Source organism: Ollibium composti (genome assembly GCF_004801285.1).
Lineage (GTDB): Bacteria > Pseudomonadota > Alphaproteobacteria > Rhizobiales > Rhizobiaceae > Mesorhizobium > Mesorhizobium composti.
The window spans coordinates 1-220,008 of sequence record NZ_SSNY01000005.1 but is presented as its reverse complement, the minus strand read 5'-3'; the positions used below and the strand labels follow the sequence as shown (position 1 = coordinate 220,008).

The window sequence follows — 220,008 nt, the reverse complement described above, 5'->3', positions numbered from 1 at the left end:
TCGCTCACGCTGTCGGGCGGTTGACGCTCGGCTAGAGCAATTGCAGCCGGACGGACCGTCCGGCGTCGCACAAATGCGCTAAAACAAAGAGATAGATCGTTACGCCGTTTCCATGAAACGGTGAACCGATCTAGCTGGCCACCGCCTTCGGCGATAGACTGGACGCGTCCGAAACGGAGACATTCCATGCGCGCCCTTCTCGCCGTCGCTGCCGTTGTCGCCTGCGCCGCCGTCCGTCCCGCCTTCGCCGGCGAGATTTCCAGCGCCTACACCGATCTCGACTGGAAGGCCGATTGCGTCACGTATGGACAGGCTGCGGAGGGCGAAGGCGACTGGGCCGATCTCGCCTGCTCCGGCTACCGTGGCTATCCGGTGCTGATCGCCTATGACGATGCGCGCGAGTCGATCTATTACGGCTTTCCCGCCGCCGACATGACCGGCGTCTGGGAGAGCTTCGTCGCTTTCAACGAATCGGCCGGCAAGGTGGAATGGCGCCTTGAGACGGAAGGGGACGTCGCTGTTCCCTTTGCCGCCATCCATCGCCGCTCGGTCACAAGCAGCGACGACGGAACGACGAAGACGGATGTGCTCGTCGTCTCCAGGGTCGGTCAGCCGGGCGGCGGGCCCGGCTGCACGGTCGGCCTCGTCGCCGTGGAAGGCAATCCGAAAGCCAACGAGGAAGCCCGCAAGATCGCCGACGAGAAAGCGAAGGCTTTTCAGTGCGGCAACGACCAGCGCGTGACCAGCGGCGCCGTGCCCGCCTTCGGCCGCGTCGACAACTGACGGTGACGCGGCTGGGCCAGAGGACGGTCTGGGCCTATTTGCCCTTGGCGCGCTCGATCGCCTCGACGATCATCTTCCTGGCATGGGCGGCGTCGTGCCAGCCGCCGATCTTGACCCATTTGCCGGGCTCCAGATCCTTGTAGTGCTCGAAGAAATGCGCCACCTGGTCGAGCGTGATCTGCGGCAGGTCGGTGTAGTCGAGCACGCCTTCGTAGCGCTTGGTGATGTGCGGCGAGGGCACGGCGATCACCTTCTCGTCCTGGCCGGCATTGTCTTCCATGATCAGCACACCGATCGGCCGCACGTTGATGACGCAACCGGGCACCAGTTCGCGCGTGTTGCACACCAGCACGTCGATCGGATCGCCGTCGCCCGACAGCGTGTGCGGCACGAAACCGTAATTGCCGGGATAGCGCATCGAAGTATGCAGGAAGCGGTCGACGAACAGCGCGCCGGCCTGCTTGTCCATCTCGTACTTGATCGGCTGGCCGCCGATCGGCACCTCGATGATGACGTTGACATCCTCGGGCGGGTTGTTGCCGGTGGCTATGGCGTCGATGCGCATGGCTGTCTCCTTTTGTCGGCCTCACCGATAGAGGCACGCGCGAAGCTGTGCAATGCGACGAATCGGGTAGAAACGGGCAATTTCCGGAGCAGGACCCAAACTCTCGTCCGAAATCGCGGGAAACGAGGAACCGGGCGTCTACGCTCGGCAAGCGGCAAGGCTTCCGGCCGCGCCGTCTATTCCCAGACGAAGGCGACCTTCTTCAACGCCTTGTGCTCGAACACCTCGACGCCTTCGGCGACATCGCGGCCGCCGGCACCGGCGTAGAAGGAAAGGGCGTTGTTGTTCTCCTCCAGCGCCCACACCACCATGCCTTTCAGGCCATGATCGGCGAGCGTGCGGCGCGCCGCCGAAAACAGCCGGCTGCCGAGCCCAATGCCCTGGTATTCGGGCAGCATGTAGAGTTCGTAGATTTCGCCTTCCTGGCTGAGTTCGCGGGCGCGGTTCTTGCCGATCGTTGCGTAGCCGGCGATGGCGCCGCCGATCTCCACCACCAGCACCGTCGCGGCGCGCCGGATGGCGTTCGCCCACCAGTCGGCGCCACGGCGGTTGATCATCGCCGTCAGCGCGCGATGCGGGATGATGCCCGCATAGGCGTTGCGCCAGGCTTCGAGATGCACTTCGGCGATCTCGGCCGCGTCACGCGGTTCTGCCTTGCGGATGTCGATGGTCAGCGTATTCATGATTTGTTAACCATAAACACGGCTGTCGCGATTGCAAGAACCGAAGCAGGCGCCGCGAGCGCCGTTCATCAATCGTGAAGACGGGCGGATCGGTAGCCTTCCGAAGCGGGGCGCTCAGATTTCGACCAGATGGTCGTCCAGTTCGTTGACGTCGCCCGGCGTCACAGGAAAATGCTCGGCCAGCACCGTTCCGACCACCTCGACCGCCTGCACGAAACCGTCCGCCAGCCGGTCGCGGGCGGCATGCCCGGTCAGGTCGCGCACCACGCCGTCCCACACATGCTGGCCGACGCGCGCATCGATGCCGGAATCGGCTAGCACGACGGCATAGCGCTCGGCCAGCGAGACGAAGATCAGCACGCCGGTCCGCGCCGCCGTGACATGCACGTTGCGGGCGAGGAACTGCCTGAGCGCATTGGCGTGCGCCGCCTTGTAGCGCAGCCGGCGCGGCACCAGATGGATGCGCAAGGCCGGCACGAGCCACAGCAGCGCCAGCATGGAGGCGCCGGCCAGCATCTGGGCAAGCACGAAATGCGGCAGGCGGATGCTGATCCACCAGTGCTCCAGCCCCCAGGCCACCGCCAGGCTGGCGATCAGCATGGCGATCAGGGCGGTGAATGCCGCCGGGAAGAAATAGCCGTCGCTGGCGCGCGCCACCACGCAATAGATCTCGCCGTCCGTCTTCGCCTCTGCGGCGCGGATGGCGGCGGTGACGCGGGCGTGTTCTTCTGCCGTGATCGGACGGGTCGCCATGTCTCACCAGCCTCCCGAAGCGCCGCCGCCGCCGGAGGAGCCTCCGCCGCCGGAAAACCCACCGCCGCCGGACGACCAGCCACCGCCGCCACCTGAAGACCATCCGCCGCCGCCCGAGGTCCACGAACCGCCGGAGGAGGACGAGCGCCGCCGCTGGTCGAAAGTCATGCCCAGCCAGCGATAGCGGCCGGGGCCGATCTTGGTGCCGAAGATCGGCGGCAGGATCGCCATCGCCATGCCGCCGAAGAAGATGGTCGCCCAGATGGCGAGGAAGATGAAGAAGATCACCGTATCGGGATCGATCGGGCTTTCCTGTTGGTTGCGTTTGCCGCGCGCCTCCAGTTCCTCGGGGTTGCCCTCCAGAACCATGACGAGGTCGTCGACAGCCTTGGAGATGCCGCCGGAATAATCGCCGGCGCGAAAGGCCGGCACGAGGTCATTCTCGATGATGAGCTTGGAATGCAGGTCGGTCAGCGTGCCTTCCAGCCCATAGCCGACCTCGATGCGCATCTTGCGGTCGTCGCGCGAGATCAGCAGGAGCACGCCGTTGTTCTCGCCCGCCTGGCCGAGCCCCCAAGCACGGAACAGTTTGTTGGCGTAGGATTCGATGTCATCGCCGCCAAGGCTCGGCACGGTGGCGACGACGATCTGGTCCGATCCCTTCTTCTCGAAGTCGGCGAGCTTCTCAGTCAGCGAGGCTTCCGTCGCCGCGTCGATCATGCCGGCATCGTCGACCACCCGGCCGGTGAGCTTCGGCAGTTCGGCGGCGAAGGCCGGAAAAATCAGGAAGAGGGCAAGCAGAAGCGCAAGAACCCCTCCCTCTCGAGGAGAGGGTGGCCGCGTAGCGGACGGGAGGGGTCGCCTCCACCACGCCAGCACAAAGAAGAACCTCCGGCACTGCCGAGGTGACCCCTCCCGCCTCGCTTCGCTCGGCACCCTCCCCTCAAGGGGGAGGGATCGCGACGCGCCGATCCTTGCGAACATCACGAACAGTCTTCAGCCGCCCTGCCCGCTGCCGCCGGTCGTCGTCCCGCCGCTGGTATTGCCGCCGCCGAAGTCCACCTTCGGCGGCTCCATCTTGTCCTCGGCCACGGTGAAGTTCTGGAACGGCTGGTTGGAGCGGAACCACAGGGTCGCCCACAGGACGGACGGGAACGTACGCAGCGTCAGATTGTAGTCCTTGACCGCCTGGATGTAGTCGCGGCGCGCCACCGCGATGCGGTTCTCGGTGCCTTCGAGCTGCGCCTGCAGGGCCAGGAAGTTCTGGTTGGCCTTGAGATCGGGATAGTTCTCGGTGATCGCCAGGAGCCGCGATAGCGCGCCGGTTAGCCCGGACTGGGCGTCCTGGAATTTCTTGAAGGCCTCCGGATCGGACAGCGTTTCCGGGCTCACCGTCACCTGCGTCGCCTTCGAGCGCGCCTCGACGACAGCCTCCAGCGTGCCCTTTTCGTGCGCGGCATAGCCCTTCACGGTTTCCACCAGGTTGGGGATCAGGTCGGCGCGGCGCTGGTACTGGTTCAACACTTCGCTCCAAGCCGCCTTGGCGTTCTCCTCGGCCGTGGGGATAGTGTTGTAGCCGCAGCCGGCGAGCAGCGGCAGCAGCGCCGCCATCACCAGGAAGGTGAGCAGGTTGCGCAGGGAAGGAAGCGGTGCAAGACGGTCTGCGTGCATCGAAAGGCCCTCATGGGATCGGATGCCGAAGCAATAGCACAAACCGCGGCCAAGGAAACGGCAGGTCGCGCGTGGCATGGCCGCAGCGCTTCGGCAGGCCCTGTGCAGGCTTGCCGCGACCGGCTAAGCTGGCCGCGAAAACGGGATCGACCATGGCTGGCAAGCAGAACGGCGACGGCGAGGCCGAATCGCAGCGCATATTGCGGCGTCTGGCCGCGGAGAGCGAGCCGGGCGGTACGTTCGTCGCCCGCATGACCGGCCGCGCCCGCGATCATCTGTCGGCGGCCGACGTCGATTCGTCCGACCGCATTGAGCAGATCGGCACCCGCATCGGCCGCTGGCTGGCCGCCGCCATCACCGTCGCCGTGCTGGTCGGCTTCGTCCTGTTCCTCATGCAGCGCGGTTAGACATCCATGGACGAGAGCATTCCAGGCGGCGGCGCACGCGCGGTCATCGTCGTTTCCAGCCATGTCGCCCGCGGCTCGGTGGGCAACCGCGCCGCCGTCTTCGCGCTGGAGACGCTCGGCTTCCCGGTCTGGGCGGTGCCCACCGTCATATTGCCCTGGCATCCCGGCCACGGCCGCGCCACAAGGATCGTTCCGCCGACGGAACAGTTTTCGGCGCTGTTGGCCGACCTGGCCCGCGCGCCCTGGCTGGGCGAGGTTGGCGCCGTTCTGTCGGGCTACCTCGGCGAAGCGGGACAGGCCGAGGCCATCGCCGATCTCGTCAAGGCCGTGAAGGCGAAGAACCCCGCCGCACTCTATGTCTGCGACCCGGTGATGGGCGATTCGGGCGGTCTCTACGTGCCTGAGGCGACGGCGGTGGCGCTGCGCGACCGGCTGATGCCGCTGGCCGACATCGCCACGCCGAACCGCTACGAACTGCAATGGATGGCAGCGGTTGCCCTCCCCGACATCCGCTCCACGATCGCCGCCGCGCTCGACGCCGGTCCGGCCACCATGCTGGTGACCTCGGCGCCGGCCATGATGGCGGGCGGTACCGGCAACATCCTGCTCGACGGCAACCAGGCGCTGATGGCCGAGCATCGCCTGATCGAGCGGCCACCTAATGGGCTGGGCGACCTGACCGCCGCCGTCTACCTGGCGCGCATCCTGTCCGGCCAGTTGCCGGCCAAGGCGCTGCAGACGACCACGGCCGCCGTCTACGAGATCCTCGCCCGCACCGCCAAGCGCGGCGGCGACGAGCTGCAGCTCGAAACGGATGCGCAGAGCCTGTCGCATCCCATGGCCATGGTGCAGCTGCGCCACCTGCTGCATCCGGGGCGGGACCGCCGCGCGTGAGCGCGGCCCGCGCCGCGACGCTTGCCGGCGTCGACGGCTGCAAGGCTGGCTGGATCGCCGTTTGCGCACTACCGGGCCAGACGCCGTCCGTTTGCGTCATGCCGAGCTTCGCGGCTCTTCTGCAATCGCTGCCCGAGGATGCCACCGTCGCCGTCGATATGCCGATCGGCCTGCCGGATTTCACGGCCAAAGGCGGGCGCGGACCGGAGGCTCTGGTGCGGCCGCTTCTGGGCGAACGTCAGTCCAGCGTCTTTTCCATCCCCTCGCGTGCCGCCGTCTACGCCGAGCCGGGGCCGTTCGCCGATGTCGAGGCCTGGTATGCGGCCCACCGGCGCGCCAGCGCGGTGGCGATGGCCACCTCCGATCCGCCACGCGGCGTTTCGATCCAGGCTTTCGGCATCTTCGCCAGGATTCGTGAGATCGACGCACTGCTGGTGGCGCAGTCGCGGTTGCGCGAACGTGTCTTCGAGAGTCACCCGGAAGTCGCCTTCTGGCGGCTGAACGGCGGACAGGCCATGCGCCTGCCCAAGAAGGTCAGGGGTGCGGTGAACCCCGCCGGCATGGAGGAGCGCAAAACGCTGCTTGCCCGCCATGGCTACGACCGCGCCTTTCTCGACCGGGCGCCGCCGCGCGGCGCGGCCGCCGACGACTTCCTCGACGCGGCGGCCATGCTCGTCATCGCAGGCCGGATCGCGCGCGGCGAGGCCCGTCCCTTCCCGGAGCCTCCCGGAACCGACCGCTTCGGCATTCCCGTGGCGATCTGGACCTGAAGCGCTGGCGATCGCCTGTAATTCGTCGTTGATCCGGGGCGTCGTTTCCCGCTACAGCCTTTGGCGACAGGATCATGATCCCTGCCAGAAAGGTTTCATATCTCCGATGCCCCTGCTTCCCGATCACCTCATCGCCGGCTACCGCAACTTCATCACCGGCCGCTATGTCAGCGAAAGCGATCACTACCGTTCGCTGGCGCGAGAAGGGCAGGCCCCGGAGACGATGATCATCGCCTGCTGCGATTCGCGCACCGCGCCGGAAACCGTGTTCGATGCCGGGCCGGGTGAACTGTTCGTGCTGCGCAACGTCGCCAACCTCATTCCGCCCTATGAGCCGGACGGCGAATACCACTCCACCTCGGCGGCGCTGGAATTCGCCGTGCAGAGCCTGAAGGTGAAGAACATCGTCGTCATGGGCCATGGCCGCTGCGGCGGCATCAAGGCGGCGCTGAGCCACAACAGCGCGGTGCCGCTGTCGCCCGGCGATTTCATCGGCAAGTGGATGAGCCTGATCTCGCCGGCCGCCGATACGGTCGCCGCCTCGACCATGATGACCACGGGAGAGCGGGCGACGGCGCTGGAACGCATCTCGATCCGCTATTCGATCGCCAACCTGCGCACCTTCCCCTGCATCAAGATCCTCGAGGACAAAGGCAAGCTCGCCTTGCACGGCGCCTGGTTCGACGTTTCGACCGGCGAACTGTGGGCGATGAACAAGGCGACCGGCGACTTCGAAAGGCCGGAGATCGGCTGAGGCGGGCGCACGGTTGCGCCGCCTGCCCCATCATCCTACATCGGCCATGGTCCCCCTTCTCCGCAACCATCCCGGAAAGTCCCCGCCATGTCCGACAAGCTCGACCTCGCCGCCCATCCGCTGACGCACTGGACGGGGCCGCTCGGCCTGCCTGACTTCACCCGTACCGGCGACGGCGATTTCGCCCTCGTCTTCGATGCGGCGCTCAAGGCGCACGAGGCCGAGATCGCGGCGATCGCCGACAATTCCGAGGCGCCGACCGTCGCCAACACGCTGGCCGCGCTGGAACTGTCGGGCCAGGCGCTCGACCGCGTGTCCTCGATCTTCTGGTGCAAGGCCGGCGCCAACACCAACGACACCCTCCAGGCGCTGGAGCGCGAGGTGTCGCCGAAGATGGCGCGGCATTTCTCCGCCATCTCGATGAACGAAAAACTGTTTGCCCGCATCGACGATCTTTACCAGCGCCGCGAAAAACTCGGCCTCGATGCCGAGACGCTGCGCGTGCTGGAAAAGACCTGGAAAGGGTTCGTCCGTTCCGGTGCGAAACTCGACGCCGCCGGCAAGAAGCGGCTCGCTTCGATCAACGAGGAACTCTCGTCGCTGGGCACGAAATTCGGCCAGAACGTACTGGCCGACGAGCGCGACTGGGCGCTGTTCCTCGACGCCCCTGACCTTGCCGGCCTGCCGGATTTCCTCAAGAGCGCCATGGCAGAGGCCGCCGAAATGCGCGGCCAGAAGGGCCGCTACGCCGTCACCCTGTCGCGCTCGATCTACGAGCCCTTCACCACCTTCTCCGAGCGGCGCGACCTGCGCGAAACCGCCTGGCGTGCCTTCACCATGCGCGGCCAGAACGGCGGCGCCTCCGACAACACGGCGGTGGTGCGGGATATGCTGGCATTGCGGTCCGAGAAGGCAAAACTGCTCGGCTATGACAGTTTCGCGGCGCTGAAGCTCGACGACACCATGGCCAAGACGCCGAAGGCCGTGCACGGCCTGCTTGATCCGGTGTGGCACAAGGCGCTGGAAAAGGCGGCAGCCGACCAGACCGAAATGGAGCGGCTGGCCATCGCGGCCGGCAGCAACGAGAAATTCGCCGCCTGGGACTGGCGCTTCTGGCAGGAGAAACTGCGCGCCGAAAAATTCGCCTTCGACGAGGCGGAACTGAAACCCTACCTGCAACTCGACAACGTCATTGCCGCCTGCTTCGATGTGGCGACGCGGCTGTTCGGCATCACCTTCGAGGAAAAGAAGGGGATCGCCGCCTGGCATGACGACGTGCGCACCTTCGTGGTGAAGAATGCGGACGGTTCCGAGCGCGGCCTGTTCCTTGCCGACCATTTCGCCCGGCCGTCGAAGCGCTCGGGCGCCTGGATGAGCAGCCTGCAATCCGGCTACCGGCTGGGCGATGGCGCCGCGCCCGTCATCTACAACATCATGAACTTCGCCAAGCCGCCGGCCGGCGAGGCCGCCCTGCTTTCGGTGGACGAGGCGAAGACCCTGTTCCACGAATTCGGCCATGCGCTGCACGGCCTGCTCACCGATGTGACATGGCCCTCGGTTTCCGGCACCTCCGTCAGCCGCGATTTCGTCGAGCTGCCCTCGCAGCTCTACGAGCATTGGCTGACGGTGCCTGAGGTTCTGGAAAAGCACGCGCTGCATGTGGCGACCGGCAAGCCGATGCCGAAGGCGCTGCTCGACAAGATGCTGGCCGCCCGCACCTTCGGCGCCGGCTTCGCCACCGTCGAATTCACCGCGTCGGCACTGGTCGACATGGCCTATCACGCACGCGCGGAAGCGCCGGTCGAGCCGCTTCGTTTCGAAGCCGAAACGCTGGCGAAGCTGGAAATGCCCGACACCATCGCCATGCGCCACCGCACCCCGCATTTCGGCCACGTCTTTTCCGGCGACGGCTATTCGGCCGGCTACTATTCCTACATGTGGTCCGAGGTGCTCGACGCCGACGCCTTCTCCGCCTTCGAGGAAACGGGCGATGCCTTCAATCCCGCACTGGCGAAGAAGCTGAAGGACAACATCTACGCCGCCGGTGGCTCGAAGGACCCCGAAGAGCTTTACAAGGCATTTCGCGGCAAGATGCCGACGGCCGACGCGATGATGGAGAAGCGGGGGCTGGTGTAGGTTTGTTTGGTGCGTCCTTCGAGGCTCGCTCCGCTCGCACCTCAGGATGAGGAGCGTGTGGTGTTAGTCCCTCCGAAATAGCGTGACGTCTTGCCCTGCTGATTGCGCGATGTCAGCGCGGGCCTCCCTCATCCTGAGGTGCGAGCGGAGCGAGCCTCGAAGGACGCACCTTCAGTTCTTCACACTCGCCCCGATCAGCAAATCCGCATTCCGCGCGACCACCTTCGACGGCCCGCCGGGACCGAAGAGTTGCGCGGAAATGTAGGCGCCCTCGATCAGGAGCAGCAGTCCGTCGCCCAGCACGTCGGGATCGCGCGCGCCCATCTCGGCTGCCATGGCGCGCAGGCGCCGGCGCAGTTCCTTCTTGTTGTCCTCGCTGACGGTGCGGGCGGGATGGCCTTCTTCCGGGTATTCGACCGCCGCGTTGGTCATGCCGCAGCCGCGATAGCCCTTCTTCTGCGAGCGTTGCCCGACGCCCTCGAGGAAATCGACGATCTGGCGGCGCGCATCGCCGGGATGCCGTTTCACGGATTCGTCGAAACGGGCCCAGAAATCACGGTCGTATTGCCTGAGATAGGAGGCCGCCAACTCGTCCTTGGAGGGAAAGGACCGGTAGAGGCTGGGTTTCGTCACGCCGGCCTTGCGGACGATCTCGTCGACGCCGATGGCGCGGATGCCTTCGCGGTAGAACAGCTCGCGCGCCACGCCGAGGATCTTTTCAGCCGCCTTGGGGGCCGCCGCATGCGAATCGCTGATGTTCGCATCAATATTTTTGTCAGCAGACATTTCACCGCTCGCTTGACAATGTTACTGACCGGTACGTATGTCATGCGGTCAAAGATTGCAACGTACCGGTCAGTAACATGAACAGTGCCATCGCTCAATCCCGTCCCTTCGGCCAGCGCTACGCCTTCGTCGTCGTCGGCGTCATTTTCGTCAGCCTTTTGATCGCGGCGGGCCTGCGTTCGGCGCCGGCCGTCATGATGGTGCCGCTGGAGGAAAGCCTCGGCTGGCGCCGCGACGTCATCTCCTTCGGCGCCGCCACCGGCATCTTCCTCTACGGCCTCGCCGGCCCCTTCGCCGCCGCGCTGATGGAGCGCATCGGCCTGCGCCGCACGCTCGTCGGCGCCTTCGTGCTGATGTCGGGCTCGACCGCGCTGTCGCTGTTCATGACAGAGGCCTGGCAGTTCGTCGTCACCTGGGGCGTCTTTTCCGGCATCGGCTCGGGCGCGGTGGCGACCGTTCTAGGCGCCACCGTCGTCAACCGCTGGTTCAAAACCAATCGCGGCCTCATCATGGGCCTGATGTCGGCCTCCAGCGCCACCGGCCTGCTGGTCTTCCTGCCGCTGCTCGCCTCGCTGGCTCAGTCCGGCGGCTGGCGTCCGGTAGCGCTCGCCGTCTCCATCGCCACAGCTTGCCTGATCCCGCTGGTTTTCCTGCTGGTGCCGGAGCGGCCCTCTTCGATCGGCACGGTGCGCTTCGGCGCCGAGGCCGACGACGTGCCGCCGGTGTCGCCGGCATCGCAGGGCAATTTCATCGCCCACACGCTGGGCACCTTGAAGCGGGCGGCGACCACGCGGGTGTTCTGGTATCTGTTCGCCACCTTCTTCATCTGCGGCTTCACCACCAACGGGCTGGTCGGCACGCATCTGATCGCTTTCTGCAGCGACCAGGGCATCGGCGAGATCCAGGCTGCCGGCCTGTTGTCGCTGATGGGCATCTTCGACCTGATCGGCACCACCTTTTCCGGCTGGCTGACCGACCGCTTCGACCCCCGCAAGCTGCTCGGCGTCTATTATTCGATCCGTGGCCTTGCGCTGATCTACCTGCCGTTTTCCGGCTTCTCGGGCACGGCGCTGATCGTCTTCGCCGTCTTCTACGGGCTGGACTGGATCGCCACCGTGCCGCCGACGCTGCGGCTCACCAACGAAGCCTTCGGCGACCGCAGCGGCCCGATCGTCTTCGGCTGGATCGTCGCCGGTCACCAGGTGGGTGCGGCCGCAGCCGCCTATTTCGGCGGCGTCATGCGCGAGATGCAGGGCGACTACCAGCTCGCCTTCGTCATTGCCGGCATGACCGGCGTCATCGCCGCCTGCCTGGCGCTGCTCATCAACACCGACCGGCCGAGCTTCGATCCCGAACCGCAGACCGCGTAACGAGTCGGCATATCAGGCGTAGCGGCGGGCGAAGGCGACGCACACGACCACCACGGCGGTCGCCGCGATCATCGTCCAGGCGATCGGCTCGTGCAGCAAAAGGCCGGCCAGCAGAAGCCCGAAGAAGGGCTGCAATAGCTGCAGCTGGCCGACGCCGGCGATGCCGCCCAGCGCCAGGCCGCGATACCAGAAGACGAAGCCGATCAGCATCGAGAACACCGAGACATAGGCGAGGCCGAGCCAGGCCGGCACGCTTATCGCCTCCCATGTAGCCGGCAAGGTGGCGAGCATGATCGCCAGCATCACCGGCAGCGACAAGGCCAGCGCCCAGGAGATGACCTGCCAGCCGCCGAGACGCCGTGACAGTGTGGCCCCTTCGGCATAGCCGAGCCCGCACAGGAGGATCGCCGCCACCATCAGGAGATCACCTTCCAGCGAGCCGGAGCCACCACCTGACAGGGCGAAGCCGACGACGGTGGCGCTGCCGATGCCTGAAAACAGCCAGAAGGCCGGCTTCGGCCGCTCGCCGCCGCGCAGCACGCCGAAGATGGCTGTGGCGAGCGGCAGCAGGCCGACGAAGACGATGGAATGCGCCGCCGTGATGTGCTGGAGCGCCAGTGCCGTCAGCAACGGGAAGCCGACCACGACGCCGAGTGCCACCACGGCGAGCGGCACGATGTCCTGCCGCCGAGGCCATGTCTGGCGCAGCAGCAGAAGCAACAGCGCGCCGAGCGCCGTGGCGATCACCGCCCGCGCCGAAGTCAGGAACAGCGGCGAAAAGCCCTCCACCGCGACCCGTGTCGCCGGCAGCGAGCCGCTGAAGATCACCACGCCCAGCATGCCGCTGCCCCAACCGTCCGCCGTTCTCATCGTACCTCCCGCTCTGTCGGATTTCGCCTTAGAGCTAGCCGAGGGCCGCTGGCACGAACAGGGACGATGCGATACAATTCCGAAGAACTGTATTGGTTCGATCACCTGTACGGATTGAAACATGAACGACCAGACAGCGACACGCACCGGCGCGGTGATGGCGGCGATCCGCGCCCGGATCGCCGGCCGCGCGCTCGGTGCCGGCGACCGGCTGCCCTCGATTCGCCGTTTCGCCGCCACCATGGGCGTCTCGCCGGCGACGGTGGTCGAAGCCTACGACCGGCTCGCCGCCGAGGGGCTGATCCGCGCCCGGCGCGGTTCCGGCTTCTACGTCGCGGCAACCGCGCAGGTGCCGCTGGCGTTGGCGCAGACCGGCCCGTTGCTCGAGCGCGCCGTTGATCCGTTCTGGGTGTCGCGCCAGTCGCTCGATGCCGATCCCTCGATGCTGATGCCGGGTTGCGGCTGGCTGCCGGCCGACTGGATGCCGCATGAGGCGCTGCGCCGCGCCATGCGGACGCTGGCGCGCGCCGACGACCATATCCTCTCCGATTACGGCGCCACGCGCGGCTCGCCGGCATTGCGCCGGCTCCTGCTGTGGCGTCTTGCCGAGGACGGCATCGAAGCGTCTCCCGAGCAGATCATGCTGACGGCCTCCGGCACGCAGGCGGTCGACCTGATCTGCCGCTTCCTGCTTTCGCCGGGCGACACCGTGCTGGTGGACGACCCCTGCTACTTCAATTTCCGCGCCCTGCTGCGCGCGCATCAGGTCGAGCTTGCGAGCGTGCCCTATACGCCTTCCGGCCCGGATGTCGCCGCTTTCGAGGCGACCGTCGCCGAGCGGCGGCCGCGCCTCTACATCACCAATTGCGCCCTGCACAATCCGACGGGCGCAACGCTCTCGCCGCAGACCGCGCACCGCCTGCTCAACATCGCCGCCGCGAATAAGCTGACCATCGTCGAGGACGACATCTTCGCAGATTTCGAGCCCGAGCCCTCGCCGCGCCTGTCGGCGCTCGACGGGCTGGAGCGCGTTATCCGCATCGGTTCCTTTTCCAAGACGCTGTCTGCCTCGGTGCGCTGCGGCTACATCGCGGCACGGCGCGACTGGATCGACGGCCTGATCGACCTGCAGGTCGCCACCGCCTTCGGCGGTCCGAGCCCGGTCGCCGCCGAAATGATCGCCGGCATGCTGGCCGGCGGCTTCTATCGCAAGCATATGGAGGAGCTGCGCCGGCGGCTGGCGCGGGCACGGCGCGACGTCGCCGGGCGATTGCAAACTCTCGGCATCGAACCGTGGCTGATGCCGCGCGGCGGCTTCTACCTGTGGTGCCGCCTGCCGGGCGGGTTCGATGCCGCCGACCTTGCGCGCGCCGTTCTCGCCGACAAGGTCGTGCTGGCGCCGGGCAACGTCTTCAGCGTCTCGCAATCGGCGCCGGATTTCCTGCGCTTCAACGTCGCGCAGTCGGGCGATCCGCACATCATGGCCGCGCTCGCACGGGCGATGAAGCGGTAGACGCCAGCGCTGCCTTTCCAGTGCTTCGCCTGCCCGCGTGCCGTTCCGGCGCTTCGAACATCAACGTGCCGTTCCGGCACAGGGCGCGCTGTATCGCTTCAAGACGCTGACGGCCCGCTACCCACTCACACGTTCCATCGTGGCGAGGTTTTCGTAAAACGCGGATGCCGGCTGGCTGGCCGCTTACCGATCGTTCACCATATTGCGCAGCATGGTTCAATGAAACCAATAGGTTAACGACAGGTCCAGCTTCCGGCATCGTGTTTGGGCCGATACGGCCGGATTCCTGCATCGGGCCTTTCGAAAGGAACCTCATACCCACGCCGCGCCAACCCGGCGGCGTGTCCATTTCTACCAGGCAGCTTGCGGCACCGAACCGGATGCCGCTTTCCAGGCGATCGCCCGCATCATCAAGCGGCTGGCGCAGGCTTGGTAGAGCCCTCGTCCTCGGCGCCGGTTCGCCGGGATCTTGCGGTCCGTCCCGCGGCGATCGATCCGCGATCGCCGGCCGGCGCCCGAGGCGAGGGTAGAGAGGCGGGGGAGACAACGAAAAGGCCGCCGCTTCTTGCGAAGCCGGCGGCCTTCCCGTGTCTTTCGTCCAGTGCGCGGCCCGTGGCACGATCCCGATTGCCTGAGGCTTGGGATCAAGCGCCGCGCGTCACGCGCTTCAGCGGAGAGACTGCTCCCCGTGAAGGCGATCCGCCGGGACCACGCTCTGGAAAACGAAATCACTCGACATCGGATCACCTCCTTTCGATTGGTTGAACACACCCCTATGATGGGGTGCCAGAGCGTGATTTGCAAGGAGGGGCACCGCGCATGAAGCCGCCGCTGTCAGCGCGCCGGATCGCACTGGCGCTTTTGGTCATCGCCGTCGGTGCCGCGCAGCCGTCTGACGCCTTCGCCGCGAGCTGCAAGCAGGCCAGCACCTGCGAAGAGGCTGTTGTCATGTGGTGCGGCGGCTACAGCCGCGCCGACGGCGATGGTGACGGCATTCCTTGCGAAAACGTCTGCCATTCGCTGGAGCAGGTTCAGAAGATCAAGAAAGAGATCGGCTGCTGACTGGCGGTGGGGGGCCTCAGAGGAAGCGCAGCGTGTCGCCCTCGCGGATGCGTCCCGGCCGGTCGACGGTGCAATAGACGCCGATGTTGTGCCCGTTGTGGCGCACCAGCGTGCGCAGGATGCCCGGATCGTTGTCGAACCCGTCCTGGGCGATGACGGTGAAGCCGCAGCGCCGGCACGGTTCCGAAACGGTCAGTTCCAGATCGCCGATGGCGAGCCGGCGGCCGAGCCAGGCCGACTCGGGAAATTCGCCTTCCACCTCTGGCATGGCGACGAGGATGCTCGGGCGAAAGCGCCGCGGGTCCGGGTCGCCATCGGGATGCAATGCCTTGAGGCGAGCAAGAGACGCGGTCGTCAACAGATGCACGGGCGCCTTGCGGTAGCGTGGCGCGACGGTGGAGCCGTCGGCAAGCTGCGGCGCGGCGTCGGTGTAAGGCCGCACGGCGACCTCGAAGCCGAGGTAGTCGCCGATCTCCGCATCGCTCGCCGCGTCGGGTGCGGTCAGCCATTCGCCGTCGGGCGTCCTCACTTCCAGCCCGCCGCCCTCCGACAGCCGCGTACGGACGCGGGGAGCCCGGTCCCATTTCGCAGGATTCCGGTCGGGAGCGGCGACGATGCCGCTCGCGACGTCGAATAGCCCGTAGCCGCGGTCGCCTTCGGCCCCGTCGGGACCGAAGGAAAGAGCCTGCATCGGCTGTCCGGCGAGCGAACTCACCGGATAGCGCCACAGGCCGGCCACCTGTCCAAGATCGGTCATCGCAGCCAGCCGAATCGCCTCACGCCCGCTTGTTCTGCCGGTTGGCGATCAGGTCGTCGACGACGCTCGGATCGGCCAGCGTCGAGGTATCGCCCAGCGCGCCGAATTCGTCCTCGGCGATCTTGCGCAGGATGCGGCGCATGATCTTGGCCGAGCGCGTCTTCGGCAGGGCCGGCGCGAACTGGATCTTGTCGGGCGTGGCGATGGCGCCGATCTCCTTGCGCACATGGGCGATCAGGTCCTTGCGCAAGGCCTCGCTGCCCGTCTCGCCCTCGTTAAGCGTGACGTAGCAGTAGATGCCCTGCCCCTTGATGTCGTGCGGGTAGCCGACCACGGCAGCCTCAGACACCTTGTCGTGCGAGACCAGCGCCGATTCCACCTCGGCCGTGCCCATGCGATGGCCGGAGACGTTGATGACGTCGTCGACGCGGCCGGTGATCCAGTAGTAGCCGTCCTCGTCGCGGCGGCAGCCGTCGCCGGTGAAATACTTGCCCTTGTAGGTGGAGAAGTAGGTCTGGACGAAACGGTCATGATCGCCAAAGACCGTGCGCATCATGCCCGGCCACGGTTCCTTGATGCACAGGTTGCCGCTGCCCTCGCCCTCGATGGTCTTGCCGTCGCCGTCGACGATCTCCGGCACCACGCCGAAGAACGGCCTGGTCGCCGAGCCGGCCTTGAGGTCGGTCGCACCCGGCAGCGGCGTGATCAGGATGCCGCCGTTCTCGGTCTGCCACCAGGTATCGACGATCGGGCATTTCTTCTCGCCGACGACGTTGAAATACCACTCCCAGGCTTCCGGGTTGATCGGCTCGCCGACGGAGCCCAGCACGCGCAGGCTCTTGCGCGACGACTTCTTCACCCATTCCTCGCCGGCGCCCATCAGCGCGCGGATAGCGGTGGGCGCGGTGTAGAAGATGTTGACCTTGTGCTTGTCGACCACCTCCCAGAAGCGCGACGGCGTCGGATAGTTCGGCACGCCCTCGAACATCAGCGTCGTGGCGCCGTTGGCGAGCGGGCCGTAGAGGATATAGGAGTGGCCGGTCACCCAGCCGACATCGGCCGTGCACCAGTAGATGTCGCCGTCATGGTAGTCGAAGACATACTGGTGCGTCATCGACACATAGACGAGATAGCCGCCGGTGGTGTGCAGCACGCCCTTCGGCTTGCCGGTCGAACCGGAGGTGTAGAGGATGAACAGCGGGTCCTCCGCCTTCATCTTCTCGGGAGGGCAGGCGGGCTTCACCGAGGCCGCTTCCTCGTGCAGCCATACGTCGCGCCCTTGCACCCAGTTGATCTTGCCGCCGGTACGGCGCACCACGACGACCTTGTCGACCTTGACGCCGGCCTTGCCCGCGATCTCGATCGCCTTGTCGGTGTTGTCCTTCAGCGGGATGTGCTTGCCGGCACGCAGGCCCTCGTCGGCGGTGATGACGAAATTCGACTGGCAGCCTTCGATGCGGCCGGCCAGCGCATCCGGCGAGAAGCCGCCGAACACCACCGAATGGATGGCGCCGATGCGCGTGCAGGCGAACATCGCATAGGCCGCCTCCAGGATCATCGGCAGGTAGATGGTGACGCGGTCGCCCTTCTTGACGCCGTGCTTCTTCAGCACGTTGGCGAAGCGGCAGACCTGCTCGTGCAATTCGTTGTAGGTAACCTTCTTCTCGTCATAGGGGTTGTCGCCTTCCCAGATGATGGCGACCTGATTGCCGCGCTTCTTGAGATGCCGGTCGATGCAGTTGTAGGAGACGTTGGTCAGTCCGTCCTCGAACCACTTGATCGACACTTTGCCGGTGAAGGAGGCGTTCTTGACCTTGGTATAGGGCTTGAACCAGTCGATGCGCTTGCCGTGCTTGCCCCAGAACTTGTCCGGATTCTTTACGCTATCTGCGTACCACTTCAGATAGGTCTCATTGTCGATCAGCGCGTTCTTCTTCCACGCCGCCTGGACCTTGTGAACGTGAACCTCGGACATTTCCAGTATTCCTCCTCAATCAGCCGACCGCATGAGGCGGCCGCCGCAGCGGCGGGACCGCTGCGTTCGGTGGCATTATTAACAGTTCCGCCCCGAGGGCAATATTAGACGTTCGGTTTGCATGAGGCGTTGCGGCGCCCGACCGGCGATCCCATCTTGTTAGCCGACGATTAACCATCCCGGCGCACAGTTTTGACCGGGAGGAACGGCTCGAAGCTGACGAGGCAGCCATGCACGAGCATTCCGAGATGGACCTTTTGCTGAAAGGCTACGGCCTGACGACAGCGAAGATCCTCTATCACTATCCGGACCACCCCCACCTGCTGCAGACCTATGTCTGGCAGGACTACGACCTGGCGCCGAAATTCCCGGCGCTGTTCGCCTTCATCGATTTCTGGAAAACGAAGCTCGACGGTCCGCTGCATTCGGTCGTCTATTCGCACCAGCGGCTGATTTCGCCGAGCGAATGGCGCAAGATCGACGGCGAGTTCGTGCTGCACTGAACGGAGCTAGGTAACCAGAACCGGGGTGCTGTGAACGCGCCGCGCCTTCGGCTATGATGCTGCGAGCGACTGCGGGTGGAGCGGCGAGGCGGCGATGCCCGATAACTGGTGCCTGATCTTTTCCGACGGTACGGGCCAGCGCGGCGTGCGCAACGATGCCGGCGTACGCAACACCAACGTCTTCCAGATGTTCGCCGCGGCGGAAGGCAAGATCTATCTCGACGCCTTCTACGATCCCGGCCTCGGCGCGCCGGAGGAAGGGGAGAACGACTGGGGCCGCACCTTGCGCAACCTGTGGTCCAAGGCCACCGGCTGGGGCATCAGCGCTAACATCGCCGACTGCTACGAGGCGTTGATGCTGCGCTGGAGGCCGGGTGTGAAGATCGGCCTGTTCGGTTTCAGCCGCGGCGCCTATACGGTGCGCTGCCTGGGCGGCGTGCTGGCGACCTGCGGCATCGCCATGACGGATGGTGGCGCGCCGATCCCGGCCGACAAGGAGGGCGAAGGCGCCAAAAGGCGGCGCGCCATCGCCGAAGCCGCGGTGAGCGCCTACAAGATCCGCAACGAAAGCGAACGCAAGGCGGCGGGCAAGGCCTTCGCACGCAAATACGGCGCGGCGCCGGTGATGCCCGACGTGATCGGCGTCTTCGATACCGTCAAGGCGCTCGGCCTGCCCGGCGTCATGGACCTGGTCAACCCCTGGCGGCACCAGTTCCACGACAACGAACTGTCGGTGCGCGTTCCGGTCGGCCTGCAGGCGCTGTCGATCGACGAGGACCGCAAGGCTTTCCTGCCGGTGCCATGGGCCGATGTCGATGCGGAGGGCCGGGCCGCCGGGCAGGTCATCGAGCAGGTCTGGTTTCCCGGCGTCCATTCCGATGTCGGCGGCGGCTATCAGGACGACTGGCTGCTGGCCGACCTCGCGCTCGACTGGATGCTGTCGCGGCTGCGCGACGTGGCGCGCCTGCACATTCCGCTGACCGTCACCATGCGCGACAACCTGCTCGGCCGCCAGCACGACGAACGCACCGGCCTCGGCATCTTCTGGCTGCCGGTCGAGCGCAGCGTCCGCGGCGAGAGCGTCGATATCGATCCGCTCTGCCGCAAGATCGAGGACCGCTTCGAGCACTACGCGCCGCCCTACCGGCCGGTGCCGCTCAGGCGCCATCCGCGTGTAAAGCGCTTCTATCGCTCTTAAGACGCTATCTGTGACCGAAGATGGCCGAACCGACGCGCACCGACGTGGCGCCGAAGGCCACCGCCGTCTCGTAGTCGCCCGACATGCCCATCGACAGCTTTTCCACGCCCGCCTGCCCAGCCAGCTTTTCCAGCAGGGCGAAATGCGGTCCGGGATTCTCGTCGGCCGGCGGGATGCACATCAGCCCCTCGACGGCGAGGCCGTGGATTTCGCGGCAGCGGGCGACGAAGGCGACCGCCTCCGCAGGCTCGATGCCGGCCTTCTGTGGCTCGGAGCCGATGTTCACCTGAACGTAGAGCCGCAGCACCTTGCCCTGCTTCTTCATCTCCTTGGCAAGCTCGGCGGCGATCTTGTCGCGGTCGACCGTCTCGATGACGTCGAACAGCGCCACCGCTTCCTTCGCCTTGTTGGATTGCAACGGGCCGATGAGGTGCAGTTCAATGCCAGGAAACTCGTCCCTTAGCACCGGCCATTTGCCTTGCGCTTCCTGTACGCGGTTCTCGCCGAAGACGCGCTGGCCGGCAGTGAGGACGGGGCGGACGGCATCGGCATCGAAGGTCTTCGACACGGCGACCAGCGTGACGGCGCCGGCCGGTCGCCTGGCCTCGCTCTCGGCGGCGGCGATCCTGGCCTTGACTTCGGCAAGGCGTGAGGGCGCATCGTTCATGTCCGGCTCCAGCGTGTTTTTGTCCGGCGGCGCGGGGCCTTGCGGTTGACGGGTCTGTCAAACCATGGTGAAGACCGCAGCGGTCGTCCTCCCCGTGCTTTTAAGTGAAATTCGTCCCATGGCAACCGAACGATACAATCCGCGCGCATCCGAGCCGAAGTGGCAGAAGACCTGGGACGCCGAAAAGCTCTTCGAAACGAAGAACGACGACCCGCGGCCCAAATACTACGTGCTGGAGATGTTCCCCTACCCCTCCGGGCGCATTCACATGGGCCACGTGCGCAACTACACGATGGGCGACGTGGTGGCGCGCTGGCGCCGGGCTTGTGGCTATAACGTGCTGCATCCGATGGGCTGGGACGCCTTCGGCCTGCCGGCGGAGAACGCGGCGCGGGACAACAAGGTGAACCCGCGCGACTGGACCTACAAGAACATCGCCACGATGAAGGGCCAGCTGAAGACGATGGGCCTGTCGCTCGACTGGTCGCGCGAGATCGCCACCTGCAACGCCTCCTATTATCGGCACCAGCAGAAAATGTTCCTGGACTTCTGGAAGGGCGGGCTGGTCGAGCGCAGGGCGGCCAAGGTCAACTGGGACCCGGTCGACATGACCGTGCTCGCCAACGAGCAGGTCATCGACGGCAAGGGCTGGCGCTCCGGCGCGCCGGTCGAGCAGCGCGACCTGACGCAATGGTTCTTCAAGATCACCTCGGCCAGCCAGGACCTGCTGGACAGCCTCGACACGCTGGAGCGCTGGCCCGACAAGGTCAAGCTGATGCAGGCCAACTGGATCGGCCGTTCCGAGGGCCTGCTGATCCGCTGGAAGCTGGACGCCGCCACCGCGCCGGCCGGTGAGAGCGAGCTGGAAGTCTACACCACCCGGCCCGACACCATTTTCGGCGCGTCCTTCATGGCGATCGCCGCCGACCATCCGCTGGCGAAGAAGGCGGCCGAGAGCAAGCCGGAACTCGCCGCCTTCATCGAGGACATCCGCCATCGCGGCACCTCGGCGGCCGAACTGGAAACGGCCGAGAAGCGCGGCTTCGACACCGGCATCCGCGTCGTCCATCCCTTCGATCCGGACTGGACGCTGCCGGTCTACGTCGCCAATTTCGTCCTGATGGACTACGGCACTGGCGCCATCTTCGGCTGCCCCGGCCACGACCAGCGCGACCTGGACTTCGCCAATAAATACGGCCTGCCCGTCATCCCGGTCGTGCTGCCCGACGGCGCCGCCGCCGACGGATTCCAGATCACCGAAGAAGCCGTCGTCGACGAGGGCGCGATGATCAATTCGCGCTTCCTCGACGGCATGCGTTTCCGCGAGGCCTTCGATCAGGTCGCCGATCGCCTCGAGGCGATCACCGCCGGCAATCGCCCGCAAGCCGAGCGCAAGGTGCAGTTCCGCCTGCGCGACTGGCTCATCTCGCGCCAGCGCTACTGGGGCTGTCCGATCCCGGTCATCCACTGCGAAGCCTGCGGCGCCGTGCCGGTGCCGGATTCGGCGCTGCCGGTGGAACTGCCGACCGACGTCTCCTTCGAAAAGCCGGGCAATCCGCTCGACCATCACCCCACCTGGAAGCACGTCGCCTGCCCGCAATGCGGCAAGCAGGCCACGCGCGACACCGACACGATGGACACCTTCGTCGACTCGTCCTGGTATTTCGCCCGCTTCACCGACCCGTGGAACGAGAAGGCGCCGACGACGCTCGCCTATGTCGACGGGCCGAACGGCTGGCTGCCGGTCAACCAGTATATCGGCGGCATCGAGCATGCCATCCTGCACCTGCTCTATTCGCGCTTCTTCGCCCGCGCCATGAAGGCGACCGGCCACCTGAACGAGGTGAAAGAGCCGTTCGAGGGCCTGTTCACGCAAGGCATGGTCGTGCACGAGACCTATCGCAACCGGAACGGCTGGGTGACGCCGGCCGAAGTCAAGGTCGAGGACTTCGACGGCACGCGCAAGGCCTTCATGCTTTCGGACGGCACGCCGGTCGAGATCGGTTCGATCGAGAAGATGTCGAAGTCGAAGAAGAACGTCGTCGACCCCGACGACATCATCGGCAGCTACGGCGCCGACACGGCGCGCTGGTTCATGCTGTCGGACTCGCCGCCCGAGCGCGACGTGATCTGGACGGAGGCCGGCGTCGAAGGCGCGCACCGCTTCGTTCAGCGCGTCTGGCGGCTGGTATCGGAAGCCGCGCCGGCCGTCGCCGGTGTCGCGGGCGCGGCTGCGTCCGGCGGCGAGGCCGCGGCGCTGTCGAAGGGCGCGCACAAGATCCTGAAGGCCGTCGGCGAGGATATCGGCCGGCTGCATTTCAACCGGGCGGTGGCGCGCGTCTATGAACTGACCAACCTTCTGTCGCCGCAGGTGGCCGAGGTCGCCGCCGGCAAGGCGGTCGACCTGCCGGCGGTGCGGCAGGGGCTGGATTTCCTCGTCGCTATGATCGCGCCGATGATGCCGCACCTGGCCGAGGAATGCTGGGCGGCGCTGGGCGGCGAAGGGCTGGTGGCCGAACGGCCGTGGCCGGCCTTCGATCCGGTACTGGTGGTCGACAACGACGTCACCTATCCGGTGCAGATCAACGGCAAGAAGCGCGGCGATTTGACAATCTCGCGCGACGCAGACCAAGCTGCCGTCGAAAAAGCAGTGCTGGCGCTCGATTTCATGATAAAGGCGCTGGACGGCAAGCCGCCGCGCAAGGTGATCGTCGTGCCGCAGAGGATCGTCAATGTCGTTGCCTGACGCCGAACCATCGCACCGCGCCGGCAGCGCATTCCTGCGCCGGCTCGCCATTGCCGGCGCCGCCGCTTCGGCGTTGCTTGCCGCCGGCTGCACGGTGCGGCCGCTCTATTCCGACGCGCCGCTCGGCAATTCGACCGTCAGCGCCAGGGCGGAGCTGGCCTCGATCGCGGTCAAGCCGGTGAGTTCGCGCTATGCCCAGCAGGTCCGCAACAACCTGATCTTCGGCCTTTACGGCGGGGCGCAGGCACCGGCCGCGCCAACCTATTCGCTGGCGCTCAACGTCTCCGAACTGGTCCAGTCCGCGGCGACCATCCAGGTTACCACCGATGTCGACCAGCCGACCGCCGGTACGGTGACGCTCACGGCGGCCTATACGCTGACCGACGCCCAGACGGGCAAGACGGTTGCCGCCGGCACGCGCTCGATCTCGTCTTCCTACGACAAGCCGTCGCAGGAATTCGCCAACTACCGGGCGCAGATCGACGCCGAGAACCGTGCAGCGCGCGAACTCGGCGAAGTATTGCGTCTGGCGCTGGCGCAGGACCTGGCGAAGAAGGCCCGCTGACGGCCATCGCAGATCACTGCCCGAATCCCCAGAAAGGAGCGACCGCGCCCAAAAGCCGGTCGCCTCGATGATCAGCCGATGGTCTGGCCGGTCTTGGCCCAGTCGGCCAGGAACTGCTCCAGGCCCTTGTCGGTCAGCGGATGCTTGACCAGCGCCTTCAGCGTCGCCGGCGGTACGGTCGCCACGTCGGCGCCGATCATCGCCACTTCCTTGACGTGATTCACGGTGCGGATCGAAGCGGCCAGGATCTCGGTCTTGAAATCGTAGTTGTCGTAGATGGTGCGGATTTCCGAGATCAGTTCGACGCCGTCGATGCCCATGTCGTCGATACGGCCGATGAAGGGCGAAATGAAGGTGGCGCCGGCCTTGGCGGCGAGCAGCGCCTGGTTGGCCGAGAAGCACAGCGTCACGTTGACCATGCGGTCCATGTCGTTGCGGATGGAGCGGCAGGCCTTGAGACCATCCCAGGTCAGCGGCACCTTGATGGCGATGTTGTCGGCGATCTTCGACAGCACCTTGGCCTGCTGCATCATGCCGTCGTAGTCGGTGGCGGTCACTTCCGCCGAGACGGGACCTTCGACGATGTCGCAGATCTGCTTGGTCACCTCGGTGATCTTGCCGCCGGATTTCATGATCAGCGACGGATTGGTGGTGACGCCGTCGAGCAGGCCGAGATCGTTCAGTTCCTTGATCTCCTTGATGTCGGCGGTATCGACGAAAAACTTCATGACGATCTCCTTCGAATTGTCCGGGTGTCGGGAGGGCACGCTCGGCGTTGGGCTTTGCTCTAGACCAAAGTCGGGGCAAGGTCACGCGCGATGAGCAAAGATTCGCCTTTTGACGCGGCCGCCCCCGTGCTGGTTCCCATGCCTGCGGAACGCCCCTACACCTATGCGGTTCCTTCAGGAATGCGTGTAGTGCCGGGCTCGATCGTGCGCGTGCCGCTGGGGCCGCGGCAGGTGGCCGGGATCGTCTGGGACGGCGGCGCCGATGCGGTCGATGCCCGCAAGCTCAGGCCCATCGAAGAGGTGTTCGACTGCCCGCCGATCGCCGGGCCGATGCGCCGTTTCGTCGACTGGGTGGCGCATTACACGCTGTCGGCTCCCGGCATGGTGGCGCGCATGCTGTTGCGCGCGCCGGAAGCCTTCGATCCCGAGCCGTGGACGGAAGGCATCGTGCGCACCGACGCCCTGCCGGACCGCATGACGGCCGCCCGCGCGCGGGTGCTCGAAGCCGCGGACGGCGGCTTGGCCTGGACCCGCACCGGCCTCGCGCATGCAGCCGGCGTGTCCTCGACCGTCATCGACGGATTGAAGGCGCAAGGCGTGTTCGAAACGGTGATGATCCCGCCGCGCCCTGTCGTGGCCGCGCCCGACCCCGCCTATGCGCAGCCGCAACTGGCGCCCGACCAGCAGGTGGCGGCCGACATGCTGCGCGCCGGCGTCGCGGCGGACGGCTTCGGCGTCACGCTGCTCGACGGCGTCACCGGCTCCGGCAAGACGGAAGTCTATTTCGAGGCGGTCGCGGAAGCGCTGGAGAAGGGCAGGCAGGTGCTGATCCTGCTGCCGGAAATCGCGCTCACCCATGCTTTCCTCGAACGCTTCCAGGATCGCTTCGGCGCCAAGCCCGGCGAGTGGCATTCCGACCTTGCGCCCCGCATGCGCGAAAAGGTCTGGCGGCAGGTGGCCGAGGGCACGGTGCGGGTGGTGGCCGGCGCGCGCTCGGCGCTGTTCCTGCCGTTCAGGGAACTCGGCCTGATCGTCGTCGACGAGGAACACGACCCCGCCTACAAGCAGGAGGACCGCGTCTTCTACAACGCCCGCGATATGGCCGTCGTGCGCGGCCATCTCGGCGGCTTCCCGGTGGTGCTGTCCTCGGCCACGCCATCGGTGGAAAGCCGCGTCAACGCCACGCGGGGGCGCTACCGCCATGCGGTGCTGTCCGGCCGCTTCGCCGAGGCGGCACTGCCCGACCTCAAGGCGGTGGACATGCGCCGCGCCCCGCCGGCGAAGGGCAGCTTCCTGTCGCCGCTGCTCACCGAGCAGATCGGCGCGACGCTGGAAAAGGGCGAGCAATCGCTGCTTTTCCTCAACCGGCGTGGCTATGCGCCGCTGACGCTGTGCCGGGTTTGCGGCCACCGCTTCGGCTGCCCGGTGTGCTCGGCCTGGCTGGTCGAGCACCGCTTTCGCGGCCAGCTCGTCTGCCATCATTGCGGCCATGCGGAAAAACGCCCGGAAGCCTGCCCCGAATGCGGCACCTTCGACCACCTCGCCGCTTGCGGGCCGGGGGTGGAACGCATCGCCGAGGAAGTGGTGGCGACCTTCCCCGAGGCGCGTACCATCGTTCTGTCTTCCGACATCGTCGGCGGCGTACGGCGGCTCAGGCTCGAACTGGAGGCCATCGCCAAGGGCGACGCCGATATCGTCATCGGCACGCAGCTCGTCGCCAAGGGCCATAACTTCCCCAATATGACGCTGGTCGGCGTGGTCGACGCCGACCTCGGCCTCGCCAACGGCGATCCGCGCGCCGCCGAGCGCACTTTTCAGCTGCTCAGCCAGGTCACCGGCCGCGCCGGCCGCACCGGCAAAAAGAGCCACGGCCTGTTGCAGACCTACCAGCCCGACCATCCGGTCATGCAGGCGATCGTTTCCGGCAATGCGGAGAGCTTTTATGCGCGCGAGATCGCCGAGCGCGAGCGCGCCGGCCTGCCGCCTTTCGGCCGGCTCGCCGGCGTCATCGTCTCGGCCGCCACCCGCGCCGAGGCGGAAGGCCATGCACGCGCCCTGCGCCGCGCGGCACCGGAGGCCGCCGACATCTTCGTCCTCGGCCCGGCCGAAGCGCCGCTGGCGCTTGTTGCCGGCCGCCACCGGTTCCGCCTGCTGGTGCAGGGCGAGCGGCGCTCCGACATGCAGGCCTTTGTGCGAGCCATGCTGGCGAACGGGCCGAAACAGCGCGGCTCGGTGCGCGTGCAGGTCGACATCGATCCGCAGAGCTTTTTGTGACGGTATGCCGCGATCCAGAAAGTTTCCTTCTACGGAAACTTTCTCTTGCCTCTCCGGTACCGCCGGGATAGTTTCCTTGCAGAGAAACTATTTCGAGACCAACATGGCCCTGACGCTCTACATCCATCCGCTCGCCTCGTTCTGCCACAAGGTGCTGATCGCCTTCTACGAGAACGAGGTGCCGTTCACGGCCGAGACGGTCGATCTCATGGACCCCGGCGAAGCGGCGGACCACCTCGCCCGCTGGCCGGTCGGCAAGATTCCGGTTCTCTATGACAGCGACCGTGATCGCATCGTGGCGGAAACCACCGTCATCATCGAATATGTCGGCGAGCGCTACCCCGGCCCGGTGCCGCTGTTGCCGGACGATCCCGAGGCGCGGCTGGAGGCGCGGCTGTGGGACCGTTTCTTCGACCTCTATGTCAGCCAGCCGGTGCAGAAGATCGTCACCGACCGCATCCGGCCGGAAGGCAGGAACGATCCCCATGGCGTCGCTGATGCGCGCCGGACGCTGGATACCGCCTACGCGATGATCGAGGCGCGCATGGCGGAGCGGACATGGGCTTGCGGCGAGGCCTTCACCCTCGCCGACTGCGCCGCGCTGCCCGGCCTGTTCTTTGCCGGCATCGTGCAGCCGTTCCCGGCGGATGCCGCCAACCTATCGGCCTATTTCGAGCGGCTGCTGGCGCGGCCCTCGGTCAGGCGCACGCTGACCGAGGCGCGGCCGTTCTTCTCGATGTTTCCCTATCGGGATGCTATGCCGGAACGGTTTCTTCGCGACTGAGGATGGAGGACCGATGCAGGAAGCCCAGCCGCTCGACCGTCTTTTCTTGGCACTGGCCGATCCCGGCCGGCGCGGCATGGTCGAGCAATTGAGCCGCGGTCCCGCAACGGTCAAGGAACTGGCCGGGCCGGCGAACATGCGCCTGCCATCGGCGCTCAAGCACCTCAAGGTACTGGAGGACGGCGGCATGGTTGTCTCCCGCAAGGTCGGCCGCACCCGCACCTACGCCATGCGGCCGCAAGCGCTGGCGCCGATGCGCGCCTGGATGCGCGAGCGGGAGGCGGCGCTGAATGCGGCATTCGACCGGCTGGCGCAGGCGATGGCCGCCATGCCCGAGGAGGATGAGCGATGAGTACGGTCGAGCACACAACCTTCACCATAGAGCGCGAGCTGCCGGGCAGCCCGCGCCATGCCTTCCGCTTCTGGTCGGAAAAGGCGCTGAAGCGGCGCTGGACCGATTGCCATCCCGACTGGACGGTGCTGGACGACCGCTTCGATTTCACGGCCGGAGGCGAGGAGGCGGTGCGCTGGCGCACCGCCGAGGGCATCGAACAGACCTTCACCGCCTGCTACCTCGATATCGTTTCCGGGCACCGCATCATCTACGCCTTCGAGATGAGTTCGGCCGGCGCGCGCGTCTCGGCCTCGCTGGCGACCGTCGAATTCCGTCCCGGCGGCAGCGGCACGCGCATGCTCTACACCGAGCAGATGGCCTTCCTCGCTGGCGCCGAGGCGATGCAAATGCGCATCGCCGGCACCGGGACGGGCTTCGACCGGCTGATCGACGCCATCGCGATGGACATCTCCGGCGTGCATTGAACGGGCGGCACTTCCCCCTCGCCGCTTGACTTCACCGCCCCGCCGCCTTCAATGCGCAAACCGCAGAAGACGCAGATCGCAGAGGGGACTGGCGATGGAGTTTTCCTTTCCCTGGCCGATGAGCCAGGGCGAATGGCTGGCGTGGTCGAGCGCCGTCGTCACCGTGCTGCTCGGCCTGTTCTTCTTCCTCGCGCCCGGCCTCGCTTTCCGGGCGGTGCGGTTGCAGGCCAAGGCCGAGAAACCGGAGGCGGTGGCCGAGGGGCGCTCGCGCGTCGCCGGCTTCTATCTTGGCGTCGGCCTGTGCTGTCTGCTGCTCGCACAGCCGCTGCTCTACATGGCGCTCGGCTTCTCCTGGGCGTTCAGCGCCTTCGGCCGGCTGCTCGGCATGATGTCGGACGGCGCCAACACGCCTTACAACTGGGGCGCCATCGTCGTCGACCTCGTCCTGGCCGCCCTGCCGCTCGCCTTCGCCCTCGGTTTCGTGCCCTGAGCGGCCCGCCTTCCGCAAGGGCATCGGCATGCATGCGACAATAGTGCAAAAAACCATGCCAGCAGACGCATTGCGGTCGGCAAAGCCGTGTGCTAGACGGCAGGCGACTTTCGGCCGGGGGATGCGGAAGCCGCTCCCTTGTGCTTGAAATAAATTTAGCAAGGTCAAAGATTTAGCCAGAGTTTTTACTCGCGCCAACAATCTGCGGCCTGTCAGTTGAGAGAAAAGACGGACCGTGGCCCAGTCCTCCTCGCCAGTTTCCGGTGTCGCAGAGCGCTACGCAGGCTCTCTGTTCGACCTCGCGCTCGACGCCAATTCGGTTTCCAAGGTCGAGGCCGACCTCGCCAGCTTCGAGCGGATGTTCGAAGCGAGCGACGACCTCAGGCGCCTCATCAACAGCCCCGTCTTCACCGCCGACGGCCAGGAAAAGGCGATCGGCACCATCGCCGACCGCGCCAAGATCACCGGCCTCGTCGGCAACTTCCTGCGCGTCGCCGCCCGCAATCGGCGCCTGTTCGCCGTGCCGGGCATGATCAAGGCCTTCCGCCGCATCGCCGCCGAACATCGCGGCGAGGCTTCCGCGGAAGTCACGTCGGCCCATGCGCTCACGCCCGCGCAGCAGACGGAACTCAAGGCCACGCTCAAGAGCGTCGCCGGCAAGGACGTTTCGATCGCTGTCACCGTCGATCCCTCGCTGCTCGGCGGCATGGTCGTCAAGATGGGCTCGCGCCAGATCGACACGTCGCTCAAGACTAAACTCAATTCGCTCAAGCTTGCACTGAAAGAGGTCGGCTGATGGACATTCGCGCCGCTGAAATCTCCGCGATCCTGAAGGATCAGATCAAGAACTTCGGCAAGGAGGCCGAGGTCTCCGAAGTCGGCCAGGTGCTGTCGGTCGGCGACGGCATCGCTCGTGTCTACGGCCTCGACAACGTCCAGGCCGGCGAGATGGTCGAGTTCCCCGGCGGCATCCGCGGCATGGCGCAGAACCTCGAAGCCGACAACGTCGGCGTCGTCATCTTCGGTAACGACCGCGACATCAAGGAAGGCGACACCGTCAAGCGCACCGGCGCCATCGTCGAAGTGCCGGTCGGCCCCGCCCTGCTCGGCCGCGTCGTCGACGCGCTCGGCAACCCGATCGACGGCAAGGGCCCGATCAAGGCGACCGAGCGCCGCCGCGTCGACGTCAAGGCGCCCGGCATCATTCCGCGCAAGTCGGTGCACGAGCCGATGTCGACGGGCCTCAAGGCCATCGACGCGCTGATCCCGGTCGGCCGCGGCCAGCGCGAGCTGGTCATCGGCGACCGCCAGACCGGCAAGACCGCCATCATCCTCGACACCATCCTGAACCAGAAGTCGGTGCACGAGACCGGCCCGGACAAGGAAAAGCTCTACTGCGTCTATGTCGCCGTCGGCCAGAAGCGCTCGACCGTCGCGCAGTTCGTCAAGGTGCTGGAGGAGCGCGGCGCGCTCGAATACTCCATCGTCGTGGCGGCCACCGCGTCCGACCCGGCGCCGATGCAGTTCCTGGCGCCGTTCGCCGGCTGCACCATGGGCGAATATTTCCGCGACAACGGCATGCATGCCCTCATCGGCTATGACGACCTGTCCAAGCAGGCCGTCGCCTACCGCCAGATGTCGCTCTTGCTGCGCCGCCCGCCGGGCCGCGAAGCCTATCCGGGCGACGTCTTCTACCTGCATTCGCGCCTGCTGGAGCGCGCCGCCAAGCTCAACGACGACAACGGCGCCGGTTCGCTGACCGCGCTGCCCGTCATCGAGACGCAGGCCAACGACGTGTCGGCCTACATCCCGACCAACGTGATCTCGATCACCGACGGCCAGATCTTCCTCGAGACGAACCTGTTCTTCCAGGGCATCCGCCCGGCCGTGAACGTCGGCCTGTCGGTGTCGCGCGTCGGCTCCGCCGCACAGATCAAGGCGATGAAACAGGTCGCCGGCTCGATCAAGGGCGAGCTCGCGCAGTACCGCGAAATGGCGGCCTTCGCGCAGTTCGGTTCCGACCTCGACGCCTCGACGCAGCGCCTCCTGAACCGCGGTGCGCGCCTGACCGAGTTGCTGAAGCAGCCGCAGTTCTCGCCGCTCAAGACGGAAGAGCAGGTCGCGGTGATCTTCGCCGGCGTCAACGGCTACCTCGACAAGCTGACGCTGCCGCAGGTCGGTAAGTTCGAGCAGGGCCTGCTGACCCACATGCGCACCACCGGTAAGGCCGTGCTCGACGCCATCCGCGCCGAGAAGGCGCTGTCCGACGACCTGCGCGGCAAGCTGAAGGCCGAGATCGACGCTTTCGCCAAGACCTTCGCCTGATTGGCGAAGGACAGGGATCGGAAGCGGAAACAGAGTTTGAAGCATGGCGTCACTGAAAGACCTTCGTAACCGCATCGCCTCGGTCAAGGCGACGCAGAAGATCACCAAGGCGATGCAGATGGTCGCCGCGGCGAAGCTGCGCCGTGCCCAGGAAGCGGCCGAGGCTGCGCGTCCCTATTCCGAGCGCATGGGGGCGGTTCTCGCCAACATCACCCAGGCGGTCGGCGGCGGTGGCGATGCGCCTGCGCTGATGACCGGCACCGGCAACGACGACGTGCATCTGCTCGTCGTCTGCACGGCCGAGCGCGGCCTGTGCGGCGGCTTCAATTCGCAGATCGCGCGTCTGGCCCGCGACCATGCCCGCAAGCTTCTGGCCGAAGGCAAGACGGTCAAGATCATCTGCGTCGGCAAGAAGGGCTTCGATATCCTGCGCCGTGACTTCGCTTCGCAGATCATCGACCGCGTCGACCTGCGCGAAGTGCGCCAGCTCGCCTTCACCCATGCCGACGGCATCGCCCGCAAGGTGATTTCCCTGTTCAACGAGGGTGGCTTCGACGTCTGCACGCTGTTCTATTCGCAGTTCAAGTCGGTGATCTCGCAGATCCCGACGGCGCAGCAGATCATCCCGGCAGCGGCACAGGCCGATACGGCCGATGCCGGAACCGGCGGCGCCGTCTACGAATACGAGCCGGAGCCGGGCGAGATCCTCTCCGACCTCATCCCGCGCAACATCTCGGTGCAGATTTTCCGCGCCCTGCTGGAGAATGCGGCCGGCGAGATGGGCGCCAAGATGAGCGCCATGGACAACGCCACGCGCAATGCCGGCGACATGATCAACCGCCTGACGATCACCTACAACCGTCAGCGCCAGGCGCAGATCACCAAGGAACTGATCGAAATCATTTCGGGCGCCGAGGCGCTCTAACGCGGACGGCGGGCCGGCGGCCCGCGCGTCTTGCGCAAAACGAAGGACGAAAAGGGTAGAGACGATGGCGAAAGCAGCGACTCCTAAGACGGCGGCCGCGAAGACGGCTCCCAAGGCCGCGGCAAAGACGGCTTCGGCTGCGAAGGCGGCTCCGGCGAAGAAGGCAGCGGCTCCTGCCAAGGCGACCGCGGCCAAGCCGGCGGCGAAGGTGCAGACCACGGCCAACAAGCCGGCGATGCGCGCCACCGGCCCGAAGGGCAAGGTGCGCCAGGTCATCGGCGCCGTCGTCGACGTGCAGTTCGAGGATCATCTGCCGGCCATTCTGAACGCACTGGAGACCGACAACCAGGGTCATCGCCTCGTCCTCGAGGTTGCCCAGCATCTCGGCGAGAACACCGTGCGCTGCATCGCCATGGACTCCACCGAGGGTCTGGTGCGCGGCCAGGACGTCACCGACACCGGCGCGCCGATCTCGGTGCCGGTCGGCCCGGGCATGCTCGGCCGCATCATCAACGTCATCGGCGAGCCGGTCGATGAGGCAGGCCCGGTCGACGGCGTCGAGCTTCGCGCCATTCACCAGCCGGCCCCGGCCTATGTCGACCAGTCGACGGAAGCGGCCATCCTGGTCACCGGCATCAAGGTCATCGACCTGCTCGCCCCCTACGCCAAGGGCGGCAAGATCGGCCTGTTCGGCGGCGCCGGCGTCGGCAAGACCGTGCTGATCCAGGAGCTGATCAACAACATCGCCAAGGCCCACGGCGGCTATTCGGTGTTCGCCGGCGTCGGCGAGCGTACCCGCGAGGGCAACGACCTCTATCACGAGTTCATCGAATCGGGCGTCAACAAGAAGGGCGGCGGCCAGGGTTCCAAGGCCGCCCTCGTCTACGGCCAGATGAACGAGCCGCCGGGCGCCCGCGCCCGCGTCGGCCTCACCGGCCTGACGGTTGCCGAATACTTCCGCGACCAGGGCCAGGACGTGCTGTTCTTCGTCGACAACATCTTCCGCTTCACCCAAGCGGGTTCGGAAGTGTCGGCGCTGCTCGGCCGCATTCCCTCGGCGGTGGGCTACCAGCCGACGCTCGCCACCGACATGGGTGCGCTGCAGGAACGCATCACCACCACCACCAAGGGCTCGATCACCTCGGTGCAGGCCATCTACGTGCCCGCCGACGACCTGACCGACCCGGCGCCGGCGACCTCCTTCGCCCACTTGGACGCGACGACGACGCTGAACCGCGCCATCGCCGAGAAGGGCATCTACCCGGCCGTCGATCCGCTCGACTCGACCTCGCGCATGCTCGACCCGATGGTCGTCGGCGAGGAGCACTACGCCGTCGCCCGCCAGGTGCAGCAGACCTTGCAGCGCTACAAGTCGCTGCAGGACATCATCGCCATCCTGGGCATGGACGAGCTTTCCGAAGAGGACAAGCAGACGGTGGCCCGCGCCCGCAAGATCGAGCGCTTCCTGTCGCAGCCCTTCTTCGTCGCCGAAGTCTTCACCGGCTCGCCGGGCAAGCTGGTCGACCTCGCCGACACCATCAAGGGCTTCAAGGGCCTGGTGAACGGCGACTACGACCACCTGCCGGAAGCCGCCTTCTACATGGTCGGCTCCATCGAGGAAGCCGTCGAGAAGGCGCAGAAGCTGGCAGCGGAAGCAGCCTGATCAGGGCCGTAAGGCAATAGGACAGTAAGGCAATAGGGAGAGTGGACGAGGGAAGACGGCGGCTGAGCATAGGGATTCCTCCCCTACTGCCCTACTGCCCTACTGCCCTACTCCCATGAAACCATGGCTCAATCCTTCCAGTTCGAACTCGTCTCCCCCGAGCGCCTGCTTGTCTCGGACCAGGTCGAGTCCGTCATCATTCCCGGCGCCGAGGGCGAAATGACCGTCATGGCCAGCCACGCGCCGGTGATGACCACCATCAAGCCGGGCGTCGTCACGGTGAAGTCGGCCTCCGGCACGGAGGAACGCTACGTGGTGTTCGGCGGCTTCGCCGACGTCCTGCCGTCCGGCTGCACGCTGCTCGCCGAATCGGCGGTGGCGGTGAAGGACATCGACCGCGCCGACATCGCCCGCCGCATCCAGGAGGCGAAGGAAGACGTCGCCGACGCCAAGACCGACGAGCACCGCACCAAGGCCGAGGCGTTCCTGCACCAGCTCACCACGCTGGAAGGCGCCCTCCTGCCGGCCTAACGGCACACGGAACCCGTTCCATCGAAAAGGCCGGCAATGCCGGCCTTTTTCTTTGTGCGTTCCATGTTGGCAAGACCGCTTCCGTACAGCCGAACAAGCCATGGCGATGGTCGGCCCCCACCTGCCTCATACCTGACCTCGTCGACGCAGCGACTCGTTGAATTGTCGTCTGGCGCCAGCCGGAAACCGGCAATCGAGAGCTGTCGTGCGGCCTCTTGGCGCCAGGTGCACGAAGACAAACCGGAAGCCGAAAAATATTGGGAATCAGTCCGTTATCGAATATGAATGGCGGAGAAGGAGGGATTTGAACCCCCGATGCCCTTGCAGGCATGCCGCATTTCGAGTGCGGTGCATTCAACCACTCTGCCACTTCTCCGCATATGGTTGGGCCGTTGCCGACGCGGCGACTAGATAACGGTTGGCGTCGCCGGATACAAGGCCCAAAATAGGTTCCGATCCGGTCGCGATCCCAGTGCTGTTCCAGCGTGGTCATGGACCTCCTCGCCTTGACTCTGCCTGCCCCTTCGGCTAGGGAGGCCGCGCAATCGGCGTGGGAGCTTTCCGCGCCGCTTGTTTTTTGAACCCGCAGACTGACAAAAAGACGGCCCTGCCGCCCCGTTCTCCCGAACGCCAGGTGGCTCCACGAGGCCGACCGAACAGCGAAAGGCAAAAAATGTTCGCAGTCATCAAAACGGGCGGCAAGCAGTATCGCGTTGCCGCCAACGACGTCCTGAAGATCGAGAAGCTCGAGGCTGAGGTCGGCGAGATCGTGCAGATCGGCGCCGTGCTGGCCTATGGCGAAGGTGACAAGGTCACCTTCGGCGCCCCCTTCGTCGATGGCGCTTCCGTCGCCGCCGAGGTTGTGGAACAGGGCAAGTCGCGCACCGTCATCGCTTTCAAGAAGCGCCGCCGGCAGAATTCGCGCCGCAAGATCGGCCATCGCCAGTTGCTGACCACCGTGCGCATTTCCGAGATCCTGACCGACGGCGCCAAGCCCTCGAAGAAGGCGGCCGCCAAGGCCGAGACGAAGACCGAAGCCAAGGCTGACGCCGCACCGAAGGCTGCCAAGGAAGAGGCTGCTCCGGCTGCCGCAGCGCCGCTGTTCAAGGCGCCGAAGGGCAAGGCCGACGACCTCACCGTCATCAAGGGCATCGGCCCCGTGGCGGCCAAGGACCTCAACGAGCAGGGCATCACCACCTTCGCCCAGCTCGCCGCCCTGACCGATGCCGACGCCGACAAGATTGACGCGGCGATGCCCTTCAGCGCCGACCAGATCAAGGACTGGCGCGAGCAGGCGAAGGAATTGGCCCAGTAATTGGAACAAGCCAAGTAATTCGCCCGGACCTTACCGGACAGGCTTGAAACGGAACGCGAACGCGTTCATAGAGATCGCAGGCGCCGAACGGCGCAAAGGAGTACTACCATGGCACACAAGAAAGCTGGCGGTTCGTCGCGCAACGGTCGCGATTCCGAATCCAAGCGCCTTGGCGTGAAGAAATTCGGCGGCGAAGCCGTGCTCGCCGGCAACATCCTCATTCGTCAACGCGGCACCAAGTGGCATGCCGGCACCAATGTCGGCATGGGCAAGGACCATACGCTTTTTGCCCTCGAAGCCGGTGCCGTTTCGTTTGCCAAGAAAGCCAACGGCCGAACCTACGTGTCGGTAAACCCGATGACCAAAGCCGCGGAGTAGCCGGTTCCGCACTAGAACACCGGCGCCCATCTCGGGAACCGGTGTCTGGCCAGGCCAGGAAAAGGATCAGGGGAGATGGGTGACCGTCTCCCCTTTTACTTTGCCTGGAGGACTGACCATGGTTGCCGAAGAAGCCTTCCTTGAAGAAAGTTCTTTCATTGACTGCCCGACGCTGACCACCGAACGTCTGGTGATGCGCCCACCGCACGAGGTCGACATCGCGCAACTCATCGCGCTCGCCGACAACCGTCACGTTGCCGAGATGCTGGCGCGCATGCCGCATCCCTATGGCGAGGCCGAGGCGCGCGCCTTTCTCGCCATGGCAGCCGCACCCCGCTCCGGCGTCGTCTATGCGCTGACATTGAAGGAGAACGGTGCCTTCGTCGGCTCCGCCGGCCTCAATGCCACGGATCGCGGGCTGGAACTGGGCTACTGGATCGGCGAACCTTACTGGCGGCAGGGTTATGCGACCGAGGCCGCGCACGCGCTGGTCGATCTTGCCTTCGCCCGCACGTCGGTCCAGGTGCTCCACGCCTCGTGCCGGGTCATCAACCCGTCCTCGCGGCGTGTCATCCACAAGTGCGGCTTCCAGTATGCCGGCCAGGGCATGCTGAACTCCATCGTCGCCGGCCAGGTGCCGGTCGAGCGCTACCGGCTCGACCGGCGGACCTGGGCGAGCCTGAGGAACTGGCCGCGGTTTTGAGGGGCGGGGTGCGTCCTTCGAGGCTCGCCCTGCCATGTCTGCGCTTGCTCGCAACCGATGAAGCGGGCTCGCACCTCAGGATGAGGATCGTTGTCGCCGGTCATTGGCCTACGCCTGTGCATGTCAGGATGCGCGCATCAGCGGCCCTCATCCTGAGGTGCGAGCCCGCACAAGGTCGAAATGCGCGCTTCGATCGCGGCGGGCGAGCCTGGAAGGACGCACCCGAGACCTACCCCAGTTCCAGCCACACCGGTAGATGGTCGGAACCGACTGCCTGCCGGTCGACCCAAAGCCGCTTCAGGCTGGCGGCCAGCGACGCGCTGGTGAAGGCATAGTCGATACGCTTGTGCCGGCTGGCGTCCTGCGGCCGCTTCGGATCGACCCAGGTGACGAGGTCGTCGCCGGAGACCGCCAAACGCGCTGCGACGTCGACGGCGAGGTCGACGGACAGCGGCATGTCGAACTCGTGGTCGGGCAGGCCGGCCAGTTCGACATATTCGGGCGAGCCGGCCAGCATGTTGAAGTCGCCCATCAGCACGAAGGCCTCCGGCGCCGGCGGTTCCGGTAGGCCGACTTCCGACAGGCCGGTCAGGCCGCCGCCTTCGAGCGCATGATTGAACAGGCGCTCACGCAGGAAACGGATCTGCCGGGCGCGCTCCACGGGATTGCGGTGATCGAGATGGGTGGAATAGAAGCGGATGAAACCCAGCGGCGTCTCGATCAGCGCTTCCAGCGCGCCGCGCTGGAAGTTGAGCGCGCCGATCGAACGGCTGCGCGGCAGGAGAAGATTGCGCGAAAGCTGGATCGGCATTTTCGACAGGATCATGTTGCCGAGCTGGAACATGGTCGTGACGGCGCGGCCGTCCTTGACGTACGAGCCGACATTGGCCTCGAAATTCGAGCCGTAGACCACAAAATAGTCCGGCAGCAGGGCTGTCAGCTCCGCCACCATGTCGCGCCCGCCGTTCTGCGGGTTGTTGCGCGAGACTTCCTGCAGGGTGATGACGTTGGCGCCGCGCACGGCGTCCGCGATGCGCTCGGCGTCGTAGCGGCCGTCGAGGCCGACGCCGTACTGGATGTTGTAGCTCACCACCTTCATTGCGGCATCCCTTCGGCAATCCGCCCGATTCGACCGTGACGGCCTCGCGCTTACGCGCATCTTGCTCTAAGACCGCTCGATCCGTTCCATAACAGCACGACAAGCCACACGCATGAAATTCCTCGATCAGGCCAAGGTCTATATCCGCTCCGGTGATGGCGGCGCGGGTTCCGTGTCGTTCCGGCGCGAGAAGTTCATCGAGTTCGGCGGGCCGGACGGCGGCGACGGCGGCCGCGGCGGCGATGTCTGGGTGGAGGCCGTCGACGGCCTGAACACGCTGATCGACTACCGCTACCAGCAGCATTTCAAGGCCAAGACCGGCGTCCACGGCATGGGCCGCAACCGCGCCGGCGCCAAGGGCGCGGACGTGACGCTGAAAGTGCCGGCCGGCACCCAGATCTATGCGGAGGACAACGAAACGCTGATCTGCGACCTGACCGTGGTCGGCCAGCGCTTCCTGCTCGCCAAGGGGGGCAATGGCGGCTTCGGCAACCAGCATTTCAAGAGCTCGACCAACCAGGCGCCGAGCCGCGCCAACCCCGGCCTGCCGGGCGTGGAAATGACCATCTGGCTCAGGCTGAAGCTGATCGCCGACGCCGGGCTGGTCGGCCTGCCCAACGCCGGCAAGTCCACCTTTCTGGCAGCGGTCACTGCGGCCAAGCCGAAGATTGCAGACTATCCTTTCACTACACTGCATCCGGGCCTCGGCGTCGCCCGCATCGACGCGCGCGAATTCGTCATCGCCGACATTCCGGGCCTGATCGAGGGCGCGCACGAAGGCGTCGGCATCGGCGACCGCTTCCTTGGCCATGTCGAGCGCACGCGGGTTCTCCTGCATCTCGTCTCGGCGCAGGAGGAGAACCCCGGCAAGGCCTACAAGACCGTGCGCGGGGAACTCGAAGCCTATGCGCATGGACTGGCGGAAAAGCCGGAGATCGTCGCGTTGAGCCAGGTCGATACGCTCGATGCCGACGCCCGCAAGAAAAAGCTCGCGGCGCTGAAGCGCGCCTGCGGTTCTACGCCGCTGGCGCTCTCGGCCGTCACCCGCGAAGGCGTCGAGGCGGTGCTGCGCGCGCTGATTTCGGTTGTCGAGGAAGCGCGAACCGGCGAAACGCCGGTGCAGGACGACCGGTGGGTGCAGTAGCCATGCACGCGCCGTCTGCTTCCCTCCTCTCTCTAAAATCCTACCGCCGCATCACCGTGAAGATCGGTTCGGCACTGCTGGTCGACCGCGCGGCCGGCCTCAAGCGCGATTGGCTGGAGGCACTCGCAGCCGACATCGGCAGGCTGGCTCAAGGCGGCGCCGAGGTGCTTGTCGTCTCGTCCGGGGCCATTGCGCTCGGCCGCACCATCCTCGGCCTCAGCCGCAAGGCGCTGAAGCTGGAGGAAAGCCAGGCCGCCGCCGCCGTCGGCCAGATCGCACTGGCCGGCGCGTGGTCGGATGCGCTCGGCCGCAACGGGCTCAAATCCGGGCAGATCCTGCTGACACTGGGCGACACCGAGGAGCGCCGCCGCTATCTCAACGCCCGCGCCACCATCTCGACGCTGGCCAAGATGAAGGCCGTTCCGGTCATCAATGAGAATGACACGGTGGCGACGTCTGAAATCCGCTACGGCGACAACGACCGGCTGGCCGCTCGCGTGGCCACCATGATGGGCGCCGACCTGCTCGTCCTGCTCTCCGACATCGACGGGCTCTACACCGCGCCGCCCGCGCGGGACCCTGATGCCGAATTCCTGCCGCTGGTCGAGCGGATCACGCCGGAGATCGAAGCGATGGCAGGCGGCGCAGCTTCGGAACTGTCGCGCGGCGGCATGCGCACCAAGATCGACGCCGGCAAGATCGCCACGGCGGCGGGCACAGCCATGATCATCACTGCTGGCCAGCGCATGAACCCGCTGTCGGCCATCGAGCGCGGCGAGCGCTTCACCCTGTTCAAGCCGAGCAGCCATCCGGTGAAGGGCTACAAGACCTGGATCGCCGGCCAGCTGGAGCCGGCAGGCCGGCTGACCGTCGACGACGGCGCGGTCAAGGCGCTGATGTCGGGCAAGTCGCTGTTGCCGGCCGGCGTGAAGCTGGTCAGCGGTAACTTTTCGCGCGGCGATACGGTGGCGATCCTGTCGCCGGACGGCCGCGAGGTCGCGCGCGGGCTGGTTGCCTACGATGCCGTCGACGCGTTAAGGATCGCCGGATTGAAATCGGCCGAGATCGACAGCGTTCTCGGCTACCACGGACGCTCGGCGATGATCCACCGCGACGACCTGGTGGTGGGCGACGCTGACCAGGCCAACGGAGGGTGAGCCGTGCTGAAATCGCATGAATCCGCCGACGACACCGTCTCGTTGATGGCCGCTCTCGGCCGCCGGGCGCATGTGGCGGCACGGCCGCTGGCCGTCGCCTCGACCGAGGCGAAGAACGCAGCACTTACCGCCATGGCCGATGCCATTCGGCGCAATGACGCGCAAATCCTCGAAGCCAATGCCATAGACCTGAAGAACGGTGAGGAAGCCGGCCTTTCCGCCTCCTTCATGGACCGGCTGAAGCTGACGCCGGAGCGTATCGCGGCGATCGCGCAGGGAATCCGTGAGATCGCCGCCCTTGCCGATCCGGTGGGCACCGTCATCGCCGCATGGGACCGCCCCAATGGCCTCCATATCGAGCGCGTGCGCACGCCGCTCGGCGTCGTCGGCGTCATCTACGAAAGCCGGCCGAACGTCACCGCCGACGCCGGCGCGCTGTGTCTGAAAGCCGGCAATGCCGTGATCCTGCGCGGCGGTTCGGATTCCATCAACTCGTCGTCCGCCATCCACGCCTGCCTGGTCGAAGGCCTGAAGGCGGCCGGATTGCCTGAGGACGCCATCCAGCTCGTGCCCACCACCGACCGCGCCGCCGTCGGTGAGATGCTGAAAGGGCTTTCCGGGAATCTCGACGTCATCATTCCGCGCGGCGGCAAGAGCCTGGTCGCGCGCGTGCAGGCGGAAGCGCGCGTGCCGGTCTTCGCGCATCTGGAAGGCATCGTGCATCTCTACATCGACCGCACCGCCGATCTTGAGATGGCGAAAAAGATCGCGGTCAATGCCAAGATGCGGCGCACCGGCATCTGCGGCGCCGCTGAGACGCTGCTGGTGGATCGCGCCGTGACCGGCACGCATCTCGTGCCCATCCTCGCGGCATTGAAGGACGCCGGCTGCGCCATTCGCGCCGATGCCGAGGTGCTGAAGGCATTCCCCGATGCCGAGCCGGCGACCGACGCCGACTGGACGAGCGAATATCTCGACGCCGTCATTTCGGTGAAGCTGGTTGACGGCGTGGGCAAGGCCATCGACCACATCGAGACATTTTCCTCCCACCACACCGAGGCGATCGTCGCCGAGGATGCGGCGGCGGTGGAGCGCTTCTTCAACGAGATCGATTCCGCCATCCTGCTCCACAACGCCTCGACCCAGTTCGCCGATGGCGGCGAGTTCGGCATGGGCGCCGAGATCGGCATCGCCACGGGCAAGATGCACGCGCGCGGCCCGGTCGGCGTCGAGCAACTCACTTCCTTCAAGTACCGCGTGCGTGGCGCTGGCCAGGTTAGAAGCTGATCGGCGCGGCTGACTTGCCGTGACACGCGATTGTGCTAAATTGTGCACATGAGCACACAATCCGAAACCGTCACCGTTCGCCTGAGCCCCGAGACCAAATCGCGGCTTGAAACGCTGGCTGAGCACACGCGACGGACGAAGTCCTTCCTCGCCGGCGAGGCCATCGCCGACTATGTCGAGCGCGAGCTGGCGATCGTCGAAGGCATAAAGCGCGGGCTTGCTGACATCGAGGCAGGACGGGTGACGCCGCACAAGGAAGCAATGCGGCGGATCAGGGCAACAATCGACCGTGCTCAGAAATCGTAATGCGAGACGTCGTCTGGTCCGACGAAGCATTGGACGACTTCGATTCGGCGATTTATTTCGTTGCTAAAGACAGCAAGAGATCAGCTGATCTAATCGCCGACCGCATCGAGCGAGCCGTCGACTTTCTCGCGGATATGCCGACCGGGCGGCTGGGCAGGGTCCATGGGACTTACGAGCGGGTGGTTCAGAAGACACCCTATATCATTGCCTATACTTTGTCGGATGCGGCGGTCAGGATCGTGCGCATCATCCACGGCGCGCGCGACTGGCCGGAAGGCGAGTGGCCGGCCGAATGATCGCCCCCGACGTCCATTCCCGCTATCTCCACATGCCCTATGTCGAGAAGGGCATGCAGGTCGGCCTGTTCGGCGGCTCTTTCAACCCGCCGCATGCCGGCCACCGGCTGGTGGCCGAGATCGCGCTGATGCGATTGCGGCTCGACCAGCTCTGGTGGATGGTGACGCCCGGCAATCCGCTGAAATCGACGCGCGAACTGGCGCCGCTGGCCGAGCGCATCCGGCTTTCCGAGACAGTCGCCGAAGATCCTCGCATCAAGGTTACCGCCTTCGAGGCGGCGCACCGTATCCGCTACACCGCCGACACGCTGGCACTGGTGCGCGCGAAAAATCCCGGCGTAGAATTCGTCTGGATCATGGGGGCGGATTCGCTGCGCGATTTCCATCGCTGGCAGCGCTGGCGCGAGATCATGATGACCTTCCCGATCGCCGTCATCGACAGGCCGGGCTCGACGTTGTCCTTCCTGTCTTCGCGGGCGGCCAAGACCTTCGACTACGCCCGCGTCGACGAACGCGATGCGCCGCTGCTGGCGCACATGCGGGCGCCCGCGTGGACTTTCATCCACGGTCCGCGCTCTTCCCTCTCTTCAACGGCACTGCGGCTGGCCGAGAAGCGCTAGCCTCTTGCCGGTCCTATCTCGGCACCCGCCGTCGGCGTGTTCATCGCCCGCGCATAGCTTGTCGGCGAGACCCGCCAGTAAAGCACCGCGACAACGATGGCCGAGGCCAGGTGCAGCAGCCAGCCGGCGACGAAACTCCCGGTCGCCTCGTGCAGGGCCGCGACGATCCAGGGTGGCAACGCGGTGATCAGGAAACCGCCGCCCTGCATCAGCGCCGACAGCGCGCCTGCCTCGGCCGGGTCCGGCAGATGGTCGAGCGCGACGATCATCGACAGCGCGAAACAGCCGCCCAGCCCCGCGCCGAGCATCATCGCCGAGGCGAGCGGCGCGGCTTCCGGCCGGAACGCCAGCGCGGCGAAGCCGGCCGCCTGCATGACGAGCGTCAGCCACAGCCATGGCCTCAGATCGTCCTTGCCTTTGGCCAGAACAGGCAGCACCAGTGCCGCCAGCGCCTGGCACACCGCCAGGATCGCCAAGAGGCTGCCGCTGGCCGCCGCACTCCAGCCGTGCTCACGGTAGAAAGGAGCGAGCCACGCCACGACGGTCGAGTAGCCGCCGTTGACGAGGCCGAAGCAGACCATCAGCAGCCAAACCCGCGGGCGCTTCAGAAAGGCGATCGCGCTGGTGCGCTTCTGCACCGACACGCCGTCGCGCGGGAGATAGAGTGCGGCCAACGCCAGCGCCAGCACCGCCGGAACCGCCATCCAGGCAAGGCCGACGTGCCAGTTCCCGGTCGCTGCGGCGACCAGCGGCGCAGCCTGCGCGCCCAGCGCGCCACCACCCATCAGGGTCGCCGAATAGAGCCCCATGACGACGCCGACATGGCGCGGGAACTGCTTCTTGACGATGCCGGGGAACACCGCCTGGATAACGGCGACCCCGAGCCCGAGCAGGGCCGCCGTTCCCACCATCTGCCAGCCTTTCGCCGCGAACAGCCTGAGGGCGGAACCGAGGACGAGCACGGCGAGAGACGCAAGCGTCGAGCGTCGCGCACCGACACGCGATTGCAGGAAGGGACCGGCAAAGGCGAACAGGCCCATCAGCGCCATCGGCACCAGCGTCAGCAGCGAAATGCCCTTGAGGTCGAGGCCCGTCTCGGCGCCGATGTCGGTCGCCAGCGGCCCGATGCCGGTGATAAACGGCCTAAGGTTCAGGCCGACCAGGGCGACGGCTGCAAGCAGCAGCACATTTGCTGCGCGCGAGGGCGCTTCCGACTCCATATTTCTTGCCTATGCCCGCCCGCCCGGGGCCCGCTTGCTCCCGGTCCATTCGGCATAGAGGTCCGCCTTGCCTTCCGGCCGCACCGGCACATAGCGGATCGCCATGGACTGCTCGGCGAAAGGCTTGGCCAAGTCCTCGTAGATCGTCGCGGTGGAGAGCCCGAACGGCGCGCCGTCGTCGTTGGAATAGGCGTAGAAGACCTTTTCAACGCCGGCCAGCCGCATCGCGGCCATGCACATGGGGCAGGGATGGCCGCTGGCATAGACGGCGCTGCCCTTGAGGTCCGGCGATCCGAGCTTGTGGCTGGCGGCACGGATGGCGTTCATTTCCGCATGGGAGGTCGGATCGTTGGTGACGTGGATCTCGTTCACCGCCGTGGCGACGACCGCGCCATCGCGCACCAGCACGGCGCCGAAGGGACGGCCGCCCTTCCCGATATTGGCGCGGGCGAGTTCGATCGCCTCGCCGAGGAAACGGTTTTCATCGGTCATGGCCGGATTCCTTTCTTCAACGCATCCGTCCTTCAGCGTGCGCCGGCTGCCGCCAGCGCCGCCTCGATTTCCTTGTAGCCGCCGGCACGCGCATGCTGGAGCGGCGTCACGCCCTTGCCGTCGGCCAGGTTGACGTCGGCGCCGGCCTTGACCAGCAATTCGACGATCTTCTGGTGGCGTTCGCCGCCGTCGCCGAGGATGATTGCCTCCAGCAGCGCGGTCCAGTGCAATTTGTTGACGTGATTGACATCGACGCCGGCATCGATCAGCGTGCGCACCGTCTCGACATGGCCGCGCTCCGAGGCCGGGATCAGGGCGGTGCCGCCATAGCGGTTGACGCTTTTCAGGTCGGCGCCGTGCGCGAGCGTCATTTTCAGGATTTCGAGGTGTCCGCGCGCGCCGGCGTAGAGATAGGGACTGTCCTCGATATCGTCCTTGGCGTTGACGTCGGCGCCGGCATCGATCAGCGCTCTGGCGGCCTCGACCTGGTTGGCGTGAGTGGCGGCCAGCAGGGCGGTAGCGCCCGAATCGTCGCGCGCGTCGATGGCAGTGCCCGCCGACAGAAGTTTCTCGATGGCGGCGACGTCGCCGCTGGTCGCAGCGGCATGCAGGGAGGTTTCGCTCATGGTTTCTCCTGACGCGGTAAAGGGAACGGATGCCGAAAGCAGGGCAACGAAGGCCAATACGGCCGAAAAGTATCGCATATTTCGCTCCTGTCGCTGAATGGCGACCTGCCCTTCCACGCAGGCGCGAGGGCACAGGCTCCAGATAGGATTACAGCCTTCCATTTGGAAATTAAATATTATAATGAATACCATTCTATTCTTTAATGATAATACGAGCCGGCCACGCCGTCGTCCTCAGGGAAAAGATGTACGATCCGCGTCTCCTGCGCTCATTCGTCACGATTGCCGATAGCGGCAGCTTCACACGCGCGGCGGAAAACCTGCATATGACCCAGTCGACGATCAGCCAGCAGCTCGCGCGGCTGGAAGAAGCCGTCGGCCACACGCTGGTCGAGCGCGCCGCCCGGCCAATCCGGACCACGGCGGCTGGCGAACGCCTGCTCGGCTATGCGCGCCGCATCCTCGATCTTCAGCAGGAGGCCCAAGCGGCGCTGGCCGACCCCGCCGGCACGGCGTCCCTGCGCATCGGCGTCGCGGAAGACATCGCCGGCAAGGCGATGGCGAAAGTGTTCGGCACATTTTCCAGGCATCGGCGCGAAGCGCAGCTCGACGTCACCGCAGGGCTGAGCCGCGACCTGATGCGGCGCTACCGCGACGGCGAGTTCGATATCGTGGTCGCCAAGGAGACCGTTCCGGCACCCGACTGCCGGGCGAGCTTCCCTGAACCGATTGCGTGGTTCGAGGCTGCCGACGCCTCCGGCGACTGGACCGATCCCTTGCCGCTGGTCGCCTTCCCGCCCGGCGGGCTCTACCGCGACACCATGCTCGAACGCATCGAGCGGGAACATCGCCGCTGGTACATCGCCCTGTCGGGCAGCAGCCTGCACAATGTCCTGGTCGGCGTGGAAGCCGGCATCGGCCTCTCGCTTCTGCCGGTCGCGGCGGCAGCCGGATACCAGGTGCGCCGCTATGCGCCCTTCGGCTCGGAGCCGGCGATTACCGTCTCCCTCTATGCCCGGGAACAGACAGGCCCCGTCGCGGAACTGGTCCGGCAGATGAGCGCCGTGCTCGCCGCAAGGGCCGGCATGGCCAGTAGGGACCTGTGACGCCGCCGGCCGCCTCCTTTCGCTGGACAGCCTTCGCGAGGACAGCGAGGATCAACCCATGACGCGCGCCGACCATAGCTTTCTCGCAAGCCCGCCGAGGCTGCTCGCGGTCTGGTGCCTCCTCCTGCTCGTCGCCTGCGCAGCGCTGGCGGCCTTCCAGCACCGGGCGCTGGTCGCCGAGCTTGAGCGCGAAAGCGCGGCCTTGCACGCGCTGGCCTCGCAGCGGGCCGACCAGCACGACGCGCATATGACCGCCCTGTCGGCGGTCGCCGTGGCAGCCGGTGGAGAGCGGCAGGATCTGTTCCTCGACGTCGCCGCGACGATCACGCGCTTTTATCCACGCATCGACGAAGTGCAGCTCGTCCCGCTTGATCCCGCCGGGCCTGTGATCGGCACCGGACCGCTCGCCCCGCAAACGGCCGAGACCGTGCGTGCGGCCGCCAAGGCCTCCGACGGCCGCATCGTGCTTTTGCCGCATCCTGAGCGGCCGGACCATTACATCATGGTCAAGCGCAGCCCCAACAACGATGCGGCCATCTATGGGCTGATGCTGGGCATCGATGCGCAGAAGCTGCTCGGCGAAGCCGGGCCGTTCTGGTCGCGGCCCGGTGTGGCGCTTCGCCTCTCGCTGCCGGATGGCCAACCCCTCGTCGGCCATTCCGCTTCCGGCGAGACGGTCCGCTTTTCCAGCCCCCTCGGCAGTGCGTCCCAGCCGCTCGTTCTCGAAACCGGGATACGGATCGGCCTGCCCGACCTGCTCCCCGTCCTGCCGACGGCCCTGACGCTGATCGGTGTCAGCCTCGCCTACCTCGTCGCCCTGACGGCGCTGCGCCAGCGGGCGCGCACGCGCGCCGCGGTCGAGCAGGCGCGGCTCAGCGCGCTGGAGACGCGGCTTGCCCACGCCTCGCGCGTCAACGCGCTGGGCGAGATGGCGAGCGGTCTCGCGCATGAGCTGACGCAGCCGCTCACCGCCATCCTGGCGCAGGCGCAGGCCAGCCGCCGTATTCTCGAACGCGGCGACGCGGCCGCCCTCGCCCCGGTGCTGGACGACACCGTTGCGCAGGCGCGCCGCGCCTCGGCGATCCTGGAACGCTTCCGCAACTGGTCGCGTCCGCAGCGTGCGCCGGCAGCGGCCGTCGATCTGCGCGAAGCGTTGGCGAACGTGCAGGCGCTTCTGACGCCACAGGCGACAACGCACGGGACACGACTGGCTTTCGACATCCCGCAATCTCCGGTTCCCGTCATGGCCGATCCCGTCGAGATGGAACAGATCGTCTTCAATCTCGTGCGCAACGCCATCGAAGCGACCGACGGCGCCGCCGGCATGGCACAGGTGCGCGTCACGCTGAGGCAGGACGCCGACCAGACCGTGCTGGAGGTCGCCGACAACGGCCCCGGCGTGCCGGCGGACCTGCGTGCGCGCCTGTTCACGCCCTTCACGACGACACGGGCCAACGGTACCGGCCTCGGCCTGGCGCTGAGCCAACGTCTGGCGGAAAGGGCGGGCGGCGAGATCGTGCTGGTCGGCGACGGCCCGGGCGCCACTTTCCGGGTCATGCTACCGCGCAGGAAAGAACTGGAGGAAGCGCCGCGATGAACCGTCCCGTCTATCTTGTCGACGACGACGAGGCGGTGCGCCGCGCGCTCGGCCTGCTTTTGTCTACCGTCGGCATCGAGGCCACCGGCTTCGGCGACCCGCAGGCGTTTCTCGCCCAGGTCCCCAAGCTCGCGCCCGGCTGCCTCATCGTCGATATCCGCATGCCGGTTCTTTCCGGCCTGAAGTTGCAGGAGAGGCTCAACGAGCAAGGCATCGACTGGCCGACCATCGTCATTTCCGGCCATGGCGACATCGAGGCCTGCCGGCGCGCCTTCCGCAACGGCGCCGTCGATTTCCTCTCCAAGCCGGTCGACGAGCAGGACCTCATCGACGCCATCCAGAAAGGGCAGGACGCGCTGGAGCGCATGCTCGGCCGTCGCGCCGAGAAGGCGGAGACGCTGGCGCTGCTGGCCGCGCTGACGCCGCGCGAGCGGGAAGTGCTGGACCGCATCGCCGCAGGCTTCACCACCCGCCAGATCGCCGAGGGGCTGGGTCTGTCGCCGCGCACCGTGGAAAGCCACCGCGCCGCCATCGGCGCCAAGCTCGGCACCACCTCGCAGGCCGAGATGACGCGTCTGTGGCTCGAGGGACGCGCATCTCCGTAGAACTACGGAGGCGGCCGCAAGGCCTACGAATACCGAGCGGGCGGCAGACGGCCTAATTCCCTTCCATCAAACTTGGAAAGGAAGACACCATGATCCGCAACCTCGTTCTCGCCGCCACGCTACTGGCTCCGCTCGCCGCCACCGCGCAGGAGCTGCCGACCGCTCCCTACCTGCCGCTCGATATCGCCACCAAGGCCGCCGATGCCGCGCTCAAGGCCTGCGTCGCCGAGGGTCACAACGTCAGCGTCGCCATCGTGGCGCGCGACGGCTCGACCAAGGTACTTTTGAAGGCCGACAATTCCGGTCCGCACACCGGCACGAGCGCCACCGGCAAGGCTTTCACCTCGGCCGCTCTCGGCCGCGACACCGCCGGCCTCGCCGAATTCATCGCCTCCAAGCCGGCGAACGAGGGCCTGCGCGACATGGACCCGCGCATGGTCATCCAGGCCGGCGGCCTGCCGATCAAGTTCGGCAAGGCGCTGGTCGGCGGCATCGGCGTCGGCGGCGCGCCCTCGGGCGACATCGACGCAGGTTGCGCGGTCGCCGGCCTGAAGGCCGTCGGCGCCGCCGAATAAAAGCTCGTCTCATGGCACGGAAGCGGCCCGCCTTGCGCGGGCCGCTTTTCGTTTCGATGACAGCCGCCACAGAACGGATTCTTAACGGTAATGGAGCGTAATCCCGGCCATTAAAATGGCGCGTATGGGTTTGGGGTTACGCATGCCTGAATATTCGACCCTCATCCGTTCGATACGGATACGGTATCTGTCCGGTCTGGTGATCTTCGCACTCGCCTCCGGCTCGGTGATGCTCGCACTCAACAAGATCAGTTCGTTCCGCCGCGACGTGGATTCGTTGAGCAGTAATCTCGTCGAACTGACCAAGGATCTGCGCAACGCCACCGACTTCGCCGAAAAGGCTTCCGGCAACTGGCGCGCTGGAACGCGCGGCGAACTCGCCACGGTCGCCCGCGACTATGTGAGCCGCATCCAGGGCAAGATAGAAACGCTGGAAGCGCAGACCGGCACGCTCATGCCACGCCTGTCCAAGGCGACGCAGGATGTTCTCGGCAGTTCCTCGGTCAACGGCGACCTGTTCTGGAGCGCCAAGGACATGGTGCGCAACCTCAATCTCATGGCGGCGGCGATAACGGTCGACGACTGGAGCCCTCGCCCCATCCGCAACCAGAACGACCTGTTCGTCCAGCCCATGCTCATCAAGGCTCGGACCGTGATGGACAGCGAGCGCCATCAGGCCGACGCCGCGTCCGACCGCTTGCTGGCATGGGCGGGAGCCTTGCTGTCCGTCGTGCTCCTCATCGTCGCCTTCTGGATTTTCCGACCGATGGAAAAGGCGATCCGCCGCGCCTTCACCGAAACGACGACGGCGCTGTTCAAGGCGGAGGCCGCCGACCGCGCCAAGTCGGAATTCCTCGCCAATATGAGCCATGAGATCCGCACGCCGATGAACGGCGTGCTGGGCATGGCCGAACTGCTCGCCAAGACCGAACTGACGCCGCGCCAGAAGACGTTCACCGACGTGATCGTCAAATCCGGCAATGCGCTGCTCACCATCATCAACGACATCCTCGACTTCTCCAAGATCAATGCCGGCCAACTCATGCTCGATCCGGCGCCGTTCCGCTTGACCGAGGCGGTCGAGGACGTCGCCACGCTGGTATCGGCGCGCGTCGCCGAGAAGAACCTCGAACTGATCGTGCGCGTCGACCCGTCCCTGCCCGCCTTCGTCGTCGGCGACGCCGGGCGCTTCCGCCAGATCGTCACCAACCTGCTCGGCAACGCCGTCAAGTTCACCGAGAAGGGGCATGTGCTGATCGACGTCGGCGGCGAGGTGGCCGACGGCATCGCCCACCTCAAGGTGCGCGTCGAAGACACCGGCATCGGCATTCCCGCCGACAAATTGCAGAACGTTTTCGAGAAATTCGCCCAGGTGGACGCATCTTCGACCCGCCGGCACGAGGGTACGGGCCTCGGGCTCGCCATCGGCGCGCGTCTGGTCGACCTCATGGACGGCAAGATCGGCGTCGAAAGCGAAATCGGCCGCGGTTCGGTCTTCTGGTTCTCCGTGCCGCTGCCCGTGCACGAGGCGAAGGCGGACGACAAGGCCGTGCCCGGCGACGTGACCGGCGCGCGCGTGCTGGTCATCGACGACAATCCGGTCAATCGCGAGATCCTCCTGGAGCAGCTGCGCAGCTGGGGCTTCGACTGCGCGGCCGCCGAAAGCGGCGCCGTCGGCCTGGCTTTCCTCGACCGCGCCTGCCAGCTCGGCGCGTCGGTGGACTGCGTCATCCTCGACTACCAGATGCCCGGCATGAACGGCGCCGACGTGGCCAGGGCGATCGCCTCCGACCATCGGCTCTCCTCCATCCCGATCCTGCTGCTGACCTCCGTCGACCAGGTGGATTTCGGCAAGCTCATCATGGACTACGGCATCACCGCGCACCTGACCAAGCCGGCCCGTTCGGCGGTGCTGTTCGGCACCGTCATCTCGACGATCCAGAAGGCGCGCGCCCAGGCCGGCAGGCCTGCGCAGTTCGTACGCGAACCGGTCGCCGCCGCGATCCCGCAGCAGCCGCATCCGGCGATCCCGCAGCAGCCGCACCCGGCCTTCACCGTCATCCGCGGCAACCCCCAGCCGCAGGCCAAGGAAAGCGCCGGCGACCCGGCGCGCCCGATAGACATCCTGATCGCCGAGGACAACGAGGTGAACCAGCTCGTTTTCGGGCAGATCCTCAACGGGCTGGGCTTGAGCTACCGCATCGCCGGCAACGGCCGCACCGCGGTGGAGATGTACCGGACGCTGAACCCCCGGCTGATCCTCATGGATGTCTCGATGCCGGAACTGAACGGCTACGAGGCGACCCGCGCCATCCGCGCCGCCGAGGCCGGCAAGGAAGTCCGCATCCCGATCATCGGCGTCACCGCCCACGCGCTCAAGGGCGATCGCGAAAAGTGCATCGAGTCCGGCATGGACGACTATCTTTCCAAGCCGATCTCGCCCGACCGCCTCGGCGCCAAGATCGGCACCTGGCTGAGCGAAACCGTGGCGAAACGGGCGTGATCAGCCGCGCAGACGACCGAACGGGATGATCTCCGGCGCGTCGCCCCGCCAGGGGCCGCCCTGCCAGTCGCCCAGCCACCGGTCGACGCAAAGCCCGGCTTCGTCGATCAGCGCCGCCACGTTCTCGCGCGCGGGAAAGGCGATACGCGACGAGGCCCTGAACAGCCTGTCGTCGGACAGCGCGCGATAGACCGTCTCATAGGTCACGACGCCCGTCGCCTCGTCGCGCTCGATGGCGTTCCACGCCTGGATGCGGCCGAGCGTCGGGTGATCGAAATTCCGACGCGACGTCTCCGGCACCCATTCTTCCCATTCGCGCACCGCCGGGTTGCGCGTATCGAAGATGAAGCGGCCTTCCGGCTGAAGGTGATGCGCGATCGTCCGAAGCACCGCCAGCTGATCCTCACGCGTCAGGAAAACCTGGAAGGCATGACCGGTCAGCACCGCGAGATCATAGCGCCGGTCCAGCCGCAGGGTGCGCGCATCCGCTTCGACCCATTCCGCCGCCGCGCCGCCTGCCCGCCGCCGCGCCACGTCGAGCATCGCACCGGCCGGATCGACGCCGGTGACATGGCGCCCGGCCGAAAGCGCCGCGGCGAGCTGGCCGGTGCCGCAGCCGAGGTCGAGCATCGAGCGGGCATCGCCCGCCAGTTCACGGCAGAAGGCGAAATCCGCCCCACCCTCGTTCTCCAGGTCGTAGAACTGGACGAGTTCGGGATCGCGATAGAGACGGTCGGGATCGGTCATGCTTTTCGTCGGCTTCTGCACATTGTTCTAGAGAGCGAACCAGTCCCTGATACGGCAGGCGCATTCCTGCGGCGTCGCCTTATCGGTATCCAGCCGCAGATCGTAGTCGATTCCGCCATGGACGCGGTCGAATTGCCAGCGCGCCAGCCCTATCGTCCGGTCGCCGCGCTGCCGTTCCCGTTCCTCCAGGACGTCCAGTGAAGCGAAGACGCCGACGACGTGAAGGCGGAAGCCGGAAAGCAGCCTGCGGTATTCATCGATGCGGCCGTTCAGCATCACGTCGTCGACGATGAGGTTGTTGCCTGCGGCGGCCATGGCGACGATGGCCCCGTGCATGCCGGCCAACAGCCGCCGAGCCGTCGGTCCGGTGCGAATGGCGACTGTGGGCCGCTTCGCGCCGTCGACAGCCGCAAAGGAGATTCCGTCCGGATGCCCCAGAAGAGAGGCCGGCAGCATATCGATGAACGCATCCATCTGGACATGCAGGAACGGCTCGCGCGTGATCGCTTGCAGCGCTCTGGCGATCGAGCCCTTGCCGGCGCTGCCGACGCCGTTGAGGAGGATGATTGTCGTCATGCCCTGTCTTTCACCGATTGCGCATGACCACGCAGGCGCCGCCCACCTGCCGCACCTTGCCGCAGACGTCGTTGGCGGCCTGCCGGCTGTCGGCGCCGATGCGCACAGCATAGATTCCGCGCCGTGCATAGTTGACCCGAACGCGGCTGACCACCGGCTCGTAATCCCCCAGCGCGGCCGGGAAACGGCCCTTGAGCCGCTGCCACTGCCGGATCGCCGCCGCGCGGCGGAAGGAGCCGGCCACCTGAACGCCCCAGGGCTTGGTCGGGATGGTCGCCATGGCGACGACCGAGGCTTCGAGCACCGGTAATTTGCGGCAGGCGACGCCGAACGGCATTTTCCCGTCAAGCGGATGGATCGTGCCCTGATAGGCGCTGTCGGTGAAAACGTCCGATGCCTCGCCCATGATCTCCTGCACGTAGTCCTCCGTCTCCAGCGGCAGGAAACCACCGGAAGACAGCCAGCGCGAGACGCGCGCCTCGCCGGCATTGTAGGCCGCTGCCGCAAGCCCCAGATTGCCGTAGCCGGCGCGCATCTCGGCAAGATAGGCGGCCGAGGCGGCGAGCGCCTGGCCGACGTCGAACGGATCGGCAAGATTGCGCATCTTCGCCGTTCCCGGCATGAACTGCGCGATGCCCTCGGCGCCCGCCGGGCTGACCGCGTTGGGATCGAAACGGCTTTCCTTCCAGATCAGCCGGGCGAAGAAATCCTTCGGCAACCCGTTATAGTCGGCCTGCGCGGCGATCAGGTCGCAAACCCGCCCGATGAGCCGTTCCTTCGCCGAAAGGGAATGCGGCGGATCGGCAAGCGCCGCACCGCTGCCGGCCAACCAGACGACGGCGAACCCTGCAAGACAGAGAAGGCAGGCGGCGAACGCCTTCGCCATTGCCTATTCCGCTGCTCTCGTCCCGGCGCCACTGCCAAAACGCTGCTCGATATAGTCGGCGACCATCTTCTGGAAGTCTTCCGCGATGTGCGGCCCGCGCAGGGTCGCCGCCTTGCGGCCGTCGATGAAGACAGGCGCGGTCGGCGTCTCGCCGGTGCCCGGCAGGGAAATGCCGATATCGGCATGCTTGGATTCGCCGGGGCCGTTGACGATGCAGCCCATCACCGCGACCTTCAGTTCCTCGACGCCCGGATAGCGCTCGCGCCAGAGCGGCATGTTGATGCGGATGTCCTCCTGGATCGACTGCGCCAGTTCCTGGAACACAGTGGAGGTGGTGCGGCCGCAGCCGGGGCAGGCGGCGACGATCGGCACGAACTGGCGGAAGCCCATCGTCTGCAACAGTTCCTGCGCCACCTGCACCTCGCGCGTGCGATCGCCGCCCGGCTCCGGCGTCAGCGAGATACGAATGGTGTCGCCGATGCCCTGCTGAAGCAGGATGCCCATCGCGGCCGATGAAGCGACGATGCCCTTGGAGCCCATGCCGGCCTCGGTCAGGCCGAGATGCAACGCATGGTCCGAGCGCTTGGCAAGTTCGGTGTAGACGGCGACAAGGTCCTGCACCCCGGAAACCTTGGCCGACAGGATGATCTTGTCGCGGGAAAGGCCGATCTCCTCGGCCATATGGGCCGACAGGATCGCCGACTGCACGATCGCCTCGCGCATCACCTCCAGCGCCGTCATCGGCGAGCCCTTGGCCTGGTTCTCGTCCATCAGCCGGGTGAGCAGTTCCTGGTCGAGCGAGCCCCAGTTGACGCCGATGCGCACGGGCTTGTCATGGCGGATCGCCATCTCGACGATGTCGGCGAACTGGCGGTCGCGCTTGTCCTTGAAGCCGACATTGCCGGGATTGATGCGGTATTTCGCCAGCGCCTCTGCACAGGCCGGATGATCTGCCAGCAGCTTGTGGCCGATATAGTGGAAGTCGCCGACCAGCGGCACGAAGACGCCGAGCCGCTCCAGCCGCTCGCGGATTTTCGGCACGGCCGCGGCACTTTCGTCGCGGTCGACGGTGATGCGCACGATCTCCGAGCCGGCGCGATGAAGCGCCGCCACCTGCGCCACCGTCGAATCGACGTCGGCCGTATCGGTGTTCGTCATCGACTGCACGACGACGGGCGCGGTTCCGCCGACCATGACGCCGCCGACATCGACGCCGACCGAGGTGCGGCGCGGGAAAGGAGAAGAAAAATATCCGGTCATGCCGGCGGTCCCGATTGAGGGCGAACTGTGCCCGGTTCGGCGCCCGGCCGTAAAAGGGATGGCCGTCCGCGCACATGGAAATCCGCGCATGAGGTGGCGGACGAAATGCGGCTTGTCAATGCCGATGACGGGGCAACGGCCGGACGCGATGGCAAATTAGGCTATAGGTCGCCTGCAGGCGGGAGAACCTCGACCGCCGCGCAAAACGCTGTCGTTGCGTCGAATCAATCGTCGCGATCGCACGGAGAGCTTGAAATCAACCGCAAAATCCATCCTCCAGCGACAGTTGCCGCTGGAGCCGGTTTTCGCGTCGCCCCGGGGCGTTCGCGTCTATGGCAAGGATGTTGTCAGTGGGTCGTCGGCTCTATCCTGAGTTTCTCAATCTCGTCCTTGATGGCCAGCTTGCGTCGCTTGAGGTTGGCGATCTCGAGATCGTCCACCGAGGGGTGCAGCATCGCTTCATCGATCTCGCGCTCGATGTCGCCATGCTTCCTCTTCAGCTCATCAAGATGGGATGCAAGAGACATGATTGGTTCTCCCTTTCATGGTTTCCTCGATTGCAACCGCCGAAGGCGTAGTCCACCGCAGGGCCGCCTTCATGACGGCTGGATGACAGTCTGCCATCATCGTTCCTGGATGTCGAATACAGCTTGGTAGCATTTCCCGACATTGTGAAATGTGATAAGGCGTTCGCGCCGGCGGGGAGATGCTTCGGGCCGGTCCCGCCCTGGATGCCTTCCGGCATCCGCAGACTGCAGAACGGTGGCCATGTCGGAACAGGAACAGGCCGAGATTCGTCTCGAATTCGCGCGGCTGAAACAGGAACACGCCGATTTCGACGCGGCCATCAACGCCATGATCGCGACCGGCTGCGACCCGTTGCAGATCCAGCGCATGAAGAAAAAGAAGCTCGTCCTCAAGGATCGGCTGAGCGCGCTGGAAGACCGGATCATCCCCGACATCATCGCCTGACCAGAGCATGTCTCCCGAAAGTGGGAACTGGTTTTGGGACAAAGACATGCGTAGAATCAAGAAGCTAAAACGTGCGGAGCGAATCTGAAAGATCGCGGCACGCTTTGGGCGGCAGGCGACGCCTGCCCCGTTTTCAACGGGAAAACGACGAACGGTACTGACGCGGCGACATGCCGCGCAGGCGCCGGAATTGCCGGTTGAAATTGGCGAGCGAGGCGTAGCCGACTTCCGCCGCGATGTGCTGGATGGGCTGGTCCGTGCCCGACAGGCGCGAGCACGCCTCACCGATCCGCAGGCCGATCAGGTAGTCGGAGACGTTGGCCTGCGTGTGCTTGCGGAACATGCGGTGCAGGCCGGACGGGCTGAGCGCCGCGACCTTGGCCAATTCCTCAATCGAAACCTGCCGATGATAGTGCCGGTGGAGATGTTGCAGGACACGGTCCAGGCGGATGCGGTCGCCCTCGACATGCCGGGGCACCGTCGCCGACAGCGGCCTGCCGTCGTCGGCGTCCGCGATTCGCAGCAGAATATCGATCAGGCTGAGGAAGCGCCCAGAGGGCGAACGGGCGAAGATCGCCTCGAAATCGGCGGCCAGCGCCTGCCCGAGGCGGCTGTCGAACGCCAGGCCGGTCGCGGCGCGGCCGACGAGACGCCCAATCGGCCGCAGTTCCACCGAACCGCCGATCAGGCCTTCGATCCATTCCCTGCGGAACCAGAGCACCAGCGCGACGTGCGGGTCGGCCGGATCGACTTTTTCGCGCGAAGCCCAGGTATGCGGAAGGTTAGGCCCGACCAGAACGAGGTCGCCGTGGCCGTAGTCGCCGACATGATCGCCGATGAAGCGCTGGCCGCGCGAATTGAGCGTCAGCGTCAGCTCGAATTCGGGATGATGATGCCACTCGAACGGGATGGCGTCGTCGAGCCGGCGGTTGAGCAGGCTCCATGACGCATCCGGTGGCGGCGACAAGTGCTCAAGATAAGGCTTCATCCGGCATCGATCTGATTCAAAACGCCGGAATAGTATCGGAATTTGCCAGCCTTCGACAACATCGCGGCGCCGGACCGCCTATTCTGCCGCCATTGCCCGATGTTCAGGAAGACCAAGATGGGAGACCGACATGCAAGCCACCGCAGCCCTCAAGCGCGACAGCCATCCGACCACGACCGCCACGACGCAGTTGAAGGATATCCGCAAGACCCTGCCGTTGCGCGTCCTGTCGAAGGCCGACTGGGAGCACTGGACGACGAAGGGCTACGTCATTGTCCGTCAGGCGGTGCCAGCGGCGAATGTGGAACGCCTTGCCGATCTGCTCTGGCAGTTTGACGAGAAGAACCCCGAAGACCCTTCGACCTGGTATGCGCCGCAGCGCCGCGAGCACAAGATGAAGGAGCTGAACAACACCGGCATGCTGGAGATCTACAATCACCAGTATCTCTGGGATAACCGCATGGAGCAGCGCATCTACGACACCTTCGTCGACATCTGGGACCGCGAGGACCTGTGGGTCACCATCGACCGCGCCAACCTGAACCCGCCGAAGAAGGTCAAGGGCAACCCCAACGGCTTCATCCACTGGGATGTGGATACCTCGATCCGGCCGCTGCCGATCGGCGTGCAGGGTGTGCTGAGCCTGAAGAAGCAGGATGGCGACGTCGGCGGCTTCCAGTGCGTGCCCTACCTCTTTGAACATTTCGAGGAATGGGTGAAGACGCAGCCGGCCGACCGCGACCCGATGCACCCCGACATGACCGGCCTGTCGGTCGTCAACATCGACATGGAGCCGGGTGACCTAATGATCTTCAACTCACTGCTGGCGCATGGCGTGCGGCCCAATCATTCGGACACCCGGGTGCGCATGGCGCAGTACATCTCCATGCACCCTGCCGAGTGGAACGACGAGGCGGTGCGGCAGGAGCGCATCCGGCTGTGGCGCGAACGCGACCACCCGAAGCGCGACGCCTTCCCCGGCGACCCGCGCGAGTGGGAAAAGCACAATGCCCGGACCGCTCAGCTGACCCCGCTCGGCGAGAAGCTGCTCGGCCTGACGCGCTGGTAGAACAGACGGCATCGGCCGCCCGTCCTTGCGACGACGGCCGATTTCCGCTAAGGCGCGGCCTTTCTAGACAGGAGGCCGGCCTTGACCGATCAGCGTGCCGACGTCGCCATCATCATGGGCAGCCAGTCCGACTGGGCGACCATGCGCCACGCCGCAGAGACGCTCGACCTGCTCGGCGTCTCCCACAAAAGCCTGATCGTCTCGGCCCACCGCACGCCCGAGCGCCTTTACGACTTCGCCAGGGGCGCCAGGGCCGCCGGCTACAAGGTGATCGTCGCCGGTGCCGGTGGTGCTGCCCACCTGCCCGGCATGACGGCCGCGCTCACTCCGCTGCCCGTCTTCGGCGTGCCTGTGGAATCGAAGGCGCTGTCGGGACAGGATTCGCTGCTCTCCATCGTGCAGATGCCGGCCGGCATTCCGGTCGGCACGCTGGCCATCGGCAAGGCCGGCGCGGCCAACGCCGCCCTGCTCGCTGCTGCCGTGCTGGCGCTGTCGGACGAGGCTTTGGCCACAAGGCTGGACGCCTGGCGCGCCGCGCAGACGGCGAAGGTGGCGGTGGAACCGGGAGACGAGGCGTGAGCGCAGCACTGCCCGCCGGCGCGACGGTCGGCATCGTCGGCGGCGGCCAGCTCGGCCGCATGCTCGCCATGGCGGCCGCCCGGCTGGGCTACCGCACCGTCGTGCTGGAACCGCAGCCGGACTGTCCGGCCGCGCAGGTCGCCAACCGGCAAATCGTCGCCGCCTATGACGATCCGGCAGCCCTTGCCGAGCTTGCCGCCGCTTCTTCCGTCGTCACCTACGAGTTCGAGAACGTGCCTGTCGCGGCGGCAACGGCGCTGGCCGCCAAGGTCCCGGTATCGCCCCCGCCGCGCGCTCTGGAAATGGCGCAGGACCGGTTGGTGGAGAAGACCTTCCTGAACGATATCGGCATCGCCACCGCGCGCTTCCATCCGGTCGACGACGACGCGCAGCTGACGCAAGCGCTTTCCACCTTCGGCGGCAGCGGCGTGTTGAAGACCCGCCGCCTCGGCTATGACGGCAAGGGCCAGCGCGTCTTCCGCAACATGGAGGCCGGCGGTTATTCCGGCACCTGCGAGGCGATGGGCAACGTGCCGCTGATCCTCGAGGAGCTGGTGCCCTTCGAGCGCGAGGTTTCCGTCATCGCCGCACGCGCGGTAAGCGGCGCGGTCGTCGCCTACGATCCGGCCGAGAACGTCCACCGCGACGGCATCCTGCACACCTCCACGCTGCCGGCGACGATCGCGCCGCAGACCGCCGCCGCGGCGCACGAGGCCGCCCGGAAAATCCTCGAGGCGCTCGACTATGTCGGCGTCGTCGGCGTCGAGTTCTTCGTCCTGGCCGACGGCTCGCTGCTCGCCAACGAGCTGGCGCCGCGCGTCCACAATTCCGGCCACTGGACGGAAGCCGCCTGCCTCGTCTCGCAGTTCGAGCAGCATATCCGGGCCGTCGCCGGCCTGCCGCTCGGCTCGGCCGCGCGCCATGCCGACTGCGTGATGGAAAACCTGATCGGCGACGACATTCTGCGCGCGCCGGCACTGCTGGCCGAGCCGGACGTCATGCTGCACCTCTATGGCAAGGCCGAAGCGCGCGCCGGCCGCAAGATGGGCCATTTCACCCGCATCGCCCGGCGCTGAAGGCTACGACCGCCATGCCCGACCAGTGTTTTGGCGTGCGTGCGGTTGACAGGGCCGAGCTTCCTCGTCTATGAGCCTGCCACGGAACGGGCGCGCTTTCGCGAGCGCGCCTTTTGGTTGGCCCGAACGGGCACGAACTGACGGGCAAGACCATGAAGATCAAGAACTCGCTCAAGGCGCTGAAGGCGCGGCACCGGGACAACCGTCTGGTCCGCCGCAAGGGCCGCATCTACATCATCAACAAGACCGACCCGCGCTACAAGGCCCGCCAGGGCTGAGCACGCCGCGCGGCCTTGACGGCTGCGCCGCGTCTTTCACGCGAAATTCAGTTTGACGATCCGGTGCGCGGAGCTAGATTCCTGCGCATGCGGATCGTTTTTGCCGTCTGCGCGGCCCTTTTACCTTCCACAGTCATCCCGTCCGTCGCCGCGACACCGGCGCAGGACGGCGCACCGGCAAGCCGTGCGCCACAGACCCGCGAGCAGCGGCTCGACGCGCTGTTTTCCAGCCTCAAGCGGGAGCGCAACGAAAAGGCCGCCGAGCGGACCGCAGCACGGATCTACGACGAGTGGAACCACTCAGGCAGCGCGTCCATCGACCTGATGATGCAATGGTCGCAAAAGGCGATCGAAGACAAGAAATACGCCGTCGCGCTGGATTTCCTCGACCAGGTGGTGACCTTGCAGCCCACCTATGCCGAGGGCTGGAACCGCCGCGCCACGCTGCACTACATCATGAAGAACTACGGCAAGTCGATGGCCGACATCGACCGCACGCTGCAACTGGAACCGCGCCATTTCGGCGCCATATCCGGCCTCGCGCAGATCATGGCCGACACCGGCCGCAAGGAACAGGCGCTGCAGGCCTGGCAGCGCGTGCTCGACATCTACCCGATGCTGCGCAGCGCCCAGAACCAGGTCGCGACGCTGTCGGAGGAACTGGCGGGGGAAGGAATCTAGGAGGGTAAGGGAATAGAGGAGTAAGGCAATAAGGGAATATGCCTGCTTCGCGGCGGAACGTTATTCCCCCCATTCCCTTACTCCCCTATTCCCTTAACCCATTTATCTCCCGCCCTTCCCGTCCGTACCGATATAGGCAATCCGCAGCATGTTGGTGGAGCCCGGCGTCCTCAGCGGTACGCCGGCGGTGATGATGATGCGGTCGCCCGGCTCGCCGAAATCCTGCTCGATGGCGATGCGGCAGGCGCGATTCACCATGTCGTCGAGGTCGCGGGCGTCTTCCGTCACCACGCAATGCGTTCCCCACAGGAGCGACAGCCGCCGTGCCGTGTCGAGGATCGGCGACAGCGCGATGATCGGCACCTGCGGCCGCTCGCGCGCGGCGCGCAGGCCGGTGGTGCCGGAGGCCGTGTAGGTGACGATCGCCGACAGTTTCAGCGTCTCGGCGATCTCGCGCGCCGCAAGCGAAATGGCGTCGGCACCGGTCGCTTCGGGCACCGAGCGCTGGCCGTTGATGACGGCGGCGTAGGTCGGGTCGCGCTCGACCTGCTCGGCGATACGGCTCATCGTCGCCACCGCCTCGACCGGATAGGCGCCGGCGGCCGATTCGGCCGACAGCATGACGGCGTCGGCGCCCTCGAACACGGCCGTCGCCACGTCCGATACCTCGGCGCGCGTCGGCACCGGCGCGGAAATCATCGATTCCAGCATCTGGGTCGCCACCACGACCGGCTTGCCGGCTCGGCGCGCGGCGCGGGTGATCTGCTTCTGGATGCCGGGCACCGCTTCCAGCGGCATTTCCACGCCGAGGTCGCCGCGCGCCACCATCAGCGCGTCCGACAATTCCATGATCTCGTCCAGCCGTGCCACCGCCTGCGGCTTTTCGATCTTCGACAAAAGAAGCGCGCGGCCGCGCGCGATCTTGCGCGCCTCGGCCAGATCCTCGGGACGCTGGATGAACGAGAGCGCGACCCAGTCGACGCCGGCGGCCAGCACCGCGTCGAGGTCCTTGCGGTCCTTTTCCGTCAGCGCGCCGACCGGCAGCACTGTGTCGGGCAACGACACACCCTTCTTGTCGGAGATCGCGGTGCCGGCAACCACCGTGCAGACGATGCGCTTGCCGTCCGTCTCGACCGCCTTCAGCGCCAGCTTGCCGTCGTCGATCAAAAGCCGGTGGCCGGGCTCGACGGAGGCGAGGATTTCCGGATGCGGCAGGAAGACACGGGTGGAATCGCCGGGCTCGGGATTGTCGTCCAGCGTGAAGGTCTGGCCGACCTTCAGTGCCTCGCGACCGTTGGCGAACTTGCCGACGCGCAGCTTCGGCCCCTGCAGGTCGGCGAGGATGCCGATCGGCCGGCCGACCGCCTTCTCGACCTTGCGGATGCGGCCGACCAGCGTGCGCATCAGGTCATGGTCGGCATGGCTCATATTGATGCGGAACACGTCCGCGCCGGCCTCGAAAAGCTTCTTCAGCATCGCCTCGTCGGAGGAGGCGGGACCGATGGTGGCGAGGATCTTGACCTTGCGGCTGCGTCTCATGGACCTTCAATTTCCCGGCGCGGCGGGCGCGCCGTCGGTTGCGGGCTGGTCGGTGAGCTGGACCATCCAGCTCGACTGCTCGCCCGTGTCGTATTCCTGGAAGCCGGCGCGCTGGAAGCCGCGCGCCACGCAGTCGGTGACGCCGGCGATCTTGAATTCCTTTTCCGCCACGCACATCGAGATCGGACCGTCCCAGCGGCCGCCGCGCTCGGCGTCCTCGGCGTAGAGGTAGTAGAAGCGCGACGACAGCGGCCCCTCGATCAGCGTCTTGCAGGTCGAGCCCTCGATGTGCCACCAGCCCTCGGTAATCCAGCCGGCCTTGGCCCGGTAGCCGATGCCGACGCCGACGAGATTCTGCGTGGCATTGCAGACGCGGAAATCGGCCCGCGCCGGCGAGGCGGCGAGAAGCGGAAGCGCACAGGCGGCCAGCAACGGAAGCGACAGGGGCATCACCCTGCGCACGCGCAGCCTGCCGGCGAGAACCATCCTCAAACCTCTCGGGAACCACGTCACCATGTTCTGTCGCCCCTTTTCGGCAAAGTCCCGACCCATGTCAACGCGCCCGCCGGTCCAATTCCAATCGATTTAGAAGGCAAACGGCGCGATTCTCGGTTAGCGCGAAACAGTTTCTTGCAAAAACCGTGGCCAAACAACGGCGTTGCGCAAGAGTAAGCTTCGTGAAAAGACGGACAAGCCGCATCGCCAACGAACGAACCCTGCCCCGATAGATCTGCCGATGACCCGATCGACCGCCTTTTCGCCCTTCGACCTGATCGAAGGCGACCGGACAAAGGGGCTCGTGCTCGTTGCTGACCACGCGCGCCGCACCCTGCCCGAAGACTACGGCGATCTCGGCCTGCCGGCGACGGAGTTCGACCGCCACATCGCCTACGACATCGGCGTGGAGGCGGTGGCCCGCGAACTGGCTGCCCTTCTCGACGCGCCGGCGGTGCTGTCCAATTTCTCGCGCCTGCTCATCGATCCCAACCGTGGCGAGGACGACCCGACGCTGATCCGCCAGCTCTATGACGGCACCGTCGTGCCGGGCAACTACCCGATGGCGCCCGAGGAGCGCGAGCGGCGGCTGGACCGCTTCTACCGGCCCTATCACGACGCCGTGGCGGCGATGGTCGCCTCGGTGGCGGAGGCGAGCAGCTTCGCCCCCTTCATCTTCTCCGTCCATTCCTTCACGCCGGTCATGCAGGGGATCGTACGGCCCTGGCATGTCGGCATCCTGTGGGACAAGGACGACCGCGCCCCCCGGGCGCTGATCGAGGCGCTGGCGGTGGACAAGAACCTCGTCGTCGGCGACAACGAACCCTATGACGGCGCGCTGCGCGGCGATACCATGTTCAAGCATGCCATCGTCAACGGCTTCGCCCACGCGCTGATCGAAATCCGGCAGGACCTCATCGCCGACGAGGCCGGCGCGCTCGACTGGGCGGCGCGGCTGGCGCCGATCGTTGAAGCGATCAACGCTCGTGCCGATATACATGAGGTCAGGATGTACGGCTCGCGCACCGGTCCGCTGTGAGCGGCCGGCGGCGCAGCGAAAGGAGCAACGCCATGGACAAGCTCACCCCTGGGCTTACCCCGGAGCAGCAGCGCGATTTCGAGGCCGCCGCCTTCCGCCGGCTTGTCGGCCACCTTCGCGAGCGCACCGACGTGCAGAACATCGACCTGATGAACCTCGCCGGCTTCTGCCGCAATTGCCTGTCCAACTGGTACCGCGAGGCGGCGGAGGCCGAAGGCGTCGCGCTCTCCAAGGACGAGTCGCGCGAGATCGTCTACGGCATGCCCTACGCGGAATGGCAGGCGCTACACCAGACCGAAACGTCGCCGGAAAAGCAGGCTGCCTTCGAAGCGAACCGGCCGAAGGATCACTAAATCCTAACGCCCGCCGCCCCGCCCAAGCCGGACGCTTTCGGCGGCGATGGCAAGCAGCGCCTGCCTGGCCAACGGCGTCGACAGGTCGGGGCGACGACGCGTCTGCAACACCGCGCCCTGCAATCGCTCCAGCGCTCGCGCCAAGCCCTCGCCGCTCCAGCGCTCCAGCACCTTTTCCACCAGCTTGCGCCGTGCGAAGAACACCGGCGGCTTGTGGCCGGCGACGATGGCCGCCGCGTTGCGGCCCTCAGCCTCCATCTTGGCCCGCATGACCTGGATCGCCTGCAACTGCCGCATGGCGGCAGACAGCGCCACGAAGGGATGGGTGCCGGCCTGGCACTGCCGCGTGAAGGCGGCGTCGAAGGCGTCGATCCGGCCTTCGAGCACGGCGTCCACCGCATCGTCGAAGGATTGGCCCGAGACGTCGCCGGCCAGCGCCCGCACGTCCTCCAGGCCGATCGCGTCCTGCCCGTGGCAATAAAGAACCAGCTTCTCGATCTCGCCACGCGTCGCCAGCCGGTCGCCGCCGAGATTGCGGCGCAGCGCCTGCCGCGCCTCCAACGAAATCGTCATGCCGGCCTTTTGCAATTCGGCATCGATGACGCCGTCCACGTCGCGCGCCTCGTCGGCATAGCAGGGCAGCGCCATCGCCAAGGCAGCACCTTCCACCGCGCTGCGCAGGGCTGCACCTTTTTTCAGGTCGCCGGCCTCGATCAGCACGATGGCGTCGCGCGGCGGCTCGGCCACCAGCACCTTGACGTCTTCCGCCAGGCTTTTCTGCGCGCCCGCATTGCGCACCCACAGCAACCGCCGGTCGGAGAACATCGAGACGGTGCGCGCCTCGTCCAGCAGCCGGCCTTCGTCGCGCTCGGTCTCGCCGGCGTCCAGCTTCACCACGGTGAAGGGGTCGTCAAGCGGCAGGCCGGTCTTCTCGGCAAAGCCGCGCGCGCGTTCCGAGACCAGTCCGCGATCCGGCCCGTAGATCAGCACGATGGTAAAGCGCGGGTCTGGCCGCGCCAGCCACGAATCGACCTCGAATGCCTTTTTCTGCGCCATGGCTTCGCTCTACCACAGGGGTCGGTCATGTCGAGGGCTGGCCGCGCGTCCTTCGAGGCTCGCTGCGCTCGCACCTCAGGATGAGGGAGGTAGGTGCCGCTCCCATTCTGAGGCGTGAGCGGTGCCTTGATGTTTTCAGAGGTAGCGCAGTGCAAACGGTCCTCATCCTGAGGTGCGAGCGCAGCGAGCCTCGAAGGACGCACGGCATTTTCATGCCAGAGCAGCCATACGCCGAGCCGGTTTATTGCCGCCAGCCTCATGCGAAAGACGGGAAATTACGTCTGTTTCCTGTCACATTCGGCGCTCACGCTGACGCCTGCGGGCGGCAATGGATTGCCGCTGCCTTGGCGGCCAGGATGTGCGAAGATCGCGCCGACGGGAGGAGGACGGTCATGACTGACGCTCTGCGTTTTCACGTTCCGGAGCCGGAGGTGCGCCCCGGCGGTACGCCCGATTTCTCCAACGTTCCCATTCCCAAGGCGGGCTCGGTGCCGCGCCCGCCCATCGACGTCGATCCGCGCGACATCCGCGACCTCGCTTTCTCCATCATCCGCGTGCTGAACCGCTCCGGCGAGGCGGTCGGCCCGTGGGCAAGCCTGTTGACCGACGACGAACTGCTGGAAGGCCTGCGCCACATGATGACGCTGCGCGCTTTCGACGCCCGCATGCAGATGGCGCAGCGGCAGGGCAAGACCTCTTTCTACATGCAGCATCTGGGCGAAGAGGCAGTCAGCACCGCGTTCCGCAAGGCGCTTTCGCCGGGCGACATGAATTTCCCGACCTATCGGCAAGCGGGCCTGCTCATCGCCGACGGCTACCCGATGGTCACCATGATGAACCAGATTTATTCCAACGAGGCGGACCCGCTGAAGGGGCGGCAACTGCCGATCATGTATTCCTCGAAGGAGCACGGCTTCTTCTCGATCTCCGGCAACCTCGCCACGCAATATGTCCAGGCGGTCGGCTGGGCGATGGCTTCGGCGATCAGCGGCGACACGAAGATCGCCGCCGCATGGATCGGCGACGGCTCGACCGCCGAGAGCGACTTCCATTCCGCGCTGGTCTTTGCCTCCACCTACAAGGCGCCCGTCATCCTCAACGTCGTCAACAACCAGTGGGCCATCTCGACCTTCCAGGGCATCGCCCGCGGCGGCGCCGGCACCTTCGCCGCGCGTGGCCTCGGCTTCGGCATTCCGGCGCTGCGCGTCGACGGCAACGACTATCTCGCCGTCCATGCCGTGGCGAAATGGGCGGCGGAGCGGGCGCGCGCCAATTTCGGGCCGACGCTGATCGAGCACGTCACCTATCGCGCCGGCGCGCATTCGACCTCCGACGACCCGTCGGCCTATCGGCCGAAGGCGGAGTCGGACGCCTGGCCGCTTGGCGACCCCATCGTGCGGCTGAAGAACCATCTCATCTATCGCGGCGTCTGGTCGGACGAACGCCACGCGCAAGCGGAGGCCGAAATCCGCGACACAGTGATCGCCGCCCAGCGCGAGGCGGAAAAGCACGGCACGCTGCATTCCGGCAACAAGCCTTCGGTGCGCGACATGTTCGAGGGCCTCTATGCCGAGATGCCGCCGCATCTGAGGCGCCAGCGCCAGCAGGCGGGAGTGTGAAGATGACGAGCGCCGACGCACGCACTTCCTTCTCCCCGTTTACGGGGAGAAGGTGTCACGAAGTGACGGATGAGGGGCAGCGCCAGCATTGGCGGCTTTCACGCCGCCCCTCATCTGCCTGCCGGCATCTTCTCCCCGTAAACGGGGAGAAGGACGCTCTCACGTCCGTTGGAGCCCAATAATGCCCCGCAAGACCATGATCGAGGCCATCCGCGACGCCATGGACGTCTCCATGGGACGCGACGAGAAGGTGGTGGTGTTCGGCGAAGATGTCGGCTTCTTCGGCGGCGTCTTCCGCTGCACGCAAGGCCTGCAGGCGAAATACGGCAAGAGCCGCTGCTTCGATGCGCCCATCAACGAAAGCGGCATCGTCGGCACCGCCATCGGCATGGCCGCCTACGGCTTGCGGCCATGCGTCGAGATCCAGTTCGCCGACTACATGTACCCTGCCTACGATCAGCTTACCCAGGAGGCTGCCCGTATCCGTTATCGTTCCAACGGCGACTTCACCTGCCCCATCGTGGTGCGGATGCCCACCGGCGGCGGCATCTTCGGCGGCCAGACGCATAGCCAGAGCCCGGAAGCGCTGTTCACCCACGTTTCCGGCCTGAAGACGGTCGTGCCGTCCAACCCCCACGACGCCAAGGGTCTGCTGATCGCGGCGATCGAGGACCCCGATCCGGTGATCTTCCTCGAACCCAAGCGGCTCTACAACGGTCCCTTCGACGGCCATCACGAACGGCCGGTGACGGCGTGGTCCAAGCATGAACTCGGCGAAGTACCGGACGGCCACTACACCGTGCCGCTCGGCAAGGCGGTGGTGCGGCGGCCGGGTGCGGCCGTCACCGTGCTCGCCTACGGCACCATGGTCTATGTGGCGCAGGCAGCAGCCGAGGAAACCGGCATCGACGCCGAGGTGATCGACCTCAGGACGCTTCTGCCGCTCGATCTCGACGCCATCGTCGCCTCGGTGAAAAAGACCGGCCGCTGCGTCGTCGTGCATGAGGCAACGATGACCTCCGGCTTCGGCGCCGAGCTGGCCGCACTGGTGCAGGAACACTGCTTCTATCATCTGGAGGCACCGGTGGCGCGCGTCGCCGGCTGGGACACGCCCTATCCGCACGCGCAGGAGTGGGATTATTTCCCCGGCCCCGCGCGCGTCGGCCGGGCGCTCATTGAAACCATGGAGGCCTGAGCGATGGGCGAGCACGTCATCAAGCTTCCGGATGTCGGCGAAGGCGTCGCCGAGGCCGAGCTTGTCGAATGGCACGTCAAGGTCGGCGACCTTGTACGCGAAGACCAGATGCTGGCCGCCGTCATGACCGACAAGGCGACCGTGGAAATCCCCGCGCCGGTCGACGGCGAGGTGCTTTGGCTCGGCGCCGAGATCGGCGACACGGTCGCCATCGGCTCGGCCATCGTACGGCTTAAGGTGGCGGGCGACGGGAATGTGCAGGAAGGCGATGCTGCGCCGGCGAGGGCGGAAGCCAAGCCTGCTGACAATGCCAAAGATACCCCCACCCCTAACCCCTCCCCGCAAGGGGGAGGGGAACAGGCTGCTGCGGCGTCGACACCAACGCCGCGCAAAAGCCAGTCGGTCGAGAATGATACGCCACCGGTCGCGACAACGTCTCCCTCCCCCTTGCGGGGAGGGGACAGGGGTGGGGGTAGCGCCGCACCTATACCCCACAAAGTGGCGCGTCCCGCCGGCGCTCCTCGCCCCGAAGGAGAAAAACCCCTCGCCTCTCCAGCCGTACGCCTACGCGCGAAAGAATCCGGCATCGACCTGCGCCAAATCGCCGGCAGCGGGCCGGCTGGGCGTATCACGCACGAAGACCTCGACGGCTTCTTCGCGCACGGCCCGCAGGCGGCGTCTGTCAGCGCAGGCGGCCTCGCGCGCAACGACGCCGTCGAGGAAATCAAGGTCGTCGGGCTTCGCCGCAAGATCGCCGAGAAGATGCGCATCGCCAAATCGCGCATCCCGCACATCACCTATGTCGAGGAGGTCGATGTCACGGCACTTGAAGACCTGCGCACCGCGCTCAACAAGGAAAAGCGCGCCGACCGCCCCAAGCTGACGCTGCTGCCTTTCCTGATGCGGGCGATGGTGAAGGCGATCGCCGAGCAGCCGCAGCTGAACTCCCTGTTCGACGACGAAGCCGGCGTCATCCATCAGCATGGCGGCGTCCATATCGGCATCGCCGCGCAGACGCCGGCCGGGCTGGTGGTGCCGGTGGTCCATCACGCCGAGGCGCTGGACCTGTGGGGCTGCGCCACCGAGGTCAACCGGCTGGCGGAAGCCGCCAAGGCCGGCCTGGCGACGCGTGAGGAACTGTCTGGCTCGACCATCACCATCACCTCGCTCGGCGCCATGGGCGGCGTGGTGACGACGCCGGTCATCAACCATCCGGAAGTCGCCATCGTCGGCGTCAACAAGATGATGGTGCGGCCGGTCTGGGACAGCACGCAATTCATCCCGCGCAAGATGATGAACCTGTCGTCGTCCTTCGACCATCGCGTCATCGACGGCTGGGATGCGGCCGTGTTCGTCCAGCGCATCAAGGCGCTCATGGAGACGCCGGCGCTGATTTTCGTGGATTGAGAAGCGATGTCTAGCGAATTGCCTGCCTCTCCAGCGGTTGCGCCGCCCCTCACTGTCCTGCCGGACATCTCTCCCCGTAAACGGGGAGAGAGAAGACGGCCGCCCGGGCTTCGCCAATTGCAGGCGTTGCAGGACAAGGAGGTAGGCAGGCAAGGGCGTTCTTCTCCCCGTTTACGGGGAGAAGGTGGCGGCAGCCGGATGAGGGGCAGCGCCGACAGACCAAGATTTTTTACCCTGACAGGAGAAGTCGTATGAAAGAAATCTCCTGCAAGCTGCTTGTCATCGGCGCCGGACCGGGCGGCTATGTCTGTGCCATCCGCGCCGGCCAGCTCGGGCTGGATACCGTCATCGTCGAGGCGGGCAAGCCCGGTGGCACCTGCCTCAATGTCGGCTGCATTCCCTCCAAGGCGCTGATCCATGCGGCGGAAGAATTCGAGAAGGCGCTGCACGCCGCTTCCGGCAACAGCCCGCTCGGCATCTCCGCCGCCAAGCCCGCCCTCGATTTCGGCAAAACGATTGGCTGGAAGGACGGCATCGTAAGCCGGCTGAACAGCGGTGTCGCCGGCCTGCTGAAGAAGGCCAGGGTCAAATACGTCCAGGGATGGGCGACGTTCCGAGACGGCAAGACCGTCACGGTGGAAACCGAGACCGGCGAACAGATAATCAAGGCGGAGACGGTCGTCATCGCTACCGGCTCGGCGCCGGTCGAATTGCCGTTCCTGCCCTTCGGCGGACCGGTCATTTCGTCGACCGAAGCTTTATCTATGTCGTCCGTACCGGAAAGGCTGGCCGTCGTCGGCGGTGGCTATATCGGGCTGGAACTCGGCACCGCCTTCGCCAAGATGGGCGCGAAGGTGACGGTGGTCGAAGCGCTGCCGCGCATTCTCGCCCAGTACGACGCCGAATTGACCCGGCCGGTGGCCAAGCGGCTGGCGGCGCTCGGCGTCGAGGTGCTGACGGGCGCCAAGGCCAAGGGTCTGTCGAAAAAGGGTGACGCGCTGCTGGTCGAGACGGCGGACGGTACCGAGAAGAAAATCGCCGCCGATCATGTGCTCGTCACCGTCGGCCGCAAGCCTGTCACCGAAGGCTGGGGCCTCGACCAAATCGACCTCGACATGGCCGGAAAGTTTATCCGCATCGACGACCAGTGCCGCACATCGATGCGCGGCGTCTACGCCATCGGCGACGTCACCGGCGAGCCGATGCTGGCGCATCGCGCCATGGCGCAGGGCGAAATGGTGGCCGAGATTGTCGCCGGCCATAAGCGTAGCTGGGACAAGCGCGCGATTCCGGCCGTCTGCTTCACCGATCCGGAAATAGTTTCGGTCGGCGTGTCGCCGGAAGAGGCGAAGGCTCGCAACATTGAGATCAAGACCGGCCTGTTCCCCTTCGCCGCCAACGGCCGCGCCATGACCTTGCAGGGCGAGGACGGCTTCGTGCGCGTCGTCGCGCGCGCCGACAACCATCTGGTGCTGGGCGTGCAGGCGGTCGGCACCGGCGTGTCGGAACTGTCGGCGGCGTTTTCCCTCGGCATCGAGATGGGCGCCCGGCTGGAGGACATCGCCGGCACCATCCATGCGCACCCGACACAGAGCGAGGCTTTCGCCGAGGCGGCGCTGAAGACACTCGGCCACGCGCTGCATATATAGCAAAAGGCTCGTTCCGTTGCCGGAACGAGCCTTTCTTCTCCCCCTCTTATTTTCTGTTCGGCGCGAAAGGTGCCGTTCAGCTCGCCAGCCGGGTCAGCCCTTCGTGCTGCGCATAGGCGTGGCCGAAACGGTTGGCGAGGAAGGTGTCGAGCGCGATGTCCTCCTGCCTGACGAAACCCTTGGCCGGCAGGCTGCCGTCGGCCAGCATGTCGAGCACAGCGCAGATGCCGGACGCCGTGGTGATCTGGATGGCACTGCGCACGGCGGTGCCGACGCGCTGCGAGTAGACCTTGTTGGCGTAGGTTTCCTGCAAGAGGCGGCCGTTCTTGCGGCCCGAGACGGTGACGAAGACGATGACCACGTCCTGCATGGTCGCGGGCAGCGCGCTCTCGAAAATGTCCTTCAGCACCTCGCGGCGATGGCGCAGGCCGAGGTCGTTGAGCAGCGCCTTCATGATCGCGGCATGGCCGGGATAGCGGATGGTGCGGTAGTTCAGCGTGCGCACCTTGCCCTTCAGCGTCTCGGCCAGCGTGCCGAGCCCGCCGGAGGTGTTGAAGGCCTCGTAGGTGACGCCGTCGAGCGAGAATTCCTCACGCTCCTCCAGCGGCGGAACCTCGACCAGTTCGCCCTCGACGATCGCCTCGCAGGGCTCGCAATATTCGTTGATGACGCCGTCGGTGCTCCAGGTCAGGTTGTAGTTCAGCGCGTTGGACGGGTACTGCGGCAGCGCGCCGACGCGCATGCGCACGCTCTCCAGCGTGTCGAAGCGACTGGCGAGGTCGTTGGCGACGATGGAAATGAAGCCCGGCGCCAGGCCGCACTGCGGAATGAAGGCGGTTTTCGCGCCCTTGGCCAGTTCCTTGACGCGGCGGGTCGAGGCGACGTCCTCGGTCAGGTCCATGTAGTGCACGCCGGCGGAAGCGGCGGCCTCGGCAATGCGCGTGGTGAGGTGGAAGGGCGCGGCGGAGAGCACCGCGAACTTGCCGGCAAGCACCGCTTCCAGCGCGCCGGCCGCCTCGATGTCGATCTCGCGCCGCTCGACGGCGGCCGGAACCTCCAGCGCCGCAAGCTGGGCGGCGGAGCGGTCGACGATGGTGACGCGATAGTCGCCCGTGGCGGCCAGCATGTCGGCGATGGTCGAGCCGATCTTGCCCGCGCCGACGACAACGATGTCCTTCATGGCATTCTCCCTCAAAAGGTTCTGCGGCCGGCGGTAGTCCACGGGCACGCTCTGTCTTTTCGATTCTGCCACCTTGCCTGACGAAAGGAAGCGTGCGATTCGTCGTTATGAAGCAGGTTTTTAGACGATATGACGAGCAAAGCCTACGAAACGCCGACAGATGCCGACCAGGCGCTGATCGCCCTATTGCGCGAGAACGCGCGCGCCTCGACCGCCGAGCTGGCGCGCAGGCTGGGCGTCTCACGCACCACGGTGCAAAGCCGCATCGAGCGGCTGGAAGCGCGCGGCGTCATCGCCGGCTACGGCGTCAGGCTGTCGGCTGCCTACGAGCAGGGACTGGTACGGGCGCATGTGCTGCTCACCGTCACGCCGAAGAAGGCGGATGCTGTGGTGCGCAGCCTGCGCGCGCTGCCGCAGGTGCGTACCCTGCATTCCGTCGGCGGTAGCTTCGACATGATCGTCATCGTCGAATCGCCGTCGATCAGCGACCTCGATATGCTGCTGGACAGCATCGGCGCAATGGAGGGCGTCGAGCGCACGCTGTCGTCGATCATCCTGTCGACGCGGATCGACCGGTAGAGTATTTTGCAGCCCGACGGAATCGTCTGGCGTCGCATAAATGCGGCTAAAACAAAGAGATAGATCGTTTCACCGTTTCTGTGAAACGATCTTGCGGCCGTTAAAAGTCCGAAGTGAGCCCCTTGACCTCCCAGTCGCCATAGCGGCCGGGCTCCAGCCCGCCGCGCCCGCCGCGCTCCTTCGGCAACGCCGCTTCCTTCTCCCGATAGGCCTCGCGGCGCGCCGCCGCCTCGGCCAATGCGCGCTCGGCCGCCGGCGTCAGCGGCTTCTTCACGCGCACCTCGGTAATGCGGTAATCCGGCAGGGGTTCTTGTCCGCTCATCGCGCTTGCCTCCATGGATTGAAACGGCTGCGATCTCTTACCATCATATAGCGGACCTGCGGCGCGGGATCGACCCTCGCCGGCCACCACGGAGCAGACGATGAACACGATGCGCACCGCCATGCTTCTCGCCGTCATGACGGCGCTGTTCATGGCCGTCGGCTATGCGATCGGCGGATCGGGCGGCATGATGATCGCGCTGGCCGTCGCCGCCGCCACAAACCTGTTTTCCTACTGGAACGCCGACAAGATGGTGCTGGCGATGAACCGCGCCGTCGAGGTCGATGAAAGGTCTGCGCCGGAATATTACGGCATCGTGCGCGATCTCAGCCAGCGTGCCGGCCTGCCGATGCCGCGCGTCTACCTGATCGACAATCCGCAGCCGAACGCCTTCGCCACCGGCCGCAACCCCGAACACGCGGCGGTGGCCGCCACCACCGGCCTGTTGCAGCGCCTGTCCTACGAGGAGGTGGCGGGCGTGATGGCGCACGAGCTTGCCCATGTGCAGCATCGAGACACGCTGACGATGACCATCGTCGCGACGCTTGCCGGCGCCATCTCCATGCTCGGCAACTTCGCCTTCTTTCTCGGCGGCAACCGCAACAACAACGGCGCCGGCATGCTCGGCACGCTGGTGGCGATCATCGTCGCGCCCTTCGCCGCCATGATCGTGCAGATGGCGGTGTCGCGCACGCGCGAATACGCCGCCGACCGGCGCGGCGCCGAGATCACCGGCCGGCCGCTGTGGCTCGCCTCGGCGCTGAACAAGATCGCCCGCAACGCCGAAGCGATCCGCAACCCGGACGCCGAACGCAACCCGGCAACCGCTCACCTGTTCATCATCAACCCGCTGCACGGCGAGCGCATGGATTCGCTGTTCTCGACGCATCCGGCCACCGAAAACCGCATCGCCGCCTTGCAGGCGATGGCCGAGGAGATGGACCGTGCGCCCGCGCAGCCGGCTCCATCGCGCCCGTCGGCCCCGAAAAATTCGACATCCGGAGAGGCGGCGCCCGCCGGCCCATGGGGCAGTGCATCGGCCGGAAGCGCATCCGGCGAAACCGCCGAACCCGAAGTGCCGCCGGCCGAACCGAAACCCAATCCTTGGGGCCGCAACCCGACCGGGCCAAGGCGGAGATAGCCGCTATCGCGGCAGGCCGGCGATGGCCAGCGGATTGTGCTCCAGCACCGCGCGGTCGGGCGTATCCACCCGGGGCCGGTTGGTCAGCGCCGCGAACAGCCGCTCGACATAATCGTGCGGCATGTCCAGCGTGATCAGCACCAGCCGCGTGCCGCGCCGCTCGTCGGGCCAGGTCGGCAGCCGCGCCGGCGGATGCAGCAGCCGCTGCACGCCATGGATCACCAGCGGCCGCGACGGGTCCTCCACCAGTTCGATGACGCCCTTCATGCGCAAGAGCTTGTCGCCGTGCTGCGAGCGCAGCAGATCGAGAAAAGCCTCGATGGCCGAAAACGGCACCGCGCCGTCATGCACCAGCGCATGCGTCTTCACGCGGTCGTCGTGGCGATGATGGTGATGGTCGTGGCCGTCGTGATCATGGTCATGCCCATGGTCATGATGCTCGTCGGCCGCCTCGCCCAGCCAGCGGCGCACGTCGGCGCTCTTGGTCGCCGGGTCGTAGAGGCCGCAGTCGAGCAGGTCCGCCGCGTCGGCCTTCCCGGCGTCGAGGATGCGGGCGCCGGGATTGATCGCCTTCAGCCGCGCCTTGAGCGCCTCGATCCCGTCCGCATCGGCAAGGTCGGTCTTGGTCAGCACCAGCCGGTCGGCCACCGCCGCCTGCTTCAGCGCCTCGACATGGGCGTCCAGCGAGGCGGCGCCGTTGACCGCGTCCACCAGCGTGACGACGCCGTCGAGCCGAAAAGCCTGCACCAGCGCCGGATGACCCATGATCGATTGCAGCACCGGCGCCGGATCGGCGAGCCCGGTGGTTTCGATGACGATGCGCGCCAGCTTCCCGATACGGCCGGTCTGCAAACGATCGACAAGGTCGGCCAGCGTGTCGACCAGCTCGCCCCGCACCGTGCAGCACAGGCAGCCGTCGGACAGCTGGATGATGCCGTCGGATGCCTGCTCGACCAGCAGATGGTCGATGGCGACCTCGCCGTATTCGTTGATGATGACGGCCGTGTCGGTCAGCGCCGGGTCCTTCAGCAGCCGGTTGAGCAGCGTCGTCTTGCCGGCGCCGAGGAAGCCGGTCAGCACAGTGACGGGAATGGGGAACACGGCCATCGTCGTCAGTTCTTCGCCGCCTGGTCGCCTTCCGCGGACACCTCGAAGCCCACCGGCGGCGGCAGGTCCGGCCGCCAGCCGGGGACGGGCACGTCGGCATACTGGTTGCCGGCCGCATCCAGCATCGCCTTCGGCACCGGGCCGGTGGCGCCGCCGATGCTCACCGCGACCAGCGTCGGATGCACCAGCTTCTGCTGGTAGGGCGATTTCGGCTTCTCCGCATCCGTCTTGGCCGGCGGCGCTTCCGACTGCTCCGCCGCCGTCTTCTTGTGGCAGACGACGTCGCGCAGGTTGGTCGCCGTTTCGGTGTCGCCATAGGGCTGCAGCGAGGCCAGCGTCGTCGAGCCCTTCGTCGGCCCGGCAAAGCCGACGTCGAGCAGGCGCGCGGCCGCCTCCGCGCGGCTGATCGCCGTCTGTTCGCCCAGCACCACGGCGACCAACGTGCGGCCGTCGCGCGTCGCGGAGCCGACCTGGTTGAAGCCCGACGGGCAGACGAAGCCGGTCTTCATGCCGTCGGCGCCGTCGTAGCGGCCGATCAGAAGATTGTAGTTGGGGATCGTCTTCTTGCCGAAGGCGAGGCCCTCGATGGAGAACCACGGCGCATATTGCGGAAAGTCGCGCCTGAGCGCCGCCACCAGCACGGCGATGTCTCGCGCCGTGGTGTACTGTTCGGGCGAGAACAGGCCGTTGGGGTTGACGAAATGCGAGCCGACCATGCCGAGGCGCGCGGCCTCGGCATTCATGCGCTCGGCGAAGGCGGCTTGCGAGCCGCCGATGTTCTCGGCCACCGCCATGGCGATGTCGTTGGCCGACTTCACCAGCATCATCTTCAATGCCGTGTCGAGCCTTAGCACGGTGCCGGGCTTGAGCCCCATCTTCGACGGGGGCTCGGCCGCCGCGTGTTTGGTCACCTTGATCGGCGAATCGAGCGCCGCTTCGCCGGCCTGAAGCGCCCGGAAGGCGACGTAGGCCGTCATCAGCTTCGACAGCGAGGCCGGATACCAGCGCTTGAAGGCTTCCTCGTGCTCGATCACCTGGCCGCTGCCGAGGTCGAACAGGATGGATGGATTGGCCAGCGCCGGACCGGAAGCGGTCAGCGCCACCGCCGCCAAGGCGCCGGCAACCGCCAACCGGCGCGAAAAGGTAAGGGAAATGCCTTGGCTCATAATCAAATCCGAAATCGCTCTTGCCGTCCTTGCCCCGCTCTCCGTAAGATTTCGAAACGGGATCGCCGTCAGGCGGCCACCCTTCCCCGTCGGACCGCCGCGCGACGGTGCTATTTAGCCTATGTGACCTCACGATGGCAAAGCGCGGTCCGATCACGATTGCAACCTGCCGGCCATCGCGCCGGCCAAGAGCGAGCTGAGACAGATGCCGATCCTGAACCGTGCCGCAGAGATGCAGGAGGAAGTCGCCGGCTGGCGCCGCCACCTGCACCAGAACCCGGAACTGAACTTCGACGTGTTCCAGACCGCCGCCTTCGTCACCGACAAGCTGAAGGCGTTCGGCTGCGACGAGGTGGTGACGGGGCTCGGCAAGACCGGCGTCGTCGGCATCATCCGCGGCAACCGCGGCGAAGGCGGCACGATCGGCCTGCGCGCTGACATGGACGCCCTGCCGATCAACGAGATCACCGGCAAGCCTTATGCCTCGGTGACGCCCGGCAAGATGCACGCCTGCGGCCATGACGGCCACACCGCCATGCTGCTGGGCGCGGCCAAGTATCTCGCCGAGACGCGCAATTTCGCCGGCTCCGTGGCCGTCATCTTCCAGCCGGCGGAGGAAGGCGGCGGCGGCGGCAACGAGATGGTCAAGGACGGCATGATGGAACGCTTCGGCATCGAGAAGGTGTTCGGCATGCACAACATGCCGAGCCTGCCGGTCGGTCAGTTCGCGCTGCGTCCCGGCCCGATCATGGCGGCGACCGCCGAGTTCACCATTACCGTCAAGGGGCGCGGCGGCCATGCGGCGATGCCGCACGGCACCATCGACCCGATCGTCATCACCAGCCAGCTGGTCGGCGCCTTGCAGACGATCGCCTCGCGCTCGACCGATCCGGTCGAATCGGTGGTGGTGTCGGTCACCAAGTTCCATGCCGGCGACGCCTACAACGTCATCCCCGAAACGGCCGAGATCGCCGGTACCGTGCGGACGCTGAAGAAGGAGGTGGCGAAGCTGGCCGAGGAGCGCATCCGCGCGCTGTGCGCCGGGCTCGCCGCCGCCAATGGCGCCGAAATCAACCTCGATTACGACGCCAACTATCCCGTCACCTTCAACCACGCCGAGGAAACCGTGTTCGCGGCGGACGTGGCGGCGACGGTGGCCGGCGACAGCCATGTCCATCGCAACATGCCGCCGGTAATGGGCGGCGAGGATTTCTCCTACATGCTGGAAGCCCGTCCCGGCGCCTTCATCTTCATCGGCAACGGCGACAGCGCAGGCCTGCACCACCCGGCCTACGACTTCAACGACGAGGTCATCTCCCACGGCATCAGCTATTGGGTGAAACTGACCGAGACGGCGCTGCCGGCGGCGTGAGCCGCCGCGCCCGGCGCGCCGTGTCGGACCGGCGGCGCGCCGGAGCAGCGGGATTGTGTTCATCGGCGCTCACGCCGCTTCCGCCACCTTCGCTCTTGGCGCGAAACTCAGAAGCGGTTATGTGTCGGGCCGCGTGGTCCCGTAGCTCAGTAGGATAGAGCGGCAGATTCCTAATCTGTAGGTCACAGGTTCGATTCCTGTCGGGATCACCAGCAAAGTCAGGCGCTTAGCTGACGACAGCTCGTCGAACGGGCAGTTGGTATGAAGCACGCTTCTCACGAAGCCTCTGCGCGCCGTCTCCATTTGTGACAGAACCGATCCCGGTGTTGCCCACTTTAAGCGTTGGAAAGAGCGCTTTCAAAAGGAGCACCAGATGAACGATCCCAAATTCGATCAGCCGGTTTCCGTCTTCGTCGGTCTCGGCTTCCCGCGGGAGGTTTCGACCGTCCTCGATGCCTACGATATCCTGATCGAGTGGAACGGCATCCCCGATCTGGATCACGCCGGCGCCATCGAGGTCTGCCGCAAGGCGCTGAGCGGCAAACGCGACGGCGAGGATGCCCGCAAGGCGTTCGAGGATTTCGCGCTCAACAAGGGCATCCTGGCCGAAGAGGCCTATGACCGCGCCGTCGACAATCTCGCCCATGAATGGTCGACCCCGCGCGCTCACTAGCTCAAAGGAGACGCAACGAAGGCCGGCGCTGATTCGGCCGGCCTTGCAGGGTATGGGAACGCCGATCCGGCGTTCCGCTCACGGCCGGCTGCCGACGATCCTCAGCCACGGCGCCAGGTGGAAGGCGCTCATCAAGAGGTACATCGCCGCCATGCCGCTCAGCGGCGAGGCGTCCTGCGCCATGCAGGCGCCGCTTCCCGACATGATGGAGAACAGCGCCATCGCCGCGAAAGTGGGCGCGGCCGCGAGACCGAGCCAGCCGGCGAGGAAACGGGCGGCGGCATAGCCGCCCGTCTCGTTCGGTGAGGATCCGATACCGCGCACGGCCACCGCTCAGGTCCGCCCGTATTCGTCGTGGCGGCGCCACCAGATGCCCGTCTCGTTGCGCCCCTTCGGCGCGCGGTCGAGCCAGGGATACATGCCCCAGATACCGTCGACGCCGCGCGCATAAGCCGAATAGGTATGATAGATCGCGCCGTCCTCGAGCGCGAAGGCGCTGAGGCCGGGCCGCTCGCGCGTGAAGGTCGCAACGTCCGTTCCCGTCGTCGCCGCGATCTGCTCGACAGGCCCCGCGCCGCCCTTCGTCAGTGGCGGCACCGGCATCGCCGGCTCGCGCCGGTAGTTGTATTCGATGCCGCCGTTGCGCTGCTGCTCCGGCGAGAACCAGACGTTGAAATCGGCGTTGAAGTCGCTGTCGAAGGACGACGCCCAGTCGAAGCTCCAGCCCATCCGCTCGCGATAGGCAAGAAGCTTGGCTAGCGGCGCCCGCGACACCGCCGAAAAGGCGACGTCATGGTTCTCCAGATGAACGACGCTGCCGTTGAAGCCGTCGGCGATGGAGGAGCAGGACGGGCAGCCGGCCGTATAATCCGGTCCGAACATGAAATGATAGATAAGAAGCTGCGAGCGCCCCTTGAACAGGTCCTTCAGCGAGGCAGGCCCATTTGCAGTGTCGAAGGTGTACGGCTTGTCGATGCGCACCCACGGCAGCGCCTGCCGCTGCCCGGCCAGTTCGTCGCTGCGCCGCGTCAGAGCCTTTTCCTCTTCGAGCAGCGCGAGCCGGGCCGCCAGCCACTCCTCGCGCGTTCCGGTGGTGAAATGTGTCATGACCTTTTCCTCTTTTGCTTTCACACGACTTGCCGGTTGGCTGTCATGACGTAGGCTAGGAGCCGGCGCCGGCAGGCGTGAGTAACAAGTGTGACGGGATTCGGCCGGGTGACGAACTAGGATGGACTCGCTGATCACCGCCGCCGCCCGCGCGCTGGCCGCCGGCGACGCCCTCGGCGCCCTGAAGCGGGTCGCCTTGCGCGAGGATGCGGCCGCACTGGCCTTGCGCGGCATCGCCATGGCGCAGCTCGGCGACCTGGAGCGGGCCAGGGGCCTGCTGCGGCGTGCCGCGCGCGCCTTCGGTCCGAAGGAGAAGGTGGCCCGCGCCCGCTGCGTCGTCGCGGAAGCGGAGATCGCGCTCGTCTCGCGCGACGTCGGCTGGATCGGCAATGCGCTCGATCAGGCGGGCGCGGTGCTTCAGGCGCATGGCGACCGGCTGAACGCCGCGCATGCCCGCAATCTGGAGGCCCGTCACCTGCTGCTGATCGGCCGCCTCGACGAGGCCGAGCGCCTCCTTTCCGACGAGGATGCCGCGCCGCTGCCACCGGTTCTGCGCACCGCGCGAGAACTGGTGACGGCCGGCATCGCCATCCGCCGCCTGCATACCGGTGCGGCCCGGGCCGCCATCGCCAATGCGGGCCGCGCGGCGGAGCAAGCCGGCATTCCGGCGCTGGCGGCTGAGGTCGAAAGCGCCGCCCGGCTTCTGGAGGCGCCGGCTGCCCGCCTGATCGCCCGGAAAGAGGAACGGCTTCTTCTGCTCGACGAGGTCGAAACGCTTCTCGCCTCTAATACGCTCGTCGTCGATGCCTGCCGCAACGTTGCCCGCATCGGCCAGACGGTCGTCCCGCTCGCCACCCGCCCTGTGCTTTTTGCGCTCGCCCGCACGCTGGCCGAAGCGTGGCCCGGCGACGTTTCCAGGCAGACGCTCGTCGCGCGCGCCTTCCGTGGCAAGGACGCCGACGAATCGCATCGCGCGCGGCTGAGGGTAGAGATCGGCCGGCTGCGCGGCGCGCTCCATGCGCTGGCGCAGATAACCGCCACCCCGGAAGGTTTTGCGCTGGTGCCGCAGGAGGCACGGAACGTCGCGGTGCTGGCGCCGCCCGCGGAGGAGCGGCATTCGGCGCTGCTCGCCCTTCTGGCCGACGGCGAGGCGTGGTCGAGCTCGGCGCTGGCCATGGCGCTCGACACCAGCGCGCGTACCGTCCAGCGAGCGCTTGAACAGCTCGCTGAAGAGGGCAAGGTGCAGTCCTTCGGCCGTGGCCGCGCGCGCCGCTGGCTGACCCCGCCGGTGCCCGGTTTCCCGACGCTATTGTTACTCCCGGCGCCGCTGCCGAACGTCTAGGGTATCGCCATCGAAACAGGCTGAACGGAGAAGTGCGATGAAACGGAAAGCAGCCGAGATCATCCGGGAATACGGCCCCTTCCCCGGCGTCGAGGCCATCCACGGCCTCACCTTCGACGGCAGGCATATCTGGTTCGCTTCCGGCGACAGGCTGAATCGCCTCGACCCTGACGACGGCACGATCGCCCTGTCGATCGAGGTGCCCGCCCACGCCGGAACCGCCTTCGACGGCCGCCATCTCTATCAGATCGCCGAGGACCGTATCCAGAAGGTCGACCCGGCGACGAAGACCGTGCTCGCCACCATTCCCGCTCCGGGCGAAGGCGGCGATTCGGGTCTCGCCTGGACGGAAGGCTCGCTCTGGGTCGCGCAGTACCGCGAAGGAAAGATCCGACAGGTCGATCCCGAGACGGGCAAGGTGCTGCGCACCATCGAATCGACGCGCTTCGTCACCGGCGTCACCTGGATCGACGGCGAGTTGTGGCACGCTACCTGGGAAGGCGACGAGAGCGGCTTGCGCCATATCGACCCCGACACCGGCAAGGTGCTGGAGGTGCTGGACATGCCCGCCGGCACCGGCATATCGGGCATGGAAGCCGGCGGCGACCGCTTCTTCTGCGGCGGCGGCAGGAGTGGTAAGATACGGGCCGTGCGCCGCCCGCATTGACAAAGCGGGCCGGGGTCCGTTGGTTGGCGTCTTACCCAAAAGGATGCCGCCATGATACCCCTGCCGCTTGTTCCCCGCCCGCAAACGTTCCTCGGCGTGCCTGCCGCGGCGGCGCCCGTGGCAGGCTCGGCGGCAATCTTCGGCGCCGTCCACGGCACGCCCTATGTGTCCGATCCCGTCGAGAGTGGGGCGGAAACCGGGCCGGATGCGGTGCGGCGCGCCGTCACCGCCGCCTGCCTCGATGCCGGCCACTGGGATTTCGACTTCGATGGGCCGCTGCTGAACGACGGCGCGCTGGAAGCGCTCGATCTCGGCGACGTCGCAACGGTGCATGACGATGCGCCCGGCAACCGCAAGAACATCGAGACCGTCACCGGCGCGGTGCTGGAAGCGGGCGCCACGCCCATCCTGATCGGCGGCGACGATTCCGTCGCCATTCCCTTCATGCGCGCCTTCGACAGGGGCGAGCCGCTGCATCTTCTCCAGATCGACGCCCACATCGACTGGCGCGACGATATCGGCGGCGAAAGGCTTGGCTATTCCAGCACCATCCGCCGCGCCTCGGAGCTTGGCTGCATCGCGTCGATGACCCAGTGCGGCATCCGCGCGGTCGGCAGCGCCCGCCGGCAGGAGGTCGAGGCGGCCCGCGCCTGGGGCTCGCGCATCGTCACCGTCGCGGAGGCGCGCCGGCAGGGCCTGGCGGCGGTCGCCGCCGCGCTGCCGCGCGACAAGCCGCTGCTCATCCACATCGACTGCGACGCCATGGACCCCGGCACCTGTCCGGGCGTCAACGCGCTGTCGCCGGGCGGCTTCACCTTCCCCGAGATGACGGAACTGCTCGGCGCGGCGATACGGGGCCGGCGGCTGGCCGGCTTCTCCATCGTCGAGTTCCAGCCGAAGGCCGATGTCAACGATATCGCCGCGACCGTCGTCGGCCGCCTCGTCTGCCACGTCCTCGGCCATCTGGCGCGTGCGGCCTGACACGTTACGATTGTGCTGGCGCCGCCGCTGCTTTGGCTGAATACTGGGCGCGGCGGCTGCGGCGCACCGACCATGCCGCCGGTCGAATCGAACCGGGAGGCAATCCATGGCAGACGACAGGCACGAACGCATCCGCCAGCGCGCCCATGCGATCTGGGAACGCGAAGGCCGCAGGGACGGCGATCACGAACGACACTGGCATCAGGCGGCAGGCGAGATCGACGCCGAGGATGCAGCGGCAGCCAAGCCCGGACGCAAGCCGGCCACACCGCGCAAGCCTGCTGCTGCCAAACCCAAGACGGCTCAGGTAAAAGCAACTGCGGCGAAGACGGTAAAGCCCGCCGTCGCAGCGAAACCACGAGCGCGCAAGGCCAAGGCCGGGTAGCCGACCCTACAAACCCGTCACTCGACGATGACGATGCTGGTGTTGGCAGCGCCGAACGTCTCGACGAGCTGGTAGAAATCGGCCGCCGCGGCCGGATGCAGGCGCACGCAGCCATGCGAGGCCGGCGTACCCAGCCGCTTGATGTGGTTGGTGGCATGAACGGCGTAGCCGCCGTGGAAGAAGACCGAATGCGGCATCGGCGCGTTGTCGTATTTGCGCGAATACCACATTTCCTCCAGACGCGTCGGCTTGTAGGAGCCCCTCGGCGTCGCGTGGCCCTTCCCTCCTGTCGACACCTTCCACTCGAAGGCCGGCCGCCCGTCCACCAGAACCTGCATGCGCTGCTGCGAGATGGACACCTGCGCCACCAGTTTGTTGGCGGCATGCGCCGTGCCGTTGCCCGCGCCGAACAGCATTGCGGTGCCGACACAGGCGATGGCGGCGATATTGATGAGTTTCGTGGAAACGGTAGCGATCATGATGTCCCTCCATGGCCGGACGAGACCGGCGTCAATTCGATGGCGGGCTTATCGGGGCGTCGTGTTTCGATCTGATTTCGCTTAACAGGCATTTTCGTTTCGATATGGTTTCTAATTTATCGCCACAGACAGTTTTCGGAACCGAAACCGCTTCGCTCCCCTCCTGATTCTCCAGGAATCGCCGGTTTCAATCCATTTCTGACCAGAGTGGAAACGGAGTTTCCCGCCAGATCACTTTCGGTACGAAACAAAAAACATCGATACCGAAACCAATCTGCAACAAAAGAAACACCGCGCGGCATGAAGCCGATACAGGGGCCGGCCAATCTGGCGACAACGAGAACAGCCGATTGGACCATCCATGCGCATCTCCTTCAAAGCCGTATCCCGGTTGGCCGGCGCAGGCATCGCCATCGTCGTGGCGGTCGGCGTCGATGCCGTGGCGGCTCATGGCGATGCCATGGCGGCGATGGCCGGCATGACGGCGGGAGAAATCTCGACGCTGCATGCGGCGCTGTTCCTAGCCACGGTCTGGATCGTCTCCAGCCTGCGCATCCACCGTCTCAAGGCCCTCTGGCGGGTTGGCCTCGGGCGGAAGGCTTTGCGCGGCGCCTCCGGCAGCTTGCAGCCGAGAGGACCGAAGGCCCGCGTCGCCGCGGGGGGCTCCGTCGGCGGCGCGGGTGCTTCGGGAAATCACGGCGGTACACGATGGGCAGGTAACCGCCGTCGCCATGCGGCCTTTGCCAACGACAACGACAATGGCGCGGCGCACCAGTTGCTCGACAATTTCAGGGGTTGACCATGAACAGAAGGAAGTTGGCCACAGCCGTGCTTTCGACCCTGCTCTACGCGCAGGGCCTGCTCGGCTTTGCGGGCCTCGCCACCGTGCTCATGAAGGAGCACGCCCACGCCGCGACGGCTCCCATGTCAGCGGCATCTGCACCCGCGGCCTTGCCGGCGGCGACGCGCTGACCGGCAGCATGACCGGCATCGTCTCAATCGTTACCCGTGTCGGCGCTGGCCGTATCGGCGCCCCTGGTGTCGGGCGGATCGAACCGATAGCCGGCGCCGCGTATGGTCGTGATCGCCTCGGTGTCGAGCTTGCGCCTCAGCCTGACGATGCGCGAATCGATCGAGCGGTCGAAGGCGTCGGCATTCTCGGCGGGCGCGGCGGCGATGATGTCGTCGCGCGTCAGCACCTTGCGCGGGCTCGACGTGAACAGCCGAAGCAGCGCCACTTGGCCAGGCGAAAGCTGGTCCTCGCTGCCGGAACGGTACATGACCATGGCCGAGCGCAGGTCCACCGTCGCATTCTCCAGCACCACCAGTTCGGATGTGCCGCGGCCGCGCCGCGCCAGGAGGCCGCCGATGCGGGTGGCGAGCTCGCGCACCACCAGCGGGCTTTCGATGACGTCGGCCGCGCCCAGTTCCAGCGCCAGCACCTTGTCCACCAGGTCCCTGGGCCGGCAGATCAGCACGAAGTCCGGCCCGCCCTCGCCGCCATGACGCTTGAGAAGGTCGCGCCCCTCGCCCGGAGTCAGGCCGTCGCCGACCACGACGACGTCGACGCGTTCGCCCGCCAGCAGCGCGTCCGCCTGCCAGACCTGCGTGACCTTGCGCACGTCATGGCCGCGCCGCTCCAGGTGGTCGGCGAGATCCTGCGCCACCACCTCCGCCACGCAGACCAGCGCCACCATCGCTCGTGCCATGCGTCACCCCCGAAACCCGCCAACATGAGCCCTAGCAATATGTTTATACCCAATCTACTTTCCCCTGAAAGCGGGAACGAGGCGGCCGTGCGCGCCAGGATCATCATCGTCGAGGACGAGCCGGACCTCAGGGACGCCGTGGCCGAATATCTCACGGCCAACGGCTATGAGGTTGCGACGGCCGAAAATGCCGCCGTGGCCCGGCCGATGCTGGAAAGCGGCAGCTTCCATATCGCGCTGCTCGACATCGCCATGCCGGGCGAGGACGGGCTGTCGCTCGGCCGCTGGCTGCGCTCGAAGATGTCGACCGGCATCATCTACGCCACCGCCGCCGGCGCCCCGCTTGACCGCATCGTCGGGCTGGAACTCGGCGCCGACGACTACATCGTCAAACCATACGAGCTGCGCGAGGTGCTGGCGCGCGTGCGCTCCGTCCTGCGCCGTGTGCCGCAACCTTCGGCGCCCCGGCCGGCCAGGGCCGATGCGGGGCAGGCCCGCCGCTCGATGAGCTTCGGCCCCTTTTCGGCCGACCTCGACGGCCGCCTGGTGACCGGGCCGGGCGGCGCCGTCATCGACCTCGCCCGCAGCGAGTTCGACGTGCTGGAGGTCTTCCTGACGCGGGCCAACCGGGTGCTGACGCGCACGGCGATTTCCGAGGCGATCGGCTTTGCCGAAGACCCCGAATCTTCGCGCGCCATCGACATCCGCATCATGCGGCTGCGCAAGAAGATCGAAGCCGATCCGGCCAACCCGAAATTCCTGCGGACGGTGCGCGGCGAGGGCTATATTTTCTCGCTGCCGGCCGACGACGGCGCCTGAAGCCGGGACGGGATAGACCGCGATGGACCGGCCGCTGCGCAGAACCGAAGCGACACTGCCTTCCAGCGGCACCGCGGCGAAGGAAGACAGCCCGGCCGTGGCGGCCGCGCGCATCGCGCGCCGCCTGCGCGAGGCCGACGACTGGCGCCGCGAGATCGGCTCGTTGCTCGAACTCCTGGGGCGCTCTTGCGCCGGCCATCGCGCCATCCTGTTCAGCCTGGAGGACATGCCCGGCCAGGGCCTCACCCAGTCCGTGGCGGCCTACTGGGTCGACGATTCGGTCGCCGGCAACGCCTCGCCTCCCTCGGTCATTCCCCAGGCCGTCGTCCATATGGACCCGCTGCTCGGCAAGGTCGCTCGGGAGGGTCGGCAGGGCAAGATGTTCGCCGGCCTGACCCGAGACATCGAGGGCTTCCTGCGGCGGGATTTCGAGAACCAGCACATCGTATCCTTCCTGTCCGTGCCGGTGTGGGCCAACGGCACGCCCTGGGGTTCGCTCGCCGTCAACGACTGCGTCGAGGAGCGTGCCTGGAGCGACGAGGTGAAGGCGGCGATGGAGATCGTGGCGCTCGCCGTCGGCGACGCGATCGAGCGCCTGCAGTCGGAAGCGCATATCAGCGAGGTGGTCCGGCGCACCATGATCCAGGCCTCGCTCGATGCCATCATCGTCATCGACGAGACCGGCGCCGTCATCGAGTTCAATCCGGCAGCCGAGAAGATGTTCGGCTATCGGCGCAGCGACATCCTCGGCCGCGACCTCCTGCACATGATCGTGCCCGACTATTACCGCAAGGGCTATTCCACCGGTGCCGAATACATGGCCGGGCGCGGCGCGCCGATGATTGGCCAGCGGCTGGAAACGGTGACCCAGAACGCCGCCGGCGAGGTCTTCCCGATCGAACTGACCGCGACCGAGATCAAGGTCGGCGACCGCCGGCTGATCTTCGGCTCGATCCGCGACCTGCGCGAGAAACTGCGCGCCGAGGAGGAAATCCACCGCCAGCGCGAGAAACTGCATCAGAACGAGAAGATGGCGGCGATGGGCTCGTTGCTCGCCGGCGTCTCGCACGAGCTCAACAATCCGCTCGCCGTCGTGGTGGCGCAGTCCACCCTGCTGCATGAATTCGCGCCCGACTCGCCGACCAAGGTGCGCGCCGAAAAGGTGCGTGCGGCGGCCGAACGCTGCGGCCGCATCGTCAAGAGCTTTCTGTCGATGGTGCGCCTGCACCCGACCGCGCAGGTCGAGACGGACCTGAACCAGGTGGTGCGGGCGGCCCTCGAACTGACCGCCTATGGCGCGCGCTCCAGCGGCATCCTCATCGATACCGATTTCGCGGCCGGGCCGCTGCCGATCATGGCCGATGCCGACCATGTCACCCAGGTGGTCGCCAACTTCCTCATCAACGGCCAGCACGCGCTGGCCGGCGCCAGCGGCGACCGCGTCATCAAGGTGCGCACCTACCGCGCCGCCAACGGCGACGCCGGCTTCTACGTCGAGGACAACGGAGCGGGCATACCCGAGGCGATCCGCCACCGCATCTTCGAATCCTACTTCACCACCAAGCCGGTCGGCGTCGGCACCGGCATCGGCCTGTCGATCTCCAAATCCATCGTCGAGCGCCATGAAGGCCGCGTCTGGTTCGAGGAAGCGAAGCCGCACGGCGCCCGCTTCATCGTCGAGTTCCCGGCCGTCGCCGGCATCTCCATGGGCGCCGAGAACGGTCGCGTCCAGTCCTCCGCCATCCGCCACGCCCTCGTCGTCGACGATGAGCCGGACGTCGCCGCCTCGCTGTCGGACATACTGGAACTGATGGGCATCAAGTCGCGCATCGTCGCCGGCTGGCAATCCGCGGTCGAGACGCTGGCCGACCATCAACGGCCCGACATCGTATTTTCCGACCTGCGCATGCCCGGCACCAGCGGCATGGCGGCCTACCGGCAACTGCTTGTCGAACGGCCGCGGCTGGCGCGCCGCTTCGTGCTGGTGACCGGCGACCTCGTCGGCGCCAGGGCCGAGATAGAAGCCTTGCCGGCGGGCCAGCGGCCGCAGATCCTCGAAAAACCCTTCTCGACGCTCGACGTACGCGACGTACTGGCAGCCATCAGCGATCACGCTTAGAACCATCGACATGATCGAAATGACGCCTGAGCCCGGCCTGATGGCCTAGAATCATTCGGATCCCTAAACTTGTTCAGCCGGTATGGAGAGCTGTTCCACCGTTCCGACGACAAAGTCGAAAATGGCGGTGTCTTCCAGCAATGCCATGTCGATAGACCCGCTCCTGAGCCCCTCGAGCAGCTCTTGCTTGAAGGCGGCCGCATCTTGCGGGCTCTCGGCGTCCGCTATGTGCCGAAGGGCATGTTGCAGACAAAGAGCCTGCGTGTTCAGCGCAATGTTCACCAGGTCCAGGCTTACCCCGGTCGGAATTTCCGGTCGCTCGGTCATCTGACTGCCTCCTTCCTGGATTGGGCATAACCGCGCTGCGGCGCCTTTGGTTCCGGCCGGACCAACGCAATAAAAAGCCCCCGCCAAACGGGATGGCGGGAGCAAGTAGCGCCGTGACGGCGCGGGAGGATCACAAAACGCCAAGCCGCCGCGTGCGGGCCCGGCTGCGATCACACATAGGCTACCGGTTGCCTGCGAGCGGGAGCGGCCGGCGGCGGCGTACAGGCATTCGCTCCTGCCGTCGCTTGAGGCCTGATCCCGGCGGGCGAAACTGTCGCCGTCCTTGGCAGGCGCGAGGTCTTCGCCGTGGTGTGGGTGCCCACGGCAACATTGGCCGGCGGATCGAACGAAGCGAAAGCGGAACCGCTTTCCGGTGCCAGCATCATGCCGGCCAGTGCACCGACGGCGAGCGTCGTGACGAGCGTCATCGGATGGCCGCCGGTCTGCCGGCGCAGTTCCAGGCGACGATAGAACGGCAGGCCGGTCCTGACCGGCCGGACGGTTTGCGAATGGCGGGAAGAAAGCATGGCAGTCATCGCCACGTCCTTTCGTTTATCTTCATTTCTTGATTGAAACGAAGATAAACGCAGAGCGTAACCGGTCCATGGTGGACGGCCGCGCCCTTGTAACCGCCCGGAAACAAGGCGGCGATGTGCGTCCGCACTATCCCGCGGCCTCGCCATGAAAGCCAGCCGAGAGGCAGGCGTCAGGCGTAGACGATGAGCAGGTCCTTGGCGTCGATCTGGTCGCCGGCGCGCACCAGCACCTCCGCGATGATGCCGTCGCGCTCGGCATGCAGCGCCGTCTCCATCTTCATCGCCTCGATGGAGAGAAGCACGTCGCCGGCCTTGACCGCCTGCCCGGCCGAAACCGAAACGCCGGAGATCACGCCCGGCATCGGCGCGCCGAGATGCGCCTCGTTGCCGGCATCGGCCTTCGCCCGCGCCTTGCCGGCCGAGGCGCCATGCACGCGGTCCGGCACCTTGATACGGCGCGGCTGGCCGTTCAGCTCGAAGAAGACGGTCATCATCCCCTTCTCGTCGGTGTCGCCCATGGCGAGGCAGCGGATGACCAGCGTCTTGCCCTTCTCGATGTCGACGAAGATCTCGTCCTCCGGCTCCATGCCGTAAAAATAGGTCGGCGTCGGCAGCACGCTGACGGGACCGTAGGTTTCCTGCGCGGCGGCGAAGTCGGCGAACACCTTGGGATACATCAGCCAGGAAGCGAACTCCTGCTCTGACAGCGCGCGGCCGACCTTGTCCTCGATCTCCTTGCGGCTTTTCGCCAGGTCCGCCGGCTTGAGCAGCGAACCCGGCCGCGCCGTATAAGGCTTGTCGCCCTTCAGCGCCTTCTTCTGCAGGGCCGCCGGCCAGCCGCCCGGCGACTGGCCGAGATCGCCGCGCAGCATGGAGACGACCGAATCCGGGAAGGCGATGTCCCTAGCCGGATTCTCGACGTCGGCGACGGTGAGGTCCTGCGAAACCATCATCAGCGCCATGTCGCCCACCACCTTGGACGACGGCGTGACCTTGACGATGTCGCCGAACATCAGGTTGACGTCGTGATAGGCCTGCGCCACCTCGTGCCAGCGCGTCTCCAGCCCCAGCGAGCGGGCCTGCTCCTTCAGGTTGGTGAACTGGCCGCCCGGCATCTCGTGCAGGTAGACTTCCGAGGCCGGCCCCTTCAGGTCGCTCTCGAAGGCGGCATACTGGTTGCGCACGGCTTCCCAGTAGAAGGAAATCTTGCGAATCCAGGCCGGGTCGAGGCCGGGATCGCGTTCCGTGCCCTTGAGCGCCTCGACGATCGAGCCGAGGCAAGGCTGCGAGGTGTTGCCGGAAAAGGCATCCATGGCGGCGTCGACGGCGTCGACGCCCGCTTCCACGGCGGCCAGAACGGTCGCCGCCGACAGGCCGGAGGTGTCGTGCGTGTGGAAATGGATCGGCAGGTCCGTCGCCTCGCGCAGCGCCTTGAACAGAACGCGCGCCGCACCCGGCTTCAGCAGGCCCGACATGTCCTTGACGGCGATGATATGCGCGCCGGCGGCTTCCAGTTCCTTTGCCAGGCCGGCATAGTATTTCAGGTCGTACTTGGCGCGCTGCGGATCGAGGATGTCGCCAGTGTAGCACATCGCCGCCTCGATCAGCTTGCCCTCAGCGCCGACCGCGTCCATGGCGACGCGCATGTTCTCCACCCAGTTCAGGCAATCGAAGACGCGGAAGAGGTCGATGCCGCCGCTTGCCGCCTGCCTGACGAAATGCTGCACCACATTGTCGGGGTAGTTGGTGTAGCCGACGCCGTTGGCCCCGCGCAGGAGCATCTGCAACAGGATGTTCGGCGCCTTCTCGCGGATCAGCGCGAGCCGCTCCCACGGATCTTCGGTGAGGAAGCGCATGGCGACGTCGAAGGTCGCCCCGCCCCAGCATTCCAGCGAAAGCAGCTGTGGCAGCGCCCGCGCATAGGTGCCGGCTATTGCCGCGATGTCGTGCGTGCGCACGCGCGTGGCGAGCAGTGACTGATGGCCGTCGCGCATGGTGGTGTCGGTCACCAGAACACGCTTTTCGGCCCGCATCCACTGGCCGAACTTCTCCGGTCCCAATGCGTCGAGCCTGTCCTTCGTGCCCTCCGGCACCGGCGCCGTGTACCAGGGGATGACGGGCGCCGCGGCGTCCGGGTTCGGCCGCGGCCGGCCGCGCGTTTCCGGATGGCCGTTGACCGACACGTCGGCCAGGTAGTTGAGCAGCTTGGTGGCGCGGTCCTGCCGCTTGACTTGGCTGAACAGTTCCGGCGTCGTGTCGATGAACTTCGTCGTGTAGGAATTGTCGGCGAAGGCCCTGTGGTTGATGATCGCCTCGAGGAACGTCAGGTTCGTCGCCACACCGCGGATGCGGAATTCGCGCAAAGCCCGCGTCATGCGCGCAATCGCCTCGCGCGGCGTCGGCGCCCAGGCCGTGACCTTCTCCAAGAGCGGGTCGTAGTAGCGGGTGATGACGGCGCCGGAATAGGCCGTGCCGCCGTCGAGGCGGATGCCGAAGCCGGTGGCGCCGCGATAGGCGGTGATGCGGCCGTAGTCCGGGATGAAGTTCTGCTCCGGATCCTCGGTGGTGATGCGGCATTGCAGGGCATGGCCGTTGAGCCGGATGTCGCTCTGCGCCGGCACACCGCTCTCCGCCGTGCCGATGGCGAAGCCGTCGAGGATGTGGATCTGCGCCTTGACGATGTCGATGCCGGTGACCTGCTCGGTCACGGTGTGCTCGACTTGGATGCGCGGATTGACCTCGATGAAATAGAACTTGCCGCTGTCGGCATCCATCAGGAACTCGACCGTGCCGGCGCCGATATAGTCGGTCTCGCGGGCGATCTTCAGCGCATGGCCGCACAGTTCCTGCCGCTCAGCGTCACCGAGATAGGGTGCCGGCGCCCGCTCGACGACCTTCTGGTTGCGGCGCTGAATCGAGCAGTCACGCTCGAAAAGATGCACGACGTTGCCGTATGTGTCGCCCAGCACCTGCACCTCGACATGGCGCGCGCGCTCGACCAGCTTCTCCAGATAGACCTCGTCCTTGCCGAAGGCGGCCTTCGCCTCGCGCTTGCCTTCGTTGACCTCGCGGGCGAGGTCGGCTTCCGAGCGGATGGCGCGCATGCCGCGTCCGCCGCCGCCCCATGAGGCCTTCAGCATCAGCGGATAGCCGATCTCCGTCGCGAGCTTCTTGACGGCCTCCATGTCGTCCGGCAGCGGATCGGTCGCCGGCACCACCGGCACGCCAACCTCGATGGCCAGGTTGCGCGCCGCCACCTTGTTGCCGAGCCGCCGCATCGTCTCCGGCTTCGGGCCGATAAAGGTGATGCCGTTGGTCGCGCAGGCCTCGGCGAATTCCGGGCTCTCCGACAAAAGCCCGTAGCCGGGATGGATGGCATCGGCACCCGAGAGCTTCGCCACCCGCATGACCTCGTCGATGGAGAGATAGCTTTCGATCGGCCCCATGTCCTTGGCGAGCCACGGACCGCGTCCGACCTGGTAGCTTTCGTCGGCCTTGAAGCGGTGCAGCGAGTATTTGTCCTCCTCGGCCCAGATGGCGACGGTCTTGATGCCCAGTTCGCTCGCCGCGCGGAAAACGCGGATGGCGATTTCGGACCGGTTGGCGACGAGGATCTTGCTGATGGCCAAGAACGCGCTCCCGTTGGGGAAGATTTGAAAGGGGCTAATGAATAGCGGGAAAATGCTGCAGTGCAAACAAAATTGCACCCGTCATATTAAATCGATTGAAAATGAAGGGCGGATCGTCAGTTGCGTGACCAGTACGAAAAAGGCCCGGCACAGAGCGCCGGGCCTCGTTCCAATCGAAGAAAACGGTAGGGCTTACTTCTTTTCGAAGTAGCCGATCTTGCCGTCGTCGCCCTTCTTCCATTCGTAGATGACGTAGTTCCGGCCGGTGGTGTCGCCCTTCTCGTCGAAGCTGATATCACCGATGACCGTCTTCCACGGACCGTCCTTGTGGATGGTCTCGGCAACCTTCACCGGGTCGTTCGTGCCGGCCTTGTTGGCCGCCTCGACCATGACCTGAACAGAGGCATAGGAATAGAGCGTGTAGGCTTCCGGCTCGAAGCCGGAGGCGCGGAACTTCTCCACCACTTCCTTGGCGTTCGGGTTGTTGCGCGGGTCGGGCGCGAAGGTGTTCAGCGTGCCGATGACGGCGTCGCCGGCGATCGCGGCGAGCTCGTTCGAGACGATGCCGTCGCCCGAGAACAGCAGCGCCTTGAGGCCCTGGTCGTGCGCCTGGCGGATGATCAGGCCGGCTTCGGTGTGCAGGCCGCCCCAGTAGATCAGGGTGACGCCGGCTTCCTTCATCTTGGCGATGAGGGCCGAGAAGTCCTTGTCGCCGACGTTGACGCCTTCGTACATGACCTCCGGATGGCCGGCGGCTTCCAGCGCCTTCTTGGTTTCGTCGGCGAGACCCTGGCCGTAAGGCGTCTTGTCGTGGATGACCGCGACCTTGGCGTCCTTGAAGTTCTCGGCGATGTACTTGCCGGCGATGCCGCCCTGCTGGTCGTCACGACCGCAGATACGGAAGACGTTGGTCATGCCGCGCTCGGTCACCTGCGGGTTGGTGGCGGCCGGGGTAACCATCAGAAGGCCGTTCTCGGCATAGACTTCCGAAGCCGGAATGGTGACGCCCGAGTTGAAGTGGCCGTCGACGAACTTGACGCCGTCGGCGACGAACTTGTTGGCGACGGAGATGCCCTGCTTCGGATCGGACTGGTCGTCGCCGATCGACAGGACGATCTTCTCGCCGTTCATGCCGCCGGCTGCGTTGAGGTCGGCCACGGCCTGCTCGGCGCCCTTCTGCAACTGCGCGCCGAAGGCGGCGTTCGGGCCGGTGATCGGCGCACCGACGCCGATGAGGACATCGGCCCATGCGCTGCCGCTGAACGCGACCAGCGCGGTCAGGGCCACGGCCGACAAGAGTGATTTCTTCATAGATACGCTCCCATTCAAGGAGTGGGCGTGAATAAAGCCTTCGTGCGATGCCCACCCTTATCGCAGAAAGTGTAGTTTGCCCATTTCAGGGCGGTTGTCACGCCGTTTCGTCCCGAAAACGGCGTCTTGGTGAACGTCAACCTTTCGGTTTCCAGCTCAACAGGGAGGCTCTTTCGTAGAGCCAGTTGTACTGCGTCACCATCTGGTTGGTGCGCGTGTATTGGTAGCCGACGAAGCCGACGATCATCAGCACGATGGTGTCGACGACATAGTATTGCAGCGAGAACATCGTGGCGTCGAACAGCGCGTGATGGATGAAGCGCACCGCGATCCCCAGTCCCAGCATGTAGAAGAACAGCGTGGTGAACGTGCGCCACGTCTGGGCGCAGGCCTTGCCCGTCATCCAGGCTGCCCAGCCGCCGAGCAGCACGGTGATGAACAGGAACTGCCAGATCGAGCCTTCTTCGTAGAGAATGCCTTGCATGTCTTAATCTCCCCGGCTCAATGGTGGCCGCCTTCGAGATAGGCCGCGCGCACTTCGGGATTGGCCAGAAGCTCCTTGCCGGTGCCGCTCATGGTGACGTTGCCGTTGACCATGACATAGCCGCGCGTGGCGAGCTTGAGCGCGCCGAAGGCGTTCTGCTCGACCAGGAAGACGGTCAGCCCCTGGCTGCGGTTCAGTTCCTTGATGGCGTCGAAGATCTGCTTGACGATCAGCGGGGCGAGGCCGAGCGACGGCTCGTCGAGCAGAAGCAGTTTCGGCCGCGCCATCAGCGCGCGACCGATCGACAGCATCTGCTGCTCGCCGCCCGACAGCGTGCCGCCGCGCTGGCCGATGCGCTCCTTCAGGCGCGGGAACAGCGCGAACACCTTCTCGACGTCCTCGTCGTAATATTTGAGGTTGTCGAGATTGGCGCCCATCTGGAGATTTTCCATCACCGTCATGCGCGGGAAGATGCGCCGGCCTTCCGGCGACTGCGCGATGCGCAGGCGTGCGATCTCGTGCGTCGGCAGCATGGTGATGTCGGTGCCGGCGAAGGTGATGGTGCCCCGGCGCGCGCGTGGTGCGCCGAAGATGGTCATCATTAGCGTCGACTTGCCGGCGCCGTTGGCGCCGATCAGCGCCACCACCTCGCCCTCGTTGACGGAGACGTTGACGCCGTTCAGCGCCTTGATGTTGCCGTAGTAGGTCTCGACGCCCCTGATGTCGAGCAGCGGTGCGCCGGCCATTATTTACGCCCTCCACGCTTGCTGGCGGCACTTTTGGCCGCGCCGGCCTTGGCGGCCTGTTTTGCCAGAGCCTTGGCCTGGCCGATCCAGTCCTCGCGGGCGATGCGCCCGTCGAAGGCGAGATAGGCCTCGACCGCTTCGATGTCGGCCTTCTTCCAGGCGGCGATCTGGTCGAAATGGAAGATGCCGTGCTCGTTGAGCTTCTTCTTGTTCACCGGGCCGATGCCCTTGATGACCAGAAGGTCGTCCTCGCGGCCGCCACGCGGCGCGACGAGCCGGTTCGACACGCCGGCAGGCTTCTTGGCGGGCGCCGCCGGCTTTGCTGTGGTCGATTTCGCAGTAGCCGATCCGGCAGCCGCAGGCTTACCGGCGGTGGCCTTCGGTCTGGCTGCCGCGCTCGAGGACGCCTTGGCGGACGAGGCCGGCGCGGACTTGGCCGATGCCTTGCCTCCGGCGGTCTTGGCCCCCGATGCCTTGGCTTCGGATGTCTTGCCCTGTGCCTTGCTGGCAGTGCTCCTGGCGGGGGTCGATGCCTTGGCGCCCGTCCCGACCCGCGCGGCCCTAGACGCGCCCTTCGACACCGTCACCCGCCCGCCCTCGTCGCCGTGCTCGACCGAGTCGGACACCGGCCCGGCCAGCATCGAGGCCGAGCTTTGCGGTCCATGGTCCGGGTCGGGGCCGGTGTCGAGCTGCTCGATCACTTCCTCGTCGCCGACCTCCGTCAGCACCGTCTCGACCTCCTCGTCGTCGACGCCGAGATAGGCGGCAATGACCTTCGGGTCGGTGCGCACCGCTTCGGGGTCGCCGTCGGAGATCTTGCGGCCGTATTCCAGCACCACGACGTGGTCGGAAATCTGCATGACCACCGACATGTCGTGCTCGATCAGCAGGATCGACGTGCCGGTGTTGTCCTTGATGTCCATCAGCAGCGTGTTGAGCGCCAACGATTCCTTCGGATTGAGACCGGCCGCGGGCTCGTCGAGGCACAGAAGCTCCGGTCCCGTGCACATGGCGCGCGCGATCTCCAGCCGCCGCTGCGCGCCGTAGGGCAGGTCACCTGCCGGATCGTCGGCGCGGTCGGTCAGGTCGGCCTTGGCCAGCCAGTGCTTGGCAAGCTCGATCGACTCGGCCGAGGCCTGCCGGTAGCTGGAGAAGCCGAACAGGCCGAGGAAGGTGTAGCCGGAGGCCTTCATCAGCTTGTTGTGCTGCGCCACCAGAAGGTTCTCCAGCACGGTCATGCCGGAGAACAGGCGGATGTTCTGGAAGGTGCGCGCCACCTTGGCGCGTGCCGGGATCTCGTGGTTTGGCAGCCGCTCCAGCAAGTAGGTGGAGCCGTCGCGGCGGTTCAGCGTGATCATGCCCTCGGTCGGCTTGTAGAAGCCGGTGATGCAGTTGAACACCGTCGTCTTGCCGGCGCCGTTGGGGCCGATCAGCGCGGTGATCTCGCCGCGTCGGGCCTGGAACGACAGGTCGCCGATCGCCACCAGGCCGCCGAACTTCATCGACAGGTGTTCGACGTTGAGGATGGTCTCGGTCATGGACGTATTCGTGCTCGCGTTCATCAGCCGTGACCTTCCTTGGTGAAGGAGGTGGAAACGGCTTTTCGTTCCTTCAGGAAGGCGGTCGGTTCACGCGATCCGACGAAGCCGCGCGGCTTCCATATCATGACGATGACCATGGCCATGCCGAACAGCAGCATGCGGTAGAGCTCGGGCGTGAAGTCCGGCCCGAAGACCGCTTTCAGGAACTGCAGTTCGCGCAGGATCTCGGTGCCGCCGATCATCACCGCTGCCGCTACCGCGATGCCGCCGAGCGAACCCATGCCGCCCAGCACGACGATGGCGAGCACGATCGCCGATTCCAGGAAGACGAAGGATTCCGGCGACACGAAGCCCTGGCGGGCGGCGAAGAAGGAGCCGGCGAAGCCGCCGAACATGGCGCCGGTGGCGAACGCCGTCAGCTTGGTCGTGGTGGTGTTGATGCCGAGCGAGCGGCAGGCGATCTCGTCCTCGCGCAGCGCTTCCCACGCGCGCCCCACAGGCAGCCGGCGCAGCCGGATGGTGACGAAGGCGGTGAGCAGGCAAAGCAGCAGGATGAGGTAATAGAGGAAAATCTTGTAGTAGACGCCCGACGTCGCCAGCCCCAGCACCTTGGCGATGTAGTTCGGGTCCGAGACGTTGAACGACATCAGCCCGAAGAAGGACACCTTCGGGATGCCGGAGATGCCGGCCGAGCCGTTGGTGACCTCGCGCCAATTGATCAGCACAAGGCGGATGATCTCGCCGAAGGCCAGCGTCACGATGGCCAGGTAGTCGCCGCGCAGGCGCAACACCGGGAAGCCGAGGATGACGCCCCACATGGCGGCCATGATGCCGGCGCACGGCAAAAGGATCCAGAACGACAGCCCGTAGTGCGAGGCGAGCAGCGCATAGGAATAGGCACCCACCGCATAGAAGGCGACGTAGCCGAGGTCGAGCAGGCCGGCGAGGCCGACGACGATGTTCAGGCCCCAGGCCAGCATCACGTAGATGAGGATCTGGATGCCGAAGTTGTCGACCCATTTGAGCGAGCCCTGAAGGCCGAACGCCATCACCGAGACGATCGGGAATAGGAACAGGACGACGATGCCGATCTTGTTGGAGTTGCGGCGGATGAAGCCCGGCTCGCTGACGACGACGGGCGCCTTGGCGCGCTCGGCCTTGGCCCGCGCCATCGCCGGCGCGATGAAGCCGACATAGAGGAAGCGGCCGAGCATGGTCAGCGCGACCACCGCGGCCAGCAGGCCCCAACGTGGCTCCAGGACGAGTTCGTTGCGGATGTTCTGGTCGGTCTTGAGGCCGATCAGAAGAACGAACATGCCGAACGAGATGACGCCGGCAAAAAGGGCCTCGCGCACGGCCCGCGCGAGGGGATTTGCGGCGGGGCGCGAAGCGGAAACGGTGACGGCCATCAGCTCAGACCTTTTCGACTTCGGGCCGGCCGAGGATGCCGGAGGGCAGGAAGATCAGCACGATGGCCAGGATCGAGAAGGCCGCCACGTCCTTGTAGTCGATGGAGAAATAGGCCGACCACATGCTCTCGATGAAGCCGATCAGAAGCCCGCCGATGACGGCACCCGGCAGCGAGCCGATGCCGCCCAGCACCGCAGCCGTGAATGCTTTCACGCCCGGCACGAAGCCGTCCGAGAAGGACACGACGCCATAATACATAAGGAACAGCGTGCCGGCGACGGCGGCAAGGGCGGCGCCCATAATGAAGGTCAGCGAGACGGTGCGGTCGACGTCGATGCCGAGAAGGGCCGCCATCTTCTGGTCCTGCTCGCAGGCGCGCTGCGCGCGCCCCAGCGGCGTTCGGTTGACGACATACCAGAAGATCGCCAGCAGCACCGCGGTGACGAGCACGATGATGATCTGCTTCAGCGATACGCTGACGCCGCCGATGTTGTAGACCTGGCTGACCATCGGCGGGATCGGCTTGTTGCGCGGGCCCTGCGTGACCTGCACGAAGTTCGACAGGGCGATCGACATGCCGATGGCGGTGATCAGCGGCGCCAGCCGGAAGGAACCGCGCAAGGGCCGGTAGGCGACCTTCTCGATCACCCAGTTGTAGAGGCCGGAAAGCAGCATCGCCACGATCATCATGACCAGCAGCGCGACCACAACGGGGACCGAGTAGAACATCGCCGTCAGGATCAGGAACACGATGAGGGCAATGAAGGCGCCCACCATGAACAGATCGCCATGGGCGAAGTTGATCATGCCGATGATGCCGTAGACCATCGTATAGCCGATCGCGATCAGCCCATAGATCGATCCCAGCGTCAGCCCGTTGATAAGCTGCTGGATGAAATACTGCATGGTAAGAAGGCTCCCCTTGAGCGTCGCCGCCAGGGCGCGCCCTTTTTTGGTATTTCCCCTAGTCCTAAGGGTTCAGGACCGGATTGCAACGTGATTTTTCATTCGCCGACACGACCTTGCATCGCGCCGCCCGGTAACCCCGTCCGTTGCATCCGCCCCATGGACCACGGCGGACCCTATCATTGGCATACCGCAATGTCTTTGACGATTCAGGGAAAGATTGCATCACTTATCGAAGAATCTTCGGTCAAAAGAATTTGAAAGGACGGAAGATTGCGCCGCCGCCGAGCCGCCATTTGAGCTGGCGAAGGGGCGGCGCAGGCCCGGATTCCCTACTTGACGACGAAGCCGTGGGCGAACGGATCGCGCTCGTCGATGAAGATGGTGTTGAAGCCGGTCTGCCGCGCCCAGCCGCCGATCGAGGGGATGATCGCCGGCCTGTTGCCGACGCCGACTTCCTTTTCCACGCGCCCCTTGAACAGCGAGCCGATGATGGATTCATGCACGAAATTGTCGCCTGCCTTCAGTCTGCCCTTGGCGTGAAGCTGCGCCATGCGCGCCGACGTGCCGGTGCCGCAGGGCGAGCGGTCGATGGCCTTGTCGCCGTAGAAGACGGCGTTGCGCGCATGCGCTTGCGGGTCGCGCGCCGCCCCGGTCCACAGCATGTGCGAAAGCCGGTTGATGTCGGGATTTTCCGGATGCACGAACGTGTACTTCTCGTTCAGCCGCTGGCGCACCACCGGGCTCCAGGCGACCAGCTCGCCGGCCGAATAGTCGGCCATGTCGGAATAGTTCTTCTGAGGCTCGACGATGGCGTAGAAATTGCCGCCATAGGCGACGTCGACGGTGATTTCGCCAAGCACCGGACACTCCACCGTCAGCCCCTCCGCATAGAGGAAGGAGGGCACGTTGGTGATGCGCACTTCCTCGACGAGGCCGTTCTCCTCGCGGTACTCGGCTTTCACCAGCCCGGCCGGCGTGTCGAGGTGAAGCACACCCGGCGTCTTCGGCTTCACCAGCCCGTTCTCGATGGCCATGGTGACGGTGCCGATAGTGCCGTGGCCACACATCGGCAGGCAGCCCGACGTCTCGATGAACAGGATGGCGATGTCGCAGTCCGGCCGTGTCGGCGGATAGAGGATGGAGCCCGACATCATGTCGTGGCCGCGCGGCTCGAACATCAGCCCGGTGCGGATCCAGTCGTATTCGGCCAGGAAATGCGCCCGCCGCTCCATCATCGTCGCGCCGTCGAGCAGCGGCCCGCCGCCGGCGACGAGCCGGACCGGATTGCCGCAGGTGTGACCGTCGATGCAGGTGAAGGTGTGGCGAGACATTTCGATGCGATCCGATGGTTGAAGGAATGACTGGAGCGAAATAAAGGCTAGAACCGCTGCGCGCGGAACGGCCGAATGTCAATTGCCGGGGCCTGGCACGCAATCAGGTCGCGGACCAGCCGGCCGGTCGCTGCGGCCTGGGTCAGGCCGAGGTGGCCATGGCCGAAGGCATAGAAGACGCCGGGCGCGCCGGACGGGCCGATGACCGGCAGCGAATCCGGTAGCGATGGGCGAAAGCCCATCCATTCGCGGCCGCCCTCGGCCTTGAGGCCCGGCAGGAACCGCTTCGCCTTTTCGAGCATCGCCCTGGAGCGCGCATAGTTCGGCGGCCGCTTCAGACCGGCAAGCTCGACGGCGCCGCCGATGCGCAGGCCGGTGGACAATGGCGTGATGACGAAGCCGTGGCCGGAGAAGGTCAGCTGCCGCTTCACGTCGAAGGCGTCGGCGGGAAGCGTGGTGTTGTAGCCGCGCTCGGTTTCCAGCGGGATCGCCTCGCCGAGCTGCCCAGCCAGCAGATGCGACCAGGCACCGGCGGCGATCACCAGCTTTGCGGCCTTGCGCGAAGAACCGTCGGCAAGATGAAGCGTTGCGCTACTCGCGCCGGCTTCGACGCGGACGACCTCGCCGCGCTCGAAGCGCGCGCCCTTCTTCTCGGCGTAGGCCCACACCGCCTTGCCGAGCAGCTTCGGGTCGGCCACCGTCTTCCATCCGGGCACGAACGTACCCTTGACGAAGCGCGGCGCCAGCCCCGGCTGCAAGCCGGCGAGTTCCGCGCCCTCGACATGGCGATAGACGATGCCGAAACGATCGCGCGCCGCCCAGCCCGGCAGGGAAGCAGCAAATTCGGCCTCGCTCTCGTAAAGTTCGAGCGAACCATCCTCCCGCAACATCGTTGCGGTTCCGGAACGATCCATGAGTCCGGTCCATTCCGCCTCGGCGAGACGCATCATCGCAGCTTGGGCGGCGAGGCTCGCTTCGCGGTTCTTCGCCGCGCCGGCCCGCCAGAAGCGCCACAGCCACGGCGCCAGATGAGGCAGATAGGTTGGCGGAACCGAAAGCGGCCCGAGCGGATCGGCCAGCCACCTCGGCAGGTTACGCATTATGCCCTTCTGCGCCAGCGGCAGCACGTCGGAGAAAGCGAAGGCCGCAGCATTGCCCGAGGACGTTTCCTCCGAGATCCCGGTGCGGTCGATGACGGTGACGGCGTGGCCGGCCTCGATCAGATGCGCCGCGATGCAGATGCCGACGATCCCTGCTCCCACGATGACGACGTCGTCCGAGGACAAGGCAGCATTCATCGACGGGAACCCCACACTGTGCCGTTCCCCCTCACCTTCGCCTCGGCGCCTTGCCGGGCTTTTCGCGAAAGAGAGCCGGCCGCAATCGGCCTGCTTCAAGCGGTTGCGGACCGGATGCGTCCGCTTGACCCGCTTGATATATCAGGTGAATATCTGCCGAAAAATCAATTGTCAACGTGGCATTCGGCTCGATATATCAATGCGATTCCAGAGGAGGCGACGGCATGGATGCTTTGGTGACCCAGCGGGACCCGTCGACCGAACTGGCCAGCGCCAAGGCCTATCGCGGGCTCGAGAAGATGATCGTCACGCTCGAACTGGCGCCCGGCGCGGTGATCACCGAGCGCGTGCTGATCGAACATCTGTCGCTCGGCCGCACGCCGGTGCGCGAGGCGATCCAGCGGCTGACCTGGGAGGGCCTGTTGGAAGTCAGGCCGCGCGCGGGCATCGTCGTCGCTCCCCTCAACGCCGCCGACTGGCTGCGCGTCATCGATGCCCGGCGCGGCGTCGAGACCGTGCTTGCCCGTTCGGCGGCGCGCTTCCTCGCCGCCGATGCCGCCCCCCACTTCCAGGCGACGGCACTGGCCATGCACGACGCGGTTCTGGGCAACGACGTGCTCGGCTTCCTCGAAGCCGACAAGTCGCTGGACGAGGCGCTGACGCGCGCCGCCGACAATCCCTTCGCCGCGCGCCTGGCGGCTCCCCTCCAGACGCACAGCCGGCGTTTCTGGTACCGCTTCCAGAGCGGCACCGGGCTCGCCGAATCGGCCGCCAACCACGTCGCCCTGATCGGCGCCGTCCTCGACCGCGACGAGGAGCGCGCCGGCATCGAGGCCGACCGGCTGATGTCGCTGCTCAGGCTGCATGCGCAGGCGGCCGCCATGCGCTGACCGCACGGCGCGGGGCCGGCGCCGTTCAAGCCGTTTGAGAAAATTTCCATGCCATGTCGGAACCGTCCGCCGTGAGCCGTCCTTGCCGCATCGCTGACGATCGATGAACAAGGAGGGACACGATGAGCGAGACCGCAAGAACAAGGATCGGCTACGGGCTTTCAGGGCTTTTCGTCCTGTTCATGCTGGGTGCGTCGGTCGCCCCGAAACTGCTCGGCATGCCCGTCGCCGAGGAAACCATGGCGGCGCTCGGCTGGCCCGCCGGCTATACGGTGCCGATCGGCATCCTCGAACTCGTGCTGACGTTGCTCTATATCGCTCCGCGCACCAGCGTGCTGGCCTCGGTGCTGTTCATGGGCCTGTTCGGAGGCGCGATGGCGACGCAGATCCGCATCGGCAATCCGCTGTTCAGCCATGAACTGTTCGGCCTCTATCTCGGCGTCTTCATGTGGGGCGGCCTGTGGCTGCGCGACCCGGCCCTGCGCGCGCTGTTTCCACTGCGCGGCAAAACTTCGCCCTGAACCGGACCCGCCCGCTTTCGCGGCATCAAAAGGAGGAAAATCCCATGGGCAAGACCATCGCCATTCTCGTCGCCCGCCTGATCTTCGCCGGGGCCTTCGCCATGGCCGCAGGCTTCAAGTTCGCCGGCATGCAAATGACGGCGGATTACATCGCCGCCGCCGGCTTCCCCTTCCCGCTGTTTCTTGCCTGGGTAGCGGCGGCCTTCGAAGTATTGCTGGTGCTTGCCTTCCTCACCGGCGCCTTCTTTTCGGAGGCTGCGCTGCTTGCCGCCGTCTACGTGATCTTCCTCGCCTTCGCCTTCCACGGCCCGTCGCACTGGCAGGGCAACCAGGCCGAGTTCGGCTTCTTCGTCGATCACTTCACCTTCCTCGCCGGCCTGCTGTTCGCCGCCGTGCATGGGCCGGGCGAGAAACTGGCGATGAAGGCGGGATTGATCTGGAAGTAAGCTGGAGAAACAAAGGCCGCGGAGTATCCGCGGCCTTCGCATTCAATCGTCGACGTTGAATTTTACTTCATCGTCGGCATGGCAAACTCGGCACCTTCCTTGACGCCCGACGGCCAGCGCTGGGTGACTGTCTTGGTCTTGGTGTAGAAGCGCACCGAATCCGGGCCGTACTGGTTGAGGTCACCGAAGCCGGACTTCTTCCAGCCGCCGAAGGTGTAGTAGGACACCGGCACCGGGATTGGCACGTTGACGCCGACCATGCCGACGTTGACGCGGGCGGCGAATTCGCGCGCCGCGTCGCCGTCGCGGGTGAAGATGGCGACGCCGTTGCCGTATTCATGCTCGGAGGGCAGGCGCACCGCCTCCTCAAAGTCGTGCGCACGCACCACCGAAAGCACCGGGCCGAAGATCTCTTCCTTGTAGATGCGCATGTCCGGCGTCACGTCGTCGAACAGGCAGCCGCCGAGGTAGAAACCGTTCTCGTAGCCCTGCATCTTGAAGCCGCGGCCGTCGACGACGAGCTTGGCGCCTTCCTCGATGCCGAGGTCGACATAGCCGCGCACGCGATCCAGCGCCTGCTTGGTCACCAGCGGGCCATAATCGGCGCTCGGGTCGGTCGACGGGCCGATCTTCAGGCTCTCGACGCGCGGGATGAGCTTTTCCACCAGCTTGTCGGCGGTCGCCTTGCCGACCGGCACGGCGACCGAGACGGCCATGCAGCGCTCGCCGGCCGCACCATAGCCGGCGCCGATGAGGGCATCGACGGCCTGGTCCATGTCGGCGTCGGGCATGATGATCATGTGGTTCTTGGCGCCGCCGAAGCACTGCACGCGCTTGCCGTTGGCGCAGCCGCGCGCATAGATGTACTGCGCGATCGAGGACGAGCCGACAAAGCCGACGGCGGAGATGTCCTCATGGTCGAGGATGGCGTCGACCACTTCCTTGTCGCCGTTGACGACGTTGAGGATGCCCGCCGGCAGGCCGGCTTCCAGCATCAGTTCGGCGAGCTTCATCGGCACGCCCGGATCGCGCTCCGAAGGCTTCAGGATGAAGGCGTTGCCGCAGGCGATGGCCGGCGCGAACTTCCACATCGGGATCATCGCCGGGAAGTTGAATGGGGTGATGCCGGCGACCACGCCGAGCGGCTGGCGGATCGAGTAGAGGTCGATGCCGGGGCCGGCGCCCTCGGTGTATTCGCCCTTCATCAGGTGCGGGATGCCGAGCGCGAACTCGACGACCTCGACGCCGCGCTGGATGTCGCCCTTGGCGTCCGGAATGGTCTTGCCGTGCTCGCGGGCGAGCAGCTCGGCCAGCGCGTCGTTGTCGCGCGCCACCAGTTCGAGGAACTTCATGAACACGCGCGCGCGGCGCTGCGGATTGGTCGCCGCCCAGGCCGGCTGCGCCGCCTTGGCGTTGGCCACCGCCGCGTCGAGCTCCGCCTTCGAGCCGAGCGCCACCTTGGCGCGAACGGTGCCGTCGAGCGGCTGGAAAACGTCCTGCTCGCGCCCGGAGGTGCTCTTGACGGCCTTGCCGCCGATGAAATGTCCGTAGTGATCCATGCTATCGCTCCCTGGAATTCGATTACCGCATTGTCCGCCTTCACGCGGCGGAAGGCAACGCGAGCCGACACGTAACCGTTGTGCAAAAAACGTATACCGACGCTGTACTGAACATTACTTTCTGCATATAATTCCCGCATGAACTGGGATGACGTCCGCATTTTCCTCGCCGTCGCCCGTGCCGGGCAAATCCTCGGCGCGGCCAAGCGGCTGGAACTCAACCACGCCACCGTCTCGCGCCGGCTGGCAGCGCTGGAGACGGCGCTTCGGACAAAGCTGTTCCGGCGCCTCACCACCGGCTCGGAGCTGACGCCGGCCGGCGTGCGCTTCATGGAAATCGCCGAGCGCATGGAGGCCGACATGATCGCCGCGCGCGCGGCGGTGGCCGGCGAGGGCGAGGAGATTTCCGGGCCGGTGCGCATCGGCGCGCCGGACGGTTTCGGCGTCGCTTTCCTCGCCCGCCGGCTCGGCGAACTGACCGCCCAGCACCGGGAGCTGACCATCCAGCTGGTGCCGGTGCCGCGTTCGTTCTCGCTGTCGCGCCGCGAGGCCGACATCGCCATCACCGTCGAGCGGCCGAGCGAGGGCCGGCTGGTCGCCGGCAAGCTGGTGGACTATTCACTCGGCCTGTTCGCTAGCCGAGCCTATGCCGAGCGCCACGGCCTGCCGAAGACGGCGGCGGAGATGTCCGGGCACACGCTGATCGGCTATGTGCCGGACCTGATCGTCAGCCCCTCGCTCGACTACGCCGCCGAATTCAGCCCGGACTGGCGTTCGGCCTTCGCCATCTCATCGGCGCTGGGCCAGGCCGAAGCGGTGCGGGCCGGCGCGGGCATCGGTATCCTGCACACCTTCATCGCCCGCTCGCTGCCCGATCTCGTGCCGGTGGAGGCAGTGCAGCCCATCCGCCGCGCCTACTGGCTGGTCTATCATGAAAGCGTGCGGCCGCTGCGCCGGGTGCAGGCGGTGGCGGATTTCATCGCCAGGGCGGTCGAGAAGGAACGGGCGCTGTTCCTGTAGAGGACGAACCCGGGCTCTCAGTTGTAGCGGCTGACCGACAGCGCACTGGCGTCGACGTCCGGCTTGCGGCCGGAGATGATGTCGGACAGCACGCGGCCCGATCCGCACGCCATCGTCCAGCCGAGCGTGCCGTGGCCGGTGTTGAGATAGAGGTTGGAATATTTCGAGGCGCCGATGATCGGCGGCCCGTCCGGCGTCATGGGGCGCAGGCCGGTCCAGAAGGTCGCCGCACCGAGATCGCCGGCGCCGGGGAACAGGTCGCCGACGGAATGCTCCAGCGCCTCGCGCCGTCCCTGCTGCAAGGACAGGTCGTAGCCGGCGATGGCCGCCGTGCCGCCGACGCGGATGCGGTCGCCGAGCCGCGTGATGGCGATCTTGTAGGTTTCGTCCATCACCGTCGATTCGGGTGCGGCCTTGGCGTTCACGATCGGCACGGTGATCGAATAGCCCTTGATCGGATAGACGGGGATCGGCTGGCCGAGCTTGCGCATCCAGACCGGCGAATAGCTGCCCATCGCCATGACATAGGTATCCGCCGTCTTCTCGCCGGCGCTGGTGGAAACGCCGGTGACACGCCCCTTGTCGGTGTTGATCGCCTTCACCGTCACCCCGTACTCGAACTTGACGCCGGCGGCCGTCGCGATCTCGGCCAGCCGCGTGGTGAACATCTGGCAGTCGCCCGTCTCGTCGCCCGGCAGTTGCAGGCCGCCGACGAACTTTTCGCGCACGGCGCCGAGCCCCGGTTCGGCGGCGATGCAGCCGTCCTGGTCGAGCACGTTGAAGGGAACGCCGTACTGCTTCAGCACCTCGACGTCGCCGCCGATACCGTCGAGTTGGTACTGCTTGCGGAAAAGCTGAAGCGTGCCCTTGGCGCGGTCGTCATAGGCGATGTTGGTGGAAGCCCGAAGCGCCTTCAGCACGTCGCGGCTGTATTCGGCGATCGGCACCATGCGCGACTTGTTCACCGCATAGCGCTCGGCCGTGCAGTTGCGCAGCATCTTGAAGACCCAGCTCCACATATGCGGGTCGAGCGCCGGGCGGATGATCAGCGGGCCGTATTTCATCAGCAGCCACTTCACCGCCTTGACCGGCACGCCGGGGCCGGCCCAGGGCGAGGAGTAGCCGGGCGAAACCTCGCCGGCATTGGCGAAGCTGGTTTCCAGCGCCGGGCCCGGCTGGCGATCGATCACCGTCACCTCATGGCCGGCCTCAGCCAGATACCATGCCGACGTGACGCCGATGACGCCGCTGCCCAGCACCAGAACTTTCATGATCAATTCCCCTTGGAAACCCCGTCAGGCGGCCGAAGGACCGTCGTCGTCGCCCCCTCTGTGCCGGATTTTGTCAGGGCCGCCAAGGGGGTTCTCCGGCGGTTGCCAATCGTCACCAGCGTTGTGGACCAGTACCAGGCGACGGCTCTCGGCCGCCTTCGGCAGGACATGCCGGGAGCGCCGGGCTGCCTCGGGCTGGTAAAGCACCTTGTCGAGCACGATCCGCTCCGGCCGCACGCCGGGCCGCTCGAACAGTACCGTCTCGCCTTCGCTGAGCCCGAGCAGAGCAAGGCCGAGCGGCGTTGTCACCGGCAGGCCGAGGCCGACCATGCCGCGCACTTCCTGCTGGATCAGCGTGCGCGTCTGCGCCGGCGCGTCGCCGACACGGAACAGCACCCGGCTGTTCAGCGTCGCCACGCCCGGATCGACGCCGTCGACCAGCACGACGCGCGCGTCGGCAAGCTTGCGCTCCAGCGCCGGCACGATGGCGTCGCCGAAGCCGCGCCGCCGCTCCAGCATGACCTCGAGGATGGAGTAATCCTTGGCGGTGAGGCAGCAACGGCCATGCGCGCTCATCACACCCTCTCCTGCTCGGACGGCAGGGCTACGGCGGCGATATGCGCCGCAAGCCGACGTCCGTCACGCGTCGACCAGGTGATGGACTGGCCGGCCCTGGTGCCGATCAGCGCAGCGCCCAGCGGCGTCAGCACCGAGATCCGCCCAGCGGCGATGTCGGCCTCTGCCGGATAGACGAGCACGATCTGCTGCGGCCCCTCATGGCCTTCCAGCGTGACGGAAGACCCCATCCGCACCACGTCGGCGGGCAACTTGCCCGGCGTGGTGACGACGGCGCGGTCCATTCCGGCGAGCAGGCCGGCAGCGGCCGGCACGCGCTCGAGCGCTGCTTCCGCCAGGCCGGTCAGGCGGTTGTAGTCGGCCTCGCTGACGACGATCTTCGGCGGCGGCCTTTCCTTGATGGCATGTTGCATGTCGAACTCCTTTGATTGCGTTGTGACATGGGAGGGATCGACGCGCGGCCGGGGCGATCCGGGTTGCCTGCGACGTCGATGGCGATCCGTCTTGCGGACCGTTTCGGTTATGGATGGAAAGAAAAGACGCCCCGGTTCATACAGCCGCGCACGGCCGTGCCGGGGCTACGCTCCCGCGATGGGGCAGACCCTGAAAAAGGTGCTGTTGGCGTGTCTGTTCATGATCCGAACGTGGGTGACGGGGCACGGTTTGTCAAGCTGGCCAGCCGCCGCTCTCTTGTCTCATGCGCCGAGATAGCGACGATGGAAGCGATGGCCGAGGCTGGTCAGGACCTCGTAGGCGATGGTGCCGGAATAGCGGGCCACCTCGTCCAGCGTCTGCGAAGGCCCGATCATCTCCACCATGTCGCCCGCCTTGAGGCTGCCTTCCGGCAGGTCCGAGACGTCGAGGATGATGGAATCCATCGACACCCGGCCGATGAAGGGCAGGCGCACGTCCTTGAAATGCGCGAAGGCAGCGGCGCGGCGGCGCCAGCCGTCGGCGTAGCCGAGCGAAATCGTCGCCACGCGAAGCGGACCGTCGGCGATGGCCGTGTGGCCATAGCCGATGCCGACGCCCGCACCGATCGTGCGCGCCTGGATCACCTTGGCCTCCAGCCGCACCACCGGATGCATCGGGTTGTCGGCGTCCGGCGTCGGGTTGATGCCGTAGAGCGCCGCGCCCGGACGGGCCAGGTCGAAATGCCACTCGGGCCCGAGGAATATGCCGGAAGAATTGGCGAGCGAGGCGGGGGCTGCCGGCAGCAGCCGGCGCAACCGCTCGAATGCGGCAAGCTGGGCGCGGTTGGCCGCATGGTCCGGTTCGTCGGCGCAGGCGAGATGGCTCATCACCAGGACAAGGTCCAGACCTGTGAAGGCTTCGGCATCGGCCGCGACCGCCTCGACCTCCACCGGCGGCATGCCGAGCCGCGACATGCCGCTGTCCACCTGCACGGCGACGGGCAGCTTGCGGCCGAGCCGCCGCGCGGTGGCGCGCCATGCGGCGAGCTGGTCGGTACTGTTGGCGACCGGGATCAGGCCGGCCGCCGCCGCTTCGCCCTCGGCGCCCGGCGGCAGGCCGTTGAGGACATGGATCGCCGGTCCTGTCCCGAGCGCGGCGCGCAGATCGATGCCCTCGCTGGCATTGGCGACGAAGAAGCTGTCGCAGCCTTCCTTCTGCAGGGCACGCGCGATCACGGCGGCGCCGAGGCCATAGCCGTCGGCCTTTACCACGCCGGCGCAGCGCGTGCCGCCGAGCCGCGCCTTCAGCCGCCGGTAGTTCTCGCGCACCGCGCCAAGATCGATCGTCAGCACCGCGCCGGCAGTCGCAAGGCCCTGCCCGTCCGCCTCGTTCAATCGCTCGACAATCCCGTCCACGTCAGTCTCCATGCCGCAGCCTCACAGGCAACGCCCTTCAAGAGATAACACGGATGCCGCGCACGATCCTCGCGAAAGCCTCCGCTTTCCGGGAGACGGCGTCAAGGAAACACGGTGTTCGCAAGCAAGATCGCACGGAACCGCGACCGCCGGGCTTTATGCGCCGGCCCGGTTCGCCGACGCTCAGCCGGCGAGGTGCCGGAACGCCGCGACCACCTGTTCGTAGACGGCGCGCTTGAACGGCACGATCAGGTCGGGCAGGTCGGCCATCGGCCTCCAACCCCATTCGTCGAATTCGGCCGTATGGCCTCCCGGCGGTGGATTGATGCGGATTTCGTCCGCATCGCCATGGAAGCGGAAGGCGAACCATTTCTGCGTCTGGCCGCGATATCTGCCCTTGAAGGCGACGCCGACCAGATGGCGCGGCAGGTCGTAGTTGATCCAGTCCGGCGCTTCGGCAAGCAGCGTCAGGCTTTTCATGCCGGTTTCCTCGAAAATCTCGCGCTTTGCCGCTGCGAGCGGTTCCTCGCCCTTGTCGATGCCGCCTTGCGGCATCTGCCAGAGCTGCGTGGTGCCGGAGAACTCGCTGTCGGGCTCTGCGATGCGCCTGCCCACCCACACCAGCCCGCCGGCATTGAGCACCATCACGCCGACGCAGGGGCGGTAGGGCAGGCTTTCGGGATCGACGGGCTTTTTCGTCTTGCCGGACATCAGGCTTCTTTCCGTTTCGGGGAGACCAGTCTTACTGTTCCTCGGGATCGGCGGCGACGGCCGAGAACGGCACGATCTCGATGCCGCGCTTCTTCGCCTCGCCGACCCAGGAGGCGACGGCATCCACCGTCACGTCGAAGGCCGAGCCTGTGCCGAGAGCAAACCCCTTGGCGCGTGCCGTGGCTTCGAGCTGGTCGAGCTTCTTCAGGATGGCGCCGCGATCCTGTACCGCGTCGATGACGGTGTCGCCCACCGCCAGCGGCACGCGGTCGGCCGCCGCCAGTTGCGGGGCGAGGCTGCGCGCCGACGAGCCGTCGTCAAGATAGCCGAGGCCGCGTTTCGCCAGTTCCGCCATCACCGGCGCAAGCGCTGCCTGATCGGCCGAGAAGCGCGCGCCCATATAGTTCATCACGCCGGTGTAGTTGGTGGTGCGCGCCAGCGCCCAGCGCAGCCTTTTCAGGTTCTCCTCCGGCGCGGCGTCGACGGTCAGCGTGTTGCGGCCGGGATTGACGTTGGGAAAATCGAACGGCTCCAGCGGCACCTGCATCATGATCTCGTGGCCGGTGCGGCGTGCTTCCTGCATCCAGCGGCCGATGGAATTGCCCTGCGGCGCGAAGGCCAGCGTCACCTCGCCCGGCAGCCGCGCGATCGCCGCTTGCGTGCCGGTCTGCGACACGGCGAGGCCTCCGATGACGATCGCCACCTTGGCGCCGCGCGCGCCCGACCATGGCCGGGCGTAGACGTCGAAGGGTCGCCGTCCGTCGGCCGCGCGCACCGGCAGCGGGCCGCTCTCGGCTTGTTCGATCAGCGCCTGGTCGGGCACATGGGCGACGGCGAGGTTCTGCGTCAGCGCCGAGGGATCGCGCACGACGATGCCGGCCGGACCGCCGGTCTCGGTCGGCTGCACGTGGATGATCTGCGGTCCGTCCTTCTTCGGCGACGCCGGTTCGGCTTTCGGTTGCACCGCGACCGGCTGTGCCGGCGCGGCCTCCACCGGAGCCGGCGTCGTCACCGCCACCGTCGCCGGATTGCGGAACGGCTGCTTCCTGAGCGCGATCACGCTTGAGACGCCGACAAGAGCTACGGCGACGAGCAGGGCGGCGACCTGGCCCGCGCCGAAGCGCCGGCCCGGCTCACGGCGGGGTTTCAGCCCCTGCCCAAGCGGACGCTCGATCTCCTTGCCCAGTTCAGCCAACCCGCAAACCCCTGCCGCAGAATCCAGCCCCGAATCAAACTGCCGGAACCTCGCGGCCCCGGCAGGATGGCATTGCTCCGCTCCTGCGGCCAGAGTTTTGGCCGGCCGCGCGGACGGGGAGCGGACTTACTGGTTCATCACCGCCTTGTCCGGATTGGGCGGGAAGGCCGGATCGGTCTTCTGCCCGCGCAGCAACTCTTCGGCGTATTTGAGCTGCAGGTCGTCCTTCGGGTCGGGCGGCACGTAGGCGGCCGAGCCGGAGCCCTGGTCGCTCTCGTCGGCGCCCTTGATGTGACCCTTCAGGTCCGATTCGCCGCGCGTCAGGTCGCGGCCCTGCAATTCGGCCGGCACCGGCTGGTCGACCTTGATGTCGGGCGTGATGCCCTTGCCCTGGATCGACTTGCCGGACGGCGTGTAATAGAGCGCCGTCGTCAGCCTCAGCGCACCGTTCTCGCCGAGCGGGATGATGGTCTGCACCGAGCCCTTGCCGAAGGACTGGGTGCCGACGACCGTCGCCCGCTTCAGGTCCTGCAAGGCCCCGGCGACGATCTCCGAAGCGCTGGCCGAACCGCCGTTGATGAGCACCACCAGCGGCTTGCCGTCGATGTCGTCGCCGGCGCGCGCGTCGAAACGCGTCACGTCCTTCGGATCGCGGCCGCGCGTCGAGACGATCTCGCCGCGGTCGAGGAAGGTGTCGGAAACGCTGACCGCCTGGTCGAGCAGGCCACCCGGATTGAGCCTGAGGTCGAGCACGTAGCCCTTCAGCTTGTCCTTCGGCACCTCTTTCTTGATGTGGTCGATGGCGTCCTGCAGGTCGTCGTAGGTCTTCTCGGTGAAGGAGGTGATCTTCATGTAGCCGACGTCGTTCTCGACCCGGTACTTGACCGCCTTGACCTTGATGATGTCGCGCACCACCGTCACCTCGATCGGCTTGTCGGCGCCCTGGCGCAGGATGGTGAGCTTGATCGGGTCGCCGACCTTGCCGCGCATCTTGTCGACGGCGTCGTTGAGCGTCATGCCGTTGACGTCGGTGCCGTCGATCTTGGCGATGTAGTCGCCGGCCAGCACGCCGGCCTTGGCGGCGGGCGTGTCGTCGATCGGGGTGATGACCTTGACGAGGTTGTTTTCCATCGTCACCTCGATGCCGAGGCCGCCGAACTCGCCCTTGGTCTGCACGCGCATGTCCTGCGCTTCCTCGGCGTTCATGTAGGAGGAATGCGGATCGAGCGAGGTCAGCATGCCGTTGATGGCGTTCTCGACCAGCGACTTGTCGTCCGGCGGGGTTACGTATTGCGCCCTCACCCGCTCGAAGATGTCGCCGAAGATGGCAAGCTGCTTGTAGGTTTCGGAGCCGGCCGCGTTCGCCGTCGAGCCGGGCGCACCGTAGACGAGGCTCATGGCTGACGCGCCCATAAGCGCGCCGGCAAGCAAGAGCGACAGTTTCCGCATCGTTTCAGGTCCTTCCAGAAAGACGGTCCGCCCACCACGGGGCCGGATCGACGGGTTTTCCATCCTTGCGGAACTCCACATAGAGTTCCGGCACGACATTTCCATCCGGCCGGGCCGCGGTGCTCGCCACCCTCGCCTCGCCCATCGCGCCGATCGGCTCACCCGCGAGCACGGACTGCCCCGACGCGACGTTCAATTTGCTCATTCCCGCCAGCACGACATGATAGCCGCCGCCGGCATTGAGGATCAAGAGTTGGCCATAGGAGCGAAACGGCCCCGCATAAAGCACATTCCCATCCGCCGGCGCGGTGACGATGGCGCCCGATTGTGTCGCAACCATGTCGCCCTGCATCACGCCGCCATTGCCGTCGTCGGCGCCGAAGCGGCGCTTGAACGTGCCGATCACCGGCAGCGCCATCTGCCCTTGCAGCGCCCGGAAGGGCACCGGCTGGACGAGCTGATTCGCTTCCGGCAAGGACAGCGAGGCGACCGCATCGTCCTTGTCGTCCTGGGTCGCCGCCTTGGCGGCCGCTTTCGCCTCGGCGTCGCGCTTTTGCGCCTCGCTTTGCAGCGAGGCGATGAGGTCCTTCAGGCTGGCCGCCTTTTCTGCGAGCGCCTGCGATTTCTTCTGTTCGTCGGCCAGCGCCTGCTCGGTTTCGGCCTGCACCTTGCGCTTGACCTGGAGCAGCATCGTCAGCCGCTCCTTCTCGGCCACCTGGTCGGCCACCGCCGCCGTCAGCCGCGCCCGCTCGGCCTCGATCGAGGTGCTGACCCGCGTCAGTTCCTTCAGCTCCGCCATCAGCACGTCGGTCTGCTGGCGCAGCTCCGGCACCACCGCGCCGAGCAGTATGGCGCTGCGCACCGACGACAGCGCGTCCTCCGGCTTGACCAGGATCGCCGGCGGCGGGTTCAGGCCCATGCGCTGGAGCGCGCCCAGCACCTCGGCCAGCACGTCGCGGCGCGCATTCAGGGAGCCCCGGATGGTCTTTTCCTGGTCCTTCAGCCCTTCCAGCTTCGAGCCGATATCCTCGATGTCCTGGCCGAGCTTCTGCTCGGTCTTGGCCGACTGGATCAGCGCCGCCGTCACCGAGGCGTGATCCTTCTTCACCGTCGCCACGTCGGCGGCGAGCTTGGCCATGCGCTCCGCCGAAAGCGTTATCTCGTGCGAAACCTGTTCGTATTCGGCGCGGCTGCGGTCGGGATCGGTCGCGGCGTCCTCGGCCCGAGCGGTGCCGGCCGGACCGATGCAGGCGAACGCGAGCAGCGCCGCCGCCAGAAGGCCGCGGCGCCCGGGTATTTCCATGCGGAAGACGGGCCGTTCAGACATGCACCGGCGACTGTATGCGGGGCTTCGTTAAGGAATCATCAACCATGTTCGGCCGGCCTGTGCGTCCACGCCCAACTGCATCGGCCCAACTGCATCGACAATGGGGCGAAAATCGGCCCGGCTGCTTTCCGCGCGCGGATCAGGATCGATGGTAGGGATGGCCGGACAGGATGGTCGCCGCCCGGTAGAGCTGCTCGCCCAGCATGACGCGGACAAGCTGGTGCGGCCAGGTCAGCGCGCCGAACGACACGACCAGCTCGGCCTGGTCGCGCAGCGACTGGTCGTGCCCGTCGGCGCCGCCGATGGCGACCACCAGCGCCTTGCGGCCGTCGTCGCGCATCAGGCCGATTCGGCCCGCCAGTTCCTCGGAGGTGAAGGCACGGCCGCGCTCGTCCAGCAGCATCAGCGCCGCACCGGCCTGAAGCTGGCCCTGCAGCGCCCGGCCTTCCTCGCGCTTGCGCTCCGTGGCGGTCTGGGCTCGGCTTTCCGGCGTCTCGACGATGCCGGCGAAATCCAGCCCGACGGCCGGCCCGCTCTTGCCGAACCGGTCGAAATAGCGGTCGGCGAGTTCCCTTTCGGGGCCGGCTTTCATCCGGCCCACGGCATGTACGACAATCTTCATCCCGGTCGGGAGACGCTAGTGCAGCGTCTCCTCCTCGAGGTCCGGCGCCAGCCACATCTTTTCGAGATTGTAGAAGTCGCGGACTTCGGGCCGGAAGACATGGACGATAACGTCGCCCGAATCGATCAGCACCCAGTCGGCGCTGGCCAGCCCCTCGACGCGCGCGGCACCGAAGCCGGCATCCTTGAGCGCCTTGAGGAGATGATCCGCGACAGCCGCCACATGGCGATGGGAGCGGCCCGACGCGATGACCATATGGTCGCCGAGCGAGGATTTTCCCTGGATGTCGATGGGGACGATGTTCTCGGCCTTGGAGTCTTCCAGACTGGCAAGAACCGTGTTGAGGGCGCGGGACGAGGCGTCGAAACCGCTGATCCCGGCCGGCGAAGGCACGACGTCGGCCTTCTTCCGCAGTGCTGTTCTCAGTGTCTTTCCTTTCGCAGCAAGAACAACCAAATCACCCATGCAAATCAGGTGACACCACTTAGATAGGCAGAGTTGCGTTGCAGTTTCAAGACGCCGCCCGCAGGTAAGGTCCACCTTCGGTCCGCAGGCGGATTCACGGCACGTGCTTCTCGTCCTCGCCGGCGAAGGCCAGTTCCACCGGCAGCGGCGCCTGCGCCGTCATCGGCTGGAAGGAGCCCGTCTCGGGCATCGGCACCGGCCGCGCCCGCACGGTGCGCCAGGCGACGAACAGCGCGTAGGCGAGCGCCAGCGCCACCGAGACGTAGATGAAGGTCTGCGTGCCGTAGAACGCCGAGAGGCCGGTGACGATGGCCGGCACGACGAAGCCCGACAGCGACCAGGCGAACAGGAGCGACGACGACAGCGCCACCATCTCGCTCTTGTCGGCGCGGTCGGCGGCATGCGCGCTGGCCAGCGAATAGACCGTTTCGGTCGCGCCGTCCCACAGAAGGTAGATGACGATCAGCGCACCGAGCGCGCCGCCGTCGAAGCCGATCGCGAAAAGGCCCGCCGCCGCCGCGAGCAGCGTCGTGCCGATCAGCACCTTGCGGCGGTCGGTACGGTCCGACAGCCAGCCGAGCGGGAATTGCAGGACGAGCGTGCCGAGCGGCATCGACGCCATCAGCAGCGCCACGTCCTCCTGGCTGTAGCCCTTGGCGGTGGCGTGGATGGGTGCGAAGCCGGCCAGCGACATGGAAAGCCCGCCTACCGCCAGCATGCCGGCAAGGCCGACCGGCGAGGTGCGCCAGGCGCGGCCGAGCGCCACCGAGGCCGCCACCGGCGCCGGCGGCTGGGCAAGGCGTGTCAGGCCGACCGGCAGGATCGACAGCGCAGTGAAGGCGACGCCGATCAGCGGTACGGCGACGGTGTGGATGTCGACCAGCGCCAACAGCATGTAGCCGATGCCGAGGCCGGCTATGTAGGCGATGTAGAAGGCGGCGAGCACGCGGCCGCGGATGGTGTTCTCCACCGCGTCGTTGAGCCAGCTCTGCGCCACCACGAACAGGCCGCAGATGGCGAAGCCATAGAGCGCCCGCGCCGCCAGCCACACGAGCGGATAGGCGCCGGCGCCGATCGCCGTGTTGGACAGCGCGATCAGCGCCGACAGCACCATGAAGGCGCGCGCGTGGCCGACGCGCCGCACCAGCGGCCCGGTCAGCACGCATCCGGCAAGACCGCCGCCCGAAAGCCCGGTGACGATCAGCCCGGCCCAGGTCGGATCGATGCCTTCGACACCGAGCCGGACAGGGATATAGGCGAACATCAGCCCGTTGCCGACAGCCACCAGCGCCATCGACAGGATGACGCTGGCGATCGCCACCAGCGGCGCCGGCGCGGCGGGCGCCGGCTCAGCCCTTTGCGGATCCATCCCGGTGGCCTGGATATCGGTTGCGGTCATGGCGCGAGATTGCCTTGGCGTGCACGCCGCCGCCGCCGTAAAAACGACATGGCCGGGCGTGGCGCGACAGCCAGCAGCCCGCCTTGCCCCGCGCCAGAAAAGAGCCGGACAACCCTATTGCGACTGCCGTGCCGCCTCCGCCACCAGCCGTTGCGCCCGGAAGGCGCTCCACTGCTGGTCGATCATCACCCCGAGCAGAATGACGCCGCCCATGACGGCGAAGTTGAGCGAGGAAGGAATGCCGAGCAGATTGACGAGGTTCTGCAATTCCTGCAGCAGCACCGTGCCCAGCACAGCGCCGACCAGCGAGCCCTCGCCGCCGCGCAGCGAAAACCCGCCCAGCACCGCCGCCGCGATGGCGTAGAGCTCGTAGAACTGGCCGTGGCTGGCCGGCGAGATCGAGCGCGTGTACATGGCGAAATAGATCGCCGACAGCGCCGTCAGCACGCCGCAGATGACATAGGCGGCAATGACGATGCGGTCGGTATGGATGCCCGAATATTTCGCCGCCTCCTCGTTCTTGCCGATGGCGTAGAGATAGCGCCCGAACACCGAGCGGTGCAGCACGATCCACATCACCGCGGCAATGACGATCAGCGCGATGAAGGAGTTGGGAACGCCGTGGAAGCGGCCGGCGGTCAGGAACTCCAGCGACGGGAAATTCTGGCCGAAGGCGAAACCCGCCGTGCCGTCCTTGGTGTAGAAGCGCGCCACGCCGCGATAGATCAGAAGGCCGCACAGCGTCACCACGAAGGGCTGCAGTTTCAGCTTCGCGATCAGCCAGCCGTGCACCAGGCCGACGACGCCGCCGAGCACGATGATCAGCGGCAGCGCCACCGGCCAGGCCATGCCGCGCGTCGCGATCAGGTCGATGAACAGGACGCCGAACAGCGCCACCAGCGAGCCGACGGAAAGCTCGATGCCGCCGGTGATGATGACGAAGGCCTGGCCGATCGACAAGATGCCGAACAGGCCGATCAGGTTGGAGGTGTTGGCGAGGTTGATCGGCAACAGGAAGCGCGGATTGATGGCGGCCACGACGACGCCGACCACCAGGATCAGGATCAGCAGGCCCAGGTCCTTCTTGCTCATGCTCAGCCTCCCTCGCCGCTTCGATTATCGCGGCCCATGCCTCTTTCCGCAGCGACCCTTCCCACGCCGCCCCTCAGGCGACCGGAACCGCCGCCCCTGCGCTTTCCTTGCCCGCCGGCTTGCCGATCGCCAGCAACAGCACGTTCTCCTGGCTGAAATCGTCACGGTCGAGATAGCCGGAGATGCTTCCCTCGTGCATGACAGCGATGCGGTCGGACACGCCGATCACCTCCTCCATGTCGCTGGAGATCATCAGCACGGCGACGCCGGCATCGGCCAGGCCGCGCATCAGCGCATAGATCTCGGCCTTGGCGCCGATGTCGATGCCCCGCGTCGGCTCGTCGAGGATCATCACCTTCGGCTTCATCGCCAGCCATTTGGCGAGCACGACCTTCTGCTGGTTGCCGCCCGACAGCGTGCCGGTGAGCGTGGCGACCGACGGCGCCTTGATGGCGAGGTTCTTCTTCTGCGCCTCGGCCGTCTCGGCCTCGCTGCGTGGCGAGACAAGGTAGCGGCGGGCATGGCGCGGCAGGTCCGGCAGCGAAATATTCTGCGCGATCGGCAGGTCGAGCAGGATGCCGGTCGCCTTGCGGTCCTCCGGCACCAGGAAGATGCCGTTGGCGACGGCGTCGTTCGCCGCCGACAGTGCCAGCGGCTTGCCATCCAGCGCGACCGACCCGCCGAGCCGGCGGTCGATACCGAACAGGACGCGCGCCAGTTCCGTGCGGCCGGAGCCGACCAGCCCGGCAAGACCGAGAATCTCGCCCTTGCACAGGTCGAGATCGACGCGGCATCCCGGATAGGCCGGCGTGCTGACGCCGCGCGCCGACAGCGCCACCGCGCCCGGCTCGCGCGCCGGCGCCAGCGCCTCGCGCGCCTTCAGCGCCCGGCCGATCATCAGCTTGACCATGGCGTCGTGGCCGATCTCGTCCCGGTCCAGCGCGCCGACCAGCGCGCCGTCGCGCATCGCCAGCACCCGGTCCGCCGCCCGCTCGATCTCGTGCAGCCGGTGCGAGATGAAGATGACCGAGATGCCCTGCGCCTTCAGCGCCGCGATGACGGAAAGCAGCCTGTCGGTCTCCGCCACCGGCAGGCTGGAGGTCGGCTCGTCGAGGATGACGAGGCGGGCCTGCATCGACAGCGCCTTGGCGATCTCGACCATCTGCTGCTGGGCGAGCGACAGCGAGGCGACCGGCGCATCGGCGGAAAAGTTGGCGCCGACCTGTTTCAGATAGGGTTCGCAGGCGGCGCGAAGGGCTGCCCGGTCGACCAGCCGCAGCGGTCCGCCGCGCAGCGGCTCACGGCCGAGAAAGACGTTGGCGGCGACGTCCAGATTGTCGAACAGGTTGAGTTCCTGATGCACGAAGGCGATGCCCGCCCGCATGCTGGAACCCACCGTCAGCCGGTCGTGCGGCACCCCGTCGACGGTGATGGCGCCCTGGTCCGGCGCGGTGATGCCGCCGAGGATCTTCATCAGCGTCGACTTGCCGGCGCCGTTCTCGCCGACCAGGCCGATCACCTCGCCGGGCGCCACGCGCATGGAAAAATCCGCCAGCGCGATCACGCCGGGATAGGTCTTGCGGATACCGTCCAGCGCCAGGAAATGCGGCCGCGCGGTCAACCCGGAAGGATCGGATGCCTTCAGCATGCTTTGAGTTTGACGTCGTTTGGCAGCATGGCGCAAGCCGTTTGCTCGAACGACGGGCGGAACCGGTCCGGGGCTGCGGGGGGATAGCCCCGGACCAGGGCCCAGGCCCGCGCTCAGTTGCCGGCCATCGCCTTCAGGTTGGCCGCGTAGGCGTCGACGTCATCCTTGCCGATGATCTTGGTCGGCACGATGATCAGCTTGCTTTCCGGGATGCCGGACTTGTCGCCCTTCACATAGGCCGCCATCAGCTTCATGCCCTGATAGGCCCATTCGAACGGCTGCTGCACGACGGTGCCGGCGATGTTGCCTTCCTTGACGCCACCCAGCGTGATCGGGTCGTCGTCGAAGCCGACGACGGTGATCGAACCCAGCTTGCCGGAATCGCGCAGCGCCTCGTAGATGCGCGGCGTGTTGTAGGAATAGAAGCCGACCATGCAGGTGATGTCGGGATTGGCGACCAGCGCGTCCTCGACATTGGCCTTGGCCCGCGTCTGGTCGATATCGTCGCCGCGCACGTCGACAAGCTCGATCTTGGAACCGGCGAGGCCGTCCTTCATGCCCTGGATGCGCTCCTTAGCGTTGTCGGCGCCGAGCAGGCCGACGAAGCCCATGCACTTGCCGCCGTCCGGCATCGCCTTCTTGGCGATCTCGGCCGCCTGCTTGCCGGCGTCGACGTTGGAGGAGCCGATATAGGCGACGCGGTTGGTCTGCGGCGCGTCGCTGTCGGTGGTGAACAGCGCCGTCTCAGAAGCGATCTTGTTCAGCCCCTCGGTCGAGGTCTTGGGATCGACGGCCGAGACCATGATCGCCTTGACGCCGGCGGTGACGAGATCGTCCATCAGCCGCTGCTGGATGGCGACCGAAGCCTGCTCGGGATATTTCAGCTCCATGTTGAAGTCGGGCAGCTCGCCCTGCGCCTTCTTGACGCCGGCTTCGGCCGCCTTCCAGAAATCGGAGGCGCCGTTGACGACGAAGGCCAGCGTCGGCTTGTCCTGCGCCGACGCCATTGTCGTGGCCGACAGACCGACCAGCAGGGCGCCGATGGCGACTGCGGTGCTGCACAGAATGGATTTCATGCTCGATAACCTCCCTGTTTCATTCAGCGCACGTCGCTGACCCGTTTTCAGTTCGCAGCCTCGATGCTTCCTCCCGCGGGCCCGTGATGGTCCGGACCCTGCCTTGCAAGTGCCGCAGCGTAAAACGGCGCCTCTCGCGAGTAAAGGTATTTGTCAGACAAATAGTGGATCACCTCATGCGTTCCCATTTGTGCCCGACACCTCCCGCAAGCGGCGACGCCTCCGCCCGCCCGGCCCTGCTGCCGCGATGAGATTGACACTACCTGTTGAATTGATATTAGTAAATATAATTAGTAATCACAGGGAAATTTTGTGCCGTCGGCCTGGAACAAGACGTTCCCCGCAACCATGGAAATCATTGCAAACAAAGGATTACACGGCCTCCTGGCGACAGAAAAGCAGCTTCGAAGGTGCATTTATAACGTCGATTTCCTATAAATCGAAACCGCTTCCGGCTCTTGTCGCGCCGCACAGGGCTGCGCTAAAGACGCCACGACGAGGGGTGACGACGCCATGAACGATCCGGACAGTCCTGCCGCAACGGCGCCGGGCCGCCGCAAGGCGGGTCGCGTGAAGGCCGCAGGCGGACGCGTGACGATGACCGACATCGCCAGGGCCGCCGGCTGCTCGCAGGCGACGGTGTCCTTCGTGCTCAACAACACGCCCGGCATAAAGCTGTCGCCGCAGACGCGCGAGCGTGTGACGGAAGCGGCGCGCAGCCTCGGCTACCGCCTGCCCGCCGCCAACACCGGCCGGCAATCCTCCACGGCCACGATGCTCGACGGCGTCATCGGCTTCATGGTCGACCAGCTCGCCACCAGCCCGGAAGCTGTCGTCGCCATCGAAGGCGCGCGCCAGGCCTCCTGGAACGCCGGCAACGTGGTGCTAGTGACGCAGACGATGAACGATCCGGTGATGGAGCCGCGCGCCGTCGAGGCCCTGAAGGCGCAGCGCCTCTCCGGCCTGATCTACATGACCATCTTCACCCGCGAGATCGACGCCCCCGCCTTCCTCTACGAGCTCGACATCCCGGTCGTGCTGCTCAACTGCCACACGGCCGACTACGCTTTTCCCGCCGTGGTGCCGAGCGAGATCGCCGGCGGCCAGACGGCGACGCGCCACCTGATCGGCCACGGCCACCGCCGCATCGCCACCATCACCGGCGAGCCGTGGATGCAGGCCGCGCAGGACCGCTTGAAAGGCTATCGCAGGGCGCTCGCCACCGCCGACATCCCTTTCGATCCCGATCTGGTGATCGAGGGCGACTGGTCGGCCAGCGCCGGCTACGCCGCGACCGTCAGGCTGCTGGCGCTGAAGGAGCGCCCGACCGCCATCTTCTGCCAGAACGACCGCACGGCGATCGGCTGCTACGAGGCGCTGAAGGAAGCCGGCCTGCACATCCCACAGGATATGTCCGTCATCGGCTATGACGACGAGGAGATCGCGCGCCACCTGTTCCCGCCGCTGACGACGTCGATCCTGCCGCACCTTGCCATGGGACAATGGGCGATCGAACAACTGGAAACGCCGCCCGCCGCCGGCGGCCGGCATCCGATCGTCAAGCTGGAATGCCCGCTGGTCGAACGCCAGTCTGTAGCCGCCCCGCCGAAGCGGAAAGGCTGACCCCGGACGAACGACAGGGAGCCCGGCTCGCCGGGCTCCCGTCAAAGACGTCTACTTCTGCAGGTCGGTCCAGATGCGCGTATAGAGCTGCTGCACGTCGGGTTCGCAGGTGGCGAGGAACTCGCCCGCCTTCTCGAACTCGGGCGGCACGACGAGTTCCGGCGCGTCCTGCATTTCCTTCGGCATGAACTCCTTCGAGCCCTTGATGCCGTTGGCGTATTTGGCGAAGGCCGATATCAGCGCCGCATTGTCCGGCTCCATGATGAAGTTCATGAACAATTTGGCGTTGTCGACGTTCTTGGCGTCCTTCAGGATCGCAACGCTGTCCATGAAATAGGGGAAGCCCTCCTTCGGATAGCCGAACTTGATATCCGGGTTCTTGATGCGCGAGCGCATGATGGCGCCGTTCCAGTAATAGACTGCGGAATAGTCGCCGGCCGGCAGCTTCTCCGTCACGCTGTAATCCATGGCCAGCCACTTCGGCTTCGCCTCGACCAGCTTGTCGCGCACCTTCTTGAGCAGCTCCTTGTCCTGCGTGCACCAGTCGCCGCCGAAATACTTGATGGTGGCGAACAGCACGTCGTTCATTTCCGGCGCGACGTTGATCTTGCCGACCAGTTCCTTCGGCGGATCGAGCCAGATCGCCGAGGTGTTGATGTCGCCGCCATAGACCTTGGTGTTGACGCCGATCCCCGTCAGGCCCCACTGCCACGGCACGGTGTAGTGGCGCCCTTCGTCCCACGGCACGTTGACCCAGCGCTCGTCGACGTTCTTGAAGTTTTCCATCTGGTCGGGACGGGCTTCGAGCAGCAGGCCTTCCTTCACCCAGATCGGCACGTAGTTGGCCGAAGGCACGACGATGTCGAAGCCATGGCCGCCGGCGCGCACCTTGGCGAGCGCGGTGTCGTTGGAATCGTAGTCGGTGATCGTCACCTTGACGTTGTATTTTTCCTCGAACTTCTTGATCAGGTCCGGGCTGGTGTAGTCACCCCAGTTGAAGATGTTGAGTTCGCCGTCCGCGGCCGCGCTGCCGGTGAAGGCGAACGCCGCGAGCGTCGCCGCAAGGGCGGTGGTCTTCCATCTCATTTTCGGTCTCCCATTGTGTTGCGATTGTTCATGGCTTGCGCCGGTTGACGAAGAAGAACACGGTAACGAGCAGGACCGACAGGGCCAGGAACACCGTGGCGATGGCGTTGATCTCCGGCGTCGTCTCGCGCCGCAGCTGGCCGAGCATGTAGGTCGGCAGCGTATCCTGCCCGCCCGACTTGACGAATTCGGTGATGACCACGTCGTCGAGCGAGATGACGAAGGCGAGCATGAAACCGGCGATGATCGCCGGCCTTAGCAGCGGCAGCGTCACATGGCGGAACGTCCGCCAGGGGTTCGCGTAGAGGTCGGCCGCCGCCTGTTCCAGCTTCAGGTCCATGCCTTCCAGCCGCGCCCGGATCGGCAGATAGGCGAACGGGATGCAGAAGGCCGTGTGGGCGAGGACGAGGTAGCCGAGGCCGGAATAGCCGGTCCACACCTTGATGCGTGAGAACACGATCAGGAGCGCCACGGCAGTGACGATCTCGGGCACCATCAGCGGCTGGTTGATGAACGCATATTTGAAGGTCAGGCCCGGATAGGGCGGCGTGCGCGTCGTCGCCAGCGCGGCCATGGTGGCCACGACGGTCGACAGGGCGGCGGCCCATACCGCCAGCACCAGCGAACGGATCGACGCGTCCTGCACGGTCGAGTTCTGCCAGGCGGAAATGAACCAGCGCAGCGACAGCCCGTCCCAGCGCGACAGCGAATCCGCCGCGTTGAACGAATAGGCGACGAGTGCGGCGATCGGCAGGTAAAGCGCGAAGAAGGTCAGCAACGCCACGAAGCCGAAGCCGGGCTGCGCGCGGATGTCGAAGGGCCTTTTAGCCATGGCCGGCCTCCGAGCGGGAGACGTTGCGCACGTAGAACAGCAGCGCCACCATCACCAGCGCCATCAGGGTTATGGAAATGGCCGCGCCCAGCGGCCAGTTGCGGCCGGCGCCGAACTGCAATTCGATCAGGTTGCCCAGCATCATGTTCTTGCCGCCGCCGAGCACGCGCGGGATGACGTAGGCGCCGAGCGACGGGATGAAGACGAGGATCGAGCCGGCGATGACGCCGGGCTTGACCAGCGGCAGGATGATGCGCCGCAGCACCTGCCAGCGCGAGGCATAGAGGTCGTAGCCTGCCTCGATCAGGCGGAAGTCCAGTTTTTCCATCGAGGCATAAAGCGGCAGCACCATCAGCGGCAGGTAGACGTAGACCATGCCGAGCAGGATGGCGGTATCCGTGTTCATGATCTGCAACGGCCGGTCGAGGATGCCGAGCTGGATCAGCGCGGTGTTGACCAGCCCCTCGTTGCGGATCACCTGCTGCATGGCGAAGGTGCGGATCAAAAGGTTCGTCCAGAACGGGATGGTGACGAGGAAGACCCAGACCTCGCGCGTCTTCGGCGGCCGGGTGGAGATGAAATAGGCGGTCGGGAAGCCGAAGATCAGCGTCAGCACGGTGGTGTAGAAGGACAGCCGGACCGACCGCCACAGGATCGTCAGATGGGCGTCGGCAAGGCCGAGCGTATCGTCGAAGATGTCGCGCTCGAACAGCACCGAGGTCCAGCCGTCCAGCGAGAAGGTGCCGAACTTAACGTCGCCGTAGTCGCCTTTCACCATGAAGGAATAGGCCAGCATGACGAACAGCGGGCCGATCGCGGCGACGAAGATGATGATAAGCGCCGGTGCCGAAAGCAGCCAGCGGTCGCGTATGTCCTTGCGGTCTGCGGCTCGGGCGATTTCCTCGGCGCTCGCCATCGTCAGTCCTTCAGGACCTGCGCGGCGTCGGCGCCGATCAGCACCCGGGCGCGGCTGCCCTGCGTCAGTCCCTCGCCGCCGCCACGGCTGTTCTGCCGCCGCACGATGAAGGGCGAACCGTCGTCGAGCCGCAGGTGGAAATGTGTATCCGTGCCGAGATAGACGACGTTTTCCACCGTCCCGCTGAGCGAGGCGTCACCGTTCGCGGCGGCGAGCTGCGCATGCTCGGGGCGCACGACGATCGTCACCGCGCCGCTCGGCGAAAAACCCTCCGGCAGCGAGGCGGGGATTTCGGCGCCCGACGACAGCCTCACCGTCGCACGCCCGCCTGCCGTGCCGGCGATTTCTCCCTTGAGGAAATTGCTCTCGCCGATGAAGTCGGCGACGAAGCGCTCGGCCGGGCGGTCGTAGATATCGCGCGGCGCGCCGACCTGGAGAATTTTGCCCGCCGACATCACCGCGATGCGGTCGGACATGGTCAGCGCTTCCTCCTGGTCGTGGGTGACGAAGATGAAGGTGATGCCCGTCTCGCCCTGCAGCCGCTTCAGCTCGATCTGCATGTCCTTGCGCAGCTTGTAGTCGAGCGCCGAAAGCGGTTCGTCGAGCAGCAGCACCTTGGGTTGCGGCGCCAGTGCGCGGGCCAGCGCCACGCGCTGCTGCTGGCCACCGGAAATCTGGCTGGTGCGGCGGTTGGCGAGCTGTTCCATGCGCACCAGCTTCAGCATCTCGGCGACGCGCGCCTTCACCTCGGCCTTCGGCCTGTCCAGCATCTCCAGCCCGAAGCCGATGTTCTCCGCCACCGTCATGTGCGGAAACAGCGCGTAGGACTGGAAGACGGTGTTGACCGGCCGCTTGAAGGGCGGCAGCGGCGCGATGTCGTCGCCGTAGAGCAGGATCTCGCCGGCGCTCGGATAGTCGAAGCCGGCGATGAGCCGCAGAAGCGTGGTCTTGCCGCAGCCGGACGGCCCCAGAAGCGTGAAGAACTCGTTCTCGCGGATGGGGACGGACACCGTGTCCAGCGCCACGACAGCATTTTCCCCTGCACCGAAGACCTTGCGGACGCCGCGGATTTCGATGGCATTCCTGTCGGGCACACTCCACCCCATTGCTGCGGGCCCGCTCTTGCCGGCGGATCCTGTTCCCTCTCCCGATTGTCACCACAAGCGGCGGAGCTTGGCAACCGGGCCGATCAAAATGACGACGGCATTTGCAAGCACGTCATGCGCCGGCCGGACGCATCGAAGACGGCAGGGCTTTGACAGTTCGGCGCGGCGCTGCTCAAAGACGGGGCATGTCGAAAGTCTTCGCCGTCCTGATCCTCGCCATGATGGTGGTCCATCTTTTCAAGCCGCTCGGCCTGCCCGGCCTCAGGCGGCGCGCCGACTTCTGGAAACTGGCGGTTCTGGCACTGGCGGCGATCTCATTGACGGCGGCGCTCAGCCACTGGACCTGATTCGGTTCAGGGACCGTCGCCGAGGACGAGCGGCGCTAGGTGCTCAGCCCAGGCACGGTAGCCGGCCGCCGAGGCATGGAAGCCGTCGTCCGAAAACCCCGCCTGCGGATCGGTGATCGGCAGGCGCGGCAGAGGCACCGCCCCGCGCTCGTTGCACAGGCGTTCGCCCATGCGGTTCATCTCCTGCGCGCGGACTTCGAGGATTTTGCCGAGCAGGCCGGGCATCGCCGGTGCGCGGGTGAACTCCAGCACCGGCGACCACAGCACGCGCGCCTCGGGCCACTTGGCCCTCAACGCATAGAGCAGGCCGCCGAAGTCCTTCTTGAAGCGCGGCACGGAATGGAAATTCTTGGTGTCGTTGGTGCCGATGGCGAGCACGATGTGCGTCCACGGCTCGGGCGCGAGGTTGGGCAGGACGAAATCGCGGATCTGGCCCGAGGTCGCCGAATTGAAACCGGCGGCGCGCCAGCGCACGGCACGTCCGGTCCGCTCGTTGAGAAGTTGGGCGAGATGGCTGGCAAGACCTTCCTCGGTGCGATCGATGCCGACCGAGGCGGCGGAGGAATCGCCGAGCACCAGAAGCGCGAGCGCCGGTTCGGCGCCGGCGAGCGCATGCATCACCGGGCCTTCGGCCGGCAGCATGCGCGCCGTGCGGCGGCGCACGCCGAGCCCCTGCCAGGCATAGACGGGAAAGGCGAGCCAGGTGAGCGCGGCGGCGAGGCGGGACATGAGGGCAAGGCGTCCGTTGCTGAAAACGCCGAGCCTTACCCTATCGCCGCGCCGAGGTGAACCGCTGTCGCGACCGCACCCGGCCTCAGTGGCAGCAGCTTTCGCCGGAGCCGCTGTCGTCCTCGTACTCGTCGTGCAGCCGCACCCAGGCCATCATGCCACGGCCGTCTTCGTTGCGGCCCTTGGGCACCATGTCGAGATAGTCGTAGGCGGTGATCAGCGGCTCGCCGCCGCGCGCCCGCGTCGTGAAGGTAAGAAAGATATTGCCCTGGTCGTCCTTGAAGAAAACGCTGGCGCCCGGCAGGTCGCGCGAGGTGAACGCCTTCTTCTCGAAATTGTAGACCGTCTCGCCTTCGGCGATCTGCCCGGCGGTGAAGGACACCTGCAAGTCGAAGTTGAAGTCGCTGGCATAGGACGACACCCAGTCGAACTTCCAACCCATGCGCCGCTTGTAGGGCACAAGTTCGGCCAGCGGCGCGCGCGCCGCAACGACCAGCGACACGTCGTTGTGCTTGAGATGCTGCTCGGCGCCGTCGATATGGTCGGCCAGCAGCGAGCAGCCCTCACAGCGGTAGTCGGCACCGGGCGGAAACATGAAATGGTAGACAATGAGCTGGCTGCGGCCCTTGAACAGGTCGGCCAGATATTCGGGACCGCGTTCCGTCTCGAACACATAGTCCTTGCGGATTTTCAGCCACGGCAGGGCGCGCCGCTCGGCGGCGATCCTGTCGCGCAAGCGCGTCAACTCCTTCTCGCGCTTGAGGTGCTCCTTGTGCGCGGCGAACCATTCGGATTGGGGAACGATCTTGTTCTTCGACATCGAAAACTCCTTCCTTTGTCTTCATGACGTTCGGGAAGGACGATTTGCGACAATGGCTCGAAAAAATATCCGGATACCCCGGCGCAAGCAAAAGCCGGGCGCGAGGCCCGGCTTCGTCATGCTGCATTCGATCGTCGCGCGAGCGGCTATGCCTTCACGCTGGAGGCGTCGAAAATGCTGTCGATCGCCGACGCCAAGGCCGCGTTGAACTCGGCGTCGCTCTGCTGCGCAGTCAACCCCTCGGTCAGCGCGCGCGAGAAGGAGGCGATCATGCCGACATTGTGCCTGAGCTTGTCGTTCGCCTCGTCGCGGGAATAGCCGCCCGACAGCGCGACCACGCGCATGACGCGCGGATCGTCGATCAGCGGCTTGTAGAGGTTCGGCTTGGTCGGCAGCGTCAGCTTCAGCATCACCTTACTGCCGGCCGGCACGTCGTCGAGATGCTTCTTGATCTCGCCGAGCAGGATGTCCTCGGCTTCCGCCTTGTCGGGGATCGAGATCGTGACTTCCGGCTCGATGATCGGCACGAGACCATGCGACAGCACCTGCCGGCCGACCTCGAACTGCTGGGCGACGATCGCCGCGATGCCTTGTCGGTTCGCCGCGTCGATGACCGAACGTTCCTTGGTGCCGAAGATTCCCTTGGCGACGGCACGCTTCAAGAGCGCGTCGAGGTCCGGCATCGGCTTCATCAGCTTGACGCCGTCCTTCTCCTCGGCCAGACCCTTGTCGATCTTCAGGAAGGGCACGACATGGCGCTTTTCCCAAAGGTACTGCGCGGTCGGGATGCCGTCGATGTCGCGGTCCATCGTCTGCTCGAATAGGATCGCGCCCATGATCTTGTCGCCTGTGAAGGCGGGCGCCTTGATGATGCGCGTGCGCATCTGGTGGACGAGGTCGAACATCTCGGCGTCGCTCGACCAGGCGCTCTGGTCGATGCCATAGAGCTTGAGCGCCTTCGGCGTCGAGCCGCCCGACTGGTCGAGCGCCGCAATGAAACCGTCCTTGTGTGCGGCCTGCGCGGCCATGTCCTTGTTCATCTCGTTCTCCCGCATTGTCTGTCTGGCGCTTAACAGAAGAAAATTTTCGATGGAATGCCAGCAAAAACCTTGAATCGATTGAATGATATCACTTGCGATGTGGAAGTGTTTCATCCTGCCCTGCGACCGGCAAGATGAACATCGCCGCTAGGCCTTCAGCACGTCCACGCCCGGCAGCGGCTTGCCTTCCATCCATTCGAGGAAGGCGCCACCAGCGGTCGACACATAGGTGAAGTCGTCGGCCACGCCGGCATGGTTCAGCGCCGCCACCGTGTCGCCGCCGCCGGCGACCGACACCAGCTTGCCCGCCTTCGTGCGAGCCGCCGCGTGCTTCGCCGCGGCAACCGTCGCGGCGTCGAAGGGCGCGATCTCGAAGGCGCCGAGCGGACCGTTCCAGACCAGGGTGGCGGCGCGGTCGATCCACTGGTTGACCGCCTCGACGGTCTTCGGCCCGACATCGAGGATCATGGCGTCGGCCGGCACCTCGGCGATGGCGACCGTCTCGCTCGCCGCGCCCGCCTTGAACTCGCGCGCCACCACGCCGTCGACAGGCAGGATGAGGGCGCAGCCCGCTTCGGCCGCCTCGATCATGATCTGCTTGGCGGTGCCGGCGAGATCGTGCTCGCACAGCGACTTGCCGACATCGGTACCGCGCGCGGCCAGGAACGTGTTGGCCATGCCGCCGCCGATGACCAGCGCGTCGACCTTTTTCACGAGGTTCATCAACAGGTCGATCTTGGTCGACACCTTGGCGCCGCCGACGATGGCGACGACCGGCTTGACCGGGTTGCCGAGGCCCTTTTCCAGCGCTTCCAGCTCGGCCTGCATGGTGCGGCCGGCGAACGCCGGCAAAAGGTGGGCCAGCCCCTCGGTCGAGCAGTGGGCGCGGTGCGCGGCCGAGAAGGCGTCGTTGACGTAGAGGTCGCCGTTGGCGGCCAGCGCCTTGCTGAAATCGGGATCGTTCTTTTCCTCGCCCTTGTGGAAGCGGGTGTTCTCCAGCAGCAGGATATCGCCGTTCTTCATCTTCGCCACGGCGTCGGCGGCCTCCTTGCCGATGCAGTCGGCGGCGAAGGCGACCGGCCTGCCGACAAGGGCCTCGACGGCGTTGACGATGGGATCGAGCGAGAATTCCGGCGACGGCGCGCCCTTCGGCCGGCCGAAATGCGCCAGCAGGATGACCTTGGCGCCCTTCTTCGACAATTCGTCGAGGGTCGGAACGATGCGCTCGATGCGGGTGGTGTCGCTGACCTTACCGTCGGCGACGGGCACGTTCAGATCGACGCGCACCAGAACGCGCTTGCCGGCGATGGTGCCGATGTCGTCCAATGTCTTGAAACCAGCCATTTCCGATCCTTCCTGAAAGCCGCCGGACCATACAAGGCCGCGCGCACGATGCAAGACGCGCCCGGCGGTTGACGAAAATCGCTCAGAGCCTTTTTGAAAAACCGTCAGGCCGTTTGCAGCCCGGCCTGACGGAATTTTTAAAAGGGCTCTCAGGCGGCGGTGCCCAGCGGCGTGTCGGACGGGTCTTCCGGCGCATCGTCGTTGGACGGCTTGGGGCGCTCCGCTGCCGCCTCGCGCGCCGGTCCCGGCGGCGCCTTGTCAGATGCAGCCGCCTTCAGCTGCCTGCGCGCGGCAAGCCAGGCTTTCAGCCGATCCCGGATCTCGCCGGCGCTGAGGAAGACCGGCACGCGCGCCACCGGCGCGGTCGGCTCGAAGGAGAGGCCGAGTGCCGTGATCCGGCCCTTGTCGTCGACGTCGCGCACGATCAGCTCGATCGGGCCGATGGAGACGCGGTCGGCATACTCTGCCTTGCCGCCCAGCCGTTCGAGCACAAGCGCCGCGACCGTCAGCTTGCGGTCCTCCTCGCCGAGGCCGACGGAATAGGCGCTGTCCAGTTCCGCCGCCGGCCGTGCCGGATCGACGGCGAAGGCGCCGAAGAAATCGGCGTCCTCCGGGTCGACCGCCGCCCGGCTGGCGAACAGCTTGTCGAGCAGTTGCGGATACCGGTCAGGCACGAAGATGTAGACATAGTCGCCGGCGGTCACGCGGCCGACGTCCTGGAAGCGCATGGCGCGCCCCTCGCGCACCACCAGCGAGGGCCGCGCCCAGCGCGGGATGCGCTCGCCGCGCGCCACCGGGCTGCCCGGCACGATCCTGTAGGCGAGCAGTTCGTGGCGGGCCGCGCCCGGCAGTTCGAGATTGACCTTGTCGAGCGGGCCGATGCGGGCGGGCACGATGAGGCCGAGGCGCCGCGCCAGCGGTCCGACCGTCCAGCCCTGCACCACCAACGACACCAGCACGATGATGAAGGCGGAATTGAAGATCAGCCGTCCGTGCTCCAGCCCGCCGAGCAGCGGCGTGATCGCAAGCAGGATGGAGACGGCGCCGCGCAGGCCCACCCACGACACGAAGGCGACTTCCGGTCGCGGCAGGCGAAAGGGCATGAGGCACAACCAGACGGCGAGCGGCCGGGCGACGAACATCAGGATGAGGCCGAGCGCCACCGCCGGCAACAGCAATTCCGGAAACTGCGAGGGCGTCGCGAACAGGCCGAGGATCAGGAACATGATGATCTGCGCCAGCCACGATATGCCGTCCTGGAAGCGCTTCAGCACGGTGACGGCGCGGATGTCGGAATTGCCGGCGACCATGCCGGCGAGGTAGACGGCGAGGAAGCCTGAACCGCCGATGGCGCCGGCGGCTGCGAACACCATCAGCGACAGGGTGATGACGAAGATCGGCAACAGGCCGGAATCCAACTGCAGCCGCTCGACCAGCCTGACGATTCCCATGCCGCCCAGCAGGCCGACGACGGCGCCGAGCCCCATCGAGACGAAGAAGCCGAGGATGAGGTCGGTAACCAATACCTTGGCTTCCGGATTGGCGCCGGCGGCGATCACCTCGACGAGCGTGATGGTGAGGAAGATGGCGATCGGGTCATTGGTGCCGGATTCGACCTCGAGGACCGAGCGCACACGCTCGCGCAGGTTGATCTCGCCGGCGCGCAAAAGGAAGAACACGGCGGCGGCGTCGGTGGAGGCGACGGAAGCGCCGAGCAGGAAGCTCTCCAGCCAGCCGAGATGGAGCAGGTAGAAGGCGGCGACGCCGAAAATGCCGGTGGTGAGCACGACGCCGACAGTCGCCAGCGACAGCGCCGGCCCGGCCGCCTGCTTCATCACCTTGAGCGGCGTGCCGAAGCCCGAATCGAACAGGATGACCGCCAGCGCCAGTGAGCCGGCAAAATAGGCGAAACGGGCGTTGTCGAACTGGATGCCGAGGCCGTCGCTGCCCGACGCCAGACCGATGCAGAGGAACAGAAGCAGCAGCGGGGCGCCGAAACGAAAGGCGATCAGGCTCGAAAACGCGGCGGCGACGACCAGGCCGGTGCCAACCAGCGTGACGAGATAGATCGCATGTTCCATGCGCTATGGGCCCCCTCCGAAATCTGCGCTTGTGGATTTACGTCAGAGTGGGGCGAAGGCGTGGCCAGTGCAAGGCGACGTTATGTTTTTTGTCTCCGAACGTCGGATTTTTTGCAGGGAACACAAACGAAAACGCCCGGCAAATTGCCGGGCGTCTCCCATTCTCGAAAACTTCAGCCCGATCAGGCGATGGTCTTGGCGAAGGTCGCCGTGACGTCGGCCATGCGGTTCGAAAAACCCCATTCGTTGTCGTACCAGCCGAGGATGTTGACGAAGTTGCCGTCGATCACCTTGGTCTGGTCGAGCAGGATCGTCGCCGAATGCGGATCGTGGTTCAGGTCGCTCGAAACCAGCGGGGCGCGGGTGTAGGTCATGACGCCCTTGAGCTTGCCGTCGGAAGCGGCGATCAGCGCGTCGTTGACCTCCTGCACCGTCGTGTTGCGGCCGGCGACGAACTTCAGGTCGACCAGCGAGACGTTCGGGGTCGGCACGCGGATGGAGATGCCGTCCAGCTTGCCCTTCAGTTCCGGCAGGACGAGGCCGATCGCCTTGGCGGCGCCCGTCGAGGTCGGGATCTGCGACAGGGCTGCGGCGCGGCCGCGGTAGAGGTCCTTGTGCATGGTGTCCAGCGTCGGCTGGTCGCCGGTGTAGGAGTGCACCGTCGTCATCATGCCCTTCTCGAGGCCGACGAGGTCGTTCATCACCTTGGCCATCGGCGCCAGGCAGTTGGTGGTGCACGAGCCGTTGGAGATGACGATGTGGTCCTTGGTCAGTTTGTCCTGGTTGATGCCGTAGACGACAGTCAGGTCGGCGCCGTCGGCGGGAGCCGAGACGATGACGCGCTTGGCGCCGGCGGTCAGGTGGGCGGAGGCTTTTTCCTTGGACGTGAAGATGCCGGTGCATTCCAGGGCGATGTCGACGCCGAGGTCCTTCCACGGAAGCTGCGCGGGATCGCGCACGGCGGTGACCTTGATCTTGCCCGAGCCGATGGAGATGGTGTCGCCGTCCACCTTCACCTCATGCGGGAAGCGGCCGTGAACGCTGTCGTAGCGCAGCAGGTGCGCGTTGGTCTCGACCGGGCCGAGATCGTTGACGGCGACGATGTCGATGTCCTTGCGGCCGGATTCATAGACGGCGCGCAGGATGTTGCGGCCGATGCGACCGAAACCGTTGATGGCAACTCTGACAGTCATGTGCTTCTCCTGGGCGGCGGTAACCGCCGGTTCTGTGCGCCGGCCAGGCCGGCGCGGGTTTCAACCCTGTGGCGCCGCGGGCCAGGCCTCACGGCGCCGGAACTCACTTGCCGGCGAGCCGCGCTTGCGCCGCCTTGGCAGCCGCTTCCGCCGTAATGCCGAAATGCGGGTAGAGCTGCTCGATGGTGCCGGAGGCGCCGAAGCCGGTCATGCCGACGAAGATGCCTTCGGTGCCGATGATTTCGTCCCAGCCCTGGCGGATGGCCGCCTCGATGCCGACCTTGACGCGCGCCTTGCCAAGGATCTTTTCCCGGTAAGCCTTGTCCTGCGCGAAGAACAGCTCGAAGCAGGGCACGGAGACGACGCGGGTGGGGTGGCCCTTCTCCTGCAGGAGCTTGCGGGCGCCGAGCGCGATCTCGACCTCCGAGCCGGTGGCGAAGATCGAGACCTCGGCTTCGCCGCCCTCGGCCGAAGCCAGTTCGTAGGCGCCCTTCGCGCACAGGTTTTCCGCCACGAACTCGGTGCGCAGCGCCGGCAGGTTCTGCCGCGTCAGCGCCAGCGTCGACGGCGTCTTCTGGTTCTCCAGCGCGAGTTGCCAGCACTCGGCCGTCTCGGTGGCGTCGGCCGGGCGGAAGACGTTGTGGTTGGGAATGGCGCGAAGTGCGGCCAGATGCTCGACCGGCTGGTGCGTCGGCCCGTCTTCGCCGAGGCCGATGGAATCGTGCGTCATGACATAGATCGAGCGGATACCCATCAGCGAGGCGAGGCGCATCGAGGGCCGCGCATAGTCGGTGAAGCACATGAAGGTGCCGCCGTAGGGGATGATGCCGCCATGCAGCGTCAAGCCGCTCATGGCCGCCGCCATGCCGTGCTCGCGGATGCCGTAGTGAACGTAGCGCTGGCCGTAGTCGTCCGGCGTGATGTTCTTGGTCTGGCTGGTCTTGGTGTTGTTGGAGCCGGTCAGGTCGGCTGAGCCGCCGATCGTCTCGGGCAGGAAGCCGTTGATGACCTCCAGCGCCATCTCCGACGACTTGCGGGTGGCGACCTTCGGCTTGTCGGCGGCCAGTTTCTTCTTGTAGTCGGCGATCACCTTGTCGAGGCCGGGAAGCAGCTTGCCGTCCATGCGGCGCTCGAACTCGGCCTTCTTGTCCGACTTGGCGAGGCGGCCTTCCCACTCGGCGCGCGGCTTGGAACCGGCCTTGCCGGCCTCGCGCCAGGCGGCGAGCACGTCGGCCGGGATCTCGAAGGGAGCGTCGCTCCAGTTGAAGAACTTGCGGGCGCCGGCGATTTCCTCGGCCCCCAGCGGCGAGCCGTGCGCCTTGTTGGTGCCGGCCTTGGTCGGGGCGCCGAAGCCGATGGTCGTCTTGCACGCAATCATCGTCGGCTTGTCGGAATGGCGGGCCGCCTCGATGGCGTAGGCGATGGCTTCCGGGTCCATGCCGTCGATATGCGTGGCGTTCCAGCCCGACGCCTGGAAGCGCGCGACCTGGTCGGTGTTGTCGGCCAGCGAAACCGGGCCGTCGATGGAGATGTTGTTGTTGTCCCAGAAGACGATCAGCTTGTTGAGCTTCAGGTGCCCGGCCAGCGAGATCGCTTCCTGCGAGACACCCTCCATCAGGCAGCCGTCGCCGCAAAGCACATAGGTGTAGTGGTCGACGAGATCGTTGCCGAAGGCGGCGTTCATGATGCGCTCGCCGAGCGCGAAGCCGACCGAGTTGGCGATGCCCTGGCCGAGCGGACCGGTGGTCGTCTCGATGCCGGCGGCATGACCATATTCCGGGTGGCCGGCGGTGCGGGCGCCGAGCTGGCGGAAATTCTTGATGTCGTCGATCGTCATGTCCTCGTAGCCCGTCAGGTAGAGCAGCGAGTAGAGCAGCATCGAACCATGGCCGGCCGACAGGATGAAGCGGTCGCGGTCGGCCCAGTGCGGCGCCTTGGGATCGAATTTCAGGAAGCGGGTGAACAGCACGGTGGCGATGTCGGCACAGCCCATCGGCAGGCCCGGATGGCCTGAATTCGCCTTCTCGACCGCATCCATGGACAGAAAGCGAATGGCGTTCGCCATCCGGTCGTGTTGTTCGCGCGAAACCATGGTTTCCTCCATGTAGACGGGTCGGGGCAGACGATAGGGAAGGCTGGCGCGACACATAGCAGGCCGGCGGCCTGAGTCAATAAAACCTAAATCGATTTAAATAAGGATCGCGCCGGTAAACTTGTCGCATTGTCCGCTCAATTCGGCCTTTGCGGGGGATAGTGGACGCGGCTTGATTGACGTTTGTTTCATCCGCCGCCTAATGTTTCGCACTTAACGCGTTCTGAACACGCGCGATTCGGTGATGGGGAGAGGCCCCGACGGAACCATGACCGGCGAAACCACGCTCAAGGAAGTCATCGCAAGGCTCGGCAAGGCCATGGAAGGCCTGGAAAACGTCGTCGCGGAACGGCTGGAGCACGAACGCGACTATTCCGAGGCCGAGGCGGAAGTGCAGCGCATGAACGCCGACCGTTCGCGGCTGGCGCAGGAACTGGACAATTCCGAAGCGCGCGCCGAACGGCTGGAAGACGCCAACAAGGAAGTGTCGCGCCGGCTGGTGACCGCCATGGAAACCATCCGCGCCGTTTTGGACAGGTGAGGTCATGGCGCAGGTTACCGTTTCCATCGACGGCAAGCAGTACCGCATGGCCTGCGACGAGGGGCAGGAAGAGCACCTGATCGATCTCGCCCAGCGCTTCGACCGCTATGTCTCGCACCTCAAGGATTCGTTCGGCGAGATCGGCGACCAGCGGCTCACCGTCATGGCCGGCATCATGGTCATGGACGAGTTGTCGGAACTTCAAAAGCGCATCAAGGGCATGGAGAGCGAGGTCCAGACGCTGCGCAAGACGCGCGACGACGCGCTGACCAAGGCCGACAAGAACGACGCCGCGCTGACCGGCGCGCTGGGCGCGCTGGCCCAGCGCATGGAGGACCTTGCCGGCACGTTGGCGGTGCGCAAGGCCGCCCAGTAGCGTCTCGACCGCGATAAATTTTCACGGATCGTCGCTTTCCCGGAAATCCATACCGGAAACAGCCTTTGCCGCTGTCGGAAATTTCCTTCCGTCGGCTTTTGCGCTAGTCTTATGATCAGGGTCGAGCGATGCCGCCGGCATCCGCGTCCTCTTCACATCCAGCAGCGGGGAAGTCCCATGAGCCTTCGTATCAACGACATCGCACCGGATTTCACGGCCGACACCACCGACGGCCCGATCCATTTCCACGACTGGATCGGCGACGGCTGGGCCGTGCTGTTCTCGCATCCCAAGGATTTCACGCCGATCTGCACGACCGAGCTCGGCACCATGGCCGGCCTCAAGGGCGAATTCGACAAGCGCAACGCCAAGATCATCGGCATCTCGGTCGACCCGGTTGAAAGCCACGTCAAATGGAAGGGCGACATCCAGAAGGCGACCGGCCACGCCGTCAACTACCCGATGATCGGCGACAAGGAACTCAAGGTCGCCAAGCTCTACGACATGCTGCCCGCCAATGCCGGCGACAGCTCCGAGGGCCGCACGCCGGCCGACAACCAGACCGTGCGCTCGGTCTTCGTCATCGGCCCTGACAAGAAGATCAAGCTGATCCTCACCTACCCGATGTCGACCGGCCGCAACTTCCAGGAAATCCTGCGCGCCATCGATTCCATCCAGCTCACCGCCAAGTTCCCGGTCTCCACCCCGGCCGACTGGAAGCCGGGCGAGGATATCGTCATCGCCGGCTCGGTGTCCGACGAGGACGCGGTCAAGCGCTTCGGCGCCTTCGAGACCATCCTGCCCTATATCCGCAAGGCCAAGCAGCCGAGCGCCTGAGCCTCCTGCGACCGGCCGCGCGAAACCGCGCGGCCGGATCGTTGTGCGCCGCACCATGGAACGGAGCCGGCGCCCCTTCCCATACGTCATAAGGCGTCGAGCCCCCGCCTCTGCCTGTTTACGATCCTTTAATGTTGCAATGCACAAACGCATTGCCGCTATGCAAAAGCATCTCTTCATCTCTCGATCGGGACCGCCTATCTGAGCGGCATCGAATTGATCTTAACCCGATGGAGAGAACCATGAACCTGATCCGCAGCTATAAGAACTGGCGCCGTTTCAACCAGACCGTCCGCGAGCTGAGCCGTCTCGACAACCGCGAGCTCAACGACCTGGGCATCGCCCGCGCCGACATCGAGCGCGTCGCCCGCGCCTCGATCTGAGCCGGTAACGCCGGAAAGTAGAGCCGACGCTTGGCGCGCCGAAAGGCGGCGCCGCTGGCTCCGAGCCCGCTGGACCCTGTCCGGCGGGTTTGTTTTTGCGGGGTCGATCAATCTTCCCGCCGCACGAATTCGTGAAATTCCTCCCGCTGTCCGGGCCGGTCGGCGGCGACAACCATCGCCAGCCGCGCCTCGTCGAATACTCTGAACCATTCGTCCCACTCGACCAGCTCATAGCCGCCGGCATTGGCCGGGCGCTCGGGCCGGTCGGTATCCTCATAGGCATGCTGGCCGAAGACGATGCGCAGCATCGGCTGGGTCCCGGCTTCCGGCGAAACGTCGACGACCGCCGGTGCGCCCGCACGCGCGGCGGCCCAGTCGCGGATGGTCTGGTGGTCGGTCAAGGTGACGGTTTCGGCCATGGTCTCTTCTTCCCTCCGGCTTGCCATGGGAAACGCCGGCAACGTCCGCCGGTTCCGGCGCTCCTGCCTTAACGCGTTGTTTGGGCTTGAGGTCTAGGCTGCTTGACGCGACGGCAACCGGCCAGGGCGTTCCATTGGACTCAAGACTCCTCATCGCTCTGCTCAACCCGTCCATCGCGCTGGTGCTGGCGACGGCCTTTTCCGTGCTCTGGTTCTATCAACGGCAACGGCGCTATCTCGCTGTCCTGGCGACAGGCTATGTCTGCGCGGCGAGCGGCTTCCTGCTGCAGTATTTCATCCTGCCGTTCGGCTTCACGGCCACCAAGCTCATCTCCAACATTGGCTTCCTTGCCGCGGGAAGCTGCATCGCCGGGGCTATCATCGCCCGCAGCGGCCGGCGCGTGCCCTTCGCGGCCATCGGCGTGCTGGCCCTCGGCGGACTGGCCAGCCTTTGCTGGTTCATGTTCGTCTTTTCCAACATCACCTGGCGCATCTTTGCCATCAATTTCGCCCTCGGCGGCATCAGCCTGCTGGCGGCGGCCGAACTGCGGCATGTGCGCCGCAACGGGCCGATCGAAACCGTCCTGCTGGTTTTTTCGCTCGTGGCCAGCGCCAACTTCTTCGTCCGCACGGTGCTGGTCATCGGCCTGCACGGCGCTTTCGCCGACTACGAGGATTTCTACCGCTCGACCTACTGGACGACGGCGCTGCTGTCGCACGCGGTGCTGTCCCTGCTGCTCGCGCTCACGCTGCTGAGCGCGGCCGCGCTCGACGTGGTGACGACACTGTCGAGCGACGCGCGCACCGATCCGCTGTCCAGGCTATTCAACCGGCGCGGCTTCGAGGAGCGCGCCGCCGTGCTGCTCGACCGCTGCGACCGGGCCGGCATGCCGGTCGCGCTGGTGCTGGCGGATCTCGACCATTTCAAGGCGATCAACGACATCTACGGGCACCAGGCCGGCGACCGGGTGATCGCCGACTTCGCCGGGCGCCTGCAACAGGCGGCGGGCAGCCGCGGCGTCGCCGGGCGGCTGGGCGGCGAGGAATTCGCGTTAATCCTGCCAGGCACCGATCTCGCGGCCGCGCGCATGCTGGCCGAAGCCGTTCGCGTCGCCTTTTCGTCAGGCATGGTCGACGGCCTGCCGTCCGGCGTCAGGATCACCGCCAGCTTCGGTGTCGCCTCGCGTTCGGGCAACGAGCCGCTCGAACCGATGATGCGGCGCGCCGACGAGGCGCTCTACAAGGCCAAGCAGAACGGCCGCGACAGCGTGCGCATGTCCTACGAACGGCCATATACCGCGCCCGAATTGAAGCTGGCCGGCTGAACGCGCGCGAAGTTCCGTCGCGTTAACCTGATCTTCGCCGCTCGATGGTTTGGTACCGTCTCGACGGGACAGACATGAGCGGCGCCAGCTTCATCCTCAGCATCAACATTGCCGTCGCCGGCTTGCTGGCGGCGGCCTTCATGGCGGTCGCCGCCTATGACGGGCGCCGCCTCGCGGCACGCTGGATGGCCGCCGCCTACCTGATCGGCATGGGCTACTATATCGTCGAACTGGCGATCCCGACGCTGCACGACGCCATTCCCGCGGTGGTGGTAGCGTTCGCGGTGCTGCTCGTCGCCACCGCCGTCTTCAACGCCGGGCTGGCGGCCAAGTACGCGGTCACAACGCCATGGCTGACCATGCTCGCCTTCGTCGCCGCCGCCACCGTCACCGTCGCCATCGTGCAGGACCTGCCGCGCCAGTCCCCGGCGCGGATGATGGCCTATCAGTTTCCCTATGCCGTCATGCAGCTGATCGGCCTGGCCATCGTCTGGGTTGGAAACAGGAAGCGCGATCCGCTCGCCCGCCTGCTGATGACGGTGCTGGCGCTGAGCGCGGCGCAGTTCGTCAGCAAGCCATTCCTTGCCGCGGCGCTCGGCGGCTGGGGCGCCAATCCGCAATCCTACAACGGCACCGTCTACGCGATGGTCTCGCAGTCGCTCGGAACGGTGTTCGCCGTGGCGATCGCGCTGCTGATCCTCGTCATCCTGGTGCGCGACGCGCTGGGCGAAGCGTCCGCGCGTTCGGAAATCGACGCGCTGTCGGGCCTGCTCAACCGTGGCGGCTTCGAACGGCAGGCCGAAACCGTCCTGCTCCGCGCCGCGCGTCACGGCATGCCGGTCTCGCTGGTGCTCACCGATCTCGATCACTTCAAGGCGGTCAACGACACCTACGGCCACGCCAGCGGCGACCGCGTCATCGAAAGCTTCGCGGCCTTCCTGCGCGAGGCCGGGGTGCCCGGCCATATCGCCGGGCGTATCGGCGGCGAGGAGTTCGCCGTCCTCCTGCCCGGCACCAATCTCGCCGCCGCGCGCCTGTTCGCCGAAGGCACGCGCAGTTCCTTCGGCGCCCTGCCGATCGATTCACTGCCGTTGAACCACCGCTGCACCGCGAGCTTCGGCGTCGCCGAATTGCAGCCGCTGGAGAGCTTTCGCGACATGATGCGGCGCGCCGACGCCGCGCTCTACGAAGCCAAGAAGGCCGGCCGCGACCAGGTCAGGATCGCCGGCGAAGCGAGCGCCTTTCCAAACGGCAACGGCAACGGCGCGTCGCGAAGCGTCAGCGGCACGGGCTGAGTTCGGGCATCTCGCCGTCGGAAAGGCCGTACATATAGCTGCGGCCCTTGACGAAGACCGGCGGCCGGTAGCAATCCCCGCCGTAGAAAGCCGCCGAGCGATCCAGATATTCCACCTTCGGCCGGCCGGCATCGACATAGGCCGAAAGCTCCCTGGCCAGCTTGCCCTCGCCGACGATGATGCGCTTGTAGCCGGCGGCGCTTTCGATCACCAGGTTGCCGAACGAATCGGCATAGACGTGGTCGCGCTCGTGGGCCGAGGCCGGCAGGACAAAGCCGGCGACGGCGGCGGCGAGCAGGGGCATTGCGAGGCGCAGGCAGATTTTCGAACGCATGGCGCGTCATCCTTTCGGGTACAGGCAGCCCCTTCGGCCCAAAGGCCGGCAGGGGAAAGCCTCCTCGAATCGACACGTTAACCTTTTCTTAACCTTTGTTAAGCGCCTGGCCGCTGCTCCGGGGCGGCTTCGCCGAATATGGTTAACGGCGGCTGCCGGCCCCGGCCGCGGCCTTGCCGGCGCCTTTTTCGTCCAGACGATGATCCGCCAGGCGTCCGGCAATCGCCCGATAATCGCTTGAGGAAAAGCCGCGCGGCCGCCTTGATCTTGCGGCGGGCGCCCGGCAATCTCGCCTTGGGAGACAGGATATGGCGATGCGCCGCACAGTCCGGGTGACGCTCGCCCTTTCGCTTCTCGGCGCGCTTTCGGGCTGCGTATCGGGGTCCGGCGCGCCCGCCTCGACCGGCGCCGTCGTACCCGGACCCGGCCGTCCTCCCGCCACCGTGCTGCAGGACAATGCCTCGCAGCCGCGCACCGCCACCTACAGCTGCGCCGACGGCGGCATGATGACGATCCAGAACCTCGGCACCTCGCTGAGGCTGCTCGGCCCCGATGGGGTGACCGAGGAACTGCCGGCCTCGCCCGCCGGCCAGACCAGCCGCTACGGCCAGTCGCACGACGCCATCGTCATCGACGGCAACGAGGCGCTGGTGATGACGGGCGGCCATCCGCCGATGCCCTGCACGCGCTGACAGCGAACCGTTTCGGATATGCCAGGAGCGCCGGCAACGCCCGCGCCCGCGGCGGTTTCCGCTTCAACCGTTTGAAAGCGGGCGGCGCCGTTAAATCAGACTAAATGAGCATTCCGGAACGATTTTCCGACTTTGACGCGGTGCAAAAAGAGTTCTAGAAAGCCGCTGTCCAATGTCGCGTCCGGAACGGCCATGCCGTTTTCCGCATGGCGCGGAAGGGCGCCGAACTGGGGGAGCCATGAGCCGATCACCAGCCACCCAAGGCCCTGTTTTGCGAGAGAGGCCGCTTTCGCCGCATCTGACGGTCTATCGATGGCCGATCACCATGACGATGTCGATCCTGCACCGCATCACCGGCGGCGCGCTCTATGTCGGCACGTTGCTGGTCGCCTGGTGGCTGACCGCCGCCGCGACGTCGGAAAGCTACTTCGCCTTCGTCGACGGCATCGTTCATTCGTGGCTCGGCCTGCTCGTGCTGTTCGGCTTCACCTGGGCGATGTTCCATCATCTTCTCGGCGGTATCCGGCATTTCATCTGGGATACCGGCGCCGGGCTCGAGAAACACACCGCCTCGAAGCTCGGCTGGGCGACGATCATCGGCTCCGTCCTGCTCACGCTTGCCGTGTGGGCGGTGTATTTCGCTATCGGATGACCTGACATGCGCGACATGGAAACCCCTCTCAAGAAGGTGCGTGGCCTGGGTGCGGCGCGCGAAGGCACCGGCGGCTTCTGGCGCCAGCGCGTCTCCGGCCTTGCGCTCGCGGTGCTGACGCTGTTCGTCGTCGGCTGGATCTGGTCGCTCAAGGGCGCCGGCTATGCCGAGGTCCGCGCTTCGCTGGCGCATCCGCTGGTCGCCATCGCCATGGCGTTGTTCATCGTCATCAGCCTCGACCACATGCGGCTCGGCATGAAGGAAATCATCGAGGATTACGCCCACAGCCAGGGCAACCGGCTGGGCCTCTCCATCCTCAACACGTTTTTCACCGTGGCGGTCGGCGGCGTCTGCCTGTTCGCCCTCGCCAAGCTTGCATTCGGAGGCTGAGCCGTGGCCCAGACACAGAACACCAAGGGCTCGGCCTACACCTATGTGGATCACAAGTTCGACGTGGTGATCGTCGGCGCCGGCGGCGCCGGCCTGCGCGCAACGCTGGGCATGGCTGAGCAGGGCCTGAAGACCGCCTGCATCACGAAAGTCTTTCCGACCCGCTCCCACACGGTCGCGGCGCAGGGCGGCATCGCCGCTTCGCTCCAGAACATGGGCGCGGACAGCTGGCAGTGGCACCTCTACGACACCGTCAAGGGCTCCGACTGGCTGGGCGACGTCGACGCCATGGAATACATGGTGCGCCAGGCCCCGGCGGCCGTCTACGAGCTGGAGCACTACGGCGTGCCCTTCTCCCGCACGGAGGAAGGCAAGATCTACCAGCGGCCGTTCGGCGGCCACATGATGAACTACGGCGACGGCCCGCCCGTGCAGCGCACCTGCGCGGCCGCCGACCGCACCGGCCACGCCATCCTGCACACGCTCTACGGCCAGTCGTTGAAGAACCATGCGCAGTTCTTCATCGAGTATTTCGCCCTCGACCTCATCATGGATGAGGACGGCACCTGTACCGGCGTCGTCGCCTGGAACCTCGACGACGGCACCATCCACCGCTTCTCGGCGAAAATGGTGGTGCTGGCGACCGGCGGCTACGGCCGCGCCTATTTCTCGGCCACCTCGGCGCACACCTGCACCGGCGACGGCGGCGGCATGGCCGCCCGTGCCGGCCTCCCCTTGCAGGACATGGAATTCGTGCAGTTCCACCCGACCGGCATCTACAGCGCCGGCTGCCTGATCACCGAAGGCGCGCGCGGCGAGGGCGGCTACCTGGTCAATTCCGAGGGCGAGCGCTTCATGGAGCGCTATGCGCCGTCGGCCAAGGACCTCGCCTCGCGCGACGTCGTCTCGCGCTGCATGACGCTGGAGATCCGCGAAGGCCGCGGCGTCGGCAAGAACAAGGACCACATCTTCCTGCACCTCGACCACCTCGACCCGGCCGTGCTGCACGAACGCCTGCCCGGCATTTCGGAATCGGCGAAGATCTTCGCCGGCGTCGACGTCACCAAGGAGCCGATCCCGGTGCTGCCGACGGTGCACTACAACATGGGCGGCGTCCCGACCAACCACTGGGGCGAGGCACTGAACCCGACCGCGAAGGAACCGGACCGCGTCGCCCCCGGCCTGATGGCGGTGGGCGAGGCAGGCTGCGCCTCCGTCCATGGCGCCAACCGGCTCGGCTCCAACTCGCTGATCGATCTCGTCGTCTTCGGCCGCGCCGCCGCCATCCGCGCCGGCCAGGTGATCGACCGCAACAGTGCCGTGCCCTCCGCCAACGAGGCGTCGGTGGAAAAGATCATGGACCGCTTCGACCGGCTGCGCCACGCCAATGGCGGCACGCCGACGGCGGTGCTGCGCGAGAAGATGCAGCGCGCCATGCAGGAGGACGCGGCGGTGTTCCGCACGCAGGAATCGCTGGAGAACGGCTGCAAGCGTATCACCGAACTTTGGGGCGAGCTGAAGGACCTCAACGTCACCGACCGCTCGATGATCTGGAACTCCGACCTGGTGGAGACGCTGGAGCTGGAGAACCTAATGGCCAACGCCATCGTCACCGTCTACGGCGCCGAGGCGCGCAAGGAGAGCCGCGGCGCGCATGCCCGCGAGGATTTCTCCGCCCGCGACGACAAGACCTGGCGCAAGCACACGCTTGCCCGGCTTTCGCCCGACGGCAAGGTGAAACTCACCTATCGCCCGGTGCACACCGAGACGACGCTGCCGCTCGCCGAAGGCGGCATCGACCCGAAGAAGATCGCGCCCAAGGCGCGGGTGTATTGAGGCGCTGACGAATGGTCGAACTCGCTCTCCCAAAAAACTCGCAGATCCGGCAGGGCAAGACCTGGCCGAAGCCGCAGGGCGCCACGAACCTGCGCGAATACAAGATCTACCGCTGGTCGCCGGACGACGGCGAGAACCCGCGCATCGACACTTATTTCGTCGACATGGACGATTGCGGGCCGATGGTCCTCGACGCGCTGCTATGGATCAAGAACAAGATCGATCCGACCTTGACGCTGCGCCGTTCCTGCCGCGAGGGTATCTGCGGCTCCTGCGCCATGAACATCGACGGCTCCAACACGCTGGCCTGCACCAAGGGCGCCGACGACATTTCCGGGCCGGTGAAGATCTACCCACTGCCGCACATGGCGGTGGTGAAGGACCTCGTGCCGGACCTGACGAACTTCTACGCCCAGCACGCCTCGATCGAGCCGTGGCTGCACACCGTCTCGCCGGAGCCGGCCAAGGAATGGCTGCAAAGCCATGAGGACCGCGAAAAGCTCGACGGGCTCTACGAGTGCATCCTGTGCGCCTGCTGCTCCACCGCCTGCCCGAGCTACTGGTGGAACGGCGACAAGTATCTCGGCCCGGCTGTGCTGTTGCAGGCCTATCGCTGGCTGATCGATTCCCGCGACGAGGCGACCGGCGAGCGGCTGGACAACCTGGAAGACCCCTTCCGGCTCTATCGCTGCCACACCATCATGAACTGCACGCAGACCTGCCCCAAGGGCCTGAACCCCGCCAAGGCGATCGCCGAGATCAAGAAGATGATGGTGGAGCGGAGGGTTTAGGCGTATCGCCGGCGAAGCTTCTCTGGTATGATAGTTTCATACCGCGTGGGAAATGCGACGATGTCTGCCACCGCCAAGAGAACGTTCAGCCTGCCCTCCGAGCAGGCGGCCTATATCGACGAACTTGTCCATGAGGGCACGTACGCCTCGGCCAGTGAAGTCGTACGGGCAGGATTGCGCGCGCTGAAGGACCGCGACGCGGCGGTCGAGAAATGGCTGCGCGAGGACGTGGCCGAAACCTATGACGCGATGCGCCGCGATCCGGAACGCGCCCTCCCTGCCAGCCAGGTGTTCGACGAGTTGAGAGCACGTCACACATCCCGGTTGAAAGACAGGTCGTGAAGCGGCGCGCGATCGTCTTCGCGCCGGAAGCGCGCGACGATCTTTTGGGCATTTATGACTGGATCGCATCGTCGTCGCCGTCCGCTGCCTTGTCTTTCGTCGAGCGATTGGAGGCCCACTGCCTCTCTTTCGATCTGGCGGCCGAGCGAGGCACCCGCCGGGATGACATCCGCCCGGTCTGCGCGTCGTCGGGTTCGAGCGCACGCTGACGCTGGCATTCTCGGTGGACGACGATACTGTTACCTTCCTGCGCATCTTCTATGCGGGCAAGAACTGGCAAAGCGTACTTGATGACTGAAACCGACCTCCCCATCCTCTCTCCTGCCGAAGCCCGCGTGCTCGGCTGTCTCATCGAGAAGAAGGAGCTGACGCCCGACGTCTATCCGATGACGTCGAATGCGCTTCTCGCCGCCGCCAACCAGAAGACCTCGCGCGAGCCGGTCATGGCGCTGGAGCCCGTCGATATAGCCCGCGCGCTTTCCACGCTTCAGACCAAGGGGCTGGTGCGCCAGCAATTCGCCTCGCGCGTCGAGCGCTACGAGCACCAGATGGCGCAGAAATTCTCGCTGACCCGCAACCAGGGCGCGCTCATCGGCCTGCTCCTGCTGCGCGGCCCGCAGACGGTGCACGAACTCACGGCTCGCGCCGAACGGATGGCGAATTTCGCCGATGCCGACGCCGTGCGCGGCGAACTCGACATGCTGATCGGCCGCCGTCCGCCGCTGGTGCAGGAAATCGGCCGCGGCCCCGGCCAGCGCGAAGACCGCTTCGCACATCTGCTTTCCGGCGAGGTCGACGTCTCGGCAATTGCCGCAGGCCGTGCGCCGAGCTCCGATCCGTCCGCGCTTTCCACCCTCGAGGAGCGGGTCAGGGTTCTGGAGGAGGAAATCACGGCGCTCAAGGCGCGGCTCGACGCCGTCGGCGGATGAGTTCGTGAGCGAGCAGGAGCCGGCGCCTTCAGCGGCACAGGCGAGCGCGGTCTTCAGGGCGGATATCGTCGTCATCGGCGCCGGCCAGGCCGGCCTGTCTTCAGCCTATCATCTTGGCAGGCTGGGCCTTGCTGCGGGACGGCAGTTCGTCGTCCTCGACAGGAACCCGACGCCGGGCGGCGCCTGGCAGCATCGATGGCCGTCGCTCACCCTCAGCACCGTCAACCGGGTGCACGATCTGCCGGGCATGCAATTTTCCGAGGCCGTCGATACGAGCGCGGGCGAGGCCAGGGCGTCCGAGGCGGTGCCGCAATATTTCGCCAGCTATGAACGCAGGTATCGCCTGCCCATCTACCGGCCCGTCACCGTCAAGGTGGTTTGCGAGCGGTTCGGGCGGCTGCGGATCGAAACGGATCACGAGGCGTTCTCGGCGCGCGGCATCATCAATGCCACGGGGACCTGGGAAACGCCCAATGTTCCCGTCTATCCGGGTAGCGAACTGTTCAAGGGCCGGCAGCTTCACACGCGCGACTATCGCACGGCAGAGGAATTCGCCGGAAAGCATGTCGTCATCGTCGGAGGCGGAATATCGGCGCTCCAGCATCTCGACGAGATCTCGAAAGTCGTCGACACGACCTGGGTGACGCGCAGCGAGCCGCGCTTCCGCGAAGGGTCCTTCACGCCGGAAGACGGGCGCGCGGCCGTTGCCTTGGTCGAAGACAGGGTGAGGCGCGGCCTGATCCCGGGCTCGGTCGTTTCCGTCACCGGCATCCCGCTCACGCCCGCCCTGCAGGCCGCCCGGGATCGCGGCGCGCTCAAGCGCCTGCCGATGTTCAGCGAAATCACCGAAGACGGCGTGCGATGGCCGGACGGATCGGAGCAAAAGGCCGATGTCATCCTGTGGGCGACCGGCTTTCGCAGCTCGCTCGACCATCTCGGGCCTCTGGGGCTGCGCGAAGACAATGGCGGCATCGTCATGACGGGACGTCTGGCGACGCAGGTGAAGAAGGACCCCCGCATCCACCTGGTCGGCTACGGCCCCTCGGCGTCCACCATCGGGGCCAACCGGGCCGGAAGCGCTGCGGCGCGAGAACTCGCGACTTTTCTCGGCTTGATCTGACCGGCGCTTCCGGCTTCGGGTGACGGATAGCCGTTACGCCAGCTTGGCGTCGAGCGTCACCTTGATGGCGCCCAGCGCCTTCGATACCGGGCAGCCGGCCTTGGCCTTGTCGGCCAGTTCCTTGAACTTGGCCTCGTCGATGCCCGGCACCTTGCCGGTGAGCTTGAGCGCGCTTTCGGTGATCTCGAAGCCGCCGCCGGCGGCCGGCCCGTAGGTGACGACCGCCTCGGCGTTCAATTCGGACGCCGGCGTGCCGTTTTCGGCGAGGAAGTGCGAAAGCTGCATGGCGAAGCAGCCGGCATGCGCCGCCGCGATCAGCTCTTCCGGATTGGTGCCCGACTTGCCGCTCTCGTCCTGGAAGCGGCCCTTGAACGAATAGGGCTGCTTGGCGAAGGCGCCGCTTTGCGTGTCGAGCGTGCCGCTTCCTTCGGTCAGCGAGCCTTTCCAGATGGCGGTGGCGTGACGGTTCATGGCGATCTCCTTCAATGCGGCCGGCCCGATGCCGACGGTCGTCATGACTATAGCGCGGCTCGGCCCGAAGGCCATCGCGCGTTCGGCCGCAGAGTTGACCCAGGCAAAAAATGTCGGCTTCGCTGACGCCGTCGCGTCCTTGGGCTGTCAACCGATGGAGGAACCGGAAAATGAGATATATCTGCTTGGTATATCACGCCGAAAGCGCGCTTCACGGCCTGTCGTCAAGTGAAGGCGCCAAGCTCGATGCGGATTCGCTCGCCTATGACAGGAAGCTGCAGGCAGAGGGCCATCTTGTCGTGGCGGAAGCGCTGCAGTCGGTCAGGACGGCCAAAACCGTGCGCAAGCGCGCAGGCAAGGTGCTGGTCAGCGACGGCCCGTTCGCCGAGACGAAGGAGCAGTTGCTGGGCTTCGTCATGATCGAAGCCGGCGGCATGGACGAGGCGGTAGCCCTGGCCGCCGACATCCCGCTGGCTTCGATGGGCATGGTCGAGGTGCGCGCGATCTATGATATACCAGTGCCGGATCAATAAGTTGCAGGCGATCCAGCCGTTTTCTACACGGTTTGGCCGAACGGATCGTCGATCGACGGCGCGGGCCGGGTGAACCAGTGCGCGCCGTCCTCGGCCATGTAGACGTGATCTTCCAGCCGCACGCCGAACTCGCCGTAGACGCAGATCATCGGCTCGTTGGAGAAGCACATGCCGGCTTCGAGCGGCGTGGCGTTGCCTTCGACGATATAGGGCTCCTCGTGCACGTCGAGGCCGAGCCCGTGGCCGGTGCGGTGCGGCAAGCCGGGCGTTTCGTAGCCCGGCCCGAGGCCCGCCGCCTGGATGGTGGCCCGGGCGGCGCGATCCACCGACTCGCAGCTCGCGCCGAGGCGCGCGGCGCCGAAAGCGGCTTCGGTCGCCCGCTTGGCTATGGTCCAGATCTCACGCTGGCGGGCATTGGGCTCGCCGAAGACGTAGGAGCGGGTCAGGTCGGAATAATAGCCGTGGAACGTCCCGCCGACGTCGACCAGCACCATGTCGCCGCGCTTGAGCGTCTGCGGGTAGGGCACGCCGTGCGGATAGGCGGTCGGTTCGCCGAACAGCACGATGCGGAAGGCCGGGACGCCGTCGAAGCCGAGCGCCAGATGCGCCTCCGAAAGGAAATCGGCCACCTCGGTCGTGGTCATGCCCTCCCGCAGGATGCGCGCAGTGGCGCGCTGCACGTCGAGCGTCAGGTTCATCGCCGTCCTGATGATGGCGATCTCGGCGGCCGACTTGATGCGGCGGCAGGCGTCGGTGACGACCGCGCCGTTGACGAAGCTGTAGGCATTGCCGGCACGGCGCAGCGCGTCGGCGCGGAAGAAGGGCGTCATCGGATCGATGGCCAGAGTGCCGCCGGCAAGCCCCATGCCGTCGAGAACGTCGATGACGAGCGCCGCCGGGTCCTCGTTCTCCTGCCAGCAGCGCACCGCTACCGGTTCCGTGATGACGCCGGCCATCATGGCGCGCAGCTTGGCCTCCTCGAAGGCCGGGCTGATATGCACCGGTTCGCCCTCGGCGGGAACCACGACGCCGTGCATGCGCTCGCTGCCGCCGAAGCGCAGGCCGGTGAAATAGAAGGTTGAGGTGGAGGCATCCAGATAGAGCGCGGAAATGCCCTTTTCGCGCATCAGCGCCTGGGCGCGTGCCACCCGCTGCCGCCGCTCGTCCTGCCCGATGGGAGCCACGCTGTCGCGCTTCGACGTCAGCTTGCGCAGTTCTTCTTCCGGGCTGGAACCGCCCACGCCGATGGTCATGCCGTCACCTGTCCCGTTGCTCGATTGTCTGGAATCAGATCGCCTCGCCGCGCAAAAGGCGCGGCGTATCGCCCGAAAGCCCGGACGCCTGGCGGACGAAGAAGCCTTTCAACCGCGGCATGCGCTCGACCAGCCCGAGGCCGAGGTCGCGCGCGGCGCGCAGCGGGCCGATGTCGTTGGAGAACAGCCGGTTGAGCACGTCGGTCGTCACCCCCATGGAGAGCGTGTCGAAGCGGCGCCATTGCTGGTAGCGCTCCAGCACGTCGAGCGCGCCGATGTCCTGCCCCAGCCGGTCGGCCTCCACCACCACTTCGGCGAGCGCCGCGACGTCCTTGAAGCCGAGGTTGAGGCCCTGGCCGGCGATGGGATGGATGCCGTGCGCGGCGTCGCCCGCCAATGCCAGCCGCGGCGCCACGAAGGCGCGCGCCAGCGTCAGGCCGAGAGGCCACGCGCGCGGTTTGTCCAGGACCCGGATTTCGCCGAGCTTCAGGCCGAAGCGGCGTTCCAGTTCCATTTCGAAGACGAGGTCGTCGCCGGCCACCAGCGCCTCGGCGTCGGCGGTGCGCTCCACCCACACGATGGAGGAGCGGTTGATGCCCTTTTCGTCGGGCTTGAGCGGCAGCGTGGCGAAGGGGCCGGCAGGCAGAAAATGCTCCTCTGCGCGGCCGTTGTGCGGCCGCTCGTGACCGACCGTGCAGACGATGCCGGACTGGCCGTACTCCCACCGCACCGTCTTGATGCCGGCCATGTCGCGCAGCCGCGACTTTACCCCGTCGGCGGCAACCAGCAGCCGCGCCTTGAGCGTGGCGCCGTCGGCCAGATGCACGGTGACGCTGCCGGCGCCGGTGTCGAAGCCCTGCACGGCCATGCCTTCGATCAGGTCGATGCCGAGCTTTTCGGCCTGCCGGCGCAGCGCGCCGTTCAAGTCGCGATTGGCCACCATGTGGGCGAAGGGCTCGCCCGGCGCCACCTCGCCGTCGAAGGTCAGGAAGGTTGGCCGCACGGGATCGGCGGCGCGCGAATCGGTGATGACCATGTCGGTGATCGCCTGCGCCTGGCTGGCAAGCTCGGCCCAGACCCCGAGCCGGTCGAGCATGCGGCTGGCGGCGGCGGCGATGGCCGAGCAGCGCCCGTCGCGCTGCCAGGCACCCGCCGGCGCGGCATCCACCACGGCGATTTCGAGGCTCGGCCGTGCCTGCTTCAGCGAAACGGCCGCGGCGAGCCCGACATAGCCGGCGCCCGCCACAAGGACGTCCAGCACCGCGCGATCATCCGTCGACTGCCTGGCCATTCCGCTCCTCTTTTCCGGCTTCGTTCCGCCGCTTCGCCGCCCTGTCGAACTTGACTGCCCGTCCATCCTGTTCGAAACCGGCCTGATATCCCGGAGGGGCAAGCCATGACAGCCATGAACGAGCTGCTCGACATTCTCGACCTCGAGGAGTTGGAGCACAACCTGTATCGTGGTCGCAGCCCCCAGGTCGAGTGGCAGCGCGTGTTCGGCGGCCAGACCATCGCCCAATCGCTGGTGGCCGCGCAGCGCACCGTCCCGGCCGAGCGCCACGTCCATTCGCTGCACGGTTACTTCATGCGGCCCGGCGACATCAAGGTGCCGATCGTCTACGAGGTCGACCGCATCCGCGACGGCGCCTCCTTCACCACAAGGCGTGTGACGGCCGTGCAGCACGGCCAGGCGATCTTCTCGCTGGAAACGTCCTTCCAGGTGCGGGAGCAGGGGCTCGACCACCAGATTCCCATGCCGCCGGACGTTCCGATGCCCGAGACTCTGCTGTCGCAGCGCGATCTCTTGAAGACCATGGAGCACATCCCCGAGGTCATCCGCAAGTTCTGGGCGCGCGAACGGCCGCTGGAGATCAGGCCCGTCAACCTCAAGCATTATTCCAGCCGCGACAGGCTGCCGCCGCGCCAGAACGTCTGGATCCGGCTGACCGGCCCGGTTCCCGAAGGCGACCCGCGCCTGTCCTCGGTATTGCTCGCCTACCTGTCGGACATGACGCTGCTCGACACCTCGACCTTCGCGCACGGCCGCGGCCTGTTCGATCCCGACATCCAGGCCGCCAGCCTCGACCATGCCATGTGGTTCCACCGCGCGCATGCGCTCGACGACTGGCTGCTCTACACGCAGGACAGCCCCTCGGCGTCCGGTTCGCGCGGCTTCAACCGCGGCGCGCTCTATGCGCGCGACGGCACGCTGATCGCCTCGACGGCGCAGGAAGGGCTGATCCGCCTCAGGCGACAGCCCAAATAATAGGCTCTTTCCATATCCTGCCTATTTAGCAGGCGATCATCTGGTCACGGACGCGCGCAGATCGCGCTTCTCGCCACATGAATCCTTTTGTTTCCAACAGGTTGAAACTCCGTCACGGCAACTGGCACGGAGCTTGAATCCCTTTCGGCGATCTCCGGCGTGCCTGGCGGGCCGGCGACATCAAGCGAACGCGGGAACCCGCAAGAGCGAAAGGGTGAAACCTGATGAAGATCGTGATGGCAATCATCAAGCCGTTCAAGCTCGACGAGGTGCGCGAGGCACTCACCGCCGTCGGCATCCAGGGCCTGACCGTCAGCGAGGTCAAGGGCTACGGACGGCAGAAGGGACATACCGAAATCTACCGCGGTGCCGAATACGCGGTGAGCTTCCTGCCCAAGATCAAGATCGAGATCGCCGTCGCCACCGACATGGCCGACCGGGCGGTGGAGGCGATCGCCGCCGCCGCCCGTACCGGCCAGATCGGCGACGGCAAGGTCTTCGTCTTCGGCATCGACCAGGCCGTGCGCATCCGCACCGGCGAAACCGACACCGACGCGCTCTGAGGCGCGAAACGACATCCCAATGGAGAGATCGATGACCTTTTTTTCGACCTTGAAGAAGACCGGGCCGGCGGCGCTGGCCGGCGCCTTGGCGCTCGGCCTGCCTGGCACGACGGCGGCGCTGGCACAGGACGCCGCACCCGCCCTCGACACCGGCAACACCGCCTGGATGCTGGTCTCCACCGCGCTGGTGCTGATGATGACCATTCCGGGCCTTGCGCTGTTCTATGCCGGCATGGTGCGCAAGAAGAACGTGCTCGCCACCGTCATGCAGAGCTTTGCCGTCTGCTGTCTGGCCACCGTCCTGTGGTTCGTCGTCGGCTATTCCCTCGCCTTCTCGGACGGCGGCGGCGCCAACGCCTATGTCGGCGGCCTGTCCAAGGCCTTCTTCGCCGGCATCACGGTCAACACGCTGTGGGCGCCGGGGGTGGCAAACATTCCCGAATATCTCTTTGCCGTCTTCCAGATGACCTTCGCCATCATCACGCCGGCGCTCATCGCCGGCGCCTTCGCCGAGCGCATGAAGTTTTCGGCGCTGCTTCTGTTCACCGGCCTGTGGCTGCTGGTCGTCTATGCGCCCATCGCGCACTGGGTATGGGGCGGCGGCTTCCTCGGTTCGGCCGGGGTGCTCGATTTCGCCGGCGGCACCGTCGTCCACATCAATGCCGGCGTCGCCGGCCTCGTCTGCGCGCTCGTTCTCGGCAAGCGGCAGGGCTACGGCTCGGTCAACATGGCGCCCTACAACCTCGTCTATGCGGTGATCGGCGCCGCACTCCTGTGGGTCGGCTGGTTCGGTTTCAACGCCGGCTCGGAACTGGCCGCCGACGGACTCGCCGCCGCCGCGATGGTCAACACCCAGGTCGCCGCCGCCACAGCCGGCCTCGCCTGGATGTTCACCGAATGGCTGGTGGCGAAAAAGCCCTCGGTGCTCGGCATCATCTCCGGCGCCGTCGCCGGCCTCGTCGCCATCACCCCGGCCGCCGGCTTCGTCAACCCGACCGGCGCCTTCGTCATCGGCATCGTCGCCGGCATCGTCTGCTACTTTGCCGCGGTGAAGCTGAAGCACGCGCTGGGTTACGACGATTCGCTCGACGCCTTTGGCGTGCATGGCGTCGGCGGCATCGTCGGCGCGATCCTGACCGGCGTGTTCGCCGACAAGGCGATCAACAGCCTCGGCGAGAACGCCTCGGTGGTGACGCAGCTCTACGGCATCGTCTTTACCATCGTCTGGACGGCGCTCGCCACCGCCGCGATCCTCTACGCGGTCAAGGCGCTCGTCGGCCTGCGTCCCTCCGGCCAGCAGGAGATCGAGGGCCTCGACGTCAGCCAGCATGGCGAAGTGGTGCAGTAGGAAGCCCGCTTCCGGAACGGCAACAGGGGTTCGCCCGTTATGACGAGGCGGCCCCCTGCGCGTTCACGAAGGGTTCAGCTTGAAAGACATAGTGTTTCGACTTCGGCGGCGGGTCGTGTTCGATTGAAATGCAAGCAGGAGGTTCACATGGATCGACGATTGTTCCTGACCGGATTGCTCGGCCTTGCCGGCGCGGCGACCGTGGCGGGCATGGCCCGCCCCACGCAGGCCGCCGCGGGCGTGCTCAAGGGCAACGGCATCCTCGATGAACTGGACGGTGCCGACCCCGTGCCGCTCGGCAAAGCCGACGTCGTCGACGTCCAGTACCGGCATGATCGCCATCGTCCGCCGCGCCACCGGCCGCGGCGCCGTCGGCGGCGGGTCTGGCGACGCGTTTGCCGGCGCTATTGGCGCCATGGCCGCCGCGTCGTGCGCTGCCACCGCGAGCGCGTCTGGGTCTGGTACTGGGGCTGAAACCGCCCTTGATTACAGGTGAATTGCCCCGGCACTCGTGCCGGGGTTTTTCGCGTCCGACCGCCCGTGAACGCAAAAAGCCCGCCCCGGTGAACCGGAGCGGACGATGATGCGGCAATGCCGCAAAACCCAGACATCATGAGGATGCGGGGAGATCTGCGGTTACATCGCCGGCATTCCCTCGTGTACCGCCTTTCGAATCTCCTTGCGAAATTCAGGCGTATCCTTTTCGCCGTGAACGGAAACGGCGTGTTGCACCGCAGCTTCGATCAGTTCGTCTTCCCGATCCGCTGAAATGGCGATGCTGCATTGCATCTCGCTCGGGAATTCGCGGCAGTCTATGTACCTTCTTGCCATGGCCTTTCTCCCGATCTGGAGGCAGCCCCTCGACGCGCCATTATAGGCCCTCGCCTTGGCGCCTCGAAATCACAAAAGGCCCTCTCCGCCGAAGGCGGTAGACGCTTCATCCGAAGTGCTGCCTTGACGATCGCCGTCGACCTGCGGGGTACCGGCCGGGCGTCCGGCACGGCAAACGACCGGACCGTTCGAAGATCGATTCGCCGAAGCCAGCGCCGGGCCGGAAGGCTCCTCACCACCGCTATACGGTGCCGCCCTCGGCGCCTTGCGGAATAAGGGGCCGCCGCTTCGGCATAGTTAATGCGCCCTTAACCCTCGGGCCAATAATCTGCCGCAACGATTCCACCGGTATGCGCACGCGACCGGCTCAGGCACTGATAGGCGGAGAATAGAATGCGTTCAGGGGCATCGGTACCGCTCACGCTGACCGATTCGGGCCACGGCATCCGCGCCTTCGCGCGCCGGCAGGTCGGGCGTCTGGTCGGCGCCGGCCTTTTTGCCGCCGTCGCTTTCGGCATCGCCAGCCTCGCCACCTGGAACGTCGCCGATCCGAGCTTCAGCCATGCCGTCGACAACCCAGTCACCAACGCGATGGGCTATGCCGGGGCGGTCTTCTCCGACCTCGCCATGCAGTTCTTCGGCCTGTCGGCGGTCGCCGCCCTCGTGCCGGCGGTCGCCTGGGGCTTCTTCCTGTTCACCGCGCGCGGCGTCGACAAGCTGCCGAAGCGCGGGCTTGCCTGGTTCGGCTTCGCCTTGCTGGCCGCTTCCATCGTCGGCTGCGTCGCGCCGCCGCCGACATGGCCGCTGCCGACCGGCCTCGGCGGCGTCTTCGGCGACATGGTGCTGAAAATTCCCGGCGCCTTCGCCGGCGGCTATCCCACAGGCCTGCTCGCCGGCGTGCTTGCCGTCGTCTTCGCCGTCCCGGCGCTGTGGCTGTTCGTCTACGGCTCGGCGCTGATTGCGCGCCGCAACGGCTTCGCCGTGATGGAGGATGAGCCGGCCCGGCCCGAACCGGCCGATACCGACCAGATCCTGTTCGGGGAGGAAGACGACGACGACAACGAGGGCATTCTGGCGCTCGGCGCCATCACCCACTGGTGGCTGTCCTTCCGCGCCTTCCTGCACCGCCGCGCCGCGCAGCGCCGCAGCCGGCAGGACGAGTTCGGCTTCGAAGAAGAGGCCCCTCAGCCCTCCAGCAGCGCCTGGCGTCGCGCCGCCGAGCGCGTCGAGGTAGCGGAAATGGAAGAGGTGCGGCTGAGCCAGGCCGGCCGCGCCCGCGTCGAGCCGGAATTCTTCGCCTCCATGGTCGGCGGCCGCGCGCCCGCGCTCGATCCCGCCGATACCGATTTCTACGACGAGGGCGAGGACGAGGACATCAACGATTTCGCGCCGGAGCCCGCCGCGCATGCGCCGCAGGCGCCGGCCACCGAGGTGCGCGCCTTCCGCTCCGACGCCGCCACCCGCGTCGAGACGCCGGCGCCGCGCCCGCAGCCGGGCGTGCGCGCCCATCGCGAGGCGCAGACCTCGATGCTCGCCAGCGGCCATTTCGAGATGCCGTCACTGCATTTCCTGTCGGAGCCGAAGAACGTCGTGCGCGACGCCTCGCTGTCGAAGGAGGCGCTGGAGCAGAACGCCCGCCTGCTGGAAGGCGTGCTGGAGGATTTCGGCGTCAAGGGCGAGATCATTGCGGTCCGCCCCGGCCCCGTCGTCACCCTCTACGAACTGGAGCCGGCGCCGGGCATCAAGTCGAGCCGCGTCATCGGCCTGGCCGACGACATCGCCCGCTCGATGAGTGCCATCGCCGCGCGCGTCGCCGTCGTGCCCGGCCGCAACGCCATCGGCATCGAGCTGCCCAACGCCAAGCGCGAGATGGTGTACCTGCGCGAGATCCTGGCCAGCCGCGATTTCGAGCAGACCAAGGCGAAGCTCGCGCTGGCGCTCGGCAAGACGATCAATGGCGAGGCCGTCATCGTCGACATCGCCAAGATGCCGCACGTGCTGGTCGCCGGCACCACCGGCTCGGGCAAGTCGGTCGCCATCAACACCATGATCCTGTCGCTGCTCTACCGGCTGAAGCCCGAGGAATGCCGCCTCATCATGATCGACCCGAAGATGCTGGAACTGTCGGTCTACGACGGCATCCCGCATCTTCTGACCCCCGTCGTCACCGACCCGAAGAAGGCCGTCGTCGCGCTCAAATGGACCGTGCGCGAGATGGAGGACCGCTACCGCAAGATGTCCAAGGTCGGCGTGCGCAACATCGACGGCTTCAACCAGCGCGTCGCGCAGGCCGAGAAGAAGGGCGAGCAGATCCAGCGCACCGTGCAGACCGGCTTCGATCGCCAGACCGGCGAGGCGATCTACGAGACGGAGAACCTCGATCTCGAGCCGATGCCCTACATCGTCGTCATCATCGACGAGATGGCCGACCTGATGATGGTCGCCGGCAAGGATATCGAAGGTGCGGTGCAGCGTCTCGCCCAGATGGCGCGCGCCGCCGGCATCCATGTCATCATGGCGACGCAGCGTCCGTCGGTGGACGTCATCACCGGTACCATCAAGGCCAACTTCCCCACCCGCATCTCCTTCCAGGTGACGTCGAAGATCGATTCGCGCACCATCCTGGGCGAGCAGGGCGCCGAACAGCTGCTCGGCATGGGCGACATGCTCTACATGGCCGGCGGCGGCCGCATCCAGCGTGTCCACGGTCCGTTCGTCTCCGACGACGAGGTGGAAAAGATCGTCCAGCACCTGAAACTGCAGGGTGTGCCGGAATATCTCGACGCCATCACCGAGGACGACGAGGCAGAAGACGACGACGCGCCTTCGGGCAAGAGCGGCTCCGGCGGCGGCAATTTCGACGAGTCCGACGATCCCTACGACCAGGCGGTGGCGGTGGTGCTGCGCGACGGCAAGGCCTCGACCAGCTACATCCAGCGCCGGCTCGGCATCGGCTACAACAAGGCCGCCTCGATCATCGAGCGGATGGAGAAGGAAGGCGTCGTCGGCCCGGCCAACCACGCCGGCAAGCGCGAGATCCTCGTGCCGACCGAGGACGACAAGTTCTGATCGACCCGCAGGGAACCCGAAGCCGCGGCAACGTGTTTCTTCAGGCGCCAAACTTCAGCCCAACTGGGGGACCAGACACTGTCGCACAGCAAATAAGGACGTGAGAGCCATGACCACAGATCGCCTTGCCCGGACAAGCACGTTCGCCCCGACGCGCCGGCACCTGCTCGGCCTTGGCCTCGCGCTCGCCGGTACGGCCGCGCTCAACCTCGCCCCCGGCCTGCGGCTGCTCCGGCCGGCCGAGGCCGCCGCGCCGGACGTGGCACAGAAGATCGCCGACCATTTCTCCGCCGTGAAGACGATGACCGGCGAGTTCGTCCAGTTCGGCCCCAAGGGCGAGCAGACGGGCGGCAAGTTCTTCCTCGAGCGGCCGGGCAAGATCCGCTTCAACTATGACGGCGCCTCCGATTTCCGCGTCATCTCCGACGGCCAGTCGGTGGTCATCCTCAACAAGAAGCTCAGGACCTCCGATCTCTACCCGCTGTCCAAGACGCCGCTCAAGCTCCTGCTCGACGACCGCATCGACCTCTCCGGCGGCAAGGTGACGGGCATCAAGCAGGAAGACGACCTGACCACCATCCAGCTTGCCGACAAGCAGGTGTTCGGCAATTCGAAGATCACCATGATGTTCGATCCGAAGACCTACGAACTGCGCCAGTGGACCATCACCGACGCACAGGGCAAGGACACCACGGTGATGATCTTCAACACCAGGGAAGGCGTCAATTTCGCCGCCGACACCTTCAAGATCGACTACACGGCCAACCGTGAGCTGAACGCGAAGAAGAGCAACCGTTGACCATCGCGTAACGCCTGTGGAAATCAGCCGGCAACCGGCCGGCGGGCGGCGGACGACTTGTCTTTGAACGCAACGGCTGGCAGGGTTCGCCGTCTTTTTCTCACGCCTGCCTCAGCCGAATGCCCTTCACCCTCGCCACCTGGAACATCAACTCCGTTCGCCTGCGCATGCCTCTTGTCGAGCGGCTGCTTGCCGAGCGGGCGCCGGACGTGCTGTGCCTGCAGGAAACCAAGTGCCCGGACGACCTGTTCCCGTTCGACGCCTTCCGTGGCCTCGGCTACCAGCACATCGCGATCTTCGGCCAGAAGGGCTATCACGGCGTCGCCACAGTTTCGCGCCGCCCGCTGGAGGTGGTGGAGAAGCGCCGCTTCTGCGGCATCGAGGACAGCCGCCACCTGTCGGTGCGCGTATCGGCGGGCGGCCGGTCGATCCTTTTGCATAATTTCTACGTTCCGGCCGGCGGCGACGAGCCGGACCCCGAGATCAACTGGAAGTTCAGGCACAAGCTCGATTTCGTCGCCGAGATGAACGCGGTTCGTGCCGAACAGGACGACTTTTCCTCCTCGATCCTCGTCGGCGACCTCAACATCGCGCCGCTCGAACACGATGTCTGGTCGCACAAGCAGTTGCTCAAAATCGTCTCCCACACCCCGGTCGAGACGGAGAGCTTCGAGGCCATGCGCAAGGCCGGCGAATGGGTCGACCTGATGCGGCTCAACGTGCCTTACGAGCAGAAACTCTATACGTGGTGGAGCTACCGGGCGCAGGACTGGCAGGCCTCCGACCGCGGCCGCCGGCTCGACCATGTCTGGTCATCGGCCAATCTGGTGCCGCCCTTTGCCGGCTACGAGATCCTGCGCGAGGCACGCGGCTGGGAGCGGCCTTCCGACCATGTGCCGGTCATCGCGCGCTTCGACCTGGATTGACGGGACCGCCGCGCGCCTCACTCGGCGAAGCGCGGCGCCACCTGTTCGATGCGCTCGATCAGCGCCTGCAATTCGTCGGCGATGCGCTGGTGGAGCTGGACGGCGATATCGGGATATTCCTCGAGGATGCGGCGGAACATCTTGCGGTTCAGCCGCAGGATTTCGGAATCGACCGCCGCCGAGGCGCTGGTGAGCCGTCTCGTGTCGGCGATCAGCGCCAGTTCGCCGAGGATGGAGCCCGCTTCGGCGAAGCCGATGGGCACATGCGCGCCATCCGCCTCGCGATAGAACACGATGCGGCCGGCGACCACGACATAGGCCGAATCGGCCTCGTCGTCCTCGCGGTAGAGCTTGCGCTCGGCCGGCAGCGCCGTCGTCTCCGCGCCGAAGGCAAGCAGGCGCAACTGCTCGGGCGTGAAGCCCTCGAACAGCCCCACGCGCGAGAGGATGCGAACGTCGTCATCCAGCGCCATTTGCGATCATGTCCCCGGCCGTCAGGCCATTCCCTCCTCGCGCGCCCCCGCCGATTCGGCATTTGACCAGCAAGCTGGTTAACAATGTAGCGCCTTCCCGTGCCAGGCGCTCATTCTCAGGGAACCAGTTTGTAGCCGCCGCTTTCTGTCACAAGAATTTCAGCATTGGAAGGATCGCGCTCGATCTTCTGGCGTAGGCGGTAGACATGCGTTTCCAGCGTGTGGGTGGTGACGCCGGAATTGTAGCCCCAGACCTCCTCCAGAAGCACGTCGCGCGTCACCACCTTCTGCTCGGCGCGGTAGAGGTACTTGATGATGGAGGCTTCCTTCTCGGTCAGCCGCACCTTGCCGCCGCGCTGGTCGATGAGCAGCTTCTGGCTCGGCTTGAAGGTGTAGGGGCCGATGGCGAAGGTGGCGTCCTCGCTCTGTTCGTGCTGGCGCAACTGCGCCCGGATGCGGGCGAGCAACACGGCGAAGCGGAACGGCTTCGTCACATAGTCGTTGGCGCCGGCCTCCAGCCCGAGGATGGTGTCGGAATCGGTGTCATGGCCGGTCAGCATGACGATGGGCGCCTTGTAGCCGCCCTTGCGCAACAGCTTCACCGCCTCGCGGCCGTCCATGTCGGGCAGGCCGACGTCCATGATGAGCAGGTCGACCATGCCGGCGCGAGCCGCAGTGATGCCCTTGGCCGCGGTCGTTTCCTGCTGGATGTCGAACTCCTCGTAGAGCGACAGCTGCTCGACCAGCGTCGAGCGCAGGTCATCGTCGTCGTCGACAATCAGGATGGTGCGTGAGGTCATGGATCAATCCGTTGTTTCGCAATAAAAAAACTGTCTTGCCGAGTGCCGGCGGGTTGACCGTCGCCCGTTTATGCGGAAGCTGACCGCAACAACAGGCGTTCACAGTGATTTGTTCCGTGAAACGATCATACCCGAAAAACGGCGCAAGCAAGATCGGCAGTGGAAAATCACCTGCCGCGCTCTCGGCCATCGTCGTGCGCCCCCGTCCGGGGCATCCGACGCAGGGGCTCATGAAGGCAGGGCAACTGGTCATTCCCTGCGCGCTGGGGCGTGGCGGCATCGTGGCGAACAAGCGCGAGGGCGATGGCGGCACGCCGCTGGCGGCGATGCGCATCCTGTCGGGCTATTTTCGCGGCGACCGGTTCGCCGGCGCGCGCCGCACGCGGCTCGAAATGCGGCCGATCGGCGCCGCTCTCGGCTGGTGCGATATGCCGGACGACCGCAACTACAACCGGCCGGTCAAAATCCCGTATCGCTCCGGTCACGAGCGCATGAAGCGCGACGACCGGCTCTACGACGCCTGCCTGGTGCTGGACTGGAACATTTCGCCGCGCCGGCGCGGGCGCGGCAGCGCCATCTTCTTCCATCTGGCGCGGCCGGGTTTCACGCCGACCGAGGGCTGCGTGGCGGTGAGCCCGCGCGCCATGGCGCGGCTTCTGCCGCATCTCGGCGCCGGCACGGTGCTCAAGGTGGTGCGTTAGAGCGTTTCCAGCAAAAGCGTGAAACGGTTTTGCGTCCGGAAAATACAGCTAAAACAAAGAGATAGAGCGGCCCTGCCGATTCTGTTAAAATCAGAACCGCTCTGAAGATCAGCGCCGGCCCGGTATCCAGCCGCGCTCCGAGAGTCCGAGGCTGACGGTCGCCTCGTGCGAGGGGCGCGGCACGCTGCGCGGATCGATGCCGATATCCTCGAGCAGGCTGTCGCTCAGCCCCTCGATCTCCTGGATCGGCACAGCGGGGACGTTTCCGGCGGCGGGGCGGCGATCGACGAGACTGTCGAGCAGCTTTTTCCAGAGGGGGACCGGACGGGTCAGGATATAGCTGGTCATGGCCTTGTTCCTTTCATGGCCCGACATCAAGCCTGGCTTTTTGTTTCTGCGATGAGTGAACAATGACCCATTGAAGCAAAAGAGAGAAACGAGTAGTTCTTATCAGATCATCAAATATTCCTTGAAGGATGAGATGCACCCGATACCCGGAACACGCGCGCTGAGGACGCTGGAGGCGGCGGGCCGCCACCTCAATTTTACCCGCGCGGCGGACGAACTCGGGCTGACGCCGGCGGCGGTCAGCTACCAGATCAAGGAAATCGAGGACCAGCTCGGCCTGGTCCTGTTCACCCGCACCAGCCGCTCGATCCGGCCGACCAAGGCCGGCGAGCTCGTGCTGGAGGCCTCTGCCGAGGCGCTCGACGTTCTCGGTCGCGCGGTGGCGCGGGCGCGCAGGATGGAGCGCGGCGCGAGCCAGCTCAAGGTCAGCGCCGACGCCCAGTTCGCCGCCAAATGGCTGATGCGGCGGGTCGACTCCTTCCGCGAGGCCCATCCCGACATCGAACTGCGCTTCGATGTCTCGTCCGACCTGCGCGACTTCGAGCAGGACGACGTCGATGTCGCCGTGCGTTTCGGCGCCGGCAAATATGCCGGCCTCGCCGCCCACCGGCTGTTCGACGACGTGCTCGGCCCCGTATGCAGCCCGACACTGCTGCGCTCGGGACCGCCGATCAGCGAGCCGCGCGACCTGCTGAACTACACGCTGGCGCATATCGAGTGGTCGCGCCAGGGCATCACCTGGCCGAATTGGCCGATGTGGATGGCGGCCGCCGGCATCGACGATTTCGACGACAGCCGCACCGTGGTTTTCGGCACGTCTTCCGAACTGTTGCAGGCGGCGCTCGAAGGCAGCGCCGTCGTGCTGGCCGAGTCCGCGATGGTCGCCGGCGACCTTGCGGAAGGCCGGCTGGTGCAGCCGCTCGAACTCAGCCTCAGGCTCGCGCCGGAATTCGCCTATTTCCTCGTCTATCCGCAGGGCGCAGCGGACGATCCGCGCATCGCCGCCTTCCGCGAGTGGATTCTGGCGGAAGCGGCGAAGACGCAGGCCTGACCGGCGGCTGCCGTCAGCCGAAGCGCCACACCGTCGTGCGCTTCACCTCGGCGTCTTCCAGCGCGCGGGTGACCGGCACTTCGTAGACGGCGAGCTTTTCGAGCCCGGTTTTCGGCAGGTAGGCGCGGCCGGGATCGCCGATCAGGATTTCGGCGCCGCGCGCATAGAGCGCTGAAAACCACGGCAGCAGGCGCTCGGCGAAGGGCTTGTCGTAGAAGACGTCGCCGGCCAGCACGACGTCCCAGCCGCCGTCGCGGCCGATCCAGTCCTCGTCCGAAAAATCGGCCGCCACGCCGTTTTGGGCCGCGTTCAGGCGGATCGCCGCTTCGCAGAAAGGGTCGATGTCGGCGGCAAGGATTTTGGCCGCGCCGGCCTTGGCGGCGGCGATGGCGACCAGTCCGGAACCGGAGGCGAAGTCGAGCACGTTTTTGCCCGACACCGTGCCGGGATGATCGAGCACGTAGCGCGCCAGCCCCTGCCCGCCGGCCCAGGCGAAGGCCCAGAATGGCGGCGGCAGGCCGATCGCGGCCAGCTCTTCCTCGGTGCGACGCCACAGATCGTGCGCCTCGTCGGCAAGGTGCAGGCAGATTTCCGGCACATGCGGCGGTGCCGTCAGCGCGGTGTTGGCAACGATGAAAGCGTCACGGGAGGCGGTCATGGGGGCGTCCATGAGAATCACACACGAGATTCGCCCCCCTCTCCGTCGCGCTTCGCGCGCCACCTCTCCCCCGTTCCGGGTGGAGAGGATACGCCGGCCTCAGGCTTGGCACCCATCCTCTCCCCTCACGAAGTGGGGGAGAGGTGGATCGGGCGTAGCCCGAGACGAAGAGGGGGTAATGCGTGCTATGCGACAGTCATGCCCTCAAGGGGGGAGGACTACGTCTGCGCGCTTCACCGCCGTCCGGCCGGGGGCCCGCTGCTTCGCAGCTCCCCCGCGTTCGAAGCTTTCCGTCGTGCCACCGGCACGACGGATCGCCTTCGGCGACCAGCTTCTCACCCGATGGATTTTTCCAGCGCGCCGGCCCAGTTCTTCCAGGCGATCTTCTCGATCAGCTCGCGCCCGTAGCCGTGTCGGGCGAAGGCGTCGATCAGTTTCGGCAGGCCGGAAACGTCGCCGATCGGCGCCGGGATCATCGCGCCGTCGAAGTCGGACCCCAGGCCGACATGGTCTTCGCCCAGCGCCGCCAGCAGCGCATCGACATGGCGCACCATGAGGTCGAGGCTCGTATCGGCGTTCATGGTGCCGTCCTCGCGCAGGAAGCCGGTGGCGTAGTTCAGCCCCACCATGCCGCCGCTGTCGCGGATGGCGCCGAGCTGCCAGTCAGTCAGGTTGCGCGAATGCGGGCAGATGGCGTGCACGTTGGAGTGGGTGGCGACCAGCGGCGCGTCGGAGAGCTTCGCCACATCGCGAAAACCCTTCTCGTTGAGATGCGACAGGTCGATCTGGATTTTCAGCCGATTGCATTCCTTGACCAGCGCCTTGCCGGCGTCACTCAGGCCGTCGCCGATGTCGGGCGAGGAGGGGAAGCGGAACGGCACGCCGTGGCCGAAGATGTTCGGCCGGCTCCAGACGATGCCCAGCGAGCGCAGGCCGGCGGCATGCAGCACCTCCAGCATGGAAAGGTCGGCGCCGATCGCTTCCGCGCCCTCGATGTGGAAGACGGCGGCGAGCACGCCCCTGGCGACGGCGGCGCGCACCTCGGCGGCGTTGCGGCAGACCGTCAGCGCGCCGGCGCGCTCCAGCTTGAACAGGATCGAAGCCATGCCGATGGTGGAATCGATCGCCGTCGCGCGCGGCAGTTGCGGCGGCAGCGGCTCGTCATGGCTCAGCATGTCGCCGCTTCGGCGCTTCTCCGGCGAAGGCGGGAAGATGGCGAACATGCCGCCAGCGAAGCCGCCCTTGCGGGCGCGCGGCAGGTCGATGTGCCAGTCGGCGGGAGACCCGTCGATGAACAGCTTCTCCTTGTCGGCCTCCTTGGCCTTGTAGAGCTTGAGCAACGTGTCGTTGTGGCCGTCGAAGACGGGGACGAGGGTCTGGTCGGTCATGGTCGGCTTTCGGCTTGGCTGGGACGCCTGCGGCGGCCCGATTGCAGGATGCGGGGCTAGGTTAGGCGGGAGAAAGGCTGCATGCAAAGGCCAGATGGCATGCCGCGCTTGTGACTGGCCCGTCCGGATTCGCCCGGGCGGCCAGGACCGCTGCCTACGACATGCGGTCGAGCTTGCGCTGCATGGCGGCGATCTGTTCCTTCAGTTCCTGCAGGTCGTCGGATTTCTCCGGCGCCTCCGTGCCTTCCGCCCCGTCTTTCCTTGCAGGTTCCGGCGCGCCGGCGGCCGGCGCCACGCTTCCCGCGGCCGGGAAGGGCGTGAACATGCGCATGGCGTTCTGGAACATCTCCATGTTGCGGCGCGTCTGCTCCTCGATCGCCTTCATCGGCGTCGTGAGTTTCATCATGTCCATCGGCGACTTCATCTGCTCGCGGAAGCGTTCCTGCTCCTTCGAAAAGGCGATCATCGACTGTTCGAGGAAGCTCGGCACGATCATCTGCATCTGGTCGCCATAGAAGGCAATGAGCTGGCGCAGGAACGGGATCGGCAGCATGTTCTGCCCGTCCTTGTTCTCCAGCTCGAAGATGATCTGGGTCAGCACCGGATGGGTGATGTCCTCGCCCGTCTTGGCGTCCTGCACGGAAAAGTCCTCGCCGCGCTTGACCATCTCGGCGAGGTCCTCGAGCGTGACGTAGGTACTTGTGCCCGTATTGTAGAGGCGCCGGTTGGCGTATTTCTTGATCACCACCGGTTCGTCTTTTGCCGCCATACCATCCTCCCCGGATTTCGGCGCGTAAGCAGCCGGCGACGAATTGAACTAAGGTCGAGGATAGACGCAAAACCGGCGTGAATCCAAGACCTTTGTGCGGTGCGGGAGCGCGCAAGCCGGCAAAATGCTGCGCAGCAATCGCCCCGTTGTGCGATGCAAGGGCCGAAGCGGCCGATTTCCGGTTTGACTCGAAGGCGTGAAAGGTCAAGAAAAGTCGTCAGGATAGCCAACGTTCCCGGAGCCTGGAGATAAAAATGCCCGCTTCCAATGCCATCGTCGTGGCCAGCGCCGCCCGCACCGCGGTCGGTTCGTTCAACGGAGCCTTCGCGGCCACCCCTGCCCATGAGCTGGGAGCGGCGGTCATCCGCGAGCTGTTGGCGCGGGCCGGCGTCGAGGCGGGCGAGGTCAACGAGGTCATCCTCGGCCAGGTGCTGACGGCGGCGCAGGGCCAGAACCCGGCGCGCCAGGCTTCCATCAATGCCGGCCTGCCGAAGGAGACGACCGCCTGGGGCCTCAACCAGGTCTGCGGCTCGGGCCTGCGGGCGATTGCGCTCGGCATGCAGCAGATCGCCACCGGCGACGCCAAGATCGTCATCGCCGGCGGCCAGGAATCCATGTCGCTGTCGCCGCACGCCGAGCACCTGCGCGCCGGCGTCAAGATGGGCGACTACAAGATGATCGACACCATGATCAAGGACGGCCTGTGGGACGCCTTCAACGGCTACCACATGGGCACCACCGCCGAGAACGTCGCCAAGCAGTACCAGATCACCCGCGACGACCAGGACAAGTTCGCGCTGGCCTCGCAGAACAAGGCGGAAGCCGCGCAGAAGGCCGGCAGGTTCAAGGACGAGATCGTTGCCTTCACCGTCAAGGGCCGCAAGGGCGACACCGTCGTCGACCAGGACGAATACATCCGCCACGGCGCCACCATCGACGCCATGCAGAAGCTGAAGCCGGCCTTCGAGAAGGACGGCACGGTGACTGCCGGCAATGCGTCGGGCATCAACGACGGCGCCGCCGGCGCGCTTCTGATGACCGAGGCCGAAGCGGTGCGGCGCGGCCTCACCCCGCTGGTGCGCATCGCCTCCTGGGCGACCGCCGGCGTCGATCCGGCGATTATGGGCACCGGCCCGATCCCGGCCTCGCGCAAGGCGCTGGAAAAGGCCGGCTGGGCGGTCGGCGACCTCGATCTCGTCGAGGCCAACGAAGCCTTCGCCGCGCAGGCGTGCGCCGTCAACAAGGACATGGGTTGGGACCCCTCGATCGTCAACGTCAACGGCGGGGCGATCGCCATCGGCCATCCGATCGGCGCTTCCGGTGCCCGCATCTTCAACACGCTCGTCCACGAGATGAAGCGCCGCGGCGCCAAAAAAGGCCTGGCGACGCTGTGCATCGGCGGCGGCATGGGCGTGGCGATGTGCGTGGAAGCGATGAACTGAGGCAGTAGGGCAGTAGGGGAATAGGGCAGTAGGAAGAAGCCGGAAACGGCCACCGAACTGTCTGACATCCCTACTGCCTTACCGCCCTATTGCCCTACTGCCTTTTTCACTGGGAGGACCTTCATGACCAAAGTCGCACTCGTCACCGGCGGATCGCGCGGCATCGGCGCCGCCATTTCCATCGCGCTGAAAAATGCCGGCTATGCGGTGGCGGCGAACTACGCCGGCAACGACGAGGCGGCCAAAAAATTCACCGCGGAGACGGGCATCAAGACCTACAAATGGTCGGTCGCCGACTACGAAGCCTGTGCCGCCGGCATCAAACAGGTCGAGGCGGACCTAGGCCCGGTGGCCGTGCTGGTCAACAATGCCGGCATCACCCGCGACGCCATGTTCCACAAGATGACGCCGCAGCAGTGGAGCGAGGTGATCGGCACCAACCTTTCCGGCGTCTTCAACATGACCCATCCCGTGTGGGGCGGCATGCGCGACAGGAAGTTCGGCCGCGTCATCACCATTTCCTCCATCAACGGCCAGAAGGGGCAGGCCGGCCAGGCGAACTATTCGGCGGCCAAGGCCGGCGACATCGGCTTTTCCAAGGCGCTGGCTCAGGAAGGGGCTCGCGCGGGTATCACCGTCAACGTCATCTGCCCCGGCTACATCGCCACCGAAATGGTCAAGGCCATCGACGAGAAGGTTCTGGCCGAGCGCATCATCCCGCAGATCCCGGTCGGCCGCCTCGGCGAACCGGAGGAAATCGCCCGCTGCGTGGTGTTCCTGGCCTCCGAGGAGGCCGGCTTCATCACCGGCTCCACCATCTCGGCCAACGGCGGCCAATACTTCGCCTGAACCGACGGAAAGTCGGTTAAGAAACGGGTCGCTCCGGCGGCCCGTTTTTCGTTTCCGCTGTGCCGATACGGCACGCGAACGTTAACGCCGGCGGTGGAGATCGCGCCGCCACCGTTCTCCAAGCTGTGAATCCTCGGTGGACGGCCTGTGGACAACACAAGATGTTGAGGTGAACGAAACGGGAATATCGTTCCATCTCTGATTCGTCGCCGATTCGTTCCGGCTTTGGTCGAAGCGTTAACGACGGCAGGCTTTCCGGCCTCGGCTTCCGTTAATTCCCGTTAGGAAAAATCAACGAATCCATAATCTTACTTGGCGACCCGCACTTGTCTCCGGGTCGCCGGTGGAAGCACGCCGGCAAAGGTTAACGCCGACAGCGGATTCCGGCCGGCCGCCCGTTCCATCGATTCAGCATGTGGTACGGACCACTTTGCCGCGCCCCACATCTAGCCGTGAACGAAGCATGAATCTGCCTGAGTCAGCGATTCGTCGCTGATTCGTTCCAGACTCGTTCCATCTGTTAACTCCGACGCATAGAGAGGCCGTTTCGAAGGTCGTTTTGCACCGCCTGTTGAACATTGCGCTTTCACCCGCCGCAGCGAATGCCTATGTGTCGCCTGTCACGGCTGTCCGCCCCGCACGACCATGAGGCGATCCCCCGAACCGATGAACATTCGCCCGCAATCCACCGAGCCGCTGATCCTGTCGGGACGCGACGTCACCGCCGTGCTCGGCCCCACCAACACCGGCAAGACGCATCTCGCCATCGAGCGCATGGTGGCGCACGAGAGCGGCGTCATCGGCCTGCCGCTGAGGCTTTTGGCTCGCGAGGTCTATGCGCGGCTCTGCGAGAAGGTCGGCGCCAACAAGGTCTCGCTGGTCACGGGCGAGGAGAAGATCCAGCCGGCCGGCGCGAAATATTCGGTCTGCACCGTCGAGGCGATGCCGCGCGAGACGGACGCCGCTTTCGTGGCAATAGACGAGGTGCAGCTTGCCGGCGACCTGGAACGCGGCCACATCTTCACCGACCGCATCCTGCACCTGCGCGGCCGGCAGGAGACGCTGCTGCTGGGTGCCGCCACCATGCACGGCATCCTGCAAAAGCTGTTGAAGGGCGTTTCGGTGGTGACCAGGCCGCGCCTGTCGCATCTCGCCTATGCCGGTTCGAAGAAGCTGACCCGCCTGCCGCGCCGCACGGCCATCGTCGCCTTCTCCGCCGACGAGGTCTATGCCATCGCCGAACTGATCCGCCGCCAGCAGGGCGGTGCCGCCGTGGTGCTGGGCGCGCTGTCGCCTCGCACGCGCAACGCCCAGGTGGCGCTCTACCAGTCCGGCGACGTCGACTATCTGGTCGCCACCGACGCCATCGGCATGGGGCTGAATCTCGACGTCGACCACGTCGCCTTCGCCCAGAACCGCAAGTTCGACGGCTATCAGTACCGCCAGCTCACCGCCGCCGAGCTCGGCCAGATCGCCGGCCGCGCCGGCCGCCACATGCGCGACGGCACCTTCGGCGTCACCGGACGGGTCGATCCGTTCGACGAGGACCTCGTCCAGAAGCTCGAGGCGCACGATTTCGAGCCGGTAAAAGTGCTGCAATGGCGCACCGCGCGGTTCGACTTTTCCTCGCTCGACGCGCTTATGCGCTCGATCGAGACCAACGCGCCGGTCGAAGGCCTGGCGCGGGCGCTGCCGGCGGTGGACGCGCAGGCGCTCGACTTCCTGTCGAAGGACGGCGAGATCCGCGCGCTGGCGACGAACCCGAAACGGGTCGAGCTCCTGTGGGAAGCCTGCGCCCTGCCCGACTACCGCCGCATCGCGCCGGCCCAGCACGCTGACCTCATCGCTTCCATCTACATGGACCTTGCCCGGCATGGTCATGTCGACGAGAATTACATGGCCGAGCAGGTGCGCCGCGCCGACACCACCGAAGGCGACATCGACACGCTGTCGCATCGCATCGCCCAGATCAGGACATGGACCTTCGTGTCGAACCGCCCCGGCTGGCTTGCCGATCCGACACACTGGCAGGAAAAGACCCGGGAAATCGAAGACAGATTGTCGGATGCGCTGCATGAGCGCTTGACGAAACGCTTTGTCGACCGCAGGACTTCCGTCCTCATGCGGCGCCTTAGAGAAAACACCATGCTTGATGCCGAAATCAATCCGAACGGAACGGTCCTCGTCGAGGGCCACCATGTCGGTGAACTCCAGGGGTTCCGCTTCACCGCCGACGCCAGCGCCGGTGGCGAGGACGCCAAGGCGGTGAAGACGGCGGCGCAGAAGGCGCTCAGCGCCGAATTCGAGGCGCGCGCCGAGCGTTTCGCCGCTTCCGGCAACGGCGACATCGCGCTCGCCTCTGACGGCACGCTGCGCTGGATCGGCGCGCCCATCGGCACGCTTGTCGCCGGCGAGGACGTCTTGAAGCCGCGCGTCATCCTTTTGGCCGACGAGCAGCTCGAAGGGGCCGCCCGCGACAAGGTGCAGGCCCGCGCCGAGCGCTTCGTCAATTTTCAGGTTGAGAGCCTGCTGAAGCCGCTGGCCGACCTGAAGACCGCCGAGCAGTTGACCGGCATCGCCCGCGGCATTGCCTTCCGTCTGGTCGAGAGCCTCGGCCTGATCAACCGCCGCGAGATCGCCGAGGACATCCGCTCGCTCGACCAGGAGGGGCGCGCAGCACTTCGCCGGCTCGGCGTGCGCTTCGGCGCCTACCACGTCTTCATCCCGGCGCTGATCAAGCCGGCGCCGGCCGGGCTGGTGACGCTTTTGTGGGCGCTCGGCAACGACGGCAAGGACAAGCTCGGCTTCGGCGACGTCGTCCATGCGCTCGCATCGGGGCGCACCTCGATGGTGGTCAACCAGTCTTTCGACAAGGATTTCTATCGGCTCGCCGGTTATCGCAACCTCGGCCGCCGCGCCGTCCGCGTCGATATCCTCGAACGCCTCGCCGACCTGATCCGTCCGGCCACCATGTGGAAGCCCGGCACCGGCCCGCGTCCCGACGGCGCCTATGACGGCCAGGCCTTCGTCGTCACGCCGCCGATGATGTCGATCCTCGGTGCCACCGCCGATGACATGGAAGAGATCCTGAAGGGCCTCGGCTACCGCGCCGAGCCGAAGCCGGCCGAAGAGGTCAAGGCCAAGCTCGAAGCCATCGACGCCGCCGCACAGGCGGCCGCTGAGGCGAAAGCGGCGGCGGATGCGGCCAAAGCGGCTGAAGCTGCTGCGGCTGAAACGACGGAAGCGTCGGTATCAGCGGAAGTTTCGGCGGACTCAGCCGTGCAAACCGATGAGGCCGCCGAAGACGGCGCCGTCCTATCCTCCCCCCTTGAGGGGGAGGTGCCCCCGCAGGGGGCGGAGGGGGTCGGTGCGGAAGTGCTCGACGTTCCTTCTGCGGAATCTGCGGAGATTTCTGATCAGACGTTGCACAATGAGGATGTCGGAGCGGTTGAGGTGACCCCTCCCGGCCCTTCGGGCCACCCTCCCCTCGAGGGGAAGGGGGACGACACAGCGGCCACCGCCGTCGAGGCGAAGGATACCGCTACGGCTGACGAGACTGCACCTGCCGAAACGCAGCAGGCCGAAACCGCCGAGGCGGAAGCGCCCAAGCCGATCCTCTTGTGGCGGCAGCAGCGCTTCGACCGGCCGCGCGGCGGCCAGCGGCATGACCATCGCGGCCGCGGCGGTCCACGGCATGGCCGCCCGGGCGACGCGCAGGGTGGCGATCAGCAGCCCGGCGAAAAGCAGGGCGGATGGAAGAGAGGCCGCGGCAGGCCGCAGGACGGACAGGGCGAGCAGGGCGAACGCCGCCACGGATGGCCGCAGGGCGAGCGGCCCGATCATCGTCGCGACGGCCGGCCGGACCGCAAGGGCAAGCCCGACAACCGCCGCCATGACAGGGCAGCGGGCGGCAAGGACGGCGGACCGGGCGGCAAGCCGGCCTTCCAGCAAAAGCCGCGCGAGGAACGCCCCGCCCGCTTCGATCCGGATTCGCCCTTCGCCAAGCTCGCCGCCCTGCGCGACCAGTTGAAGAAGTAGATGCCGGCAGCCGCCTCATCGGCCGACGCGGCCGGTCTTTGACGGCATGGTCGCCGAGGGTCGCCAGCGCATCGACAAATGGCTGTTCTTCGCCCGTGCGGTGAAATCGCGCTCATTGGCGGCCAAGCTGGTCGTCGCCGGGCGCGTGCGCGTCAATCGCGACAAAGCGGCGCAGGCTTCCGACACGGTCAAGGCCGGCGATGTGCTCACCATCACGCTCGACCGGCGCATCCTCGTCTGGAAGGTGCTGGCGCCCGGCGTCCGGCGCGGCCCCGCCGAGGAGGCGCGCACCCTCTACGAGGACATGTCGCCGGCGCCCGCCGCGCACGATCCCACCCTGCCGGACGCGGTCGCGCCGGTGCGGCAGGCGGGCAGCGGTCGCCCGACCAAGAGAGAGCGCCGGCAGACCGACCGTCTCATGGGAGACGAATGACCGCTTCTCCCCGGCGGAGCGGTCCGGCACGCTTTTCGCGATCCCGTGCGGGAGGTCCCAGCGCGGTTCTGGCGCAAAAACCATTCGCGGCTGGGCCGCGCCTGCGACGAGACACGGCCTTGCAAGGCGCCGGCAAAGACGTTACCTCACCGCCGAAAACATTGAAAAGACGGCGTTCCGGAGCCGACCCATGACCTATGTCGTGACCGACAACTGCATCAAGTGCAAGTACATGGACTGCGTCGAGGTCTGTCCGGTCGATTGCTTCTACGAAGGCGAGAACATGCTCGTCATCCATCCCGACGAGTGCATCGACTGCGGCGTGTGCGAGCCGGAATGCCCGGCAGACGCGATCAAGCCCGACACCGACGGCGGCCTCGACAAATGGCTCCAGGTCAACGCCGAATACGCCGACAAGTGGCCGAACATCGCCACCAAGAAGGACGCGCCGGCGGACGCCAAGCAGTTCGACGGCGAGGAAGGCAAGTTCGAGAAATACTTTTCGCCCGAGCCCGGCGGCGGCGACTGACCGGGCGCCGTTCAGGCGCCGAACTGACGCTACGTCACCCCGGCGGCGGGCCGGTCGTTTTGTCGACGATCCGCCCGTCCGCTCTTCGCGCATGCAGCAAATTCTTGATTCTTCCGACTTTTTGTGCTACCTATAGCCAACATGCCGGTGACACACGTCGATTGATGGCGCCAACGCCTAATCACTGAAAGGTGGGTTTCAGAGTCCGGGCCAGAGTGATCTGGGTCAGGCCGTTGCCTTGCAACATGCCGGCCCCGTCTTCCCGGAACACACCTGTCATGCGGCAAAGGCCGGAACGAAACCGGCCCGCTTGAGTTCAGTCGGCAGCCCCGCCGGCGCCACAACAAGGAGTTCAGGGCGTAATGGCAACAGCAACCCCGCAGAAGAAGTCCGCAGCATCGGCCGTCCGCCACGGCTTCAAGACCGGCGAGTTCATCGTCTACCCCGCCCACGGCGTCGGCCAGATCGTCTCCATCGACGAGCAGGAAGTGGCGGGCATGAAGCTGGAACTGTTCGTCATCGACTTCCAAAAGGACAAGATGCGCCTCAAGGTGCCGGTCGCCAAGGCGACCTCCATCGGCATGCGCAAGCTTTCCGAGACCGATTACGTCGACCGCGCGCTGAAGGTCGTGCAGGGCCGCGCCCGTGTCAAGCGCACCATGTGGTCGCGCCGCGCGCAGGAATACGATGCCAAGATCAATTCCGGCGACCTGATCTCCATCTCGGAAGTCGTGCGTGACCTCTACCGCGCCGACAACCAGCCGGAGCAGTCCTACTCCGAGCGCCAGCTCTACGAAGCCGCGCTCGACCGCATGGCGCGCGAGATCGCAGCCGTCAACCGCATGTCGGAGACCGAGGCCGTGCGCCTCATCGAGGTCAACCTGAACAAGGGTCCCAAGCGCGGCGCCAAGGCCGACAACGAGGAAACCGAGCAGGAAGAAGCCGCGTAAAGGTTTCCTGTCCGCAGCGAATTTGAAAGACCCGGCCGAAGCGCCGGGTCTTTTGCTTTTGGGGATTGAGGAATGGCGTGGCATTGACGAAGCGCGCCGACGCTGCCCTCCCCCTTGAGGGGAACGCTGGCGCCGGGGCACCGTTGCGGAACAACCGCGGATCGCGGCATGGTGGAAACCGACACAGCGAGCACGGCGAGAACATCATGACCTCCCTGAAAGACCTGAAAAAGCATCTGCGCATGGAAGCGCTCGGCCGCCGCGATGCGCTCGATCCGGCCTGGCGCATCGAAGCCTCGCTCGCCATGGCCGAGCATGCGCCGGCGATCGACCTCAGCCACGGCCCGGTGGTTTCCGGCTTCCTGCCGATCCGCTCGGAGGTCGACCTGCGCCCGCTGATGGCGGCACTTGCCGACCGGGGGGCGCGACTCTGCCTGCCTGTCGTGCTCGACCGCGAGACCATCGTCTTTCGCGAACTGGTGCACGGCGTCGAAATGGTGTCGACCGGCTTCGGCACCTCCGGGCCGGGACCGGAGGCGGCCGTGCTCGATCCCGACGTCATGCTGGTGCCGCTGGCCGCCTTCGACCGGCGCGGCCACCGGCTGGGCTACGGCGCCGGCCATTACGACCGCGCCATCGCGCGTCTGCACGACAAGGGCCGCAAGCCGCATCTTGTCGGCATCGCCTTCGACTGCCAGGAGGTCGAGCGCGTACCGGACGAGCCGCACGACGTCATGCTCGCCGAAATGCTGACGGAGAGCGGGTTGCGAAGCTTCCCCTCCGCTGGCTAAAAGGAAGGTGGGATGCGGCTCCTATGCCAAGCGGCGGCGAGGTCGCGAGGCTTGGCTTCAGAGTGACGGCATGAGACTTCTTTTCCTCGGCGACATGGTGGGCAAGACGGGCCGAACGGCGGTGTGGGAGCAATTGCCCGGCCTGATCTCGGATTTCCGGCTCGATTTCGTCATCGTCAACGGCGAGAACGCCGCCGGCGGCTTCGGCATCACCGAGGAGATATTCCGCGCCACGCTGGACGCTGGCGCCGACGTGGTGACGACCGGCAACCATGTCTGGGATCAGCGCGAGGCGCTGACCTTCGCGCCGCGCGAGGAGCGCTTCCTGCGGCCTGCCAATTTCCCGAAAGGCACGCCGGGGCGCGGCTCGGGCGTCTACCTGGCCAAGAACGGCGCGCGCGTGCTGGTCGCCAACGTCATGGGCCGCGTCTTCATGCACCCGGAACTCGACGATCCCTTCCATGCCGGCGAACGCGAACTCGCCGCCTGCCCGCTCGGCGAGCAGGCCGACGCCGTGGTCATCGATTTCCACGCCGAGGCGACCAGCGAGAAGATGTGCTTCGCCCATTTCGTCGACGGCCGCGCTTCGCTTGTCGTCGGCACGCACACGCACCAGCCGACCGCCGACCACCAGATCCTCAACGGCGGCACGGCCTATATTTCCGATGCCGGCATGTGCGGCGATTACGATTCCTCGCTCGGCATGGACAAGGAGGAACCGCTGAACCGCTTCCTCTCGAAGGTGCCGAAGGGACGCTTCGAGGCCGCCAACGGGCCGGCGACGCTGTGCGGCGTCGGTGTCGACATTTCCGACCGCACGGGACTGGCCGACCGCATCGCACCCTTCCGCCGCGGGCCGCGGCTGGAAGAAACTGCGCCGGCCTTCTGGTCGTGAACTTGAAGTTTTCCGGCGGCGTACCTAATTGCCGGCAACCAAAGCCTGTCTGACGCCGCCACCTCCTGACCGGGACGACGCCATTGCCGCTAATCGATTTCCTCGGCCCCTATTTCGCCTTCGTCCATGATCCCACCGCATGGGCCGCGCTGCTGACGCTGGTGGTGCTGGAGATCGTGCTCGGCATCGACAACCTGATCTTCATCTCCATCCTCACCAACAAGCTGCCGAAGGAGCAGCAGGTGCCGGCGCGGCGCCTCGGCATCTCGGCGGCGCTCGTCATGCGGCTGATCCTTTTGGCGACGATCTCGATCATCGTCCAGCTCACCACGCCGGTCTTCACCGCCTTCGGCCACGGCTTCTCGTGGCGCGACATGATCCTCGTCGCCGGCGGCCTCTTTCTCGTCTGGAAGGCGACCAAGGAAATCCACCACACCGTCGATCCGGCCGAGCATGACGATCCGTCGCTGGCCAAGACGCTTCAGCTTTCGCTTGCCGGGGCGATCGCCCAGATCCTGCTGCTCGACCTCGTCTTCTCGATCGATTCTATCATCACGGCGGTCGGCATGACCGACGAGATCGCCATCATGTACATCGCCGTCATCGTCGCGGTGTCGGTGATGATGCTGGCGGCGACGCCGCTCGCCAACTTCATCGAGAGGAACCCGACCATCGTCATGCTGGCGCTGGGCTTCCTGCTGATGATCGGCATGACGCTGATCGCCGACGGTTTCGGCTACCATGTGCCGAAGGGCTACATCTACGCCGCCATGGGCTTTTCGGCGCTGGTCGAGGGACTCAACATGCTGGCGCGCAACCGCAAGGCCAAACGCGGCGGGCACTGAAAGCCGGGACTGCCGTCAGCGAGGCTTCCACCCCTCGACCAGCATGTCGGGGTGACGATCCTCGACAAGCCGCAGCTTGAGGCCATGCTCCAGCCAGGCCTTGGCCCCTGCGACGACGAGCGAGAAGCCATCGGTGCTATCGACCAGTTGCTGCACCTGCTTGTCGGGCTCTCCGGTAAAGCCGTGGTTGCGGATATCGACGAAGGTCGCGCCGCCGGCCCGTGGCACGAACAGCCATTCGACGATGCTGGCATGTTCGGTGCCGGCATCCCAGTCGATTACGATCCTGTGGCCTGGCACCAACTCCTTGACGTCGACCGTGGAGGAGACTCCATACATGCCCCAGGTCCAGATCACCTGGCGACCGGCATCCAGCCGGTCGCTGCCGGCGGAGAACCAGAATTTCGAGGTGATGGCGGGATCGACGAAGGCCTCGTAGCAATCTGGCGGCGGCCGGCGGATCAGCATGGCGGCACGGGCGACGAGTGGCTGCGTGACTTCCATTTTCTCCTCCGATCTTTCCAATTCAGGGCAGATTGATCTGCCACGACACGCCAAAGCGGTCGTTCACCCAGGCGAAGCGGCGGCTGAAGCCGTAATTGTCGAGCGGCATGAGGGCTCCGCCGCCTTCGCCCAGTGTCGCGACGAGCCGCTCCTGCTCGGCCTCGGACGCGCAGTCGACGAACAGCGAAAGCGCCGGCGTGAAGGTGAAGGCGTGGTGGACCGGACTGTCGAAGGCCATGACCTTCAGCCCGGCGATCTCGGCGCGCGCCATGCTGACGCTGCCTTCCTTGCCCGGCCCTTTCGCATCGTAGCGCTGCAGGTCGAGGATACGGCTGCCGGGAACGGTCTCGCAATAGAAGGTCAGCGCCTCCTCGGCCCTGCCTTCGAACATCAGGAACGGTATCGCCGTCGTCATGCTCTTCCTCCCTCAGATCGGGTCCGAAATTCTCAGAGATTGTCCGGGGTCGCCTTCTCGCCCTTCATCTCCGAGCGGTAGTAGCCCTCGCGCAAATTGATGCCGTATTCGACATAGGCCTTCATGCAGGACAGCATCTGCGACCAGCCCTCGCAGTTCATGTAGGAGTTCCTGCGGCCGCTCTCGTCCTCGTGCCAGCCGGTTTCGGCGATGGTTACGAAGGTGCCGCCGTCGTCGAGCGCCTCGAAATTCATCTCGATGCGGGTCTTGTAGGCCGGCTTGGCATCATGAGCGTCCCAGCGCAGCACGATGCGCTTTTGCGGCACGACCTCGTCGACCTCGACCGGCACCTCGCCCCACCATGTCACCGTCGTGCCGGCGACCAGCGGCGCGCTGGCGCCCTTGATGGTGGTGAAGTAGCCGGAAAGCTTCGTCGGGTTGACGACGGCGTCGAACACTTCCGCGGCCGGCCTGCCGATGCGGCCGGAAACCCTGATCCCGATGGACATATCCACAGCCTCCTTGCTTGATCACGACGATCTTATGTTATAAAAATATAACATGTCAAGTGAAGCGCAGGACGACCGCATTTTCAAGGCCTTGGCGCATCCGCGCCGGCGCCTGATGCTGGACGAGCTGAAGGACGGGCCGAGGACCACCGGCGCGCTGTGCGAGACGTTTTCCGACATGGACCGCTGCACGGTCATGCAGCATCTCAAGGTGCTGGAGGAAGCGGGACTGGTGGTGGCCAGGCGCGAGGGGCGCGAGCGCTGGAACCATCTCGACGCATTGCCGATCAAGCGCATCCACGACCGCTGGATCGGCGAATACGCAACGCATGCCATGAGCATCCTCGACCGGCTGAAGGCCGATATGGAAGCCTGACCGGCAGGCGTCTCCAGCGGCGAAGCGCGATGGCGGCTGCACTTGCGTAACGGCCGCGACTGGACGTTTTGAGCCGATTTATTTATAAGCCCGTCATTCCCAGCATCGGATCGCATGAAGAATCCGCTGCCCAACCAACATACCAGGCTGTTTTATCTGCGCCCTCGCGGACGCTCGGCGGCTTGGTAGCCGCGAACAGACCATAGGGGTTTCATGGCCGGCCATTCACAGTTCAAGAACATCATGCACCGCAAGGGTCGCCAGGACGCCATGCGGTCGAAGCTTTTCTCCAAGCTGGCGCGCGAGATCACCGTCGCCGCCAAGCTCGGCTCCCCCGACCCGGCGATGAACCCGCGTCTCAGGCTCGCCGTGCAGGCGGCCAAGGCCGAATCCATGCCGAAGGACAACATCCAGCGCGCCATCAACAAGGCTTCTGGCGGCGACGCCGAGAACTACGAGGAAGTGCGCTACGAGGGCTACGGCCCCGGCGGTGTGGCGCTGATCGTCGAGGTGCTGACCGACAACCGCAACCGCTCCGCTTCCAACGTGCGCGCCGCCTTCACCAAGGCCGGCGGGGCGCTGGGCGAAACCGGTTCGGTATCCTTCATGTGGGACCGCGTCGGCGAGATCTATTACCCGGCCTCGGCCGGCGATGCCGACAAGGTGATGGAAGCAGCGATCGAGGCGGGCGCGGACGACGTCGAGAGCGACGAGGAAGGCCACACCATCTATTGCGCCTTCGACGCCATCGGCGATGCCTCCAAGGCGCTGGAAGCGGCACTCGGCGAAGCCGAGACCGTGAAGGCGATCTGGAAGCCGCAGAACAACGTGCCCGTCGACGAGGAACGCGCGCAGTCGCTGATGAAACTGGTCGCCACGCTGGAAGACGACGACGACGTGCAGAACGTCTACGCCAACTTCGAAGTGGACGAGGCGACGCTGGCCAAGCTCAGCGCCGCCTGAGGCTTTCCGTGGCCGAAGACAAGCCGCGTATCGTCATCACCTACTGCACGCAGTGCCAATGGCTGCTGCGTGCCGGCTGGATGGCTCAGGAACTCTTGTCCACCTTCGGCGCCGACCTCGGCGAGGTGGCGCTGGTGCCCGGCACCGGCGGCATCTTCACGGTCGAATGCAACGGCGAGCTGATCTGGGAGCGCAAGCGCGACGGCGGCTTTCCCGATGCCGCCGAACTGAAGCGGCGCGTGCGCGACCGTGTCTGGCCCGAGCGGGAGCTGGGGCATTCGGAGAAAAAGGGCTGAGGTGCGGTAAGCGCGGCTGTTCGCTACTCAACTTATCACGCGAGCGGAAGCGCAGTCGCATAAGGCGCATGGCCCCCTCTCCGTCGCCGCTTCGCGGCGCCACCTCTCCCCCACCCTGTAGGGGAGAGGATGGGCGTCAAGCCCTTGCGGCCGGCTTATCCTCTCCACCCGGAACGGGGGGAGAGGTGGCTCGGCGAAGCCGAGACGGAGAGGGGGACCTACGCTGGCGGCCTGCCTCCCTCGCACTAAGAGGGAACCGGCAGCGGGATGAGGATAGCGTCGGCGCTTCGCCCTTTTGCTTGTCTCCGAACCGCCTCACTCCGCCACCGGCGTCCAGATCACGTCGTCGATACGCGCCGCACCCGTCGCCAGCATGATCAGCCGGTCGAAGCCCAGCGCGATGCCGCTGGCTTCCGGCATGACGGCCAATGCCGCCAGGAAATCGTCGTCGATCGGATAGCGCTCGCCGTAGATGCGCTCCTTTTCGTCCATTTCGAGGCCAAAACGCCGGCGCTGCTCGGCGGCGTCGGTCAACTCGCCAAAACCGTTGGCAAGCTCGACGCCGCAACAGTAAAGCTCGAAGCGCTCCGCCACGCGCGGGTCGCGGGCGCTCGGCCGGGCCAGTGCCGCTTCCGAAACCGGATATTCGCACAGCACCGTCGCGCGGCCCTGCCCGAGATTCGGCTCGACGCGCTCGACCATGACGCGGCTGAACAGGTCGGCCCAGCTGTCGTCCGACGCGGAGCGGATGCCGGCACCGTCAAGCGCCGCGCGAAGTGCCTCGCTATCGGTCGAGCCGTCGGCGGAAACGGTGGCCAGCAGGTCGATACCGGCGTGGCGCGAAAAGGCTTCCGCCACCGTCAGCCGTTCCGGCTCGGCGAACGGGTCGGCCTCGCGGCCCCGGAAGGCAAAACGCTTTGTGCCGGCGCGCTCTGCGGCGAGCTTCAGAAAGGCGGCGCAGTCCGCCATCAGGCTCTCATAGGTCTCGCCGGCGCGATACCATTCGACCATGGTGAATTCGGGATGGTGCAGCGGCCCGCGCTCGCGGTTGCGCCACACCGGCCCGAAGGAGAACAGGCGCTTCTCGCCGGCCGTCAGCAGTTTCTTGCAGGCGAATTCCGGCGAGGTGTGCAGGTAGAGCGGCTTTCGCGCGCCGTCCGTCGCAATCGCCTCGGTGGCGAAGGCGGCGAGATGCGCCTCGTTGCCGGGCGAGATCTGCAAGCCGGCCGTCGTCACTTCGACGAAATCGCGTTCGGCGAACCAGCCGCGCAAGGCGGCGGCGATGCGGTTGCGCGCCATCAGGCGCGGACGGCGGTCGGCATGGACATGCGGGGTCCACCAGGGGGAAGCTTCGGTCATCGGTATCCGGAATCTGCGGGGAAGACTGGCGATAGGCTTTAAGATGCGCTAAGGGCCTGCGCAACAACGAACGCTTCGGGACATTTCATGGTCAAGGTCATTGCCAGCTCGCTCCGCAAGGGCAACGTCGTCGACAAGGACGGCAAGCTCTATGTCATCCTGTTCGCCGAGAACATCCATCCCGGCAAGGGTACGCCGGTGACACAGCTCGACATGCGCCGCATCTCCGACGGCGTGAAGGTGTCGGAGCGCTACCGCACCACCGAGCAGGTCGAGCGCGCCCATGTCGAGGATCGCGAGCACACCTTCCTCTACAGTGACGCCGAAGGCTTCCACTTCATGAACCCGGAAAACTACGACCAGATCACCGTCGCCGAGGACGTGATCGGCGACGCCGCGCCCTATCTGCAGGAAGAGATGGCGGTGTCGCTCTCCGTCCACGAGGGCGTCGGCATCGCCATCGTGCTGCCGCAGCGCGCCACTTTCGAGGTGGTCGAGACCGAGCCGGTGACCAAGGGCCAGACGGCCTCGTCGTCCTACAAGCCGGCCGTGCTGTCGAACGGCGTCAAGACCGCCGTGCCGCCGCACATCTCCGCCGGCACACGCGTCGTGGTGATGACCGCCGACGGCTCCTATGTCGAGCGCGCCAAGGACTGATCTGTCCTTTATTGCCGCGCCATGGTGAAACAGGCCAGCGCGGCGAGGCCGGCAAGGGTGCGGACGTGGTTCCACGGCACCCATTCCGCAAGATAACGTGACCAGACCTGCGCATCGCCGGGCGCGGCCGCCAGCGCGTCGTTGAGCGGCACGTTGAAGGCGGCGGTGACGCCGAAGATCCCGACCAGATAGCAGACGCTGCCGGCGAGCAGCCACGCCGATCCCGGCTGGCTCCAGCCGAGGACGGCCCTGGCGCCGAGCGCCAGCGCGACAACCGTCATGCCCATGAAGACGGTGAGGAACACCGGATTCAGGATCACGACATTGACGGCGTTCATCGCCGCCGCGCTCTGCCCGTCCGGCAGGCGGGCGAGCGCGGCCATCACGGCCGTCGAGAAGGCGAAGAAAAGACCGGCCATCAGCCCGCTGCCGAGGATGGCGGCCATGGTAAGGGCGGCGGACAGCGGTGCGAGCATGGCGGGACTCCCAATAACATGAGCAATGTTCATATTTGATAAACGTGATAAACTCTCATATTCTGGAAGTCAAGCGGCGAGGCTCCCATGGAAGACAGCGACGTCAACGCGCATCTGCCGGCGCAGGCAAAGGCAGAGGCGCGCCGGTTGCCCAGCCAGCAGCGCAGCCGCGAACGCGTCGAGCGGATGCTGGCCGCGGCTTCCGAGCTGATCGCCGAGCAGGGCAGCGACGCGCTGAAGATGCGGGACGTGGCGGAGCGCGCAGGCGTGCCGATCGGTTCGCTCTACCAGTTCTTCCCGGACAAGAGCGCCGTCATCCGCGCGCTGGCGGAGCGCATCACCACGCAAGGCCGGGCCTGCATTGCAGAGGCGCTGGCGCCGGTGCGCACCGCCGACGAGCTGCGAAAAGCCTTTTGCGACCTCGTCGACACCTATTATGCGCTCTTCCTGGCCGAGCCGGTCATGCGCGACGTCTGGTCGGGGACACAGGCCGACAGGACGCTGCGGACGCTGGAACTGGCCGACAGCCGCGCCAGCGCGGCACTTCTGGTCGAGGCGCTGCTTGCCGCCCAGCCCGGCCGCGAGCGCGAGGCCGCAGAGCGGACGGCGTTCTTCCTCTGGCAACTCGGCGAGGCGGCGGTGCGGCTGGCCGTTTCCGTAGGGCGGCGGGAAGGAGACACGATGGTCGAAACCTACAAGCGCATGGCGCTGCGCGAACTGCTGGGCGACTGAGTCAGGTAGAAGGCGGCAGCGCCACCAACAAAAAACCCGCCACAAAGGCGGGTTTTTGTGTCCGAAGTCCGGTCCGGCTCAGATGCCGAGATTGGCGAACTTGTTCTTGAACTTGGTGACGCGGCCGCCGCGGTCGAGCAGGGTCTGCTGGCCGCCGGTCCAGGCCGGATGCGTCGAGGGGTCGATGTCGAGGTTCAGCGTGTCGCCTTCCTTGCCCCAGGTCGAGCGCGTCTCGTACTCGGTGCCATTGGTCATGACGACCTTGATGACGTGGTAGTCGGGATGGATATCGGCCTTCATCGGTTCTGTCCTGCTGGCACGGCGGCGACGGCCTGCGTCGATCTCGCCTCTTTCTAAAACTCGAAGCCGCAGCTATGGAAAGCCACGGCTTCAAAACGGTCAGCCGGCCTATACATCAGGCGGATTTGAATCACAATCCCGTTTGGGACCGCCAGTCAGGAAAAGGATCGATGGCGCAAACCGGCGCAAACGACCGCAGGCGTTCGCTCGGACCGCTTCGCCGCCTGGGCCCCTATATCGGCCGCTACAGGGGCCTCGTCGCGGGCGCCGCCGTCTCGCTGGTGCTGGCCGCCGTCACCACGCTGGCGCTGCCGGTCGCCGTGCGCCGCATGATCGACCACGGCTTTTCCGCCTCCGATTCCGTCTTCATCGCCAGCTACTTCTCCATGCTGGTGGCGATGGCGGCGGCGCTGGCATTGGCTTCGGCCGGCCGCTACTATTTCGTCATCACGCTCGGCGAGCGTGTCGTCGCCGACTTGCGCCGCGACGTCTTCTCGCATGTGACGACGCTGTCGCCCGCCTTCTTCGACGCCGCCCGCTCCGGCGAGATCGTCTCGCGGCTCGCCGCCGACACCACGCAGATCAAGTCGGCCGTCGGCGCCACCGCCTCGGTGGCGCTGCGCAACATCATCCTCGGCCTCGGCGCCGTCGCCATGATGGTCGTCACCAGCCCGAAGCTGTCGGGGCTGGTGCTGGCCGCGATCCCGGTGATCGTGCTGCCGCTGGTCGCCTTCGGCCGTTCCGTGCGCCGCAAGTCGCGCCAGGCGCAGGACACGCTGGCCGACGCCACCGCCTATGCCAGCGAGCAGATCGGCGCCGTGCGCACGCTCCAGGCCTTCACCAACGAGACGCTGGTCGTCGGCCGGTTCGCTTCAGCCATCGAGGCCGCCTTCGCCGCCGCGAAGTCCTCCGTACTGGCGCGCGCCGTGCTCACCTTCTTCGCCATCTTCCTGATCTTCTCCTCGGTGGTGGCGGTGCTGTGGTTCGGCTCGCGCGACGTTTTGTCGGGTGCGCTGTCGCCGGGCACGCTCGGCCAGTTCCTGCTCTATTCGGTGTTCGCCGCCGGCGCGCTGGGGGCACTGTCGGAAGTGTGGGGCGAGCTCAGCCAAGCAGCCGGTGCGGCCGAGCGGCTGACCGAGATCCTCGACGAGCGTCCCGCCATCACCGCGCCCGCCGACCCGCAGAAGCTGCCGGACGCAGCGCAAGGCGCCGTCGCCTTCGACGACGTCTCCTTTTCCTATCCGGCGCGGCCCGACCGGGCGGCGGTTCACGGCCTGACCTTCGCGGTCAGGCCCGGCGAGACGGTGGCCATCGTCGGCCCGTCGGGTGCGGGCAAGAGCACGATCTTCTCGCTGCTGCTGCGCTTCTACGATCCGGAGACGGGCACGGTGCGCGTCGACGGCGTCGACGTGCGCGCGACCGATCCGCACGATCTGCGCCGGCGCATGGCCATCGTGCCGCAAGACGTGACCATTTTCGCCGCCAGCGTGCGCGACAACATCGGCTTCGGCCGGCCCGGCGCCTCCGATGCCGAGATCGAGGCGGCGGCGACAGCCGCGCTCGCCGACGAGTTCATCGCCCGGCTGCCAGACGGCTACGCCACCGAGGTCGGCGAACGCGGCGTCACCCTCTCGGGCGGCCAGCGCCAGCGCATCGCGATTGCCCGCGCCATCCTGCGCGACGCACCGATCCTGTTGCTCGACGAGGCGACCTCGGCGCTCGACGCCGCCAGCGAGACGCTGGTGCAGGAGGCGCTGGAGCATCTCATGCAGGGCCGCACGACGCTGGTCATCGCCCATCGGCTCGCGACGGTGTTGAAAGCCGACCGCATCCTCGTCATCGAGGATGGCCGCATCGTCGAGGAAGGCACGCACAAGAGCCTTGTCGCCAAGGGCGGCACCTATGCCACGCTCGCCCGGCTCCAGTTCGAAAGCGGCGCCGACGCCTTCGACCGCGCGGCGGAATAAAATCTATCCCAAAAGATTGCGCGCCGTGCGCATGAAAATTCGCGCGCCAAGCGGAATGAGGTCATCCGGAAAGTCATAGTCGGGATTGTGCAAAGCGGGATGCCGCTCGCCGGCGCCGAGGAAGAACATCGCAGACGGCGCGCTGCGGCCAAAAATGCCGAAATCCTCCGAGGCGCGCATCGGCAGCGCCTCCTCGCTATGCGCGACGCCCTCCTCGTCCAGCGCGGCGCGCAAATGGTCGACCGCCGACGGCGCGTTCATGCTGGCGACGAAGATCTCGTGATAGTCGACCGCGAACGTCAGGCCGTGCTCGCCGGCGACGCGTCCCACCAGCGCCTCGGCGGCGGCGACGAGGCCAGCCATGCGCTCGTCGAGCCGCGTGCGCAGCGTCGCCCAGACTTCTGCGCGGCCGGGCGCGACGCCGAACACCGCTTCGCCCATTTCGGCATGGGTGACGGTGATCATGCCGAAATCGTCGTCGCTGAAGGCGCGGCCGCCGAGCTTGGCCAGCGCCGGCATCAGTTGGCTCACAGCCAGCATTGGCGACGTGCCGGTCTCCGGCATCGAGGAATGCGCGGTCTTGCCCTCCAGCACGATGCGCATGCCACGCGAGGCGCAGTTCACCACGCCGGGCTTCAGCCTGACCTCGCCGAACGGGATGCCGGGCAGGTTGTGCAAGGAGAAGGAAAAATCCGGCGCTATGGCCGCGAAGCGCGGGTCCGCCACCACGCCGGCGGCGCCGTCGCCGGTCTCCTCCGCCGGCTGGAACATCAAGACGACACGGCCGCTCGCCGGGCGCTGACGCCCGAATTGCCGGCCGAGGGCTGCGAGAATGGCGGTGTGCCCGTCATGGCCGCACATATGCGACTTGCCGGGCACCTCAGAACTGTGCGGCACGCCCGACAGTTCCTCGATCGGCAGGGCGTCGAGTTCGGAGCGGAACAGCACCGTCGAGCCCGGCCTGCCACTGTCGTAGATCGCGGCGACGCCATGGCCGCCGAGGCCGGTCAGCACTTCGTCCGGCTTGGTGTCGGCAAGGAAAGCGACCACCTCGCCGGCCGTCTTCTCCTCCTCGTTGGAAATCTCCGGCTGCCGGTGCAGCTTGCGCCGCCAGGCGACGAGTTCGATCAGGTCCTGGTTGGTCAGGGACAAGGCGGCCTCCACATCGGGTCCATGGTCGGCAACCATCCTGTCCCGTGTCAACGGCCGAAAGATGCAGCCGCCGGAAATCGACCGTCCAGCGGCGCGTCACCTCACAGGAAGGTCGCGATCTCGGCGAGCGGCTTCTTTTCCATCGCATGCGCGGGAATGGTCGCGCCGTCCTTCGGGTAACCGACCACCATCAGGATGTAGGGCTTGTCGTGCGGATCACGGCCACAGATCTCGTTGAGGAAGCTCATCGGGTTCGGCGTATGCGTGAGGGCGACGAGCCCGGCGCGATGGACGGCGGCGACCAGCAGGCCGGTGGCGATCGAGACCGATTCCGGCACGTAGTAGTTCTTGCGCTTGACGCCGTCGGCGGAGCGGCTGCGGCGCTCGCCGAAGATGCAGATCAGCCACGGCGCCTCTTCCAGGAACGGTTTGTCGGCATCTGTGCCGAGCGGCGCCAGCGCCTGCAGCCATTCCTCGCCGGCGCGGCCTTCGTAGAAGGCGCGCTCCTCGATCTCGGCGGCCTCGCGGATGCGCTTCTTGATGCCGGGATCGCCGATGACGGCGAAATGCCAGGGCTGATGGTTGGCGCCGTTCGGCGCGGTGCCGGCGGCCAGGATGCAGGTCTCGATGATGTCGCGCGGCACCGGCCGGGTGGAGAAATCGCGCACCGTATGCCGCGCCCGCATCTCGGCATAGAAGGCTTCGGCATTGGCGCGCATCTCTTCCAGCGGAATCTCGCGATAGTCCGGCAGCGGCACGGGCCGGTAGCTGGTGGTGACGTCCATGGTCCATCTCCATGATTGTCCGACAATCCTGTCAGACAATAAGCAAAGGCGCAAGCCTCAACCGGCGAAATGGCTGTCCGGCAACTGCTGGACCAGTTTTCGCGACCCATCGACATGCGTCCGCATGGCCTCCTCGGCGGCTGCCGCATCGCCCGCAAGAATAGCCTCGACGATACGCCGGTGCTCGGCATGGCTGTCGAACACCTGCCTGCGGTCGACCAGCATGCGGAATTGCAGCCAGTAGATGGAATTGGACAGCCGCGTCAGCGTTTCCGACAGGAGGGGATTGTCGGCGACCTCGGCGAACAGCGCGTGGAAGGCCGCGTTGGCTGTCGAGAAGGCCGGCATGTCGTTGTCGGCGACGGCGCGGTCCATTTCGGCCAGCAGGGCGAGCAGCCGCTCGGGCGCCGCCTTCAACGCAGGCAGGGACAGCCGCACGGCCAGCGCCTCCAGCGCGCCGCGCACGGCAAACAGATTGTCGATCTCGCGCCGCGAAAGGATGCGGACGGTGACGCCGCGATTGGGTTCGAAGGCGAGCAGCCCGTCCGCCGTCAGGCGGCGGAAGGCCTCGCGCACCGACGAGCGCGACACGCCGTGGCGGCTGGCGAAATCGGCTTCCGTCAGGCGCTGGCCCGGCGCCAGCCGGCCGTCGCGCACGGCCTCGGTGACCGCCTCGGCGATCCTGTGGACGGTGGAGATACTGTCAGGCTCGCTCACGAGGCGACATTCCGGCACTGGCGACGGCGCGACCCTATCACGATCTGCCGTAGCGCTGCTTGAGATGACGGATGAAATGCCCCGCTTCCAGCTTCTCCCCGGTGGCGCGCTCGATCAGTTCGGGCGTCGACCAGCGCGATCCCTGCGACCAGATCTTTTCGCGACGCCAGCCGTTGATCGCCGTCAGGTCGCCGGCCGCGAGGTCGGCGTCGGCGGCCGGATGGTCCTTCACCAGCGCCGCCCATTGCTGCGCCGCCATCATGGCGCCCAGCGTATAGGACGGGAAATAGCCGAAGGCGCCGCCCGGCCAGTGGACGTCCTGCATCGGCCCATCGGCCGGATTGTCGATGGTGGAAAGGCCGAGATAGGCGCGCATCCCGGCGTCCCACGCCTCGGGGATATCGGCCGCCTCCAGACGGCCCGCGACGATATCCTGTTCCAGCTCGAAGCGCAGGATGACATGCAGCGGATAGGTCACCTCGTCGGCATCGACGCGGATCAGGCCGCGCTCGACATGGTGGACATGCGGCAGCATGTCGTCCAGCGTCCAGGCTTCCCCGAGATGCCTTTCGACCACCGGCAGCGCCCAGCGCCAGAAGGCCGGGTTGCGGCCGACCTGCTTTTCCACGAACAGGCTCTGGCTTTCGTGCACGGCCATGCCGCGCGCCTTGCCGAGCGGCCAGTGCGACCACTCTTTCGGCAGGTTCTGCTCGTAGAGCGCATGGCCGCTCTCGTGCAGCACGCCCATCAGCGCCGACAGGAATTCGCCGGTGCGGTAGCGCGTGGTGATGCGCACGTCGCTCGGCACGCCGCCGCAGAACGGATGATGCGACACCGACAGGCTGCCGTGGGTGAGGTCGAAGCCGACCGCCGCCATCATGGCCAGCCCCAGTTCGCGCTGCTTCTCGACCGCATAGCTGCCCGACAGGGCTTTCAGCGGGCGCTTCGCCAGCCGCTCCTCCTGCACCGCGAGAGCTTCCGGGACAAAATCCTTCAGGAAAGCTTTCAGCTTGGCGAACACAGGCGCGATTTCGGCAGCGCGGTTGCCGGGATCGTATTGCTCCATCAGCGCGTCGTAGGTTTGGAGCCCGAGCGCCTCGGCGCGCATCGCCGCCTCCTCGCGCACCAGCGCCACCACGCCCTCGAGCGCCGGCAGGAAGCCGGCCCAGTCGTTCTTCGCCCGAAGGTCCCGCCACAGCTGTTCGCAGCGCAGCCGTGCCGCCGTCTGGCGCTCGACGAAGTCCGCCGGCAGGCAGGTGAGATTGGTGTGCTGGCGCTTGAACTCGCGCAGCGCAGCAGCCTGGTCGTCGTTCAGGGCCTCGCTCTCGGCCGCCGCAATCCAGTCGGCGATCTCGGGCGCCGTCGCCTGCCGGTGGTAGAGGCCGGCGAGCGAGGCCAGCGCCTCGGCCCGCTTCTCGCCGCCGCCGACGGCCATGTGCGTCGCCTCGTCGGCGCCGAGGATGGCGATCGCATGCTCCAGCGCCTCCAGCCTGTGGCCGAGTTCGTCGAGTTTCTGGAAGGACATCGCGGGCTCCTGTTCGAGAAGCCCGGAAGGGAGCGCGATTCGCCGGCAATCGCAAGCCGGCCGAAACCGATTGAGCATTTTGCAGCCACGCGGAATCGTCCGGCGTCACACATATGCAGTTAAAACAAGGAGATAGATCGGTTCACCCTGGAAACGCGGCGGGCCGAAGCCCGCCGCGGCATAATTTCAGGGCCGTGCGCAATCAGCCGCTCGGATAATGCCCTGTATCGCCACCGTCACCGATGGCGAAGCCGCTGCCCGTATCCATGAGAAGCCGTTGGTCGATATTGTCCAGCCGGCGCAGGACCTGCCTGTAGCTTGTCGCGGGCATCCGGCCATGGTTCTCCGCCGCGACCCGCTCCGCCGTCCTGATGACGCCGCCGGTCCGGCTCTCCAGCATCCGGGCCTCGCTGGCGCCGATCCCGCGGCCCCTATGGGCATCGGTGATGGCATCGCGGACGCCCCCGGCCTGATTGAGCACGGCCGACAGCCGCGACCCTTGCATGGCAGCGGGATTCGGGTAGTCGCCGCCCCCCGAACTGGCATAGGCCGCGCCGAGAGGCAGGGTTGCAAGAAGCGAAGCGATGAAGATGGTCTTGGGAGTGAAAGAGCGCATAGCCGCGTCTCCTTGGTGAGAGGACGGCTCGCCGCCGTCCGTCGCATGCGCGAACCGTCCGGTTCCGTCGTGTCGCGATACCCCCGACGATCGCCGGCAGTTCCCAGTCCGCGCAGGCAGGCTAGCGCCGCCCGAACGCGCGGCTTAGTTAAAAAAAGATAATTCTGTCCGCCCTTGCCGGCAGAGGGCGGCGCACTATGCGGGTGTCCCCCGCCTCCGCGAAACGGCTTCAGTATTCCCGCAGCAACGCCCCGAGCGCGGCGGCTTCGCGGTCCGGACGCCGCCAGCCGAGCCGGGCCTCGATACGCCGGGCGCTTTGCCTGACCAGCCCCACCAGGTCCGGGTCCTTCTGCCTGACCTTCACGTCCGGCACCACGATGGAGACCGTAGCCCGGCAGGCACCCTGCGAGTCGCGGATGGGCGCCGCGATGCAGGCGACCGAAAAATCGGACTCGCCGGCCTGGATTGCCAGCCCATGATCGAGCGCGGCAGCGGCGCTGTGGGCAAGCCGCTGCCTGTCGGTCTCGGCGCGGCCCGTCGGCGAGGCGGTGGCCGAGCGGCCGAAAACCTCCAGCCGCTCCGTTTCGGGCAGGTGGCCGACCAGCAGCCGGCCCGACGCCGTCCAGTTCAGCGGCGTGCGCGTGCCGACGCGCGAGGTGACCTGGAAATGGTCCGACCCCTCCTCCATGGCGAGCACGACCATATGGTCGCCGTCGCGGCCGCAGATCTGCACCGTCTCGCCCGAATTGCGCGCCAGTTCGTGCATCTCCCGCACGGCGACGTCGAGCAGGTCCAGCGAACGGGCATAGGTCAGCCCGTAATGGTAGAGCCGCGGCCCGAGCCAGAGCAGCCCGCCGTCTTTGCGGTCGAGCATCTCCTTGTCGACCAGGTCGTCGACGATGACGTAGATGGTCGACAGCGGCGCGCCGACGGCGCGGGCGATCTCGTAGGCGGTGGCCGGCCGGCCCTCTCTCTGCAGGTGGTCGAGGATCTGCAGCGCCCGGTCGATGCCGCTGGTGCGCGAACGGCGCGGCGTCCGCGCCGCCTCGGCCCTGCCCGCTTCAGGATCGGCTTCCGTGGTCGACATGGCTCCGGTCAGGCTCTTTCGTCGTGGCGGATGCAGGCCACATGGTGCCCGTTGCCGATCTCGACGACGGGCGGAATGGTCTCGGCGCAGGCGGCGATCGCTTCCGGGCAGCGGGTGCGGAAGACGCAGCCGGACGGCGGCGCGATGGGGCTTGGAATATCGCCCGTCAGCGCCACATGCGTGCGCCGGCGCGTCGGGTCGGGCACCGGCGCGGTGGCGAGCAGCGCCTTGGTGTAGGGATGGCGCGGCGCGGCATAGACCAGCTTGCTCGGGCCGCGCTCCATGACCCGGCCGAGATAGAGCACCACCACCTCGTCGCACAGATATTCGACCACCGAGAGATCGTGGGCGATGAACAGCAGCGTCAGGCCGAGCTTCTTCTGCAATTCGCCGAGCAGGTTCAGCACCTGCGCCTGCACCGACACGTCGAGGGCCGAAACCGGCTCGTCGGCGACGACGAATTCCGGCTCGACGGCGAGCGCACGCGCAATGCCGATGCGCTGGCGCTGGCCACCGGAGAACTCGTGCGGATAGCGCGTGGCGTGGTCGGGCGACAGGCCGACCAGCGTCAAAAGTTCAGCGACGCGTTCCCTGCGCGCCTTGCCGCGCGGGAAGCCGCAGGCGTCGAGCGCCTCGCCGAGGATGGCCGCGACGCGCAGGCGCGGATTGAGGCTGGAGAAGGGGTCCTGGAAGACGATCTGGAGCTTTCGGCGATAGGCGCGCATTTCGGCGGCCGACAGCGAAAACAGGTCGACGCCGTCGAACAGCGCCTTGCCGGCGGTCGGCTCGATCAGGCGCAGCACGGCGCGGCCGGCAGTGGTCTTGCCCGAACCGCTCTCGCCGACCAGCCCGACCGTCGAGCCGCGCTTGACCTCGAAGCTGACATCCTCGACGGCATGGACGATGCGGCCGTTGCGGGCCGGAAAATGCTTGGTCAGGCCCTCGACGACGAGCAACGGCTTCGTCTCAGTGCGGCGGTCGATCTCGATAACGGCGCTCACAGTTCCGCGCTCCTGATGCAGCGGGAGAATCCGTCGCTGCCGGCCGGCATCAGCGGCGGGGGTGCCGCCTTGCAGGGCGGGATGGCGAAATCGCAGCGCGGTTCGAAGGCGCAGCCCGGCGGCAGCGCCGTGATCGGCGGCACCGAGCCCGGAATGGAGTAGAGCGCGCGGCGCTCACCGGTTGCGTCGATGTCGCGTCCGGCGTTCGGCGTACAGGCCAGCAGCCCCTTCGTATAGGGATGGCGCTGATGCGCGAACAGGTCGTTGACCGGCGCCTGTTCGACGACGCGGCCGGCATACATGACCACGACGTTGTGGGCGATCTCGGCGACGACGCCGAGATTGTGGGTGATGAACAGGATCGACATGCCGAATTGCTGTTGCAGCCGGCGCAACAGGTCCAAAATCTGCGCCTGGATGGTGACGTCGAGCGCCGTCGTCGGCTCGTCGGCGATCAGCAGCGAGGGATTGCAGGCCAGGGCCATGGCGATCATGACGCGCTGGCGCATGCCGCCCGACATCTGGTGCGGATAGTCGTCCAGGCGGGAGGCGGCGTCCGGAATCTCGACGTGCTTGAGCATCTCGAGCGCGCGTTTGCGTTTCTCCTCGCGGCTGACTTTCTCGTGCAGCGCGATCATCTCGCCGATCTGGTCGCCGACCGTGTAGAGCGGGTTGAGGCTGGTCATCGGCTCCTGGAAGATCATGGCGATCTCGCGGCCGCGAATCTTGCGGAAATCGGCAGGGCCGAAAGTGGCGAGGTCGTGCACCTTTCCGGCGCGGTCGCGAAACAGGATATTGCCGCCCTCGATCCTGCCGGGACGCGAAAGCAGCCCCATGACCGACAGGCTGGTGACCGACTTGCCCGAGCCGCTTTCGCCGACTACGGCCAGCGTCTCGCCGCGCTTCAGGTCGAAGGTCACGCCGTCGACCGCCTTGGCGATGACGCGGCGGGTGACGAACCAGGTCTTCAGGTCCCGGACGGAGAGGATCGTGTCGGCGGCCAGCGTTTCGCTCATGACTTCCATCCGCAATGCGGGCAGACATGGCCCTCGCCTGTCGCCCCCTCGGCCGGGACATAGCGATGCGCGGCGACCGCTTCGGCGCCGAGGATGGCGTGGCGCGGCTCGAACAGGCGGTGCAGCGTCGAGACGGCGCCTTGCGAATCCTTCACCGTCACATCGGAATCGACGAGATCGAAGAGGGTAAATTCCGCCGGCTTGCCTTTTTCCAGAAGCCTGTCGGTCGGAAGTTTGATCGCCTTTCGCGGCGCGATGGTGGAAGCCGCGACGACATCCTCGAATTTCATGCCGAGCGACAGGACCTTCGACATGGTGGTGGCCATGTCCCACACCGACGTGTCCATCGAGCGGTTGTGCAGGTCGGTCGAGATCGTCTTCGGCGGCAGGCCGCGCGAAAGGGCCGCCTTGGCGACATCGAAGGAAAAGGAGGCACCGCCATGGCCGACGTCGAGCACGATGCCGCGCGCCGCCGCGTCCTCGGCGAGGCGGTAAAGGTCCTCGTCCTCGAGAATGGAGCCGCCGGCCTTACCGTTGAAGCAGTGGGTGACGATGTCGCCTTCCGACAGCAGCGGCAGGATGTCGTCGTAGAGCGGCGGCGGCTCACCGACATGCACCATGATCGGCAGCTTCAGGATGCGGCTGAACTTCTTCGCCAGCCGAACCGGGGTGAGGTCCCAGCCGCCGGTGATGACGTGGCTCGCCCGCACCTTGAGGCCGATGATGACATCGCGGTTGGCCTCGACGGTGGCGATGGTGCGGTCGATGTCGATCGAGCGCATGTCGATCAGTTCGGAGACGCGGTTGCAGGCGACCAGCCCGATCGAGCCGATGTTCAGGAAAGCGTAGATGTTTTCCTTCGCCGGCTCGATGATGTACTCGCGAAAGCCGTGGAAATTCGCCTCGCCGGCCGAGCCGGCGTCGACCATGGTGGTGACGCCGTGCGAGGCGCCGCACTGCTCGGGACGCAGCGAGATATCGGTGCCGCCGTACCAGACATGCACATGCAGGTCGGTCCAGCCCGGCGACATGTAGGCGCCGTTCGCCTCGATCACCTGCACCTCGTCGCCGGCAGCGATCATCGATCCGATCTCGGCGATGCGGCCATCCCGGCCGACCAGCACGTCCAGCTTTTCGGGCAGGCCGGAACCGAAGCCGACAGGTTTTGCCCCGCGGATCAGCAGCGGGCGTTCTGCTTGCGGGAAGCGATTGGCGAACATCATATGTCCTTTGCCAGACGGGGGTCGAGGAGATCGCGCAGGCTGTCGCCGACCAGTTGCAGCGCCAGCACGGTGATGACGATGGCGGCGCCCGGAAACATCATGATCCAGCCGGCCTGGTCCATATATTGCCGGCCGACGGCGATCATCGTGCCCCAGGTCGGGATATCGGGCGAAATGCCGACGCCGAGGAAGGAGAGGCCCGCCTCCGCCAAGATGGCGTTGGCGAAGATGAAGGTGCCCTGCACCAGGATCGGCGAAGCGACGTTGCGCAGCACATGCCGCACCAGGATCACCGGCGTCGGCACGCCGAGCGCGCGGGCGGCCTCGACATAGGGCAGTTCGCGGATCACCAGCGTCGAGGCCCGCACCACGCGCGCCAGCCGCGGCGCATAGACGATGCCGAGAGCCATCACGACGTTGACGGCGGTGGGGCCGAGCGCGGCGACCAGCGCGATGGCGAGCAATATGTCGGGGAAAGCCATCATGGCGTCGACCAACCGCGACACCGGCGTGTCGAGCTTCTTGAAGAAGCCTGCCGTCAGACCCAGCACGATGCCGACGATGGAGGAGAAAACGACGACGGCAAGCGCCACCGACAGCGAGGCGCGCGCGGCGTAGAGCATGCGGGAAAAGACGTCGCGGCCGAGATCGTCGGTGCCGAACAGATGTTGCAGCGTCGGCGGCTCCAGCCTGTGCGCGACGGACAATTTCGCCGGCGCATAGGGCGCGATCCATGGAGCCAGGAGGGCGGCCAGCGCGATCAGCACCAGCACGATGAGCCCGATCCCCGAGGTCGGCCGACCCATCAGCCGTGCGACGAGGCCGGGTTCGCTTTGCAGGGGTGCGGAGACGGCGGCCATCAGTAGCGAACCCTCGGATCGATGGCGAGATAGAGCATGTCGATGGCGAAGTTCACCAGCACGTAGAGGCCGGCGATGACCAGCAGCGCACCCTGGATGACGGGATAGTCGCGACGCAGCACCGCCGACACCACCAGCGAACCGACGCCGGGCAGGCCGAACACCGTCTCCGTCACCACCGCGCCGGAGATCAGCAGCGCCGCTGTCAGGCCGATGACGGTGAGGATCGGGATCAGCGCGTTCTTCAGTGCATGCTTGAGCACCACGCGCCACTCGCTCATGCCCTTGGAACGGGCGGTTCGCACATAGTCGTCGTTGAGCACGTCGAGCATGGAGGCGCGCGCGAAGCGGGTGATCAGCGCCGACGAGACAAGGCCGAGCGCCAACGCCGGCAGGACGAGGTGGTTCAGCCGATCGAGGAAGGAGGCGCCCGGCCCGCCATAGCCGGACGTGTCGAACCAGCCGAGTTTGACGGCGAAGAACTGGATGAACAGCAGGCCGAGCCAGAAGCTCGGCACGCTGGCGGCAAACATGGCCAGCGTCGTCGCCGCCTGGTCGAAGGCGGAGCCGCGCTTGTAGGCCGAAAGGATGCCGACCGGCAGCGCGATCACCGTGGCGATCAGCAGCGAGAAGACGGTGAGGAAGAAGGTCGGCTCGGCGCGCTGGGCGAGCGCCGTGGTCACCGGCTGGTTGAGGAAGATCGACTGGCCGAAATCGCCCTGCACGACGCCCAGCACATAGCGGCCGAACTGCACGACCATCGGCTGGTCGAGGCCGAGCCTCGACCGAAGCGCCGCGACGTCGGCGGCGGTGGCGTCGGGGCCGAGCATGACAGCCGCCGGGTCGCCCGGCGTCACGCGCACGATGACGAAAACGATGGTGACGACCAGCGCCATCACCGCGATCATGCCGAACAGCCTGTTGAGAATGGAGCGCAGCATCGGCTCACGATCCTTGCATCATCGCTGGGACCATGCCGGGCGCCGGCACTTTTCGGCGCCCGGCAGCCTCTCCCGCGAAGGCACGGGAGAGGCGGGAGGAACGGCTTATTTCTCCAGCCAGGCGTTCCAGAAGAACGGCCACGGCGCCGGCGTCACGCCCTCGAGGTTCGGCGCCTGCGCGGCGAGCGCGTTGAAGTCGCCGACCTTGTAGATGGGTGCCTCGTCGTAGATCACCTTCTGCACGTCCTCATAGAGCTTGGCGCGCTTGGCCGGGTCGGACTCGGCGTTGAAGGCCTCGACCGCCTTGTGCTTGGCGTCGGTCGCCCACCAGCCGGGCGTCGTGTCCGACATGAAGCCGTTGAGCGACGGCTCGGGCAGGAAGGGGCTGTGGGTGATGTAGATGTCCCACAGCTTCGGGTCCTGGCGGTTCTTGGTCAGCGTCGCCCATTCGACGACGTCGAGCTTCACCTTGAAGCCGGCCTGTTCGAGATAGGCCTGCGCCACCTGCGCCATCTTGTAGTGGAACTCGTACTGGCGGCTGGTGAGGATGCGCAGCGGCTTCGAACCGTCGTAGCCGGCTTCCTTGAGCAGCGCCGCGGCCGCCTCGGTGTCGCCGTCGGGCTTGTAGGCGTCGATGCCGACGATGTTGTGCCAGGCGAAGCCCTCCGGATACATCGAGCCGTCGACGGCGAAGAAGTCGGTCGAGCCGAAGGCGGCGGTCAGCATGTCGTTCGGCGCCAGCGCCGCCTGCACCGCCTTGCGGATGCGGATGTCGGAGTTCAGGCCTTCCTTGGTGTTCATGACGAAGACCGGCCAGCCGAACGGCTTCAGGATAACCGGCTTGGTCTTGCCGCCGGAAATCTTGTCGTAGGCTTCCACCGGCAGCGCGTCGGCATAGGCGAACTGGCCGGCCACCGCGCCCTCGACGCGGGTGTTGGGATCGGGCACCGGCACGAAACGGATCTCGTCGAGATACTGCTTGCGGGCGCCGCCGTAGAAATTCGACTCGCCGTCACGCGATTTGTAGCCGTCGAAGCGGGCGAGCTGGATGAACTGGTCGGGCTTGCGGTCCTTGAGCATGTACGGACCGGTGCCGATGAACTTGGTCAGCGGGTCCTCTCCGGCGTTTTCCGACGGGATGATGATGGCCGCCGCGTTGTTGAAGGCAAGCAGCGACAGAAGCGGCGCATAGGGCTTCTTCAGCGTGATCTTGACGCTGTTGGCGTCCGGCGCCTCGATGCCGGCGATCACTTCCGCCGCCTGCTTGCCGCGCGTGGCGATCTTCTCCCAGCGCTCCAGCGAGGCGACGACGTCGGCCGAATCCATGTCGGAGCCGTCGTGGAACTTGATGCCGGTCCTGAGCGGGATGGTGTAGGTCAACCCGTCCGCCGAAATCTGCGGCATGTCGGCGGCCAGCAGCGGCGTGACGGCCCAGTCCTTGCCGAAGGTGTAGAGCGTCTCGAAGATATGCTGGGTGACGATGCCGACGAGGTCGGCGGTCGAGGCCATCGGATCCAGCGTCGGCGGCTCGCCGACGGTCGCCACGTCGATCACCCCGCCCTTGACCGGATCGGCCCAGGCTCCGTGTGCCGCAGGCAGCACCATCGCCGCAACCAGCGCGGCGACATTCACCAGACGTCCCATATTCGTCTCCCTGTTCCCTTATTGTGGAATATATGCTTTATTTGTGTATGACTATCCCATCGTGTTTCCGTTTCGTCAAGCCGAGATGGAAGGCGCCCGTCACCGTAATCCGCTTAGCGCCATCCCCAAATGCGAAAACGCCCGGTCGAGCCGGGCGTTTCCTTTGTCGATGATAGGAGAGAAAGCGTTCTACTTGGTGTAGATCGGCTCCGGCGCCGGTTCGTAGGCCACCTGCGGCGCGGCGCAGCCCGTATTGCCGCCGAACTGATAGCGCAGGCCACCGCGCACTTCGTGGTTGTCGAGGCCGCGATCGTAGCCTGGGCCGGCGCTGGAAGCGTCCCATTCGAACATGCGGCCGCCCTGGATGTGGGTATAGCGATAGCCGGCGTCGAAGATGAGATTGTCGGTCAGGCAGTAGGACGCGCCGGCCATCAAGGCATAGGCGAAACGCCAGTTGGAGGCGCCGGGATTGTGCTCGGGCGTATTAGGGTCGTAGACCTCGTCCCACTTTACCTTCGCGCCGCCGATGCCGGCGCCGACATAAGGCGTAATGCCGTGCCAGGTGCCGATGTCTACATAGGCGTTGGCGAGCAGAAGGAGCGCGCTCATCTTCGACTTTTCGGTCGATTCCGAGACGAAGTCGGACGTATGCCCGTCGAAATTCGACTTGAACCAGTAGTCAGCGGTCAGGTCGGTGCGGAAGTGCTCGCTGACCTTGTAGCCAACGCCGCCGCCGAAGGAGAAGCCACCCTTGAGCTTAGCCCAGTCGAAGGACTTGCTACCCGGCACGATGATGCAGTTGCAGTCGTCGAAGCCGTAGGTCGTATAGTCGACGCCGCGCAGTTCCGACTTTCGGTAGGCGAGGTCGCCGCGGATGTACCAGCCGCCGAAATCCACCGGCTCATAGGCCGGCGCCTCGATCACCGGCGCCTCCTCGACGGGCGGTTCGTAGAGATCGGCCGCGAACGCGGGCACCGTCAGACCGGCGACCGCGCCGGCCAGCAGCAGTTTCCTTGTCAGGTAAAACATCCTTGCCACCCTGGGAGACGTCGGGAGACCGGCCCCCGGACGCGATTGACTTCGGATGTGGATAATGAATTGCAAAGGTTAAAAGGCGTTTAACCCTGCCGATTAACCAAGAATAGCTAAAGTTCGAAGGTTTCGCGCCGCTTCCGCCGGCTGTCGTTGCGGCCAGGCGCGCATGAAAAAGCCCGCCGGCCGGCGGGCTTCCGAGGAAAGGAAATGGAGCGGATCAGGCGGCGCTGCGGGTCTCTGAAATGATCCCGATGAGGTCGTCCACCACCGCCTCGACCAGTCCCGAATCGTCGCCTTCCGCCATGACGCGGATCAGCGGCTCGGTGCCGGAGGGGCGGATGACCAGGCGGCCGGTATTGCCGAGACGGCTGCGCGCATCCTCGATCGCCGCCTTGACCGGCTCCTCCTCCAGCGGCTTGCCACTGGAGACGCGCACGTTCTTGAGCACCTGCGGAACCGGCTCGAAGGTCCGCGACAGCTCGCTGACCGGCTTGTTCTGCCGTTTGACGCAGGCGAGCACCTGCAAGGCGGATACCAGGCCGTCGCCGGTGGTGGAGAAATCGGACAATACGATATGGCCGGACTGCTCGCCGCCGACGTTCAGTCCGTGCGCGCGCATGTGCTCGACCACGTAGCGGTCGCCGACCTTGGTGCGGTGAAGCTCCAGGTTGAGGCCGGACAGGAAACGCTCGAGGCCGAGGTTGGACATGATGGTGGAGACGACGCCGCCGCCGGCCAGCCGGCCGCTCTGGTGCCAGGCCTGGGCGATCATCGCCATGATCTGGTCGCCGTCGACGACCTCGCCCTGTTCGTCGACGATGACCACGCGGTCGGCGTCGCCGTCGAGCGCGATGCCGATGTCGGCGCGCACCTCGTGCACCTTCTTCTGCAGGCCCGCCGGGTGGGTGGAGCCGCATTCCTTGTTGATGTTGAAGCCGTTGGGCTCGACGTTGATGGCGACCACGTCCGCGCCCAGTTCCCAAAGGGCTGCGGGCGCCACCTTGTAGGCCGCCCCGTTGGCGCAGTCGACGACGATGCGCAGGCCCGACAGCGACATCGAGCGCGGCAGCGTGCGCTTGGCGAATTCGATATAGCGGTCATGCACGCCGTCGACGCGCTTGGCGCGCCCGAGCGCGTCGGAATCGGCAAGCGCCATCTCGACATCGGTATCGAGCATGGATTCGATGCGCTCCTCGATCTCGTCGGAAAGCTTGTAGCCGTCGGGGCCGAACAGCTTGATGCCGTTGTCGTAATAGGGATTGTGCGAGGCCGAGATCATGACGCCCATGTCGGCGCGCAGCGAACGCACCAGCATGGCGACGCCCGGCGTCGGGACAGGACCGAGCAGGAAGACGTCCATGCCGGCCGCGCACAGGCCCGCCACCAGCGCGTTCTCGATCATGTAGCCGGACAGGCGCGTATCCTTGCCCAGCACGACGCGGTGGCGATGGCTGCCCCGCTGGAAGGAAAGGCCGGCGGCCATGCCGACCCGCATGGCGATTTCCGCGTTCATCGGAAACTTGTTGGCGCGCCCCCGGATGCCGTCGGTGCCGAAATAACGTCCAGACATGGACTTGACCCCTAAATGGTTTGCCCGCGGCACCACATGCCACAACTGCCCCACGCGCGGGTATCACAATATATGATCTTCTGTCACCAATCCTTAGGAAAGAGTTGTTTCGCCAAAATTATGTCGAAAAATGCGAGAGCTATTCAGTCCGTGCAGGGACCGTGCATGTCGGGGCTGGTGCGCTACCCCGTCGGGCGGTATGTCTTGCGAGACTATTGGCGGGCGGCTTTAACGGAGAGACCTATGTTCATCCATCGATTGGCCACATTGACGGGTCTCGCCGTCGTGGCGTTGTTCCTGGCCTCGCCGGCCAGCGCGCTGACCATGGCGGAGTGCAGCGCCAAGTATAACGCCGCCAAGGACGCCGGCACGCTGTCCGGCCAGACCTGGAACCAGTTCCGCAAGGCGGAGTGCGGCTCGGACGCGGCCGCCACCGACAGCAAGCCCGCCAAGAAGACCAAGGCTTCGGCGAGCGACGACAGCAAAGCCAAGAAGACGAAGAAGTCCTCCGACGCGGCGAGCAACGACGACGCCAAGGGCCTGACCATGGCCGAGTGCAGCGCCAAGTACCAGGCTGCCAAGGACGCCGGCACGCTGAACGGCATGAAGTGGAACGACTTCCGCAAGAGCGAATGCGCCGCCGGTGCCACCGCCGCCGCTGCAAAGCCGGCGAAGAAGACCACCAAGGCCGCTGCCAGCGCCGACGACGATTCGGCCGGCAAGGGCCTGACCATGGCCGAATGCAGCGCCAAGTATCAGGCGGCCAAGGACGCCGGCACGCTGAACGGCATGAAGTGGAACGACTTCCGCAAGAGCGAATGCGCCGCCGGCGCCACCGCCGCCGCTGCAAAGCCGGCAAAGAAGACGACCAAGGCCGCTGCCAGCACCGACGAGCAGGCCGGCAAGGGCCTGACCATGGCCGAGTGCAGCGCCAAGTATCAGGCCGCCAAGAGCAACGGTTCGCTGAACGGCATGAAATGGAACGACTTCCGCAAGGCCTCCTGCGGCGCCGGCGCGGCGGACGACGACAGCGTTCCCAGCATCGACGAGGCCAACTACTCGGGCGATCCCGAGACCCCGACGGTCAAGGCGCCGCGCGGCGTGAAGTTCCCGACCGGCATCTCCAAGAAGTATTCCGACGAGTCGGCCGGCAAGGCACGCATGCACACCTGCCTCGACCAGTACTACGCCAACAAGGACTCCGGCTCGCTGAGTGGCCTGCGCTGGATCCAGAAGGGCGGCGGCTACTACAGCCTCTGCAACGCCAGGCTGAAGGGCTGAGGCCAACGCCGCGCATTTTCAAGAAGGGGCCTGCGGAACGATCCGCAGGCCCCTTTTTCTGTCCTCTCCGATACGATAGCTGTTGGCAAGACGGCGTGCAGTCGCCGGGACGCGGGACCGACGAACATGGATCTGCCGGCCTATATCGAGTGCCGGGCCGACGTGGCCAGCTACAACGGCTTCGTCTTGCGGGTGGCGGGCGAGCCGGATTTTGCCGCGGGGCTGGGCTGGAAGGCTGTTGCCGGCGAAAATCCGTTCCTGCAGCAATACCGGCTCCCCGCGCCGATCGAGGCCTTCGGCCATTCGACGGATTTGATAGCGTTCACGTCCACCGGTCCGATGGCCGTCCTGGAAGGCGTCGTCGCGCCGGAGCTGGCGGGAAGGCTCGGCATCGTGCCGGTCGTCTCGACCCCGGAAAAATTCCTCGGCGAAAAGGTCATCCACGAAGCCAGCGAGGATAGCGGCGGCGTCACCTACGTGACGCGCATCTCGCTCAATGTCTCGACGGTGGAGGACCTGCCCGGCAAGGTCCTGGCCGGCTGCTCCTACGCGCTCGACGTGAAATGAAAGAGCCCGGCGGTGCCGGGCTCCCGAAAGGCGGATCGCCGCGCTGTCAGTTGGCGATGCGCCGCGCGAACTCGGCCAGCGCCTGCTGGTAGATCTTGGCGCGGTTCCAGTCGGCCCAGACGCCGTAGTTGGTCTGGCCCGGTCCGTAGCCGCCGCCGGCGCTCCAGCCGTGGCCGCGCAGGAAGTTGGCCGTGGAGGCGAGCACGTCGGCGCGCGAATGGATCAGGTCGCGGCGGCCGTCGCCGTCGAAATCGACGGCGAATTGCAGGTACTTCGACGGCAGGAACTGCGTCTGGCCAAGCTCGCCGAAGCCGGCGCCGCGCATCTGGCTGGCGGAGATGTAACCCTTCTGGGCGATCTCCAGGGCCGAATCCAGCTCGTTGGTGAAAAAGGCGGAGCGGCGGCAGTCATAGGCCAGCGTCGCCAGCGGCGCGAACACGCTCTTGTTGCCGGAATTGGCGCCGAAGCCCGTTTCCATGCCCCAGATCGCCAGGATGACTTCCGGCTGCACGCCGTAGCGGGCCTCGATCTTCTTCAAGAGCCCCGCCTGGGACTTCATGTAGCCCTTGGCCTTCTTGACGTAGGAGGCAGGCGCCCGCCGCGCCATGAACTGCTCCAGCGTGCCGGAAAAGGCCTTGTGCTGGCTGCGGTCGATCCGGATCACGCCGCGATCGTAGTTCACGCCGGCCAGCGGGCCGGTGTCGATGCCGCGCGCTTTGGCGTCCGCCTTGTAGGCGTCCACCCAGGCGTCGAAGCCGCCGCCGTCCTTGCCGCATTTGCCGGCGGCCTGGGCGTTCGTCACCAACGCAAGTGCCGCGACAGCGGCGGCGGCGAACACGATCTTTCCTTTGGCAAGCACTGCCATGCTTTTCTCCTGATTGCCTGAATCACGTCCCTGAGGCGAATTTGCCAGCGAAATGCGGGCTTGTCACCGCCTGCCCGCATCGCCGTCATTGGTCGCGACGCGGCAACTTGCCCAAGATCAAGGGATATTTGTGACGGTGGCCACATTTTACGTCCGCCGCCGCAGACGGGCACTGCCGGCAATCACTGGTTTACCGATCGATGCGCATATGGTGCGGAACGCCCGGCCGCAGCGACGGTTGCGGGACCATGAACGGAATGAGGACAGCTTGAGCATCGATCCCGCCGCATTCGAAGCTTACCGGCGCTCGGCCGGCGAGAGGGCCACCCTGCCCAGGCTGATCGCCGGCACGCTGACCATCGTCATCTTCTGGGCGCTGTCGTCGCTGCTCGTCATCGTCGGCGGCATCTTCCTCGTCTCACGCTGGCAGGGCGGCGAGGCAGGCATGCCCGACATGGCATCGTTTTCCGCCACGCCGACCGGCGTGCTGACCGTGCTCGCCTCCTTCTGCGGCATCTGGATCGGCGCCTGGATCGCCATGCGCCTCCTCCATCGCGAGAGACTGTCCGCCCTGTTCGGCAACAGCCGGCGCATTTCCGCTTCCGGCTTCTGCAAGGGCGCGGTGGCGGTGCTGCTCACGTCGGTCGTGTCGGAGGTGCTGATCTACCTGCTGCACCCGGAAATCGGGCGCGGCGCCATCGGCGTCTCGGCCTGGCTCGCGGCACTCGTCCCCATCGCCGCGCTGGCCTTCGTGCAGACCTCGTCGGAGGAGCTGCTGTTCCGCGGCTACCTGCCGCGCGGCCTGGCGAAGCGTTTCAGGAGCCCGCTTGTATGGGCGCTCCTGCCGCTGATCGCCTTCACCGCGCTGCACTGGAGCCCGGCGAACTCGCTGGCGATCAACATCTGCGTCGTGATCTCCATCGGCGCCTTCGCCATCGTGCTGACGCTTCTGGTCTACGCCACCGGCAATCTCGGCGCGGCCTTCGGCGCCCATCTCGCCAACAACCTTTTCGGCTTCCTGCTCATCTCGCACCAGCAGAGCTTCAACGCCTTCGCCCTGTTCACGGCGCCGCCGCTGGAAGGGCCGGGCTGGACGCCGCTCGACGCTTTTCTCCTGTCGCTGATCGGCATCGTCTCCTCCGGCCTGACGGCGCTGCTCCTGCTGCATCCGCGTTCGCCGCTGAAGGTCGAAGCCGACCGGGGATAGAAGCCCTAGACGTGCACCTCGCCGAAGCCGCTCTGATCGGCATCGTCGAGCGCGCGGCGTGAGGCGAAGAACAGCCAGACGTAGAAGACGGCGACGGCCAGCACCACCGCCCAGCCCGGGATCGGGCCGAGCCGCGTGTTTGCGACGATCTCGCTCAGCGAATGGACGAGCGTCGAGCGCGCACCTTCGGCCTGCAGGCCCGGCGTCGAGATCTTCAGCACCCAGGCGAGCAGCAGGATCAGGAACATCCAGATGTAGTTGCGCCTGAGCCGCCGCGAGAAGGCGTCGCCGTAGGAGATGAAGAACTTCGGCTCGCGCAGGTTCTGGCCGACGATCTGCAGCCAGTTGGCGGAGAAATCCGGCACCGGCGAGAACACCTGTGCGAAATAGTGCCGCTCGAACTGGCGCACCCGGTAGCGGTAGACGTCGAAGAAGCGGTAGCGCCGCGCCTCGATCATCAAAAGCAGGTAGACCAGCACCATGGCAAACAGGAGCACGCCGTGATGCGACGACGGCGTCGACAGCGACACCGACAAAAGCGCTGCGACGACGGTGATCGCCCAGTTCGAGGTCTGGTCGATGCGCTCGCGCCAGCCCGCCATGCGCGCGATCTCGGCGCGGTAGTAGTGGACGATCGCCGTGACCGTCTCGGAATGGTTAGACGGCAGGAAGGACGGCTGTATTTTCGCGCTGTCGTCGGCCATGACGTCTCCTCCCGTCACTTGTTTCCTCGGCGCACTATAGCGCCGTTTCAGCCGCCCGCCGCCGTCCGGCCTTGACTCAGCGGCGTTTTTCCTGTCTAGACGCCGCAACTTTCCGCGACGATCTTCTCGCGAAAGCCGACCGGGGCGCCCTTTCAGGGCCTGAGACGATCCCGGAGGCCAACACCCGGCAGCGCGATGCGCCCCCGGGTGCTTTTTGGTTTTGGGCTTTGCCCGCCGGCTTTCGCTTGGACCTTTGGCGTGGGCGCACTACCTCTCGGGTTCATTCCCGAGACTGAAGGACGAAGAATGTTTGAATCGCTACAGGAACGCCTCGGCTCGATCCTGAACGGCCTGACCGGCCGTGGCGCGCTGTCGGAGGCGGACGTTTCCGCTGCGCTGCGCGAAGTGCGCCGCGCCCTGCTGGAGGCGGACGTCGCGCTGGAGGTCGTGCGCTCCTTCACCGACAAGGTGCGCGAGAAGGCGGTCGGCGCGGCCGTCCTGAAGTCGATCAAGCCCGGCCAGATGGTGGTCAAGATCGTCCATGACGAACTGGTCGCCATGCTCGGCGAAGAGGGCGTCGCCATCGACCTCAACGCGCCGGCGCCGGTCGTGCTGATGATGGTCGGCCTGCAGGGCTCCGGCAAGACGACGACCAGCGCCAAGATTGCCAGGCGGCTCACCGAGCGCCAGGGCAAGAAGGTGCTGATGGCCTCGCTCGACACGCGCCGCCCGGCCGCGCAGGAACAGTTGCGACAGCTCGGCGAGCAGGTGAAGGTCGCCACGCTGCCGATCGTCGCCGGCCAGTCGCCGGTCGATATCGCCAGGCGCGCCGTGCAGGCGGGCAAGCTCGGCGGCCACGACGTCGTCATCCTCGACACCGCCGGCCGCACCCATATCGACGAGCCGCTGATGGTCGAGATGGCCGACATCAAGAAGATGTCGGCGCCGCACGAGATCCTGCTGGTTGCCGATTCGCTGACCGGCCAGGACGCCGTCAACCTCGCCAAGAGCTTCGATGAGCGCGTCGGCATCACCGGCCTGGTGCTCACCCGCATGGACGGCGACGGGCGCGGCGGCGCCGCCCTTTCCATGCGCGCCGTCACCGGCAAGCCGATCAAGCTGATCGGCACCGGCGAGAAGATGGACGCGCTGGAGGAATTCTATCCCAAGCGCATCGCCGACCGCATCCTCGGCATGGGCGACATCGTCAGCCTCGTCGAGAAGGCGGCCGAGAACATCGACGCGGAGCAGGCCGCGGCGATGGCGAAGAAAATGCAGTCGGGCAAGTTCGACCTGAACGACCTCGCCCAGCAGATCCAGCAGATGTCCAAGATGGGCGGCATGGGCGGCATCATGGGCATGATGCCGGGCATGGGCAAGATGAAGGACCAGCTTGCCGCCGCCGGCCTCGACGACAAGATGTTCAAGCGCCAGCTCGCCATCATCTCCTCGATGACGAAGGCCGAACGCGCCAATCCCGACATCCTCAAGCACAGCCGCAAGAAGCGCATCGCCGCCGGCTCCGGCACGGACGCGGCCGAGATCAACAAGCTCTTGAAGATGCATCGCGGCATGGCCGACATGATGAAGGCCATGGGCGGCAAGGGCAAAGGCGGCGGCATGATGCGCACGGCCATGGGGGGGCTGGCCTCGAAGATGGGGCTTGGCGGTCTTGGGGGCGGCATGATGCCCGGAATGGGCGGCATGCCCGACCTGTCGAAGATGGACCCCAAGCAGCTCGAAGCCCTGCAGAAGCAGGCGGAAGCCGCCGGCCTCGGCAAGGGCGGCATGAAGGGTCTTCCCGGCGGATTTCCCGGCCTAGGCGGCGGCAGACTGCCCGGTCTTCCGGGGGGCATGAAACTACCCGGCCTCGGTGGCCCCGGCGGGCTCCCGGGCGGGGCCAAGAAGAAGTGAGCCGACGATGAACGAAGAACAGGACATGGCCGAAGCGCGCAAGACGCTGGCCGGCTACCGCGCCTCGATCGACAATTTCGACGCGATCCTCATCCACACGCTGGCCGAGCGCTTCCGCTGCACCCAGGCGGTCGGCGTGCTCAAGGCAACGCACGGCCTGCCGCCGGCGGACCCGAACCGTGAAGCCCAGCAGATCGAGCGGCTGCGCCGGCTGGCGAAGGACGCCCATCTCGATCCGGATTTCGCGGAGAAATTCCTCAACTTCGTCATCAGGGAAGTGATCCGTCACCACGAACAGATCGCCGCCGACGCCAACGGCGGATGAAGAATACCGGCCGCACAATCCGGCGGCCGGCGCAGCCAACCGTCAATCATGACTTTCTAGGAGACAACCAATGGCACTGAAGATCAGACTGGCCCGCGCGGGCTCGAAGAAGCGTCCTTATTACCACATCGTCGTCGCCGACGTGCGCTCGCCGCGCGACGGCCGCTTCATCGAGGCGGTCGGCGCCTGGAACCCGCTGCTGCCGAAGGACGGCGACCGCATCAAGCTCGACGAAGACCGCGTCAAGCATTGGCTCGGCAACGGCGCCCTGCCGACCGACCGCGTCGCCCGCTTCCTCGACCAAGCCGGCATTTCGAAGCGCGAAGCCCGCAACAACCCGTCAAAGGCGCAGCCCGGCAAGAAGGCGCAGGAGCGCGCCGCCCTGCTCGCCAAGGCGCAGGAAGATGCCGCCGCCGCTGCCGCGGCTGCTGCCGCCGAGCCGGCTCAGGCCGAGGCGAGCGCCGAGTAGCCAGCCGGCTCAGGCCGAAACACCGGAACGGCGGGCTCAGGCCCGCCGTTTTCCTTTCTGCCTGCCTTCGGTCAGTAGCCGCGCGGACAGCGGGCGACATAGGTGCGGCCGTAACGGTCGCGATAGCGGCACTGGCCGCGCTCGCTGGCATGGCCGATCAAGGCTCCCGCCACCGCGCCGACGGCACCGCCGATCACGGCGCCTTCGACCGGATCGCCGGCCACCGCCGCACCCACGGCAGCACCACCCAGGCCGCCCACGGCAGCCCCCTGTTCGGTCTGCGAGCACGCACCGAGCGGCAGTAGCAACGCCATCAGAACCACCATCTTTTTCATGTCGAATTCCTCTCTCGAAAATTCACCGCCTGCCCTGTAACGATTGAGAGCGGGATTCGATCCAAGGACAGGACGGTCGCCAAGCGCGGACCGCCGCCGAAGGAAGGCAACGATGACGGGTGAAACCGACCTCAAGACCCTGCTCGGCTCGATGCAGCCGGCGCTTCAGCCGGAGGTGCTGGTGTTCGCAACCGTGCCGCTGTCGCAGGGCCAGCCCGAAGGGTTCGACCCCGTGATGACGTTCCGCGAAAGCGAGGGCCTGACCTTCATCCTGACCGAGGACGCCGCACGAAAGGCCGGGCTCGCCGGCACGTTCCGCTGCCGCATGATCACGTTGAACGTCCACTCGTCGCTGGAGGCCGTCGGCTTCCTCGCCGCCATCACCACGCGGCTTGCGGCGGCCGGCATGGGCGTCAATCCGGTCTCCGGCTTCTATCACGACCATCTGTTCGTGCCGGCCGAACGCGCGGCCGAGGCGATGACGATCCTCAGGGAAATGGCGAAGGAAGCGCGCTGAGCGCGCGGTTCAGTTCGGGTAGCAGGCCGCCGGAACGTTCGGCCAGACGGTCTCGTCGCAGCCGGCGTCGGCCTGGCGCTGCTTGAACGAAACGCTGACCGGGCCGGTCACCACCGGGTCGACGCCGTCGGGAGCGTCGGGATAAAGCGCCTCGGCCTGCGTGGCCGCGGCGATTTTCGGGGCATCGGCGCGCGTCGCGGCCGAATGGGCAACCCCCGCGACCAGAACCAGCGCCAGCGCGCCGACGACGAGGCGCGGCGAAAGCAGTCTGCCGACGGTTTCGATCCTGCGTTTCATGTTGCCCTCAATGCCCCGAGTGCGGGCCGGTTCCGGAATTGGTTAATGAAAGTTTCGCATCAAGCGTTTAACAATCGGTAACCGTCATTTGGGTTGCGAGGTCCCCTTTCGCAATTGCGAAAAAACCTGTATGAGCCGCGCAACCGAAAAAAAGCAGCGCTTTGTTCCGTTTCCGTGGCTCCATGCATGCGTGGGGGAAAACGCCACCGGGAAACGACGGCTGGGCGCCGCGGCAACGCTTCCGAGTGACCTTATGGATATCCGCAACATCGCGATCATCGCGCATGTCGACCATGGCAAGACCACGCTTGTCGACGCGCTTCTCAAACAATCCGGCGCCTTCCGCGAGAACCAGCGCGTCGCCGAACGCGCCATGGACTCGAACGACCTCGAAAAGGAACGCGGCATCACCATCCTCGCCAAGGCGACGTCGGTGGACTGGCACGGCACCCGCATCAACATCGTCGACACGCCCGGCCACGCCGACTTCGGCGGCGAGGTGGAACGCATCCTGTCGATGGTCGATTCGGCCATCGTGCTGGTCGACGCCGCCGAAGGCCCGATGCCGCAGACCAAGTTCGTCGTCGGCAAGGCGCTGAAGGTCGGCCTGAAGCCGATCGTCGTCATCAACAAGATCGACCGGCCGGACGCCCGCGAGACCGAGGTCATCAACGAGGTGTTCGACCTGTTCGCCGCCCTCGACGCCACCGACGAGCAGCTCGATTTCCCGATCCTCTACGGCTCCGGCCGCGACGGCTGGGTCGCCGAGAAGCCGGAAGGCCCGAAGGACCAAGGCCTTGCCCCGCTGTTCGACCTGGTGCTGAAGCACGTGCCGGCGCCGGCCGTCGAGCCCGGCCCGTTCCGCATGATCGGCACGATCCTGGAGGCCAATCCCTTCCTCGGCCGCATCATCACCGGCCGCATCGCCTCCGGCTCGCTGAAGCCCAACCAGGCAGTGAAGGTGCTGCATCACGACGGCACGCTGCTGGAAACCGGCCGCGTCTCGAAGATCCTCGCCTTCCGCGGCCTCGAGCGCCAGCCGATCGACGAGGCGCAGGCCGGCGACATCGTCGCCATCGCCGGGCTCCAGAAAGGCACCGTCGCCGACACCTTCTGCGATCCCTCGGTGAGCGAGCCGATGGCCGCCCAGCCGATCGACCCGCCGACCGTCACCATGTCCTTCCTCGTCAACGATTCGCCGCTCGCCGGCACCGAAGGCGACAAGGTGACCAGCCGCGTCATCCGCGACCGCCTGCTCAAGGAGGCCGAGGGCAACGTCGCGCTGAAGATCGAGGAATCGGCCGACAAGGATTCGTTCTACGTCTCCGGCCGCGGCGAACTCCAGCTTGCCGTCCTCATCGAGACGATGCGCCGCGAGGGCTTTGAGCTTGCCGTGTCGCGGCCGCGCGTCGTCATGCAGAAGGACGAGGCCGGCCAACTGCTGGAGCCCGTCGAGGAAGTCGTCATCGACGTCGACGAGGAGCATGCCGGCGTCGTCGTGCAGAAGATGAGCGAGCGCAAGGCCGAGATGATCGAGCTGCGCTCTTCCGGCGGCAACCGCCAGCGCCTCGTCTTCCACGCGCCGACGCGTGGCCTGATCGGCTACCAGTCGGAACTGTTGACCGACACGCGCGGCACGGCGGTGATGAACCGGCTGTTCCATGCCTACGAGCCCTACAAGGGCGAACTGCCCGGTCGCGTCAACGGCGTGCTGATCTCTAACGACCAGGGCGAGGCGGTCGCTTACGCGCTGTTCAACCTGGAGGATCGCGGCCCGATGGTCATCGACGCCGGCGTCAAGGTCTACCAGGGCATGATCATCGGCATCCACAGCAGAGACAACGACCTCGAAGTGAACGTGCTGAAGGGCAAGAAGCTCACCAACATCCGCGCCGCCGGCAAGGACGAGGCGGTCAAGCTCACCCCGCCGGTGCGCATGACGCTGGAGCGGGCGCTGGCCTGGATCCAGGACGACGAGCTGGTCGAGGTAACGCCGAAGTCGATCCGGCTGCGCAAGCTCTATCTCGACCCGAACGAGCGCAAGCGCTTCGAAAAGCAGAAGGTCGCCGGCGCGGCATAAGATATGCCGATGGTTTCGGATTACAGGCCCTGAACGGCCACGCCTTCGGATTCGGCGGCGTTCGCGAGATCGCGATCCAGCGTGGCCAGCGGTAAACGTCGCCGCTGCGCCAACTCCAGATAGGCGGCATCATAAGGCGTCAGATCACGACGGTCGGCCAGTTGCAACGTCGCATGCCAGGCATGGGTGTTGGTCTCCGGGTCGACCTTGATCGACAATTTAGCCAGTTGGACGAGAGCGGCGTCCCTGAACGACGGCGATATTCTTTCGCGTCGTATCGCTATCCGAAGGCCGTTGGCCACCTCCAGCGGCCACAGGGATGGGACGAATGCGCTCGACGAGCCCACCTTATTCATCACGGCCACGACGGCCGACGTCCGCTCATCCTCGAAAAACGACGCGAGCACTATCGAGGCGTCGAGAACGATCATTTCCGGCCCTCGTTAATCAAGTCCTTGATCGACAGGCCGCCAAGGGTAACGCCTTTGCTCATCCTCCTGATCTCCTCTACCGCCTTCAGCGCATCGCTGCGATCGATCTTCTCGACAGGCGCAACGAGTCGCGCAACCGGCTTGCCGTGGCGGGTGATGGTGATCTCCTCTCCCCGCTCGACCATGTCGAGCAGCGAGCCGAACGTGTTCTTGGCATCGAAGGCGGCAACGGTGCGCATGATAGGAACTCCAGATAAGCTAGCTTAAGCTAGATTTAATACTCTACGCTGGTTTGTGCAAGGCCCGGTGGGGATGGTTACGCCATCACCTCTGAGCCACCCTCTCTGGCCCTTGGGTTTGCCTCGCCTGCATCCTTGGCGCGGCATCGGTTTGCCTCTAGCGGCTGATCCGTTCAGCCGGATCGCCATCGTGACAAGCATCAAGACCGCGCCTTCGCCCCTGCCGGCCGTCCTGGTCTGCACACTGGGCATCTTCCTGCTGTCGGCGATGGATGCATCGGTAAAGGCGCTGGTCGTCGTGATCGGCGCCTACAACACCCTGCTATGGCGCTCGATCCTGGCGTCGGCAACGGCCGGCCCGATCTGGGCGGCGCTGTCCAACCGCCGGCCGAGCGCCAAGGCGGTCAGGCTGCATGCGGTTCGCGGCGTCATCGTCAGCTTCGTCGCGCTGGCATTCTTCTTCGGCCTGGGGCGGTTGCCCCTGGCCGAGGCGATCGCGCTTTCCTTTGTCGCCCCGCTCGTCGCCCTGTTCCTCGCCGCCCTGATGCTGAACGAGAGGATCAGCCGCACCGCCGTGGGAGCCTCACTCATCGGCATGGCCGGCGTCCTGGTCATCATGTTCGGCAAGCTCGGCCAGAGCGGCTATGCGCCAGACGCCCTGCTCGGCATGGCCGCCATCATCGCCTCGGCGGTTCTTTACGCCTATAACCTGATCCTGGCGCGACAACAGGCACTGGTGGCGAAACCGCTGGAGATCGTGTTCTTCCAGAACCTCGTCGTCGGCATCACGCTGGGCCTAGCCTCGCCATGGCTGGGCACCGGCGTGCCGCACGATCAGTGGCCGCTGCTGGCGGGGGTGACGGCGCTTGCCCTCGCGGGCCATTTCCTGATGAGCTGGGCCTATGCGCGCGCCGAGGCCCAGTATCTGATCCCGACGGAATATTCGGCCTTCGTCTGGGCGATCGTGCTCGGCTGGGTCTTCTTCCGGGAAAGCGTCACCTGGTCGACCATGACAGGCGCCCTCCTCATCATCGCCGGATGCCTGATCGCCTCGCGGGCCAAGCCGAAACTGGCCGCCGAACCGATCGAGGCGGCTGCGGTCTGACGGCCTGGGCCCTTGCCGGGCCGGCTTGCGCGAACGCCGGGAGCCGGCGTAGATTTGCCGCATGCACCTCACCTCGCTCCTCATCTTCGCCGGCGCGCTGCTCGTCGCCGCCGGCTCACCCGGCCCCTCGATCGCGGCCCTCGTCGCCCGCGTCATCTCGAAGGGTTTTCGCGACGTGTTTCCCTTCCTGCTCGCCATGTGGATCGGCGAGGGCATCTGGCTGTCCTTCGCCGTCTTCGGGCTGGCGGTCGTGGCGCAGACCTTCCACCTCGCCTTCGTCGTCGTGAAATGGATCGGCGTCGCCTACCTCGCCTGGCTCGCCTGGAAGATGTGGACGGCGCCGGTCGAGGCGAAGGCGGGCGACCTGCCGAAGGAGGATTCGCCGCTGAAACTGTTCTTCGCCGGCATGGCCGTGACCCTCGGCAACCCGAAAATCATGATGTTCTACCTGGCGCTCCTGCCGACCATCATCGACCTTGGCTCGGTCACCGTCGTCGGCTGGCTGGAACTGACCGCGACCATGGCCGCCGTGCTGGTCGCCATCGACCTTTCCTGGGTGCTGGCGGCGGCGCAGGCGCGCAAGCTGCTCAAGAGCCCGCGCGCCATGAAGATCGCCAACCGCATCAGCGCGGGCACCATGGGCGCCGCGGCTGCGGCGATCGCGGCGCGGTCGTAAGCTTGTTTCAGCGGAAAAACAGCCTATTGTTATCGACAGGTAATACCTTGGGATAACAATGGCCATTTCAGTCAAGATCGACGACGACCTGAAAAGCCGCGTGCAACGACTGGCGGAGAGCCGCCGGCGTTCGTCGCATTGGATCATGCGCGAAGCAATCGAACAGTATGTCGAGCGCGAGGAGGCGCGTGCAAGCTTTCGCGCCGAGGCGCAAGAGTCATGGGTCGCCTATCGTGAAACAGGGCTGCACCTGACGGGACAGGAAGTGCGTGACTGGCTAGGCAGCTGGGGCACCGAAGAGGAAACGGAAGTCCCCACGTGCCACGAGTGATCGTGACTGCCGGCGCAGCGGCCGGCCTTGAACGGTGCAGACGCTTTCTGGTCGATAAGAATCCTTTCGCCGCAAGGCGCGCCGCCGAGACCGTAGGCAGGCATTTTTCGTTCCTCGAAACACATCCCGAAATCGGGCGTCCGGAGCCTGACGAACCGCAATTGCGTGAACTGCTCATCCCGTTCGGGGATTCCGGCTACGTCGCACTCTATCGCTTCATTGCCGAGGAAGATTCCGTCTTCATACTCGCGTTCAGACACCAGAAAGAAGCGGGCTACTGAACGCTACCGCGCCATGGCGTGGTATTCGGCGTTCGGCCGCATGTCGATGGCGGCGGCAAGCCGGTTCGACATGTTGAAGAAGGCGGCGGTGGCGGCGATATCCCAGATGTCGCGGTCTGAAAAACCGGCGGCGCGGAGCGCCTGCCGGTCCTCTTCCACCATCTTGGCCGGCGCTTCCGTCAGCTTGACGGCGAATTCCAGCATCGCCCGCTGCCGCGGCGAAAGCGCCGCGGCGCGCCAGTTCATCGCCATCATCTCGCCGAATGCCGGGTCGCCCGAAAGCTGGCGCACCGCCGCGCCATGCGCCGTCAGGCAGTAGTAGCACTGGTTGATGGAGGAGACCGCGACCGCGATCATCTCGCGTTCCAACTTTGAAAGGCCGGATTCGCCCAGCATCAGGTCGTTGTAGGTGTCGGTGAAGGCGCGCAGCTTCTTCTCGTCGAAGGCGTAGGCCAGAAGCACGTTCGGCACCAGCCCCAGCTTCTCCTCGCATTTGGCGAAATAGGCCTTGGTCGCGTCGCTGAGATCGCCCGTCGGCAGGTCGAGGGCGGTGATCTTTTCGGTCATGTTTGTCTCCTTCACGTATCGCCCGAAAAGGGCGGTCGGTTTGAATCGGTTTTATTTTCGGCGCGCCGTCAAACCACGGTCGCAAATTCCGGATCATCTGGCTACGATACCGCCAAAGCATTGTGACGGGAGGGATTTTGCGCCATGGCCAGCCGGAAAGCCGTAGCCAAGCCGAAGAAAACCGCTGGGACAGCCAAGGCTGCGGCAAGGACGGGCGAGGGAACCGGCGGGCTGGCCGAACATCTGCTCAGCCGCGCGCCGGTCGAGGACGTCGCCGCCTACGATGCGGCTGACCTGAAGAAGGCCGCCGACCTCGTCGCCGGCGCCGTCGCCCGCCACAGGAAGGGCGAGAGTGTCGTCGCCATCGATGCCGATGCCGGCATATCGCGCCAGGGGCGGCCGCTCTCCGTCATCACCGTCGTCAACGACAACATGCCGTTCCTGTTCGATTCGATCCTCGGCGAAGTGGCCGAGATGGCGGGCGAGCCGACGCTGGTCACCCACCCGGTGCTGGCGGTCCGCCACGGCAGGGCCGGTGTCGAGGAAATCCTCGGCGAAGGCGGCCTGGTCAGGGAGGACGGCACGCACGACCGGCTGAGCGTGGTGCACGTCCATGTGCCGCGCCTGGGCGCCGGGCAGGCCGAGGAACTGTCCGCCCGCCTCGCGACGACGCTGGCGCAGGTGCGCGCCGCCACGCGCGACTGGAAGCCGATGCTGGCCCGCCTCGACCAGGCCATCTCCGAATTCCGCTATGCGCCGGTGCCGCTCGACAAGAAGAGCGTCGCCGAGGCCATCGCCTTCCTCGAATGGCTGCGCGACGACAATTTCACCTTCCTCGGCATGCGCGAGTACAAATATACGGGCGGCGAAAAGAGCGGCGAGCTGGAGCTGAGCGACAGCCCCGGCCTTGGCATCCTCACCGATCCCAACGTGCTGATCCTCAGGCGCGGCACCGAGGCGGTGACGACGACGCCGGAGATCCGCGCCTTCCTGCACGGGCCGGAGCCGCTCATCGTCACCAAGGCCAACGCCAAGTCGGTCGTCCACCGGCGCATCTATCTCGACTACATCGGCGTCAAGACATACACCGCCAAGGGCGTGCTGTCGGGCGAACTGCGCATCGTCGGCCTGTTCACCTCGACCGCCTATACGCGCTCGGTGATGAAGATCCCCTACCTGCGCTCCAAGGCCGAGGCGGTCATCGCCAAGTCCGGCTTCAATCCGCACGACCATTCCGGCAAGGCGCTCATCAACGTGCTGGAAAGCTATCCGCGCGACGAGCTGTTCCAAGTGCCGACGCCCATCCTGAGAAAGCACGCCGAGGCGATTCTCGCTTTGTCGGAGCGGCCGCGCGTGCGCGCGCTGGTGCGCGTCGACCAGTTCGACCGCTTCGTCTCGGTGCTCGTCTTCGTGCCGCGCGACCGCTATGATTCGGTGGCGCGCGAAAAGATCGGCACCTATCTGAAGACCGTCTACAAAGGTCGTTTGTCGGCTTACTATCCGGCATTCCCGGAAGGCGGCCTGGCCCGCGTCCACTTCATCATCGGCCGTTCCGGCGGCAAGACGCCGAAGGTCGAGCAGGCCGCCATCGAGGCGGCGATCCGCGACATGGTGCGCACCTGGGACGACGCGCTGGCGGAAGCAGCCGAAACCGGCGGTGCCGATCCGGCGCTGCGCGGCGTGGCCGCGCGCTTCCCCGAAAGCTATCGCGACTCCTTCACCGCCGCGCAGGCGCTGGTCGATGCCGGCCGCATCGTCGGCATCGACGCCACCAACCCCATCGCCATCGACTACTACCGCGACACCGGCCAGAGCGCCGAGCAGGCGTCGCTGAAGATCTATCACCATGGCGCGCCGGTGGCTCTGTCGCGGCGCGTCCCGGTGCTGGAGAACATCGGCTTCCGCGTCATCTCCGAACGCACGTTCGAGATCGGCGAGAACGGCGGCGAAAAAGTCTTCATTCATGACATGGAACTGGAGAGCGCCGACGGCAAGCCGATCGACCTTGCCGACGACGGCGCCCTGTTCGACGACGCCTTCCTCGCCGTCTGGCGCGGCGACGCCGACAATGACGGCTACAACAGGCTCGCCCAGACCGCCGGCCTGTGGTCGAAAGAGATCCTCGTCCTGCGCGCCTACGGCCGCTACCTGCAGCAGGCCGGCATCCCGCAGGGGCAGGAGTTCATCGCCGCCGCCCTGAACCGCTATCCCGACATCGCGCGCGGCCTGCACGCGCTGTTCGTCGCCCGGCTTGGCCCGGATGCCGAAGCCGAAGGCGCCGTCACCGCCAGGCACCTCAAGGCCAAGATCAAGGATGCGCTGGAGGAAGTCCCCAATATCGACGACGACACCATCATCCGCCGCTACCTCAACCTGATCGAGTCCTCGCTGCGCACCAACCACTTCGTCGACGGCAAGCAGGAGCGCGGGCAATCGCTGGCCATCAAGCTCGATTCGCGCGCCGTCGAAGGCCTGCCCGAGCCCAGGCCGTGGCGCGAGATCTTCGTCTACGGCTCCGAGGTCGAGGGCGTGCACCTGCGCTTCGGCCCGGTGGCGCGCGGCGGCCTGCGCTGGTCGGACCGGGCGCAGGACTACCGCACCGAGGTGCTCGGCCTGGTCAAGGCCCAGCAGGTCAAGAACGCCGTCATCGTGCCGGTCGGCGCCAAGGGCGGCTTCTACCCGAAGCAGCTGCCCGTCGGCGGCAGCCGCGACGCGGTCTTCGAGGCCGGCCGCGCGGCCTACGTCAACTTCGTCTCCAGCCTGTTGTCGATCACCGACAACATCGGCCTCGACGGCATCATTCCGCCCGAGGGCGTGGTGCGGCGCGACCCCGACGACCCCTATTTCGTCGTCGCCGCCGACAAGGGCACGGCGACCTTCTCCGACACCGCCAACGCGATCTCGCAGAAGCACGATTTCTGGCTGGACGACGCCTTCGCCTCCGGCGGCTCGGCCGGCTACGACCATAAGGGCATGGGCATCACCGCCAAGGGCGCGTGGGAGGCCGTCAAGCGCCACTTCCGCGAGATGAACCGCGACATCCAGACGACGCCGTTCACCACCGTCGGCGTCGGCGATATGTCGGGCGACGTGTTCGGCAACGGCATGATGCTGTCGGACCAGACGCGGCTGGTCGCCGCCTTCGACCATCGCGACATCTTCATCGACCCCGACCCGGATCCGGCGCCGTCGATGGCCGAACGCAAGCGCTTGTTCGCGCTGCCGCGCTCCAGCTGGCAGGATTACGACAAGGCGCTGCTGTCGGCCGGCGGCATGATCGTGTCGCGGGCGCAGAAGTCGATCACGCTGACGCCGCAGGCGGCTTCCGCCATCGGCATCGCCAAGACGGTGGCGACGCCGGCCGAGATCATGACCGCCATCCTCAAGGCGCCGGTCGACCTCCTGTGGTTCGGCGGCATCGGCACCTATGTGAAAGGCACGAACGAGACCAACCAGGAGGTCGGCGACCGCGCCAACGACGCCATCCGCGTCAACGCCGCCGACGTCCGCGCCAAGGTCATCGGCGAAGGGGCCAATCTCGGCGTCACCCAGCGCGGCCGCATCGAATTCGCCCTCAGCGGCGGCCGCAACAACTCCGACGCCATCGATAATTCCGGCGGCGTCAACTGCTCCGACGTCGAGGTCAACATCAAGATCGCGCTGGCGGCCGCCATGCGCGCCGGCTCGCTGGCGCGTCCCGCCCGCAACAAGCTCTTGGCCGAGATGACCGGCGAGGTGAGCGGCCTCGTGCTCGCCAACAACTACGAGCAGACGCTGGCGCTGTCGCTGGCGCGCAAGCGCGGGCTGGCCGACATCGCCCATCAGGGCCGCTTCATGGCGGCGCTCGAGGCTCGCGGCCTGCTCGACCGCGCGGTGGAGACCCTGCCCTCGCCGGCGGCGCTCGCCGAGCGCGAGGCGCGCGGCGAACCGCTGACGCGTCCGGAGCTCGGCGTGTTGCTCGCCTACGCCAAGATCGTGCTGTTCTCCGACATCGTCGCCTCCGACGTGCCGGACGAGCCGCATTTCGACCGCGACCTGATGGGCTACTTCCCCGACCGCATGGCCAAGAAGTATTCCGCCGAGATCCACGGCCACCGGCTGCGGCGCGAGATCATCGCCCGCGTCGTCGCCAACGACCTGGTCAATCGCGGCGGTCCGTCCTTCGTCAATCGGCTGATGGAATCGACAGGGCGCAGCGCCGCCGACGTGGTGCGCATCTTCGCCGTCATCCGCGACGGCTTCGCGCTGCCCGCCCTCTATGCCGAAATCGACGCGCTCGACAACCGCATCGACGGGCAGATCCAGCTCGACCTCTACCAGACGGTAAGCCGGCTCATCTTCGTCACCGGCGGCTGGTATCTGAAGAACGAGACCGGCAATGCCCCGCTTTCCGAGCGCATCGCGACCTTGCAGGAAGCGCGCAAGGCGCTGGAGCCGAGGCTCGCCTCGCTGCTGCCGGCCTATTCGCGCCAGCGTCTCGACGAGCACCGGCTGGAGCTTGCCGCGGCCGGCGCGCCCGAAAAACTGGCCGAACGGCTGGCGCTGTGCGAACCGGCGGCGCTGATCCCCGACATCGCAGCCGCCGCACGGCTGGCCGGCGCCGACATCGTCGCGGCGGCGAAGGCCTTCTTCGCCGCCGGCGAGGCCTTCCGCATCCCCCGCATCGAGGAGGCGGTCGGCACGATCTCGGCGTCCGATTACTACGACCAGCTGGCGCTGGCGCGCGCCGCCGACACCATCGGCTCCGCCCGGCGCGGCATCGCCGTGGCGGCGCTGACGGCGCATGGCACGGCCGCCGACCCGGTCGCGGCCTGGCTGGAAGCCGGCGGCGAGCGGGTGGGACGCATCCGCGAGCGCCTGCAGGCGCTGACCGAAGGCGGCGACCTCACCGTCTCGCGCCTGTCGGTGGCGGCGGGCCTGATGAACGACCTGACCGGTGCGTGATCGGTTTTCTTCTCCCCGTTCACGGCAGGCAGGTAAGGGCGGGGCGTGGTGATCCGAGGCACGGCTCTCGAACAAGGGATCGATGGCACTTCGTCCACCCCCCTCATCCGTCTCGGCGCTGCGCGCCGAGACGGATGAGGGGGGTGGACGAAGTGCGACCTGTGAAAGATTTTTTCCCGAAACTTATCCCCCTCTCCCGAACCCGCTCCATACTCACCCCAGCTTCCCGCGCGGGAACACCGGTCATGACGGTGATTGCGTGGCGGGGAACCGGCGCCTCCGGTAGTCGCTCAACGTAAGCGGCCGCCCGGGGAGGGTGAGAAGCCGGTTTCGAGCGCAGCGAGAAAATCATGATGCCAGTGGCATCATGATAGGCGCCGAACGCCCTGAGCCGTAGCGAAGGGCCGTCCAAGGGCCCTGCCGGGCGTTCA

At 66.2% G+C, this 220,008-nt stretch carries 229 protein-coding genes and 2 tRNA genes (1 of these 231 only partly in view); 122 read left to right on the top strand and 109 right to left on the bottom strand.

Annotation, left to right across the window (positions count from 1 at the left end; all coding sequences use genetic code 11):
- Nucleotides 1-35: the end of a DUF167 family protein gene (locus E6C48_RS10910; protein ID WP_136357033.1), read on the top strand. The gene continues 280 nt to the left of window position 1, outside the view; the window shows 35 of its 315 coding nt (coding positions 281-315); the start codon falls outside the window, past its left edge; its stop codon occupies nt 33-35.
- Between the two features lie 151 nt (nt 36-186).
- On the top strand, nt 187-783 hold the full coding sequence (locus tag E6C48_RS10905; protein ID WP_136357031.1) for a hypothetical protein: 597 nt from the start codon (nt 187-189) through the stop codon (nt 781-783).
- A gap of 34 nt (nt 784-817) precedes the next feature.
- Here E6C48_RS10905 and ppa read toward each other — a convergent pair whose 3' ends face one another.
- The 5 genes from ppa to E6C48_RS10880 form a co-directional block, all read right to left on the bottom strand.
- A complete protein-coding gene (gene ppa / locus E6C48_RS10900) occupies nt 818-1,348 on the bottom strand; it encodes an inorganic diphosphatase (RefSeq protein ID WP_136357029.1) in 531 nt (176 codons plus the stop codon).
- A 176-nt stretch (nt 1,349-1,524) separates the two neighbouring features.
- Nucleotides 1,525-2,031: a GNAT family N-acetyltransferase gene (locus tag E6C48_RS10895; protein WP_136357027.1), complete on the bottom strand. Its 507-nt coding sequence runs from the start codon at nt 2,029-2,031 to the stop codon at nt 1,525-1,527.
- A gap of 114 nt (nt 2,032-2,145) precedes the next feature.
- Nucleotides 2,146-2,784: a TPM domain-containing protein gene (locus tag E6C48_RS10890; protein ID WP_136357025.1), complete on the bottom strand. Its 639-nt coding sequence runs from the start codon at nt 2,782-2,784 to the stop codon at nt 2,146-2,148.
- 3 nt (nt 2,785-2,787) lie between these two features.
- Complete coding sequence (locus E6C48_RS10885) at nt 2,788-3,768, bottom strand: TPM domain-containing protein (RefSeq protein WP_136357216.1); 981 nt, start codon at nt 3,766-3,768, stop codon at nt 2,788-2,790.
- 12 nt (nt 3,769-3,780) lie between these two features.
- Entirely contained in the window at nt 3,781-4,455 is a 675-nt protein-coding gene (locus tag E6C48_RS10880; protein WP_136357023.1) for a LemA family protein, read from the bottom strand.
- A 152-nt stretch (nt 4,456-4,607) separates the two neighbouring features.
- Between E6C48_RS10880 and E6C48_RS10875 the strand changes: the two genes are divergently transcribed.
- From E6C48_RS10875 to E6C48_RS10855, 5 genes are all read left to right on the top strand, one after another.
- Nucleotides 4,608-4,862, top strand: a complete 255-nt coding sequence (locus tag E6C48_RS10875; RefSeq protein ID WP_136357021.1) for a hypothetical protein — start codon at nt 4,608-4,610, stop codon at nt 4,860-4,862.
- A 6-nt stretch (nt 4,863-4,868) separates the two neighbouring features.
- Nucleotides 4,869-5,756, top strand: a complete 888-nt coding sequence (pdxY, locus tag E6C48_RS10870) for a pyridoxal kinase PdxY (protein ID WP_136357019.1) — start codon at nt 4,869-4,871, stop codon at nt 5,754-5,756.
- The gene (locus E6C48_RS10865) at nt 5,753-6,526 is read left to right on the top strand and encodes a DUF429 domain-containing protein (RefSeq protein WP_136357017.1); all 774 of its coding nucleotides are present in this window, start codon (nt 5,753-5,755) and stop codon (nt 6,524-6,526) included. Before pdxY ends, E6C48_RS10865 begins: the two co-directional genes overlap by 4 nt.
- A gap of 106 nt (nt 6,527-6,632) precedes the next feature.
- Nucleotides 6,633-7,280 carry a carbonic anhydrase gene (locus E6C48_RS10860; protein ID WP_136357015.1) on the top strand — a complete coding sequence of 216 codons (648 nt, stop codon included), beginning with the start codon at nt 6,633-6,635 and terminating at the stop codon, nt 7,278-7,280.
- A gap of 87 nt (nt 7,281-7,367) precedes the next feature.
- Nucleotides 7,368-9,416 carry a M3 family metallopeptidase gene (locus tag E6C48_RS10855; protein ID WP_136357013.1) on the top strand — a complete coding sequence of 683 codons (2,049 nt, stop codon included), beginning with the start codon at nt 7,368-7,370 and terminating at the stop codon, nt 9,414-9,416.
- Between the two features lie 171 nt (nt 9,417-9,587).
- On the opposite strand, the gene E6C48_RS10850 is transcribed toward E6C48_RS10855, so the two are convergent.
- Nucleotides 9,588-10,202: a TetR/AcrR family transcriptional regulator gene (locus E6C48_RS10850; protein ID WP_136357011.1), complete on the bottom strand. Its 615-nt coding sequence runs from the start codon at nt 10,200-10,202 to the stop codon at nt 9,588-9,590.
- 77 nt (nt 10,203-10,279) lie between these two features.
- On the opposite strand from E6C48_RS10850, the gene E6C48_RS10845 reads away from it, so the two are divergent.
- Nucleotides 10,280-11,572, top strand: coding sequence for an MFS transporter (locus E6C48_RS10845; RefSeq protein ID WP_136357009.1), 1,293 nt, complete (start codon nt 10,280-10,282; stop codon nt 11,570-11,572).
- A 12-nt stretch (nt 11,573-11,584) separates the two neighbouring features.
- On the opposite strand, the gene E6C48_RS10840 is transcribed toward E6C48_RS10845, so the two are convergent.
- Nucleotides 11,585-12,442 carry a DMT family transporter gene (locus E6C48_RS10840; protein ID WP_136357007.1) on the bottom strand — a complete coding sequence of 286 codons (858 nt, stop codon included), beginning with the start codon at nt 12,440-12,442 and terminating at the stop codon, nt 11,585-11,587.
- Between the two features lie 121 nt (nt 12,443-12,563).
- On the opposite strand from E6C48_RS10840, the gene E6C48_RS10835 reads away from it, so the two are divergent.
- Both E6C48_RS10835 and E6C48_RS10830 read left to right on the top strand, forming a co-directional pair.
- Entirely contained in the window at nt 12,564-13,955 is a 1,392-nt protein-coding gene (locus E6C48_RS10835) for an aminotransferase-like domain-containing protein (protein ID WP_136357005.1), read from the top strand.
- A gap of 819 nt (nt 13,956-14,774) precedes the next feature.
- Nucleotides 14,775-15,017: an excalibur calcium-binding domain-containing protein gene (locus tag E6C48_RS10830; protein ID WP_136357002.1), complete on the top strand. Its 243-nt coding sequence runs from the start codon at nt 14,775-14,777 to the stop codon at nt 15,015-15,017.
- A 16-nt stretch (nt 15,018-15,033) separates the two neighbouring features.
- Here E6C48_RS10830 and E6C48_RS10825 read toward each other — a convergent pair whose 3' ends face one another.
- On the bottom strand, nt 15,034-15,774 hold the full coding sequence (locus E6C48_RS10825) for an MOSC domain-containing protein (RefSeq protein ID WP_136357000.1): 741 nt from the start codon (nt 15,772-15,774) through the stop codon (nt 15,034-15,036).
- 19 nt (nt 15,775-15,793) lie between these two features.
- A complete protein-coding gene (acs, locus tag E6C48_RS10820; RefSeq protein WP_136356998.1) occupies nt 15,794-17,749 on the bottom strand; it encodes an acetate--CoA ligase in 1,956 nt (651 codons plus the stop codon).
- A gap of 230 nt (nt 17,750-17,979) precedes the next feature.
- Here acs and E6C48_RS10815 point away from each other — a divergent pair, with 230 nt between their 5' ends.
- Complete coding sequence (locus E6C48_RS10815; protein ID WP_136356996.1) at nt 17,980-18,252, top strand: usg protein; 273 nt, start codon at nt 17,980-17,982, stop codon at nt 18,250-18,252.
- A 94-nt stretch (nt 18,253-18,346) separates the two neighbouring features.
- The gene (locus E6C48_RS10810) at nt 18,347-19,450 is read left to right on the top strand and encodes a DUF2235 domain-containing protein (RefSeq protein WP_136356994.1); all 1,104 of its coding nucleotides are present in this window, start codon (nt 18,347-18,349) and stop codon (nt 19,448-19,450) included.
- A gap of 4 nt (nt 19,451-19,454) precedes the next feature.
- Here E6C48_RS10810 and E6C48_RS10805 read toward each other — a convergent pair whose 3' ends face one another.
- Nucleotides 19,455-20,117 (bottom strand): YggS family pyridoxal phosphate-dependent enzyme, encoded by a 663-nt coding sequence (locus E6C48_RS10805; protein WP_136356992.1) that lies wholly within the window; start codon nt 20,115-20,117, stop codon nt 19,455-19,457.
- Between the two features lie 118 nt (nt 20,118-20,235).
- Between E6C48_RS10805 and leuS the strand changes: the two genes are divergently transcribed.
- On the top strand, nt 20,236-22,863 hold the full coding sequence (gene leuS, locus E6C48_RS10800) for a leucine--tRNA ligase (protein ID WP_136356990.1): 2,628 nt from the start codon (nt 20,236-20,238) through the stop codon (nt 22,861-22,863).
- Complete coding sequence (lptE, locus tag E6C48_RS10795; RefSeq protein ID WP_136356988.1) at nt 22,850-23,428, top strand: LPS assembly lipoprotein LptE; 579 nt, start codon at nt 22,850-22,852, stop codon at nt 23,426-23,428. The genes leuS and lptE overlap by 14 nt, the downstream gene beginning before the upstream one ends.
- 71 nt (nt 23,429-23,499) lie before the next feature.
- Here lptE and fsa read toward each other — a convergent pair whose 3' ends face one another.
- Complete coding sequence (gene fsa, locus E6C48_RS10790; RefSeq protein WP_136356986.1) at nt 23,500-24,156, bottom strand: fructose-6-phosphate aldolase; 657 nt, start codon at nt 24,154-24,156, stop codon at nt 23,500-23,502.
- 90 nt (nt 24,157-24,246) lie between these two features.
- Between fsa and E6C48_RS10785 the strand changes: the two genes are divergently transcribed.
- From E6C48_RS10785 to E6C48_RS10740, 10 genes are all read left to right on the top strand, one after another.
- Nucleotides 24,247-26,430, top strand: a complete 2,184-nt coding sequence (locus E6C48_RS10785) for a primosomal protein N' (protein ID WP_136356984.1) — start codon at nt 24,247-24,249, stop codon at nt 26,428-26,430.
- 103 nt (nt 26,431-26,533) lie between these two features.
- The gene (locus tag E6C48_RS10780; RefSeq protein ID WP_136357214.1) at nt 26,534-27,214 is read left to right on the top strand and encodes a glutathione S-transferase family protein; all 681 of its coding nucleotides are present in this window, start codon (nt 26,534-26,536) and stop codon (nt 27,212-27,214) included.
- A 13-nt stretch (nt 27,215-27,227) separates the two neighbouring features.
- The gene (locus E6C48_RS10775; RefSeq protein ID WP_136356982.1) at nt 27,228-27,566 is read left to right on the top strand and encodes an ArsR/SmtB family transcription factor; all 339 of its coding nucleotides are present in this window, start codon (nt 27,228-27,230) and stop codon (nt 27,564-27,566) included.
- Complete coding sequence (locus tag E6C48_RS10770) at nt 27,563-28,033, top strand: SRPBCC family protein (RefSeq protein WP_136356980.1); 471 nt, start codon at nt 27,563-27,565, stop codon at nt 28,031-28,033. Before E6C48_RS10775 ends, E6C48_RS10770 begins: the two co-directional genes overlap by 4 nt.
- Before the next feature lie 94 nt (nt 28,034-28,127).
- Nucleotides 28,128-28,523: an AGROH133_08824 family phage infection protein gene (locus tag E6C48_RS10765; RefSeq protein ID WP_136356978.1), complete on the top strand. Its 396-nt coding sequence runs from the start codon at nt 28,128-28,130 to the stop codon at nt 28,521-28,523.
- Between the two features lie 235 nt (nt 28,524-28,758).
- Nucleotides 28,759-29,319, top strand: coding sequence for a F0F1 ATP synthase subunit delta (locus E6C48_RS10760; protein ID WP_136356976.1), 561 nt, complete (start codon nt 28,759-28,761; stop codon nt 29,317-29,319).
- Nucleotides 29,319-30,848 (top strand): F0F1 ATP synthase subunit alpha, encoded by a 1,530-nt coding sequence (atpA, locus tag E6C48_RS10755; RefSeq protein WP_136356974.1) that lies wholly within the window; start codon nt 29,319-29,321, stop codon nt 30,846-30,848. Before E6C48_RS10760 ends, atpA begins: the two co-directional genes overlap by 1 nt.
- Nucleotides 30,849-30,891: 43 nt before the next feature.
- Nucleotides 30,892-31,773, top strand: coding sequence for a F0F1 ATP synthase subunit gamma (locus E6C48_RS10750; protein ID WP_136356972.1), 882 nt, complete (start codon nt 30,892-30,894; stop codon nt 31,771-31,773).
- 64 nt (nt 31,774-31,837) lie between these two features.
- Nucleotides 31,838-33,436 (top strand): F0F1 ATP synthase subunit beta, encoded by a 1,599-nt coding sequence (gene atpD / locus E6C48_RS10745; protein ID WP_168734504.1) that lies wholly within the window; start codon nt 31,838-31,840, stop codon nt 33,434-33,436.
- 123 nt (nt 33,437-33,559) lie between these two features.
- Complete coding sequence (locus E6C48_RS10740; RefSeq protein WP_136356970.1) at nt 33,560-33,967, top strand: F0F1 ATP synthase subunit epsilon; 408 nt, start codon at nt 33,560-33,562, stop codon at nt 33,965-33,967.
- A 286-nt stretch (nt 33,968-34,253) separates the two neighbouring features.
- On the opposite strand, the gene E6C48_RS10735 is transcribed toward E6C48_RS10740, so the two are convergent.
- Nucleotides 34,254-34,343: transfer RNA gene (locus tag E6C48_RS10735), tRNA-Ser, on the bottom strand.
- A 297-nt stretch (nt 34,344-34,640) separates the two neighbouring features.
- On the opposite strand from E6C48_RS10735, the gene E6C48_RS10730 reads away from it, so the two are divergent.
- From E6C48_RS10730 to E6C48_RS10720, 3 genes are all read left to right on the top strand, one after another.
- Nucleotides 34,641-35,282, top strand: a complete 642-nt coding sequence (locus tag E6C48_RS10730) for a 50S ribosomal protein L21 (RefSeq protein ID WP_136356968.1) — start codon at nt 34,641-34,643, stop codon at nt 35,280-35,282.
- Nucleotides 35,283-35,390: 108 nt separating this feature from the next.
- Nucleotides 35,391-35,660: a 50S ribosomal protein L27 gene (gene rpmA, locus E6C48_RS10725; protein ID WP_136356966.1), complete on the top strand. Its 270-nt coding sequence runs from the start codon at nt 35,391-35,393 to the stop codon at nt 35,658-35,660.
- Nucleotides 35,661-35,778: 118 nt separating this feature from the next.
- Nucleotides 35,779-36,363, top strand: coding sequence for a GNAT family N-acetyltransferase (locus tag E6C48_RS10720; protein ID WP_136356964.1), 585 nt, complete (start codon nt 35,779-35,781; stop codon nt 36,361-36,363).
- Nucleotides 36,364-36,592: 229 nt separating this feature from the next.
- Here the strand turns inward: E6C48_RS10720 and E6C48_RS10715 are convergent, their stop codons facing one another.
- Entirely contained in the window at nt 36,593-37,462 is an 870-nt protein-coding gene (locus E6C48_RS10715; RefSeq protein WP_136356962.1) for an endonuclease/exonuclease/phosphatase family protein, read from the bottom strand.
- 112 nt (nt 37,463-37,574) lie between these two features.
- Here E6C48_RS10715 and obgE point away from each other — a divergent pair, with 112 nt between their 5' ends.
- From obgE to E6C48_RS10685, 6 genes are read left to right on the top strand one after another with little or no spacing between them, the layout of a single operon-like run.
- Complete coding sequence (gene obgE / locus E6C48_RS10710; RefSeq protein WP_136356959.1) at nt 37,575-38,606, top strand: GTPase ObgE; 1,032 nt, start codon at nt 37,575-37,577, stop codon at nt 38,604-38,606.
- A 2-nt stretch (nt 38,607-38,608) separates the two neighbouring features.
- A complete protein-coding gene (gene proB / locus E6C48_RS10705) occupies nt 38,609-39,763 on the top strand; it encodes a glutamate 5-kinase (RefSeq protein ID WP_136357210.1) in 1,155 nt (384 codons plus the stop codon).
- Nucleotides 39,764-39,808: 45 nt separating this feature from the next.
- Nucleotides 39,809-41,050, top strand: a complete 1,242-nt coding sequence (locus tag E6C48_RS10700) for a glutamate-5-semialdehyde dehydrogenase (protein ID WP_407940977.1) — start codon at nt 39,809-39,811, stop codon at nt 41,048-41,050.
- Nucleotides 41,051-41,098: 48 nt separating this feature from the next.
- Complete coding sequence (locus E6C48_RS10695) at nt 41,099-41,356, top strand: CopG family ribbon-helix-helix protein (RefSeq protein WP_136356955.1); 258 nt, start codon at nt 41,099-41,101, stop codon at nt 41,354-41,356.
- Nucleotides 41,356-41,652: a type II toxin-antitoxin system RelE/ParE family toxin gene (locus E6C48_RS10690; RefSeq protein ID WP_136356954.1), complete on the top strand. Its 297-nt coding sequence runs from the start codon at nt 41,356-41,358 to the stop codon at nt 41,650-41,652. Before E6C48_RS10695 ends, E6C48_RS10690 begins: the two co-directional genes overlap by 1 nt.
- Before the next feature lie 32 nt (nt 41,653-41,684).
- Nucleotides 41,685-42,272, top strand: a complete 588-nt coding sequence (locus E6C48_RS10685) for a nicotinate-nucleotide adenylyltransferase (RefSeq protein ID WP_136357207.1) — start codon at nt 41,685-41,687, stop codon at nt 42,270-42,272.
- On the opposite strand, the gene E6C48_RS10680 is transcribed toward E6C48_RS10685, so the two are convergent.
- The 3 genes from E6C48_RS10680 to E6C48_RS10670 are packed head-to-tail and all read right to left on the bottom strand — an operon-like array spanning nt 42,269 to nt 44,688.
- Nucleotides 42,269-43,492, bottom strand: coding sequence for a cyanate transporter (locus E6C48_RS10680; RefSeq protein ID WP_136356952.1), 1,224 nt, complete (start codon nt 43,490-43,492; stop codon nt 42,269-42,271). The two genes, E6C48_RS10685 and E6C48_RS10680, sit on opposite strands and share 4 nt — an antisense overlap.
- 9 nt (nt 43,493-43,501) lie before the next feature.
- The gene (locus E6C48_RS10675) at nt 43,502-43,984 is read right to left on the bottom strand and encodes a nucleoside deaminase (protein ID WP_136356950.1); all 483 of its coding nucleotides are present in this window, start codon (nt 43,982-43,984) and stop codon (nt 43,502-43,504) included.
- A gap of 32 nt (nt 43,985-44,016) precedes the next feature.
- Nucleotides 44,017-44,688 carry an ankyrin repeat domain-containing protein gene (locus E6C48_RS10670; protein WP_136356948.1) on the bottom strand — a complete coding sequence of 224 codons (672 nt, stop codon included), beginning with the start codon at nt 44,686-44,688 and terminating at the stop codon, nt 44,017-44,019.
- 125 nt (nt 44,689-44,813) lie between these two features.
- Between E6C48_RS10670 and E6C48_RS10665 the strand changes: the two genes are divergently transcribed.
- The 5 genes from E6C48_RS10665 (at nt 44,814) to E6C48_RS10645 (ending at nt 50,996) form a co-directional block, all read left to right on the top strand.
- Nucleotides 44,814-45,716: a LysR family transcriptional regulator gene (locus tag E6C48_RS10665; RefSeq protein WP_330998599.1), complete on the top strand. Its 903-nt coding sequence runs from the start codon at nt 44,814-44,816 to the stop codon at nt 45,714-45,716.
- A 58-nt stretch (nt 45,717-45,774) separates the two neighbouring features.
- The gene (locus tag E6C48_RS10660) at nt 45,775-47,313 is read left to right on the top strand and encodes a sensor histidine kinase (protein ID WP_136356944.1); all 1,539 of its coding nucleotides are present in this window, start codon (nt 45,775-45,777) and stop codon (nt 47,311-47,313) included.
- Nucleotides 47,310-47,918: a response regulator transcription factor gene (locus E6C48_RS10655; protein WP_136356942.1), complete on the top strand. Its 609-nt coding sequence runs from the start codon at nt 47,310-47,312 to the stop codon at nt 47,916-47,918. Before E6C48_RS10660 ends, E6C48_RS10655 begins: the two co-directional genes overlap by 4 nt.
- Before the next feature lie 89 nt (nt 47,919-48,007).
- Nucleotides 48,008-48,493, top strand: coding sequence for a GlcG/HbpS family heme-binding protein (locus tag E6C48_RS10650; protein ID WP_136356940.1), 486 nt, complete (start codon nt 48,008-48,010; stop codon nt 48,491-48,493).
- A 142-nt stretch (nt 48,494-48,635) separates the two neighbouring features.
- The gene (locus tag E6C48_RS10645) at nt 48,636-50,996 is read left to right on the top strand and encodes a response regulator (protein ID WP_136356938.1); all 2,361 of its coding nucleotides are present in this window, start codon (nt 48,636-48,638) and stop codon (nt 50,994-50,996) included.
- Here E6C48_RS10645 and E6C48_RS10640 read toward each other — a convergent pair whose 3' ends face one another.
- From E6C48_RS10640 to E6C48_RS10620, 5 genes are all read right to left on the bottom strand, one after another.
- On the bottom strand, nt 50,997-51,743 hold the full coding sequence (locus E6C48_RS10640; RefSeq protein ID WP_136356936.1) for a class I SAM-dependent methyltransferase: 747 nt from the start codon (nt 51,741-51,743) through the stop codon (nt 50,997-50,999).
- A gap of 27 nt (nt 51,744-51,770) precedes the next feature.
- Nucleotides 51,771-52,319 carry a chloramphenicol phosphotransferase CPT family protein gene (locus E6C48_RS10635; RefSeq protein ID WP_136356934.1) on the bottom strand — a complete coding sequence of 183 codons (549 nt, stop codon included), beginning with the start codon at nt 52,317-52,319 and terminating at the stop codon, nt 51,771-51,773.
- A gap of 10 nt (nt 52,320-52,329) precedes the next feature.
- Nucleotides 52,330-53,205 carry a transglycosylase SLT domain-containing protein gene (locus E6C48_RS10630; protein ID WP_136356932.1) on the bottom strand — a complete coding sequence of 292 codons (876 nt, stop codon included), beginning with the start codon at nt 53,203-53,205 and terminating at the stop codon, nt 52,330-52,332.
- A 3-nt stretch (nt 53,206-53,208) separates the two neighbouring features.
- Nucleotides 53,209-54,465 carry a flavodoxin-dependent (E)-4-hydroxy-3-methylbut-2-enyl-diphosphate synthase gene (gene ispG / locus E6C48_RS10625; protein ID WP_136356930.1) on the bottom strand — a complete coding sequence of 419 codons (1,257 nt, stop codon included), beginning with the start codon at nt 54,463-54,465 and terminating at the stop codon, nt 53,209-53,211.
- 347 nt (nt 54,466-54,812) lie between these two features.
- Nucleotides 54,813-54,992 carry a YdcH family protein gene (locus tag E6C48_RS10620; protein WP_136356928.1) on the bottom strand — a complete coding sequence of 60 codons (180 nt, stop codon included), beginning with the start codon at nt 54,990-54,992 and terminating at the stop codon, nt 54,813-54,815.
- 241 nt (nt 54,993-55,233) lie between these two features.
- On the opposite strand from E6C48_RS10620, the gene E6C48_RS10615 reads away from it, so the two are divergent.
- Complete coding sequence (locus E6C48_RS10615) at nt 55,234-55,437, top strand: YdcH family protein (protein WP_136356926.1); 204 nt, start codon at nt 55,234-55,236, stop codon at nt 55,435-55,437.
- Nucleotides 55,438-55,570: 133 nt separating this feature from the next.
- Here E6C48_RS10615 and E6C48_RS10610 read toward each other — a convergent pair whose 3' ends face one another.
- Entirely contained in the window at nt 55,571-56,425 is an 855-nt protein-coding gene (locus E6C48_RS10610; protein ID WP_136356924.1) for a helix-turn-helix domain-containing protein, read from the bottom strand.
- Between the two features lie 130 nt (nt 56,426-56,555).
- Here E6C48_RS10610 and E6C48_RS10605 point away from each other — a divergent pair, with 130 nt between their 5' ends.
- From E6C48_RS10605 to E6C48_RS10585, 5 genes are all read left to right on the top strand, one after another.
- Nucleotides 56,556-57,494 carry a phytanoyl-CoA dioxygenase family protein gene (locus E6C48_RS10605; protein WP_136356922.1) on the top strand — a complete coding sequence of 313 codons (939 nt, stop codon included), beginning with the start codon at nt 56,556-56,558 and terminating at the stop codon, nt 57,492-57,494.
- 81 nt (nt 57,495-57,575) lie between these two features.
- Nucleotides 57,576-58,073 carry a 5-(carboxyamino)imidazole ribonucleotide mutase gene (purE, locus tag E6C48_RS10600; protein WP_136356920.1) on the top strand — a complete coding sequence of 166 codons (498 nt, stop codon included), beginning with the start codon at nt 57,576-57,578 and terminating at the stop codon, nt 58,071-58,073.
- Nucleotides 58,070-59,149 (top strand): 5-(carboxyamino)imidazole ribonucleotide synthase, encoded by a 1,080-nt coding sequence (locus tag E6C48_RS10595; RefSeq protein ID WP_136356918.1) that lies wholly within the window; start codon nt 58,070-58,072, stop codon nt 59,147-59,149. The genes purE and E6C48_RS10595 overlap by 4 nt, the downstream gene beginning before the upstream one ends.
- A 152-nt stretch (nt 59,150-59,301) precedes the next feature.
- On the top strand, nt 59,302-59,427 hold the full coding sequence (gene ykgO / locus E6C48_RS10590; RefSeq protein WP_035022199.1) for a type B 50S ribosomal protein L36: 126 nt from the start codon (nt 59,302-59,304) through the stop codon (nt 59,425-59,427).
- An 87-nt stretch (nt 59,428-59,514) separates the two neighbouring features.
- Nucleotides 59,515-60,108, top strand: coding sequence for a tetratricopeptide repeat protein (locus E6C48_RS10585; protein ID WP_136356916.1), 594 nt, complete (start codon nt 59,515-59,517; stop codon nt 60,106-60,108).
- Nucleotides 60,109-60,210: 102 nt separating this feature from the next.
- On the opposite strand, the gene pyk is transcribed toward E6C48_RS10585, so the two are convergent.
- Both pyk and E6C48_RS10575 read right to left on the bottom strand, forming a co-directional pair.
- On the bottom strand, nt 60,211-61,647 hold the full coding sequence (gene pyk / locus E6C48_RS10580) for a pyruvate kinase (RefSeq protein ID WP_136356914.1): 1,437 nt from the start codon (nt 61,645-61,647) through the stop codon (nt 60,211-60,213).
- Between the two features lie 6 nt (nt 61,648-61,653).
- The gene (locus tag E6C48_RS10575; protein WP_136357205.1) at nt 61,654-62,133 is read right to left on the bottom strand and encodes a DUF1036 domain-containing protein; all 480 of its coding nucleotides are present in this window, start codon (nt 62,131-62,133) and stop codon (nt 61,654-61,656) included.
- A 250-nt stretch (nt 62,134-62,383) separates the two neighbouring features.
- On the opposite strand from E6C48_RS10575, the gene E6C48_RS10570 reads away from it, so the two are divergent.
- Both E6C48_RS10570 and E6C48_RS10565 read left to right on the top strand, forming a co-directional pair.
- Nucleotides 62,384-63,181: an N-formylglutamate amidohydrolase gene (locus tag E6C48_RS10570; RefSeq protein WP_136356912.1), complete on the top strand. Its 798-nt coding sequence runs from the start codon at nt 62,384-62,386 to the stop codon at nt 63,179-63,181.
- Nucleotides 63,182-63,213: 32 nt separating this feature from the next.
- On the top strand, nt 63,214-63,534 hold the full coding sequence (locus E6C48_RS10565) for a DUF1244 domain-containing protein (protein ID WP_136356911.1): 321 nt from the start codon (nt 63,214-63,216) through the stop codon (nt 63,532-63,534).
- Between the two features lie 3 nt (nt 63,535-63,537).
- On the opposite strand, the gene holA is transcribed toward E6C48_RS10565, so the two are convergent.
- Nucleotides 63,538-64,590 (bottom strand): DNA polymerase III subunit delta, encoded by a 1,053-nt coding sequence (gene holA / locus E6C48_RS10560; RefSeq protein ID WP_136356908.1) that lies wholly within the window; start codon nt 64,588-64,590, stop codon nt 63,538-63,540.
- A gap of 392 nt (nt 64,591-64,982) precedes the next feature.
- Here holA and E6C48_RS10555 point away from each other — a divergent pair, with 392 nt between their 5' ends.
- The 4 genes from E6C48_RS10555 (at nt 64,983) to lpdA (ending at nt 70,460) form a co-directional block, all read left to right on the top strand.
- Nucleotides 64,983-66,209, top strand: a complete 1,227-nt coding sequence (locus E6C48_RS10555) for a 3-methyl-2-oxobutanoate dehydrogenase (2-methylpropanoyl-transferring) subunit alpha (protein WP_136356905.1) — start codon at nt 64,983-64,985, stop codon at nt 66,207-66,209.
- A 181-nt stretch (nt 66,210-66,390) separates the two neighbouring features.
- Nucleotides 66,391-67,404 (top strand): alpha-ketoacid dehydrogenase subunit beta, encoded by a 1,014-nt coding sequence (locus E6C48_RS10550; RefSeq protein ID WP_136356903.1) that lies wholly within the window; start codon nt 66,391-66,393, stop codon nt 67,402-67,404.
- Between the two features lie 3 nt (nt 67,405-67,407).
- Nucleotides 67,408-68,811, top strand: a complete 1,404-nt coding sequence (locus E6C48_RS10545) for a dihydrolipoamide acetyltransferase family protein (protein WP_136356901.1) — start codon at nt 67,408-67,410, stop codon at nt 68,809-68,811.
- Between the two features lie 251 nt (nt 68,812-69,062).
- On the top strand, nt 69,063-70,460 hold the full coding sequence (gene lpdA, locus E6C48_RS10540) for a dihydrolipoyl dehydrogenase (protein WP_136356899.1): 1,398 nt from the start codon (nt 69,063-69,065) through the stop codon (nt 70,458-70,460).
- Between the two features lie 76 nt (nt 70,461-70,536).
- Here lpdA and E6C48_RS10535 read toward each other — a convergent pair whose 3' ends face one another.
- The gene (locus E6C48_RS10535) at nt 70,537-71,640 is read right to left on the bottom strand and encodes a saccharopine dehydrogenase family protein (protein WP_136356897.1); all 1,104 of its coding nucleotides are present in this window, start codon (nt 71,638-71,640) and stop codon (nt 70,537-70,539) included.
- Between the two features lie 129 nt (nt 71,641-71,769).
- Here E6C48_RS10535 and E6C48_RS10530 point away from each other — a divergent pair, with 129 nt between their 5' ends.
- The gene (locus tag E6C48_RS10530; protein WP_136356895.1) at nt 71,770-72,219 is read left to right on the top strand and encodes an Lrp/AsnC family transcriptional regulator; all 450 of its coding nucleotides are present in this window, start codon (nt 71,770-71,772) and stop codon (nt 72,217-72,219) included.
- A 100-nt stretch (nt 72,220-72,319) separates the two neighbouring features.
- On the opposite strand, the gene E6C48_RS10525 is transcribed toward E6C48_RS10530, so the two are convergent.
- On the bottom strand, nt 72,320-72,541 hold the full coding sequence (locus tag E6C48_RS10525; protein ID WP_136356893.1) for a DUF1674 domain-containing protein: 222 nt from the start codon (nt 72,539-72,541) through the stop codon (nt 72,320-72,322).
- Nucleotides 72,542-72,641: 100 nt separating this feature from the next.
- Here E6C48_RS10525 and htpX point away from each other — a divergent pair, with 100 nt between their 5' ends.
- Entirely contained in the window at nt 72,642-73,682 is a 1,041-nt protein-coding gene (htpX, locus tag E6C48_RS10520) for a zinc metalloprotease HtpX (RefSeq protein WP_136356891.1), read from the top strand.
- Nucleotides 73,683-73,685: 3 nt separating this feature from the next.
- Here htpX and E6C48_RS10515 read toward each other — a convergent pair whose 3' ends face one another.
- A complete protein-coding gene (locus E6C48_RS10515; protein WP_136356889.1) occupies nt 73,686-74,789 on the bottom strand; it encodes a CobW family GTP-binding protein in 1,104 nt (367 codons plus the stop codon).
- Nucleotides 74,790-74,794: 5 nt separating this feature from the next.
- A complete protein-coding gene (locus E6C48_RS10510; protein WP_136356887.1) occupies nt 74,795-75,955 on the bottom strand; it encodes a D-alanyl-D-alanine carboxypeptidase family protein in 1,161 nt (386 codons plus the stop codon).
- A 205-nt stretch (nt 75,956-76,160) separates the two neighbouring features.
- On the opposite strand from E6C48_RS10510, the gene E6C48_RS10505 reads away from it, so the two are divergent.
- The 3 genes from E6C48_RS10505 to E6C48_RS10495 all read left to right on the top strand — a co-directional run bounded on the left by E6C48_RS10505 (nt 76,161) and on the right by E6C48_RS10495 (nt 78,000).
- Nucleotides 76,161-77,327 (top strand): M20 aminoacylase family protein, encoded by a 1,167-nt coding sequence (locus tag E6C48_RS10505; protein WP_136356885.1) that lies wholly within the window; start codon nt 76,161-76,163, stop codon nt 77,325-77,327.
- A gap of 135 nt (nt 77,328-77,462) precedes the next feature.
- Nucleotides 77,463-77,539, top strand: a tRNA-Arg gene (locus tag E6C48_RS10500).
- A 161-nt stretch (nt 77,540-77,700) separates the two neighbouring features.
- Entirely contained in the window at nt 77,701-78,000 is a 300-nt protein-coding gene (locus E6C48_RS10495; protein ID WP_136356883.1) for a DUF982 domain-containing protein, read from the top strand.
- A 78-nt stretch (nt 78,001-78,078) separates the two neighbouring features.
- Here the strand turns inward: E6C48_RS10495 and E6C48_RS10490 are convergent, their stop codons facing one another.
- Both E6C48_RS10490 and E6C48_RS10485 read right to left on the bottom strand, forming a co-directional pair.
- Nucleotides 78,079-78,324, bottom strand: coding sequence for a hypothetical protein (locus E6C48_RS10490; protein ID WP_136356881.1), 246 nt, complete (start codon nt 78,322-78,324; stop codon nt 78,079-78,081).
- Between the two features lie 9 nt (nt 78,325-78,333).
- Nucleotides 78,334-79,107 (bottom strand): DUF899 domain-containing protein, encoded by a 774-nt coding sequence (locus E6C48_RS10485; RefSeq protein ID WP_136356879.1) that lies wholly within the window; start codon nt 79,105-79,107, stop codon nt 78,334-78,336.
- A 121-nt stretch (nt 79,108-79,228) separates the two neighbouring features.
- Between E6C48_RS10485 and E6C48_RS10480 the strand changes: the two genes are divergently transcribed.
- The 4 genes from E6C48_RS10480 (at nt 79,229) to E6C48_RS10465 (ending at nt 82,482) form a co-directional block, all read left to right on the top strand.
- Nucleotides 79,229-80,449, top strand: coding sequence for a helix-turn-helix domain-containing protein (locus E6C48_RS10480; protein WP_136356877.1), 1,221 nt, complete (start codon nt 79,229-79,231; stop codon nt 80,447-80,449).
- Nucleotides 80,450-80,486: 37 nt separating this feature from the next.
- Nucleotides 80,487-81,116, top strand: coding sequence for a Vgb family protein (locus E6C48_RS10475; protein WP_136356875.1), 630 nt, complete (start codon nt 80,487-80,489; stop codon nt 81,114-81,116).
- Nucleotides 81,117-81,167: 51 nt separating this feature from the next.
- Nucleotides 81,168-82,097, top strand: a complete 930-nt coding sequence (locus E6C48_RS10470) for an arginase family protein (protein ID WP_136356873.1) — start codon at nt 81,168-81,170, stop codon at nt 82,095-82,097.
- A 106-nt stretch (nt 82,098-82,203) separates the two neighbouring features.
- The gene (locus tag E6C48_RS10465; protein ID WP_136356871.1) at nt 82,204-82,482 is read left to right on the top strand and encodes a DUF2934 domain-containing protein; all 279 of its coding nucleotides are present in this window, start codon (nt 82,204-82,206) and stop codon (nt 82,480-82,482) included.
- A 17-nt stretch (nt 82,483-82,499) separates the two neighbouring features.
- On the opposite strand, the gene E6C48_RS10460 is transcribed toward E6C48_RS10465, so the two are convergent.
- Entirely contained in the window at nt 82,500-82,961 is a 462-nt protein-coding gene (locus E6C48_RS10460; RefSeq protein WP_136356869.1) for a L,D-transpeptidase, read from the bottom strand.
- A gap of 361 nt (nt 82,962-83,322) precedes the next feature.
- Between E6C48_RS10460 and E6C48_RS22800 the strand changes: the two genes are divergently transcribed.
- Nucleotides 83,323-83,760, top strand: coding sequence for a hypothetical protein (locus E6C48_RS22800; protein ID WP_230978723.1), 438 nt, complete (start codon nt 83,323-83,325; stop codon nt 83,758-83,760).
- Between the two features lie 2 nt (nt 83,761-83,762).
- On the top strand, nt 83,763-83,933 hold the full coding sequence (locus E6C48_RS22530) for a hypothetical protein (RefSeq protein ID WP_168734503.1): 171 nt from the start codon (nt 83,763-83,765) through the stop codon (nt 83,931-83,933).
- Between the two features lie 23 nt (nt 83,934-83,956).
- Here the strand turns inward: E6C48_RS22530 and E6C48_RS10450 are convergent, their stop codons facing one another.
- Nucleotides 83,957-84,670, bottom strand: a complete 714-nt coding sequence (locus E6C48_RS10450; RefSeq protein ID WP_136356867.1) for a winged helix-turn-helix domain-containing protein — start codon at nt 84,668-84,670, stop codon at nt 83,957-83,959.
- Nucleotides 84,671-84,757: 87 nt separating this feature from the next.
- On the opposite strand from E6C48_RS10450, the gene E6C48_RS10445 reads away from it, so the two are divergent.
- Entirely contained in the window at nt 84,758-85,489 is a 732-nt protein-coding gene (locus E6C48_RS10445; protein WP_168734502.1) for a response regulator, read from the top strand.
- Between the two features lie 22 nt (nt 85,490-85,511).
- Nucleotides 85,512-87,608 carry a hybrid sensor histidine kinase/response regulator gene (locus E6C48_RS10440; RefSeq protein ID WP_168734501.1) on the top strand — a complete coding sequence of 699 codons (2,097 nt, stop codon included), beginning with the start codon at nt 85,512-85,514 and terminating at the stop codon, nt 87,606-87,608.
- Nucleotides 87,609-87,671: 63 nt separating this feature from the next.
- Here E6C48_RS10440 and E6C48_RS10435 read toward each other — a convergent pair whose 3' ends face one another.
- The 11 genes from E6C48_RS10435 to E6C48_RS10385 form a co-directional block, all read right to left on the bottom strand.
- The gene (locus E6C48_RS10435; RefSeq protein ID WP_136356863.1) at nt 87,672-87,935 is read right to left on the bottom strand and encodes a hypothetical protein; all 264 of its coding nucleotides are present in this window, start codon (nt 87,933-87,935) and stop codon (nt 87,672-87,674) included.
- A 170-nt stretch (nt 87,936-88,105) separates the two neighbouring features.
- Nucleotides 88,106-88,471: a YtxH domain-containing protein gene (locus E6C48_RS10430; protein ID WP_136356861.1), complete on the bottom strand. Its 366-nt coding sequence runs from the start codon at nt 88,469-88,471 to the stop codon at nt 88,106-88,108.
- 170 nt (nt 88,472-88,641) lie between these two features.
- A complete protein-coding gene (gene pyc, locus E6C48_RS10425) occupies nt 88,642-92,100 on the bottom strand; it encodes a pyruvate carboxylase (protein WP_136356859.1) in 3,459 nt (1,152 codons plus the stop codon).
- Nucleotides 92,101-92,292: 192 nt separating this feature from the next.
- The gene (locus E6C48_RS10420; protein WP_136356856.1) at nt 92,293-93,411 is read right to left on the bottom strand and encodes a branched-chain amino acid ABC transporter substrate-binding protein; all 1,119 of its coding nucleotides are present in this window, start codon (nt 93,409-93,411) and stop codon (nt 92,293-92,295) included.
- A 136-nt stretch (nt 93,412-93,547) separates the two neighbouring features.
- Complete coding sequence (locus tag E6C48_RS10415) at nt 93,548-93,895, bottom strand: DUF6867 family protein (protein WP_136356854.1); 348 nt, start codon at nt 93,893-93,895, stop codon at nt 93,548-93,550.
- Between the two features lie 17 nt (nt 93,896-93,912).
- Entirely contained in the window at nt 93,913-94,641 is a 729-nt protein-coding gene (locus tag E6C48_RS10410) for an ABC transporter ATP-binding protein (RefSeq protein ID WP_136356852.1), read from the bottom strand.
- A complete protein-coding gene (locus E6C48_RS10405) occupies nt 94,641-96,203 on the bottom strand; it encodes an ATP-binding cassette domain-containing protein (RefSeq protein ID WP_136356850.1) in 1,563 nt (520 codons plus the stop codon). Before E6C48_RS10405 ends, E6C48_RS10410 begins: the two co-directional genes overlap by 1 nt.
- On the bottom strand, nt 96,203-97,591 hold the full coding sequence (livM, locus tag E6C48_RS10400) for a high-affinity branched-chain amino acid ABC transporter permease LivM (protein WP_136356848.1): 1,389 nt from the start codon (nt 97,589-97,591) through the stop codon (nt 96,203-96,205). The genes E6C48_RS10405 and livM overlap by 1 nt, the downstream gene beginning before the upstream one ends.
- A 4-nt stretch (nt 97,592-97,595) precedes the next feature.
- Nucleotides 97,596-98,498, bottom strand: a complete 903-nt coding sequence (locus E6C48_RS10395) for a branched-chain amino acid ABC transporter permease (RefSeq protein ID WP_136356846.1) — start codon at nt 98,496-98,498, stop codon at nt 97,596-97,598.
- A 332-nt stretch (nt 98,499-98,830) separates the two neighbouring features.
- Nucleotides 98,831-99,832 carry a 4-hydroxyproline epimerase gene (locus E6C48_RS10390; protein WP_136356844.1) on the bottom strand — a complete coding sequence of 334 codons (1,002 nt, stop codon included), beginning with the start codon at nt 99,830-99,832 and terminating at the stop codon, nt 98,831-98,833.
- Between the two features lie 47 nt (nt 99,833-99,879).
- Nucleotides 99,880-101,130, bottom strand: coding sequence for an NAD(P)/FAD-dependent oxidoreductase (locus tag E6C48_RS10385; protein WP_136356842.1), 1,251 nt, complete (start codon nt 101,128-101,130; stop codon nt 99,880-99,882).
- A gap of 224 nt (nt 101,131-101,354) precedes the next feature.
- Here E6C48_RS10385 and E6C48_RS10380 point away from each other — a divergent pair, with 224 nt between their 5' ends.
- The 3 genes from E6C48_RS10380 to E6C48_RS10370 all read left to right on the top strand — a co-directional run bounded on the left by E6C48_RS10380 (nt 101,355) and on the right by E6C48_RS10370 (nt 102,987).
- Nucleotides 101,355-102,020: a GntR family transcriptional regulator gene (locus E6C48_RS10380; protein ID WP_136356840.1), complete on the top strand. Its 666-nt coding sequence runs from the start codon at nt 101,355-101,357 to the stop codon at nt 102,018-102,020.
- A 122-nt stretch (nt 102,021-102,142) separates the two neighbouring features.
- Nucleotides 102,143-102,541, top strand: a complete 399-nt coding sequence (locus E6C48_RS10375; protein WP_136356838.1) for a DoxX family protein — start codon at nt 102,143-102,145, stop codon at nt 102,539-102,541.
- 44 nt (nt 102,542-102,585) lie between these two features.
- Complete coding sequence (locus E6C48_RS10370; protein WP_136356836.1) at nt 102,586-102,987, top strand: DoxX family protein; 402 nt, start codon at nt 102,586-102,588, stop codon at nt 102,985-102,987.
- 62 nt (nt 102,988-103,049) lie between these two features.
- On the opposite strand, the gene E6C48_RS10365 is transcribed toward E6C48_RS10370, so the two are convergent.
- Nucleotides 103,050-104,546: a CoA-acylating methylmalonate-semialdehyde dehydrogenase gene (locus E6C48_RS10365; RefSeq protein WP_136356833.1), complete on the bottom strand. Its 1,497-nt coding sequence runs from the start codon at nt 104,544-104,546 to the stop codon at nt 103,050-103,052.
- Between the two features lie 138 nt (nt 104,547-104,684).
- On the opposite strand from E6C48_RS10365, the gene E6C48_RS10360 reads away from it, so the two are divergent.
- Nucleotides 104,685-105,566, top strand: a complete 882-nt coding sequence (locus E6C48_RS10360; RefSeq protein ID WP_136356831.1) for a LysR family transcriptional regulator — start codon at nt 104,685-104,687, stop codon at nt 105,564-105,566.
- 17 nt (nt 105,567-105,583) lie between these two features.
- Here the strand turns inward: E6C48_RS10360 and E6C48_RS10355 are convergent, their stop codons facing one another.
- The 14 genes from E6C48_RS10355 to E6C48_RS10290 form a co-directional block, all read right to left on the bottom strand.
- On the bottom strand, nt 105,584-106,837 hold the full coding sequence (locus E6C48_RS10355) for a D-amino acid dehydrogenase (protein ID WP_136356829.1): 1,254 nt from the start codon (nt 106,835-106,837) through the stop codon (nt 105,584-105,586).
- A gap of 24 nt (nt 106,838-106,861) precedes the next feature.
- A complete protein-coding gene (locus tag E6C48_RS10350; protein WP_136356827.1) occupies nt 106,862-107,413 on the bottom strand; it encodes a nucleoside-diphosphate kinase in 552 nt (183 codons plus the stop codon).
- On the bottom strand, nt 107,413-107,826 hold the full coding sequence (gene rnk, locus E6C48_RS10345) for a nucleoside diphosphate kinase regulator (protein ID WP_136356825.1): 414 nt from the start codon (nt 107,824-107,826) through the stop codon (nt 107,413-107,415). Before rnk ends, E6C48_RS10350 begins: the two co-directional genes overlap by 1 nt.
- Before the next feature lie 282 nt (nt 107,827-108,108).
- Nucleotides 108,109-109,242, bottom strand: a complete 1,134-nt coding sequence (gene alr / locus E6C48_RS10340; RefSeq protein ID WP_230978722.1) for an alanine racemase — start codon at nt 109,240-109,242, stop codon at nt 108,109-108,111.
- A 183-nt stretch (nt 109,243-109,425) separates the two neighbouring features.
- Nucleotides 109,426-109,953 (bottom strand): RNA pyrophosphohydrolase, encoded by a 528-nt coding sequence (locus E6C48_RS10335; RefSeq protein WP_136356821.1) that lies wholly within the window; start codon nt 109,951-109,953, stop codon nt 109,426-109,428.
- Nucleotides 109,954-109,984: 31 nt separating this feature from the next.
- Nucleotides 109,985-111,148, bottom strand: a complete 1,164-nt coding sequence (locus tag E6C48_RS10330) for a divergent polysaccharide deacetylase family protein (protein WP_136356819.1) — start codon at nt 111,146-111,148, stop codon at nt 109,985-109,987.
- Between the two features lie 126 nt (nt 111,149-111,274).
- Entirely contained in the window at nt 111,275-112,597 is a 1,323-nt protein-coding gene (locus E6C48_RS10325) for a S41 family peptidase (RefSeq protein WP_136356817.1), read from the bottom strand.
- Nucleotides 112,598-112,601: 4 nt separating this feature from the next.
- Entirely contained in the window at nt 112,602-113,924 is a 1,323-nt protein-coding gene (locus E6C48_RS10320) for a murein hydrolase activator EnvC family protein (protein ID WP_168734499.1), read from the bottom strand.
- A 139-nt stretch (nt 113,925-114,063) separates the two neighbouring features.
- Nucleotides 114,064-114,546 (bottom strand): 23S rRNA (pseudouridine(1915)-N(3))-methyltransferase RlmH, encoded by a 483-nt coding sequence (rlmH, locus tag E6C48_RS10315; protein ID WP_136356815.1) that lies wholly within the window; start codon nt 114,544-114,546, stop codon nt 114,064-114,066.
- A 15-nt stretch (nt 114,547-114,561) separates the two neighbouring features.
- Entirely contained in the window at nt 114,562-114,939 is a 378-nt protein-coding gene (rsfS, locus tag E6C48_RS10310; RefSeq protein WP_136356813.1) for a ribosome silencing factor, read from the bottom strand.
- Between the two features lie 166 nt (nt 114,940-115,105).
- The gene (locus E6C48_RS10305; RefSeq protein WP_407940972.1) at nt 115,106-116,410 is read right to left on the bottom strand and encodes an MFS transporter; all 1,305 of its coding nucleotides are present in this window, start codon (nt 116,408-116,410) and stop codon (nt 115,106-115,108) included.
- Nucleotides 116,411-116,524: 114 nt separating this feature from the next.
- Nucleotides 116,525-117,502 (bottom strand): ABC transporter permease, encoded by a 978-nt coding sequence (locus E6C48_RS10300; protein WP_136356811.1) that lies wholly within the window; start codon nt 117,500-117,502, stop codon nt 116,525-116,527.
- A 73-nt stretch (nt 117,503-117,575) separates the two neighbouring features.
- Nucleotides 117,576-119,150 (bottom strand): sugar ABC transporter ATP-binding protein, encoded by a 1,575-nt coding sequence (locus tag E6C48_RS10295; RefSeq protein ID WP_136356809.1) that lies wholly within the window; start codon nt 119,148-119,150, stop codon nt 117,576-117,578.
- Nucleotides 119,151-119,263: 113 nt separating this feature from the next.
- Complete coding sequence (locus tag E6C48_RS10290) at nt 119,264-120,226, bottom strand: sugar-binding protein (protein ID WP_136356807.1); 963 nt, start codon at nt 120,224-120,226, stop codon at nt 119,264-119,266.
- Between the two features lie 513 nt (nt 120,227-120,739).
- On the opposite strand from E6C48_RS10290, the gene E6C48_RS10285 reads away from it, so the two are divergent.
- The gene (locus E6C48_RS10285) at nt 120,740-121,849 is read left to right on the top strand and encodes a LacI family DNA-binding transcriptional regulator (RefSeq protein WP_168734498.1); all 1,110 of its coding nucleotides are present in this window, start codon (nt 120,740-120,742) and stop codon (nt 121,847-121,849) included.
- A gap of 51 nt (nt 121,850-121,900) precedes the next feature.
- Here E6C48_RS10285 and E6C48_RS10280 read toward each other — a convergent pair whose 3' ends face one another.
- The 4 genes from E6C48_RS10280 to E6C48_RS10265 are packed head-to-tail and all read right to left on the bottom strand — an operon-like array spanning nt 121,901 to nt 125,789.
- On the bottom strand, nt 121,901-122,935 hold the full coding sequence (locus E6C48_RS10280; RefSeq protein ID WP_136356805.1) for an extracellular solute-binding protein: 1,035 nt from the start codon (nt 122,933-122,935) through the stop codon (nt 121,901-121,903).
- Nucleotides 122,936-122,963: 28 nt separating this feature from the next.
- Nucleotides 122,964-123,767 carry an ABC transporter permease gene (locus tag E6C48_RS10275; RefSeq protein WP_136356803.1) on the bottom strand — a complete coding sequence of 268 codons (804 nt, stop codon included), beginning with the start codon at nt 123,765-123,767 and terminating at the stop codon, nt 122,964-122,966.
- Nucleotides 123,760-124,683 (bottom strand): ABC transporter permease, encoded by a 924-nt coding sequence (locus E6C48_RS10270; protein WP_136356801.1) that lies wholly within the window; start codon nt 124,681-124,683, stop codon nt 123,760-123,762. Before E6C48_RS10270 ends, E6C48_RS10275 begins: the two co-directional genes overlap by 8 nt.
- A 2-nt stretch (nt 124,684-124,685) precedes the next feature.
- Nucleotides 124,686-125,789, bottom strand: coding sequence for an ABC transporter ATP-binding protein (locus E6C48_RS10265; protein ID WP_136356799.1), 1,104 nt, complete (start codon nt 125,787-125,789; stop codon nt 124,686-124,688).
- Between the two features lie 185 nt (nt 125,790-125,974).
- Here E6C48_RS10265 and E6C48_RS22525 point away from each other — a divergent pair, with 185 nt between their 5' ends.
- Nucleotides 125,975-126,136 (top strand): hypothetical protein, encoded by a 162-nt coding sequence (locus E6C48_RS22525; protein ID WP_168734497.1) that lies wholly within the window; start codon nt 125,975-125,977, stop codon nt 126,134-126,136.
- A 6-nt stretch (nt 126,137-126,142) separates the two neighbouring features.
- Here E6C48_RS22525 and E6C48_RS10260 read toward each other — a convergent pair whose 3' ends face one another.
- The 7 genes from E6C48_RS10260 to tkt form a co-directional block, all read right to left on the bottom strand.
- A complete protein-coding gene (locus E6C48_RS10260; protein WP_136356796.1) occupies nt 126,143-126,865 on the bottom strand; it encodes an SGNH/GDSL hydrolase family protein in 723 nt (240 codons plus the stop codon).
- 85 nt (nt 126,866-126,950) lie between these two features.
- Nucleotides 126,951-127,685: a DUF899 domain-containing protein gene (locus E6C48_RS10255; protein ID WP_136356794.1), complete on the bottom strand. Its 735-nt coding sequence runs from the start codon at nt 127,683-127,685 to the stop codon at nt 126,951-126,953.
- Nucleotides 127,686-127,831: 146 nt separating this feature from the next.
- A complete protein-coding gene (locus E6C48_RS10250) occupies nt 127,832-128,725 on the bottom strand; it encodes a fructose bisphosphate aldolase (RefSeq protein WP_136356792.1) in 894 nt (297 codons plus the stop codon).
- A 147-nt stretch (nt 128,726-128,872) separates the two neighbouring features.
- Nucleotides 128,873-130,069: a phosphoglycerate kinase gene (locus E6C48_RS10245; RefSeq protein ID WP_136356790.1), complete on the bottom strand. Its 1,197-nt coding sequence runs from the start codon at nt 130,067-130,069 to the stop codon at nt 128,873-128,875.
- Nucleotides 130,070-130,218: 149 nt separating this feature from the next.
- Complete coding sequence (locus tag E6C48_RS10240; protein ID WP_136356788.1) at nt 130,219-132,150, bottom strand: potassium/proton antiporter; 1,932 nt, start codon at nt 132,148-132,150, stop codon at nt 130,219-130,221.
- 182 nt (nt 132,151-132,332) lie between these two features.
- Nucleotides 132,333-133,343, bottom strand: a complete 1,011-nt coding sequence (gap, locus tag E6C48_RS10235) for a type I glyceraldehyde-3-phosphate dehydrogenase (RefSeq protein ID WP_136356786.1) — start codon at nt 133,341-133,343, stop codon at nt 132,333-132,335.
- A 103-nt stretch (nt 133,344-133,446) separates the two neighbouring features.
- On the bottom strand, nt 133,447-135,435 hold the full coding sequence (gene tkt / locus E6C48_RS10230) for a transketolase (protein ID WP_136356784.1): 1,989 nt from the start codon (nt 135,433-135,435) through the stop codon (nt 133,447-133,449).
- Between the two features lie 268 nt (nt 135,436-135,703).
- Between tkt and E6C48_RS10225 the strand changes: the two genes are divergently transcribed.
- The 4 genes from E6C48_RS10225 (at nt 135,704) to E6C48_RS10210 (ending at nt 137,572) form a co-directional block, all read left to right on the top strand.
- Nucleotides 135,704-135,976, top strand: a complete 273-nt coding sequence (locus E6C48_RS10225; RefSeq protein ID WP_136356782.1) for a DUF4164 domain-containing protein — start codon at nt 135,704-135,706, stop codon at nt 135,974-135,976.
- A 4-nt stretch (nt 135,977-135,980) separates the two neighbouring features.
- Nucleotides 135,981-136,352, top strand: a complete 372-nt coding sequence (locus tag E6C48_RS10220) for a cell division protein ZapA (protein ID WP_136356780.1) — start codon at nt 135,981-135,983, stop codon at nt 136,350-136,352.
- Between the two features lie 177 nt (nt 136,353-136,529).
- Nucleotides 136,530-137,189 carry a peroxiredoxin gene (locus E6C48_RS10215; RefSeq protein ID WP_136356778.1) on the top strand — a complete coding sequence of 220 codons (660 nt, stop codon included), beginning with the start codon at nt 136,530-136,532 and terminating at the stop codon, nt 137,187-137,189.
- 242 nt (nt 137,190-137,431) lie between these two features.
- A complete protein-coding gene (locus E6C48_RS10210; RefSeq protein WP_136356776.1) occupies nt 137,432-137,572 on the top strand; it encodes a DUF1127 domain-containing protein in 141 nt (46 codons plus the stop codon).
- A gap of 107 nt (nt 137,573-137,679) precedes the next feature.
- On the opposite strand, the gene E6C48_RS10205 is transcribed toward E6C48_RS10210, so the two are convergent.
- Nucleotides 137,680-137,991 carry a hypothetical protein gene (locus E6C48_RS10205; protein ID WP_136356774.1) on the bottom strand — a complete coding sequence of 104 codons (312 nt, stop codon included), beginning with the start codon at nt 137,989-137,991 and terminating at the stop codon, nt 137,680-137,682.
- Between the two features lie 134 nt (nt 137,992-138,125).
- On the opposite strand from E6C48_RS10205, the gene E6C48_RS10200 reads away from it, so the two are divergent.
- Nucleotides 138,126-139,316: a GGDEF domain-containing protein gene (locus E6C48_RS10200; protein ID WP_136356772.1), complete on the top strand. Its 1,191-nt coding sequence runs from the start codon at nt 138,126-138,128 to the stop codon at nt 139,314-139,316.
- Nucleotides 139,317-139,390: 74 nt separating this feature from the next.
- Nucleotides 139,391-140,611: a GGDEF domain-containing protein gene (locus tag E6C48_RS10195; RefSeq protein WP_136356770.1), complete on the top strand. Its 1,221-nt coding sequence runs from the start codon at nt 139,391-139,393 to the stop codon at nt 140,609-140,611.
- Here E6C48_RS10195 and E6C48_RS10190 read toward each other — a convergent pair.
- The gene (locus E6C48_RS10190) at nt 140,595-140,945 is read right to left on the bottom strand and encodes a hypothetical protein (protein ID WP_136356768.1); all 351 of its coding nucleotides are present in this window, start codon (nt 140,943-140,945) and stop codon (nt 140,595-140,597) included. The two genes, E6C48_RS10195 and E6C48_RS10190, sit on opposite strands and share 17 nt — an antisense overlap.
- A 314-nt stretch (nt 140,946-141,259) precedes the next feature.
- On the opposite strand from E6C48_RS10190, the gene E6C48_RS10185 reads away from it, so the two are divergent.
- The 9 genes from E6C48_RS10185 (at nt 141,260) to E6C48_RS10145 (ending at nt 147,697) form a co-directional block, all read left to right on the top strand.
- The gene (locus E6C48_RS10185) at nt 141,260-141,637 is read left to right on the top strand and encodes a hypothetical protein (RefSeq protein WP_330998598.1); all 378 of its coding nucleotides are present in this window, start codon (nt 141,260-141,262) and stop codon (nt 141,635-141,637) included.
- Between the two features lie 238 nt (nt 141,638-141,875).
- The gene (sdhC, locus tag E6C48_RS10180; RefSeq protein WP_136356764.1) at nt 141,876-142,289 is read left to right on the top strand and encodes a succinate dehydrogenase, cytochrome b556 subunit; all 414 of its coding nucleotides are present in this window, start codon (nt 141,876-141,878) and stop codon (nt 142,287-142,289) included.
- Nucleotides 142,290-142,295: 6 nt separating this feature from the next.
- On the top strand, nt 142,296-142,679 hold the full coding sequence (gene sdhD / locus E6C48_RS10175) for a succinate dehydrogenase, hydrophobic membrane anchor protein (protein WP_136356762.1): 384 nt from the start codon (nt 142,296-142,298) through the stop codon (nt 142,677-142,679).
- A gap of 3 nt (nt 142,680-142,682) precedes the next feature.
- Complete coding sequence (gene sdhA / locus E6C48_RS10170) at nt 142,683-144,515, top strand: succinate dehydrogenase flavoprotein subunit (RefSeq protein ID WP_136356760.1); 1,833 nt, start codon at nt 142,683-142,685, stop codon at nt 144,513-144,515.
- Nucleotides 144,516-144,526: 11 nt separating this feature from the next.
- On the top strand, nt 144,527-145,306 hold the full coding sequence (locus E6C48_RS10165) for a succinate dehydrogenase iron-sulfur subunit (protein WP_136356758.1): 780 nt from the start codon (nt 144,527-144,529) through the stop codon (nt 145,304-145,306).
- Between the two features lie 60 nt (nt 145,307-145,366).
- A complete protein-coding gene (locus E6C48_RS10160; RefSeq protein WP_136356756.1) occupies nt 145,367-145,648 on the top strand; it encodes a type II toxin-antitoxin system ParD family antitoxin in 282 nt (93 codons plus the stop codon).
- A complete protein-coding gene (locus tag E6C48_RS10155; RefSeq protein WP_330998597.1) occupies nt 145,645-145,857 on the top strand; it encodes a type II toxin-antitoxin system RelE/ParE family toxin in 213 nt (70 codons plus the stop codon). Before E6C48_RS10160 ends, E6C48_RS10155 begins: the two co-directional genes overlap by 4 nt.
- An 81-nt stretch (nt 145,858-145,938) precedes the next feature.
- Complete coding sequence (locus tag E6C48_RS10150) at nt 145,939-146,577, top strand: YceH family protein (protein ID WP_136356754.1); 639 nt, start codon at nt 145,939-145,941, stop codon at nt 146,575-146,577.
- 4 nt (nt 146,578-146,581) lie between these two features.
- Nucleotides 146,582-147,697: an FAD-dependent oxidoreductase gene (locus E6C48_RS10145; protein ID WP_136356752.1), complete on the top strand. Its 1,116-nt coding sequence runs from the start codon at nt 146,582-146,584 to the stop codon at nt 147,695-147,697.
- A gap of 33 nt (nt 147,698-147,730) precedes the next feature.
- On the opposite strand, the gene E6C48_RS10140 is transcribed toward E6C48_RS10145, so the two are convergent.
- A complete protein-coding gene (locus tag E6C48_RS10140; protein ID WP_136357195.1) occupies nt 147,731-148,168 on the bottom strand; it encodes an OsmC family protein in 438 nt (145 codons plus the stop codon).
- Between the two features lie 170 nt (nt 148,169-148,338).
- Here E6C48_RS10140 and E6C48_RS10135 point away from each other — a divergent pair, with 170 nt between their 5' ends.
- The gene (locus E6C48_RS10135; protein WP_136356750.1) at nt 148,339-148,701 is read left to right on the top strand and encodes a YciI family protein; all 363 of its coding nucleotides are present in this window, start codon (nt 148,339-148,341) and stop codon (nt 148,699-148,701) included.
- A 23-nt stretch (nt 148,702-148,724) separates the two neighbouring features.
- Here the strand turns inward: E6C48_RS10135 and E6C48_RS10130 are convergent, their stop codons facing one another.
- Nucleotides 148,725-149,954: a M24 family metallopeptidase gene (locus E6C48_RS10130; protein WP_136356748.1), complete on the bottom strand. Its 1,230-nt coding sequence runs from the start codon at nt 149,952-149,954 to the stop codon at nt 148,725-148,727.
- Between the two features lie 34 nt (nt 149,955-149,988).
- Nucleotides 149,989-151,245, bottom strand: a complete 1,257-nt coding sequence (locus E6C48_RS10125) for a ubiquinone biosynthesis hydroxylase (protein ID WP_136356746.1) — start codon at nt 151,243-151,245, stop codon at nt 149,989-149,991.
- Nucleotides 151,246-151,350: 105 nt separating this feature from the next.
- Between E6C48_RS10125 and tesB the strand changes: the two genes are divergently transcribed.
- The 4 genes from tesB (at nt 151,351) to E6C48_RS10105 (ending at nt 154,605) form a co-directional block, all read left to right on the top strand.
- Nucleotides 151,351-152,220 (top strand): acyl-CoA thioesterase II, encoded by an 870-nt coding sequence (gene tesB / locus E6C48_RS10120; protein ID WP_136356743.1) that lies wholly within the window; start codon nt 151,351-151,353, stop codon nt 152,218-152,220.
- A gap of 224 nt (nt 152,221-152,444) precedes the next feature.
- A complete protein-coding gene (locus E6C48_RS10115) occupies nt 152,445-152,783 on the top strand; it encodes a P-II family nitrogen regulator (RefSeq protein ID WP_136356741.1) in 339 nt (112 codons plus the stop codon).
- A 31-nt stretch (nt 152,784-152,814) separates the two neighbouring features.
- On the top strand, nt 152,815-154,131 hold the full coding sequence (locus tag E6C48_RS10110; protein WP_136356739.1) for an ammonium transporter: 1,317 nt from the start codon (nt 152,815-152,817) through the stop codon (nt 154,129-154,131).
- A 147-nt stretch (nt 154,132-154,278) separates the two neighbouring features.
- Nucleotides 154,279-154,605, top strand: coding sequence for a protamine-2 (modular protein) (locus tag E6C48_RS10105; protein WP_136356737.1), 327 nt, complete (start codon nt 154,279-154,281; stop codon nt 154,603-154,605).
- A 162-nt stretch (nt 154,606-154,767) separates the two neighbouring features.
- On the opposite strand, the gene E6C48_RS10100 is transcribed toward E6C48_RS10105, so the two are convergent.
- Nucleotides 154,768-154,962, bottom strand: coding sequence for a DUF1059 domain-containing protein (locus E6C48_RS10100; protein ID WP_136356735.1), 195 nt, complete (start codon nt 154,960-154,962; stop codon nt 154,768-154,770).
- Nucleotides 154,963-155,355: 393 nt separating this feature from the next.
- On the opposite strand from E6C48_RS10100, the gene E6C48_RS10095 reads away from it, so the two are divergent.
- The 3 genes from E6C48_RS10095 (at nt 155,356) to E6C48_RS10085 (ending at nt 159,756) form a co-directional block, all read left to right on the top strand.
- Entirely contained in the window at nt 155,356-158,031 is a 2,676-nt protein-coding gene (locus tag E6C48_RS10095) for a DNA translocase FtsK (protein ID WP_136356732.1), read from the top strand.
- A gap of 109 nt (nt 158,032-158,140) precedes the next feature.
- Entirely contained in the window at nt 158,141-158,830 is a 690-nt protein-coding gene (locus E6C48_RS10090) for an outer-membrane lipoprotein carrier protein LolA (protein ID WP_136356730.1), read from the top strand.
- 119 nt (nt 158,831-158,949) lie between these two features.
- Nucleotides 158,950-159,756 (top strand): exodeoxyribonuclease III, encoded by an 807-nt coding sequence (locus E6C48_RS10085; RefSeq protein WP_136356728.1) that lies wholly within the window; start codon nt 158,950-158,952, stop codon nt 159,754-159,756.
- A 17-nt stretch (nt 159,757-159,773) separates the two neighbouring features.
- Here the strand turns inward: E6C48_RS10085 and E6C48_RS10080 are convergent, their stop codons facing one another.
- A complete protein-coding gene (locus E6C48_RS10080; RefSeq protein WP_136356726.1) occupies nt 159,774-160,229 on the bottom strand; it encodes a Crp/Fnr family transcriptional regulator in 456 nt (151 codons plus the stop codon).
- A 116-nt stretch (nt 160,230-160,345) separates the two neighbouring features.
- A complete protein-coding gene (locus E6C48_RS10075) occupies nt 160,346-161,029 on the bottom strand; it encodes a response regulator transcription factor (protein ID WP_136356724.1) in 684 nt (227 codons plus the stop codon).
- A gap of 104 nt (nt 161,030-161,133) precedes the next feature.
- On the opposite strand from E6C48_RS10075, the gene E6C48_RS10070 reads away from it, so the two are divergent.
- A complete protein-coding gene (locus E6C48_RS10070; RefSeq protein ID WP_407940970.1) occupies nt 161,134-161,730 on the top strand; it encodes a L,D-transpeptidase family protein in 597 nt (198 codons plus the stop codon).
- Nucleotides 161,731-161,838: 108 nt separating this feature from the next.
- On the opposite strand, the gene E6C48_RS10065 is transcribed toward E6C48_RS10070, so the two are convergent.
- A complete protein-coding gene (locus tag E6C48_RS10065) occupies nt 161,839-162,078 on the bottom strand; it encodes a hypothetical protein (RefSeq protein ID WP_136356722.1) in 240 nt (79 codons plus the stop codon).
- Between the two features lie 133 nt (nt 162,079-162,211).
- Between E6C48_RS10065 and gcvA the strand changes: the two genes are divergently transcribed.
- The gene (gene gcvA, locus E6C48_RS10060; RefSeq protein WP_136356720.1) at nt 162,212-163,129 is read left to right on the top strand and encodes a transcriptional regulator GcvA; all 918 of its coding nucleotides are present in this window, start codon (nt 162,212-162,214) and stop codon (nt 163,127-163,129) included.
- A 13-nt stretch (nt 163,130-163,142) separates the two neighbouring features.
- On the opposite strand, the gene E6C48_RS10055 is transcribed toward gcvA, so the two are convergent.
- The 3 genes from E6C48_RS10055 to phaR form a co-directional block, all read right to left on the bottom strand.
- A complete protein-coding gene (locus E6C48_RS10055; protein WP_230978721.1) occupies nt 163,143-163,787 on the bottom strand; it encodes a class I SAM-dependent methyltransferase in 645 nt (214 codons plus the stop codon).
- A gap of 335 nt (nt 163,788-164,122) precedes the next feature.
- Nucleotides 164,123-165,175, bottom strand: a complete 1,053-nt coding sequence (locus E6C48_RS10050) for a dipeptidase (RefSeq protein WP_136356715.1) — start codon at nt 165,173-165,175, stop codon at nt 164,123-164,125.
- Nucleotides 165,176-165,329: 154 nt separating this feature from the next.
- Nucleotides 165,330-165,944, bottom strand: a complete 615-nt coding sequence (gene phaR / locus E6C48_RS10045; RefSeq protein ID WP_136356713.1) for a polyhydroxyalkanoate synthesis repressor PhaR — start codon at nt 165,942-165,944, stop codon at nt 165,330-165,332.
- A 254-nt stretch (nt 165,945-166,198) separates the two neighbouring features.
- Here phaR and E6C48_RS10040 point away from each other — a divergent pair, with 254 nt between their 5' ends.
- The 9 genes from E6C48_RS10040 to E6C48_RS10000 all read left to right on the top strand — a co-directional run bounded on the left by E6C48_RS10040 (nt 166,199) and on the right by E6C48_RS10000 (nt 176,716).
- Nucleotides 166,199-167,386 carry an acetyl-CoA C-acetyltransferase gene (locus tag E6C48_RS10040; protein WP_136356711.1) on the top strand — a complete coding sequence of 396 codons (1,188 nt, stop codon included), beginning with the start codon at nt 166,199-166,201 and terminating at the stop codon, nt 167,384-167,386.
- 123 nt (nt 167,387-167,509) lie between these two features.
- A complete protein-coding gene (gene phbB, locus E6C48_RS10035; RefSeq protein ID WP_136356709.1) occupies nt 167,510-168,235 on the top strand; it encodes an acetoacetyl-CoA reductase in 726 nt (241 codons plus the stop codon).
- Between the two features lie 666 nt (nt 168,236-168,901).
- On the top strand, nt 168,902-172,273 hold the full coding sequence (locus E6C48_RS10030; protein WP_136356707.1) for a helicase-related protein: 3,372 nt from the start codon (nt 168,902-168,904) through the stop codon (nt 172,271-172,273).
- Between the two features lie 46 nt (nt 172,274-172,319).
- Entirely contained in the window at nt 172,320-172,706 is a 387-nt protein-coding gene (locus tag E6C48_RS10025; RefSeq protein ID WP_136356705.1) for an RNA-binding S4 domain-containing protein, read from the top strand.
- Between the two features lie 190 nt (nt 172,707-172,896).
- On the top strand, nt 172,897-173,235 hold the full coding sequence (fdxA, locus tag E6C48_RS10020) for a ferredoxin FdxA (protein WP_136356703.1): 339 nt from the start codon (nt 172,897-172,899) through the stop codon (nt 173,233-173,235).
- Between the two features lie 362 nt (nt 173,236-173,597).
- Complete coding sequence (locus E6C48_RS10015) at nt 173,598-174,185, top strand: CarD family transcriptional regulator (protein ID WP_136356701.1); 588 nt, start codon at nt 173,598-173,600, stop codon at nt 174,183-174,185.
- A gap of 206 nt (nt 174,186-174,391) precedes the next feature.
- Nucleotides 174,392-174,976 carry a 5-formyltetrahydrofolate cyclo-ligase gene (locus E6C48_RS10010; protein WP_136356699.1) on the top strand — a complete coding sequence of 195 codons (585 nt, stop codon included), beginning with the start codon at nt 174,392-174,394 and terminating at the stop codon, nt 174,974-174,976.
- Nucleotides 174,977-175,046: 70 nt separating this feature from the next.
- A complete protein-coding gene (locus E6C48_RS10005) occupies nt 175,047-175,871 on the top strand; it encodes a TIGR00282 family metallophosphoesterase (protein ID WP_136356697.1) in 825 nt (274 codons plus the stop codon).
- 92 nt (nt 175,872-175,963) lie between these two features.
- Nucleotides 175,964-176,716: a TerC family protein gene (locus E6C48_RS10000; RefSeq protein ID WP_206086474.1), complete on the top strand. Its 753-nt coding sequence runs from the start codon at nt 175,964-175,966 to the stop codon at nt 176,714-176,716.
- A gap of 15 nt (nt 176,717-176,731) precedes the next feature.
- On the opposite strand, the gene E6C48_RS09995 is transcribed toward E6C48_RS10000, so the two are convergent.
- From E6C48_RS09995 to E6C48_RS09985, 3 genes are read right to left on the bottom strand one after another with little or no spacing between them, the layout of a single operon-like run.
- Nucleotides 176,732-177,220: an SRPBCC family protein gene (locus tag E6C48_RS09995; RefSeq protein WP_136356693.1), complete on the bottom strand. Its 489-nt coding sequence runs from the start codon at nt 177,218-177,220 to the stop codon at nt 176,732-176,734.
- A gap of 22 nt (nt 177,221-177,242) precedes the next feature.
- A complete protein-coding gene (locus E6C48_RS09990) occupies nt 177,243-177,635 on the bottom strand; it encodes a VOC family protein (protein WP_136356680.1) in 393 nt (130 codons plus the stop codon).
- Nucleotides 177,636-177,667: 32 nt separating this feature from the next.
- Entirely contained in the window at nt 177,668-178,144 is a 477-nt protein-coding gene (locus tag E6C48_RS09985; protein WP_136356678.1) for an SRPBCC domain-containing protein, read from the bottom strand.
- A gap of 52 nt (nt 178,145-178,196) precedes the next feature.
- Between E6C48_RS09985 and E6C48_RS09980 the strand changes: the two genes are divergently transcribed.
- The 3 genes from E6C48_RS09980 (at nt 178,197) to E6C48_RS09970 (ending at nt 179,779) form a co-directional block, all read left to right on the top strand.
- The gene (locus tag E6C48_RS09980) at nt 178,197-178,520 is read left to right on the top strand and encodes an ArsR/SmtB family transcription factor (RefSeq protein ID WP_136356676.1); all 324 of its coding nucleotides are present in this window, start codon (nt 178,197-178,199) and stop codon (nt 178,518-178,520) included.
- Nucleotides 178,521-178,733: 213 nt separating this feature from the next.
- Nucleotides 178,734-179,483, top strand: coding sequence for a YebC/PmpR family DNA-binding transcriptional regulator (locus E6C48_RS09975; RefSeq protein WP_136356674.1), 750 nt, complete (start codon nt 178,734-178,736; stop codon nt 179,481-179,483).
- 8 nt (nt 179,484-179,491) lie between these two features.
- On the top strand, nt 179,492-179,779 hold the full coding sequence (locus E6C48_RS09970; protein ID WP_136356672.1) for a SelT/SelW/SelH family protein: 288 nt from the start codon (nt 179,492-179,494) through the stop codon (nt 179,777-179,779).
- A gap of 315 nt (nt 179,780-180,094) precedes the next feature.
- On the opposite strand, the gene epmA is transcribed toward E6C48_RS09970, so the two are convergent.
- Nucleotides 180,095-181,138, bottom strand: coding sequence for an EF-P lysine aminoacylase EpmA (gene epmA / locus E6C48_RS09965; protein ID WP_136356670.1), 1,044 nt, complete (start codon nt 181,136-181,138; stop codon nt 180,095-180,097).
- An 87-nt stretch (nt 181,139-181,225) separates the two neighbouring features.
- On the opposite strand from epmA, the gene efp reads away from it, so the two are divergent.
- A complete protein-coding gene (gene efp / locus E6C48_RS09960) occupies nt 181,226-181,795 on the top strand; it encodes an elongation factor P (RefSeq protein ID WP_136356668.1) in 570 nt (189 codons plus the stop codon).
- An 8-nt stretch (nt 181,796-181,803) separates the two neighbouring features.
- Here the strand turns inward: efp and E6C48_RS09955 are convergent, their stop codons facing one another.
- Complete coding sequence (locus E6C48_RS09955) at nt 181,804-182,271, bottom strand: anthrone oxygenase family protein (protein ID WP_136356666.1); 468 nt, start codon at nt 182,269-182,271, stop codon at nt 181,804-181,806.
- Nucleotides 182,272-182,358: 87 nt separating this feature from the next.
- On the opposite strand from E6C48_RS09955, the gene E6C48_RS09950 reads away from it, so the two are divergent.
- Nucleotides 182,359-183,003 carry a TetR/AcrR family transcriptional regulator gene (locus E6C48_RS09950; RefSeq protein WP_136356664.1) on the top strand — a complete coding sequence of 215 codons (645 nt, stop codon included), beginning with the start codon at nt 182,359-182,361 and terminating at the stop codon, nt 183,001-183,003.
- Between the two features lie 78 nt (nt 183,004-183,081).
- On the opposite strand, the gene rpmE is transcribed toward E6C48_RS09950, so the two are convergent.
- The gene (rpmE, locus tag E6C48_RS09945) at nt 183,082-183,303 is read right to left on the bottom strand and encodes a 50S ribosomal protein L31 (protein WP_136356662.1); all 222 of its coding nucleotides are present in this window, start codon (nt 183,301-183,303) and stop codon (nt 183,082-183,084) included.
- Nucleotides 183,304-183,473: 170 nt separating this feature from the next.
- On the opposite strand from rpmE, the gene E6C48_RS09940 reads away from it, so the two are divergent.
- On the top strand, nt 183,474-185,270 hold the full coding sequence (locus tag E6C48_RS09940; protein ID WP_136356660.1) for an ABC transporter transmembrane domain-containing protein: 1,797 nt from the start codon (nt 183,474-183,476) through the stop codon (nt 185,268-185,270).
- A gap of 3 nt (nt 185,271-185,273) precedes the next feature.
- Here the strand turns inward: E6C48_RS09940 and E6C48_RS09935 are convergent, their stop codons facing one another.
- The 14 genes from E6C48_RS09935 to glmM all read right to left on the bottom strand — a co-directional run bounded on the left by E6C48_RS09935 (nt 185,274) and on the right by glmM (nt 200,442).
- The gene (locus E6C48_RS09935; RefSeq protein WP_136356658.1) at nt 185,274-186,422 is read right to left on the bottom strand and encodes an amidohydrolase; all 1,149 of its coding nucleotides are present in this window, start codon (nt 186,420-186,422) and stop codon (nt 185,274-185,276) included.
- Nucleotides 186,423-186,523: 101 nt separating this feature from the next.
- Nucleotides 186,524-187,207, bottom strand: a complete 684-nt coding sequence (locus E6C48_RS09930) for a nitroreductase family protein (protein WP_136356656.1) — start codon at nt 187,205-187,207, stop codon at nt 186,524-186,526.
- A 57-nt stretch (nt 187,208-187,264) separates the two neighbouring features.
- The gene (locus E6C48_RS09925; RefSeq protein WP_136356654.1) at nt 187,265-187,924 is read right to left on the bottom strand and encodes a GntR family transcriptional regulator; all 660 of its coding nucleotides are present in this window, start codon (nt 187,922-187,924) and stop codon (nt 187,265-187,267) included.
- Between the two features lie 37 nt (nt 187,925-187,961).
- Nucleotides 187,962-189,449 (bottom strand): carboxypeptidase M32, encoded by a 1,488-nt coding sequence (locus E6C48_RS09920; RefSeq protein WP_136356653.1) that lies wholly within the window; start codon nt 189,447-189,449, stop codon nt 187,962-187,964.
- 202 nt (nt 189,450-189,651) lie between these two features.
- A complete protein-coding gene (locus E6C48_RS09915) occupies nt 189,652-190,065 on the bottom strand; it encodes a hypothetical protein (RefSeq protein ID WP_136356649.1) in 414 nt (137 codons plus the stop codon).
- 229 nt (nt 190,066-190,294) lie between these two features.
- Nucleotides 190,295-191,152: an IclR family transcriptional regulator gene (locus E6C48_RS09910; protein WP_136356647.1), complete on the bottom strand. Its 858-nt coding sequence runs from the start codon at nt 191,150-191,152 to the stop codon at nt 190,295-190,297.
- A gap of 8 nt (nt 191,153-191,160) precedes the next feature.
- Nucleotides 191,161-192,153, bottom strand: a complete 993-nt coding sequence (locus E6C48_RS09905) for an ABC transporter ATP-binding protein (protein ID WP_230978720.1) — start codon at nt 192,151-192,153, stop codon at nt 191,161-191,163.
- Nucleotides 192,150-193,157, bottom strand: a complete 1,008-nt coding sequence (locus E6C48_RS09900; protein ID WP_206086473.1) for an ABC transporter ATP-binding protein — start codon at nt 193,155-193,157, stop codon at nt 192,150-192,152. Before E6C48_RS09900 ends, E6C48_RS09905 begins: the two co-directional genes overlap by 4 nt.
- 8 nt (nt 193,158-193,165) lie before the next feature.
- Nucleotides 193,166-194,389 (bottom strand): amidohydrolase/deacetylase family metallohydrolase, encoded by a 1,224-nt coding sequence (locus E6C48_RS09895; RefSeq protein ID WP_136356643.1) that lies wholly within the window; start codon nt 194,387-194,389, stop codon nt 193,166-193,168.
- The gene (locus E6C48_RS09890; protein ID WP_136356641.1) at nt 194,389-195,252 is read right to left on the bottom strand and encodes an ABC transporter permease; all 864 of its coding nucleotides are present in this window, start codon (nt 195,250-195,252) and stop codon (nt 194,389-194,391) included. The genes E6C48_RS09895 and E6C48_RS09890 overlap by 1 nt, the downstream gene beginning before the upstream one ends.
- Nucleotides 195,252-196,193, bottom strand: a complete 942-nt coding sequence (locus E6C48_RS09885) for an ABC transporter permease (protein WP_136356639.1) — start codon at nt 196,191-196,193, stop codon at nt 195,252-195,254. The genes E6C48_RS09890 and E6C48_RS09885 overlap by 1 nt, the downstream gene beginning before the upstream one ends.
- A 105-nt stretch (nt 196,194-196,298) precedes the next feature.
- Nucleotides 196,299-197,837, bottom strand: coding sequence for an ABC transporter substrate-binding protein (locus E6C48_RS09880; RefSeq protein ID WP_136356637.1), 1,539 nt, complete (start codon nt 197,835-197,837; stop codon nt 196,299-196,301).
- A 189-nt stretch (nt 197,838-198,026) separates the two neighbouring features.
- Nucleotides 198,027-198,866: an outer membrane protein gene (locus E6C48_RS09875; RefSeq protein WP_136356635.1), complete on the bottom strand. Its 840-nt coding sequence runs from the start codon at nt 198,864-198,866 to the stop codon at nt 198,027-198,029.
- Between the two features lie 223 nt (nt 198,867-199,089).
- Nucleotides 199,090-200,442: a phosphoglucosamine mutase gene (glmM, locus tag E6C48_RS09870; RefSeq protein ID WP_136356633.1), complete on the bottom strand. Its 1,353-nt coding sequence runs from the start codon at nt 200,440-200,442 to the stop codon at nt 199,090-199,092.
- A 546-nt stretch (nt 200,443-200,988) separates the two neighbouring features.
- Between glmM and E6C48_RS09865 the strand changes: the two genes are divergently transcribed.
- Together E6C48_RS09865 and E6C48_RS09860 are read left to right on the top strand one after the other, a co-directional pair.
- The gene (locus tag E6C48_RS09865; protein WP_407940976.1) at nt 200,989-201,723 is read left to right on the top strand and encodes a hypothetical protein; all 735 of its coding nucleotides are present in this window, start codon (nt 200,989-200,991) and stop codon (nt 201,721-201,723) included.
- Nucleotides 201,724-201,849: 126 nt separating this feature from the next.
- A complete protein-coding gene (locus E6C48_RS09860) occupies nt 201,850-202,290 on the top strand; it encodes a hypothetical protein (protein ID WP_230978719.1) in 441 nt (146 codons plus the stop codon).
- Between the two features lie 46 nt (nt 202,291-202,336).
- On the opposite strand, the gene E6C48_RS09855 is transcribed toward E6C48_RS09860, so the two are convergent.
- Nucleotides 202,337-203,155, bottom strand: a complete 819-nt coding sequence (locus tag E6C48_RS09855) for a lytic murein transglycosylase (protein ID WP_136356627.1) — start codon at nt 203,153-203,155, stop codon at nt 202,337-202,339.
- 268 nt (nt 203,156-203,423) lie between these two features.
- Between E6C48_RS09855 and E6C48_RS09850 the strand changes: the two genes are divergently transcribed.
- The gene (locus E6C48_RS09850) at nt 203,424-204,362 is read left to right on the top strand and encodes a CPBP family intramembrane glutamic endopeptidase (RefSeq protein WP_136356625.1); all 939 of its coding nucleotides are present in this window, start codon (nt 203,424-203,426) and stop codon (nt 204,360-204,362) included.
- Nucleotides 204,363-204,367: 5 nt separating this feature from the next.
- Here E6C48_RS09850 and E6C48_RS09845 read toward each other — a convergent pair whose 3' ends face one another.
- Nucleotides 204,368-205,066: a DUF2270 domain-containing protein gene (locus tag E6C48_RS09845; RefSeq protein WP_136356623.1), complete on the bottom strand. Its 699-nt coding sequence runs from the start codon at nt 205,064-205,066 to the stop codon at nt 204,368-204,370.
- 306 nt (nt 205,067-205,372) lie between these two features.
- Between E6C48_RS09845 and ffh the strand changes: the two genes are divergently transcribed.
- The 3 genes from ffh to rpsP all read left to right on the top strand — a co-directional run bounded on the left by ffh (nt 205,373) and on the right by rpsP (nt 207,774).
- Nucleotides 205,373-206,980: a signal recognition particle protein gene (gene ffh / locus E6C48_RS09840; protein WP_136356621.1), complete on the top strand. Its 1,608-nt coding sequence runs from the start codon at nt 205,373-205,375 to the stop codon at nt 206,978-206,980.
- A gap of 7 nt (nt 206,981-206,987) precedes the next feature.
- Nucleotides 206,988-207,305, top strand: coding sequence for a chorismate mutase (locus E6C48_RS09835; protein ID WP_136356619.1), 318 nt, complete (start codon nt 206,988-206,990; stop codon nt 207,303-207,305).
- A gap of 70 nt (nt 207,306-207,375) precedes the next feature.
- Nucleotides 207,376-207,774 (top strand): 30S ribosomal protein S16, encoded by a 399-nt coding sequence (rpsP, locus tag E6C48_RS09830; RefSeq protein WP_136356617.1) that lies wholly within the window; start codon nt 207,376-207,378, stop codon nt 207,772-207,774.
- A 71-nt stretch (nt 207,775-207,845) separates the two neighbouring features.
- Here rpsP and E6C48_RS09825 read toward each other — a convergent pair whose 3' ends face one another.
- Nucleotides 207,846-208,109 carry a YMGG-like glycine zipper-containing protein gene (locus E6C48_RS09825; RefSeq protein ID WP_136356615.1) on the bottom strand — a complete coding sequence of 88 codons (264 nt, stop codon included), beginning with the start codon at nt 208,107-208,109 and terminating at the stop codon, nt 207,846-207,848.
- Between the two features lie 112 nt (nt 208,110-208,221).
- Between E6C48_RS09825 and E6C48_RS09820 the strand changes: the two genes are divergently transcribed.
- On the top strand, nt 208,222-208,626 hold the full coding sequence (locus E6C48_RS09820; protein WP_136356613.1) for an ACT domain-containing protein: 405 nt from the start codon (nt 208,222-208,224) through the stop codon (nt 208,624-208,626).
- A 9-nt stretch (nt 208,627-208,635) separates the two neighbouring features.
- Here E6C48_RS09820 and E6C48_RS09815 read toward each other — a convergent pair whose 3' ends face one another.
- Entirely contained in the window at nt 208,636-208,923 is a 288-nt protein-coding gene (locus E6C48_RS09815) for a hypothetical protein (protein ID WP_136356611.1), read from the bottom strand.
- Nucleotides 208,924-209,176: 253 nt separating this feature from the next.
- Between E6C48_RS09815 and typA the strand changes: the two genes are divergently transcribed.
- Nucleotides 209,177-211,003, top strand: coding sequence for a translational GTPase TypA (typA, locus tag E6C48_RS09810; protein WP_136356609.1), 1,827 nt, complete (start codon nt 209,177-209,179; stop codon nt 211,001-211,003).
- Nucleotides 211,004-211,023: 20 nt separating this feature from the next.
- On the opposite strand, the gene E6C48_RS09805 is transcribed toward typA, so the two are convergent.
- Nucleotides 211,024-211,434, bottom strand: a complete 411-nt coding sequence (locus E6C48_RS09805) for a type II toxin-antitoxin system VapC family toxin (protein WP_136356607.1) — start codon at nt 211,432-211,434, stop codon at nt 211,024-211,026.
- On the bottom strand, nt 211,431-211,673 hold the full coding sequence (locus tag E6C48_RS09800; RefSeq protein WP_136356605.1) for a type II toxin-antitoxin system Phd/YefM family antitoxin: 243 nt from the start codon (nt 211,671-211,673) through the stop codon (nt 211,431-211,433). Before E6C48_RS09800 ends, E6C48_RS09805 begins: the two co-directional genes overlap by 4 nt.
- A gap of 190 nt (nt 211,674-211,863) precedes the next feature.
- Between E6C48_RS09800 and E6C48_RS09795 the strand changes: the two genes are divergently transcribed.
- From E6C48_RS09795 to E6C48_RS09780, 4 genes are all read left to right on the top strand, one after another.
- Nucleotides 211,864-212,778 (top strand): DMT family transporter, encoded by a 915-nt coding sequence (locus tag E6C48_RS09795; protein WP_230978718.1) that lies wholly within the window; start codon nt 211,864-211,866, stop codon nt 212,776-212,778.
- Nucleotides 212,779-212,839: 61 nt separating this feature from the next.
- Complete coding sequence (locus tag E6C48_RS09790; protein WP_136356601.1) at nt 212,840-213,454, top strand: LysE family translocator; 615 nt, start codon at nt 212,840-212,842, stop codon at nt 213,452-213,454.
- Between the two features lie 58 nt (nt 213,455-213,512).
- Nucleotides 213,513-213,785 carry a CopG family ribbon-helix-helix protein gene (locus E6C48_RS09785; RefSeq protein WP_136356599.1) on the top strand — a complete coding sequence of 91 codons (273 nt, stop codon included), beginning with the start codon at nt 213,513-213,515 and terminating at the stop codon, nt 213,783-213,785.
- Nucleotides 213,773-214,066, top strand: a complete 294-nt coding sequence (locus E6C48_RS09780; protein ID WP_136356597.1) for a type II toxin-antitoxin system RelE/ParE family toxin — start codon at nt 213,773-213,775, stop codon at nt 214,064-214,066. The genes E6C48_RS09785 and E6C48_RS09780 overlap by 13 nt, the downstream gene beginning before the upstream one ends.
- Nucleotides 214,067-214,069: 3 nt before the next feature.
- On the opposite strand, the gene E6C48_RS09775 is transcribed toward E6C48_RS09780, so the two are convergent.
- Nucleotides 214,070-214,633, bottom strand: a complete 564-nt coding sequence (locus tag E6C48_RS09775) for a peroxidase-related enzyme (protein WP_136356595.1) — start codon at nt 214,631-214,633, stop codon at nt 214,070-214,072.
- A gap of 144 nt (nt 214,634-214,777) precedes the next feature.
- On the opposite strand from E6C48_RS09775, the gene E6C48_RS09770 reads away from it, so the two are divergent.
- On the top strand, nt 214,778-219,577 hold the full coding sequence (locus E6C48_RS09770; protein ID WP_136356592.1) for an NAD-glutamate dehydrogenase: 4,800 nt from the start codon (nt 214,778-214,780) through the stop codon (nt 219,575-219,577).
- The last annotated feature ends 431 nt before the right edge of the window (nt 219,578-220,008 follow it).

What these genes read in the sequence shown, in the direction of transcription:
- livM (WP_136356848.1), bottom strand. Translation starts at nt 97,591, where the DNA reads ATGGCCGTCACCGTTTCCGCTTCGCGCCCCGCCGCAAATCCCCTCGCG.
- rpmA (WP_136356966.1), top strand. Translation starts at nt 35,391, where the DNA reads ATGGCACACAAGAAAGCTGGCGGTTCGTCGCGCAACGGTCGCGATTCC.
- E6C48_RS10355 (WP_136356829.1), bottom strand. Translation starts at nt 106,837, where the DNA reads ATGAAAGTTCTGGTGCTGGGCAGCGGCGTCATCGGCGTCACGTCGGCA.
- E6C48_RS10905 (WP_136357031.1), top strand. Translation starts at nt 187, where the DNA reads ATGCGCGCCCTTCTCGCCGTCGCTGCCGTTGTCGCCTGCGCCGCCGTC.
- E6C48_RS09785 (WP_136356599.1), top strand. Translation starts at nt 213,513, where the DNA reads ATGGCCATTTCAGTCAAGATCGACGACGACCTGAAAAGCCGCGTGCAA.
- E6C48_RS10535 (WP_136356897.1), bottom strand. Translation starts at nt 71,640, where the DNA reads ATGAAGGACATCGTTGTCGTCGGCGCGGGCAAGATCGGCTCGACCATC.
- E6C48_RS10365 (WP_136356833.1), bottom strand. Translation starts at nt 104,546, where the DNA reads ATGGATCACTACGGACATTTCATCGGCGGCAAGGCCGTCAAGAGCACC.
- tesB (WP_136356743.1), top strand. Translation starts at nt 151,351, where the DNA reads ATGACAGCCATGAACGAGCTGCTCGACATTCTCGACCTCGAGGAGTTG.
- E6C48_RS10375 (WP_136356838.1), top strand. Translation starts at nt 102,143, where the DNA reads ATGAGCGAGACCGCAAGAACAAGGATCGGCTACGGGCTTTCAGGGCTT.
- E6C48_RS10650 (WP_136356940.1), top strand. Translation starts at nt 48,008, where the DNA reads ATGATCCGCAACCTCGTTCTCGCCGCCACGCTACTGGCTCCGCTCGCC.
- E6C48_RS10320 (WP_168734499.1), bottom strand. Translation starts at nt 113,924, where the DNA reads ATGTCTGAACGGCCCGTCTTCCGCATGGAAATACCCGGGCGCCGCGGC.
- obgE (WP_136356959.1), top strand. Translation starts at nt 37,575, where the DNA reads ATGAAATTCCTCGATCAGGCCAAGGTCTATATCCGCTCCGGTGATGGC.
- E6C48_RS09835 (WP_136356619.1), top strand. Translation starts at nt 206,988, where the DNA reads ATGAACGAAGAACAGGACATGGCCGAAGCGCGCAAGACGCTGGCCGGC.
- E6C48_RS10665 (WP_330998599.1), top strand. Translation starts at nt 44,814, where the DNA reads ATGATAATACGAGCCGGCCACGCCGTCGTCCTCAGGGAAAAGATGTAC.
- tkt (WP_136356784.1), bottom strand. Translation starts at nt 135,435, where the DNA reads ATGGTTTCGCGCGAACAACACGACCGGATGGCGAACGCCATTCGCTTT.
- E6C48_RS10165 (WP_136356758.1), top strand. Translation starts at nt 144,527, where the DNA reads ATGGTCGAACTCGCTCTCCCAAAAAACTCGCAGATCCGGCAGGGCAAG.
- E6C48_RS10525 (WP_136356893.1), bottom strand. Translation starts at nt 72,541, where the DNA reads ATGAGCGGACAAGAACCCCTGCCGGATTACCGCATTACCGAGGTGCGC.
- E6C48_RS10040 (WP_136356711.1), top strand. Translation starts at nt 166,199, where the DNA reads ATGCCCGCTTCCAATGCCATCGTCGTGGCCAGCGCCGCCCGCACCGCG.
- E6C48_RS09995 (WP_136356693.1), bottom strand. Translation starts at nt 177,220, where the DNA reads ATGGAAGTCACGCAGCCACTCGTCGCCCGTGCCGCCATGCTGATCCGC.
- E6C48_RS09930 (WP_136356656.1), bottom strand. Translation starts at nt 187,207, where the DNA reads ATGGACGTCACCACCAGCTACCGGCCCGTGCCGCTGCCGGACTATCGC.
- E6C48_RS10675 (WP_136356950.1), bottom strand. Translation starts at nt 43,984, where the DNA reads ATGACCGATGAAAACCGTTTCCTCGGCGAGGCGATCGAACTCGCCCGC.
- rnk (WP_136356825.1), bottom strand. Translation starts at nt 107,826, where the DNA reads ATGCAACATGCCATCAAGGAAAGGCCGCCGCCGAAGATCGTCGTCAGC.
- E6C48_RS10005 (WP_136356697.1), top strand. Translation starts at nt 175,047, where the DNA reads ATGAGACTTCTTTTCCTCGGCGACATGGTGGGCAAGACGGGCCGAACG.
- atpA (WP_136356974.1), top strand. Translation starts at nt 29,319, where the DNA reads ATGGACATTCGCGCCGCTGAAATCTCCGCGATCCTGAAGGATCAGATC.
- E6C48_RS10630 (WP_136356932.1), bottom strand. Translation starts at nt 53,205, where the DNA reads ATGGCGAAGGCGTTCGCCGCCTGCCTTCTCTGTCTTGCAGGGTTCGCC.
- E6C48_RS10075 (WP_136356724.1), bottom strand. Translation starts at nt 161,029, where the DNA reads ATGACCTCACGCACCATCCTGATTGTCGACGACGACGATGACCTGCGC.
- holA (WP_136356908.1), bottom strand. Translation starts at nt 64,590, where the DNA reads ATGGCGCAGAAAAAGGCATTCGAGGTCGATTCGTGGCTGGCGCGGCCA.
- E6C48_RS09845 (WP_136356623.1), bottom strand. Translation starts at nt 205,066, where the DNA reads ATGGCCGACGACAGCGCGAAAATACAGCCGTCCTTCCTGCCGTCTAAC.
- E6C48_RS10080 (WP_136356726.1), bottom strand. Translation starts at nt 160,229, where the DNA reads ATGGCGCTGGATGACGACGTTCGCATCCTCTCGCGCGTGGGGCTGTTC.
- E6C48_RS09955 (WP_136356666.1), bottom strand. Translation starts at nt 182,271, where the DNA reads ATGCTCGCACCGCTGTCCGCCGCCCTTACCATGGCCGCCATCCTCGGC.
- E6C48_RS10305 (WP_407940972.1), bottom strand. Translation starts at nt 116,410, where the DNA reads ATGACCGCAACCGATATCCAGGCCACCGGGATGGATCCGCAAAGGGCT.
- E6C48_RS09975 (WP_136356674.1), top strand. Translation starts at nt 178,734, where the DNA reads ATGGCCGGCCATTCACAGTTCAAGAACATCATGCACCGCAAGGGTCGC.
- E6C48_RS10845 (WP_136357009.1), top strand. Translation starts at nt 10,280, where the DNA reads ATGAACAGTGCCATCGCTCAATCCCGTCCCTTCGGCCAGCGCTACGCC.
- E6C48_RS10410 (WP_136356852.1), bottom strand. Translation starts at nt 94,641, where the DNA reads ATGGCCGGCGCACCGCTGCTCGACATCAGGGGCGTCGAGACCTACTAC.
- E6C48_RS10415 (WP_136356854.1), bottom strand. Translation starts at nt 93,895, where the DNA reads ATGCAAGGCATTCTCTACGAAGAAGGCTCGATCTGGCAGTTCCTGTTC.
- E6C48_RS10830 (WP_136357002.1), top strand. Translation starts at nt 14,775, where the DNA reads ATGAAGCCGCCGCTGTCAGCGCGCCGGATCGCACTGGCGCTTTTGGTC.
- E6C48_RS10395 (WP_136356846.1), bottom strand. Translation starts at nt 98,498, where the DNA reads ATGCAGTATTTCATCCAGCAGCTTATCAACGGGCTGACGCTGGGATCG.
- E6C48_RS10260 (WP_136356796.1), bottom strand. Translation starts at nt 126,865, where the DNA reads ATGTCCCGCCTCGCCGCCGCGCTCACCTGGCTCGCCTTTCCCGTCTAT.
- E6C48_RS09860 (WP_230978719.1), top strand. Translation starts at nt 201,850, where the DNA reads ATGGATCTGCCGGCCTATATCGAGTGCCGGGCCGACGTGGCCAGCTAC.
- E6C48_RS10335 (WP_136356821.1), bottom strand. Translation starts at nt 109,953, where the DNA reads ATGTCCGGCAAGACGAAAAAGCCCGTCGATCCCGAAAGCCTGCCCTAC.
- ppa (WP_136357029.1), bottom strand. Translation starts at nt 1,348, where the DNA reads ATGCGCATCGACGCCATAGCCACCGGCAACAACCCGCCCGAGGATGTC.
- E6C48_RS10465 (WP_136356871.1), top strand. Translation starts at nt 82,204, where the DNA reads ATGGCAGACGACAGGCACGAACGCATCCGCCAGCGCGCCCATGCGATC.
- phaR (WP_136356713.1), bottom strand. Translation starts at nt 165,944, where the DNA reads ATGGCGGCAAAAGACGAACCGGTGGTGATCAAGAAATACGCCAACCGG.
- E6C48_RS10360 (WP_136356831.1), top strand. Translation starts at nt 104,685, where the DNA reads ATGAACTGGGATGACGTCCGCATTTTCCTCGCCGTCGCCCGTGCCGGG.
- E6C48_RS10700 (WP_407940977.1), top strand. Translation starts at nt 39,809, where the DNA reads ATGGCCGCTCTCGGCCGCCGGGCGCATGTGGCGGCACGGCCGCTGGCC.
- E6C48_RS09880 (WP_136356637.1), bottom strand. Translation starts at nt 197,837, where the DNA reads ATGGGACGTCTGGTGAATGTCGCCGCGCTGGTTGCGGCGATGGTGCTG.
- E6C48_RS10655 (WP_136356942.1), top strand. Translation starts at nt 47,310, where the DNA reads ATGAACCGTCCCGTCTATCTTGTCGACGACGACGAGGCGGTGCGCCGC.
- E6C48_RS10530 (WP_136356895.1), top strand. Translation starts at nt 71,770, where the DNA reads ATGACGAGCAAAGCCTACGAAACGCCGACAGATGCCGACCAGGCGCTG.
- phbB (WP_136356709.1), top strand. Translation starts at nt 167,510, where the DNA reads ATGACCAAAGTCGCACTCGTCACCGGCGGATCGCGCGGCATCGGCGCC.
- E6C48_RS10890 (WP_136357025.1), bottom strand. Translation starts at nt 2,784, where the DNA reads ATGGCGACCCGTCCGATCACGGCAGAAGAACACGCCCGCGTCACCGCC.
- proB (WP_136357210.1), top strand. Translation starts at nt 38,609, where the DNA reads ATGCACGCGCCGTCTGCTTCCCTCCTCTCTCTAAAATCCTACCGCCGC.
- E6C48_RS09915 (WP_136356649.1), bottom strand. Translation starts at nt 190,065, where the DNA reads ATGCGCTCTTTCACTCCCAAGACCATCTTCATCGCTTCGCTTCTTGCA.
- E6C48_RS09890 (WP_136356641.1), bottom strand. Translation starts at nt 195,252, where the DNA reads ATGGCCGCCGTCTCCGCACCCCTGCAAAGCGAACCCGGCCTCGTCGCA.
- E6C48_RS10575 (WP_136357205.1), bottom strand. Translation starts at nt 62,133, where the DNA reads ATGGTTCTCGCCGGCAGGCTGCGCGTGCGCAGGGTGATGCCCCTGTCG.
- E6C48_RS10495 (WP_136356883.1), top strand. Translation starts at nt 77,701, where the DNA reads ATGAACGATCCCAAATTCGATCAGCCGGTTTCCGTCTTCGTCGGTCTC.
- ykgO (WP_035022199.1), top strand. Translation starts at nt 59,302, where the DNA reads ATGAAGATCAAGAACTCGCTCAAGGCGCTGAAGGCGCGGCACCGGGAC.
- typA (WP_136356609.1), top strand. Translation starts at nt 209,177, where the DNA reads ATGGATATCCGCAACATCGCGATCATCGCGCATGTCGACCATGGCAAG.
- E6C48_RS10130 (WP_136356748.1), bottom strand. Translation starts at nt 149,954, where the DNA reads ATGACCATCGGCGTGGGCGGTTCCAGCCCGGAAGAAGAACTGCGCAAG.
- E6C48_RS10440 (WP_168734501.1), top strand. Translation starts at nt 85,512, where the DNA reads ATGGACCGGCCGCTGCGCAGAACCGAAGCGACACTGCCTTCCAGCGGC.
- pdxY (WP_136357019.1), top strand. Translation starts at nt 4,869, where the DNA reads ATGGACGAGAGCATTCCAGGCGGCGGCGCACGCGCGGTCATCGTCGTT.
- E6C48_RS10510 (WP_136356887.1), bottom strand. Translation starts at nt 75,955, where the DNA reads ATGAGCCAAGGCATTTCCCTTACCTTTTCGCGCCGGTTGGCGGTTGCC.
- E6C48_RS10880 (WP_136357023.1), bottom strand. Translation starts at nt 4,455, where the DNA reads ATGCACGCAGACCGTCTTGCACCGCTTCCTTCCCTGCGCAACCTGCTC.
- epmA (WP_136356670.1), bottom strand. Translation starts at nt 181,138, where the DNA reads ATGACCGAAGCTTCCCCCTGGTGGACCCCGCATGTCCATGCCGACCGC.
- E6C48_RS10785 (WP_136356984.1), top strand. Translation starts at nt 24,247, where the DNA reads ATGAGCAAAGATTCGCCTTTTGACGCGGCCGCCCCCGTGCTGGTTCCC.
- gcvA (WP_136356720.1), top strand. Translation starts at nt 162,212, where the DNA reads ATGCACCCGATACCCGGAACACGCGCGCTGAGGACGCTGGAGGCGGCG.
- E6C48_RS10115 (WP_136356741.1), top strand. Translation starts at nt 152,445, where the DNA reads ATGAAGATCGTGATGGCAATCATCAAGCCGTTCAAGCTCGACGAGGTG.
- ispG (WP_136356930.1), bottom strand. Translation starts at nt 54,465, where the DNA reads ATGACCGGATATTTTTCTTCTCCTTTCCCGCGCCGCACCTCGGTCGGC.
- E6C48_RS09875 (WP_136356635.1), bottom strand. Translation starts at nt 198,866, where the DNA reads ATGTTTTACCTGACAAGGAAACTGCTGCTGGCCGGCGCGGTCGCCGGT.
- E6C48_RS10275 (WP_136356803.1), bottom strand. Translation starts at nt 123,767, where the DNA reads ATGGCTAAAAGGCCCTTCGACATCCGCGCGCAGCCCGGCTTCGGCTTC.
- E6C48_RS09820 (WP_136356613.1), top strand. Translation starts at nt 208,222, where the DNA reads ATGACGGGTGAAACCGACCTCAAGACCCTGCTCGGCTCGATGCAGCCG.
- E6C48_RS10485 (WP_136356879.1), bottom strand. Translation starts at nt 79,107, where the DNA reads ATGACACATTTCACCACCGGAACGCGCGAGGAGTGGCTGGCGGCCCGG.
- E6C48_RS10280 (WP_136356805.1), bottom strand. Translation starts at nt 122,935, where the DNA reads ATGAGATGGAAGACCACCGCCCTTGCGGCGACGCTCGCGGCGTTCGCC.
- E6C48_RS10670 (WP_136356948.1), bottom strand. Translation starts at nt 44,688, where the DNA reads ATGCGATACTTTTCGGCCGTATTGGCCTTCGTTGCCCTGCTTTCGGCA.
- E6C48_RS10090 (WP_136356730.1), top strand. Translation starts at nt 158,141, where the DNA reads ATGACCACAGATCGCCTTGCCCGGACAAGCACGTTCGCCCCGACGCGC.
- E6C48_RS09940 (WP_136356660.1), top strand. Translation starts at nt 183,474, where the DNA reads ATGGCGCAAACCGGCGCAAACGACCGCAGGCGTTCGCTCGGACCGCTT.
- E6C48_RS10450 (WP_136356867.1), bottom strand. Translation starts at nt 84,670, where the DNA reads ATGGCACGAGCGATGGTGGCGCTGGTCTGCGTGGCGGAGGTGGTGGCG.
- E6C48_RS10265 (WP_136356799.1), bottom strand. Translation starts at nt 125,789, where the DNA reads ATGGGGTGGAGTGTGCCCGACAGGAATGCCATCGAAATCCGCGGCGTC.
- E6C48_RS10470 (WP_136356873.1), top strand. Translation starts at nt 81,168, where the DNA reads ATGATACCCCTGCCGCTTGTTCCCCGCCCGCAAACGTTCCTCGGCGTG.
- lptE (WP_136356988.1), top strand. Translation starts at nt 22,850, where the DNA reads ATGTCGTTGCCTGACGCCGAACCATCGCACCGCGCCGGCAGCGCATTC.
- E6C48_RS10585 (WP_136356916.1), top strand. Translation starts at nt 59,515, where the DNA reads ATGCGGATCGTTTTTGCCGTCTGCGCGGCCCTTTTACCTTCCACAGTC.
- E6C48_RS10610 (WP_136356924.1), bottom strand. Translation starts at nt 56,425, where the DNA reads ATGAAGCCTTATCTTGAGCACTTGTCGCCGCCACCGGATGCGTCATGG.
- E6C48_RS10105 (WP_136356737.1), top strand. Translation starts at nt 154,279, where the DNA reads ATGGATCGACGATTGTTCCTGACCGGATTGCTCGGCCTTGCCGGCGCG.
- E6C48_RS10285 (WP_168734498.1), top strand. Translation starts at nt 120,740, where the DNA reads ATGAACGATCCGGACAGTCCTGCCGCAACGGCGCCGGGCCGCCGCAAG.
- E6C48_RS09815 (WP_136356611.1), bottom strand. Translation starts at nt 208,923, where the DNA reads ATGAAACGCAGGATCGAAACCGTCGGCAGACTGCTTTCGCCGCGCCTC.
- E6C48_RS10515 (WP_136356889.1), bottom strand. Translation starts at nt 74,789, where the DNA reads ATGGCCGTGTTCCCCATTCCCGTCACTGTGCTGACCGGCTTCCTCGGC.
- E6C48_RS10545 (WP_136356901.1), top strand. Translation starts at nt 67,408, where the DNA reads ATGGGCGAGCACGTCATCAAGCTTCCGGATGTCGGCGAAGGCGTCGCC.
- E6C48_RS09790 (WP_136356601.1), top strand. Translation starts at nt 212,840, where the DNA reads ATGCACCTCACCTCGCTCCTCATCTTCGCCGGCGCGCTGCTCGTCGCC.
- E6C48_RS10810 (WP_136356994.1), top strand. Translation starts at nt 18,347, where the DNA reads ATGCCCGATAACTGGTGCCTGATCTTTTCCGACGGTACGGGCCAGCGC.
- E6C48_RS10150 (WP_136356754.1), top strand. Translation starts at nt 145,939, where the DNA reads ATGACTGAAACCGACCTCCCCATCCTCTCTCCTGCCGAAGCCCGCGTG.
- rpmE (WP_136356662.1), bottom strand. Translation starts at nt 183,303, where the DNA reads ATGAAGGCCGATATCCATCCCGACTACCACGTCATCAAGGTCGTCATG.
- E6C48_RS10350 (WP_136356827.1), bottom strand. Translation starts at nt 107,413, where the DNA reads ATGAGCGCGCATGGCCGTTGCTGCCTCACCGCCAAGGATTACTCCATC.
- E6C48_RS10740 (WP_136356970.1), top strand. Translation starts at nt 33,560, where the DNA reads ATGGCTCAATCCTTCCAGTTCGAACTCGTCTCCCCCGAGCGCCTGCTT.
- E6C48_RS10300 (WP_136356811.1), bottom strand. Translation starts at nt 117,502, where the DNA reads ATGAGCAAGAAGGACCTGGGCCTGCTGATCCTGATCCTGGTGGTCGGC.
- E6C48_RS10435 (WP_136356863.1), bottom strand. Translation starts at nt 87,935, where the DNA reads ATGACCGAGCGACCGGAAATTCCGACCGGGGTAAGCCTGGACCTGGTG.
- E6C48_RS10215 (WP_136356778.1), top strand. Translation starts at nt 136,530, where the DNA reads ATGAGCCTTCGTATCAACGACATCGCACCGGATTTCACGGCCGACACC.
- E6C48_RS10640 (WP_136356936.1), bottom strand. Translation starts at nt 51,743, where the DNA reads ATGACCGATCCCGACCGTCTCTATCGCGATCCCGAACTCGTCCAGTTC.
- E6C48_RS10605 (WP_136356922.1), top strand. Translation starts at nt 56,556, where the DNA reads ATGCAAGCCACCGCAGCCCTCAAGCGCGACAGCCATCCGACCACGACC.
- E6C48_RS10135 (WP_136356750.1), top strand. Translation starts at nt 148,339, where the DNA reads ATGAGATATATCTGCTTGGTATATCACGCCGAAAGCGCGCTTCACGGC.
- E6C48_RS10840 (WP_136357007.1), bottom strand. Translation starts at nt 12,442, where the DNA reads ATGAGAACGGCGGACGGTTGGGGCAGCGGCATGCTGGGCGTGGTGATC.
- E6C48_RS10225 (WP_136356782.1), top strand. Translation starts at nt 135,704, where the DNA reads ATGACCGGCGAAACCACGCTCAAGGAAGTCATCGCAAGGCTCGGCAAG.
- rpsP (WP_136356617.1), top strand. Translation starts at nt 207,376, where the DNA reads ATGGCACTGAAGATCAGACTGGCCCGCGCGGGCTCGAAGAAGCGTCCT.
- E6C48_RS09920 (WP_136356653.1), bottom strand. Translation starts at nt 189,449, where the DNA reads ATGTCCTTCCAGAAACTCGACGAACTCGGCCACAGGCTGGAGGCGCTG.
- E6C48_RS10295 (WP_136356809.1), bottom strand. Translation starts at nt 119,150, where the DNA reads ATGCTGAAGGCATCCGATCCTTCCGGGTTGACCGCGCGGCCGCATTTC.
- E6C48_RS10715 (WP_136356962.1), bottom strand. Translation starts at nt 37,462, where the DNA reads ATGAAGGTGGTGAGCTACAACATCCAGTACGGCGTCGGCCTCGACGGC.
- E6C48_RS10255 (WP_136356794.1), bottom strand. Translation starts at nt 127,685, where the DNA reads ATGTCGAAGAACAAGATCGTTCCCCAATCCGAATGGTTCGCCGCGCAC.
- E6C48_RS10270 (WP_136356801.1), bottom strand. Translation starts at nt 124,683, where the DNA reads ATGGCGAGCGCCGAGGAAATCGCCCGAGCCGCAGACCGCAAGGACATA.
- E6C48_RS10660 (WP_136356944.1), top strand. Translation starts at nt 45,775, where the DNA reads ATGACGCGCGCCGACCATAGCTTTCTCGCAAGCCCGCCGAGGCTGCTC.
- E6C48_RS10635 (WP_136356934.1), bottom strand. Translation starts at nt 52,319, where the DNA reads ATGACGACAATCATCCTCCTCAACGGCGTCGGCAGCGCCGGCAAGGGC.
- E6C48_RS10385 (WP_136356842.1), bottom strand. Translation starts at nt 101,130, where the DNA reads ATGAATGCTGCCTTGTCCTCGGACGACGTCGTCATCGTGGGAGCAGGG.
- E6C48_RS10220 (WP_136356780.1), top strand. Translation starts at nt 135,981, where the DNA reads ATGGCGCAGGTTACCGTTTCCATCGACGGCAAGCAGTACCGCATGGCC.
- E6C48_RS10240 (WP_136356788.1), bottom strand. Translation starts at nt 132,150, where the DNA reads ATGGAACATGCGATCTATCTCGTCACGCTGGTTGGCACCGGCCTGGTC.
- E6C48_RS10765 (WP_136356978.1), top strand. Translation starts at nt 28,128, where the DNA reads ATGGAGTTTTCCTTTCCCTGGCCGATGAGCCAGGGCGAATGGCTGGCG.
- E6C48_RS10895 (WP_136357027.1), bottom strand. Translation starts at nt 2,031, where the DNA reads ATGAATACGCTGACCATCGACATCCGCAAGGCAGAACCGCGTGACGCG.
- gap (WP_136356786.1), bottom strand. Translation starts at nt 133,343, where the DNA reads ATGACTGTCAGAGTTGCCATCAACGGTTTCGGTCGCATCGGCCGCAAC.
- E6C48_RS10210 (WP_136356776.1), top strand. Translation starts at nt 137,432, where the DNA reads ATGAACCTGATCCGCAGCTATAAGAACTGGCGCCGTTTCAACCAGACC.
- E6C48_RS09805 (WP_136356607.1), bottom strand. Translation starts at nt 211,434, where the DNA reads ATGATCGTTCTCGACGCCTCGATAGTGCTCGCGTCGTTTTTCGAGGAT.
- E6C48_RS09950 (WP_136356664.1), top strand. Translation starts at nt 182,359, where the DNA reads ATGGAAGACAGCGACGTCAACGCGCATCTGCCGGCGCAGGCAAAGGCA.
- E6C48_RS10690 (WP_136356954.1), top strand. Translation starts at nt 41,356, where the DNA reads ATGCGAGACGTCGTCTGGTCCGACGAAGCATTGGACGACTTCGATTCG.
- E6C48_RS10370 (WP_136356836.1), top strand. Translation starts at nt 102,586, where the DNA reads ATGGGCAAGACCATCGCCATTCTCGTCGCCCGCCTGATCTTCGCCGGG.
- E6C48_RS10835 (WP_136357005.1), top strand. Translation starts at nt 12,564, where the DNA reads ATGAACGACCAGACAGCGACACGCACCGGCGCGGTGATGGCGGCGATC.
- E6C48_RS10505 (WP_136356885.1), top strand. Translation starts at nt 76,161, where the DNA reads ATGCCGATCCTGAACCGTGCCGCAGAGATGCAGGAGGAAGTCGCCGGC.
- E6C48_RS10475 (WP_136356875.1), top strand. Translation starts at nt 80,487, where the DNA reads ATGAAACGGAAAGCAGCCGAGATCATCCGGGAATACGGCCCCTTCCCC.
- sdhC (WP_136356764.1), top strand. Translation starts at nt 141,876, where the DNA reads ATGAGCCGATCACCAGCCACCCAAGGCCCTGTTTTGCGAGAGAGGCCG.
- efp (WP_136356668.1), top strand. Translation starts at nt 181,226, where the DNA reads ATGGTCAAGGTCATTGCCAGCTCGCTCCGCAAGGGCAACGTCGTCGAC.
- E6C48_RS22530 (WP_168734503.1), top strand. Translation starts at nt 83,763, where the DNA reads ATGAACAGAAGGAAGTTGGCCACAGCCGTGCTTTCGACCCTGCTCTAC.
- E6C48_RS09885 (WP_136356639.1), bottom strand. Translation starts at nt 196,193, where the DNA reads ATGCTGCGCTCCATTCTCAACAGGCTGTTCGGCATGATCGCGGTGATG.
- E6C48_RS09990 (WP_136356680.1), bottom strand. Translation starts at nt 177,635, where the DNA reads ATGACGACGGCGATACCGTTCCTGATGTTCGAAGGCAGGGCCGAGGAG.
- E6C48_RS10645 (WP_136356938.1), top strand. Translation starts at nt 48,636, where the DNA reads ATGCCTGAATATTCGACCCTCATCCGTTCGATACGGATACGGTATCTG.
- E6C48_RS10390 (WP_136356844.1), bottom strand. Translation starts at nt 99,832, where the DNA reads ATGTCTCGCCACACCTTCACCTGCATCGACGGTCACACCTGCGGCAAT.
- rlmH (WP_136356815.1), bottom strand. Translation starts at nt 114,546, where the DNA reads ATGAAGATTGTCGTACATGCCGTGGGCCGGATGAAAGCCGGCCCCGAA.
- E6C48_RS10615 (WP_136356926.1), top strand. Translation starts at nt 55,234, where the DNA reads ATGTCGGAACAGGAACAGGCCGAGATTCGTCTCGAATTCGCGCGGCTG.
- E6C48_RS10405 (WP_136356850.1), bottom strand. Translation starts at nt 96,203, where the DNA reads ATGAACGCGAGCACGAATACGTCCATGACCGAGACCATCCTCAACGTC.
- E6C48_RS10325 (WP_136356817.1), bottom strand. Translation starts at nt 112,597, where the DNA reads ATGCGGAAACTGTCGCTCTTGCTTGCCGGCGCGCTTATGGGCGCGTCA.
- E6C48_RS09775 (WP_136356595.1), bottom strand. Translation starts at nt 214,633, where the DNA reads ATGACCGAAAAGATCACCGCCCTCGACCTGCCGACGGGCGATCTCAGC.
- E6C48_RS10885 (WP_136357216.1), bottom strand. Translation starts at nt 3,768, where the DNA reads ATGTTCGCAAGGATCGGCGCGTCGCGATCCCTCCCCCTTGAGGGGAGG.
- E6C48_RS10095 (WP_136356732.1), top strand. Translation starts at nt 155,356, where the DNA reads ATGCGTTCAGGGGCATCGGTACCGCTCACGCTGACCGATTCGGGCCAC.
- E6C48_RS09980 (WP_136356676.1), top strand. Translation starts at nt 178,197, where the DNA reads ATGTCAAGTGAAGCGCAGGACGACCGCATTTTCAAGGCCTTGGCGCAT.
- atpD (WP_168734504.1), top strand. Translation starts at nt 31,838, where the DNA reads ATGGCGAAAGCAGCGACTCCTAAGACGGCGGCCGCGAAGACGGCTCCC.
- E6C48_RS10730 (WP_136356968.1), top strand. Translation starts at nt 34,641, where the DNA reads ATGTTCGCAGTCATCAAAACGGGCGGCAAGCAGTATCGCGTTGCCGCC.
- E6C48_RS10875 (WP_136357021.1), top strand. Translation starts at nt 4,608, where the DNA reads ATGGCTGGCAAGCAGAACGGCGACGGCGAGGCCGAATCGCAGCGCATA.
- E6C48_RS10855 (WP_136357013.1), top strand. Translation starts at nt 7,368, where the DNA reads ATGTCCGACAAGCTCGACCTCGCCGCCCATCCGCTGACGCACTGGACG.
- glmM (WP_136356633.1), bottom strand. Translation starts at nt 200,442, where the DNA reads ATGTCTGGACGTTATTTCGGCACCGACGGCATCCGGGGGCGCGCCAAC.
- lpdA (WP_136356899.1), top strand. Translation starts at nt 69,063, where the DNA reads ATGAAAGAAATCTCCTGCAAGCTGCTTGTCATCGGCGCCGGACCGGGC.
- E6C48_RS10030 (WP_136356707.1), top strand. Translation starts at nt 168,902, where the DNA reads ATGAACATTCGCCCGCAATCCACCGAGCCGCTGATCCTGTCGGGACGC.
- E6C48_RS09770 (WP_136356592.1), top strand. Translation starts at nt 214,778, where the DNA reads ATGGCCAGCCGGAAAGCCGTAGCCAAGCCGAAGAAAACCGCTGGGACA.
- E6C48_RS10695 (WP_136356955.1), top strand. Translation starts at nt 41,099, where the DNA reads ATGAGCACACAATCCGAAACCGTCACCGTTCGCCTGAGCCCCGAGACC.
- E6C48_RS22800 (WP_230978723.1), top strand. Translation starts at nt 83,323, where the DNA reads ATGCGCATCTCCTTCAAAGCCGTATCCCGGTTGGCCGGCGCAGGCATC.
- E6C48_RS10420 (WP_136356856.1), bottom strand. Translation starts at nt 93,411, where the DNA reads ATGAAGAAATCACTCTTGTCGGCCGTGGCCCTGACCGCGCTGGTCGCG.
- E6C48_RS10570 (WP_136356912.1), top strand. Translation starts at nt 62,384, where the DNA reads ATGACCCGATCGACCGCCTTTTCGCCCTTCGACCTGATCGAAGGCGAC.
- E6C48_RS10190 (WP_136356768.1), bottom strand. Translation starts at nt 140,945, where the DNA reads ATGCGTTCGAAAATCTGCCTGCGCCTCGCAATGCCCCTGCTCGCCGCC.
- E6C48_RS09825 (WP_136356615.1), bottom strand. Translation starts at nt 208,109, where the DNA reads ATGAAAAAGATGGTGGTTCTGATGGCGTTGCTACTGCCGCTCGGTGCG.
- E6C48_RS09800 (WP_136356605.1), bottom strand. Translation starts at nt 211,673, where the DNA reads ATGCGCACCGTTGCCGCCTTCGATGCCAAGAACACGTTCGGCTCGCTG.
- E6C48_RS10110 (WP_136356739.1), top strand. Translation starts at nt 152,815, where the DNA reads ATGACCTTTTTTTCGACCTTGAAGAAGACCGGGCCGGCGGCGCTGGCC.
- E6C48_RS10680 (WP_136356952.1), bottom strand. Translation starts at nt 43,492, where the DNA reads ATGGAGTCGGAAGCGCCCTCGCGCGCAGCAAATGTGCTGCTGCTTGCA.
- E6C48_RS10430 (WP_136356861.1), bottom strand. Translation starts at nt 88,471, where the DNA reads ATGACTGCCATGCTTTCTTCCCGCCATTCGCAAACCGTCCGGCCGGTC.
- E6C48_RS10290 (WP_136356807.1), bottom strand. Translation starts at nt 120,226, where the DNA reads ATGAAATCCATTCTGTGCAGCACCGCAGTCGCCATCGGCGCCCTGCTG.
- E6C48_RS10480 (WP_136356877.1), top strand. Translation starts at nt 79,229, where the DNA reads ATGGACTCGCTGATCACCGCCGCCGCCCGCGCGCTGGCCGCCGGCGAC.
- fdxA (WP_136356703.1), top strand. Translation starts at nt 172,897, where the DNA reads ATGACCTATGTCGTGACCGACAACTGCATCAAGTGCAAGTACATGGAC.
- E6C48_RS10185 (WP_330998598.1), top strand. Translation starts at nt 141,260, where the DNA reads ATGCGCCGCACAGTCCGGGTGACGCTCGCCCTTTCGCTTCTCGGCGCG.
- E6C48_RS10620 (WP_136356928.1), bottom strand. Translation starts at nt 54,992, where the DNA reads ATGTCTCTTGCATCCCATCTTGATGAGCTGAAGAGGAAGCATGGCGAC.
- E6C48_RS09865 (WP_407940976.1), top strand. Translation starts at nt 200,989, where the DNA reads ATGGCCGAGTGCAGCGCCAAGTACCAGGCTGCCAAGGACGCCGGCACG.
- E6C48_RS10565 (WP_136356911.1), top strand. Translation starts at nt 63,214, where the DNA reads ATGGACAAGCTCACCCCTGGGCTTACCCCGGAGCAGCAGCGCGATTTC.
- E6C48_RS10555 (WP_136356905.1), top strand. Translation starts at nt 64,983, where the DNA reads ATGACTGACGCTCTGCGTTTTCACGTTCCGGAGCCGGAGGTGCGCCCC.
- leuS (WP_136356990.1), top strand. Translation starts at nt 20,236, where the DNA reads ATGGCAACCGAACGATACAATCCGCGCGCATCCGAGCCGAAGTGGCAG.
- E6C48_RS10380 (WP_136356840.1), top strand. Translation starts at nt 101,355, where the DNA reads ATGGATGCTTTGGTGACCCAGCGGGACCCGTCGACCGAACTGGCCAGC.
- E6C48_RS10860 (WP_136357015.1), top strand. Translation starts at nt 6,633, where the DNA reads ATGCCCCTGCTTCCCGATCACCTCATCGCCGGCTACCGCAACTTCATC.
- E6C48_RS09910 (WP_136356647.1), bottom strand. Translation starts at nt 191,152, where the DNA reads ATGTCGACCACGGAAGCCGATCCTGAAGCGGGCAGGGCCGAGGCGGCG.
- E6C48_RS10245 (WP_136356790.1), bottom strand. Translation starts at nt 130,069, where the DNA reads ATGGCTGGTTTCAAGACATTGGACGACATCGGCACCATCGCCGGCAAG.
- E6C48_RS10055 (WP_230978721.1), bottom strand. Translation starts at nt 163,787, where the DNA reads ATGACCGCCTCCCGTGACGCTTTCATCGTTGCCAACACCGCGCTGACG.
- E6C48_RS10140 (WP_136357195.1), bottom strand. Translation starts at nt 148,168, where the DNA reads ATGAACCGTCACGCCACCGCCATCTGGAAAGGCTCGCTGACCGAAGGA.
- E6C48_RS10550 (WP_136356903.1), top strand. Translation starts at nt 66,391, where the DNA reads ATGCCCCGCAAGACCATGATCGAGGCCATCCGCGACGCCATGGACGTC.
- E6C48_RS10195 (WP_136356770.1), top strand. Translation starts at nt 139,391, where the DNA reads ATGAGCGGCGCCAGCTTCATCCTCAGCATCAACATTGCCGTCGCCGGC.
- E6C48_RS10250 (WP_136356792.1), bottom strand. Translation starts at nt 128,725, where the DNA reads ATGAACAAGGACATGGCCGCGCAGGCCGCACACAAGGACGGTTTCATT.
- E6C48_RS10125 (WP_136356746.1), bottom strand. Translation starts at nt 151,245, where the DNA reads ATGGCCAGGCAGTCGACGGATGATCGCGCGGTGCTGGACGTCCTTGTG.
- E6C48_RS10460 (WP_136356869.1), bottom strand. Translation starts at nt 82,961, where the DNA reads ATGATCGCTACCGTTTCCACGAAACTCATCAATATCGCCGCCATCGCC.
- acs (WP_136356998.1), bottom strand. Translation starts at nt 17,749, where the DNA reads ATGTCCGAGGTTCACGTTCACAAGGTCCAGGCGGCGTGGAAGAAGAAC.
- fsa (WP_136356986.1), bottom strand. Translation starts at nt 24,156, where the DNA reads ATGAAGTTTTTCGTCGATACCGCCGACATCAAGGAGATCAAGGAACTG.
- E6C48_RS09985 (WP_136356678.1), bottom strand. Translation starts at nt 178,144, where the DNA reads ATGTCCATCGGGATCAGGGTTTCCGGCCGCATCGGCAGGCCGGCCGCG.
- E6C48_RS10050 (WP_136356715.1), bottom strand. Translation starts at nt 165,175, where the DNA reads ATGACCGACCAGACCCTCGTCCCCGTCTTCGACGGCCACAACGACACG.
- E6C48_RS10015 (WP_136356701.1), top strand. Translation starts at nt 173,598, where the DNA reads ATGGCAACAGCAACCCCGCAGAAGAAGTCCGCAGCATCGGCCGTCCGC.
- E6C48_RS10205 (WP_136356774.1), bottom strand. Translation starts at nt 137,991, where the DNA reads ATGGCCGAAACCGTCACCTTGACCGACCACCAGACCATCCGCGACTGG.
- E6C48_RS10805 (WP_136356992.1), bottom strand. Translation starts at nt 20,117, where the DNA reads ATGAACGATGCGCCCTCACGCCTTGCCGAAGTCAAGGCCAGGATCGCC.
- sdhD (WP_136356762.1), top strand. Translation starts at nt 142,296, where the DNA reads ATGCGCGACATGGAAACCCCTCTCAAGAAGGTGCGTGGCCTGGGTGCG.
- E6C48_RS09855 (WP_136356627.1), bottom strand. Translation starts at nt 203,155, where the DNA reads ATGGCAGTGCTTGCCAAAGGAAAGATCGTGTTCGCCGCCGCCGCTGTC.
- E6C48_RS10780 (WP_136357214.1), top strand. Translation starts at nt 26,534, where the DNA reads ATGGCCCTGACGCTCTACATCCATCCGCTCGCCTCGTTCTGCCACAAG.
- E6C48_RS10065 (WP_136356722.1), bottom strand. Translation starts at nt 162,078, where the DNA reads ATGACCAGCTATATCCTGACCCGTCCGGTCCCCCTCTGGAAAAAGCTG.
- htpX (WP_136356891.1), top strand. Translation starts at nt 72,642, where the DNA reads ATGAACACGATGCGCACCGCCATGCTTCTCGCCGTCATGACGGCGCTG.
- E6C48_RS10750 (WP_136356972.1), top strand. Translation starts at nt 30,892, where the DNA reads ATGGCGTCACTGAAAGACCTTCGTAACCGCATCGCCTCGGTCAAGGCG.
- pyk (WP_136356914.1), bottom strand. Translation starts at nt 61,647, where the DNA reads ATGAGACGCAGCCGCAAGGTCAAGATCCTCGCCACCATCGGTCCCGCC.
- E6C48_RS10025 (WP_136356705.1), top strand. Translation starts at nt 172,320, where the DNA reads ATGGTCGCCGAGGGTCGCCAGCGCATCGACAAATGGCTGTTCTTCGCC.
- E6C48_RS10850 (WP_136357011.1), bottom strand. Translation starts at nt 10,202, where the DNA reads ATGTCTGCTGACAAAAATATTGATGCGAACATCAGCGATTCGCATGCG.
- E6C48_RS22525 (WP_168734497.1), top strand. Translation starts at nt 125,975, where the DNA reads ATGTCGAAAGTCTTCGCCGTCCTGATCCTCGCCATGATGGTGGTCCAT.
- E6C48_RS10825 (WP_136357000.1), bottom strand. Translation starts at nt 15,774, where the DNA reads ATGACCGATCTTGGACAGGTGGCCGGCCTGTGGCGCTATCCGGTGAGT.
- E6C48_RS10160 (WP_136356756.1), top strand. Translation starts at nt 145,367, where the DNA reads ATGTCTGCCACCGCCAAGAGAACGTTCAGCCTGCCCTCCGAGCAGGCG.
- E6C48_RS10685 (WP_136357207.1), top strand. Translation starts at nt 41,685, where the DNA reads ATGCCCTATGTCGAGAAGGGCATGCAGGTCGGCCTGTTCGGCGGCTCT.
- E6C48_RS09895 (WP_136356643.1), bottom strand. Translation starts at nt 194,389, where the DNA reads ATGTTCGCCAATCGCTTCCCGCAAGCAGAACGCCCGCTGCTGATCCGC.
- E6C48_RS10010 (WP_136356699.1), top strand. Translation starts at nt 174,392, where the DNA reads ATGACCTCCCTGAAAGACCTGAAAAAGCATCTGCGCATGGAAGCGCTC.
- E6C48_RS10775 (WP_136356982.1), top strand. Translation starts at nt 27,228, where the DNA reads ATGCAGGAAGCCCAGCCGCTCGACCGTCTTTTCTTGGCACTGGCCGAT.
- ffh (WP_136356621.1), top strand. Translation starts at nt 205,373, where the DNA reads ATGTTTGAATCGCTACAGGAACGCCTCGGCTCGATCCTGAACGGCCTG.
- E6C48_RS10085 (WP_136356728.1), top strand. Translation starts at nt 158,950, where the DNA reads ATGCCCTTCACCCTCGCCACCTGGAACATCAACTCCGTTCGCCTGCGC.
- E6C48_RS10100 (WP_136356735.1), bottom strand. Translation starts at nt 154,962, where the DNA reads ATGGCAAGAAGGTACATAGACTGCCGCGAATTCCCGAGCGAGATGCAA.
- E6C48_RS10815 (WP_136356996.1), top strand. Translation starts at nt 17,980, where the DNA reads ATGCACGAGCATTCCGAGATGGACCTTTTGCTGAAAGGCTACGGCCTG.
- E6C48_RS10770 (WP_136356980.1), top strand. Translation starts at nt 27,563, where the DNA reads ATGAGTACGGTCGAGCACACAACCTTCACCATAGAGCGCGAGCTGCCG.
- E6C48_RS10720 (WP_136356964.1), top strand. Translation starts at nt 35,779, where the DNA reads ATGGTTGCCGAAGAAGCCTTCCTTGAAGAAAGTTCTTTCATTGACTGC.